This is a genomic window from Staphylococcus sp. 2S1, assembly GCF_046721335.1.
Taxonomy (GTDB): domain Bacteria; phylum Bacillota; class Bacilli; order Staphylococcales; family Staphylococcaceae; genus Staphylococcus; species Staphylococcus equorum_A.
On sequence record NZ_JBEUUJ010000003.1, the window covers coordinates 1,384,116 to 1,614,801 of the forward strand.

Below are 230,686 nucleotides of genomic sequence, written 5' to 3' on the forward strand. Positions count from 1 at the left end.
CATATTAAAATTTAGTGATTTATACCCGTGAAAGCATATAAAAAACCATCGACTAAATCATGTGATTTAGTCGATGGTTTAATGATGTAGATATATATTGATGTCCCAAAAATTCAATCATTGTAGGTGAGGTGAAGATAAAGAATCGTATTTTATTATCTATTATCTATTTTCTCTGGATAAAGGTCATGATTCATTAAACGATGTTCTGCCATTTTTTCATATTTAGAATCAGGACGGCCATAGTTTGTATATGGATCTATTGAAATACCACCACGCGGCGTGAATTTGCCCCAAACTTCAATATAATGTGGGTCCATTAGATCAATCAGATCATTCATTATAATGTTCATACAGTCTTCATGGAAGTCGCCATGGTTTCTAAAACTAAATAAATAAAGCTTTAACGATTTAGATTCTACCATTTTAATATTAGGAATATAAGAAATATAAATCGTTGCGAAATCAGGTTGGCCAGTAATAGGGCATAATGATGTGAATTCTGGACAATTGAATTTCACAAAATAATCACGACCTGGGTGTTTGTTATCAAATGATTCTAAAACATCAGGTCTATAATCAAAATCATATTTATTGTTTTGATTACCTAATAATGTAATATCTTCTAATTCTTCTTTATTGCGTCCTTCAGTCATTGCATATCGCTCCTTTAGCGTTTAGGTTTTTGTTCTTCCTTTTGAATTGTAAGTGGTTGTCGACGTGCTTTTTCAAACATATAGTAACTGGCACCTATAATAATGATATAGCCTAAGATAGCAAATGAATCTGGTGTTTCACCAAATAAGATAAAGCCAAACGCCGCAGTAAATATAATAGATGCATACGTAAATATTGAAATATCTTTAGCTGGCGCGTAACTATAGGCCAGTGTTATACCAATTTGTCCTGCAGCAGCGACTAATCCTGCACCGATTAAATAAACAACTTGCATCATAGTCATGGGTTCAAATGTAAACACTGTAAAAGGTATCAATACTATTATGGAAAAGAATGAAAAATAAAAGACAATTGTATAAGGTGCTTCACGTGTACTTAATGCTCTGACACACGTATAAGCACTTGCCGCAAAAATACCAGAGAATAATCCGCCCAAAGCAGGAATCATAGTGGAGGAGAATTCGGGTTTAACAACAAATAACATACCAAAAATGGCCACAATCATAGCTACAAATTGGTAATTACGTACTTTTTCATTTAAGAAGATAATACTTAGTAGTATCGTCCAAAATGGATTAAGCTTCATTAATGTATCTGCATCACTTAAAAGCATATGATCGATAGCGTAGATATTAAGCAACACACCAATCAAACCTAATGTAGAACGAGAAATCAATAAAGGTTGGCTACTTAATTTACCAAATAAGGGTTGTTTATATTTTAAAATAAAATATAGCGGTATAAACATTGCTACTAAATTTCGAGCAAGAGACTTTTGAAATACAGGCAAGTCACCGGCTAATCGGAAGAACACAGTCATAAAACTAAAGCCAACTGCTGAAACTAAGATAGCAATGATACCTTTAACTTTAGGATTCACATGTATCGCCTCAATTTTTAATTTTTAACGTATTCATATTAGCATATATGCTCTGAAGATGTATATATAGTTGAAAATTGAAGGGAAATATATTAAGATGTAAACACGAACAAATGTTCTGTTTATTAAGGGGATTTTTTTACTTATAAGAATGAAATATATGGTGCTTATACATTGTGTTTTGTACAATGTATAAAATGATTTTGTTTAAAAGACGACACATCAAGCGTTGTAAGATTTTTATGAAAAGCAAATAATCAAACCTTAAAATCACAAAAAAATATTTTTTAATTAGTGAACATCACTTTAAGGTTGAATTGGTGCCATTTCTATTGATTATTCAACATTTTGTCATAAATAAAAGCCTTTTAATAATCTTCTGAGTTATGTATAATGAAACACATAATATAGTATTGATGACCAAGACAAAACACAATATATAGTGTTTTAGTACGTGGTCAATTTATTTATAATAAATCAAAATTTATGTAAAATCACACTTTTTTAGGCACTTAAATATGACAAATTAAGCATTAATACTTAATTATTGAGTTTTTACATAACTACATATAGATATTGAAATTACTATATATTGTGGTTAGTTCGAGAAACTAAATTATTTTGATTTTTCAAAGTGCCTTTAAGCATTTAAATACAATACATGATTTTATCATAATAAGATAAATATATTTTAGAAAGTAGGTGATCCGATGAAGGTTGTATATTTTTCATTTTCTGGCAATGTGCGTAGATTCATAAAGCGAACTGAACTTACCAATGTAATGGAAATTACACAAAATAATTGTTCTGAAAGAATGGAAGAGCCTTTCATATTGGTCACTGGAACAATAGGGTTTGGCGAAGTACCGCCACCTGTTCAGTCATTTTTAGATATTAATCACGACTTATTACAAGCTGTTGCGGCTAGCGGAAACCGAAACTGGGGTCAAAATTTTGCAAAAGCTGGACGATCTATTTCGGAACGATATCATGTTCCATTATTAATGAAATTTGAATTACATGGCACAACGAACGATATAAGCGAATTTAAAGATAAGGTGGGACATTTCAATGAAGATTATGGACGAGAAGAAATACAATCATATTGAATTAAATAACGAAGTTACCAAACGTAAAGAGAATGGCTTTTTTGATTTGGAAAAAGACCAAGAAGCATTAACAGTCTATCTAGAAGAGATACAGGATAAGACGATTTATTTTGATACTGAACTTGAACGTCTTCACTATCTCGTTGATAATGATTTCTATTTTGATGTATTTGCAAAATATTCAGTAGAAGATCTAGAAGAAATTACTGAATATGCTAAAAGCATTCCATTTAGTTTTGCGAGTTACATGTCCGCAAGTAAATTTTACAAAGATTATGCATTGAAAACGAATGACAAAAGTCAATATTTAGAAGACTACAAGCAAGACGTAGCAATCGTTGCATTATATTTAGCAAATGGACACAAAGCCACAGCTAAACAGTTTATTTCTGCAATGGTTGAACAGCGTTATCAACCTGCAACACCAACATTTTTAAACGCTGGACGTGCGCGTCGTGGAGAACTTGTATCTTGTTTCTTACTTGAGGCAGACGATAGTTTAAACTCTATCAACTTTATAGATTCTACAGCCAAACAATTAAGTAAAATTGGTGGCGGTGTTGCGATTAACTTGTCTAAATTACGTGCGCGTGGTGAAGCAATCAAAGGTATCAAGGGTGTAGCAAAAGGTGTATTACCTGTTGCAAAATCACTAGAAGGTGGCTTTAGTTACGCAGACCAATTAGGTCAACGCCCAGGTGCTCGGCGCAGTATATTTAAATATCTTCCACTATGACGTTGAAGAGTTTTTAGATACGAAAAAAGTAAACGCTGATGAAGATTTGCGTTTATCTACAATATCAACAGGTTTAATTGTGCCGTCTAAATTCTTTGATTTAGCAAAAGAAGGTAAAGATTTTCATATGTTTGCACCACATACAATTTATAAAGAGTATGGTGTGACATTAGATGATATTGATCTTGATGCATACTACGATGAACTTGTCGCAAATCCAAATATTGATAAAAAGAAAAAAGATGCACGTGACATGTTAAATACAATTGCTCAGACACAATTACAATCTGGTTATCCTTATTTAATGTTTAAAGATAACGCTAATAAAGTTCATGCAAACTCAAATATCGGCCAAATTAAAATGAGTAACTTATGTACTGAAATTTTCCAATTACAAGAAACTTCAATCATTAATGATTATGGTACAGAAGATGAAATTAACCGTGACATCTCTTGTAACTTAGGTTCATTAAATATTGTTAACGTAATGGAATCAGGTAAATTCAAGAATTCAGTACACACTGGTATGGATGCATTAACTGTTGTAAGTGATGAAGCTGATATTCAAAACGCGCCAGGTGTAAGAAAAGCAAATAGTGAACTACATTCAGTTGGTTTGGGTGTAATGAACTTACATGGTTATTTAGCGAAAAATAAAATTGGCTATGAGTCTGAAGAAGCAAAAGACTTTGCGAACATCTTCTTTATGATGATGAATTATTATTCTATTGAACGTTCAATGGAAATTGCTAAAGAGAGACAAGAAACATACAAAGACTTTGATAAATCAGATTATGCCAATGGTAAATACTTTGAATTCTATACTTCACAAACATTCGAAGCGAAATTTGAAAAAGTACGCAAATTATTTGATGGTTTAGAGATACCATCTCCAGAAGATTGGAAAGCATTGCAAAAAGAAGTTGAAGCAAATGGTTTATTCCATGCATATCGTTTAGCGATTGCGCCAACACAAAGTATTTCTTATGTACAAAATGCGACAAGCTCTGTTATGCCAATCGTCGACCAAATTGAACGTCGTACTTATGGTAATGCTGAAACATTTTATCCTATGCCTTTCTTATCACCAGAAACAATGTGGTACTATAAATCAGCATTTAATACAGATCAAATGAAATTAATCGATTTAATCTCAACGATTCAAACACACGTGGACCAAGGTATTTCTACAATCCTTTATGTTAATTCAGAAATATCTACACGTGAATTGTCTCGACTATATGTTTATGCACATCACAAAGGATTAAAATCGTTATATTATACTAGAAATAAACTGTTAAGCGTTGAAGAATGTACAAGTTGTTCGATATAGGATTTTAAGTAACGGATAAGCAAAGTGGTTTTTACAAGCGACCTAGTCTTTTATATAGATTAGGCTGTAAATCACTGCTTAATTAAATTTTTACTGGATAGGGGAATTTATCTAAATGAAAGCAGTCAATTGGAATACGCAAGAAGACATGACAAATATGTTTTGGCGACAAAATATTTCACAAATGTGGGTAGAAACAGAATTTAAAGTATCAAAAGACATTGCAAGTTGGAAGACTTTATCTGACGCAGAAAAGAACGCCTTCAAAAAAGCTTTAGCAGGTTTAACAGGATTGGATACACATCAAGCAGATGACGGTATGCCACTCATCATGTTACACACAACGGATTTACGTAAAAAAGCAGTCTACTCATTTATGGGTATGATGGAACAAGTCCATGCTAAAAGTTATTCACATATCTTTACAACGTTACTACCTTCCAGTGAAACGAACTATTTATTAGATAAATGGGTTTTAGAAGAACCGCATTTAAAATATAAATCAGATAAAATTGTAAATAATTACCACAAACTTTGGGGCAAAGATGCGTCTGTATATGATCAATATATGGCACGTGTATCAAGTGTATTTTTAGAAACATTCTTATTCTATTCTGGTTTCTATTATCCACTTTACCTTGCGGGACAAGGAAGAATGACAACGTCAGGTGAGATTATACGTAAAATCTTATTAGATGAATCTATCCACGGTGTATTTACAGGTATGGATGCACAAAGTATGCGTAATGAACTGTCAGAAAGTGAAAAACAACAAGCAGATCAAGATATGTATAAGTTATTAGATGACTTGTATAAAAACGAAGTAGCGTACACACATTCACTATACGATGAAGTAGGTATAGCAGAAGATGTACTAAATTATGTTAGATATAATGGTAATAAAGCATTAGCTAACTTAGGCTTTGATTCATACTTTGAAGAAAAAGAATTTAACCCAATTATTGAAAATGCATTAGATACTTCAACGAAAAATCATGACTTTTTCTCAGTTAAAGGCGATGGTTATACATTAGCGTTGAATGTTGAAGCATTAAAAGATGAAGACTTTATATTTGAAGATTAAAAACAATTTGTTGCAGTTATGTAATTTGATTGAGTCTGTTTGAGACTGTATCAATTACATGATGCTACAAGATAATACTAGGAACAATGCTTCCTATTTTAAGTGCTCGCTAGATTTTCCGAAGGGATAATCTAGTGGCTTTTTATTTGTTGAAAGTAATTTTAAGGGTTATTTTTCAATTAATTTACGAATACTTTCACTAAAATGGCCTATTGCTATTGAATTTACCGCCAAAAATGTTAAAATTTTAATATAACTATTGATAATGATTATCAAAACCAATAGTGTTTATGAATTCATTGTACATCGAAAGGATTAGGTTACCTCATTATGAAATTCTTACTTAATGGTATTGTCCTATTTATCATTTTATTATTATTAACTATCCTTTCTCTATTTATTGGCGTTAGTAATGTTTCAATTACAGACATATTCCACTTATCTAAAGAGCAAATAAACATTATTGTATCTAGTAGGATACCGAGAACGGTAAGTATATTAATTTCTGGAAGCACGTTGGCACTTGCAGGATTAATTATGCAACAAATGATGCAAAATAAATTTGTAAGTCCAACAACTGCGGGAACGATGGAGTGGGCTAAGTTAGGTATTTTAATATCGCTAATACTATTTCCAGAAGCGAATATCATTATTAAATTAGTATTTGCAGTCACGCTAAGCATTGGTGGCACCTTCCTGTTTGTGAAATTAGTACAATTTATTCGATTTACTGATGTCATTTTTATCCCACTCTTAGGGATTATGCTCGGTGGTATCGTTTCTAGTTTCGCTACATTTATTGCCTTAAGAACGAATGCGGTGCAAAGTATCGGAAACTGGATGAATGGGAATTTTGCCATTATTACAAGCGGGAGATATGAAATATTATACTTAAGCATTCCTTTATTAGTACTTACATATATATTTGCGAATCAATTTACGATTGCCGGAATGGGGAAAGATTTTAGTAATAATCTAGGTGTTAATTATGAAAAAATAATTAACGTCGGTTTATTTATTACTGCGGCAATTACTGCTTTAGTAGTTGTAACAGTTGGAACACTTCCTTTTTTAGGTTTAATTGTTCCAAATATCGTTTCTATATTCAGAGGAGATCATTTAAAAAACGCATTGCCACATACAGCAATGCTAGGTGCTATTTTTGTAATGTTTTCAGATATAATCGGCAGAATTGTTGTGTATCCATATGAAATCAATATCGGATTAACAATTGGTGTTTTTGGCACTATTATTTTTATAATCTTGCTGATGAAAGGACGACATAACTATGCAAATTAGCGCTAAAACAAAACTATCCATTTTATTTGCAGTAACAGTGGTAGCCGCAGGTCTTTACCTTGTGATAGGTATTGATTTTGATATTTTCCAATATCAATTTTCTAGCCGATTAAGAAAACTGATACTGATGATATTAGTCGGAGCCGCAATCGCGGCTTCAGTAGTGATATTCCAAGCGATTACAAGTAACCGGTTACTAACACCTTCAATTATGGGGCTTGACTCTGTATACATGTTTGTGAAGGTTCTAATCGTGTTTGCATTTGGTGTGCAGTCTGTATTTGTGACTAACTTGTATCTAAGCTTTGCAATTTCATTAATCGTGATGATTGTATTTTCATTACTTTTATTCCAAGGTATCTTCAGAATTGGCGATGTTTCTGTTTATTTCATCCTACTCGTAGGGGTTATACTCGGTACCTTTTTCAGAAGTATTACTGGATTTTTAGAATTAATTATAAATCCAGAAGATTTCTTGGCTGTACAAAGCTCGATGTTTGCAAACTTTGACGCATCTAATACTAAATTAGTCACACTGTGTGGTGTCATATTAGTTATTCTCATATTGATTACGATGCGGGCCATACCATATTTAGATGTACTTTTATTAGGAAAAGATCAGGCGATCAATTTAGGTATATCTTATAAAACGTTAACGAGATTATTACTCATACTCGTTTCAGTGCTTGTATCTATTTCGACAGCACTCGTTGGTCCAATTACATTTTTAGGATTATTAACTGTTAACTTAGCACATGAATTGATGAAGACATATGAACATAAATACATATTACCAGCAACGATTTTAATGAGTTGGTTAAGTCTATTCATAGCACAAGGTGTAGTAGAGAATTTATTCCAAGCAACGACGCAAGTAAGTATAATTATTGATTTAGTAGGTGGAAGTTACTTCATTTACTTATTAATAAAAAGGAGACATGCGAATTGATACGTGTACAAGGGCTTAATAAAAATATTCAAGATAAAGAAATTTTAAAAGATATTAATGTTGATATAAATAAAGGACGTCTAACTTCTATGATTGGACCAAATGGCGCTGGAAAAAGTACATTGTTAGCCGCAATTACACGCCTAATGGACTTTGAAGATGGTTCTATAGAAATCGAAGGTAAAGCAATTAGTGATTATAAAAGTAATGAATTAGCTAAAAAATTATCGATTCTCAAACAATCTAATCATACAGAGCTCAATATTACAGTAGAGCAATTAGTCAATTTTGGACGATTTCCATACTCTAAAGGTCATCTCAAACAAGAAGATAAAGAACAAGTTGAATATGCGTTGGAATTACTACATCTTAAAGAGATTAGAAATCGCTATATAAAAACATTATCTGGTGGGCAACGTCAACGTGCATATGTAGCCATGACAATTGCGCAAAATACAGATTATATCTTATTAGATGAACCATTGAACAATCTTGATATGAAACATTCAGTTCAAATTATGCAAACATTACGACAACTTGCAAAAGATTTAAATAAAACTGTAATCGTTGTGATTCATGATATTAACTTCGCTTCATGTTATTCAGACGATATTATCGCGTTAAAAGACGGTGAAGTTGTCAAAGCAAGTACAAAAGATGAGGTTATTCAAACAGATACATTAAAAGCTTTATATGACATGGATGTAAGAATTGAAGAAATCCGCGGTCAACGCATTTGTGTGTATTTCGATGAGCTCACAGCAACTCAAGATTTAGAGCTCGCATACTCAATGTAATTCCATTCGTAACATTTGAAGGGAGTGATGCAACTGTAACGTGGTTATACTTTTTAAGGGCATAAAAGGAATACATCATTAGGAAAATCAGGAGGCGTAAGAAACATGAAAAAATTATCTTTATTATTAGTTGTAGGTTTAATGTTTTTATTAGTAGCATGTAGTAATGGTGGATCAGAGGATAAAAAATCATCTGATGCAAAATCAGAAAGTGAAGGTTCAAATAAAACTGTAAAAGTTGAAAATAATTATAAGGCTAGTGGGGAAAAACGTGATGGCAGTGATGCTAAAACGGTTAAAGAAACAGTAGAAGTGCCTACAAACCCTGAAAAAGCAGTTGTTTTTGATTATGGTACATTAGATACATTGAAAGAATTAGGACTTGAAGATAAAGTTAAAGCACTCCCTAAAGGTGAAGGTGCTAAGTCACTACCTGATTTCTTAAGCGATTTTAAAGATGAAAAATACTTAAACACAGGAAGCCTAAAAGAAGTTAATTTCGATAAAGTTGCAGAAGCTAAACCAGATGTAATTTATATTTCTGGGCGTACAGCAAATCAAAAAAATCTAGATGAATTCAAAAAAGCGACACCAGATGCAAAAGTTGTATATGTTGGCGCTGACGACAAAGACCAAGTGAATTCAATGAAGAAAAATACTGAAACATTAGGTAAAATTTACCAAAAAGAAGACGAAGCAAAATCACTTACTAAAAAATTAGATGATAAAATTGCTCGGCATCAAAGAAAAAACAAAAGACTTAAAAGATGAAAAAGCATTATTCTTATTAGTTAACGAAGGTGAATTATCAACATACGGTGCTGGAGAACGATTCGGTGCAATGATTTTTGATACAATGGGCTTCACAGCTGCAGATGAAAATATTAAGAGTAGTAAACACGGTCAAAACGTAACGAATGAGTATATAGCAGAAAAAAATCCTAATATCATCTTTGCTATGGACCGTGGACAAGCAATTGCCGGTAAGTCAACAGCTGAACAAGCTTTAGGTAACGACGTTATCAAAAATGTAGATGCTATAAAAGAAGACAAAGTTTATGAGTTAGATCCAAAACTTTGGTACTTCGCAAGTGGTTCTACAACTACATCAATTAAACAAATTGAAGAAGTAGAAAAAGCACTTAAAAAATAATATTTAAAAAGGATAATCGTGGGGGATACAATTCCTTTCAGAAAGTCGACAAAGCCTTATGGCTTTGTCGACTTTTTATGTTTCAAGAAGATAGTTTGGGGTGGCTTGGAACTTTAGTCCCAACATGTTCTTTGTTATGTTAAAGATAGATTGAGCAAGTAAGTAAAAATTCATTTTTAAAACTTCTATAATGAAATGAAATAAAGCAAAGGGGAGTGAAGTACATGATTTTAGATAATGTAAATCCAAGTGATTTATTTCCAACGGAGAAAAAGGGGCCAAGTGTATTAGGAACAATAGAATATTCAGTCCAAGGTTCTTCAGAATTTGAAGGTGCTTTTATTGCAACCAACGAACGTATTATTTTAAATGTTGATATGAATGGGGAGTTTTATTACAGAAGTATTGCTTATAAAGAAGTAGAACAAATTAGTTACGATTGTGAAAAAATAAATTTTACTTTTAATATTGGACCAATGCCCATGAAGCAAATACAAAAAGGTGATGCAAAAGCCTTTGTACAATTTGTAGAAGAACAAATAAAATAGTATGAGAATTTTAAAATAAAGTACATAGTGCCAAGTCGCAAAGCTATTTCATATTCGTTTGCCCAGTGCAAGCAAATACTTGAAAATCGGTACAAGTCTATTTTTAATATAAAAAAGGTACGCATCCATTAGATTAACGGATGCGTACCTTCTTCAATGCTTTATTAAGCATAAGCCATGAAGTTTATATAGAAAAATAAAGATGGTAATGATATTTACAACGATTATTAAAGTGGCCATCGCACTTAGGACAGGCTTCAATCATCATATATTCATTGATTGTCATTTCATGTCTACATACACCACATAAAATTGCTTTTTCATTAAATTCACTAGAATCCCATCTTTTTATTGCATGTGATTCATGTTCATTATGACATTTATAGCATGGATAGTATTTACCGCAACATTTAAATTTAATTGCGATGATGTCTAATGGTGTTGGATAATGCGTGCAACGTGCTTCATTGTCTACAGTAGAACCATATATGTTAATCATAATCAATTCTCCTAATTATCGTTTGGATGTTCGCCAATAATTCTAACTTCTCGATGTAGCTCAACATCAAATTGCTCTTTTACTACTTTTTGAACATAGTGGATTAGATCTTCATAGTCTGTTGCGCTTCCGTTATCAACATTTACCATAAAACCAAGCATGCTTCTTAGACACTTCGACGCCACCAATACGATGACCTTGTAATTCAGCATCTTGAATCAATTTACCGGCAAAGTGGCCCGGAGGACGCTGGAATACACTACCACATGATGGATATTCTAAAGGTTGCTTGGATTCTCTTCTTTCCGTTAAATCATCCATTTTTTCTTGGATAGCTTGTTTGTCACCAGGCATTAAAGTGAATGTCGCTTCAAGAACGACTAAATGTTCTTTTTGAACGATACTATTGCGATAATCTAACTCTAAATCTTTATTCGTTAATGTGATGAGTTCACCTTTATCATTTACACACAGTGCATAGTCTATACAATCTTTGACTTCGCCGCCATATGCACCAAGCATTCATAAAAACAGCGCCACCGATTGATCCTGGAATACCACAAGCAAACTCTAAGCCAGTTAGCGCATAGTCTCTAGCAGTACGAGATACATCGATAATCGCCGCACCACTACCAGAAATAATAGCATCATCTGAAACGTCTATATAATCTAGTGAGAGTAAGCTAATTACAATACCTCTAATACCACCTTCACGAATGATAATATTCGATCCATTGCCTAAATAAGTGACTGGAATATCATTTGTATATGCATAGTGAACGATAGATTGGACGTGTTCATTTTGGGTAGGTGATAAATAGTAGTCAGCCTGACCACCAGTTTCAGTATATGTATAACGTTTTAATGGTTCGTCTATTTTAATAATTTCTTTTGGAACAATTGCTTCTAATTCTTTTAAGATGTCATCTTTATGCAAGTCTAGAACATCCTTTCCTGTTGAATTCATTTTGTTTATTATACCAATGATTACCCGTCTTTGCTAAATAGTATAGCAATTTATTAAAGGTTTTATAGTTTTATTCAAATTTTATGCTTTTGATTAAATTTTATAAGTCATCATAGATCATTTTAATAATGACTTATGGTCTTTTTGTTTTGTTAATTGTTGAAATAACATTTGTTTGTGATTTTCGTAATCACGAATTGTCACGTTATGACTTGCTAAGCACTGTTTTTTATTACTAAAATGCTTAGCAATCACGCTGTTTGAAGCTAGAATCTCATCCATTTCTAAATAATCAGTATAGAGTGGTGTGTCTTTTTGAATAATATGTAGTCGTGTCGTTTGTTTTAACTCAATAAGATTATTAAATTGAGCCATGACTACTTTTTTCTTATATGGATGGTGTAATCGATAAAAGCCTTCATAATTCAAACGTTTTTCGTCTAAAGAAGTCACGTCATGTAAATTATTTACCCCCACTAAAATATCTAATATAGGTTCAGTAGGGTACATGAAATGTCTTGTACCTCCGATGTGATGCGTTGATTTAACAGGTGTATCCAATAAATTGAATAAAACATTTCTGAGATGATTATATCGCTGTGTGAAATGCCCGTTATTATCTTCAGTTATAAATAATTGTATGCTTGAATACATATAGGTTGACCACTCCTTTAAATGTTATTATATAACTGTTAAACTGTAAATTCTGAAACAATATATCATATATCATTTTCAAGTTAAATAAGTTTCTGTATAATATGGAATGATAAGGAGTTCAGAAATGAAAAAAATACAATACATTGTTTTAGTAGTTTGTTTTTCTATTTCACTTTCTGCCTGTAACAATGAAGGAGAAAATGAATTTAAAGATTTTGACAGTTCGTTAAATGACGTGAAAAATAAAGAAACCGAACTAAGAGATGTTATGGATGACATGCAATTAAAAAGTCTAGATAATTTGAGTAAGACAGATATGACAGATAAAAATAAGAAAGCATTTAATGATTTGCAAAATGAATTAAACAGCAAATTGATTCCTAAACTAGAAGAATACGAAACAGCAACAAAAAATTTACCAACGGATTCAAATGAAACAAAAGAACTTAAATCTACTTATTTAGATTCAGTAAAAAAGAAAAAATCAGCAATCAATGAGTTGAAAACATTTGTTGATTTGTGTAATCAATCGATTAAAGCAAATGAAGATATCTTAGAATACACAAAACTATTTGAGAAAAATAGATCACAAGTTGAAGACAATATACAAAAAGCTAGTACTGTTGGTAATAGTACAGATGTTACTAATTTTAAAAATAAGTTAGAACAAAACAATAAAGACTTAAAAAACACTGCAGAAGCAGAGGCTGATTCTACAGATTCAAATGAAATAAAAAAATCTATTAAAGAACAAATTATGCCATTAATTACTAAGCAAATTAGAGACTTGAATAAAGCTGAAATAACAGATGGCTATGTGAATGACGCTCGAAAAAATGCTATTGAGATGTATTATAGCTTGCAAAATTATTATGAAACAAGAGAAGAAACTATTGAAATTAGTGATCAATTAGCGAAAATAGATCACAATAATTTACCTCAAAAAGGTGAAGAACTAGAACAGTACGAAGCTACTTTTAATAAGCAATATCAACAAGCGAATGATAACTATAATTAATAAATTTATAAGTTAAGTTATAAGAATTTGAATAAACTGTTAACAATAAAAAGAGAATTGTGTATAATTGGAAACAATGATATGAGAATATCGTGGAACTTTCACACTTGGTGAGACTTAGGGTGTGTTAAATATTTTTAGAGGTGAATAGAATGGCTATAAAGCTGAGTTCGATTGACCAGTTTAAGCAAATTATTAAAGAAAACAAATATGCATTTGTATTGAAACATAGTGAAACATGTCCGATTTCAGCAAATGCAATGGACCAATTCAACAAATTTTTATATGAAAGAGATATGGATGGTTACTACTTAATCGTACAACAAGAGAGAGATTTATCTAATTATATAGAAGAACAAACAGAAGTGAAACACGAATCGCCACAAGCATTTTATTTTGTTGAGGGACAAGCAATTTGGAATGCAAGTCATGATAAAATTAATGTCGCTTCTTTAGCAAACGCTGAAGAATAAAAACAAATTTAATTACATTTAGAAACGCTTGTTAATCTTTTATCAACACCAAGAGATTAGCAAGCGTTTCTTTTAATGTGAAAAAATTCCTAATGGCATGTATAATAAATAATTGAATGAGAAATATAGATTACGATTTGATAGTGAGCGAATTTATAGAGCTAAACTTTATAGTTTATAGCGTTAATTATGAGTTAGAACGCTGAATTTCAAAGTAAGCGTGTTTTAAATGCTCACATAGGGATATAAGTCTACGTGTATACTATAATAAATAAGTCTACAGAGGGAAGATGATTTTCTTTGAGTTGTGTATAATCATCATACAATAACAATTATTAACAAAAAAATTTGAGGTGACAAATATGAAAGTTTTAGTAGCGATGGATGAATTTAATGGTATTATATCTAGCTATCAGGCCAATCGTTATGTAGAAGAAGCGGTAGCGAGCCAAATAGAAAAAGCAGATATTGTTCAAGTGCCATTATTTAATGGGCGTCATGAACTTATGGATTCTGTCTTTTTATGGCAGTCAGGTACGAAATATAAAGTGCCGAGCACATGATGCAGATATGAATGAGGTAGAAGCGGTTTATGGCATTACTGATAACCATATGACGATTATTGAAGGCAACTTGTTTTTAAAAGGGGACAAGCCAATCATTGAGCGCACAAGTTATGGTTTAGGTGAAATTATGTTAGATGCATTAGATAATGATGCAGAACATATTATTATGTCTTTAGGTGGTATAGGTAGCTTTGACGGTGGTGCGGGCATGTTACAAGCACTTGGGGCTAAGTTTTATGATGATGAAGCACAAGAAGTGGATTTACGTCAAGGTAGTAAGATGTTGAAATATATACGTAAAATTGATATTTCTGACATTCATCCACAATTGAAAAATGTACGTTTTCAATTAATGTCTGATTTTGATAGTAAACTATATGGGAAAAATAGTGAAATTATGCAAACATATGAACTCTATGGAATGACACGTCAAGATGCTTGCTGAAATAGACAATTTACTGTGGTATTTAAGTGAAATTTTCAAAAGTGAGTTAAAACTGACAATGGGTCCTGTTCAAAGAGGTGGCGCAGGCGGTGGTATTGCCGCAGCCTTAAATGTACTTTATGATGCCGAAATTATGACAAGCCATGAACTTGTGGATCAAATTACACATTTAGATAATTTGATACAACAAGCGGATTTAATTATATTCGGTGAAGGTGTAAATGAAGCAGACCAAATTTTAGAAACAACAACAGTGCGTCTTGCAGAGTTAGCAACGAAGCATAATAAACCATCTATTGCCATATGTGCGACAGATGACAAATTTGATTTGTTTGAATCAATGGGTGTCACTGCTACATTTAATACGTTTATAGAAATGCCGGAAAGTTTTACAGATTTCAAGATGGGTATTCAAATTAGACACTATACCGTACAAGCAATTAAATTATTGAAAACACAATTTGAAGTGTAAGTAGATAGGTCGTGAAAATTTTGAACGTAAGGTAAATAAATGACCGCAAGTTCACACTTAATGATTATAAATATATGAGAAATAGAAAAAGCGTAGATTCCTCAAAGTGAGGGTCTACGCTTTTTTATTGAGTTTGGATTTATAAATCCAATTTACAAACTTAATTTACTTTTTATAAGTGTTTACGACTTCTTGTGCGATGCCGACAATGACATCTACAGCTTTTTCCATAACATCAATGGATGCATATTCAAAAGGTCCATGAAAATTAGCACAACCTGTAAAGATATTAGGGGTTGGTAGGCCCATATATGAAAGTTGAGACCCGTCCGTTCCACCACGTATAGGTGCTGTATTAGCAGGGATTTCTAACTTTTCAAATACACGTTTTGGTATATCAATTACATGTGGGTTTGGTTCGATTTTTTCCCCCATATTGTAGTATTGATCATTGATTTCTATTTCTATTGGTGCATCAGTATAATGCGTATTAATGTCATTTTTAATCTCAACAAGACGTTTCTTGCGTAATTCAAAATGATTTCTATCATGATCACGAATAATATAGTGTAATGTCGTTTTTTCAACATCACCGTTCATTTTCATTAAATGATAGAAACCTTCGTAATCTTCTGTTCTTTCAGGCACTTCATTTTGTGGTAATAATGAGTTGAATTGTTGCCCCAAGAGAATAGCGTTAATCATTGCATTTTTAGCAGAACCAGGATGTACATTGACACCGTGACACGTAACGATTGCTTCTGCAGCATTGAAGCTTTCATATTGTAATTCGCCAAATTCACTGCCATCCATAGTGTAGGCAAAATCAGCATTAAAACGCTCAACATCAAAGGCATGAGGGCCTTTACCAATTTCTTCATCTGGCGTAAAAGCAATACGAATAGGTCCATGTTTGACTTCTGGATGTTCCGTTAAATATTTAATTGCTTCCATGATTTCAACGACACCAGCTTTGTCATCAGCACCTAATAGTGACGTGCCATCTGTGACCATTAACGTATGACCTTCTACGTATTTCATAGCAGGAAATACATCTTGGCTCAATATACGACTTGTTTCACCTAATTTGATTGGTTGGCCATCATAATTTTCTATGATTTGTGGATTTACATTTGATGCATTGAAATCAGGCGAAGTATCAACATGTGCCAAAAAGCCAACAGTAGGTAAAGCTTCGTCAACATTACTTTCTAATGTTGCGAATAAATAACCTTGTTCATCAATGTCAGTTTCTAAACCTAAATCCGTTAACTCGTCATTTAACAAATTTAGTAAATCCCATTGCTTCTCAGTGGAAGGCGTGGTATTAGACTCTGGATCAGATTGTGTATCTATTGTTACATATCTTGTTAATCTATCAATTATATCAGTTTTCAAAAAAACACCCCTTAAGCTCTATTGTTCATATTGTAAGATTTTTTATATGTTTTACCATTCATTCTACCATAATGTTGTTTAATCCGTGTATTGAGATGATAGATGATTTCTGCACATAGAATACCAAAAGCAATCGCGCCTGAAATCAAAGTGACTTCAAGAAATGTATTTGTAGCGAGTGTATATTGATTACTAACTAAATAACGTGTCGCTTCATATGCTAAACCACCTGGTACTAATGGGATAATCCCTGGAACAATAAAGATAATAACAGGTCGTTTGTAACGTCTACTCATTACGTGACTCATAATTGCTAAAATAAAGCTTCCTAAAAATGAAGCCATTACTTTACCGAAATCTAAGTCCACAGTAAGTTTGAAGATGATCCAGCCCATTGCGCCAACGAAACCACAAGCTAAAAGGAGGCGACGTGGTGCATTAAAGATAATCGAAAAAAGCATTGTAGCTAAAAAGCTGACAATAAATTGTAAAACATAATATCCGATGAGCATATAAGCACTCCTTTTTTAAAATATTAATAAAACGATGGCAACGCCGGCACCAATTGCAAATGCTGTGAGAGCCGCTTCAACGCCACGAGACATACCGGCGATCAATTCTCCGGCCATTAGATCACGAATAGCATTCGTAATTAATATTCCTGGTACAAGAGGCATGACGCCAGCTATGGTTATAAAGTCTTGGTTTTCTGTCATACCTAATTTGGTGAATGTGGCGGCGACCGTTATAACAACTACAGCACTAAGAAATTCTGAAAAGAATTTAATTTGAATATAGCGTTGTACAAAATCAAAAGTTAAAAACGCACCAGCTCCGAGCAATAATAGCGAAAAAGAAGTCGTTTATTCCGCCGCCAAACATGATGAGGAAGAATCCACATGCGATTGCCGCTGCGAAGAATTTAGTAATAGATGAAAATTGTAAGGATGCATGATGTAAATGTATGAGTTCTGACTTTGCCTCATCTATATCTAATTGATTGTTTGAAATTTTACGCGATAAACTATTGGTTAAGGCGATTTTTTCTAAATCAGTAGTTCTCTCACGAATGCGTACAAGTCGCGTGTTCGTACGATCATTAAGGGAGAAAATAATTGCTGTAGAAGTTACAAAGCTATATGTATCATCTAAGCCATAGTTGGCAGCGATTCGTGTCATTGTATCTTCCACACGATAGGTTTCAGCACCACTTTCTAGCAAAATTCTTCCCGCGATAAGTACGACATCAATCACTTTGTCTTCATCAATGATAGTGATTGTATCTGACATAGTTGGTCACCTCCTAGAATAATATTAGAACAATTGAAAGTTTACAGCGTACAACAGTAACTTTCAATAACAATTCATACTCTGTTATTAATTTTTAAACTCCCATTATATATTGTAACAAACATAATTTTGTAATTGTTGTTTTTAAGTTAAAAAATAAAATTGAAACATGCGCTTCAATCTAGATTTCAATTTTAACATATAGATTCTTTGAGTGTTGACTGTGTCTGGTTTTAGACGTAGTTATTTTTTGAAATGGAGAGGGGAGTTGCACAATTTGAAACGTGACTACAGAAAATGAGCATAAAAAGAAGAGAGCGGGAATATGAAAACAAAGTTAGAACTTTGCTTTTATACTTCCCACTCCCTGTTTAAGCAGTTTTAAATTTGAAGTGCTTTTTATAATTTAACAATTGGATTAAACATGACTTGATTACGGCCTTCATTTTTTGCCATGTGCGAGCATGTCATCCGCAATTTTGAATACTTTACGTTGAGATTTGTAATCTTCTTGAGTTAAGTAACCTACACCAATAGATACAGATAACTTGATAACTTCTTTATTCGGTAAATGGAAAGTAGATTGTTCTACGCCCGCACGAATATTTTCACTGAGTTTTACACATTGATCTAAAGTATAATCGTATAAGACAATTGAAAATTCTTCGCCTCCATTCCGATAAATACTAAATTGTTGAGGCACATAATTTTTTAATAGTTGTGCGACTTGTCTAAGTACGGCATCGCCAGATTTATGTGAAAATTTATCATTTACATCTTTGAAACCATCTATATCAATGAGTAATAACCCTAAGCTTTCATTGTTTTCTTCAGCGATACGCGTCGTTTCATTTAAATGTCTATCAAATTCTTTAACATTACCCAAGCCAGTTAAATAGTCCAGTTTATCTTCATTTTCATAACGATTAACTAATGAGAAAAAATGCCAAATATCAACAAATGTGATAGAAGAAGTAATCGTTAAAATAAAGGATAGTGGTATTAAGAACAACACCTCTGTTAATTCATAATAAGGGCTGATAAGTGATAAGATAAGCAAAATAACTAATGTAATTGCATTAAGGATTTGTAATGAAACAATGTCGCTTTGTTTTAAAAATGGTCCAACTGCGCCGACCACGATGGCTATAACAATGAGAATCGTAGCAATAATAATTGTGAAGTCACCAATTAGTACATTGACTACAGATACTATAATCGCGGCTAGAACGGTATATACCATATTTGTATATCTACCTAAGAATAAAATAGGCACGAATGATAAATAGAGTGCGTATTCATTGAATAGGGGCACTGGATAGGCGGATAGTAAAAGTGCTACTATCGTCATTAAAATAGTGACGTATTCTTTTGAAAACACCATGTTTTTATTTTCTGAATACTGTAGGCGATGGAATAAGTAAATTCCCGCCACAATAACAGAGATATTGTAGATAATAGCTTCAAACATTTAACGTTACACTCCTTTGAATAAACACTTAGTTATTGTAAGTGAAAACTTACATTTTGTCATCACTATATAAATAGAAATTTATAACATTCACTTAATATTCATGTTAAAATATTTGTCTGAGTGATTATATATAAATCACTTAGTTTATAATTAAAAATCAAAACAAATTCGTTTATAGGATGTTAATTATCTCATTACTATTTGTATAAGTAAAAGCGTATGAGGTATTATGGTATTAAGTGCATAAATATTTAGATATGGCCGATGTGCAATTTGTTAGAGTTGCATCAACATCACAGACCATTTTATAGATAATATAAATTTGCAGTTTAAAGTTAAAATTATTTTCAATGTAACGACTTTGAAATTCGAAATAATCAAGAATTATATTAATGAAGGTGAACTGATGTATACATTATTATTAATCATTTTTTCAATGATTGTCAGTTTAATACTAACACCAATAATTATAAAGGTTTCTCATAAACTAGGCATTGTAGATAAGCCGAATTTTAGAAAAGTACATACAAAACCCGTTTCTGTATTAGGCGGAACTGTAATACTTTTTGCGTTTCTATTAGGAATATGGCTAGGACATCCGATAGAAACTGAAGTTAAACCGCTTGTTATTGGATCAGTATTAATCTATTTGGTGGGACTTGTAGATGATATCTATGATTTGAAACCAGTTATAAAATTAATTGGCCAAGTAATTGCAGCACTCGTCGTTGTATACTACGGAGTGACGATTGATTTTATCTCCTTACCAATTGGGCCTACGATACATTTTGGTGTATTTGGGATTCCTATCACTGTGATTTGGATTGTAGCCATCACTAATGCAATTAACTTAATCGATGGATTAGATGGATTAGCATCTGGTGTATCAATGATTGCCTTAATGACAATCGGCTTTATAGCAATATTACAAGCAAATATTTTTATTATGATGATTTGCAGTGTCTTAATAGGTGCGCTTTTAGGATTCTTATTCTTCAATTTCCATCCAGCTAAAATCTTTTTAGGTGATAGTGGTGCATTACTTGTAGGATTTATTGTAGGATTCCTATCATTACTAGGATTTAAGAATATAACTTTTATTTCACTATTCTTCCCAATTGTTATCTTAGCAGTGCCGTTTATCGATACGTTGTTTGCGATGATACGTCGTGTGAAGAAAGGTCAGCATATTATGCGGGCAGATAAATCGCATTTACATCATAAATTATTAGAATTAGGTTATTCACATCGCCAGACCGTAATACTTATATATTCTATAGCATTACTATTTAGTCTTGCTAGTATTATATTATATTTATCTCAACCATGGGGTGTACTCATGATGCTCATTCTTATTTTAGTTACGATTGAGCTTATTGTAGAATTTACTGGTCTCATTGATGATGATTACAGACCTTTAATGAAATTAATTGAAAACAAACAACGAAACAAAGACGACGAACATCAATAATAAAGAGGCTTCCATGATGGAAGTCTCTTTATTTTATACTCTGATACGTATAATTTGGATTTCAAAATTAAGAAGTAGAAATATCGAAAGGTAAGCGTACAACTTCATTTTCTATTAAATCATAATTTCCTGAAGTGTTACGATTTAAAAAATCTATAAATTGAGTGTAATCTGTTTTAACAACATCAATGTGATAACTTACTTTATCAGTATAATTTGTTTCACGTAATAAGTAAGGTGTGCTCGCAAGTTCATATTCAAACTTACCTGTTAAATCATAAGCAATGGTAACCGTTGTAGGTATAGCAGGACGCAAAGCAACTCTACCAATATCATAAATTACATCTCGTACTGCACCACTATATGCACGGATTAATCCGCCACCGCCTAATTTAATGCCACCAAAGTAGCGTGTGACCACTACGGCAAGATCATGTATCTCTAATTTTTTTAAAATATCGAGCATAGGAACTCCCGCTGTACCACTTGGCTCACCGTCATCATTTGCTTTTTGGATATTCATTTGGTCTCCAACTGTATATGCTGAACAATTATGTGTTGCTTCTCGGTGTTCAGATTTCACTGCCTCGATAAAAGCTTTAGCGGCATCTTCAGATTCCACAGGTTTAATATGCGCTATAAAACGTGATTTACTGATTATATTTTCAATTATATGTTCTTTTTTAATTGTGATTATTGCATCATCCATTTATCGTCACCTCATCTTTGTATAGTCAGACAATCATTTATGTATGTTTTTAAAATTCATTAATTACACATATTATACACTGTATTGTATTATAGATTAAATACAAAAATAAATTTTCTTTTTACTTAAAATAGGGTATCATAGTTGTGAGTATAATTGAGGAGGATTAAGATGAAGATTGCTGTCTTGACGGATTCAACGAGCTATCTATCTCAAACGCTAATAGAAAAATATAATATAAGAATTGCGCCGCTAAGCGTAACTTTCGATAATGGTGAAAATTTTGTAGAAAACGCAACAATATCAACGGATGCATTTTATAAAAGAATGGAAACTTCAAATACAATTCCCACGACGAGTCAACCTGCCATTGGAGAGTTTATAAAACATTTTAAAGAACTTCAAGAAGAAGGCTATACTGATGTCATATCTGTTTTTATTTCATCTGGTATTAGTGGCAGTTATCAAACAGCTACGCAAGCAGGGAAAATGGTAGAAGGTATCAATGTACATACATTTGATTCGAAATTAGCCGCAATGGTAGAAGGTGGTTACGTCTTACGTGCAGTTGAAATGATAGAACAAGAATATGAACCTCAAGATATTATTAAAGAGCTTGAAACTATGCGAGAAGTAACGGGTGCAATCTTAATGGTAGATGATTTGAAAAATCTACAGAAAAGTGGTCGTATCACTGGAGCTCAAGCATGGGTAGGTACAATGTTGAAAATGAAACCTGTGTTAACATTTGATGATGGCAAAATTGTACCAGAAGCAAAAGTCCGCACGAAAAAACGAGCACTCAATGAAATTATTAATAAAGTTACTGCTCAAGTGAAAGATTATGAAGAAGTAACTTTATATATTATTGAGGGTGATAAATCAGAAGATGCCGCATGGATGGAAAAAGAATTACAAGAAAAATATCCGCAATATCACCTTCACCGCTCTAAGTTAGGACCTGTTATTGCGGCGCACTTAGGTTCTGGTGGTATGGGACTAGGATTTACAGGGAGAAACATACGTATATCATAAATATTAACTTGTTTAAAGACATGTCATGCCAAGAAAATGGTATACATGTCTTTTTTTATTGGAGGTCATCTAAGATAAAACATTATGGAAAACTAATTACCGAAAAAGATATGTTAACTGATGAGAAAATCAGACACATTTCCACTGGTGTGATAAACAAACAAGGGCGTTGGTATTGTATACAATGTCATACACAAGAAAAACGTCATTTTTACAAATACTTTTCAACATTATTAGATAAAGAAGTTGTGTATTGCAGAAATTGTATCAATTTGAGCAGAATGGATAATATTAATGAAGTTTATATTACTGAAACAAATACGGCGATTTCCCAAGGGGTATATCACTTACCATTTGAATTATCAGAACAACAACGCTTTGCTTCAATTCAAATTTTAGAAGCGGTTAAAAATTTAACATCTATTTTATTATATGCTGTGACAGGCGCTGGTAAGACAGAAATGATTTTTGAAGGTATTAGCTTTGCGAGAAGCGCAGGCTATAATGTTGCCGTTGTATCGCCAAGAGTAGATGTTGTTATAGAAGTGAGTTTACGTATTAAAGCAGCTTTTCGAGATGAGGCAATAGATGTACTTTATCAAGGTCAGAGACAATGTCATAATGGCCACTTTGTGATTGCTACAGTGCATCAATTATATCGCTTTAAGCATCATTTTGACTTGATTATTGTAGATGAAGTGGATGCATTTCCGCTATCAATGGATCCAATACTCTTTGATGTCATCGCACATGCATCAAAAGAACATCATTGCCACATTTATATGACTGCGACGCCACCAACTGCATTACTTAGCAAAATGAAAGATGGTGGTATAGTAACATTGCCTGCCCGTTTTCATAGGCAACCTTTGCCAATTCCTCAGTTTAAATATTACAAAATAAAATTTCACAAAATACAACGATTTCTTATGAATCGATTGAAACAACAAATTGAAACAGGACGGTATACGCTCGTGTTTTTTAATCACATACATCTTATGAAACAAATGTACCATTGTTATAAAACAGAAATAACTTCATTGGCCTATGTACATAGCGAGGATGTACTTCGTTTTGAAAAAGTGAGCGATTTAAGAAAAGGTAAATATAAAGTGATGTTTACCACTACAATTTTAGAAAGAGGCTTTACTATGGCGAACTTAGACGTTATTGTGCTTAATAGTCATATGTTTGAAAGCAGTGCACTTGTGCAAATTGCCGGAAGAGTGGGACGTAAATTAGAAGCTCCGGCAGGATTAGTATTATATTTACACGAGGGGATTACCATGGACATGCTTAAAGCACGCAAGGACATTAAAAAAATGAACGCATTAGCGCACAGCAGGGGATGGTTAGATGGCTAGATGTATTCAATGTCATCACACGTTTTCTGAAGCGTTTAACGCCTTCACATTTTATAAAAAAGCATCTAAATTATGTGAATCATGCAAAGAACATTGGAATGAGCTCAATATTAAACCCCTCAATCGGTGTGTCAGATGTTTAAAGAACTTAGAAGAAAATGAAGCGGATTGCTTAGATTGTCTATTTTTAGCTACAAAATATAATTTAATGAATCAGTTATATTGCCAATACCAATATAAAGGTATGTTGAAGACCCTGATTCATCAATATAAATTTAAGAAAGATGTCGCAATCTGTGAAATATTAGCAACACAGCTTCATTTTCCTAAAATGTCATATGATTATATTGTGCCCATACCATCTCCTTTAGTTAGAGATAAAGAGCGAACATTTAATCCTGTGGCGACCGTGTTAGATAAAATGGGTGTGAATTATGAGCCAATACTACGTACGCGCATACGTCCAAAGCAATCACTTTTAGGAAAACAATTACGGGCACAATCAAAAAATCCATTTGAAATTGCAAAAAATGTAGATTTAGAAAATAAAAACATTTTACTTGTAGATGACATTTATACTACAGGCTTAACAGTTCATAATGCTGCAGAATTACTTTTTGTTAGAAAAATCAGAAAATTCGATGTGTTTACGTTTGCACGGTAGGAGAAACGTGGTATTATAAGAGTAAGCAATATTACCAATATAGAGGTTTTAAAGGAGTCGATTATTATGATCAGATTTGAAATTCACGGGGAGAACCTCACTATTACTGATGCGATTCGCAACTATATTGAGGAGAAAATTGGTAAATTAGAAAGATATTTTAATGATGTGCCAAATGCAATCGCACATGTTAAAGTAAAAACGTATCAAAATTCAGCAGCAAAAATCGAAGTAACTATTCCATTGAAAAACGTTACTTTAAGAGCTGAAGAACGCCACGATGATTTATACGCAGGTATTGATTTGATTAACGGTAAACTTGAAAGACAAGTTAGAAAATACAAAACGCGTGTAAATCGTAAAAATAGAAGTCGTGGAGAACAAGAAGCATTTGCATCATTGCCACAAGAAAGTGAAGCAGAAGAGATTCAAAATGATGACAATGAAAGTGATATCGAAATTATTCGTTCAAAAAATTTCAGTTTGAAACCTATGGATTCAGAAGAAGCAGTATTGCAAATGGATTTATTAGGACATGATTTCTTTATTTTCACAGATCGTGAAACTGATGGTACGAGTATTGTTTATAAAAGAAGAGATGGAAAATATGGTTTGATTGAAACAACTGAATAATTTGTTTTAATTAAGTCCAATATTAAACTAACCGTAGCGTTCATGATTGAGTTAAATCATGGACGCTCATTTTTTGTTGTGTTACTATGAAATAATTTGAAAGTTAGGTAAGATCTTGTGTATATTTTAAGTGAATAAGAAATAAAATAAAAAATGAAAACTACTAATAAATAAAAAATAGCATTAACAAGCGAAAAAACTGTTTAAATGGAAAGTTAATAAGTGTAAATTTAAGCTTATAAATGATATCATAAATTGTTGTAAGCGAAGAGTTAAAAAGCTAAAGGAGCGAACAAAATGGGTTTTTTATCAAAGATTGCAGATGGCAATAAAAAAGAAATAAAACGCCTTGGTAAATTAGCCGACAAAGTCCTTGCGTTAGAAGAGGATACGTCGATATTAACTGATGAAGAAATTATAGAGAAAACAAAAGCATTTCAAAAACAATTACAAGCAGAAGAAGATATTAAAAAACAATATAAAATGCTCGATGATATTTTACCGGAAGCCTTTGCGCTCGTAAGAGAAGGTTCAAAACGTGTGTTCAATATGATTCCATATAAAGTTCAGGTCATGGGTGGTATTGCAATTCATGGTGGCGACATTTCTGAAATGAGAACGGGTGAAGGTAAAACGTTAACTGCAACAATGCCAGTTTATTTAAACGCATTGTTAGGTCGCGGTGTGCATGTTATTACAGTAAACGAATATTTATCTAGTACACAAAGCGAAGAAATGGCAGAACTATATGAATTCCTAGGGTTATCAGTAGGATTAAACGTCAACAGTATGACAACAAATGAGAAGAGAGAAGCATACGCAAGTGATATTACGTATAGTACGAACAATGAGTTAGGCTTCGATTATTTACGTGATAATATGGTGAACTATGCAGAAGAACGTGTTATGAGACCATTGAACTTTGCTATTATTGATGAAGTTGACTCAATTTTAATCGATGAAGCGCGTACGCCACTAATCATTTCAGGTGAAGCTGAGAAATCGACTTCGCTTTATACACAAGCAAATGTCTTTGCTAAAATGTTGAAAAATGAAGACGACTATAACTACGATGAAAAAACAAAAGCTGTTCAATTAACAGAACAAGGTATTGATAAAGCAGAACGCATGTTTAAGATTGATAATCTATATGATGTGAATAATGTGGATATTATTAGCCATATTAATACTGCGTTACGTGCACATGTGACATTGCAACGAGATGTGGATTACATGGTGAATAATGGTGAAGTCTTAATTGTTGATCAATTTACTGGTCGTACAATGCCAGGACGTCGCTTTTCAGAAGGCTTACACCAAGCCATAGAAGCAAAAGAAGGCGTGAAGATTCAAAACGAATCTAAAACAATGGCTTCTATTACATTCCAAAACTATTTCAGAATGTACAACAAACTTTCTGGTATGACAGGTACAGCTAAAACTGAAGAAGAAGAGTTCAGAAACATTTATAATATGACTGTAACTCAAATACCTACTAACAAACCGATACAACGTGTGGATAAACCAGACTTAATATACATTAGTCAAAAAGGTAAATTTGATGCAGTTGTTGATGATGTTATTGAAAAACATAAACTTGGACAACCTGTACTATTGGGTACAGTTGCAGTTGAAACCAGTGAATATATTTCTAATTTATTGAAGAAACATGGCGTACGTCATGACATTTTAAATGCTAAAAATCACGAACGTGAAGCAGATATAGTTGCTAATGCGGGTCAACGTGGAGCGGTTACTATCGCTACTAACATGGCAGGTAGAGGTACAGATATTAAACTTGGCGCAGGTGTTGAAGAAATCGGCGGCCTTGCAGTAATTGGTACAGAGCGACATGAATCCCGTCGTATTGATGATCAATTACGTGGTCGTGCTCGGACGACAAGGTGATAAAGGGGACAGTCGCTTCTATTTATCCCTACAGGATGATTTAATGGTACGTTTTGGTTCAGAACGTTTACAAAGTATGATGAATCGTTTAGGTATGGATGATTCTACACCAATAGAATCTAAAATGGTGTCCCGTGCCGTTGAATCTGCTCAAAAACGTGTAGAAGGTAATAACTTTGATGCACGTAAACGTGTACTTGAATATGACGATGTATTACGTAAACAACGTGAGATTATATATGGTGAACGTAACCGTATTATTGATAATGATGAAAGTGGAGATTTAGTAAATGAAATGCTCCATTCTACAATAGATAGAAGCGTTCATTATTATATAAATGAAGATGAAGAAGATTTAGATTATGAGCCATTCATCAACTATATTGATGATGTATTCTTAAATGAAGGTGACTTAAAACTAGAAGATATCAAAGGTAAGGACCAAGAGGATATCATTGATATTGTTTGGTCAAAAGTTGAAGTCGCGTTAAAAGATCAAAAAGAGAAAATTGGTACACAATTTGATGAATTCGAACGTATGATTTTACTTCGTTCAATCGATTTACATTGGACAGATCATATAGATACAATGGATCAATTACGTCAAGGTATCCATTTGCGTTCTTATGGCCAACAAAATCCATTACGTGATTATCAAAACGAAGGTCACCAACTTTTCGATACAATGATGCAAAACATCGAAGAAGATGTCAGCAAATATATCTTGAAATCTGTAGTAACGGTTGAAGATGACTTAGAACGTGATAAAGCAACAGATTTCGGTAAAGCTGAACACGTATCTGCAGAAGATGGTAAAGAAAAAGCTAAAGCATCACCTTATGTTAAAGATGATCATATCGGTAGAAACGATCCTTGCCCTTGCGGTAGTGGAAAAAAATATAAAAACTGCCACGGTGCGTAATTTGAAAGTGATTTTAAATAAAACCGGAAGTCTTGATAAAGCATATATCAACTTCCGGTTTTTATTTATCAAAAATTAAAGTTAGCGTGTTTTAATAAATAAAAAACAGTGGCAGAGTTGTAATTAAGCCTCAAACTTTTGTAGAATAGATATATTGAATAAAATAACATAATTTAATAGTAGTATTTCAATCGTACGATAACAGGAGAGATGCATTGATGGAACTATCAGAAATTAAACGTAATATAGATTATTATAATGAAAAATTAGAGCAGCTTAGGGGGTCTCTTTGACTTAGAAGAAAAAGAGACAAATATTCAGGAATACGAAGAAATGATGACTGATCCTACTTTTTGGGATGATCAAGATAAAGCACAGGAAATTATCGATAAGAATAATGCTTTAAAAACGATCGTAAATGCATATCGAGGATTAGAATCTGAAATAGAAGAGATGGAAACAACAAGAGAACTATTATTAGACGATGATGATGAAGATATGAAGTCAGATTTAGAACAGAACGTATTAGATTTTAAAGAAAACTTAGATAATTTTGAACTACAATTATTACTTGATGGTCCATACGATGCGAACGATGCCATTATGGAACTACATCCTGGCGCAGGTGGTACGGAATCGCAAGATTGGACAAATATGCTTTTAAGAATGTATCAACGTTATTGTGAACACAAAGGGTTTAAAGTTGAAATTGCAGACTATCTACCTGGTGATGAAGCGGGCGTTAAAAGCGTTACATTAATCGTTAAAGGTCATAATGCCTATGGTTATTTGAAAGCTGAAAAAGGCGTGCATCGACTTGTCCGTATTTCACCGTTTGATTCGTCTGGACGTAGACATACTTCATTCGCTTCTTGTGATGTTATACCACAATTCAATAATACAGAAATTGAAATCGATATAAATCCAGATGATATTAATGTTGATACATTTAGAGCATCTCGCGCAGGTGGTCAACATATTAATAAAACAGAATCAGCAATTAGAATAACCCATCATCCTACAGGCATTGTAGTAAACAACCAAAATGAGCGTTCTCAAATTAAAAACAGAGAAGCCGCAATGAAGACATTGAAAGCCAAGTTATATCAATTGAAAATTGAAGAACAAGAGCAAGAAATGGCAGAAATTCGTGGTGAGCAAAAAGAAATTGGCTGGGGAAGTCAAATAAGATCTTATGTTTTCCATCCTTATGCAATGGTTAAAGATCATAGAACAAATGAAGAATCAGGTAAAGTAGATGCAGTTATGGACGGCGATATAAGTCCATTTATAGAAGCATACTTACGTAGTCAAATGGATCATTCAGAAAGTTAAGCAAATGATAATAAGAGATCTCGTCATTAGTATTTAAACTAGTGACGAGATCTTTTTAAATTTAAAGAAAGAATAAAAAAATATGTAAAATGCAATTTAAAATATTACATGTTAGATTGAGCTGATGTATGTAGATATGCTTTAAAAGGTTGTAATATCAAGGTTTTGAACGCGCTTTAAGTTAATAGCAGTGACCCATATTTAGTCTCAATTGTCTATTGCATTACAGTATAATAACAATCACAAAAGAGGGGAAATTTTATGCTATATTATGATTGATTAAAATTCAAGACAGTAAAGGGTTGAACATGTAATGAAGAAAGGATTAACATTTTCTGTAACATCGGCAACATTGTTTTTTGGTTTTAATGGTATTGCATCAGCAGACCAAATTCACACAGTAAAAGAAGATGCTAAATTATCTGATATAGCGCAAGCATTTGCCACAACAACAAATGAAATTCAGTCATTAAATCAATTGAATGACAAAGTAACTGTACAAGCAGGAGAGCAATTAGTTCTTCCGGACAAAGATATAGTAGAAATAAAGCAAGGAGATACGGTTTTAAATATTGTCGCTAAATATCAGCTTAATTTAGAACAACTTTATCAGTTAAACCCAAATCTAGGAGAAGTTATTTATCCTGGACAATTAGTGGCAGTATCTGAAAAGGGTTCAGCACATTTAAACAACCAACTTCAAAGTATTTTTAACGAACAGCAAGTACAGAATGAAACAAGGGAAGATAATGATGTTCCAGTAACATCAAACAACTTTGCACCGACAACACAGCATACTTGGGATTACGTAGGAAAAGAAGCAGCAAATAATCAAAATGAAAGTACACAAATGTATTCTAATCAATATAAACCAACACAGGTAGCTTCAAATGATAGTAATTATTATGATTGGGGACAATGTACATACTATGCATTTGATCGTCGTCAACAATTAGGGAAATCAGTAGGTAACCTTTGGGGTAACGCAAATAATTGGGCTTCGGCGACGAGTAATAGTGGCTACAAAGTTAACCGTACACCTGAAGTGGGTGCGATTTTCCAAAGTAATGCCGGTAACTATGGCCATGTAGGTGTTGTAGAACGTAAAAATCCAGATGGATCAATTGTAGTATCAGAAATGAATTGGCAAGGTGTAGGACAAAAATCTTATAGAACAATTCACAACACTGATCAATATAATTATATTCATTAGCAAATCATATAACTTCAATATCATCTGAATACATAAAGAAAAGATGCTTGGTAGTGAGCTTATATTAGAGGTGAGCTTTGCTTAATATAATAAATGGTACATCATAGAACCACTCCATCATGTTTTGAAGTGGTTCTATGTTTATAGTTCATTGTGGTTAAATAATGTCATGAATAAAATAATGCGACAAAAATATAATTTTTCTAATAAGATTTTGTAGTATATGCCTAGCCAACTACTGCCAAAATAATAACGGGACTGAGATATGAATTTATGTCCTTGGCGCCTCATAAATTGAATTAGTTAAATTCAATTACATTGATAAGACATTTTGATTGTTGAATGATATTATAAAATTAAGTATAATCATTCATTAAACAAACTAGGAGGCGATGTCATGGGAGTACATCAATATTTTAAACGCTTGTCTGATTTAGAAAAATTAATTAGATTGCCGGGAAAATTTAAATACTTTGAGCATAATGTCGCTGCGCATTCATTTAAGGTGACAAAAATTGCACAATATTTGGCTACAGTAGAGGAATACCATGGTAATGAAGTAGATTGGAAGAGTTTATATGAAAAGTCGTTAAATCACGATTTTGCTGAAATTTTCACGGGTGATATCAAAACACCAGTTAAATATGCAAGTGGTGAATTAAAAAAACTCTTCTCACAAGTCGAGGAAGAAATGGTAGACCATTTTATAAATGAAGAAATTCCAGAAGCTTACCAAGATATATATCGAGAAAGACTTCAAGAAGGTAAAGATGACTCATTAGAAGGTCAGATACTTTCTGTAGCCGACAAGATAGATTTATTATATGAAACATTTGGTGAAATACAAAAGCGTAACCCTGAACAACTATTTTTTGAAATATATGAGATGTCCTTAGAAACAATTATGCAATTTGATCATCTAAGTTCGGTACAAGATTTTATAGATAATATTATTCCTGAAATGTTAACGGAGAAATTCATTCCAAGATCAGAATTACGTGAAACAACAATGGCTATTTTAAATAATAGGAATGGGTGAAGTGAATGATTTGGTATGTGCTCGCATCCTTCTTTCCATGTATTTTCGTGGTGTTTTTCAGCGTACTAACACGAAGTAAATGGGTAGGAACGATTTTAACATTAATTATAATTGGTGCATCCGTTCAAAAAGGCTTTTTTCATAATGAATGGATCATTTTTATAGATGTCGCCTCGTTGCTAGTCGGTTACCTTATTATCGATCAATTAGAATTTCATAAAAAAGAAGATGACTGAGTAATGAGTATTAAGCAACTTAATTGCTATAGTTAAATAAGCGTTTTATAATTGTATAAATTCAACAATATAGTTTATTTTAGGATAAACAAAGACAACTTAGGCAAACATGGTGATAGAACTATGTTTGTTTTTCTTTATATATAAGAAGATAAAAAGCGAACAAATGTTTGCTTTTTCATTTATAAATCTGTTAAAATATGTAACGAGAATATGAATCTGCAAACTTGATGCAGACACACAGCAACAGTGGTATATACATTTTAAACATAGACACATCAGGTATGTTCGTATCGTTAGAAATTATATAGGAGGCATGTGTCACTATGGAACACCATCAATTTAAATTACAATCTGATTTTACACCTCAAGGTGATCAACCAGAGGCGATAAAGAAAATCGTTAAAGGCGTTAATGAGGGCAAACGTCATCAAACTTTACTCGGTGCGACAGGTACAGGTAAGACCTTTACGATGAGTAATGTTATTAAACAAGTAGGGAAACCGACACTCATTATCGCGCATAATAAAACATTAGCAGGGCAATTATATAGTGAGTTTAAAGAATTCTTTCCAGAAAATAGAGTAGAATACTTTGTCAGTTATTATGATTACTATCAACCAGAGGCTTATGTACCATCAACTGATACATTTATTGAAAAAGATGCTTCAATAAATGATGAAATTGACCAATTACGACATTCAGCGACAAGTTCACTTTTTGAAAGAGACGATGTCATTATTATTGCGAGTGTCAGTTGTATATATGGTTTAGGTAACCCAGAAGAATATCGAGATTTAGTAGTCAGTGTTCGAGCCGGTATGGAAATGGATAGAAGTGAACTTTTAAAAAAATTAGTAGACGTGCAATATTCGAGAAATGATATTGATTTTAGACGCGGTACATTTCGTGTAAGAGGAGATGTTGTTGAAATTTTTCCGGCTTCGAGAGAAGAAATGTGTATTCGTGTAGAATTTTTCGGTGATGAAATTGATCGTATCCGTGAAGTGAATTATTTAACGGGTGAAGTTTTAAGAGAGCGTGATCACTTTGTGATTTTCCCAGCTTCCCACTTCGTAACACGTGAAGAGAAAATGAAATCTGCGATACAAAGAATTGAAAATGAATTAGAAGAACGTTTAACAGAATTACGCTCAGAAAATAAATTATTAGAGGCACAACGACTAGAACAACGTACGAATTATGATTTAGAAATGATGCGTGAAATGGGCTTCTGTTCTGGTATTGAGAACTATTCTGTTCATTTAACGTTAAGACCAATGGGATCAACGCCGTATACGTTATTAGACTATTTTGGCGATGATTGGCTTGTGATGGTTGATGAATCACATGTGACATTACCTCAGATTAGGGGTATGTATAATGGAGACCGTGCACGTAAACAAGTACTTGTAGATCATGGTTTCCGTTTGCCTAGTGCTTTGGATAATAGACCTTTAAAATTTGAAGAATTCGAAGAAAAAACCAATCAACTCGTTTATGTATCTGCTACACCTGGTCCATTCGAGTTAGAACATACAGATGAAATGGTACAACAAATCATTCGTCCGACAGGTCTTTTAGATCCTGAGATTGAAGTGCGACCAACGGAAAATCAAATTGACGATTTAATAAGTGAAATTCATGAGCGCATTGAACGTAATGAACGTGTGCTAGTTACGACATTAACTAAAAAAATGAGTGAAGATTTAACGACTTATTTGAAAGAAGCTCGGCATTAAGGTCAATTACCTACATTCAGAAATTAAAACGTTGGAGCGTATAGAAATTATTCGTGATTTACGTATGGGAACTTATGATGTCATTGTTGGAATTAACTTATTAAGAGAGGGTATCGATATACCAGAAGTGTCTCTTGTTGTTATTCTTGATGCGGATAAAGAAGGTTTCTTACGTTCTCATAGATCACTTGTTCAAACAAGTGGACGTGCGACACGTAATAGTCGTGGTGAAGTTATTATGTATGGTGACAAGATTACCGATTCCATGCGTTATGCCATTGATGAGACAGAACGACGTCGTACAATTCAAAAAGCGTATAATGAAAAACATAATATTACGCCTACGACGATTAATAAGAAAATTCATGATGTTATTAGTGCCACAGTCGAGAATGATGAAACGAATGAACAACAACAAACTGAAGTACCTAAGAAAATGACGAAAAAAGAACGCGAAAAAACAATCGCAAATATAGAAAAAGAAATGAAACAAGCAACCAAAGATTTAGATTTCGAAAAAGCAACAGAGCTTAGAGACATGTTGTTTGAATTAAAAGCAGAAGGGTGACAAATATGAAACAACCATCCATTGTAGTAAAAGGGGCTCGCGCCCATAATTTAAAAGATGTAGATATTGAAATACCGAAAGATAAACTCATCGTAATGACGGGACTTTCTGGATCTGGAAAATCTTCACTTGCCTTCGATACAATTTACGCTGAGGGACAGCGTAGATATGTTGAGTCATTAAGTGCTTATGCAAGACAATTTTTAGGTCAAATGGACAAACCGGATGTTGATACAATTGAAGGTTTATCACCTGCGATATCAATTGACCAAAAGACGACAAGTAAGAACCCAAGATCAACTGTAGCGACGGTAACTGAAATATACGACTATATACGGTTACTCTACGCACGTATAGGTAAACCATTCTGTCCTAATCACGGTATTGAAATAGAATCGCAAACTGTACAACAAATGGTAGACCAAGTGATGCAACTTGAAGAGCGTTCTAAAATCCAATTATTGGCTCCTGTGGTTTCTCACAGAAAAGGTGCACAAGAAAAACTCATAGACGACATTAGTAAAAAAGGTTATGTACGTGTTCGTGTTGATGGCGAAATTATGGATGTAAACGAAGTGCCAAATTTAGATAAAAATAAAAACCATACCATCGAAGTGGTAATAGATCGCTTGGTAGTTAAAGCAGGTATTGAAGGACGTCTTGCTGATTCTATAGAAACTGCGATTAGACTTGCTGAAGGTACGTTAATCGTTGATATCATTGATGGAGAAGAATTAAAATTCTCAGAAAACCATGCTTGTCCGATATGTGGTTTTTCAATTGGTGAGTTAGAGCCACGTATGTTCAGTTTTAACAGCCCATTTGGTGCATGTCCAACATGTGATGGTTTAGGATTAAAATTAAAGGTAGATGTAGACTTAGTGGTTCCTGATACTAACAAAACTTTAAATGAAGGTGCGATCATAGCTTGGGAATCTTCAAGTTCAGATTTTTATCCAACATTATTAAATCGTGTTTGTGAAGTATATAAAATTAATATGGATAAACCATTTAAAAAATTGACATATAGACAACAAGATATCATTTTAAACGGTTCTAAAGGTAAAGAAATTGAGTTCACATTCAAGCAACGTAATGGTCAAACACGTAAACGAACAATGGAATTTGAAGGTGTGCTTAATAATATTAATCGTCGTTATCATGATTCACCATCCGAACTTGTTAGAGAGATGATGAGTAAATATATGACAGAGCTACCTTGTGAAACTTGTAATGGTAAACGTTTAAGTCGTGAAGCACTATCTGTATATGTTTCTGGTCAGAATATTGGAGAAGTTGTTGAACATTCAATTAAAGATGCATTGCATATGTACGAACATATCGAATTGTCAGAACAAGATAGAAAAATTGCAGATCAAATATTAAAAGAAATTAACTCGCGTTTAGAATTTTTATATAACGTCGGTTTAGAATATTTAACACTTAATCGTGCATCAGGATCGCTATCAGTGTGGTGAAGCGCAACGAATTCGTCTTGCTACACAAATTGGTTCTAGACTGTCAGGTGTACTTTACGTGTTAGATGAGCCTTCTATCGGTCTTCACCAACGAGATAATGATCGACTCATAAGCACATTAAAAGAAATGCGTGACTTAGGTAATACTTTGATAGTCGTAGAACACGATGAAGATACAATGCGTGCGGCTGATTATTTGGTTGATGTAGGCCCAGGTGCAGGTGAACATGGTGGCGAAATTGTCGCGAGTGGAACACCTAAACAAGTAATGAATCAGAAAAAATCACTCACTGGTCAATATTTAAGTGGGAAAAAGCTGATAGAAGTACCTGAAGAACGCCGTGAAATAACTGACCGAAAAGTAAGCGTTAAAGGCGCAAGAAGTAATAACCTAAAAGATATTGACGTAGATTTTCCATTATCAACAATGACAGTAGTTACAGGTGTCTCAGGTTCAGGTAAGAGTACGTTAGTTAATGAAGTGCTGTATAAATCATTAGCAAAACACATTAATAAATCAAAAGTAAAACCAGGTGATTGTGACGAAATTCAAGGAATAGATCAACTTGAACGTATAATCGATATTGATCAATCACCTATTGGAAGAACACCGAGATCAAATCCAGCAACTTATACAGGCGTATTCGATAATATTAGGGATATCTTCGCTCAAACAAATGAATCTAAAGTAAGAGGTTATACGAAAGGCCGCTTTAGCTTTAATGTAAAAGGTGGTCGTTGTGAAGCTTGTAGAGGTGACGGTATTATAAAAATTGAAATGCATTTCTTACCAGATGTGTATGTGCCGTGTGAAATTTGTGGTGGTTCTAGATACAATAGAGAAACGCTAGAGGTCACGTATAAAGGTAAAAACATTGCAGATATTTTAGCAATGACAGCTGAAGAAGCGACTAATTTCTTTGAAAAAGTACCTAAAATTCATCGCAAATTGAAAACATTAGTTGATGTTGGACTAGGATACGTTACATTGGGTCAACAAGCGACGACACTTTCTGGTGGTGAAGCACAACGTGTTAAACTGGCTTCTGAATTGCATAAACGTTCTACGGGTCGATCCATCTATATACTAGATGAACCTACTACTGGTTTGCATGTTGATGATATTGGGCGATTATTAAAAGTACTCAATAAACTAGTAGAAAATGGTGATACTGTAGTTATTATTGAGCATAACTTAGATGTTATTAAAATGGCAGATTATATTATTGACTTAGGTCCAGAAGGTGGCGACGGAGGCGGTATGCTTGTAGCTACCGGCACGCCAGAACAAATTGCAGAAGTAAAAGAAAGTTACACAGGACAATACTTAAAACCTGTGCTAGAAAGAGATACAGTAAAATAAAAATATATGAAAATTACTAATGTAACGCTATCCAAAAAGGTGGGTTACATAAAGTATGAATGCCTCTCTTTAAAGTAAGTACTTTAATGTGCAAACTTTGAAGGGGGTATTTTTGTATTTAAAAGCAACAACTATACAAAAAATGGTTTATAGTAAATTAAATGAATAAATTGAAAATATAATCAGTCACTAGTGTCTGATATCGTTTATAATTGATATAATGATAGATATTATAGATATGTATTGAATTATCGATCTTCTACACTTTTTGATATGGATTATCATTTCTTTTTGATATGATAATATCATATTGCAAATGTAAGAGAAATATTGATAGAGGTGAACTATGTTAACTACAAAGAGTTTAGTAGACCGCTTTGAACTTGATCTCATTGTTGGAGAAGCAGGTTTAAACAAACAAATTAAAAATACAGATATTTCAAGACCAGGTTTGGAAATGGCAGGTTATTTTTCTCACTATGCATCTGACCGTATTCAATTATTAGGTACTACGGAATTATCTTTTTATAATTTATTACCAGATGAAGAACGTAAAGGACGTATGAGAAAGTTATGTCGTCCAGACACGCCGGCGATTATTGTAACGAGAGATTTAGAACCTCCAGAGGAACTTATCGCTGCAGACAAAAGAACTCGACACACCATTAATTGCGTCGACGATTGCTACTACACAATTAATGAGTCGTTTAACTACGTTTTTAGAACATGAACTAGCTAGAACAACATCGCTACATGGGGTGCTTGTCGATGTTTATGGTGTAGGTGTACTGATTACTGGTGATTCTGGAATTGGTAAAAGTGAAACAGCATTAGAATTAATAAAACGTGGTCATAGATTAGTAGCAGACGATAATGTGGAAATTAGAGAAATCAGTAAAGACGAATTAATTGGGAGAGCACCTAAGTTAATAGAACATTTATTAGAAATTAGGGGCTTAGGTATCATTAATGTAATGACATTATTTGGTGTTGGTTCGATTTTAACTGAAAAAAGATTGCGTTTAAATATTCATTTAGAAAACTGGCATAAAGACAAATTATATGATCGAGTCGGCTTAAATGAAGAAAAATTACGTATCTTAGATACTGAAATTACGAAAAAAACAATTCCTGTACGACCTGGACGTAACGTAGCGGTTATTATTGAAGTTGCGGCAATGAATTACCGTCTGAATATTATGGGCATCAATACAGCAGAAGAGTTTAATGATCGCTTAAATGCTGAAATATTACGAAATGGTAGCAACAGTGAGGAGAAATAGGTAATGATGACATTAAATTATATCAATCCAATTGCGCTTGAGCTTGGACCTATTTCGGTACGTTGGTATGGCATTATTATCGCTGTGGGGATACTCTTGGGTTATTTTATTGCTCAAGAAGGTGTGAAACGTATTGGCTTTGATAAAGATACATTAGTTGATATCATTTTTTGGAGTGCAATATTTGGATTTATTGTGGCGAGACTTTATTTTGTTATTTTCCAGTGGCCATATTATATTCAAAACCCAATTGAAATTCCGATGATATGGCATGGTGGTATTGCAATACATGGTGGTTTAATAGGTGGATTTGTTACAGGGATTATCATCTGTAAACAAAAAAATATTAATCCCTTTCAAATTGGTGATGTCATTGCACCAAGTATGATTTTAGGTCAAGGTATTGGAAGATGGGGCAACTTTATGAATCATGAAGCGCATGGCGGTCCTGTTTCAAGAACATTCTTAGAAAACTTACATATTCCAGATTTTATTATTAATAATATGTATATTAACGGCAAATACTATCAACCAACATTTTTATATGAATCTATTTGGGACATTTTAGGCTTTGTTATACTGATCTTGCTTAGAAAACATTTACGTATAGGCGATACTTTCTGTCTATATTTGATATGGTATTCCATCGGCAGATTTTTCGTAGAAGGTATGCGTACAGATAGCTTGATGTTAACAAGTGATATTCGAGTAGCACAGTTAATGTCTATTATACTGATTATAGTAGGTATTGTGATTATGATTATCAGAAGAGTGAAATATAACGCACCAAGATACAAAGATGTTGGTCCGTTAACTTGGTCAAATCAAAAAGTGAAGTGATAAAATATCATGCGTAATTTAAAAAAAGTTAAAGTTAAAGGCAATAACCCACTTTGGCATATGTATCGTTATATAAAATACTTTAAAATATTTAAACAAACAATAATTATTGAAATTTGCGGTACTTGCCTCATGTGAAAATGAAACGTTGGGTGTATTGTAATTTATTGAAAATGAGTATAGGTGAAAACACAGCATTTGCTTTTAAAGTGGTTCCCGATTTATTATACCCAGAGTATATTTCTATAGGGAAAAACTGTGTGATTGGCTATAATACTACAATTTTAACTCATGAATTTCTCGTTGATGAGTTTCGAACGGGACATGTCCAAATTGGTGATAATACTTTAATTGGTGCGAATGTTACAATATTACCAGGTGTAAGCATAGGTGCAAATGTTAAAGTCGGGGCGGGTACTATTATTTCAAAAGACATACCGGATTCGGCATTAGCATATGGAAATCCCATGCAAATAAGAACTTAATGAATATTTAGGAGGTGATAATGGATGGCGCATAACGGCAAAGTAATACCAATGAAATTAGATAGTCAATTTTATAAAAAATTGGGAGACCAAAAATTTCTGCACCAAGATTATAAAAAGGCAGCAGAATATTATGGCAAAGTGCTTGGAAATGTCACCTCAAGATTTTGATGTAAAAGTAAAATACGCGGAATGTCTTGTGAATTTAGGACTGAGTAGTGAAGCGGAGTATCTGTTTTATGAAAATATTGCACAACAAGAGTTAGTAGAAGAAAGTTATTTTCAGCTTAGTCAATTAAACATTACATTAAACGAAGCAAATAAAGCATTTTTATTTGGTATAAATTATGTCACGATGTCTAAAGATGAAGATTATAAAGAAGAACTTGAAGACATGTTTGAAGTTTCTTATAATTCAGCTGAAAAAATAGAGACAGAAAGCCAGTTATTTGCAGTACAACTTATTTTCCAATACTTATTTTCTCAGGGACGATTACCTGAAGCACGAACATTTATCTTAAATCAAAATGATGAAATTCAAGAACATCGCGTAGTGCGTAATTTACTTGCGATGTGTAATTTATACATGAATGAATATGACATTGCTAAAGAAATGTTTGAGCGATTGCTTAGAGAAGATAATACGGATGTACATGCATTATGTCATTATACTTTATTACTTTATAATACGAATGATAAAGAAAAATACCAACGCTATTTAAAAATTTTAAGTAAAGTCATGCCGATGAATGATGATGAGTCATTTAAACTAGGTATCGTTTTATGTTACTTGAAACAATATGAAGCTTCGCAAAAAATATTACAACCACTTTATAGAAAAGGAAAATTCCTTTCCATCCAAATGTATAACGCGTTAAGTTATAACAGTTACCATTTAAATAATATTGATGAAAGTAAATATTTTTGGTCGAAATTGCAAGAAATGACTAAAGTCGATGTAGGTTATGCACCTTGGGTTATTGCTGAGAGTAAAATGTATTTCGATGAACAAGTATTACCATTGTTACTCCATGACGATAGCCATCACAGGCTATATGGTATTTTCTTATTAAATCAGTTAAAAGGGCGAGAAGTGCTTTTGACACAAGAAATTTGGGCAGTTTTAGAATCTATGGAAGATTACGAAAAGCTATATCTTACGTATATTATTCAAGATTTAAAGTTAAACAAATTAGATTTCATTCACAGAGGCTTATTGATGTTGTATGGTGTGAAATCATTGAAAAATAATGAAGAATTATTTATTGTATGGATTGATCAAGCAGAAGCGATTATATCTGAAAAAGTAGATTTAACAAATGTAAATGAATATATTGCAGCATTTGTGTATATGTATTATCGTAATGCTGATAGTAAAATAACAAAACAACAAGTAATGGAATGGTTTGATATATCTTCTTACCGTTTAAATAAAACGATAGATTATTTAGTGAGCATATAAGTTTAAGAAATGCAAGAAATCATATATACTGCGCATAATGAATTATTAAACAGGAGGCAATTTAAATGGCTGAACAAGTGGATTTTGATGTGGCAATTATAGGTGCCGGACCAGCAGGAATGACTGCTGCAGTTTATGCATCACGTGCTAATTTAAGCACAGTAATGATTGAACGTGGTATGCCAGGTGGACAAATGGCAAACACAGAAGAAGTTGAGAACTTCCCAGGGTTTGAAATGGTAACAGGTCCAGACTTATCAACGAAAATGTTTGAACATGCGAAAAAATTTGGTGCAAAATATCAATATGGCGATATCAAATCTATAGAAGATAAAGGTACGCATAAAGTGATTAACCTTGGTAATAGTGAAATTACTGCTCGTGCCGTAATCATATCAACAGGTGCAGAATACAAAAAAATTGGTGTACCAGGTGAACAAGAACTAGGTGGCCGTGGTGTAAGTTATTGTGCCGTATGTGATGGTGCATTCTTTAAAGGTAAAAAATTATTTGTTATTGGTGGCGGGGACTCAGCTGTAGAAGAAGGAACATTCCTTACGAAATTTGCTGATAGCGTAACAATCGTTCACCGTAGAGATGAATTACGTGCACAAAAAATCTTACAAGATCGTGCATTTAAAAACGATAAAATTGATTTTATTTGGAGTCACACTTTGAAAACAATTAATGATAAAGATGGTAAAGTAGGCTCAGTAACATTAGAATCAACGAAAGATGGCACAGAACAAACACTAGATGGTGATGGCGTATTTGTGTACATTGGTATGAAACCATTAACAATACCTTTCCAAGATTTAGGTATTACTAATGAAGTTGGCTACATTTTAACGAATGAAGACATGAGTACAAGTGTACCTGGTATATATGCAGCAGGCGACGTACGTGAAAAAGGTTTACGTCAAATTGTAACGGCAACTGGCGACGGAAGTATTGCGAGCACAAAGTGCTATTGCATATATCGAACATTTAAACGATGCAATTGAAGCATAAATAAATTGAATCATTGATGAAGTAAAGTCATAATTTATAAAAGATTTTATAAAATATCATAGATAAATTCAGTCATAGCTAGAATGTCATACTTACGATCTATAAGTAAGTTATAACATTCTAGCTTTTTTACATAATGAAACAGCTATAGCTTTATAGTGTCGATAGATAAAACTACTACCTTAGTCGTTTTTCATGTAAAATATAATGTGATAATATTAACTCGTTAGACTTATATTGAGAAAAATGAAATATAATGTATAAATGCCAATATAAATAAACTATTAACAGCATAGAACTAATTTTGCGATTAAAATAATCAATGGATGGTGTAAAGAGATGCGACGAGAAGAAAAAGAAATAGTAAAGAGTGAATTGTTGGTTGTAACTGGTTTGTCAGGCGCCGGAAAATCTATGGTCATCCAGAGTTTAGAAGACATTGGATATTTCTGTGTAGATAATTTACCACCGATTCTGTTACCAAAGTTTGTAGAATTGATGGGGCAAGGGAACCCTTCTTTACAAAAAGTAGCGATTGCTATTGATTTGAGAGGTAAGGAACTCTTTAAGTCTTTAATTAAAGAGATGGATCAAATTAAGAGTAACTCAGACGTTATTGTTGATTTAATGTTCTTGGAAGCTTCGAATGAAAAACTAATCTCTCGTTATAAAGAAACACGTCGTGCACATCCTTTAAATGAAAATGGTCAACGTTCATTAATTGAATCTATTGAAGAAGAACGTGAGTTGTTGACTGAAATTCAGAGTTTAGCGAATTATACGATTGATACATCGCAAATGACACCGAAAGAATTACGCAAACGCGTGGGGGATTATTTTAATCAAAGTAACTACCAAACATTTAATATTAATGTCATTAGCTTCGGTTTTAAACATGGTATACAAATAGATGCGGACCTTGTATTTGATGTAAGGTTTTTACCAAATCCGCACTACGTTGATGAGTTGAGACCATTAACTGGTGAAGATGAAGCGGTATATAAATATGTAATGAAATGGAAAGAAACAAATATTTTTTATGAAAAATTAATGGATTTATTGAAATTTATGGTGCCAGGGTATAAAAAAGAAGGTAAATCTCAACTTGTTATTGCAATAGGGTGTACTGGTGGCCAACATCGTTCTGTCGCACTAGCCAAACGTATCGGAGCAGAACTCAGAGAGAGTTTTGACTATAATGTGTATGTGCAACATAGGGATGCACATGTCGAAAGTGGCGTGAAACAAAAAAATGAAAAGAATTAAACTTGTACTTATAGGTGGAGGTACGGGTTTATCCGTTTTAGCACGTGGTTTAAAGGGTTATCCGATTGATATTACGACGATTGTCACAGTAGCTGATGATGGTGGTAGTACGGGTAAAATACGAAGCGAAATGGATATACCTGCTCCAGGAGATATACGAAACGTTATTTCGGCATTAAGTGAAACTGAATCAACAATAGAGCAATTGTTTCAATATCGTTTTAAAGAAAACCAAGTCGAAGGTCATTCTTTAGGTAACTTACTCATCGCCGCATTAACCAACATCAATAACGATTTCGGCCATGCAGTGAAAGAACTAAGTAAAATTTTAAATATTAGAGGTCATGTTATTCCATCTACTAATGCGAGCGTACGTTTAAATGCAGTAATGGAAGATGGAGAAATTGTATATGGCGAATCTAATATTCCAAAAAAGAATAAAAAGATTAAACGGGTATTTTTGGAACCAGAAGATGTTGAGCCAATGGAAGAAGCAGTGGAAGCAATAGAAGAAGCAGATTTAATCGTGTTAGGCCCTGGCTCACTTTATACGAGTGTGATTTCTAACCTATGCGTGAAGGGTATTTCTAATGCACTGCCGGGTGGAGACGTTCCTAAATTATATGTTTCAAATGTTATGACACAGCCAGGTGAAACAAATAGTTATACTGCAGTCGACCATGTGAACGCAATACATGATCATGTTGGTCAGAACTTTATCAGTTACTCTATTTGTAGCACCCAATCATTTACTGAAGATGTGTTGAGGCGTTATAGGGAAGATGGGGCATCACCAGTGAAATGTAATATGAATCATATGGAAGAACAAAATATTAAAGTATTTACACACCCTAATTTAGTAGAAGTTTCTGAAGAATACTATGTGCGTCATAATACTGAAGTGTTATCTAAAATGATTTACGAAATAGCTATGCGAGAAACTGAAACGATTGAATTTACGCGAGATAAAGAAAATGATGAATAATAACTAAGTGATATCATTTAGTTAAAGAAGGGACTGATTAATCTATGAGCTTTGCATCCGAGATGAAGAATGAACTAACTAGAATAGAAGTAGATGAAGAGAATGCAAAAGCAGAGCTCAGTGCGCTTATTCGTATGAATGGTGCACTCAGTCTTTCCAACCAACAATTTGTTATTAACGTACAAACTGAAAATGCTACTACGGCAAGACGTATATATTCGTTAATTAAAAAAGTTTTTAATGTTGAAGTGGAACTACTTGTGAGAAAGAAAATGAAATTAAAAAAGAACAATATTTATATATGTCGTATTAAAGTACGTGCTAAAGAAATATTGGATGAATTAGGTATTTTAAAAAGCGGTGTCTTTACGCACGAAATTGATGAAGCATTGATTCATGATGATGAAATGAGAAGAAGTTATTTACGTGGTGCTTTTCTTGTTGGTGGCTCAGTAAACAATCCAGAAACATCATCTTATCATTTAGAAATATTTTCATTATATGAAGACCATTCTGAAGGTATAACGCAGTTAATGAATAAATATGATTTGAACGCCAAGCATCTCGAACGAAAAAAAGGTAGTATTGCTTATTTAAAAGAAGCGGAAAAAATTTCTGATTTCTTAAGTTTAATCGGTGGATATCAAGCACTATTGAAATTTGAAGATGTCCGTATTGTACGTGATATGAGAAACTCTGTTAACAGATTGGTGAATTGTGAAACTGCTAATTTGAACAAAACAGTAAGTGCCTCTATGAAACATGTAGAAAGCATTCGTTTAATTGACCAAGAAATTGGTCTAGATAATTTACCTGAAAGATTACGTGAAATTGCAAGACTAAGAATAGAGCATCAAGAAGTGTCACTTAAAGAATTAGGTGAAATGATGACTTCTGGCAATATATCTAAATCTGGTGTGAATCATCGATTAAGAAAGTTGAATGAAATGGCGGATAAGTTGAGAAGCGGCGAACCAATTGAACTGAAATAATATGCTTTACAGTTTTAAATTTCAGTTTGGACCCTTCAATACTGACTTTGAGAAATTTTAGGGCATTATTAAAAATAAATCTAGTCATAACTGAAATAGTTGTGCTAGAATTATTATAAAATAATTGTATAATTTCATTTTGACTATTAACGCCTCTATAAAGAGGTGTTTTTTTATATAATTAATACAATTTATGATGCGTAATAGCAATAGAACAATGATTCAAACCTATTGTTCTTGGAGTCGAAGGAGTGAGTTTATGTCAAAACTGTTTAATAAGCATTCTAAAAATATTATCCTTTGTATAATAGGCACGTTTATTAATGCAATAGGTGTCAATTGTTTTTTACTTGGATCTAACTTAGGAGATGGGGGCACTGTTGGTATATCCCTAGCACTATTATATTCATTTGGATTGTCACCTGCGTGGACTTCATTAATTATCAATACACTTGTTGTATTAATTGGTTGGAAATTTTTGAGTAAAACGACTGCAGTATATACAGTTATAGCAAATACGTCACTCTCACTTTTTTTACATTTAACTGAAAATATAAATCTAGGTGTGGATAATTTTGTGATTAACGCTGTGTTTGGTGGGGCTATCATTGGTATTGGCGGAGGTTTAGTTATTGCGACAGGTAGTACACTCGGAGGAACCTCAGTCATAGCTAAGATAATTAATAAATATTCAGAAATTAAAACATCACAAGGCATCTTTGTATTGGATGCGCTTGTCGTGCTATCTTTTTTAATGGTACTCCCTTTACAAAATGTGTTATTTACAATCATTATGCTATTCGTAACCGAAAGAGCGACATCGTTTATCATAGAAGGGTTTAATCCTAAAAAAGCAGTTACTGTTATATCAAGCAAAAGTGAAACAATTAGTGATAAAATTAATGCTTTTACAGGTAGAGGTTCTACGATATTAACTGGTAAAGGTGGCTATGCTAAGAGTGAGACGCGTATGCTATACGTGGTAGTGCCACAATCTCAAGTAACAAGAGTGAAAAAGCTTGTTAACGAAGAAGATGAAAATGCCTTTTTAGTAATCCATGATGTGAGAGATGTTTTAGGTAGTAGTTTTATAAATGTAAAATAAACCTATAAAGTCTTGTTTTAATAATGAGAAACAATTGTCTTGCATAGATTTTTAGCATATTATAAACTACATAGATTACTAGATATATTGAAAAAGGGTATATAATAAAAGTGGTTAATGGTTTGAGTGTTTTTAAATATAAAAAAACAAAACCCCGACATCATAGATATATAAATAACCTATGGTATCGGGTGATGTTTAGAAAATCTTATGCAAGTCCCCTCGAAGGAGATTTACAATCTCTATAATATCAGTGGTTATAGGATTTAAAGTCCCTAATGGGTCCCTAAAACTACATACTATCTAAAATATCAATAGCTTTGTCATTTTCTTCTTTGAATTTTTCGTCTAATAAATGAGAGTAAATGGAAGTGGTTATTGATATGTTTTTATGTCCTAATCTTTTGGAAATATAATATATTGATACGCCTTTAGCAAGGAGATAAGAGCAGTGTGTATGTCGTATTGCATGTGAAGTTATGCTAGAAATAGATAATTTGTCACATGCTTTTTTTAATGTCTTATTTATCGCATTTACCGAAATAAAGTAACCTGTTTCTTTAAATATATAACCATCATAACTAACTGCTAGCTCATTAATTACGCTTAGTATATGTTTCATATCAGATTTTGCTATTTCAATATGACGAGGAGATGAATCTGTTTTATGTTCATTTATAAATAATTGATTTTTAATTTGATCTATATAATCTATCTTCATATATCTTACGCCACTAACACGACAGCCCGTACAAATCATAATATACAACGCTAATGCTGAACGAGTACGTTTTTGTTTTATATAATCTTTTAATTTTTCATATTCAGTTAAAGATATATATTTTTCTTTTTCACTCTTAGATGTATTACCGACCTTATAACTCACTTTATAGGTAGGATTTTTGTTTATTAAGCCATCATAAACTGCGTCTTCTAGAGCTGAGCGTATAGCTCCGTTAGTTTTACGAATGGTTTCTTTTGCATGATTTTTTGAAAAATTATTGATGAATTTTTGATAAATTTGTCTATTTAATTTAGATAATTTCACATTTCCTATTTTATGATTTTGTATATGCTTTAATGTAAAATGATAATGACGATAAGTTGAAGTAGCAACTACTGATTCTTTATAAGTTTCAATCCAATTTTTAAAATAGTCTTGCAAAGTTAAATCATTATCGTAATCAAGTCCATTTTTTAATTCGCTTAATTTATCTAATCCTTCAGAGTTTGCTTCACGTTTTGTTCTAAATCCTTTTTTACGATAGCGTTTGCCTTCATAAGTAAATTCATATTGCCATTTTTTCCCGTCGTAACAACGTGTTTGCATATTATTCCTCCTAAAAAAGATGAAAATATAGAAGTTAGAAACTTTAAATACTTATTCGAACTCTATTTCATATAATGATTCGTTAATTTGTTCGTACATCTCGTATTTCTCTAAATAATCAAACCAGACTGAATTAGGTTTTTTCTCGTGCTCTTCTACAATAGATTTAACCTTTTCATAAATATTATTTATTAAATCCTTATACATATCATTCGCGACTCTTTCTATTTTTGCTTCTGACCAACGTTTTTTAGGTGGTCTCCTCTTATCTTTCTCTAATTGATGGTTAACAGATCTATCATAAAAGCTATCTAACGCCGTTAATCTTCCTTCCATGTGTTCTTGAAAATCTTTCAAATTCATTTTAAACTCCTCCTAAAAAGTTTTTCTATCTCCTGTTTGGTCTGATTTTGGTAAGGGGAACCCTTTTCTATATTCTTCTTGAACGTAACCTTTAATTACTTTCACCATATTTGATTCTGAGTAATCACCTCTTAAATGAAATTTTCTAAAGAAATAAATCATCTTTATTAGTTCGTCTTCTGGTGATTCTGGTATCATATTTTTGAGATATTCATCTAGTTCTTCATTCATTGTTATGTCTCCTTTTTAAGAACGTATGTTCTATTTCGTTTTAAAAAATATATAGGGCAGGGGTGCTGCCCAAATATATTACTTTATATCAGAATTTTTAATTATCCAATTTGCTTTATATGTTTCCAAATCAGGTTCGAAATTTAATTCAGCTTTATATTCCTCTGCTTCTGGAACATCGTAATATTCGTATCCACTGATACTATTACCTTTGTTTAAAAACTCTGTAAAGCTGTCGTTAGTATCATCCATGCCGAAAAAGTTTTTTTGAGTATTAGAATCTACTGTGATATTAAAATCTGTTGAATCAGCTAGTATTTGATCATCGCCGTTGTTTTTGAAATCATATGTAACTTTCAATATTCTTCCTTTATCAGGCTCTGAATATTCACTATCTGGTTGTACAAATTCAGCTTTTGCAACTTTAATATCAACACCGCCAAGTCTGATGGTATCACCAACATTTAAATTTTTCTTATTATTACTAGTTTCTTCATCATTTGATTTTGAAGATTTACTTGAATTATTGTCTTCACTTTTGCTAACTGTATAGTCGTCATTAGATGGAGATGCGGCAATAGAACCGACTAAACAAATTAATCCTACTACAAATAATATAATTGTGGTGATTAATATGCCCTTTACTTTCCTCTTTCTTATAGCTTTTACAACTGTAATAATTAAAGTGGTTATAAAAGCTATTGAAATTAAAAACCACATAAACAATAAAAATAACATCATAAAACATTCTCCTAAATAATATATTTATGCTATAAAAACATATTAATATTAGTTTACAAAAACTATATTATCTTTTGTAGTATGTATAACAAAATATTTTTAACATTTTACACAATTACATGTTTAATATACAGTTTATTTAAATTGTCGTTTAATTATTTAATTCATATAACTTTCTATTCCGAACAACTTATTTAAAAGCACACGTGTACAAAGACACGTGCATAATTTATATATAATTATTATTTATAGAATAACTCTACCTGCGAATTTAACATCAGAATCTCCGTAAAAATTCATATCTCCATATTTAGGGTTTAAAGAAACTAAACGAATATGATCTTGATATATGAATACTTTTTTAACGTATGCTTCGCCATCTACAACGAATACACCTAATTGCCCACTATTAATACTTGTATTTTCTTCTACAAATATAATTTCTTTGTGTTCAAAAAGTGGTTCCATAGAATCACCATTAATTTGTAAAGCAAAATCATGAGGTGGTACAACGCCAGCGGGGTAGTTCACTGTGAATTCTATATCGTCTACTAAAGTTTCACCGGTACCTGCCGACACATAGCCATTTACATTTACTTTTTCAGTTTTGGAATCTTTATATGATTGTAGGTAAATAATATTCTCACCTTGTTGCCGCACAGAGTAATGATGTTCTGCATAAGCTAAAACGCGTTTTTGCCTCTTTTCTTCTAATTTACTCGAGACTTCGTTGATTTGTGTGAGTGTATTAGGTAAACTTTTTTCATCATATAATTCATTTATAGCTACATTAAAATAGTCTGCTATAACTTTAGCTGACGATAACCTAGGTTCTTCTTTTTCGTTTTCCCATTTAGATATTTTTCCTTTTGTTAGTTTTACAACGTCAGGATATTTATTGTTTAAATCATTTACTAATTCTTCCATAGTTAAATTATTTTGTTTACGTAATCGTTTTAGACCTTTTCCAACGCCCATTTTGAATACCTCCTTAATTAACATAAGTTAATTATACATGTTTCGAAATCGAAACACAAGGAATCCCTTGTAAAAAGTTATTGACAACGAAACATTAGAGATGTAAACTGTAATTAAGTTATCGTAATCGAAACAAAAAGGAGGTAACTTTTAATGGTGATAAAAACAAAAGTTCAGCCATATAACAAAATAAAAAGTTATATAGCGCTTTATGGTTTAACACAAAAGCAAGTGGCTGATGATATAGGAATAAGTAGAAGTTTATTAAACATTAAAATCAACAGAATAGAAGGTAGGGATTTTTCAACATCTGAGGCTAAAACTTTGGCTGATTACTTAGGGATTAAGGTTGATGATTTTTTTGAATTAAAAGTTTCGAAAACGATAACTTTTTTAAAGGAGGAAGCAAAATGCAAAATTTACAAGTATTTAAAAATTCACAATTTGGAAATTTAGAAATTTTAACCATTGAAGGTAAGGAATGGTTCCCAAGCAATTAAAGTCGCAAAAATTTTAGGATACTCCAACCCTCATAAAGCTGTAAGAGATCATACAAAAGAAAAGGGGGTAACGATTCGTTCAGTCCTTTCAAATGGTGGAAATCAAAACAAGAAATTTATTGATGAAGGTAATTTATACAGATTAATCACTAGGTCAAAATTACAACAAGCAGAAGAATTTGAAGAATGGGTGTTTGAAGAAGTTTTACCCTCCATTCGCAAACATGGCATCTACGCTACTGAAAGTGTAATAGAACAAACTATGAAAGACCCAGATTACATTATCAATATTCTTATGGAATACAAACAAGAGAAAGAAAATAACTTAATTTTGAAACAAGAAATTGGTGAACTTAAACCTAAAGCTGATTATGTAGACGAAATATTAAAATCGCCAGGAACTATGACGATAACACAAATTGCAGCTGATTACGGTCTGTCTGCTCAAAAGTTAAATAAATTACTGCATGAAGCACGTATACAACGTCGTGTAGGTAAACAGTGGGTTTTATACACAGAACATATGAATAAAGGTTACACAAAGTCAGAAACAATTAACATTGTTCGTTCAGATGGCACACCAGATACACAACCACAAACAAAATGGACGCAAAAAGGCAGATTGAAAATACATGAGATTTTAACTGAATTTGGTTATGAAGCTCAAGTATTAGAAGTATAGCGAGTGAATTAAAACGACTTTCAGCGCTCACATAGAGCATTTAAGAGCGAGAGTAGGCGATGATATGAGCCACACCATAATACATGAAAGGTCATTGCGAAAACTAAATGTTGTATGTGGGTGCTCGAAAGAGAAATGGAGAGATAGGACATGGGACAAACATTAAATGTTGAAATAACTATACCTAAAGGATATGTACTTGTTGATTCAGTTAGGTTACAAGAATTAGAAGAATCTTCATTAGATCCAGTTTGGGATATGAATGATTTAAAACAAAAATTGAAAATGTCGTCAGTTGACACTATCAAAGATAAATTATTGTATAACCCTAAATTTGAAAAAACTCTGAGAAAAGAAGGCATCGCACATTATCCAAACAGAGAGTTTAATCGTTGGAGATTTAATGCTAGAAAGATGAATAGCTTTATTAACGAAAACTTTGAAGCTATACATGGAAAGGAGAGATAAAATGAACGGTATTATATCAGTTTTAACATCGATATTAGCAATGTCACTTTCATTCATATTTACAAATGATTTCATTCATTTAACAGTAATCTACTTTGCAACATTCTTCATAACATACTGTTGGTTTTGGCCTGAATTTTTCAAGACAATAAAAAAGACTGAAAGCAACGGCAATTGCTAACAGTCGAAATATACTTATGTCATTTATCTATATAAGTATACCACCAAAAATAGGAGGTAGACAAGATGTATTACGAAACAGGTACAAGCAAAAGTAAAAAAATCCAATTATTAGGCTTTGATTTCAAAATTAATTTGTACAAACACGACGATAATATAGAGGTCACATTATTAAATGAAAATAACGATTTTATAGATGGTATTCATATCTATGACGAATATGCAGGTATAGCTACTGCGCAAGAAATATTAGAATACTCTGCTTATATATGGATAGAACAGAACACAGATGAAGCAGACAGAATAATGAATCGAGTGATGCAGTGGTGAAGAAACAAAAATTTAAACGATTAGCCATTGATCTATTACAAAAAATAGAAGGCGAAGGCATGATTATCGAATATATAGATAATACGATTTGGTTTCATCATTCACATGATAACTATAAAGAAGGCATGGCAAGTATATATATGTTTAATAACACACATAAAGATACTGAGATATTAGCACGCTATGAACAAGCAAAGAAAGTTATTGCGGGTGAAAGGTTGGTTTGCGATGAGTAATATATTTGAGTTAACAGATAACTATAAACAAGTCTATGACTTAATTTCTGAACAGGGCGATGAACAAGCTTTAATAGATACTTTAGCAAGTATTAATGATGCGTTAGAAGATAAAGCAGATGGTTACGCATCAGTGATTAAATCGTTACAAGCAGACAATAGTGCAATTGATGAAGAAATCAAACGTTTAAAACAGCGTAAAACATCAAACGAAAACGGTGTTAAACGTTTAAAAGATAATTTAAAAGAGTCCATGGAATTTACTGGTAAAGAAAAATTTAAAACAGCATTCAACAGTTTTAGCATTTCTAAAAATGCACCTAGTAAAGAAGTTTTAGACGAGAAACTCATACCTAAAGATTATTGGATTTCTCAAGCGCCTAAAATAAATTCTAAATTACTCTTAGATGATTTGAAAGCTGGTAAAGAAGTGCCAGGAGCAGAAATTAAACAAACTAGAAGCTTAAGGGTGAGATAAATGAGTGAGGAACTTAATATATATCGAAAAATAGCGGATGTAAAAGCTAATATAGATGGATTCACAAAAGATACAAAAGGCTATAACTTTACTTATGTATCAGGTTCACAAATATTGCATCGCATTAGAAATAAAATGATTGAACATAGGTTGTTATTAATACCTAGTACATCAAATGAAAAGTGGACTACACATACTTATAAGAATAAAAAAGGACATGAAGTTATAGATTTTATAGTAGAAATGGATTTGAACTATAAATGGGTTAATGCAGATAAACCAGAAGAACAATTGGATATTAGTTATCATGCATTTGGTCAACAAAGTGATATATCACAAGCACATGGTACAGCTTTAACTTATTCAGAACGTTATTTCTTAATGAAGTTCTTTAATATACCAACTGATGAAGATGATGCAGACGCTAAAGAAAAACAAGATAAGTATTCAAAAGTAGACCCTAAAAATGTTGAAGAACTCGAGAAAGAAATAGAAAAGTTTAGTGAGTTAATGAAGTCATTAGGTACAGATGTTTCTACTGCGCAAGTTAAAAGTCAGTTAGATATCACAGATATAAATCAATTAACTAATAACCAAATAGCCGCATTGATAACTAAATTAAATAAATGGAGTAAACAAGCAATAGATAAGGAGAATGCCCAATGATTAATAGAGTTGTATTAGTAGGACGTTTAACGAAAGACCCAGAATTCAGAACAACACCATCTGGCGTAAGTGTCGCAACTTTCACCCTAGCTGTTAATAGAACGTTTACAAATGCTCAAGGTGAACGTGAAGCAGATTTTGTAAACTGTGTTGTATTTAAAAAACAAGCAGAGAACGTAAATAAATATTTATCTAAAGGTAAGTTAGTTGGTGTTGATGGACGTATTCAATTACGTAGTTATGAAAACCAAGAAGGGCGTCGGATTTTTGTTACGGAAGTTGTTACAGACAGTGTTCAATTCTTGGAACCTAAAAACAACGGACAGGCAAACAACATCTCTAAAGGACAACAGACAGGCACGAATAACCAACGTTCAAGCTATGATAACCCATTCGCTAATAACAATGGACCTATTGATATTAAAGATGATGATTTACCATTTTAATTGTATACAACTCAAAGGTGATTGAATGGCAATAATTAAAAGTTACATCCAACAAGATGACGGCACAATAACTGCTGTCATCGAGGGTGTAGAACTAACTAATAAAGACTTTCTACTACTTGATAATGGATTAGAAGTTGAATGCGATGTAGATGTGATTGATCCTTACAGGATAACAGGTAAACAACGTCGTAAAGTATTCGCGACGATAAGAGATATATTCGACTATTACGGGCAACCGATGGACTATTTAAGATACATGTTCCAAAAACAGTTGGAGTTCTTACATGGCTATGAACCGATGTCATTAAGTAATTGTAGTCGAAGACAAGCGAGTGAATTAATCGAACTCATATTAGATTTTATATTCCAATATGACATACCGATGAGAAAGCAAACGAGTGACCTCATGAGTAATGATAAATACTTTCTATACAAATCTACCATTAACCGAACTTGTGTTATATGTGGCGCTGTAAATGCTGATTTAGCACATTATCAAACCGTAGGTAATGGACGAAATAGAAACAAAATAAATCATACAAATAATAAAGTATTAGCCTTATGCAGAAAGCATCATACAGAACAACATCAAATAGGCATGGAGACATTTAATCGTAAATACCACTTACAAGATAGTTGGGTGGATGTAGACGAAAAACTGAATAAGATGTTGAGAGGTGAAAATTAAACTATGGGCATTATTAGAACTAATAAATCTACAGGTAACTTCTTTATAGCAAGTAAACATTATGTAGAAGATACTAACTTATCTTGGAAAGCTAAAGGAATAATGAGTTATCTATTTTCTAAACCTGATGATTGGCAAATATATCAAACTCAATTAGAAAAAGTATCAACTGATGGTAAAGCTAGTGTTAGGACAACGATAAATGAACTTTTAGAAAAAGGTTACATGACTAGGAAAAGTAGACGTAAGCACAATGGTGATTTTGATGGTTATGATTACACATTACATGAATATCCTAAAAACAATGATGGGGTTCGAAAAATGGAAGTCGCGAAAATGGACATCGCGAAAATGGAAGACGCGGAAATGGTATTCGCGAAATCGGACACTACTAATAATGACTTTACTAATAATGATTTAACTAATAATAACAATACTAAGAATGACAGTAGTAGTACACAGCCATCGCCGTTTGATTTCTATCAGGAAAATGGATTTGGAATGCTTAAACCATATGTAGCGGAACAAATCGGTTATTGGATAGACGACTTTAAAGATAACGGTAATGAAATAGTTATTGAAGCAATGAAAGAAGCTGTTAACAATAATGTAACTAGGTGGAGTTATGCTAACTCAATATTAAAAGCTTGGTACAACGATGGTGTAAAAACTGTAGAAGATATACAAGCAAGAAATAATAAGAGAAACAGTAAACAAGAGAGCGATTACGACAATAGTCAATACAACGACATATTTTAGGTGGTGTTTAATATGAACGGCTTAGAAAAAGCTATTAAACAATCGGGGTTTAGAAATGAATTGATAGAAAGTGAATTCGGTTTATTCTGCGATAAATGCAATAACAAGTACGACTACTACAAATTTGATAATGGGCAAGTTGTAAAAGATGGTTGTGACTGTGAATTGATTGAACATCATAAGCAACAAAAAGAGGCATTTTTTAAACGAATAGAAAGAAACAAAATTGAAAAGATTTATCGTTATTCTATTATTCCTTATGACTTACAAGAAGCAACATTTGAAAACTATGAACCACAAAACGAAAGTCAGGAAAAGCTATTTAATATATGCAAAAGATACGCTGATAACTTCGAATTAAAAAACAAACAGTCTTTATTATTACAGGGAGACTTTGGATTAGGTAAATCTCATTTAGCTATGGCAAGCACTACACGAAATTAAATCTAAAGGCTATAGCGTCCTTTTTATAGATATACCTCAGTTATTAACTGCATATAAAGATACTTATAACAAAAATAGTGAGATGAACGAGACAGATTTAGACGAAATCATAGAGAAAGTAGACTTGATGGTTTTGGATGATTACGGAACATCTGTTAACACTTTTGGAAATCAGAAGTTATTCAGTGTTATGAATATGCGAAAAGGTAAGCACAATATCATTACAACGAACAACACAGCTAAAGAGTTAACGAAAAATAAAGACTTAGCAAAACAGTTTAGCAGAATGATGATGAACGCAACACCGATAAAAGTAGATGGTGATGATTACAGACTGAAAGGATTGGTTTAAATGTTAAAAACACAATACGTAAAAGACTTTTTAGACGCACCAAACTTAAGTGATATGTACGCACAGAAGTTCATAGATGGGGCAAATGGAGACGAAACAATGTTAGATGAACTTTTATTCGCAGAGAAAGCAAAACGCGCTACAACAGACGCGATTCGTGAGGTGTGCTAAATGGGATTGAGTACAGAATATAGATTAAAACAAGGTGACAGTAATATAACTATCGATGTTATCCCGTTAGATAATAATAGAAACCGTGTATTCGGATTGCATTATCATTTCGGCATAGATGAATACATTATTAGTGATGAAAGATTAGAAGAAATCAAACACACATACAAATTAGAGCGTGCAGATCAAACAAGCATATTTGATTACATGTAGGAGTGAACAGATGGAACATATAGAGATTACGGTAGATGCACCTATGGCGTCACCTAGACCAAGGTTTAGAAACAATGGTAAATACGTCCAAACTTATATGCCATCCAAATATACCAATCACAAGAAGAACATACAGGCGCAAATGCCTAATCTGATGATTGATACACCTATCAAATTAACAATAGAGTTTCACTTTCCGTTGCTTAAATCATGGAGTAAGAAGAAACATGTAGCGATGATAGGGCAATATAAAGTAACTAAACCTGATATAGATAATCTTATAAAAACAGTATTAGACGCGACTAATAAACACGTATGGCAAGACGATAACCAAATAGTAGAGATAGCAAGCTTTAAGAAATATGCAGAGACTCCAAAAGTGGTTATGGATATTGAAGTATTGGAGTGAATCAAATGAGTGAAGAAACATTCAAAATTAAATACACAATCGAATATGAAAGACAATATACATTTCCTGCAATTGTAGATGAAGAAAATGAAGATATAGAACTTAGGATGTCGAACCATATGTTTACAAACTTAGATGAGTATACAAGTTCAGAATTATTTAAGGATATAGATGAAGTTAGGATTACAGACAGAGGATTTTGAGGTGAAATAAATGGAAACACTACTTGTTAAAGGTAAAACATATCACATTATGGGTGAAAACCTTAAATGTATGTATAAGAATGATTTAAGTAAAAACTATGTAAGCAAAAGGTTGCTTTACGGTTGGACATTGCATGAGGCGTGTAAAGCACCTAGACATTATCGATTAAACGATTATAGAGATGTACAAAAACGTGAACAATTAAAGTATTCAAAAATGAAAAATGAGCAGTATAAAAAACTTAAACATAGAGAAGATCATCCTTGGTTGTACGATGGTACACCGCAAGTACATGCACGTAGTAAATATGTAGCTGATTTAATGAAAAACGATATATTCCCGAAGGTGGTTAAATAAATGTCAAAAGAAACATTAAAAGTTGGTGACTGGATTCAATACATTGCGATAAATGGACAATCACAACACGGTAAAGTTGATAGATTAGTAGAGGATATGAATGAAAAAGAAACACGTGTTGATTTAAAACTATTAAATGGGCAAAAAGATTCCATTTGGATAAATGATGATTGGATTAAGGCACATCCTAATGCATCAAGTCTATTGGACGAGAAGTATAACGAAAGAAATGAACAATCTAACGACTTACAACAACGTAAGCGTAATAAAAAGATAGTGCAATGGTCAGATGATATTAAATTGAAATTCACTGAGAGAGTAATTCAAGATTTATCCCCGTTAGCTGCTTATCACATTGGTAACGCTATAGATTTGTTAGCAGTGGCAGAAAGCAAAGAGGATATAGAACAAGCTAGATGGTCAATACAACGTGCATATGAGAATTGGGATTAATTCAGTTATAGATATAAATATATTATAGAGTTTAAAGATTAGCGATATCAGTTATAGGAGGACAAATAAATGGTAAAGATTAAACGTAAAGTAGAAATGACACACGAGGAATACGCAAAGTACTTGATTGATAAATTCGGTATAGCTAGTTATGAACGTGAGTTAATCGATAACAATATTTTTGATGCACCTATGGAGTTTGAACAAACTTTCACACTGAAATCTATGAGAAAAGATGATGATCCAGTAATAGAACGTAGTTTCAAAGGAGTAGTTATAGAAGTCGAGGAAGAAATTACAGAAGATACAGTATTTAAACATATGATTGAAGTTAGAGAAGGGTTAACAGGACACATGACTTGGGAGAACGCAACGATTGATAGTGAAAAAGATAATTCAAGTCAAGAATTTCATGCATATATAGATGGTAAATATGAATTAATCTGGCGCAACGGAAAGTCTGGTGGAGTAAATGATACCAAAATTTAGAGCGTGGGATAAGTTCTACGAATGTATGATTACGCCTGCAGGAATTGAATTAGAAAATGGAGAAGCGTCGCATATTATAGAACAGTTGCCAGGAGAAACAACAAAATCTTCCATTAGCTATTATGAACTCCTACAATCCACAGGACTTAAAGATAAGAACGGTGTGGAGATATTTGAGGGGGATATAGTTGTTTTCAATGATGAATCAGACGACAAATATATAATATGTATGTTCTTAAGTTGTTTTGGCATTAGATTTAGCGATGTAGGGTTTGTTGAATTTTCAAATATGTTCGATGGTTCAGTAAGTACAGAAGATGTATTTACGGTCATCGGCAACAAATACGAACACCCACATTTACTAGAGGAGTGATGGCAAGTGAGTACCTTAAAAGAGATTTGTAAAGAACAAACAGAACTATTAAATGAGTGTCGCCAAAATATCAAAGAGTTAACTGAAGAAAATGAAAAACTAAAAAAAGAAGTAGAACATTTAAAAGGTATTATCCAAGATGAGGAAGATTGGAAATTACTTAAATTAGAAGAAGAATGGTTGTGATGGCGAGTGATGTACGAAGAGGGAACGACAATTCACAGAAGCACTATTGAATTACTTGATAAATTGGATGAATACTTAAAACAACGCGATCAATACAAAGCAGAACGCGACACACTAATCGATGATATAGCAGTGTTGAAAGCTAATATTAGTAGGTTGGAACGAGAGAATGAGAAGTTGAAAGAACGTAATTATCAGTTGGCAAAAATAAATGACAAACTTTATCTAAACAATTACAACTTAGAGCAAGAAAATGAGAAACAACTTGACTTACTTCAAGACTTTAGCAAATTCATTGACTATAAATTAGAGGTTATACCGCTAACGCTACCTATAAACACTATAGAAGTGAACTAGATAAGTTGGGGATTAAGTAGATGGTAGATGAAATTGAAGTAACAGTAACGCAACCACTTACTGAATTACAACTAACAAAAGATAGTAGCATACAATCAATACCACTTAGTAACGATGCTTATGAGAAAGCGTTGAAGGGAGAGCGTGATTAGATGGCGTATGAGTATGAGAATAAAATAAATGAAGCCTTTTTCAAAGCAGGTAGAGATGGTAGAAACGTGGACAATGAGTTATTAGCAGAACTACAAGAAGCCTATCGCAAAGCAAAGGCGTTTGATGAAATTATGAAAGGTGAGTTAGGTGCTTATTACGATAAAGCAAAGTCGTTTGATGAAATAGTAAAGGCTGTTAATGCGCCATATGTTGAGTACCCAGAAGATTGGATGGTCGATGTTTTGAAAGTGGTGCGGAATTTTGAACAAGGAAGTGCACACGATGAAAGATAGAGAGTATAAAGACGCATGGCAGAAGTTGAAGGCGCAAATGTTGGAATCTTACGCGAATTATGAAGGACAGAAACACATAAATAAGAATATGGGATTTCATAAGATTTTAGAGGGTGCACAAATTAGTTTAGCTCCAGTATTAGAAGAAATGGACAAACTAGACGGCACAAACGAATTTAGCAACTTACTAAGCGATATGGAGGACGAGTAGATGGAGACAAGAAAATACGAACAAAAGGTGAATAACCCTAAAACTTCACCAAGAGTAAATGACAACTATACTTTTGTAGATGGATATGAAAACAGTCACACACTACAAATCAAACTACTAAGCGATAATGCAACTAAACCTAAACGAGCAAATCCTAGCGATAGTGGACTAGATTTATACGTATCTGAAACAGTTAACATTCCACCACATACAACTAAATTAGTAAAAACAGATGTTGCTATTAAATTACCATATGGCTATGAAGGGCAAGTAAGGCCACGTTCAGGTAAAATATTAAAAACTAAATTACGTGTGGCATTAGGAACGATAGATTACACATATCATAAAGAGGTTGGAATTATTACAGATAATACAGGAGATAAACCTATCATAGTACAGAAAGGTGAAAGATTAGCACAGCTAGTTATTGCACCAGTGAGTTATATGAATGTAGAAAGAGTGGAGAAATTTGAAAATGAATCAATCAGAGGAGCATATGGATCTACAGGAGAGTGATTAAATGAGCAAAGTTAAAGATATGACAGGTACAACTATTAATAATTTAAAGGTAATAAAGAGAATTGAAAACTATGCGGATGGCAAAGCGCAATGGTTAGTTAAATGTCATTGTGGCAACGAGTTTAAAGCAATTGGTAAGCATTTAAGAAACGGAAGTATAAAATCATGTGGTTGTTTAAAGTCAAAAAAATGGCTGAATATGGAAGAAGAAAAGCAACTCATGGAGATAGTAAAAGTAGATTATTTTCTATTTGGTACGGAATGAAAAAGCGTTGCTATTACAAAAATAGTATTAGTTACAAAAATTACGGTGGACGTGGGATACAAGTTTGTAATGAGTGGAAAGATGACTATTCAAAATTTAAAACTTGGGCTATTAATAATGGATACGATGATAATTTAACATTAGACCGAATTGATACAAACAAAGATTATCACCCAGACAATTGTAAATGGTCGACTGTAACTGAACAAAATAGAAATAAAAGAAACAACAAATTATTTAATTATAAAGGTCAAATTTTAACTCAATCGCAAATATGCGAAATAACAGGTTTATCTAAGCATCAAGTTAGCAAGGAGTTTAGCAATGAAACAGCAAGAGAAGAAAAAGGGTTCGGGTCAAGTGGAACAAGATAAAGACATACTACAAAAAGTTAAAGAGGTGTTGAGGAAATAAAAAAGCCCCAAAGTAGGGGCAGGCAACTATAAAGTGTCATTTATTAATATTTTTATTCCACAATACAAGTTATAAATTACAAAATAAATTGCACCAATAAGAGCTATAAAACCAATTATTAACAGTATTATGCTTACTGCTGTACTAGAAACCATGCCGCTATATCCTAATATAGCTGAACCAATAACTATAAGGACATAAGGTAAGATGTGGAAAAGTAAAGATTTTTTTGCATGATTTGAAACGGGTTTGTCTGCTAAAACCCAAATGACTATGGGAAAAATAATTGGAGCGAAGAAAACACTAAAATACGATAGAGCAGATAATAATCTTTCAGATTGAGTAGAATTTGTAATCATAAATAACACCTCCAATTTTATAGTAACCTAATTAAAATTAAATAAACTTATAATCAAAAAAATATTTATTAAATATTTTTGAATATTAAAAGGAGTGACGCTATGCAATACCTAATACGCACATTAACAGATTCAACCGGTCACCCTTTCATTCATGTAACTAAAGCACGGGAGAACGAAACGTTTACTGTGGTTGAGGCAGAGAGTAAGGAAGAGGCTGAACGTAAGTATAATGAAAGAAAGGACAGTGAGTAAATAGATGACTAAATATATGTTAAAGGAACCTGATAATGTTGGAGATACAGTGAGATTTCCTGGTGAAGTCTTTGATGTAAAGAGATTAAAACATTCGGTTAAGTTAAGAGGAATGAAAGAAACGTTTAAATATATTGTGGTAGGTGAAGATGAGTTGCTTAGTAAGAAGTCACTAAAAGCTCGTTTTACTAAAGGAACATATAAATCAGCAACGCCGAAACGTATATTCAAAACATTAATAATCATAGCGCTTTATGAATTAAGTAAAGAAATCACATACGAAATCATAGTTAAGAAACAGGCTAACGATATGGTAGAACAACCTGGTTACGATGAAATAGATGCATGGAAGAAATATTAAGGAGGATTAATAAATGAAGAAATTATTATTAGCAAGCAACATTATTATTAACAATATTCTTAGGTGGTTGCACTTGGTTAGATGATAAAGTTAAAGATCATGAAAGTGACACAAAAGGATTAGAGAGAACGGTCACTGTTTACAGTAAAACAGGTGATGTAGTGAAACAATATAAGGGAGACAATGTAAGAACTAAATATAATGATGGTGGCGCATTAGTAGTTAACATTGATGGCAAACGTGTTCAAGTAATGAACAGCGATGTTGTGATTGAAGAAAAAGGTGCAGAGAAATACGAAATAAACAAGGAGAATAAATAACATGTGGGTAATCTTAACCTTTGTATTCAGCCTAGTAATCATAGCGTTAATCATTAGCTTGATTGTGTTGAACGATAAAAAGAACGAGAAGATATTTAACCTATCTAAACAAAACATATTACTACAACAAGAGATTAAGAGAGAGCTTAGTAGTAAGCCTTATAAAGAACCTAAAAAATTAAGTGAATCATTAAGAGAAAGATCACAAATGAAAAAGTATAACACTGATAACATACATACTCATGAATAATATGTAGATGAATCAGATGTACACAATAAGTCGAATAGAAAGTAACTGGAGGAATTAGATGTACAGTGAATCAGAAGTAAGACAACTAATCACAGGTTATCACTGGCGTGTTAACCTATTAGAACATAAAGTGTATGAGTATGATAGCACATCAACAGGACAGTATGGTATAGAAGCAACAATGCCTAAAGGACAAGGACAGACAGGCGATAAGGTATTGGTTAGAGTGATACGTAATGACAAGGATAAAAGACATTCACAGAAACTTATAGAAGAGATAGGATTTGTTGATAAACTTGAAGGTTACATCACTAACGATAAGAACTACCATATATTGCAACTACTGAAACAAGGAGAGACTATTAAGACTATAGAGAGGCTGCTAAGTATTAGTAGAAGAAGTATATACAGTCGCATAGATAAGATAGTAGAGACATACATGAAACATCAATAGCCATGCACACTTTGCACATTTTGCACACATTACACACTATTATGTAGAGTAGCAAGGTAAGGTATATAATATCCATACAGGGTAAGTTACATCTATTGTTCCAGTAACAATTATAAATAAGCAATACTATATTATATCGAGACACATCCATTCCGCGGGTGTGTCTCTTTTTGTTGTGTAGACGAACGAGTAAGGGAGTGAACAAGTATGAAGATAGTAGTTGTGTACGGTGCACCAATGAGTGGCAAGACAACATATGTTAATAACGTAATGCAGGATATCGATTTAGTATTCGATTACGATGCATTAACGCAAGCACTAACAAAGAGTCAGTATCAACAACACAATGATAATGCACATAAGTTAGTCATGGACATAAGAAATAAGATGATAGACCATGCTAAACAAACAACAGAGGGTACACTCTACCTCATTACGACTTACTTATCTTACATGTTACAAGACAAGGTAGAGACGCACTTTAATACACAGTACAAACAAATGGATACATCATTAGATGAATGCAAGCGAAGACTAAGCATTAGTGATAGACACAATAAGCAACACGTTATGCAAGTGATACATGAATGGTATGGCAAGTATATATACAACAAAGGATTAATAGATAGTGATGAGCTAACAAAGGAAACCAAGAGGTTATACAAGTCTAAAGACTGGCATAAATTGAGACACATGGCATTAGAAAGAGACAATCATTTGTGTCAAATGTGTTTAAGAAAACATAGATATACAGATGCTGAGTTAGTTCATCATATGATTTATGTTAAAAGTGATTTTCAAAAAGCACTAGATTTAGATAATCTCATGTGTGTTTGCTCAAAGTGTCACAATAGAATTCATGCGAAAGATGAAGAGGAAGTTTTTACAACAGAAAATGTAGAAAGAAAAGTGCGAACCATAAAACTTTGATGCCCCCTGGTTTTTGTTTTGAGAAAAAGAAATAAAGAGACCGCGGACAGTTGAAGCGTTCGCAACGCAAACGGTTTTTTCATGAAAGGGGGTAAAGATTGAAATTAACAAAAAAGCAATTAGTCAGTTATATCGATGGTTATCAAACTTCAGATGATATCTTAATAGATCTCTATTTAGAGACTTATAAATTTTATTGTCGATTAAGAGATGAACTCGAAGAGTCTCAGCTTATGTATGAACATACGAATAAAGCAGGCGCTACGAATTTAGTTAAAAACCCATTAAGTATTGAATTAACGAAAACGGTTCAAACGCTAAATAATTTATTAAAGTCATTAGGATTAACCGCGACGCAAAGAGAAAAAATTGTTGAATCAGAGGAGGACGGTTTTGGTGACTATTAAAGTATTGAATAAACCTTCACCTAAGCTTCTCACCACATGGTATGCGCAACAAGTCGTTAGAGGTAATATTACGGCGAATGAATACGTTAGAAAAGAATGCCAAAGGCATTTAAATTACCTCAAAAATGATAATCATCGGTGGGAATTTGATGAAGAAAAAGGACATAAACCAATAAGATTTATTGAAAAGTTCTGTAAACCTTCGAAAGGCGAATACGGACAGCTCATATTACAACCATGGCAACATTTTATTATTGGTTCCTTATTTGGTTGGGTAGATAAAGAAACACGCTTACGACGCTTTAAAGAAGGCGTCGTTTTTGTTGGGCGTAAAAATGGTAAGACGACTTTGATATCAGGTTTAACCACATACGGTGCTTCAGAAGATGGCGAACCAGGGGCAGATGTTGTTTTGTTAGCTAACGGTATGAAACAAGCACGATTATTATTTGATGAATCGACCAAGATGATAAAAGCATCACCTAAATTAAATAAAAATTTCAGACCAAGAAGAGACGCCATATATTACGATAAAACAAATTCGAAAATCGAACCCCAAGCAAGCAGATAGTGAGAAGTTAGATGGTTTAAATACACATATTGGTGTGTTTGATGAGATACATGAATACAAAGATTATAAATTGATTTCTGTTATAAAAAACTCTCGACAATCAAGAAAGCAACCTTTACTAGTTTATATTACAACGGCGGGTTATCAGTTAGATGGCCCTTTAGTTGATATGGTTGGTGTCGGTGAAGATACTTTAAATGGTGTGGTTGAAGATGAACGTACTTTTTATTTCTTAGCTTCTTTAGATAAAGAAGATGATTTAGATAATCCAGAAAATTGGGCGAAAGCAAATCCTAATTTGGGTGTATCAATTGATTTAGAAACGATGAAAGAGGATTGGGAAAAAGCGAAGCGCGTTCCGACGGAACGTGGAGATTTTATAACGAAACGCTTTAATATATTTGCGAACGATGATGAAATGAGTTTCCTAGACTATGAAACGCTTAAGAAAAATAATAAATTGATTGATTTAGAAGAACTCAAAGGAAAACCTTGTACGATTGGTTATGATTTATCTGAAACACAAGATTTCACTGCGGCTTGCGCTACTTTTGCCTTAGATGATGGTAATATAGCGGTTATTTCTCATTCATGGGTACCAGAAGAACGCGTTAAATACGCCAATGAAAAAATACCCTTTAGAGAATGGCAAGAGGAAGGTTATTTAACAATAACACCTGGACAATACGTTGATTATCAACAAGTTTATGATTGGATTACAGAAATGAATCAATATTATCCTGTTGAAAAAATAACGTATGACCGTGCGAATGCTTTTAAACTCAATCAAGAATTAAAAAATTATGGTTTTGAAACAGAAGAAACAAGACAAGGCGCGATTACTTTAAGTCCAGCTTTAAAAGACCTAAATGAGTTGTTTTTAGATGGCAAAGTTATTTTTAATAATAACCCAATGATGCGCTCGTATATCAATAATGTCCAATTAACTAAAGATCGTAATGATAATTGGTTACCAACGAAACAAAATCGCTATCGTAAAATCGATGGCTTTGCGGCGTTATTAAATACTTACACAGACATTATGAATAAAGTGGTTACAGACGCAGGTAATGGCAATATTGAGTTTATTAGTATGAAAGAACTGCTGAGTTAGGAGGTGAAGGCAATCGCTAAACAAAATTTATTCAGTAAGGTGAAACAAAAATTAATAGATAATTGGGTAGACCAAAGTAGGCAAAAGCTTTATGACTTTTCGCCTTGGCGTAATAAAAATTTTTGGGGTGTTATTAATAACACTTTAGAAACCAATGAAACGATATTTGCGGCTATTACTAAATTATCTAATTCAATGGCGAGTATTCCTATTAAGCTTTATAAAAACTACGAATCAGTAACCAATGATATTTCTTTACTCATTACAGATACGCCGAATGGCTCAATTAGTAGTTTTGATTTCATTAATCAAATTGAAACATGTCGAAATGAAAAAGGGAATGCTTATGTATTAATTGAACGTGATATTTATCATCAACCCAATAAATTATATTTAATTAATCCAGATGTCGTTGAAATACTAATCGAAAATACGTCAAAAGATGTTTATTACAGTATTCACGCGACTACAGATAATAAATTAATCATTCACAATACAGATATGATGCATTTCAAACACATTGTTGGTTCGAATATGGTTCAGGGCATTAGTCCTGTTGATGTATTAAAGAATACAACTGATTTTGATAATGCCATTCGAAATTTCAACCTAAAAGAGATGGAAAAACCTGAATCATTTGTACTTAAATATGGGACTAACGTCTCCGATGAGAAGCGAAAAGCAGTTGTACAAAATTTTAAAGAATTCTATGAAGAAAATGGCGGGGTTTTATTCCAAGAACCCGGTGTTGAAATTGACCCATTAAATAAAAAATATGTATCTGAGGATATTGTGGCCACCGAAAATTTAACAAGGGAACGTATTGCGAATGTATTTCAGATACCATCGGTATTTTTAAATGCGAATAACGCGATGACATTTAAATCAAATGAAGAACTCGACCGTTATTATTTACAACATACGTTACTACCTATCATTAAGCAGTATGAAGAAGAATTTAACCGAAAATTATTGACTAAATATCGACGGACGATGGGGTATTACTTCAAATTTAATGTTAAATCATTCTTACGTGCGGATAGTAAAACACAAGCTGAGGTTTATTTTAAAGCTGTACGTAGTGGTTATTATACGGTTAATGATATTAGGTCATGGGAAGATTTACCTCCTGTTGAAGGTGGCGATGTTCCGTTAATCAGTGGTGACTTATACCCAATTGATACACCACCAGAACAAAGACATACATCGAAAGGGGGTGACAATCATGAACAAGACAAAGACTTACTTTCAGATGAACAAGAAGACCCAGACTAAAGGTGAAATTTATATTTATGGTGATATTGTTTCGAGTAAATGGGACGAAACAGATGTCACTGCTGTCGATTTTAAAAACGAACTCAATCAACTCGGTGATGTATCTGAGATAGATGTTCATATCAATTCAGTCGGTGGTAATGTTTTCGAAGGTCATGCGATATACAACATGTTAAAAATGCATCAAGCCAAAGTAAATATTTATGTCGATGCCTTAGCGGCATCCATCGCAAGTGTTATCGCAATGAGCGGTGACACTATTTTTATGCACAAAAATAGCTTTATGATGATTCATAACTCTTGGATTATGACCTTAGGTAATTCGAAAGACTTACGACAAACGGCAGATTTATTAGATAAAACAGACCAATCAAGTAATAACGCTTATTTAGATAAAGCGACGAACTTATCTGAAGAAGAACTTAAACAATTGCTTGAAGCTGAAACTTGGTTAACGGCAGATGAAGCATTAGAAAAAGGACTAGCAGATGAAATATTAGGCGCAAGTGAAATAGTTGCCAGTATTTCAAAAGATAGTTATCAAATGTTTAAACACGTACCTGAAAATATTGAACAAGATGTTGATAAAATTACAACTGTTTCAGATATTCAGGAAGATAATACGGTTGAAACACCTCAAGAAAAAATGACACAAGTAGAAAAAGAATCAAGAGAAATAATAAAACAAAATGCAGAAAATTTAAAATTACTTTATAAATAGAAAGGAGACATATTTATGTCTACATTATACGAATTGAAACAATCTCTAGGAGAAGTAGGAGAACAATTAAAAAATAAAAATAACGAGTTATCTCAAAAAGTCGGTGATCCAAATGTAGCGTTTGAAAGTGTAAAACAGCTTGAAAAAGATGTAGATATTCTCCAACAAAGATATGATATTTTAGAGAAAAGAAAAAGTGACGTGGAACAAAAACAAGCTGAAAAAGCACAACAAGATATGGAAAAAACTTCAGTATATCAAACGTTAAGTGAAGATGATAAAAAAGTTAAAGCGAAAGCTGAATTTTATAGATATGCTTTAAACCCTAAAGAATATAGTAAACCTACAGAACAAGCACAACGCTTATTACATGCTTTACCGACAGGTAATGATACAGGCGGTGATAAATTCTTACCGACGACATTATCAAAAGAATTGATTTCTGAACCATTCGCACGTAACCAATTGAGAGAAAAAGCACGTCTAACTAACATTAAAGGGTTAGAAATCCCACGTATTTCATATACGTTAGATGACGATGACTTTATTTCAGACGTTGAAACAGCCAAAGAAATGGCATTAAAAGGCGATACAGTAAAATTTGAAACGAATAAGTCTAAAGTTTTAGCTACTGTTTCAGATACCGTTATCCATGGTTCAGATGTAGAACTAGTTAATTGGGTAGAAAATGCATTACGTTCAGGTTTAGCTGATAAAGAACGTAAAGACGCTTTTGCTTTAAATCCTAAAGAAGGATTAAAACATATGTCATTTTATAGTGGAGATGTGAAAGAAGTACAAGGCGATAATTATTATGATGCAATTATTAATGCTTTAGCTGATTTGCATGAAGACTATCGTGATAATGCGACAATTTATATGCGTTATGCTGACTATGTGAAAATTTTAAGAGATCTATCCAACGGTACAACGAATTTCTTTGATACACCAGCTGAAAAAGTCTTTGGTAAGCCTGTCGTATTTACAGATAATGCAGTTAAACCAATTATTGGAGACTTTAATTACTTTGGCATTAATTACGATGATACAACATTTGATACGGATAAAGATGTTAAAAAAGGTGAATACTTATTCGTCTTAACTGCTTGGTATGATCAACAACGTACATTAGATAGTGCGTTCCGTATCGCTAAAGTTGATGGTGGTTCTGAAGACACGAATACACCCTAACAAACCCCAAAAGGTAGAAGTAGAGACGAGAGCGAAATCCGTCTCTATTTCTGCTGAATAGGGGTGGTTTTGATGAATCAAAGTGAATTATTACGTATCAAAAGATGGTTAAACATAGATTATGACATCGAAAATGATACGTTAGAAGATATGATTCTAAGTGCTAAGTCTGAATTAAGTTTAAGTGGTGTGCCTCAGTACAATCATAGCGATGAGGCATATCCTTTATATTGCCAAGCGATTAATTATATTGTTTCGCGTGATTATGAGACTCGTGGCTTTGTTGAGTATGAACGTGAAAGTAAAGGATTTAATGACAGAACCTTACAATCATTTATTCTTAAATTGAAAGTTTGGTGATTTAAATGCAATTTAAAAACTTTAATACGTACTTAACTTTTTATGACATGGTTAAAACAGGCTCTTACCCAGATGATTTAGAAGAAAAAGAGGTTTATAGTTGTAAAGTTGAAAAATATGATAATTCCATTAAAGACAGACAAGTTCTAACGACAAACGGTAAAACCCAAGGTTTTACATTTATAATGAGAGACGCTCAACGACAATTTATCCCAAATTATCAACATACAATCAAAGTGGAAGATTATCGATTTGAAACGCAACTATTTAACATATATGATATTCGACTTGATAAGCCGAAAGCAGGCTATATTACGGTGGTGGTGGCTGAAAATGAGTAAACCTAAAATCAATGGTATATACGATGTAAAGCTTAAAGGCGAAAAAGAGTTAATGAAAAAGATGGAAGCAAAATTTGGTCAAAAAGCGATGCAAGCAAAGAATGATAAAGCTTTAATCGAAGCATCTGACTTTTTAAAACAAGAGTTAAAATATCAATTCGAAGAATTTAGAGATACAGGCGCGACCATACAAGAAATGAAGCGAGGGAATCCTGAAACGGTCGGTGGTCAACGACGGATTATGATCCATTGGGAAGGACCTAAGGAAAGAAAAAATATCATTCATTTTAATGAACATGGCTATACACGTAATGGTAAAAAATATACGCCAAGAGGCTATAGTGTCATTGCCAAAACATTAGATGCATCGCAAACCAAATACCGTGGCATCATACGAAGAGAGTTGAACAAAAAGTGAATATACTCAAATATATTAAGAATATCATTATTAACGACCCTATACTTGCATCAGAAGTAAACAACCGCATTTATTATTACGAAGTAACAGAAGTGGATGATACGAGTGATGCGTTTGTCGTTTTAACCCCGATATTAGATCGTCCAAGCACATATGTTTCTGATAAATATTTATCGGAGACTTATTTTTTTCAAGTCGATGTTGAATCTTATAATCATCAACAAACGATAGATATAACCAAACGTATTCGTTATTTACTATCAAATGAAAATTTAAATCAAGCATCATCACAATTAGATGACTATTTTAAAGCAACACAAAGGTATGTGATGTCACGAAGATATCGTGGCATACCTAAAAATCAATATTACAAAGGTGAACGTGTCGAATAGATGCGTTCTTTTTAATTCAAGGAGGAAAAAATTATGGCAGTAGTAGGATTTGAAAAAGTACATGTAGGTATTTTTGATGAAGATGAAAAAATTAAGAAATTAATGACATGGAAAGATGAACACGGTGGTACGGTTAACCTTAACATTTCAGGATTAGCCCCTGAAAAAGTTGAAATGCGTGCTTCAAATAAGACCGTATGGTCTAAGAAACAAGGAACAGGAGAAGTTCAATCAGAACTTGATTTATTTAATGTACCAGATAAAGATTTAGATGCCGTTTTAGGTCGTGATATGGATGATAATGGTACTTCATGGGTTGGTGAAGATTCTCGTGCACCATACGTGGCATTAATTGGAGAGTCTGCCGATTTATTATCAGGCGACCCTGTTTATTGTGCATTAACTAAAGGGACAATGAGTCTTGAATCTATTGAATGGAAAACAACGGCGAAAGAAGAAGAAGAACCAGAACCACAACAACTGACAGGTGATTGGATTGCGAGAACCATTGACGGTAATTCACGTATTTTTGGTTACCACGTTGGTAAAAAAGGGGCAGATGAATTATTCAAAAGTGTGTTCCCTGGTTATGAAGACGTTGAAGATGACGATTCAGACAATAGTAATGAAGATTCAAACGATAACGAAGCAACAGAAACACCCTAAGGCGCCCCAAAATGTAGAAGTAACAGCTAAAAGTAAGTCGGCTGTTATTTCGGCAGAATAGGGGTTTTTATATTAAATTACTAGGAGGCTTTTAAATGGCAGATATTTTAAAAATTTATAAAGATGATGAAGTAGTCGCAAGTGGTGAACGTGGTGAAGATGGCAAGGCTAACGTTACGATTGAAGGTCTGGACGCAGATACAGAATATGAAGCAGGCACATATCAAGTCGCTTTTAGTAACGATAATGGTGAATCTGACAAAACAGATGTACCAGGATTTAAAACAAATCCAATTAAAGTAACAGGCGTTTCCCTTGATAAAGAAAGTTTAACGCTAAATGTTGGAGATACAGAAACTATTCAACCAACGGTTGCGCCATCGACTGCGACTAATAAAGGTGTAACTTATGCATCATCAAATAGAGATGTAGCTACAGTAAATGAAGATGGTACAATTACAGCAATTGCAGACGGTACAGCTAACATTGAGGTTACTACTGAGGATGGCAATAAAAAAGCAACATGCGCCGTCACAGTTGAAACCGAAGAAGAACCTGCACCAGAAGAACCCGATAATGTAGAAGTAGAAGCAAATGAAAACGATGCAGATGTATCAGCAGAATAAATAAATGAATAAACAAGGCGACTTCGGTCGCCTATTTTTGTATACAAAAATAATTAACTTTAAGGAGACAACAATATGATCAAATTTGAAATTAAAAACCAAGAAACAGGTAAAGTAGAAAGCTATTCAAAAGACGTTATCACAATGGGCGAAGCAGAACGTTTTTATGAATGGATGGAAAATCGCGAAAAAGAAGTAAATAAAGAAAAACCAGATATGAAAAAAGTGAGAAAAATGGAACGTGATTACTTAGTTAGTTTGTTTGAAAAACAAGGGTTAACAGAAGAGGACGTTTTAAACAATATGGGTACAAAAACATATTCTCATGTATTAGGTGAAATATTTCGAGAAATCAGCGGCGAAGATGAAGCAGATTCAGAAGATGAAACAAGCCAAGAGGGAAAGACAGAAGAACACTCTCAATAAGAGAGATTTTATCAAATATTAGGAACTTACAAAGATTCTGTATGATGCATTACGGTTGGACTTTAACAGAAGTTAAGGAACAACCGTATTTTCAATTGTTATCGATTTTAAATGAAGATGATAAAAAAGATAAGCAAAAAACTAAAACTAAAAAAGAACAAGAAGTTATTAAAGGTAAAGACTTAATCAAACTATTCGGTGGATAGGTAAGAAGGGAGGTACATATAAATGGATAATATTCAAGGTTATGCAATAAAGAACACCATGGATAATACGGGCGTTGAACAAGGCATGAAAGGTCTTAAACGCCAAATGGGCGTATTAAGTTCAGAAGTGAAAGCGAATATGTCAAGTTTTGGCAAAGCTGAGAAGTCTGTACAGAAGTACCAAACACGCATTGATGGACTGAATAATAAAATGAAAGTCCAAAAGAAAATGTACGATCAAGCTAAAACTGATTTAAATAACGTTAAAAGCGCTTATGAAAAAGCATCGAACAGTATTAAACAACAAGAACAAAAAGTTAAAGAACTTGCCGAAGCACACAAGAAACAAGATAATGCGATGCGTAAATCTAATCAAGAAATGAAAAAATCTAATAAGGAATTAGATAACGCTAAAACGAAGCAATCTTTATTAAGTGCTGAAAAGGCTAAAGCTAAAACCAAATTAGATGAGTTACGTTCTGCTGAAAAACGTTTGAAAGAATCAGGCAAAGCTTCTACGGAACAAATTAAGCAAGCGTCTAATGCGACGAAACAACAACGAGAAGCCCATCAAAAATTAATAGCGAGTCATAAAGAAGAAACCGCAAATGTTAAGAAGTTAACGCAATCTAACAAAGGCATTACAGAAGAGAATAAAAAGGTTAAAGATTCTTACAAACAGTCTAATGACGCAGTAAAAACTGCAGAAAAAGAATATAATAAACTTTCTAAAACAATCAAAGACTATCCGAAAGACTTAGCCAAAGCTGAAAAAGCAGTTAATAATGAAAAAGCATCGATGAACGGCTTACAAAAAAGTATTAATAAAGCTGAACAAGAGCTAAAGCAAATGAATAAACAACAGATGGTCGCTAATAGCTCATATACAAAACAAGCAGACCATTTAGATAAAATGTCAGAGAAGTATGGCAAAATGTCCCAAAACATGCGTTCAGTGGGACGTAATATGTCTATGTATGTAACAACACCGATTGCTGGCGCTATGGGCTACGCAGGTAAACTTGGCGTTGAATTTGATGATGGCATGCGTAAAGTACAAGCTATCTCAGGCGCTACGGGTAAAGATTTAGACGCGTTGAAAGCGAAAGCCCGTGAGATGGGCGCGACAACTAAATTCAGTGCAAGTGATAGCGCAGAAGCTATGAACTACATGGCTATGGCTGGTTGGAAATCACAAGATATGATGAGTGGTTTACCAGGTATTATGGATTTAGCAGCCGCATCAGGTGAAGAATTAGGCACTGTTTCTGATATTGTTACCGATGGTTTAACCGCGTTTGGACTAGAAGCTAAAGATAGTGGTCATTTTGCAGATGTATTAGCAGCAGACTAGTGCGAATGCGAATACAAATGTTCAAATGATGGGTGACGGATTTAAATATGCGGCTCCCGTAGCAGGTGCATTAGGTTATAGTATCGAAGATACATCTATGGCTATTGGGCTTATGAGTAACGCCGGTATTAAAGGTGAAAAAGCTGGTACAGCGTTACGTACGATGTTTACTAACCTCTCTAAACCGACAAAAGCAATGAAAGATAAAATGGATGAACTTGGTATATCTATTACAGATAGTAATGGCGAGATGTTACCAATGCGTGATGTTTTAGATCAATTACGTGATAAGTTTAGTGGTTTATCTAAAGACCAACAAGCAGCAGACAGCAGCTACGATATTCGGTAAAGAATCAATGAGTGGTGCATTGGCTGTTATCAATGCTTCTCAAAAGGACTATGACAAACTATCTAAATCTATCGATGGTAGTAAAGGTTCTGCTAAAGATATGGCAGATACGATGGAAAAAGGTTTAGGCGGTAGTTTAAGAGAATTACGTTCCGCGACAGAAGAACTTGGTTTATCTATATTCGAAACCATACAACCTGCTCTATCGGGTATGGTTGGCGGTTTGAAATCAACGGTGGATTTTTTAAATGATTTACCTAAAGGCGCAAAAGTAGCAGGTGTCGCTATTGCAGGCGTAGCTGCCGCAATTGGTCCTGTAACTTTAGGTATTGGCCTATTGTTAAGAGCTGTTCAAGCAGCAGACTGGAGGCTATGCACAACTTAACCGACGTATGGCTGAAAATACAGCAGAAGCTGCGATTAATGCTGGGGCAACTAAAGCGAATGCAGGCGCAATTACTGCGTCAGGTAAGAGTGCTAAAGGTTCTGCAGGTTTATTTGGACGTTTGGGCAAATCGACAGGTAAAGCAGTTGGAAAAGTTAGTTTATTAGGCCAAGCGAGTAAAATTTTAGGTAATGCTATTAAAATTTTAGGTGGCCCAATTGGCTGGATTATTACAGGTGTTACGTTATTAGGTGGTGCCTTTACTAAAGCTTATAATAATGTGGATTGGTTTAGAAAAGGCATTGATGGTTTACTTGATGTCGTTAAAACATTTGGTGGCGGTGCTATTGAACAACTTAAAAATCTTGGTGGTTGGTTTTCGAAAACAGGAAGTAAAATCAAAGAAACCTTCTTTGATGAAATGAAACAAGGCTATAAAGACTTAGACGATGACGATTTATTAAAACAAGGCGGCGATGGCTTTAAAAAATTCATGGATAAAGTTGGTAAAGCCTCAGATAAAGCGACCGACACAACTAAAGTTTTAGGTAAAGGTGTTTCTAAAGAAACTGAAAAAGCGTTAGATAAATATGTGAAGTATTCAGAAGAAACGACACGTATTTTATCAGATATTAAATTAAATCACGGTAAAATCACAGATGATATGCGTGAACAACTTGAAACCTCCGTACGTAAAGGCGGAGAAGAAGCCTTAAAACAAACGAAAAAGCATAACCAAAAAATGACTGATGAATTGAAAGATATGCTTGAAAATAGTGAAGCATTTTCGGATCAAGAAAAACAAGATATGATTCAAAAGAATCAAGAAGCATCTGATGAAAAAGTTAGACGACTTGAAGAGCTTAACCAAGAAATCGAAGAATTAGAATTAAAACAGTTTAATGATGGTAAACTTACAGCGCATGAAGAAAAAGATTTAAAAGCTAAATTAGATGAACGTAATAATATTACGACGGAAGCTTTAGTTAAAGGTCAAAAAGAACAACAAGCGATATTATCAAGAATGAATGCGAATACTGGTGCTATTGATACGCAAGAAGCAAGTGACGCTATTAAAGATTCTGTTAAAGCTGAGAAAAAAGCAAAAAAAGAGGCTAAAAAACAACGTGATAAAGATGTCATTCAAGCTGATGATTTACTTGCTTATGGCGAAATTGATCAAAAAGAACATGATAAGCGTATCGGAGAAATTAAAGATGCTTATGATGAAGCTATAGAAACTGCTGAGGGAAAAACGGAAGAGATACGCAAGTCTGTTAAAAAGAACAATAAAGATATAACAGATGATATGGATATGACTACAGGCAAGGTTTATTCTAATTCAGAAAAACAATGGAATAAATTTACTGGTGACATATCAGATGCGTTTTCGGAAATGGGCAAAAACTATAATAAATTCAAAGAAAATATGAGTGATGTAGGTAGTTCTATTTCAAGCTTTTTTACTGAAACGGATTGGAAACAGCTTATTAATGATAGCTTAGGTAATATTGGTGAGTGGATAGCTACACCATTTAAAGCTGCAGGTGAAAGTATTGGTAGTGCCGTTTCTTCTTGGCAAGAAAATATTTCTGAAGCTGGGGAAGATATCAAAGGTGGTTTTGACTCACTCACAGGCTGGTTCTCTGAACAAGGTCAAGAATTTTGGGGTGCACTTCAAGATGGTCGGAACACCGCATTAGAAAATGGTGGTGATTTATGGAAGTCTTTAACTGGCTGGCTTGGTGAAAAATGGGAAGATACGAAAACATGGTTTTCACAAAAAGGTCACAGTATCTGGTCAAATATCAAAATCGGTTGGAATAACGGACTAGAAACAGGTGGCAATCTTTGGTCATCATTGACAGGTTGGCTCGGTGAAAAGTGGGAGGACACTAAAACGTGGTTCTCTCAAAAAGGCGGTCATATTTGGTCAAACATTAAATCAGGTTGGAATAATGCGCTTGAAACTGGAGGCAATCTCTGGTCATCGATTACTAATAAACTCGGTGAAAGTTGGGAAAATACCAAAGGTTGGTTTAGTGAAAAAGGTCAAAATATTCAACAATCATTCAAAAATGGTTGGAATTCTGCTTGGGACACAGCAGGTAATATTTGGGGCAAAGTGACTAAAGGCGTATCTGATACCTGGGAAAATGTGAAGACATCGACCCGTGACAAACTCGAAGAAGCTAAAGAAACAGCGACGACTAAAACACGTGGTATTTGGAAAAATACATCTAAATGGTTTGGTGATACTTACAATACAGCGAAAGATAAAGTGACAGGCGTTTATACTAAAACGCGAGATAAATTTACAGACGTTGCAGGTAAAGTATGGGATAAATCCAAATCAGCATATGATGGCACGAAAAAATGGTTTGGTGAAACTTATGAGAAAGCTAAAACCAAGGTCACAGGGGTTTATAATCAAGCGAAAGGTAAATTTACCGATACCGCTAGTACAGCTTGGGATAAATCTAAATCTACGTGGAAAGGTACGAGTAAATATTTTGGTCAAGCTTATAGTTCTGTTAAAACTAATGTAAGTAACATGTGGGGCAAAGCTAAAACAAGTTTCGGTAATATTGCTCGGTGAAGGCTGGAAAAAAGCCAAATCTGTTTATAAAGGTTTCAAAAAATGGTTAGGGGATACACTACAATGGATTAAAGATGTCGGCGCCGATATGGGTAAAGCTGCAGGAGATTTAGGTAAAAAAGTTGCCAACAAAGCTATTGGCGGTTTAAATGGCATGATTGGTGGCGTTAACAAAATATCTAAAGCGATTACGGGCAAAGATAAACTTATTGATGAAATCCCCCGTTTAGCTACTGGTACTTATGATGGTTCAACGCTCTCTACGGATTCAAATGGTGGTTTAAGACAACCAACGGTTGCGATGGTCAATGATAAAGGGCCAGGTAATGGACCAGGTGGACGCACACAAGAGCTCATTCAACGTAAAGATGGCTCAATTGATGCGCCACAAGGCAAAAATACGATTGTTGGCTTAGGTAAAGGCGACGGCGTTATTAACGCTAGACATACGCACAAACTCCAAGAACAAGGCATAATACCTAAAAGGTTATCAACGGGCACAGGAACTAAAATACCTCGTTTCTCTAAAGGTAGCCCTTGGGACGATATTATTGATGGTGTAGCTAAAGCAGGTAAAAATATGGGTAATAAAATATCTGATGGTTACCATAGCGCCAAAAAAGCAGGTAGTGATGCCAAAGATACTGTTAAAGACTTAGGGAGTAAAGGTTTAGAAAAAGTTAAAGACGGTGCATCGTGGCTTGGCGATAAAATTGGAGATGTTTGGAAATATGTTAAACATCCGGGCAAATTAGTGAATAAAGTTATGGATAGTATCGGCATCAACTTCGGGGGCGGCGATAACGCGACCGTTAAATTAGTTACAGCCGCCTATAAAAAACTGAAATCATCATTAGTAGAGAAAGTGAAAGACTGGTTTACAGAAGCTGAAGGTGGTGACGGTGACGCTAGTTGGTTGCCGTGGGATAATATCTTACAAACATTTGGTAACTATACAGGCGGCTTAATGTTCAATGGCGGTCGACACTATGGTGTTGATTTTGGTATGCCAACGGGTACTAAGATTAAGGCGCTAACTGACGGTAAGATATCGCAAGCAGGCGCAGTTGCAGGTGGCGGTGGTAATCAAATTACACTTGATGAGCCTGGTGGCAAGTGGTATCAGTGGTACATGCATATGAGTAAAATCATTGCTAAAAAGGGACAAAAAGTAAGCGCTGGAGATGTCATTGGTTTATCAGGTAGTACAGGTAACTCAACAACGCCTCACTTACACATTCAGCGTATGAAAGGTTACCCATCTAATGAAACAGCTGTTAACCCTATGGGCTGGTTAAAATCACTTAAAAGTGGCAGTCAAAACAAGTCAGCTAAAAAATGGTCAGGTGATATTAAAAAGGCCGCTAGTGAAATGAATGTTAAGTTAAGAGGTAATGATTTAAATAACATTATTTCTCTTATTCATAATGAGTCAGGCGGAAATGCAGGAGTCACACAAGGAAATATTGGTGACATTAATAATATTAATGGTACACCAAGCACAAGGTCTATTACAGTATGTACCTAGTACATTTAAGAATTATGCTGTTAAAGGTCATGGCAATATAAAAAATGGTTATGATCAATTGCTTGCCTTCTTTAATAATAAAAATTGGCGGACACAATTCAACCCTAACGGTGGTTGGTCTCCAACAGGTCCAAGAAAATATGAAAATGGTGGTATCTCTACAACACATAAACTTGCTGAAATTAGTGAGCGTAATAGAGCAGAAGCTATCATTCCACTTCATAAATCTAAACGTAATCGTGCAGTCGGCTTGATGGAAAAAGCAATGACAGCGATTGGCATGGATAATGGTTCCGCAAATGTCACAGTGAAAAACGATAATTCAACGATGGAAAAACTACTACAACAAGTTGTTCAATTGAATGACACCAACAATCGTATGCAACAAACAATCATTAAGTTGTTAAGTGGCAATAATAATAACATGAGTAAAAATGATGTTATGAATATCTTTAGTCAATTGTTAGGTAGTAAAGCCAATTTAGACAACTTTAGTCAAGGATTATCATAAATAGGAGGTTTATATGATAGACGGTAGATGGATGAAAATCATAACCCAAGAAGGCACTTATGATATCAACGATATCTTATCTAATTTTATTTTCTTAGAAGCTAAAGCTTCATATCCAAATGAAAATAATGAAAGTAACACATTTCAAGGTGTGGACGGCGAGCTACCAACAGTAGCCACGTTCGCACCTTTTAATTTAGAAGTAAGTTGCGGTTTTGATGGTATTGATGAAAATGACCGTAATTTAGCAGAATTAAAATTAAGACAACTATTTTTTAGACGACAACCCTATTACATTATTACGTCAGACAATCCAGGACTGAAATATCGTGTGAATAATCCAGATGTAAACCCTGATTATTTAGATTTCTCAGCCATTAAGTTTGATATGACTTTTAGTTGTCGAGATGGCTATGCCGAAACGGTCAAAGAAACAGATGAGTACAGTTTATCAAATGGCAATTGGCAATTCGGTGTCGATTTATTGGCAGATGATGAAATTAAATATAAACACGATACCACAAGCTTTCGAATTTACAATGGTTCTTCAGATATAATCAATCCGTTGTTACGTCATAAATTCAAGTTATTGATTAATATTGATGCACCTAAAGGCTTTAAAATTATTAACCATACAACAGGTAATACATTTCAATATAAAAAAGGGATTAAACAAAACCAACAACTTATATTAAAAGGCGTCCACCCAATACTTGATAATCAACGTGTAGGCATTGATACAAATCGACAATGGTTAACACTTAAAGAAGGTTTTAATGATATTGAAATTACAGGCGAGAATATTGGTAAAACAACAACCCAATGGATATTCCCGTTTATATTTAAGTAGGTGAATAACTTGGATGCATTAGTTTTAAAAAATAAAAAAGGCACGTTTGCGGAGATAATCACAGATTTTGATTTCGGTTCTTTTAAATATGAATATGAAAAGAACAATGAGCGTTCGATTAGTTTCACTTTATATAAAACGTCTAATAACGCAGATATATTTGATCATTTAGTTAATGAAGCTTTTATAGAATGGCAAGGGCAATTATACGTCATTAAATCAACATCTATAAAATACGATGGCCTTAAACTTACGAATGAAGTTGTAGCTAAACATATTTTTATGGAATTTCAAAAACACTATATTCAAAAAGATATGGATGTCGAAAGTGAAACTAGTGATGAAGATAAAGACGATAGTACACCGACCATGACTTTAGAACAATATCTTGATTTTGGTTTTAAAGACAATAAATTGGGTTTTGAGTATGAAATTAGAGGTCAATTTCAAAAACGTGTACCTGTCGATGATTTAGGCGGTAAAAATGGTGTTGAACATGTATCAGAAGGTGCAGATTTATTTAACTATATTTATTTTGCTGATAATAAAAAATATTATATTTATGATGAAGCAACCTTTTATGAAATGTCCGATATTCCTTTAATCTACTTATACAATTCAAGTGAAGCCACAGTAACAACGACGACCACGGATATATTTAATTATATTCAAGGCTACGGTAAGAAAAAGACTAAAAAAGAAACACAAAATTATAACCCTATTAAACCTAAAGACTTAAATTACTCAGGTAGCTTTATTAAAGAAGGTACTTGGCGTACAGAAAAAGTAGGCGCAAGTTATACGAAAACATTCGAGTGTAAACATGGTAATGAAACGCTTGAATGGACATTAAAGAAAATGTTTAAAGGCGGTATGCTTGATGTTTATTTAGATGGTGAAAAGGTTGATACTTATGAGTGTTATAGTAAAAACGCAAAAAGTGAAAAAATTGTAATTGCGCAAAATCTAGCGACAGGCAAACACACATTTAAAGCCATATTTAGAGGTGCGAAAAAGGGTATTGATTACAAAAAATCTGAGCCATGTATGTATGTCGGTACTGAGAAATCCACTGTATTAAATTTAACAGCTAAACTTAAAGGTAAAGACGCTTATCATACGTATGCCGATTACACATCACCTAATTATGATGGTGGCGACATTGCAGAAGCACCTACCATATTTGATGATAATATCACAAATAAAGATGAATTACGTGAAAGGCTTAAAGAAGAACTTAACGATCAACCAACGGTTGAAGTTTCTACGAACTATCTCGGCAGTGTAGAAGACAAACAATACATTACAAACGATGATATTAAAGAAAATAATAAGATACGTTTTATTCATCAACCATTAGGTTTTAATTTAGATTTAAAAGTCGTGAAAATTACTGTGTCACATCCACTACTTGATGAACCAGTAGAAGTCGATTTTAGTAATTCACCTAAGGATATTTTGAAAATGCAAGCAACAAACAACCAAGGCTATTAGAAAATTTAATAAGCAAGGCATAGGCGGGTCAAATGTTGATTCGTCTTTTTCTATGCCTCAATTAGCTTCAGATTCAATAGGGAGCGTGTTAATCGATGAATGAACCAACCGAAATTAAATACCCATTAGATGAAAATGGCGAACCTTATTATGCCGCAACGCATATAAGCGGAGTTCAAGGGATAGATAAAGATAGCATAGATACTGATTTAACAGAACTCGACCATAAGATAGCAGAACTTAAAAATTTGATTCAAGAGCAAGATAAAGCTTTGAAACTACTTAATAAGACATTATCGGACGTGATAGGAGATACCGGTTGGATTGAGTATCAAGTACCGCCAGACATGAAAAACAAAGCTGTTAGTTCAGGGTTTAAATGTTCCATTCGTGAAGTAAGAGCGGGTAACGAACTTATCGGTAAACATTTTGTGGTGCGTTCAATCAGGCTGAATGTTTCAGAAATAACAGGGGCATCTATGCAGATTGCACAGTTACCAACTGGTTTTATTACAGATAACCAATCCTTTATCGCAAGACAAAATGGTTACCGTCACCCAATTACAATTGAATGTTTAAAGAATGGTAAAGTGATGGCTTTCGTGCATCCAGATGACCAAAACAAAACGAATTGGGTGTATCAAGAATTCACATGGTTAGAATAGAAAGGGTGAAAAAATGAAATTAAAGAAAATGAAATTAAAAATTAATTTTCCGATTGATCTAGGTCAAAAGTTTAGACAAATGGTCGTTGAAAATTTTAAAGATGTTCAGTATTTTTATGGACAAGTGATAGATATTATTAAAGACCATCAAACCAATGATAAACACGCGCACAATGCGAAACAAATAGACTATAAGCTTTCAACTGTTCATGATGAATTACAAAACCAAGATGGACGCATTGAAGGCTTGATTATTGGTCATAATGGCGATGGTATCGAAGAACTTAAGGACAGTAGAACGACTTTAGATGGTACTAACCAACCTATATTATCCAAACGTTTAAAATATGATTTTGAAATCATAAAAAACAAGATGGAAGAAAACTTTAATTACCTTAATAAAAAGATTGAACGGATCGTAAATGTTAATGATTATGGGGCAGACCCTACAGGAGAACAAGATTCAACACAAGCCTTTAAAGAGGCTGTAAGTGGCGGGAACGTTCACGTTCATATGACTGCTCGGGACTTACAAAGTAACTGGCATCAGATTATCAAATAACACTGTACTATCAGGTGAAGGCAAAGATATTACGACAATTAAATTTGCAGATGAAACACCAGCCGAAAATATCGTAATTACCAATGAAGATATGACAGGGAACGCAAAAAACATTGGGATTAAAGATTTTACAGTTAATGGTAACAAGTGGAGACAAGATAAAAAGTTCAAAGCTGCAGGTGGCTCATGTTCTTCTAATGTTAGATTTTCAGGTGTTAAACATGGATTTGCAAGTAATATAAAATCAGTAGATGCATTACTACATGGTATTGATATTACGTATGCTAGTGACGATTATTTCTATGAAGGTGATGGCGTAAGAGTTAACGAAGAGTTAGAAAGTAGGTACATTCATATTGATAACTGTGAAGCAAGTGGTTTTGGTGATGATGGCATTACAACACACCATTCAAGATACTTAGTTATCACAAACAATTATTGTCATCATGCTACAGGTGGCGGAAATAATAACGGTATTGAAATTGACGATGGTTCACAACATGTCATGTTAGACAACAATACAACAGAAATGAATTACGGGGGTATTGAAGTCAAAGCGCACGCTACAGCTTCAGCACCTAACAACGTAATAATTAGTAATCACATGTCTATTCACGATTCACGCGCTTATAACTTGCGTCACATTGGACATCACAGAGCAGGAGACCCTAAATCTAAAACAGCACATAGTTTACTATTAAGCAATTGTACAGCTATAGAACCTTATGATAATAAAGTTTATCCAAAAACAACACCAAGAGCGTTAGTTATTTCAGCATATAGAAATGTACAAGTTAATAACTTTTCAGCAATCGGTGATGGGAGATATGTTTCAAACCAACCTGTTATAGCTGTCCAATTTTTGAGTGAAAACGTCATGTTAAATGGTATTAATGTCACTGGATTTAAGAATGCTTCGTGTGATGTTAAAGTCTTTGGCGGCGCAAATAGAGGTAAGAAAATAACCTTAAGCAATATTAACATTTGGAATTCTTCTGCAAATAGAGGTATTGCAGGCGGTGGCGGCATATATGATTTACGTATTATTAACGCTAACCCGCAAGGTCAAGGTACAGGAAACGGTTTAGAACTATATAACAATACAGCTGAAATTGTTGGCGTTAATGCTGATAATTATAAGAATGCCGCATATATTACAGAAAAAGCGTATAAAGTTGTACCAACAGCAGTCAAAGGTGGCTTTAGTGGTGGGTCTACTGGTGCGGGCGCAATTGCACAACGTTCAGCAGTTATTGCTTCTACAGGTAATTCATATGCTTATAGTGATAGAAGTTGGCTTGTCGGTGTAGGTATGAATTCTAAAGCCTATGGTTCGCGTAGTGCAGTCATTAATTCGCTAGAGTCCGAAACTTCCCAAAGCAATCACACACAAACTATTTTTAACTCGCGTAACGTTAAGACAAATAAAAATTATTCATGGGTAATGGGCTATGGCACAGATAAACCATCAACTGAAAACGTAAGCATTGAAATGCGGAGTATTAGTGGCAATATCAATACTAAAGGTAAGATCACTTCCGGGCAAGATTTCGGTGACTATGCCGAGTATTTTGAATCTCAATCAGGTCAAGAAATCCTCAATGGTTACATGGTTACACTTGATGGAAGATATATCCGAAAAGCTAACGCTAATGATATACCTTTAGGCGTTATATCTGGTACTGCCGGCGTTATACTAGGCGATCAAATGTTTCATCATAAAGAGAAGTTTTTAAAAGATGAATTCGGTGTAACACAAACCGAATGGGTTACTAAAGAATGGATAGATGATGATGGTGAAACTTATACAGAAGAAGTAGAGGTACCAATTCCCAACCCTGATTATAAAGAGTCGGATAACGAGTATTATTCCCGTTCTGAACGTCCTGAATGGAATGTAGTAGGGCTTATGGGGCAAGTTTATACGCGAATTGACTCAACAGTATCTGCTAACGACTATATAAAAGCTAACAAAGGTATTGGTACCAAAGATAACAACAATGGTTTCTATAGAGTTTTAGAAGTAACAACACCTTATGACAGTGAAAAAGGTTACGGCGTAGCTGTCGTATTAGTAAAATAAGGAGTGATATTGTGACGAACGGTATAGATAAAAAAGCATTATTTAAATTAAAATCTGAACCTTATTTAAAACCAATCTCTGATTTAGGGGTTGGTTTTTATAATTTAGATGAAAATACAGCAATATTAAGATTTCAGTTAAGTAACACAAAAGGTCCTTTATTAATCCATAAGAATAATCTTACAGCTTATGCTTACTTTGAATCTAGTAATGGTAGTGTTTCAGATGTTATTGAATTAGAAGTTGAAAATTCGAACAAAGGATTAGTGACCATTACTTTAGATAAAGACTTTCTACACGCAAGTACATCTACTAAAGTGAAAGGTCAAGTTTATATTGGCGTGAATAATGTTGATAATAAACCAGAATACAATGAAGTTGCCGTGTTTAGAGAGTTTAATTTTGAAGTTAAAGATGCGCTTATCAATAAAATTTCTGCGTTTACTAAAATAGAATATATTCGCATGTTTGACCAACTTAAGACAAGGATTAAACAACGGGTTTTAGATATTGAAGAAGCTATAGCCAATGGTGCAGATTATGTAGCTGAAATGAAATCTGTAGTACAAAAAGGTATCGAAACACTTAACCAAATTGTTAGTGACGGAAAGCAAGATATACAGTCCTATATTAAAGAAGCAAAAGCAACTATAGATTCAACACAAACAAATGCCGTAGATACGATTAAAAAACTATCTAAAGATACAAAAGCTAGTGTAGAAACAAAAGTTAATAAAGCAGTTGAAATCATAGAAACCACATCAAGTGAAGCAACAGAACATATAGATAATAAAATGTCGGAGTTTAACCAAGCAGTTGAAGATAATGATCTTATTACCACTGAGGACTTAGACCAAAATATAAGTAAATTAACCTGGCAAAAACACAAAATAACTAGTAATGATGGGACAATAAAAATAGTGGATTTAGGATCTGATATAGAGAATCTTAATGAAATGATTGAAACAGGTTTTTTCTATACAACTAATACACCCCATTTACCAAGTGGTGTGAGTTCTGCTGGATTTTTAACTGTATATGCAAGAAAGGGCGATGCGCCCATTAAACATGTATATCAACCCTATTATCAAAACAAAATCGTAGTTAGACATTACTACAATGAATGGTCTGAGTGGCAAAAAGTATCTCAAACTCATTCTGATACAGGTTGGATTCCCTTTAATTTGATTAATGGTGCAACAACAAATACAGCATTTAAAGGCGTGGATGATAATGGTTTTGATTGTGCATATCGAATTGAAACAAGAGGTAGTGTTACAGAGAAAACAATAAGGTTTAATGGGAAGAATTTAACACAAAGTCAAGTGATTGCTCAATTACCTAGCAATCTATTCAAAAATGCACATTCATTTTCTATAAGAGTTCCTACATCAACAAGTTATTCAGGTGGTTATATAACAGCTAGACCTAGTGGTGAAGTGAAGTTTTATATAAACGGAGACTCATCAACATGGAATGAAACTGCATATATCTATGGGGAGTATTCTTGGAAAGAATAGGAGGAATATAAATGAATTTTAAACAAGTATACCTTTACGACGGTACACCATTTCTTGCATTTGAAAATGAAGATGGAGAATACGACTATCCCGAAGAAGCATGGACTGAAACACCACCTCCAGAAGGTATATATAGCCCATTTTATTTTAATGGCAATAAATGGGTTGGGTCTACACGGGAAGAATGGATAGAAAACAACCCTAAACCAGAACTTCGAATTCCTTCAACTAATGAATATTTGTTAGCTCAAACACAAATGCAAGTTGCCGAAAGTTCAAGTCAACTTAGACAATCGCAAAATAAATTGGCAGATACTATGTTGGAAATAGTAGAAAAAGATAAACGAATCAATGATTTAGAAGAACAACAAGCGAAACTCTTATTAGAAATCGCAGAAATGAAAGGGAGTAATTAATATGTTTCCAGGTTTTGAAGCAATAAAACATTTTTATGATATTAATTGTTACACTAACGAACAAATTAAACGTTATGTTGAATTAGAATGTATCACAAAAGCACAATACAAAAAAATAACGAATGAAGAATATCCAGAGTCGCAAGAGGAATAGCTTGTGGCTTTTTATTATGGAAAGTAGGAGGTTCAATGTTGAATGAAAGCGAACTAACTTATTGGATTGTCTTTACAGTTATACCCATGATAGTAACAGTTGTCGGGTTATTTCTTAAAGTAAGTAAAGACAAGAAAGATAATGAAAATAGAATTACACGTATAGAATCAGAGGTAGAAGATCATAATACTTCATTAAGAGATATCAAAGAAGAACAAAAACAACAACGTGAAGATACCAAGGTTATCTTAGAAGTTAGTTCAAAGATTGATAGTTTGAATAGTCGCTTTGATAAATTCGAAGACCGATTTTATACACATCAAAATAATCAATTAACTAAAAAGTAAGGTCGTCATAGAGTAGTGGCGACCTTTTTATATTAATTAGGAGGAATTTTAAATGGAACAAATTATCGCATTTGCCGCAGTCATTGCAGTTATTACAGGAGCATTAACGGAAGTTATCAAACGTACAAAAAAAGTGCCTAAGAACTTTATACCATTAGTATCAATGGTCATTGGTTTAGTTATTGGAGGCGTTACGATATTCATTCCAGAAATTGTAAGTGAGTTATCAGTAGCGGGTCGTTTACTAGCAGGGTTAATAAGTGGACTCATGGCGACAGGTATTTGGGAAACATTCAAGAATAAGAATGGTAAAAATCCAAACAAACTCGGTGGAGGAGCCGAAGCAAAACAACCTAAAAAAATAAAACTAATTAAGTCGGCTTAACGGTCGGCTTTTTATTATGGAGGTATTTGTAAATGAAAAAACAAGAAGCCGTTAACTGGGCAGTAAAAAATATCGGTAAAAGTTTAACAGCCGGACAAACAAACGGGGCTCAATGTGCAACATTTATCATAGAATTCTTAAAAGAACATTTTGATGTACACCCAACGGGTAATGCAGTGGATTTTATTGATTATAAATATCCTGAAGGATTCCAGATTATTAAAAATACGAAAAAATTTATACCTCAAAAAGGCGATGTTTTTGTATTGGATGATGGAAGCTATGGACATACAGGGATGATTACTAATGCAAATCAATACTTATTTGATAGTATTGACCAAAATTGGTATAACGCTTCAAACAACGGAAGTCCTGCAACATTTATTCAAGATCATGTGTATGATGATTTTGTAGGTGTCATTCGTCCACCATATAAAGATGCAGAAAAAGGGGTTACTACAGAATCAACAAAAATTGAAACAATCAATCATTCTATTAATTATACAATGAATGAGCGTGTAGGTTCTATTGATGGTGTTGTTATTCACAATACAGCTGATAGTATTTCTGCAAAAGAGCAGTACAATCGTTTAAGTAATGCATCTGTGGCTCGTTATGAGGGAGGCGTTGCCCATTATTATGGAGATAGAAAGACAATGTGGCGAGCTATAGATACATTCCGTATTGCGTGGCATGTGGCGGATAGTTATGGTAATGGTCATTATTTAGGTTATGAAGCTTGTGATTCAATGGGTGCTAGTAACAAAGACTTTGCGAAAAATGAGCAAGCTATATTTAAACAAGCAACCATTGATATGTTGTATTATGGTCTAAAACCTAATAGAAAAACTGTGAAGCTGCACAATCAATTTGTAGCAACAGCATGTCCACACAGAAGTATGGCATTGCATGTGGATTTTGACCCTATTATTAGTGGTGCACCTTCGACAGCCAAACAACATGAGATGCAAGATTATTTCATTAAAGAAATCACTAAATATTATAAAAATCCAACTTTAGATGCTTGGTGTGCCAGATAATGTTACAGATGGTGTAACAATACCGACTGATGAACAAAAGAAAAACCCAGTCAAAGATAAAGGTAAAAAAGTCGGTAATAAATGGCGTAGAAATCAACATAATATTTTGTGGAAACCTGAAAAAGGAACGTTTACAGCAACAACTAATATCTATACTAGATATAATGGACCGTGGACAGGTTGGGAAATTGCCGGTATGTTATATGCTCGGTCAATCAGTAAATTATGACGAAATTTATGACTTTGACGGTTATATTTGGATTGCGTGGACTATAGACAGTGGTGCTCGTGTTTATATGCCGATTGGAGATTCAAATGGAAATGGTAGTAGAATAGGAGATGCGTGGGGAGACTTTAGCTAAAAGAAGTATAACAGAATTAAATAAGTCGTATAGTTTGAAAGTGTTAAATAGCTTTAGTAATATAATTTAAGGAACAAAGTAAACTCTGTTCTAATGATTAACTTATTAGACACCTCTTTACGAGGTGTCTTTTTTTGATATATTGTCGAATAACTATTGAAGAACGACATAGTTTCAATAGGAAATATTATTTTTACATGACTGCCACCCTACGAGGTGGTAATTTTTATGTTTTTTCTACAATATCAATGGTGCATTTATACCATGCACCAACTCTTAAACTCTAAAACATGGTTAGTAGACAGTCGTTAATTCGGTTGTCTTTTTTGTTTATGAAAATTTTAAGCGGGTATTTAATTAATAGAATCTCCAAAGTAAAATCATATTTTCTAAGTTTCAACTCTGCTAATAGTTGATGCCATCCAGCCTTCCTACTGGGTGGCTGTTTTTATTTATCTATTGAAACTTTAAATGATAATTGTTATTGATACTCATCAGTATTTAAGGCGTATTTGTTTATTCTTTTTTTAACTAGTGAATAATTCACTAAACAGTAAATTTGGATGCTCCACTATATATAAGTGGAGATTTTTTATAATAAATTTCACTAATTAAATTTAGAGTTTTGTCACAGAAGTAGTAGAATTCAAGAAATGTTGTTTGGTTATAATTGTTTATTAACAATAAAAGTTACAAATAAGTACTCTGTTTGTTCATTATATTTTTATTGATAGTAACTTATAGTAGGTATAATAATATCATCTACAATTTCTTTAACATTATATTTAAATATGGAATTATTTGATTTTGACGTAGTACTTCTGAGTAATTGAAAATAAGATAACTTAACTATATCGGGGGGAATATTATAAATTTCACCCGTGTGTATTGCTAATTTAAATATATAATCCATCATTTTAATATTGGATTCCCTAACCTTAGGTAGTAAATCATTTTTATAATTAAAAGTATCATCATTAAAAAGTAAGTTAAGGTAACTAAAAGGAGTTTTTTGGGTTTCATCAATAAACTTATAACCAATAAAAATCAAATTTTCGCGCATATTACCCTCATCAAAATCTAATTTATTTAAATCGCTTTTTGTATTTTCTATATGATAAATAATGGTATCTATAATTAAGTCATGATTAGTATCCCAGTATCGGTACATTACTGATCTACTTGTTTGTACATACTTAGCTACTTTTGTGAAATTAATACTTCTATATCCTTCAGCTTTAATTAGTTCATAAGTGATATTATAAATTTCTTCCTTTAATTGTTTACTGTTTCTTCTCCTTTGATTTTTCATAAAAACCTCCCTCTCAGAATCTAATATATAATATATTACTTGGAAAAGTAAAGTACATAGTGTATCTTAATAGTTAAGGTGTTTTTATTAATTAGTAATTGGAGATGAATATATGAAAGTAATTGTAATCGGTGGCTCCCATGGAGGAATAGCTACAATAGATGCACTAATAGACAAATATAAATATTTAGATGTACTGTGGTTTGATAAAGGTAATTTTACTATTAATAATTCTTTAGATAGTCAAAAAAGTAAAACAAAAATCGAAGAATTAAAGTCAAAAGGAGTAACAGTTTTTCAAGAAACTGAAGTAATCAGTTTAAACACTGAAAGTAAAACCATAACTATAAAAGATTTAAAAAACAATAAAGTTTTCTACGAAAATTATGACAAACTCATTTTGAGTCCTGGTTCACACCCTAAAACAGTTGACTTACCAGGAGCTGATGCCAAAAATGTTGTTACCATGGCAAATCGTAAAGACTTATTAAAGGTTAGACAGGCTAGTGATAATGATAAAATTAATGATGTAGTAATAGTTGGAGCCGGATATAATGGTGTAGGTGCAGTAAATATGTTTATAAATAAAAATGTGTCACTAATAGATCATAATGAGTTTTCTTTAAGCGACTATTTAGATAATGAACTAGCAGAAAAAATAGAGGATAAAATGAAAGAAAGAAACGTAAATCTTGAAATGAATAATTCTATAATAGAAATTATTAAGAACGATGAAAATGAAGTTATTGCCATTAAAACTAAAGATAAAATTTTGTCTGCCGATTTTGTAATATTAACTATTGGTATAGAACCTAACACCAAATGGTTGAAAAATACATTGGATTTAACTGAAAATGGCTATATAAAAGTGAATGATTATATGGAAACAAATGTAAAAGATGTATTTGCTGTAGGTGATGCAACATTAACAAAATTTAATCCTTTAAATAAAAATATAAAAATTGGGTTAGCTACTAAAGCAAGGAGACAAGCTTATTGTGCGGTGATGAATCTAGAAAATAAAAATATTCCATTTTTTGGAGTACAAGGTTCTTCAGGATTAAGATTATTTGGATATAAATTTGCATCGACTGGTTTAAATGAAAAACAAGCTAAAAAAGAGAATTTAAATTATAACTCTGTATATATAGAAGAAACAAAATTAGATAACAATTTTGTGGTAAAAAATACACTTTCTAAAGATAATCCGTTAATATATTTTAAGATTCTTTATAATGTAGATACCTACCAAATATTAGGCGCTCAAATCATGTCTTCAAATGATGAAACAGCTAATATTAATGCTATGTCTATCGCTATTCAAAACCAATATACTATTACACAACTTGCTTTTGCTGATTTTTTCTTTCAACCGGAATTCAGCAAACCTCTTAACTTTATGAATCGTGCTGGCATTTCTGCGATGAAAAAAGAAGGAATCCTTTAAATATAGAAATTTACCAACTCTAATTTTGATAAAAAATAATTACTGGTTTTAAAAATCAGTACTGAAAATTAAATTGATTATTTAATCGTAAAGACTTAAAGTTAACCACTTTGAACAATTTAAGGCTATTTATGATGAACTAACAACAATATTCATTAGTATGCCCGACAATGAGAAAACTATCTCATTATCTCTTATGACATTTCAAATGTATATAACCACATTTCTTTTATGCCTATCGTTACTATTGTTCATTGGTCCTAAGGCACATTTTTATTATTTGTATAAAAAGAATTGAAGTAGATAGTCATGAATGAACACAAATAGACGATTAAAAAAACTAATCAAAAATGATATTACTGGTTACCATATATAAAGAAACTGGTGTTAGTCAAACTGTCATTTCTAGTTTAAGAAATGGGAATAGTGATATAGACAATTTAACATTAAAGCCAACGGAAAAACTATATAGATACTCAAACGCGACCTAAATGAATAGGTGGGCGTTTTACGTGTCAAATACACATAATTTTAGTTAGAAATTTTCTTTGAAATTAGGGCAGTCGTTAATTCGGCTGTCTTTTTTAATGTTTAATTATAATTTAAACGAGGAAGAATATGTGTACATGCATTTTTCATATTTACATTACCTTTTATATATAAATTCACCTAAGCATGTCACTGGGTGGTTATTTTTGATGAAATAACTAGTTTCTGTAGATGAAATGTATTATAATGTAACTAAAGGAGATGAGGAATATGAATGTTATAAATAAGTTTTATAAGAACATTAATAAAGATATTAACAAATTTTCTAGTTCTTTTGCTAATATTATTTCTCCTCACGATAAGAAAAGAAATATTAATAAACTAAATGTTTATTATCATAAAAAGGATAATACTTCTGAAGACTGGAAAAAGATTAAAGGAGATTATACTAAAATAGGAAATGATATTAGAAAGGCTATAAAAAATTATGCCAGATAACGAACAAACACAACACGATTTAGATATAATCGATGCTTTAAAGCGTTCAGATGTAGCTGAAGATAAAAAAGAAGATATGATTGCGACTTTGGAAATGTACAATGGGCCAATTCCCCATCCAAAAATTTTAGAGGGTTATGATAAATTAGATCCAGGTGCGGCAAAAAGAATTATAGATAATGGAATAGGAGAATCAAATCATAGACGAAATATGGAGGAAAGAACTGTAAAACATGTTGCTAGAAGCTTTTATTTTAGATTCGTTCTTGCCTTTATTTTAGCAATATTGTTTGGTTTTGGGAGTTTCTTTTTAATACTTAAAGATCATGCGATTTTAGGGACAGTATTTGTTGGTTTTACATTCATATCAATGCTAGCAATTTTTACTGGGGAATCTCAAAATAAAAATGAAAACTCTGATGAATAAAACTAATTTTTACACTCACTCAACTAGTGGGTGTTTTTTTAATTAAAAAAACCATTCCTAAGAATGGTTTTAATCGTTCGCGACAAGAAAGAAAATCCCGCCTATTATCATTATTAATATTAATGTTCCTATAAAAGGTGCCCAAGCTAACACAAGAGACCAGATTATAAGTATTAACGAGGTTAGTATTTGTATGGTACCAAAAAGTGATGAACCCGTTAAATAAGCAATATAAATAGTTAGTGCGAAGATAGCAACAGTTAATAACATTAATCCTATAATCTTTAAAGTCCCAGTCGTATAACCATCAACTAACAGGTTTTTTACATGAACTTTATTACCATACTGATCTACAAAGTTCCCCGCTTGAATAATCAAATTAATAAACGAAATGATACCAAGAGCAAACGTTATAAAATTCCATTTTACCCTATCCAAATCTTCTAATATATCCATTTAAAACACACCCCTTTGCATTCTAATAGTAATTATACACATAAAAATAGTTGTTTATAATATGAATGCCCAACTGTATAGTTTTATTTCTTAAGTGTTTCAAAATATTATTCCAGAATACATTATAGACGGATATTTAATTATTGAAAGATATTGTGGAGATAAAATAAGTCCATTTAGGTTAATAAGTGAGTTCTTTAGCAATGTATTAATAAATCAATTATGTTATTATAGTTCTAAAATAAGTTCGGGAGGTTTGCTTTGTGAGATATTTAGATTTTAAGCAAGTTGATGTATTTCCGAATGAAGCTTTTAAAGGTAATCCGGTTGCAGTAATTTTTAATGCTGATGGTTTAAGTGTTGAGGAAATGAAAAATATAGCTAGTTGGACTAATTTATCTGAAACGACATTTGTCTTTAAACCAGAAGATAACAATGCAGATTATAAGCTGAGAATTTTCACCCCGAATAATGAGTTGCCTTTTGTCGGTCATCCTACAATAGGCTCGTCTTTTGCTATATTGCAAAATGGATTAATTCCTAAGAATAAAGGTTACTTAATACAAGAATGTGGCGTGGGTTTAGTAAAAATAGATTTCACTGAAGATAAAACATATTTTAGCTTACCTAAACCTGAAGTTAGTGAATTACAAGCAAGACAATTTGATGGGATAGTTGATAGCTTAGGGATAAAAAATGAAGATGTAATTCATTCTAAAGTAATTAATATTGGCGCAGAGTGGTTAACGTTACAATTAAAAAATTCTAGTGTTGTTAAAAACCTTGAACCTAATTTTAAATTGATGGAACACTATATTTACGATGGAACTACTGGTGTAACGGTGTTTGGAGAAAATGCTATTGATAAAGATACCAAATTCGAAGTACGTTCATTTGCACCGAAAGAAGGAGTGAATGAAGATCCAGTTTGTGGTAGTGGTAATGGTTGTGTTGCTGTTATGAATGATTTATATGGTTTTTTGAATGATCTAGAGTTTTCTAATTCGCAGGGTGAATGTATAAACCGAAATGGTAGAGTATATATTAAACAAGAAGATGAATTGAAATTAGGTGGAATTTCTAAAATAATGATTGATGGAAAAATAACAATCGAGAACAAATAAAACCAGTTTCTTATTGTATTGATAATATCATAAAAAACTATACGAATACATAAAAGCCCACCTAAATGAATAGGTGGGTTTTTCGCTATTTAGGTTTTCTGTTTAACACTTCCGAGCCCGCAACTCCTATAATCATAATGAGTAATGGAAGAATAGAATAGAGGATATCATTATTAAGAAATCCAATATCATTACCGCTTGTTTTGACATAAATAAACAAGCCAAACTTGATTAAAAGTAATAATAATCCGATTACCACTAGAATATCAAAACATTTTTTTGTTTTAGGGTATTTCAATGCTTTATTACTGGCATATTTATATTTCATGTAAAATCACTCCTTTTGATTTTATAATATACAATTTAATAATATATTATAAACAAAAATCTTTGAATAGCTAACCAGAAATGTGATATCCAAAATATTATTTTATTATTAATATTGAAATTAAATTAATGTTTTGCTAGATTTAATATAGCCTCTATACAGAGCATACGTGTCCTTCTATTTACCATTTGTATGTTCACTTGTAATAGTGGGCTATTTTAAATTATTCAGGTCGCTACTCAATAATTTAAAAAGATGAATAATGTCATTAGACCACCCATACATGTTATTGGGTGGTTATTTTTACATTTGCATCAATAAATAAGTGGTAAAATATATTTGTCCCTATTCATAGGGGCTCCTTTAGTCTTGAAGGCAACTTACTAGCCAGAAGGTAAGTTGGCTTTTTTATTTATTTAAAAATTCATTAAGTATAGGGTTGTCATCTTCTTTTTCAACAACTGTCGATACATCCTCAGTTATTTCATCTTTCGCATCTATTGTTTCATCTTCAATTAAACTTTCCACTCTATTAGCTACTTCTTTTTTATTCCAACCTATTTTTTCAATTTCTTTTTTGTAATTCATGTACACTCTCCTTGATTGGATGAATTTATGTAAGGATTAAGTGTAGTTTATTTTAAGAAAAAAAGAAATATAATTAAACTGAATTAAGCAAAATTCAACGAAAAAATATATAAGTTAAGACAGCTCTGCCAATTTACTACGAACTCAATTAATCATCTAATTGAAAAATTTAATGTTTATAAATTAGTAATTCACGGTTTTTAAGCGCTTTCTTAGATGAAAAAGGCTATAAATGATAATATAAAGGTAGTTAAGAAATTATAATATTGGAGGATGATTTACGATGAATAAAACAGCTGTTATTACGGGTTCTGCAGGTGGTTTAGGTAAAGGGATAGCAGAAAGACTGGCAAATGATGGTTTTAATTTAATAATACAAGATCTTAATGAAGAACTCCTTTTAGAAACAGAAAAAGAATTTAAGAATAACGGTTTTAATGTTGCCGCATTCAAAAGTGATGTTTCGGTGAAAAAAGAACAAACAGAATTAGTACAGTTTGCGGTTACGGAGTTTGGTCAGATAGATGTTTTTGTTAATAACGCCGGAGTAGATGCCGTTTCTCCATTTTTAGAAATAGATGAAGAACAGCTTAATAAACTATTCAATGTAAATGTTTATGGTACAGTGTTCGGTACGCAGGCCGCAGCAGAGCAATTTAAAAAACAAAATACAGGTGGTAAAATTATAAATGCATGTAGTATTGCTGGGCATGAGTCTTATGAAATGTTAGGAACATATTCAGCTACTAAACATGCGGTGCGTTCTTTTACACAGACTGCGGCTAAAGAATTAGCTCAAGATGGTATTACAGTTAATGCATATTGTCCTGGCGTTGCTAAAACTAAGATGTGGGATCGTATCGATGAAGAAATGGTTAAATATAACGATGATATGGAGCCTGGAGATGCGTTCGAAGAATTTTCTTCTGCAATAAAATTAGGAAGATATCAAGAACCAAGAGACGTTGCTAATTTAGTATCTTTCTTAGCCTCAGAAGGTTCTGGTTATATTACAGGTCAGTCTATTCTTACTGATGGTGGTTTAGTATATAGATAACACGAACTATGTTTGATGCCTCTTTACGAGGTATCTTTTTTGTGATATAAATATTTTAAGCAATATACTATTGCTAACCAACGCAAGTACACCTTACTAAAAGAAGCAGACACATTGTCCCGTGCCTGCTCTTTTTATTTATCTCTTGTAAAATATAGAATATTCTGATAATATAAAGACTGTGAACTTCTTACCTTTCAAAAAAGGTCTCTATATTATATCTCGGGCAGGCACTTACGTGTCTGTCTTTTAATTTATGTGTTAAAATATATTTGTAGGTTGCCCCCTTGGTAACCTATTATCTAAAAAGTTTATTCCATTTCCACCCTGCGGGGTGGTTATTTTGATTGGAAATAAAGTAGACAATCAAATAATTTGATTAATATGTAGATAGTGATAAAGTGAATTTTGTGGTTAAATTTTCAAAATTTAATTCACGCCCTTTTATTTATATAGTATAATTATTGCCGCCCTAAAGGGCGGTTATTCTTTATTTTTAATGGAGACGTTTACATTATATATTATATTGATTTAATGTTAATTTTATATTAATCTAATATTAGACATATTTTTACAGTTTTCTATCTATTTTGGGGTAAGCATATACAGTTGCTTACTCCTTTTTTAACGTTGTAATAAACACGATATTCTGATAATATGAAATTACTTTACTTTGTGTGGGAAACCAAATCCGAAAAGGCACCTCTTTACAAGGGTGTCTTTTTTTGATATATTGTCGAATAACTATTGAAGAAGGATATAGTTTCAATAGGGATATTATTTTTACATAACTACCACCCTTATAGGTGGTAGTTTTTATTTACTTATACAACTTTGTGAGGTATTATTTATTAACACGCCTTAGGGCGTAAAGGAATTATGATGGGTCTTTTTCTTGCTCGCTCTTTGGCGTGTAGGAGAACGCAACTCCTTATAATCCTATGGCACCTCTTTACAGGGGTGTCTTTTTTATGATATAAATTATTCTAGCAATGTATTATTGCTAACCATTCAAATATACCTTACTAAAAGAAGTAGATACGTTGTCCCGTGTCTGCTTTTTTTATTTATCCATTGTATTTATTGGAATATTCTGATAATATGTACTTATCCTTTCATTGTATATATAAATTTCTATTAAGTATGAAATTATTTTAGTAATTACTTCAGCTCAAGGCGAGGCGCTTTATGCGTCTGTCTTTTTTATGTTACAATATGTTTATGGGTTGCTCCCTTGTAACCTATACATCTAAAAAGTTTATTCCATTTCCACCCTGCGGGGTGGTTTTTTATCATATTAAGTTATGTTGTAAAGGGTTCCAAATTTTACTGTTAAATTATATTTAATTGTCTTGCGCGTGTTTTATTTGTGTGCTAAATTAATGATAATAACCATTCGGTTATAAAATAAATATATAATATATAGTACAGCCACCTTTATAGGTGGCCATTTTTTATTTATATGATATACTTTTATTAGTTTCTGATTATAGAAACTTCCTTTAGTATTTGGACAGTCGTTAATTCGGCTGTCTTTTTTGTTATAATATAGATGTAGTGATTTTTCGTGATTATATGTAGACAGGCGTTTAACTTTCTGTTTTTTTAAAATCCATATATCTTTTTAGTTAAACATTGTGTATCATAATAATTAATTGTGCTAAAAAGGGGGAATAGAATAATGGAATATAAAGAAACTGATCAAAGTGAAATTATTTCTGAAGATGTTTTTTACGCAAATTCAATGGGGTTTAATTTAAATGAAGATGAACTTATACTAACATTCGAAAGAAGAATGCCAGGAGTCAAACCTGCTAGTCAGACTATAGTTGTGAACCCTAAAGCAATGAAAGCGTTAAGAGATGGAATGGATGGTCTAATGAATTTTTATCAAGAAACTTACGTTAATGAAAAAGTGAATGAAAATGACCGAGACTAAAGTAACACATATAACTAACAACAAATGGAATAAACATGGTAAAATGTTTGTAGCAGACAAATTCCGATATGATAAAAGAAAAAAGTCGCTTCTGGCGATTATTATGGCGGTGATTTTATGAGTATGGATTATATTACAAGACCAGAATTTGAACAACACCAAAAACATATGGATACAAGGTTTGATGCTATAGAAGCTAAAATAAATTTAAATAACCAAATTTTATCTAAAGATATAAAAGAAGCAGTTTCAAGTTTAAAAGAAGAAATTAACGATAAAAAAATAACAACTAATCGTTTTTGGATAGGAATATCTATACCGCAATTATAAGCATAATTGGTATATTAATTTCTATTTTAACTTAACACCCACTCAACTAGTGGGTGTTTTTGTTTTGTGGTAAAATATATTCACATGTACAAGAGCATTTGAGTTAATGAGCAACATGTTTTATTTTTCCATATATTTTAGTTAACCACCCACACATGTCACTGGGTGGTTTTACATAATCTTAATAAAAGGATCACATTGAATTTACAATTTTGCTGTATGCTTAAGTAAAATTATGTTAGTAGGTGTAAGTATTATAAAACATAGAATAAAAAAATATGTAGAGAATGGAAAGCTTGAAAAAATACTTCATAAAATAAATAGTAAAGTTAAAGAGAAAAAGGGTAAAGATTATTCTAAACATATAGATAAACTAATAATTAAATTAAAAAAATGGTAATTTGAATATAGCTTTCTTTTTTGATAAATTACTAAATAGCTCTAAGAAATGAGCGAAAATAAAATTTGTAAACTCCCCACCTTTATGGCGGGGAATTTTTTATATCTACATTTATTATGAAGAAACTGGATTAAGTAAAGTTAATTTGTTATATATTGTGGAGATAAAATAAATTAAGAAATATGAAGAAAACACTTGGATTACTTAATAAATGTGTAGTATAATTATATATGTAAGGTTGAGATACACCTTATACACTTCAAGTGAAAGGGGTTAGTCCTTTGCTTGAGATAATAAAAATGCTCCTAGAACATCCAATATTGGCAGTATTGGCGTTACCAGGAACATTAAAACAACTTAGAAAGTGGCATCTCGGGTACTTAGACCGAAAGCCAAACACCAAGGATTAACTTATCATTGGAGCCTACGGGCTCCTCCTTACACTTGAAGTATATAATATTTATCGGAGGTTTTCAAATATGACATTTCAAATGTATATAACTGCATTTCTTCTATGCCTACCGTTACTATTGTTCATTGGACGTAAAACACATTTTTATTATTTAGATAAAAAGAACGGAAGTAGATAGCCATGAGTGAATATAAACAGACAATCAAAAAACTAATCGAGAGTGATTTAACTGGCTACCAGATATATAAAGAAACTGGTATTAGTCAAACGGTCATATCTACGTTAAGAAACGGAAATCGTGATATAGACAATTTAACTTTAAAGACGACAGAAAAGCTATACGAATATGCAAAAGCCCACCTAAATGAATAGGTGGGTATTTTTAAGAGCAAAAAAGGGCGAATTAATTATAAACTTGTACAAACCAACGGAATAAAAAAGGCATTATATATAGCATGAACCGTGATATATCAGTGTTTTTGTAAACGAATAAAAAACATATAGAACGTAATGTTTTAAAGATAAAACTAATATAAAGAAAGACTACAATTCTAAATATAGAATTGTAGTCTTATAGTCACAGGAGGTCGGCCAAACAAGTTTTAAATGATATCTCTTTATTCAATTTCTATTCGTTTGGTAGGTTTTACGTATTGCTCATCTTTTTTCAAATTTAAGTGTAAGACGCCGTTATCATATTTTGCATTAATATTATTTTCGTCTACATTTGGCAATGTGTAAGTTCGATTTATATATGATGCATTTCTTTCTTGTCTAATAATATTTCCTTCTTGATCTGTTTCATTGTTTTCGTTAGATTGTTTAGCTTCTATATATAAAGTTTCCCCTTGATAATCCAAGTTGATATTTTCTTTTTGAATACCAGGTAACTCGATATCAAGAATATATTCTGAATCTGTTTCTTTAATGTCAGTGTTTGGAAAATTAGGGAAAATTGGTCTCGTAAAGTTTTCAAAAAATTTTGAAGGTGATAAATCAAAAAAGCTATTATTTGGTAATAGGTTACTCATAATAAAATTCCTCCTCTGATTTTTCAATTCTTAATTTTAGTATGGAAATTAAATTAAAGATTTAAATATCACAATTAAACTAAGAATATCGCCTCCTATAAATATTTTTATCATATGGTAATCAGAATGCTATATGATAAGTTTTAGTTAACTTTCCTTTTATTGTCGTTTAATGAATTTTTGAAAGTTTCATAATTTTCAAGATTCATATACTTATATAAATCAAAGTATTTCTTGTCTAATAGATTAGGTAATTTACCATATTTTAATTGTTGAACTACTTGATGTAAAATCATAATCATCACACTCCCACAAAGATTAAAAGTCTGAATCTTTGATTACCATATGATAATTTACACTTATTGTATATCATTTTATATTGTATTTGTCAATAATAAAATAACATTTTAGAGAGGATGATTATTATGACAAATAAAGCATTTAATTTGGAAACTTTTAACCATTACTTTAAGAATTTTCAAGAAAAATTGGCAACTGAAATATTTAATGTTTCCATTGATAGTCATGTTAAAGAAGAATATGACAAGTACATTTTGAAAGCTAAAATACCTAATTCATCCCAAAATCTTTTGAACTTAAAATTCTTTAATAATATATTAACGTTTAGAGGAGAAAAATACGATCATTTAGAAAAAAGAAAGTCCCTTTATTTGAACAATTTACTTTTAACAATGTCGATGTGCAGAATATTTATGCTTGAATACAACAACGGTATTTTAGAAGTCAGATTACCTAAATTAATACCTGATGAAGATGTTGTTCAAAGTATAGATGTGCATTAAATAAAGCCTCCCTTAACAGAGGGAGGCTTTAAACATAAAGTAAACATATTATCTATTTACTCTTACTCTAGTGTTTTAGATCGGTATGAAATAAGTGATTTTTACTTATCCAACTGTTTTATGTTATAATACTTTAAATTTAAAGGAGGTATTATCTATGTGTTCGAGTATTGTCTGTTGTAGATTATAATTCTTTTCATTCGTAATAAGTAAGAGTGAAAGGAGATAAAGATATGGGTGTTGTTTCAATTTTTGTTATTAACCAAGTTCATTATATTTCAGACTAAACTACTGATCATAATGAACTTTGAAATCTGTTCGTTATGACAAATAAGGAGCAGAATATAATGAATAACAAAAACCCTAAAAACTCACAAAATTTTATAACATCTCAAAAATATATAAATGAGATATTAAAAGAAACAAATATAGGCATTGATGATAATATAATTGAAATTGGAACTGGAAAAGGGCACTTTACAAAATACATGTCCAATATAGCTAGATTTGTAACTGGTATAGAAATTGACAAGACTTTATATTGTATTTTAAAAAATGATATTGGTTCGTCAACTAATATTGAATTAGTGAATAAAGATATACTGATATATCATTTTCCTAAAAACAAACAGTATAAGGTGTTTGGCAGTATTCCATATAATATAAGTACTGAAATAGTCAAAAAAATCTTATATGAAAGTAATGCTGAGTATAACTATCTTATTGTAGAATTCGGGTTTGCTAAACGAATTATGGATAAAAAAAGAGCATTAGCCTTATTACTTTTACCTAAAATTGATATTGAAATTTTAAAAGTAATTCCCAACTCTTATTTTCATCCGAAACCTAAAGTAGATTCAGCGTTAATCTTACTAAAGCAAGATAAATCTTTAATCTCAAAAAACGATGAAAATATTTATCATTTTTTTGTGTATAAATGGGTAAATAAAGAATATAAACAGCTATTTACAAAGAATCAGTTTAATAAAGCGTTAAAACATGCAAAAGTACAAGATATAAATGAGATTTCAAAAGAACAATTTATATCAATTTTTTATAGTTATAAATTGTTCAATTAAATTCATAGAATATTTCAAAATCTCTCATGCTCTGTCCGCATATTTCATTGGGTGAGTATTATTTTAAAGTAGTATTAAATGAAAAAATGTGTTAAAATACACCTGCGGTTGGTGAATAACCGTTCTATTTACACATGTTAAGGCCTTCATTGAGGCGCCTCTTTACGAGGTGCCTTTTTTTATTTATGATTGTGCGCATGTCGTAGTGTGGCCTTCTATGAAATTATATCAATTTTGATTTAATATCATTTCCAACGTCACTCTTTATAGGTGGCGTTTTTTTATGTTAAAATACACCTACGCCATAACCTATTATCCTTGAAAGGCAGTTACAAACTGACAATAGGTATTTATTTAAAATTATTCTGGTCGCTACTCAATAATTTTAAAAATGTATAAGGTTATTTAACCACCTATACTAGTTACTAGGTGGTTAATTTTTCTTAATATTGAAATTGAAGGAATTTTTTGATAAATTAAATATAGGCTCTATAAGGAGCCACGTATCCTAATAATTCGACACTTTTATGCTCACTTATATTAGTGGGCATTTTTATGTTTATTAAATAATTATATGGGTATTTAATATCTATAACTCTTTTGCTAGATTAGTTATTGTATTCCATAAGTTAAAGACAGTCGTTAATTCGGCTGTCTTTTTTGTGGTATAATTCAAATGTAGATTTTTATGTCGTTAAGGGTTCCGAGACCTAACGTCAATAAAGCAATTGGAATAAAGCATAATTTCATGTTATCTTAAATGTAAAACTTATTTTACATATCAGGAGGGAATATGAAGAATCGAATAAAAGAATTCAGAAAAAAATTTTCTATTAGTCAAGACTATTTGGCAAAGAAATGTGATGTTAGCAGGCAAACAATAAATGCTATTGAAAATGATAGGTATGATCCTGAGTTAAAATTAGCATTTAAAATATCTAAAGTTTTTAAGAAGAAAGTTGAGGATATATTTGAATACAAAGCTTTATAAGAGTAATTATATTATTACTATGAAGGATATTGTAAAAGAAGATAATGAGATGCTTTATAAAAAGACAAAACCTTTAGAAATGCCATTAAGTGAAAATGAATTTATACTTTTGAATAATATGATGCTTTTTTTAAAAAATAGTCAAAATGAGCAAAAAAGTAAAAAGTATAATTTAAGACCTGGGGTTGGTCTATCAGCTAATCAATTAGGATTAGATAAAAAGATGTGCGCTATATATTTAGTAGATGAACATGGTGTAGAACATGAATATTTTTTTATAAACCCAAAAATTATACGAGAGTCTGTTCATAAAATTTACCTTCCACAAGGAGAAGGTTGTTTATCTGTAGATAGACCTATTTATGGAATAGTACCTAGAAATGAGCGTATAACTGTTAAATATCAAAATTCATATGGGGAAGAAAAAATATTGAAGCTTAAAGGACATGCTTCAATTGTAGCTCAAGCATGAAATAGATCATCTTAATGGAATAATGTTTTTTGAACGTATTGATAAAATAAATCCGTTAGCACCTCCTAATAATGCAACATCTATTTATTAAAGGAGTAACTATGGAATTTAGAAACGAATGAAACAAGGTTAAGAAATGGGAATCGTGATATAGACAATTTAACTTTAAAGACAACAGAAAAGCTATACGAATATGCAAAAGCCCACCTAAATGAATAGGTGGGTTGTTTTGTCATTTGGGTCCCTTAAAAGTCCCTAAAATTTAGTTTTATATAGTTAGTAACGTTAATGTCATATAGAAAGAATGCCGTCATTACAACATTCTTAATTTTAAAAAGTGTGTAATTATATCTTATAAGTCCCCTCGAAGGGAATCGAACCCCCATTTTAAGAACCGGAATCTTACGTGTTATCCATTACACTACGAGGGGTTAAAAAACACGGTAATACAAGTGTACAAATCTTAGAAGTAACGGTCAATAAGAATAATGTAAGTTTCGTGAAATTTCGAGCTTAATTTTTGACCATATTTGACTTTTGAGTTAAAATAAATTTATCAATTAGAAATGAGGAGGCAATATTAATGAATTTAATACCTACAGTAATTGAAACAACAAACCGTGGGGAACGTGCATATGACATTTACTCACGTTTATTAAAAGACCGTATTATTATGTTAGGTTCACAAATCGATGATAATGTAGCAAACTCTATAGTTTCACAATTATTATTCCTACAAGCACAAGATGCTGAAAAAGATATCTATCTTTATATCAATTCACCGGGCGGAAGTGTGACGGCTGGATTTGCAATTTATGATACAATCCAACACATTAAACCAGATGTACAAACAATCTGTATTGGTATGGCTGCCTCAATGGGTTCATTCCTACTTGCAGCAGGAGCAAAAGGTAAACGTTTTGCTTTACCAAATGCTGAAGTAATGATTCACCAACCACTTGGTGGTGCGCAAGGTCAAGCAACAGAAATTGAAATTGCTCGCGAATCATATTCTTAAAACACGTTCAAAATTAAACCAAATTTTAGCAGATCGTACTGGTCAGTCAATTGAAAAAATTGAAAAAGATACAGATCGTGATAATTTCTTATCAGCTGAAGAAGCTAAAGAATACGGTTTAGTTGACCAAGTTATGGTTCCTGAAGCATAATATTAAAATAGTATAAAAGCTTAAGTAAAAAAGACAAGCCGCATTATGTGGCTTGTCTTTTTTTATTCATTATTTTACTAAATCTTCTAAAGCTATTTTTAAATCTGGATATTTAAATTTAAAATCTATAGCCTGTAATTTATTTGGAATTACTTTTTGTGTGTCTAATACAACTGTAGACATTTGACCTAAAGCTAATCTTAAGGCTAATGCAGGCACCCAAGTGAAATGGGGGCGGTGTGTGACACGTGCCAGTGTATAGCCGAATAAATTTTGATGTTCAACAATAGGCGCTGTAAAGTTGAAAACGCCTTGCGCATTTCCGTGGTTAATTGTATAGAGAATTGCTCTTGTTAAATCATCTAAATGAATCCAAGAATACCATTGTCTACCTGAACCGAGTTTACCACCAAGGTAAAATTCATATGGTAGTTTCATTAAAGGTAAGGCGCCTCCATCTTCTGCAAGAATCATGCCAAATCTACCAATTACAACACGTGTGCCTAATGATTCAAACTGACGTGCACGACGTTCCCATTGGTAAACTACTTCCGATAAGAAATCAAATGGGAGTGATTGATATAATTCTGTATAAGTTCGATCGTAATCTGGTTTGTAATAACCAACTGCACTCGCATTGAAGAATACTGAAGGTTTTTGTTTGCGATTTTTAAACAAGTCGAATAATGCTTGCGTAGACTGTATGCGACTCAACATAATTGCTTGTTTATGTTCTTTTGTCCACCGTTTCATTAAACTTGCACCCGCAAGGTTAATAACAATGTCAATATCAGGAATTTGAGATTCCCAATTTGCTTTAGACCAATTAACGTATGTTATTTTGGGATGTGAAGTTGATTTGTCTTGTCTAGTAAGTATCGTTATATGCGCATCACTTTGCTTGATAGCTTCAACGAGTTGGCTACCAACCATACCTGTGCCGCCTGTTATTAAATAGTTTTTCATTATATCACCTCATAAAATAGTAATGCTTTAGACTGTAATGATTAAAAACGACTCAAGCTAATTGCTTTTCTGACATAATTCTTTCGAAAATTGTTCAAGAATATGTCATTTAGTCATCTTAAGAAGTATTTAAAATAATATAGGATGCCGTTATAATAAGGGTACCTTCGATATTAATTAATCATCTCTTAATTATTTCGAGTATACCCCATAATATACTAACGAAGGTAAAATTTTGACTCCCTTTAGTAGTGGCCTATGCGATTATCGTATAGGCCTATATTTATATGCTAACGTAATTAAAGATTTATAACTATCTTTTTATTTAGATAGCGCTTATATAAATGTATCTTCAATAAGATTTTTACAGCTTTACTATTAGATGAAAAGAAAAATTAGACTGAAAATAACTAATAGAAGGAAAATTATAAAACTAAAGAAAAAATAACGCTTTTTTGAAGTGGGCTTTGGTTCATAGTTATCATTTTCAACCATCATTTGGCGAAGGCCTTTTTTGTTATGGTGATCCTGCTGCTCTAAATCATTTAATAAATCATGTTTATTCATATTTAGCTCACATCCTGTTATGATAATAGTGAAACATGTAAAGTATCATTTGAAATTAAATAAAAGTATTGTAAATATAGTTTGGTTTAGATTAATATTAAATTGAAACATAAAATATTAAGACATATTTGTATTTTACAATAGATATGACATCAAGATAACATCCATATTAAAAAATAGTTAATCGGTTTGATTAGTATAAAAAATAGTGTAAAATATACATTTGTTAATGAAAGTACATTTAGAATAAATATAAAAGTTATGATATAAATTGAAGTGAGGGGAGCTTATGCCAAAGCATAATCAAAATAACAAGAAAATGAGCACTTTTGCAAAAATTGTGAGCGCGATTATTGTCTTGTTATTAGTAGGTGGATTAGTTTTTGCCATTTTTGCCTTTGTAGATCATTCGAAACAAGCCGATGAACGTTTAGCTGATCAAAAGCAAGAAGAAAAAGATAAGAAAAAAGAAAAGACTAAAGAAGAAAAAGATAAGAAAAAAGAGAAATCGACAGAAGAATCACAAGAAACTCAACAACAAACTCAGCAAGTTCCAACTACGCAACAAACACAAGAGACGCAACAAACTCAACAGCAAACTCAGCAACCTGCAACAGCTGAACGTACAACAGAAGAAGAAAAAGACTCTCCTGAAAAAACAAAAGAAGCAACAACTGAAGAACGCTCTACTGAAGAGCAAACTACAGAGGAACGTACTACTGAAGAACGTACTACCGAAGAGCGTACGACAGAGGAAAAAACACCTGAGCCATCAACAGAAGAAAGAACTTCAGAACCTTCAACTGAAGAGCAAACGCCTGAACCTTCAACAGAAGAAAGAAGTAGTCAAGCTGACACACAAGAAAAATCATCACAAAGCAGTGATTCAAATTCATCAGAAGAAGATTAATATTGTTAATAACTGTTTAGTAGATATAGGTGCATAATTTATTAAAAAGAAGCACTCGTGCAAACGAGTGCTTCTTTTTATATTATCGACAAAGACTACGACTTTGTTGGCATTTTTTATGCATGTGTCCCACATGAGTACAGCTTTAGACTTTAGTTAGTGCATCTCCTGTAGGAGTCGTAGCAAATTACTGTCATTTTTTTAAAATTAATCAATCATTTATCATTAGTAATTAGTCGAACTCATATAAAGGCCAATACAGACTTTATTTTTAAACTATATTTTAATTAACTTGAAGTGCGGGGTATTTATAATTTTAAATAAAGTAAAATCTAATATGAATCAGATTGAATTAAAATAAGAAGTTTAATAAGAAAGTAAGAATTGATGACAAGAGTATTAAAGTGATGCAACCACTCAAACAACCGAATGGGCCACAACCACAACCGACATTTTTCGTATAGTTATATGACTGGTGTTGTTGTGTACCAGCGTATGGTTTTTGACTATGCTTATTAAAATGATCTGGGTTCTTATATCGTTGGTCATCCGGATCGATAACCTCTGGTTGATCTTTTTGTGACATAGTTTTTCCTCCAAAATAGTATTATAAAGCTATTTTAATGATAATAGGACAACCATTCAATCATTCACGCTTGTAAAAGCTCAAGAATGTGAATAATATGTGTTTATATTATTATATGTACTATTAAAAAATAATAAGTATGAATGATTAATTGATGTTTTTAACGGGTATTAAATTATTGTAGGCAGTTACAAAAGTAACTAAAATTTTAATGGTCAATAGTCAATAATTAAAAGATAGGTATTTCCCTTGCAATTTGAAAAATATAGTAGTAGTATTGCTGTTATAAGAGGTTATATTTTTTTGTCCCACCAGGGACGCAAAAAGTCAATCTATGGTTAGAACTTGACCCTTTAAATGGAAATGGAGGTGGATAGTAGTGAAGGACTTGATAAAAATTCAACAAAAGTTAATTCCAGAAATTGTTGAAAAGATGTATCGTCGTTTTTCAATACTCACTACTATCTCCAAGCATCAACCCGTAGGTAGACGAAGTTTAAGTGAATACATGGATTTGACTGAACGTGTATTGCGTTCTGAAACAGATATATTGAAGAAACAAGAACTTATCAAAGTTAAACCGACAGGTATGGAAATAACTGAAGAAGGTGAAACAACGATTCGTCAATTGAATAGCTATTTCAATATTTATTCAGATGATCATCATCTTGCGCAAGTTATTAAAGAGCAGTACAACATCAAAGAAGTTTACGTCATACCTGGCGATTCAGATGCTGATAAAACAGTTAAGGTTGAGTTGTCACGTCAGGCGGGACAACTTGTAGAAGATATTCTTTACGAACATGCAATAGTTTCTGTGACTGGTGGTTCAACAATGGCATATGTTAGCGAAGCCATGCACAAGCAACCGTATAATGTATTATTCGTACCGCGCGTGGAGGGCTTGGTGAAAATGTTGTATATCAAGCGAATACGATTGCCGCAAGTATGGCGAAGCAAACGAACGGTGATTATACCACATTGTATGTCCCAGATAATGTAAGTGAGACAACATATAACACGCTTATGTTAGAACCATCAGTCATCCATTCACTTGAGAAAATTAAAGAATCCAATATTACAATCCACGGCATTGGTGATGCGCTGAAGATGGCGCGAAGACGTCAATCACCTAGTGAAGTTATAGAGAAACTTCAACATCACAATGCCTCGGGAGAAGCATTTGGATATTATTTCGATGATCAGGGTGACATTGTCCATAAAGTGAAAACGATTGGACTACAGTTAGAAGATCTTGAGTCGAAGAAGTTTATCTTTGCCGTAGCTGGGGGTAGATCAAAAGGAGAAGCTATTAAAGCTTACCTTTCAATTGCACCCAATAACACTGTATTAATCACAGACGAAGTCATGGCAAGAGTAATCGCAAAACAATAGTAATAAAAGGTGAAAAACACTTTTTAAATATCATTTTAAAGGAGGCCATTATAATGGCAGTTAAAGTAGCAATTAATGGTTTTGGTAGAATTGGACGTTTAGCATTTAGAAGAATTCAAGACGTAGAAGGTATTGACGTAGTAGCAGTTAACGATTTAACAGATGACGAAATGTTAGCTCATTTATTAAAATATGACACTACACAAGGTCGCTTCACAGGAGAAGTTGAAGTAGAAAAAGACGGATTCCGTGTAAATGGTCAAGAAGTTAAATCATTCTCAGAACCTGAACCAAGTAAATTACCTTGGAAAGACTTAGACATCGATGTTGTTTTAGAATGTACTGGTTTCTTCGCTGATAAAGAAAAAGCAGAAGCTCACATTGACGCTGGCGCTAAAAAAGTATTAATCTCTGCACCAGCAACAGGCGACTTAAAAACAATCGTTTATAACACTAACCACAGTGAATTAGATGGTTCAGAAACAGTTGTTTCAGGTGCTTCATGTACTACTAACTCATTAGCTCCAGTAGCTAAAGTTTTAAATGATGACTTCGGCTTAGTTGAAGGTTTCATGACTACTATTCACGCATATACTGGTGACCAAAGTACTCAAGATGCTCCACACAGAAAAGGCGACAAACGTCGTGCACGTGCGACTGCTGAAAACATCATCCCTAACTCAACAGGTGCTCGCTAAAGCAATTGGTTTAGTAATCCCTGAAATCGATGGTAAATTAGACGGTGGCGCTCAACGTGTTCCAGTTGCTACTGGTTCATTAACTGAACTTACAGTTGTATTAGAAAAAGACGTAAGCGTTGAAGACGTTAACGCAAGCAATGAAAAATGCTTCAGACGAATCATTTGGTTACACTGAAGACGAAATCGTTTCTTCTGACGTAATCGGTATGACTTACGGTTCATTATTCGATGCAACACAAACACGTGTTATGACAGTTGGAGATCACCAATTAGTTAAAATAGCTGCTTGGTACGATAACGAAATGTCTTACACTTCACAATTAGTTCGTACTTTAGAATATTTAGCTGACCAATCTAAATAATTCGGATTAAAAAATTAATTTAACAAGCTTAGATGTTGTTAAATTTAAACAATAAGCTTAGGAGTAAGCGGGGAGCACATCGCTTCTCCGCTTATTTTACTTTATTGTTCCATTCAGAGGAGGAAGCTTATATGGCTAAAAAAATTGTAACTGACATAGAATTAAAAGGTAAAACTGTACTTGTACGTGCAGATTTTAACGTACCAATGAAAGACGGCGAAATCACTGATGATAACCGTATCGTTCAAGCTTTACCAACAATCAAGCATATTATTGAACAAGGTGGAAAAGTAGTGTTATTCTCTCACCTAGGTAAAGTTAAAGAAGAAAGTGATAAAGCAGAATTAACTTTAAAACCAGTTGCTGAAGCATTAACAGAAAAATTAGGTAAAGATGTTGCGTTTGTACCTGAAACACGTGGCGAAAAGCTGGAACAATCTGTTAAAGCACTTAACGAAGGCGATGTACTTTTAGTTGAAAATACTCGTTTTGAAGACGTTGATGGTAAAAAAGAATCTAAAAATGATTCTGACTTAGGCAAATACTGGGCATCACTTGGCGATGTATTCGTAAATGATGCTTTCGGTACAGCTCACCGTGAGCACGCGTCTAACGTTGGTATCGCATCTAATTTAGAAACAGTTGCAGGATTCTTAATGGAAAAAGAAATTAAATATATCGGTGGCGTAGTTGAAAACCCTGATAAACCTGTAGTTGCAATTTTAGGTGGCGCTAAAGTTTCTGACAAAATTGGTGTCATCACGAACTTATTGAAAATTGCTGACAAAGTACTTATCGGTGGCGGAATGTCGTACACATTCTTTAAAGCGCAAGGTAAAGAAATTGGTTTATCGTTATTAGAAGAAGATAAAGTCGACTTTGCTAAAGAATTATTAGACCGTGCGAGCGATCAAATTGTTTTACCAGTAGATTGCAAAATTGCTAAAGAATTCTCAAATGACGCTGAAATCACAGAAGTATCTGTTGATGATATCCCAGCTGATCAAGAAGCAATGGATATTGGACCGAAAACAGTAGAATTATTCAAAGAACAATTACAAGGTGCGCATACAGTTATATGGAACGGACCAATGGGTGTATTTGAATTAAGTAACTTTGCTAAAGGTACGATTGGTATTTGTGAAGCAATCGCTGAACTAAAAGATGCTAACACAATTATCGGTGGTGGTGATTCAGCCGCAGCAGCAATTTCATTAGGATATGCAGATGACTTCAGTCACATTTCAACTGGTGGCGGCGCTTCATTAGAATATCTTGAAGGTAAAGAGCTACCAGGCGTTATCGCAATTGCTAACAAATAATTGCACGACTAAACATACAAGACATGATTATAGCTTTTAAATATTAATCATAAATTACTAATAGGAGTGTTATATAATGAGAAAACCAATTATCGCAGGTAACTGGAAAATGAATAAAACAGTTCAAGAAGCTAAAGATTTCGTTAATGCATTACCAACATTACCAGACACTAAAGAAGTAGAATCTGTAATTTGTGCGCCAGCAATTCAATTAGACGCATTAGTTACTTTAGTAAATGATGGTAAAGCACAAGGATTACAAATCGGTGCTCAAAATGCTTACTTCGAAGATAATGGCGCATTTACTGGTGAAACTTCTCCAGTTGCATTAGCAGACCTTGGTGTTAAATATGTTGTTATTGGACATTCAGAACGTCGTGAAATCTTCAAAGAAACTGACGAAGACATTAACAAAAAAGCACATGCTGTATTTAACCACGGTATGACACCAATCATTTGTGTTGGCGAAACTGATGAAGAACGCGAAAGTGGAAAAGCAAACGAAGTTGTTGGCAACCAAGTGAAAAAAGCAGTAGAAGGTTTATCTGAAGAGCAATTACAACAAGTAGTTATTGCTTATGAACCAATTTGGGCTATCGGTACTGGTAAATCATCAACTTCTGAAGATGCTAACGAAATGTGTGCATTTGTAAGAGAAACAGTTGCTGAGTTATCTAGTCAAACAGTAGCAGATGCAACTCGTATTCAATATGGTGGTAGTGTTAAACCTAACAACATTAAAGAATATATGGCTCAATCAGACATCGATGGCGCATTAGTAGGCGGCGCATCACTTAAAGTGGATGATTTTGTACAATTGTTAGAAGGTGCAAAATAATATGGCGAAACAACCAACTGCATTAATTATTTTAGACGGTTTTGCAAACAGAGAAACAGAACATGGTAATGCTGTAAAACTAGCTAATAAGCCTAATTTCGATCGTTACTACAGTAAATATCCAACAACGCAAATCGAAGCAAGTGGTTTAGATGTTGGTCTTCCTGAAGGTCAAATGGGTAATTCAGAAGTTGGTCATATGAATATTGGTGCTTGGACGTGTAGTTTATCAAAGTTTAACGCGTATCAATAAATCTATCGAAGACGGTGATTTCTTTGATAATGAAGTATTAAACAACGCAATTCAACACGTTAAAGACAATAATTCAGCGCTACATCTCTTTGGCTTATTGTCTGATGGTGGTGTTCATAGTCATTATAAACACTTGTTCGCATTATTAGAATTAGCTAAAAAACAAGGTGTTGAGAAAGTCTACGTTCACGCATTCTTAGACGGACGTGACGTAGATCAAAAATCATCACTAAAATATATCGAAGAAACGCAAGCTAAATTCGATGAACTTGGCATTGGCCAATTTGCATCTATTTCAGGCCGTTATTACGCAATGGATCGTGATAAACGTTGGGATAGAGAAGAAAAAGCTTATAATGCAATCCGTAATTTTAAAGGTGAAACTTTTGAATCAGCTAAAGCTGGTGTTGAAGCTAACTACGAGAAAGATTTAACAGACGAGTTTGTTGAACCATTTATCGTAAAAGATCAAAATGACGGTGTGAATGATGGCGACGCAGTTATTTTTTATAACTTCCGTCCCGACAGAGCAGGGCAACTTTCTGAAATCTTTACAGACAAAGCTTTCGAAGGTTTCGATGTTGAACAAATTGATGATTTATTTTATGCAACGTTTACAAAATATAACGACAATGTGAAAGCAGAAATCGTTTTTGAAAAAGTTGATTTAACAAATACTATCGGTGAAGTTGTTCAAGACAATGGTTTGAAACAATTGCGTATTGCGGAAACAGAAAAATTCCCGCATGTCACTTATTTCATGAGTGGTGGTCGTAATGCTGAATTTGAAGGTGAACGTCGTCGTTTAATTGACTCACCAAAAGTCGCAACTTACGATCTTAAACCAGAAATGAGTGCATACGAAGTTAAAGATGCATTGATTGAAGAATTAAATAAAGGCGACTTAGATTTAATCTTATTAAACTTTGCTAACCCTGACATGGTTGGACACAGTGGTATGCTTGAGCCAACAATTAAAGCAATAGAAGCTGTAGACGAATGTCTAGGCGAAGTGGTTGATAAGATTACAGAAATGCGTGGTCACGCTATCGTTACTGCAGACCATGGTAACTCAGACATGGTATTAACAGATGACGATAAACCAATGACTACGCATACGACAAATCCAGTTCCAGTTATCGTTACTAAAGAAGGCGTAACATTACGTGAAACAGGTCGTCTAGGTGACTTAGCACCAACATTATTAGATTTACTCAATGTAAACCAGCCAGAAGATATGACTGGTGAATCATTAATCAATCATTAATTTAATGAATTAAAATTTAGAGTGAAAATTGATGCTATAAATTTAGATAGAAGGGTTTCTTATTCTGATAATTTATAGCATCTATAAACAACACAAGAGAATTAAATTACTTTGTATTTATAGTATTTAAAGCTATAATGAAGATGAAATTTAATATTTCTAAACTACTTATTTATAAAGGAGATTATAAACATGCCAATTATTACAGATGTTTACGCACGCGAAGTCTTAGACTCACGCGGTAACCCAACAGTTGAAGTAGAAGTATTAACTGAGAGTGGCGCTTTTGGTCGCGCATTAGTTCCATCAGGTGCCTCTACTGGTGAACACGAAGCAGTAGAATTACGTGATGGTGATAAAGACCGTTACTTAGGTAAAGGTGTTATTAAAGCAGTTGAAAATGTAAACGAAATTATTGCACCAGAATTAGTTGAAGGTGAATTTTCAGTATTAGAACAAGTATCTATCGACAAAATGATGATCCAATTAGATGGTACTGAAAACAAAGGTAAATTAGGTGCTAACGCTATTCTTGGTGTATCACTAGCAGTAGCTCGTGCAACAGCTGATTTATTAGGCCAACCACTTTACAAATATTTAGGTGGATTCAACGGTACACAATTACCAGTTCCAATGATGAACATTGTTAATGGTGGTTCTCACTCTGATGCACCAATCGCATTCCAAGAGTTCATGGTATTACCAGTTGGAGCAGAAACATTTAAAGAATCATTACGTTGGGGTGCAGAAATTTTCCACAACTTAAAATCAATCCTTAAAAACCGTGGTTTAGAAACATCAGTTGGTGACGAAGGTGGATTCGCTCCTAAATTCGAAGGCACTGAAGACGCTGTAGAGACTATTTTAGAAGCGATTAAAGCAGTTGGTTTAGAACCAGGTAAAGATGTATTCTTAGGCTTTGACTGTGCATCTTCTGAGTTCTTTGAAGATGGCGTTTATAACTACGCTAAATTCGAAGGCGAAAATGGTAAAAAACGTAATGCTGAAGAACAAGTTGATTTCTTAGAAGAATTAGTTAACAAATATCCAATCATCTCTATTGAAGACGGTATGGACGAAAACGACTGGGACGGTTGGAAAGTATTAACTGAACGTATCGGTGACCGTGTACAATTAGTAGGTGACGATTTATTCGTTACAAACACTGTTAAATTAGAAGAAGGTATCGAAAAAGGTATCGGTAACTCAATCTTAATTAAAGTTAACCAAATCGGTACTTTAACTGAAACATTTGAAGCTATTGAAATGGCTCAAAAAGCTGGTTACACAGCAGTTATTTCTCACCGTTCAGGTGAAACAGAAGATACTTCAATTTCTGATATCGCTGTTGCAACAAATGCTGGTCAAATCAAAACAGGTTCATTATCAAGAACAGACCGTATTGCTAAATACAACCAATTATTACGTATTGAAGATGAATTATACGAAACTGCTAAGTTTGACGGACTTAAATCTTTCTATAACTTATCTAAATAATACCGCTTAAAAATTAAAGAGTTCACGCGCTAACACGCAAGTCATTTATGGCTTGCGTGTTTTTTAAAGTCCTACTATCTCAATGAAATTGAGATTAGTAGGACTTATGCAATAGCTTTAGCTATTGTAATCCTCAAGAGATCACTTTAGTGGTTAGGTCTTCTTATGCAATAGCTTTGCTATTGTAATCCCAAGAGGTCACTTGAGTGGTGCGCAGTTAATGAATACATCCGCTTAACTGGAGGTATGAAGGTATATGTAATCCTGACGCACAGAATTTGTAGTACTACCTTACTGTACGGTTATATAAATTATGTCACATAATTTATATAGTAAGACTTGCTTAAATTGTTCATCTTTCACTATGAAACTGATATAATTAAAGATGTAAATCATAGAAGGAGCCTTAATTTATATGGATGTAAAACCTAAATCAAAAGAAACAAAAACGGCTCATCTGATTGCTTATAGTTCATTAATCATCGCTATTCTTTATGCAGTACATTTATTTGTTGTTTTAGATGATAGTGTAATTAAACAATTACTTTTAAACAGTGAACAAAAGCCATCGGAAAATGCTGTTGGAACAATTAAAAATAGTTTTCAATTTACAGGCGTAATGTACATATTTGCTAACTTAGCAGGTATCATCGCCATCTGGAATAGACATACCTACTTGTGGTGGTTTATGTTTGCTGTATTCATCTCACAAATCTTGTATAATGTAGTTAATATCGGTCCAGTATATGGATCAATATTAGATGTTAAAGCTGGAATTAATTTAATTCCATTAACAGTTGTATTGATTATGTCATTTGTATTAGCGATTTATATGTTAGCTGTATCTATTAAACGTAAGAGTACGTTCAACAGATAGTAGTTTGCTAAAGAGGACGAACGTGTGGTATAATGCGATTCGTATATAATGAATGGAGGACAATTTTCATGCATACAGTAGTAATGATCATTTTAGTTTTAGTATGTATTGCATTAGTAACTGTTGTATTACTCCAAGAAGGTAAAAGTAATGGACTATCAGTGTGCGATAAGTGGTGGCGCCGAACAGTTATTTGGTAAACAAAAGCAACGCGGTGTCGATTTATTCTTGCATAGATTAACAATTATATTGTCTGTCATTTTCTTCTTGTTAATGTTAGGCATAAGTTATTTTGGTTTATAAGGTCCGACAATGTTAAAGTCGGGCTTTTTTATTTATAATAGATATGTTGTATGCTAAAAAGAAATTTATAAAAATTAATTAACTCGAAATCAAAGCATAAGCGAAAGGGTTGAATCACGATGCAAATCAAACTTCCAGAGCCGTTCTTTTTTGAAGAAGGCAACCGAGCTGTGTTATTATTACATGGTTTCACTGGGAATTCATCAGATGTAAGACAATTAGGTCGATTCTTACAGAAAAAAGGGTACACATCTTATGCGCCTCATTATGAAGGACATGCCGCACTCCCTGAAGAAATATTAAAATCCAGTCCTTTTGTATGGTTTAAAGAAGCATTAGACGGTTATGACTTTTTAGTCGAAAAAGGATACGATGAAATTGTAGTCGCTGGTTTGTCCCTTGGTGGTCGCTATGCATTAAAATTAAGCTTAAACAGAGATGTAAAGGGTATTATAACTATGTGTTCACCTATGTACATTAAGACGGAAGGGTCTATGTTTGATGGTGTACTAGAATATGCCCGCAATTTTAAAAAGTATCAAGGTAAAGACGAAACCACAATTAATAAAGAAATGGACGTTTTTCAACCTACTGAAACTTTAAAAGAGCTTCAAGGACAAATCCAAGATGTAAGAGATCATGTGGACGAAGTAATGGATCCATTATTGGTCGTTCAAGCAGAACAAGACCAAATGATCAATACAGATTCTGCAAACATTATATACAATGAGAGCGAGTCTGATGAAAAAGATATTAAATGGTATGCGAATTCCGGACATGTCATTACAATTGATAAAGAAAAAGAATTAGTATTTGAAGATGTATACCAATTTTTAGAATCATTAGATTGGTCTGAATAAAAATTATAGAATTATTTAAAAAGAGAAAGGAGGGGCATAATGAATTTAAAACCATCCATTGAAGAAATTATTAAACAACCAGATTATGAACCCATGTCTGTATCTGATTTTCAAGATGCATTAGGTTTAAATAGTGCCGACTCATTTAGAGACTTAATTAAGGTGCTTGTTGAATTAGAACAAACAGGTTTAATTCAACGTACAAAAACAGATAGATATCAACGCAAGGAATCTAACAAATCCCAACAATCAAAATTGGTGAAGGGTAAACTAAGCCAGAATAAAAAAGGCTTTGCATTCTTACGTCCAGAAGAAGGTGAAATGGATGATATCTTTATTCCACCTACAAAAATTAATAGAGCCATGGACGGTGATACAGTACTAGTAGAAGTACAAAATTCAAAGGGTGAACACAAAGGTAAGCTAGAGGGCGAAGTGAAATCGATAGAAACGCATTCAGTCACACAAGTGGTTGGTACATTTAGCGAAGCACGCCATTTTGGTTTTGTGTTACCAGATGATAAACGTATTATGCAAGACATCTTTATCGCTAAAGGACATAACTTAGGTGCTATAGACGGTCATAAAGTACTCGTACAGATCACTAAGTACGCAGATGGTACAAACAATCCCGAAGGACAAGTTTCGGCTATATTAGGCCATAAAAACGACCCAGGGGTAGATATATTATCAATCATTTATCAACATGGCATTGAAATTGAATTTCCAGACAATGTTTTAGCAGAAGCTGAAGCAGTACCGGATGAAATTGAACCATCACAAACTGAAGGTCGTCACGATTTACGTGATGAACTTACAATTACGATTGATGGCGCAGATGCTAAAGATTTAGATGATGCAATTGGAATTAAAAAGTTAAGTAACGGCCATACACAATTAACAGTCAGTATCGCTGACGTTAGTTATTATGTCACTGAAGGATCAGCCTTAGATGAAGAAGCATATAGTCGTGCTACAAGTGTCTATTTAGTTGACCGTGTGATTCCTATGATTCCACACCGCTTAAGTAACGGTATTTGTTCTTTAAACCCAGATGTTGATCGCTTAACATTGAGCTGTCGCATGGAATTTAATGAACGTGGAGAAGTCGTTAAGCATGAGATTTTTGATAGTGTGATACATTCAAATTATCGTATGACATATGATGAAGTGAATGAAATTATTACAGATCAAAATGCAGACACACGTGAAAAATTCAGTGAAGTCACACCAATGCTAGACTTAGCACAAGATCTATCACAGCGTTTAGTTAACATGAGAAGACGTCGTGGTGAAATCGACTTCGATATTAGTGAAGCAAAAGTAATCGTTAATGAAGAAGGTATCCCAACAGATGTAGAATTGAGAAAACGTGGCGAAGGGGAACGCTTAATCGAGTCATTTATGCTTGCAGCAAATGAAACGATAGCAGAACACTTCGATCACTTAGAAGTACCATTCATATATCGTGTTCACGAACAACCAAAATCAGAACGTTTACGTAAATTCTTTGATTTTATTACGAATTTTGGACTAATGATTCAAGGTACAGGAGAAGAAATCCATCCTTCAACATTACAAAAGATTCAACAAGAAGTTGAAGGCCAACCAGAACAAATGGTTATCTCAACAATGATGTTACGTTCAATGCAACAAGCACGCTATGATGATGTGAATTTAGGACACTTTGGCTTATCAGCTGAATACTATACACATTTCACGTCACCAATACGTAGATATCCTGATTTAATCGTACATAGATTAATACGTAAATATATTGTAGAACAATCTATGAACAATAAAGAGAAGTCAAAATGGGAAGCACTGTTACCAGAAATTGCTGATCATACATCTCAAAGAGAACGTAGAGCGATTGAAGCAGAGCGTGATACAGATGAACTTAAAAAATCAGAATATATGGTACAACATGTTGGCGAAGAATTCGAAGGTATTATAAGTTCAGTTGCTAATTTTGGTATGTTCGTTGAATTACCAAATACGATTGAAGGCATGGTACACGTTTCGAATATGACAGACGATTTTTACCATTTCGATGAACGTCAAATGGCAATGATTGGTGAACGTCAGGCTAAAGTATTCCGTATAGGCGACCCAGTTCAAATTAAAGTCATCAACGTAGACGTAGATGAGCGCATGATCGATTTCCAAATCGTTGGTATGCCATTACCTAAAAATGAACGTAGTCAAAGACCTTCACGTGGTAAGACAATCCAAGCGAATCCTCGTGGTAAATCATCAGATAAATCTAAAGATGATAGCAAGGATAAAACGAAACACAAACAACGTCGAGGTAAAAATCAACGTAACAACGATAAATCAAATAGTGGTAATACAAAACACAAACCATTTTATAAAGATAAAAATGTGAAAAATAAAGCACGTAAGAAGAAAAAATAACTCAACAAAGAGGTGAAACTCAATGCCAAAGAAAAAATCACCAGGAACACTAGCTGAAAATCGTAAAGCCAGACATGATTACGTCATTGAAGATACGATTGAAGCGGGCATTGTGTTACAAGGGACTGAGATTAAGTCAATTCGTCGTGGCAGTGCCAATCTTAAGGATAGTTATGCGCAAGTTAATCGCGGTGAAATGTATCTTAATAATATGCACATTGCCCCGTATGAAGAAGGCAATCGCTTTAACCATGATCCTCGCCGTTCACGTAAACTTTTATTGCACAAACGTCAAATTGAAAAATTAGGTGAGCGTACGAGAGAAGTGGGTTATTCGATTGTGCCATTGAAACTCTATTTAAAACATGGACACTGTAAAGTATTGTCGGGTGTTGCACGTGGTAAGAAAAATTACGATAAGCGACAAGCATTGAAAGATAAAGCAGTAAAACGTGACATGGATAGAGCGATGAAAGACCGTTATTAAGCGGATATATTGCCAAAGACCCTGATCTTTGGTAATATAATATGTGCTTTCTAAAAAGCTGAGCGATAAGCGTGAAGTGGACAGGAAGTGCATTTTATACTATTTAGGGGGCGTTTTTGGATTCGACAGGGGTACCATGAGCAGGTTAAGCGTGTCGGAGGGTTGTCTCCGTCACTAACACACACAGTTATAATAACTGGCAAAGAAAACAATAATTTCGCAGTAGCTGCGTAATAGCACTCTGCATCGCCTAACGGCATCTCCTATGTGCCGTTAACCGCGATTCAACCTTTAGTAGGATACGCTAGGCACTGCCGTTTGAAGTCTGCCTAGAAGAGATTAATCAAACTAGCATAATGATGGCCGTCTATCACTTACCATTATGCGAAACTCAATGATAGACTACACACGTAGAAAGATCTGTATCAGGACCTCTGGACGCGGGTTCGAATCCCGCCGTCTCCATATCAAAAGGCTTAGCCATTGTGGCTAAGCCTTTTTTGTATTTAAGTTGATACATATTTCAAATCTCACTGCCGCACGTAATTGATATCGTTTATTTTAATTCTAATTGTACCTGTTTTTTTAATCATAATTCGAGTTCCATCATGATTCCTTCGTTTGTTTTTATAAATCCATTTTTTGTATAAAATTTTGTCTGCTGGTTCTCCACCTGTAATTAGAAAAATTTTATATATTCCACTAAGTTTGAGTGAATTAGAGACAGAATTCATTAAATTTTTACCTATACCATTGTTTTGGAATTCAGGGACGACATGAAATTCGTCTATGCAAAATTGGCTCATGTCACTAAAATAATAGTCTATTCTACCTATGCACATGGCTATTATTTTATGATTTTCTTCAATGACATAACCTCTAGAATTAAAGCCGCTCATTGTAGCTTCAATTCTAAGTAACGCTTCTTTTTCAGACCAATCATTATACCATGGGGGCCCCTTATAAGCTGAAACCAAGTTTTTAGCACAATTATTATAATCTTCACTTTGAATTTTTCTGAATTCCATACGTATCCACCTTTTCATTGTATTTTAATTATAAATATATAATATTAACGAATAATTTATATGGTCTTATTAGAATTTTTTAATAATACCAGTTAGTTCATACAAATTTTGAATACTATCAGTTACATTATGAATATCATTTTCTCCATTTAATCTGTATATACTATGCATTCCCGCTAACTTAGATGCTTCATAATCGTTTTTAAAACTATCACCGATGAAAATACACTCACATAAATCTACTTCTAATTCTTTAGTCGCTTTTTCAAAAATAAGAGGATCAGGTTTTTTGATGTTTTCCTTTTCAGAAATTAAAATGACATCCATGTAGTGTTCGATTTTTAATGCTTTAATATTATTGTATTGGAAAGGATATTTTCCGTTTGTGATGATACCTATTTTGTAATTCTTTGAGACGAGTATATCTAACAATTCTTTTAGATTTGGATACGGTAAACAATGTTTTCTGAAATTGTTGATATAGTCATCTAGTAAAATGTCAGCGGTTATATGATTAATATTAAAGATATCTATTAATTGTGTATAAACTTTATCCTTCCAAACATAACCATTTTGATCTAACTCAATAAATTTACTTTTGAAAGTATTTTTATCAATATGGTTTAGGTAATTAATGAATTTGTCATATTGATAATCCATAAACTTATTTAACGAAGAAGGTCTATCTAAAATTGTTCCATCTAAATCAAATAAAATTCCTTTTATCATAAATTTAATACGCCCTAACCTCTATTATTTGAATATTCAATCAATTGAAACAATGATATCATATAATTCAAAGTATTTATTAGATTAAGGGGGAATTAAATATGAGTCTTTACATAGAAAACATGAATCAGCAAACTTTCAAAGTATTTTATGAGGAAAGTATAATTGAATATGCTCGCAGAACATGTTAAAAGTGGTGATTGGGAGAAGGATGGGTCAATTGAAAGAGCGCGTAGAGAATTTGAAAATTTACTGCCTGAGGGGTTAAATACAAGCAATCAATATTTACTGTCTGTGATAAATAATAGTGTGGATATAGGATACCTATGGCTCCATATATTTGCTGTTAAAGAAAAAAAGAAATGTTTTATTTATGATATTAAAATTAAAGATACATATAGAGGGCAAGGTTTAGGTACAAAAACGATGGAATGTATAGAAGAATACTGCAAAAATAAAAGAGTAGAAAGCATTGCTTTGCATGTATTCGGACACAATAAACGAGCTGTATCTTTATATAATAAAATGGGTTTCGAAACTACAAATTATCGTATGGAGAAAAAATTGAAGTGATTATATAATATGAAAGGATTTTTTAATGATTCAATCTATAAACCACGTAACTTATTCAGTAGCAGATATTAGTAAGTCTATTGTTTTCTATAAAGACATTTTAAAAGCTGAAATTTTAGTAGAGAGTAGCAAAACAGCGTATTTCACATTAGGTGGTCTGTGGTTAGCTTTGAATGAAGAAAAAGATATACCTAGAAATGAAATTCAATACTCATATACACATATGGCGTTTACAATTGATGAAAGTGAATTTGAAGAATGGTATCAATGGTTAAAGGATAACAATGTTAATATATTAGAAGGACGTAATAGAGATGTAAGAGATAAACAATCAATATATTTTACTGATCCAGACGGCCACAAGTTAGAATTACATACAGGTACGTTACAAGATAGGTTAGATTATTATAAAGAAGAAAAGCCGCATATGAAATTTTATATATAATTATAATTAAAATAAGAGTTTAAAAAAGATGGTTTGCATGAATAAAACCATACATTTATTCATTTTACTATGTAACATAGAGCAAGACTGAGAGATTTATCAAATTGATAAACTTTAGAAAAATATATTGATTAGGAGGATTGAGTTATGAATTTAATAACACTCATTGCCACAGTTATAGCAATTATTAGTAGTATAGTAACGATTATTAATATAATGTGGTTATTTGTATGGAAAAGAAAAACTAGAGAAGAAGATAAACGAATTAAAAATTTTGAAACTAATTATAAAATATATATCGACAAAAGTAAGAAAGAAATGGAAATTGAAAATCAAAAATATATAGAAGAGCTAAATGATAAAAAAGAGTTGTTAGAATTAGTGGATAAATTTACAAGGCTTAGTTATTCAACATTAATGAAATCTATTGCTATGCTTTATGAAATTAAGCTTGATTTAGAGAGTTTGAAAAATAAGAATAGTAAAATAGAAAATATTAAATTAGCTAAGTTTATAAATAAGCATTTTGAAATAAAAGAAGGACTTCATATATTAAAAAAAGACACTTCTGTTCTATATTCTTATTTTGGAGAAACAGATACTACTATTTTAATTGGTGGATCATATAATGAGCTATACTTTTTAAATGATTTTATAGAAATTCAAATTTTAAAACATGTAAAAAATCATAGAAATAATAATGACAAAATCATTCAATATGTTAATAAAGCCTTGAAATCTTCTGATGATTTAAGAAAAACTTTAGATGGATTAGAAGCAGTATTATTAAATAAATTAAATGAATTTTACCCTCGCTATGCAAGTAGAAGGCCCTACATTTATAAAAGGTACAGAGTTATTTAATTGGTATTATCCAGAACATCCCTTTGAAGTAGAAGGTATACATATAGAAGAAGGATTCACAGAAAAAGATTTAATAGATATTGCTAAAAATATGAAAAATAAGAATTAAGTAATATTCAAATTTATAAATGTATAACTATATTATCTAACTAACATCAAACGAAAAACTATACGTAAATTGATTTCTCGATGCAGACACAGAGTGAATGTCAGAGTGGAATATTTGATAATTATGAGCAATTCTTAAGAGCGATGTGATATAGGGTGAATGATTCGTTCAGTCATAAAATAGGGGCGTGAAACACGAGGTCATAAGCTAATGTAACGAAACGTTACGGCAGGTGATTGGACGTCTAATTATATAGAGAACTAAAGTATCAGTTGTCTACAAATCTAGACGATTTCAATTTTGAAATTTGCAATGTTGAAAAAATTATATTGTAAAAAGAATAAATGTGATATAAAATTAAATATAAAAGGTGGTTTTTAATAATGGGTTGGTGCAGATGTCCGCGATGTAATTCAGGAGCTGTTGTTATAAATTCTAGGGGAACAAGTTGTATGGGATGTTTACTTCTATTCATGTATTTTATTACTGGCATTTCAATACTAGGTTGGTTTTTTTCTGGTAGTATTACAAAAGCACCTTTGAGTGTAATACCTGCTTTTTTAATTCTTATCGGTATCATAACATTAGTTACATACTTAAAAAAAGAATTTGGCCAAGAACCAAAAGATAAGTTGTATTGTAAATCGTGTGAATTACATTTTAAAAATTAATAGAAAATAAAAGACTTACGCATACGGGAATGAAAATGTTCAGAGTGCACAAATTTATGTTGTTTTTGCAATTTTAACATTTTACACTAACTTAGTAAGACAATGTAAACGTTGATATGACAATACTTATAACGATTTTTAAATGTATACATAAACGGTATAATGAACTCCCGCCGTCTCCATATCAAAAGGCTTAGCCATTGTGGCTAAGCCTTTTTTGTCTATGAGTATTAAGTATAAGTTGAATCAATTCATTTCACTATTCATAATTGTAGATACTTGATCGTTGTACTCTTTTTGTGGTAATCTTTCAAAATCTTTTTGTCTAGTTAATTCTTCTATTTGAATTTGAGCATCTTTGGACATGCCTTCAGTAGTGAAATCGCCACCTAGTAATCTGTTTAAATCAATTTCTCTTCTTTGTTGTTCTTGCGATTGCACAGATTGTTTTGTATTTTGCTGTTCCCGCGTATTAATTTGTTCTTGGAGTTGATTAGCATTTTTATCTGGTTTCGCTACTCCTTCATTAGAGTCATCATCTGATTTTTCTTTGTTTGATTCTTTTTCCTTATCATCTTTCTTACTTTCTTCTTCATTACCACATTCAGCTAGTACTAAGAAACTTGCTAATAATAAAAACAAGATTTTTTTCATACTACATCTCTACTATATAATGCTTATTTTCCATATTCCTGTTCGTAATGATTAATTGCTTCTAGTATTTGGTCAGCATCTTCGCCTTCATAACTGCCTTTTAGTATTTCATTTCTTGTTTGCATTTCTCCAGAGGATAAGCCGTTACTTGTATTATTTCTCCATTCTTGATTTGGCATATTTAAATATGGATTCTCCGATGATTCATTAGAATTCGTTTCTGTATTTGCAGTCGATTGTTCATCAGCCACAGGTGTTTGTTGTGCTTGTTCTTGTGACTGAACAGGTGCTTGTTGTGTTTGTTGTTGTGATTGTGTAGATTGTTGCTCTTGTGTATTTACTTGTTCTTGCGATTGAGCTTCTTCAGTACTTTCATCTTGTGTCGCTACTTCTTCAGATGATTTGTCGTCAGATTTTTGTTTTTCATCTGACTTATCTTTTTCTTCATCAGATTCTTTATCATCTTTTTTACTTTCTTTATCTTCAGATTTGGTTTCTTTTGTGTCATCTAACTTACTTTCTTCGTCATTCCCACACGCGACCAATACTAAAAAGCTTGTTAGTATTAAAAACAATATCTTCTTCATTTATACATTCCCTTTAGAAAATAATTATATAACTTAATTGTACTACACTTAAAATTTAATAGTGAAAATAAATTGTTAAGATTAAGTTAAGTATTTTTATAAGTGTAGTGGGGTAGTTTTAATTTCTGTTGCAATTAGGCACCCTTAATTACTGTGAAAATCATTAATTGTCATACGATTATATAACAATTAAATTGTATAATTAATAATAAAGTTTGATTATCAAGTAAAAAATTACATTTTGATGTATAATGAAGATAATGTTGAAAAGGAGATTTATAAAATGAATATAAATATAGTGACTGATTTATTGAAAGAAGAAAATGTTGTGAGTATAGATTTATTATTGGTAACAGGTAAATTAGAACGAGCTAAGGAAATTGATGTTGATAAATCATCCGAAAATTTATTGTTTGTGACAAAACCAAAAAACAAAGTAATTAATTTAAATCATGTTGTTAAAATAGAAACTGTACTTAAATTTGAAGGTAATGTCACTTTTTAGTAGTTATCTAACACAAGTATGAAAATGATTTAATGAATACCCGCGGACGATATATTAAAAGGCTTAGCCAATGTGGCTTAGCCTTTTTTAGTTTGTGTTGATTTAATATTGTAGAATATATGTTTTTAAATGTACGGTGACGTCAGTAAAATAAGCTAGATGCTACATAAGTGAGGTGTTTTTAAATTTAATAAAATAAAGTGTGACAATAATGTAAGTTGTATTAATACGCGCCTTTGTTAAAATTATCTTTGGCTTCATGAAGGTCAACTTTAAAAATAATGATTTAATTTAGGAGGATAATATGAACGATAGCGTAAAATACAATAGAATTTCAGAATTAGATTATATGAGAGGCTTTGCCTTACTAGGAATAATTCTTACTAATATAATTTCAATATTTGCTTTGCGAGTACCCAGTAACTATGATCAGGCTAGTTACTTAAAGTTCATTGATTTTTTTGTTGAAAGTAAATTCTTTACAATATTTTCATTTTTATTTGGTGTCGGATTTTATATATTTATTCGCAATGCTCAAGCAAAACAATTAAATAGTAATATCGTATTTATAAGAAGATTAGTAATCTTAGCGTGTTTTGGTTTATTACATCAATTGCTTCAACCAGGTGAAGCATTATTATTATATTCAATCATTGGTTTAATCTTAATACCTTGTTTTTATTTCAAAAAATATATCAATTTAATCATTGGCTTAATATTGCTAGTTATTTGTATATATATAGGTAGTAAAACAATATTACCGATACCATATTTCATATTAGGACTTGCAACAGGTCAATTTAATATCTTTGAGAACATTAAGACTAAAGCGTTAATTGTAATAGCAAGTATTTCTGGAGTGATATCTGCATTAAGTTGGATTTTGCTAAACAAGTCATATGTATTTCCTACATATAAATTTTTAGAAGATACTTCGAACAATGAATTGATTAATAAATATATTCAAAATAAAGAAATGTATGAACATTTAATAATTATTACTAGTCCATTTATAGCATTATTTTATGTCTCACTATTATTATTAATTATAAAAGTACGAATCTTTGGTAAAATCTTAAGCCCATTACAATTATATGGAAGAATGGCGCTTACAAATTATGTAGGACAAACTTTATTAATTTGGTTGGTTATATTATGTGTGGATAGTGATCAAGTAGATTATATGGATACTTTATGGATTTGTATTGTGATCTATATTTTACAATTGTTATTCACAAGTATTTGGCTGAAATACTTTAAATATGGACCATTGGAATATATATGGAGAATGGGAACTTATTGGAAATGGTTTAGCGTGATAAAAAAATAGACTGGAGTTGAAAATCACACTAATGAGAGAGATGAATAAAATGAAAAACAAAAGAAAGAAAGCTTTACTTTTTGTATTGATCATTACGTTAATTATGGCATTAGCTATGTCAACAATGCATTATATTTTTGGGTATAATTATGAGAATTCTGAAATGGTTAAAGTATTGATTTACTTTGAAATTATTATGAGTGTGCTTTCCATATTTATGTATCAAAAGCTTTTCTCAACACAAAAATTATTTAACATGCGGCTTTCTTTTTGGTTTTTACCTTTTATTATTTTGATCATCATTACATTGGTTGCATTTTTTATAACTGGAGATTTTACCGGCAAAATACCGATTGTTTCTTTAATATTAGTAACAACACTTTTAGTTGGTGTTAGTGAAGAAGTAGTATTTAGAGGTATAGTGTTGCAAACATTTTTACAAAAAGGTGGAATAGTAACAGCTATTTTAGTTAGTGCGATATTGTTTTCCTTATTTCACGCAGTTAATATTTTTGGCGGAGCATCAATAAGTGAAGTGATAAACCAAATGATTGGGGTATTTTTAGGTGGAATAGTGTATGCTTGTCTCTCAATAAATTTAAAGAGCTTTATACCACTTATTATATATCACTGTTTATGGGATTTTCTAATATTAAGTAATGAAATAGTTAGTGCTAACATTGAAGTGCTCATTTTCGTTATAGGAACATTAGAATTTATTATTTTAATTCCAATATTTATATATACAGTCATTAAATTTAATAAAAGAAGTTGAATAAAATTAATAGGGAATGAACATTATGCAAAAAGGCTGAGACAAAATACATGTCTCAGCCTCAATTATTTTACAGTCAGCTTAGCCGGGGCTTGGTTCATACGACGAAATCTTGTTAAAAAATAGATTTCTGTCCCACTCCCTAGTAAGTTGAACTGTGATTCTTTAATCAAATTCTATTTCGTATAATGATTCGTTTATTTGTTCGTACAGCTCATATTTTTCTAAATAATCAATCCATACATCATTCGGTTTCTTCTCTCTTTCTTCAACTAAAGATTTAATTTTTTCATAAATACCTTTCATCAAATCTTTATACATCGCATTTGTCGCTCTTTCTATTTTTGCCTCTGACCAACGTTTTTTCGGCGGACGTCTTTTATCCTTTTCTAGTTGAAAGTTGATAGCTCTGTCGTAAAAGCTATCTAACGCTGGTAATTTATCTTCTATATGTGCTTGAAATTCGTTTAAATTCATAAATATTCTCCTCTTTTAAGAAACAACGTTCTACATAATTCTAACAATAATAGGGTAAATTAAATACCTGATGAATGATTCATTTATTTTATAATGAACTGAATTGTTATTGAATAACTCAGTATCTGGGACTAATTGATTATTAGAATATTATTTGTCAGTTGATAGTGCTATCAACATTAAGTATACCAGTGAAAACAATTCTTTAGTTAATTTTCTAATAACATAAATCTTTCTATTTATTATTTTCAGTGATTAATTCTTTTGTTAATTTAACGTATAACTGTGTTTTATTAAGTTGAGGCGAAATATAGTTTCTGAGAGATTGGTTGAATAAAAAAATTTAGTTAACGAAATTAATATGTGTTTTAAGTGTTCAAAATTTATTCAGTTAGTGAGAATTAATAGGTTTAATGACGCTATTTATATATAATTTCTTAACTTCATATCAAAAGGGCTTAACCACAATGGCGAAGCCCTTTTTTTATATTGGTATAAATAAAAATATATTATTCTTCTAAATTATCAATAGCATATTGTGCTTCTTCCTCAGTGAATTTTTCACCATAAGAAGATGTAAGTTGATCAAAGATTGCATCATTAGACATACTTTGTTGGTCAGCGTAATCTTTGGCTTTCTGTAAAGCGTTTTCCTTATAGTTAGCCTCTAAATTATCAATAGCATATTGAGCATCTTCTTCTGGGAATTGTTCGCCCGCTTCTGAAGTTAGTTGATCATATATACCGGCTTTAGACATGTTCATACTATCAGAGTATGTTTTAGCTTTGTTTAAAGCTGATTTTTGTTGACGTGTTGCATTGCTATCTTTATTGTTATTAGATTCTTCTGTGCTATTAGTTCCATTATCTATAGAGCCAGAAAAACTAGCTGTACAAGCAGTGACACCAAGTACTACTAAAATAAGCAAAACTAAGCAACCACCACATCCCCAGAACCATTTCTTTTTCTTGCCTTTTTTCTGATTTTCTTTGTACTCTTCAAATTGTTGTTGTTGTCTTGCCAACAACTCATCGTTAGTTAGTTCATTATTATTTTTTTGCATTATATATTGCTCCTTCTATAATTTTGTTTTTTATAAATTGTTGGAAATTCAATTACTCAGTTTGATATTTTGAAATAGATTTAATCGTATAGCTCGAGATATTGGTCTGTAAATTCTTCAGTAGATATTCCTCCATTATTCTTTTGTTGTTGTAACTGTGCCCCTTTACTTTGAATAGCGTCATATTCTTCTCGAGAATAACCTTGATTTTCCATTTCTTCATAATTTGCTTCTTCTTGTTCTTTTTGTTGTTGTGGAGTTAAGCACCCACCAACAGTACAATATGTACCATCATTTTTGTATTCTCCAAACATAGCATCACCAGCTGGTACATTTGGTTGATTTCTATTATTATTTGTTTCTTGTGACAGAACAGGGGAATTATTGTTTTGCTGTTCTTGTGTATTAAGTTTTTCTTGTGATTGCACAGGTTGCTGCGTATTTTGCTGTTCTTGCTTTTTTACTTGCTCTTGTGATTGTGTAGGTTGCTCAGTACTTGTATCTTGTGTTGCTACTTCATTAGATTTATCACCTGATTTCTTTACTTCATTTGGCTGCTTATCTTTCTTACTTTCTTTATCTGATGATTTTGTTTCTTTTTTATCATCTAGTTTACTTTCCTGTTCATTATCACATGCGCCTAATATTAGAAAGCTTGATAACAATAAAAATAAGACTTTTTTCATTTATTGACCCCCAAAAAATAATTAATTAACTTGATTGTACTATATATAAAAGAGTTTGTGATAATTAAAATATTTTTTAAGTGATAATATTTGTTGAATTTCATTTTTGTATTTCACTACTTATGTATCAGTGGTAATGTTAAATTTAAATAGTTGAGCGTTTTACATATGATTTAATCAATAAACCACATGACTCATACTGTAATGAATATGAGTAACGCGTAGGAATGAAAGCAATTAAATTATTGTATGGTGAATGAAACTCATTTAAATAGATAGGTGGTAAATATATGGAGAAAATAATGGTTATCGGGTCTTCGGGTTCTGGAAAATCAACGTTATCAAGACAACTAGGTCGTGCTTTAGATATACCTGTTTATCATTTAGACGTATTATTTTGGAAACCTAATTGGGTTATGACAAGTTCTAATGAACAAAAAGTAATTCAAAAAACATTATTGCAAAAAAAGAAATGGATTATTGACGGAAGTTATACTGGTATCTTAGATGAAAGATTAAATGCCGCAAATACTGTGATACTTTTAGATTTGCCAAGAAAAATTTGTTTTTATAGAGTTTTTAAGAGATTGTTTAAAAATATTGGTAAGACTAGAATTGATATGGGCAAAGATTGCAAAGAAAGAATCAATCTCACTTTTTTAAAATATATTTGGAATTTTCCTAAGCACAGAAAACCATATTTATTACAAAAAATTAAGGAAAATAAAAACGATAAAAACGTATTTGTTTTAACCAGTATTAAAGAAATTGAACAATTTAGAATGAATGTGGAACAGAACGGCATTTAAATCTAAAATTGCTATGGATTGTTTTTAAATTATTACAGAAATTGCAGTGGTTTAGTCTGATACCTAACGAGTTGATGAAGTATTAGCCGCAGACTACAGGCAGTTTTTGTAATTGCTAAAAGCATACACAAAAAACGCTGACAAAGTCGGACACTCTGAGACGCCTAAATTAAGGGGTCTTTTTTTGACTATCGAGATAACTTCATAATGAAATTAATTTGAATATTACAGATTAACCAAAAAAATTAAAATGGAATTAATATTAGTGTAATCGGCAATTAAAAACCATATGATATATTATTCTAAGATTGAATTATTTTACACTTTAGCTTACAAGTTAATGACAATATTGCTTGTATAGTTTATTCAGTAAAATAACACTTAGAAGGGACGATTTATAATTAAACGTTACATACAAATTTTTACATTTTTTATTATAGGTGTTTTAAGCATATTAGGACTTACACATTTGAACACTGCTTCTGTCGCGACGACTGCAACTCAAGAGGAAGCTATAAGTCATATGAACACGTTAGAAGGTAAGGGATGGGATTATGATGATGAATATGGTCGGCAATGTTTTGATTTAGTGAATGAGCAATGGGATTATTTGTATGGTCATGGATTAGAAGGTGACTATGCAAAAGAAATTCCAACTAAAAATAACTTTGAGGGTGAAGCCACGGTATATAAAAATCATGAGGGCTTCCAAGCACAAGCTGGAGATATCGTTGTATTCAATGATGAATTTGGCAGTGGTGCAGGTCACACAGCAATCGTTACGGAAGGTAATTATAATGGCGCTAGTGATAAATTTGAATCATTAGATCAAAATTGGGACGGCGGTGGCGCTGAAAAAACAGAAGTAGCTCACAGAGTAGTACATGATTATGAAACTGAAATGTGGTTTATAAGACCTCATTATGCTCAATAAATTACTTCATGACTTATATGTTTGTTTACTATTGGAATGGTAAATCAAAATTGTGGAAAAGAGGGTCTTGATAAATAAATAGCCGCACATTGTGTTGCAACCATAACTGATTAGGTGGATAATAGAGTTAACGTATGAGAATCATAAAATATTAATTAGGGTGACCACACATGAGTGAAGTATATGTATTCATAATAGAATGTAGCGATGGCAATGTTTACCGTGAGTATGTAGAGAATATATGGAAAATTGATAAGGCATTAGCACTTAAAAGATTTGAAAAAGGCATTCATAAGCATAATTACTTTTATCTAAAAGATTGTGATAGTTATGTAAATGTAGACAAGATTACTTCTATAAGGATTGACGATGCATATAGCACTTAATCAATTACTCATGCTTATTTAATTAATAAAAAGTTAACAGATTATAATTTAAGGCGGGCGCGACTGTTGCGTTAGCCTTATTTTTATATCTAAAAAGTGTAAAAAGGTGGTTTACGATACTAAATATAAATAATAGAATGGTTTAGTATGGTATTTTGGGGATTTAGTGAGGTATTCTAAATGTTGGTATATGTTAAGGCTCTTGGGATGAGCATCTTGATTGGGATTTTAATCTTCTTATTAATGCTTATAGGCACAGGGAAAGATCAACTGCTTGGTAGTGTGATTATGTCACTATTAGGTTTTTTTGGAAGTTTCATTTCTTTCTTGTATGAAAAAAGACATAATAGGGAGACTAAATAGATTGATAAGAACATAAATAGAGCGTAATCCAGTGAATCAAACAAATTTTACTTGGTTTCATGTATCTACGTTTGAACTTGATACTCTATTTATGTTCTTGGGATCTAAGTGTGATAAGGGAGAAGTTAACTGTTGTAACAGTGGCTTCTTTTTTGTTTACAAACAAGAACAAGTGTTCTATTATATCTTTGAGGTGATAAATATGGAGCCAAATTTAAATTGGAAAAAAGATTTTCAAGAATTCCAAGAAATACTAAATTCTGGCATTAATCCTGAATGGTTATATAGCGCTAAAGCGAACATGATACTGAACCCCGCATATACTGGAGAAGGTAGGCAATTCTTTTTTACAAAAGATATTATGAAAGCGAGTAAAATAATTCCATTCTTTTAATGTGGTTAATGCTATTAATATCTAAAAATGATTTAAAATACATTGCTTTAAGCAATATTAATATAGATATAAAGTTAAACGCTAGGTAGCCATAAATACCTAGTGTTTTTTCATTTTCTGATTTTCAGTTTTTTGGATACATGATACGCTTATAAAAACTATTAAGTTATAGAAAAAGTGGAGGATTATAGATGAAATCGATAAAAGTGTATCACTATGATGCTTTTAGTAAAAAGCCCAATAAAGGTAATCCTGCTGGTGTTGTTATAAATGGAGACACCTTAACAGAAACGGAGATGCAAGACGTTGCTTTTAAAGTAGGCTTTAATGAAACAGCTTTTCCAATAGCATCTGATAAAGCAGACTTTAGAATACGCTATTTTTCACCAAAACAAGAGATGGAGCTTTGTGGACACGCAACAATGGCAACAATTTATGCGTTAAAGACAAACGGATGGTTAGAAAATAAAACAGAACTAACTATTGAAACAAATGTAGGGGTCTTATCGATACGTATTACAACGAATGAGCAAAATGAAATACTTATAACAATGAAACAAGCATTACCACAATTTGAAAAATTTGAAGGATCCCGATATGATTTAGCAAAGGCAATAGGCATTGAAGAAGTGGATTTTGATGATGAGCTACCCATAATGTACGGTAGCACTGGGGCATGGACACTTTTAATACCTATAAAGTCACTTGATATTTTTAATAAAATGGAACCAAATAATAAGGTATTTTCTTCAATTTTAAATGAAATACCAAACGCATCTATACATCCATTTTGCCTTGAAAGTTATCATGAAGAAGCGGATATGCATGGCCGCCATTTTTCTTCAACTTTTTCACGAACAATAGAAGATCCGGTGACTGGCACTGCTTCAGGTGTCATGGGGGCGTATTTTGCCAAGTATATAAAAAAAGAGGATCATACTTCTATGAAACTTATTGTAGAGCAAGGACAAGAAATGAAGAAGGATGGCCAAATGATAGTGAATGTTGCAGAAAATAACGAAATCGAAATAACTGGCAATGCAGTTTATGTAGGAGAAATTGATATATCATTTTAGGGATTAAGCGTTTTTTTAAAAGTATGCGCAGAAATTTATACTTTATAAAAATAGTGAATGGATACTTTTGTATTTGCTATATGGATATAGTAAAGTTAATTTAAATGAGATATGTAGAGAGGTTTGATAGCTATGGATTTAAATAATGTCATAAACGCCTATAAAGTAATACTCTCGAAAGCTTCCGCAACAAGTAATGGTGATAAACGAAGAAACAGCGTAGATAAAATAATTGCACTGTTTATTAAAAACCCTGAAACGAAAAGTGAAGGGCTAAATTTTCTAGAAAGTTTAGATACAGAATCATTCTATAATTTACTTAGTGCGTGGGATATAGGTCGAAGTGTCCTCACAGCACCAGATTGTTTGAATGATGATATTAGGATTAATGGAGGCAAGACAAATTTAATGAAAGAAAATGTTAAAACGTTAAAAAATAATTTGCCTATCCAATATGAAGCGACCATCTATTTTAAAGATAAAGACTGTATTTTTGTAAAACAATGCCTCATAGCATTTCAGAAAGATTTTATATAATAATATAAACACCACTTAAAGGGCGAGGAATGACTCTTTTAAGTGGTGTTCTACTATAAGTAGTAAACTTTAGAAATATTTGTGTTTATAGCACATGTAGAGGTACAAAATAATTGTAGAAAAAATGACTACTAAAATGATGACAAATTGAAATATACCTATATCAATATTTCCGCCAGTAGCGTTATATACGTCTTTAATACCCATGAAAGATAGAAGCGTGGATAACTCGAAATTTAGTATAGTAATGAATCTTCTATTGAAATTTATAGCGTCTTTGGATATTGTTTTATTCTCAAAACTGGATCTAAAATTTTCGAATTTTACGTAATACTTAAATAAGAGATACATGAAAACCCATAAAGCTAAAATTATTATTGGAAGAATGAATATTTCTTTTTTGTATCCCCACGCATCTGGGTTACTATATAAATCAAAGTGCACAGGTACTCTCTCTGGCAAACTATTGTAATTAATAGAAGTATATAAAAAAAGTAAAATAATGAAAATTAAACCAGTGAAATTCAAGGTTTTATTGATCATGATGTGTCCTTTCAAAATTGGAATATTCGCTATTAACGTCGCATTATAAAGAAATTGCTCATAAAAAAGAACCAAATGCTTTTATAACAAATGGTGTGTTTATGTTCTAAAATAAATGCTTGGAATGTTTATTGTTAATTTATATTTTATAATAAAATTATAGAAAGTGCAAAAAACACGGCTGATAAAATAAATAAGATAGCACCAAAAAATACTAGTTTTCTAGATTGCTTTTGAATACCTAGCTCATGATTATTGTCTAAGTTTTTTTCGTCGATGACTTTGCGCTCATTATTAAATTCATAAAATGAAAATAAACTAATGATCAATAGAATTAAACTAATTATGAAAGTAATAGTGATTAATATGCCCATTTATGAGTTAGCTCCATCTACGTTACTTGATAAAATTTCTAAATAGCGATATATATTATTTGAAGTAGTATCTTTCGGTAAACTGTGAGTGAATACATGACCATTTTTAGTTTCAACAGTGTAAGTGACGTGGTCAAGATTGATATTATAATTAATAATTTGCATAAATTTCTCCTCGGAAATTGAATTTATATTTATTATACAATGAAGGCGTTCGTAATTTTTTGTGACTTTTTAATTGTTTTGAACGATGTATAACTAATTATATCTAATTGTACTACATATAAAGTTATTTTGTTGTAAAAAAGGTAATAAAAGCTAATTTAATTTTATATTTACAAAAACCTGATAGTTTAATTAAAATGTAGAAATACAAACTTTTATAGAAGATGTTGACAAAGCGTTATATCCATAGTATATTTGTACTCAAGTAATTTTTAATTCGGAAATTTTAAAAGTAGTCTTATTCATTGAATTTTACTCCTTTGGATTTTTTAATAACAAGTTACAAATATATGTGCTAAAGCACACGGAGGTTTTCATATGAATAAAGGTACAGTAAAATGGTTCAATGCAGATAAAGGTTTCGGTTTCATCGAAGTAGAAAATAACGACGACGTATTCGTACATTTCTCAGCTATCAATTCTGAAGGTTACAAATCATTAGAAGAAGGCGAAACAGTTGAATTCGACATCGTTGATGGCGACCGTGGTAAACAAGTCGCTAACGTTAACAAAGCATAATTTAAAATATTAAATTATCTTTAACACTCACCCTACGGGGTGGGTGTTTTTTTGCGTTTAAAATTAAAAGTTAAAAGAATTAATAACAATAAATTATAATAAATATTTAGAAAAGTATAAGAGGATTATTTTGTAAGCGCTTAATTTAACTAGTATACTTAATATATAGTAAAAGGAGCGGATATTATGCAAAATTATAAAGGATTTGATAAAGATTTTAATATTACAGATAAAGTAGCTATTATTACTGGGGGTAACAGTGGTATAGGTAAAGCAATTTCCGATTTTTACATACAAAAAGGGGCTAAAGTTGCAGTATTAGATATAAAAGATAGTGTAAATGAATTGAAAGGTGATCACATTCTAGGTATTCAATGTGATATAACAAATGAACAAGATATAGATAATGCGATTGATTTAACAAAGCAGACTTTTGGCCGTATTGATATATTGGTAAATTCTGCAGGTGTTGCGCTTTTAGATAAAGCGGAAACAATGTCTAGCGAGATTTGGCAAAAACAAATTGATTTAAATTTAACTGCCTCATTCAAAATGGCTCAAAAAGTTGGAAATGTATTTATTGAACAAGGTGAAGGTGGAAAAATTATTAATATGGCAAGCCAAAATGCTTTAATAGCATTAGATAAACATACTGCTTATGGAGTAACAAAAGCTGGAATTGTTAATTTAACTAAGAGCTTGGCATTTGAGTGGGCAAAATTTAATATTAACGTTAACGCTATTGCGCCAACAATTGTTGCAACAGAATTGTCTGATAAAGCATGGGTAGGCAAGGCAAGAGAAGACGCTTTAGCTGGTATCCCTTTAGGAAGATTTGGTGAACCTGAGGAAGTAGCGAGCAATCGCTTTATTTTTAGCAAGTGACGCGACCAATTTTATGACCGGAGAAACCATTGTATTAGATGGTGGTAATACGATTAAATAAGTGATGTTAATAAATATTTAGATGAAGATATTTTATAATTAATGAATAATAATAAGTAAATCCTATAAATTAATATTTATAGGATTTACTTATTTTGTGTATATAACTGGGATAGTAGCGATTTTATAAAGTGCTGACGCCTAGGGGAATAATATGAGCGAAAGACTACAGGCTCGAGCCATATCCCAGGCAAGCATGCACTTTAAAATCGTATTAATATGATTTACTAGCAATAATTATTACATGAAATTTATGTAAATAAAAAACACATCAGTAATTTGGGATGTGTTTAGTCATTAAGTATTTGTAAGATTTCATCGTATTTTTGTTCGCTCAACATACCTAATGGACTTTCTTCGAATTTAAATATTAAAAAATCATCGTTTGAATTAAAGGAATTTTTAATACTTTCGTATATTTCATTTCTATCTAGATCACTTTTTAAAAGCCATAATCCTCTATAAATATACAAAGCATTACCTAAGGCATTTAATTTAGCAGGTAATTTTTCATAACCATACGAAATAGAATTCAAATTATACGACAATATATATTTTGACATTAATATCAGCCTCCTGTATAAGCATATCATTAACTGTGAATTAAAAGTTGGACAAAGGTTGATATTAGACGAATTTAGAGCGATTATTTAAGAAAAATATACAAAGCATTTAATTTAGCATTTTATTTACTCAAGCTTAATTCATTTTAGAGGTAATTTAAATTGGGGAAAATAGCTCTCGTTTGCATATAAATATTTAAAAGTGAATACTGTATGTAGGGATTTAAAAAATGACTTTGTTAGAGAGTTCATAATCTGTAAAAGTAAGGGAAGATGCATATGCAAATTTTCAGAATAAGCTCAGACCATAAGAAAAGTGCACGTTTTTTAGATAATAGAAGGCTATCAAAGCAAGTATTAGAATTATATCAAATTATTAGAGTATGTTTAGCAAAGTTAAACCTTGTTGATGTAAACAGCAATTATATTAATCATCCCATCGTTGCTCATGTTTATAACAATGGAGAACCATACATTATAGATACTTTTAAGCTTTTAGAAAGTATGAACGAAGAGCATATTCGCCGTGGAGGAAAACGTTCTGTTGATTTTAATAATGATATAGAGCGTTTGAGTGAAATTGTTTATAAAGAAGAATATCAAAAATATTTTTCACATGAAATGCTACCTCCATTTTATGTTTTTGGTGATCGTAAAGTATACGGAGAAGATGCATTTGAGTTATATCAAATATTATTATTCAATAAATGGAAAGAAGATAAAATACCGGCAAGATGTGGTATTAAAAAAGGGACAGATAAACATGGCACAACGTTATAAAATTGAACAGTTATGGCGTCGATATAAATATGAAGTGTTGTGGCACGATCAAAATAGTTACAATAATATTAGAGAAATAATGAAAGAAAATCCGACATATGGAGATATAGCATCTTTGATTTCATATGCTTTAACACTAAAGCCAACTGAAGGTTCTATCATCAATGCTTATGATCATATGTGGGGGTATTTTAAAAAAATACGTAGTTCATCAGAAAATGAATTCCAGAAAGCTTTGAAATATCAATTTCAACAACATAATATAGATGAAACTTATCTTTTAGAATTTCTCAAAAGTATGGCTGATTTTTACAACGTTGATTATATAAAGCAATCTTCAATTATAAAAAATTTGAAATAGGAGAAATAATAATGGAAATGATAAAAATATTAACGAGAACATTATTACCTTTTGTGGGCGGCAATATTATAGGTAAAATTACTGCAAAAGAAGCGCCAAAAGATTATGGTAAATTTGAAAAACCACCGTATTCTCCACCACGATATGCGTTTCCTATTGTTTGGCCAATATTATATTTATGTATGGGCGTAGCTTATAATTTGGTTAAAGGTAACGGAACAAATACCAAAGCGACAACTGTTACGCATTATACTCAGCTTAGTTTGAATTTTCTGTGGTCATTACTGTATTTTAAAAAGAAAGTAAGGGGCATCGCCTTGATTGAGAGTTTTATTTTATTAATAGCAGTAACGACTAACGTTGTTGTATTTTTTAAAAACAAACCTATTTCAGGTATCTTGCTTTTCCCTTATGTTATTTGGTCTAGTTATGCCGCCTATTTAAATACTGGCAATTGGTTGCTAAATAAAGATAACCCAGAGTATTCAAATGGTCTCTGTAAATAAGATTTTAATTCAAAGTGTCAACAAAGTTTCTGACTTTGTTGGCATTTTTTATTCATATACTTTTATATATCATGAAAGATGAGATACCATGGTTGAAATTTAAATATATTTATCTTTATTAATATAAAATATATTAGAAAATTAGGGGTATAGATATAATATATTAATGCTCATACGGAAGTGAATAACCAAATAGTCATTTTGATTTAGAGAGCCGTTAGAATAAAATTGTTGAGGCGAAATAATTTAAATGAAAAGGTGGATTTTATGAATTATATAAAATATTTAAATTCTCAAGACAATACCCGAATTTATACTAAGATTAATGATGTTGAAAACGCACAAGCAAATATTATTGTAGTACATGGCTTAGGAGAACATTTAGATCGCTATGATGAATTAACAATGCATTTAAATTCAAATAGATTCAATGTCATCCGATATGATCAACGTGGGCATGGACGCTCGGAAGGTCCTCAAACGTATTATAATAATATGAATGAAATAGTGGAGGATCTATCAACAGTTATTAATTACGTGAAATCAAATTTTGAGGGCAAATTATATTTGGTTGGCCATAGTATGGGAGGATATACAGTGACATTATTTGGCACACAATATCCAAATGCAGTAGATGGGATAATCACTTCGGGAGCGTTAACACGTTATAATATTAAATTATTTGGTGAGCCAGATAGAAGTATGTCTCCACATGAATATATAGAAAATGCATTAGGTGATGGATTATGTTCTGACCAAACAGTTGTTGAAAAGTATAAATTAGATGATTTAATTGCTGAAAAAATATCCATGGGGCTCGTTTATACAATACTTGATGGTGTTGAGTATTTAAAAAATAACGCAAAGCAGTTCAAGGATAATATATTAATCTTACATGGTAAAGAAGACGGTTTAGTTAGCTATAAGGACTCAATTCAATTATATGATGAAATAGGCTCTGAGCATAAATCTATTCATATTTATGACGGGTTACAACACGAAATATTTAACGAATCTTCTTATAACAAAAGTATATTTAATGAAATTGTAGATTGGCTAAATTATGAACTAAAATAGTTTTAGAATTTTAAGTATACATCGATATTAGTGTTTCATGCTTTATTAACTATTATGAAATGTTTGTTTTGAACTATTGAACATTTTACAATAGATGGTAGAAGTCATGATTATGGAGGAAATTTATTTATGATGATAAAAACATTACACATGCAATATGAAGAGGGTTTTGAAGCTTTCGATGAACGTGTAAACGAATTCCTACAAGAAGTTAATGATAAGCAACACTGGGAGCTTGTGAGCGTTACACCATCTGTTACGAATAGTATAGAAGGCGTAGATTATTTTATTACGATTGTATTTAAAAAATAAAGTGGAAAACGATTATCGTTTTCCACTTTATTATAACTAAGTCAACTATATGAATTTCAGTCCCTTAATGCGTACTTAGTTTAATATCGTAGTATTATTATGCATTAAATGTTTGTTTAGAAACATTAAAATAATCTGCGAGAATAGCAACATCGTTCTCTGAAACACTACGGTATCCATTTTCCCAATCCCAAATCTGGCAAATTCTAAAATCTTTGTCATAGTTATTATTTAAATTGATAACTAATTTGGAGATACTTAAATTATATTTTTCGCGTAATTCATTTAGTACTTTCACAATTAATCACTCCCAAACGAGTTGTAATAAAATCCGTATATAATTGTAGTATACACACTACTTATTTTCAAATTAGTGAACTTATAAAGGCGTTATCATATACTGGTATTATGCAAATTAGCTTGCTAAATAAGAGAAGCATTAAAATGTATTAATAATATAAAATTCGAAAAAGAGAGATAAGGTGGATTCATATGAAAATTATTGCTATGAGTATTTTTGTTGATAATCAAGATAAAGCAAAACAATTTTACACAGAAAAATTAGGGTTTGAACTGAAACACGATATTGAAATGGGTGGAGAATTTAAATGGTTGACCGTAAAAGAAAATAACTCTAATAATCCAGTTGAAATAGTGTTAGAACCTAATGTGAGTGAGATTGCTAAAAATTATCAAGAAGGTTTATATAGTGCTAGTATACCCGTAACTATGTTTGGGGTTGAAAATATGGAAGCATCACATGAGCGTTTAGTTAATTTAGGTGTCGAATTTCATACTGAGCCTAAGGAAGTTGATGGCACTAAACTTGCGATTATAAATGATACTTGTGGTAATTTAATTCAGCTTATAGAACAATAATATACGTAGGAACAGACTGTAACCAACTACTGAACTATTATCGTTAATATGAATTTAGTTTATTTTCTAAGAATTATAGGAGGTGTTTTATGGAATTAGTAGTTAAACGGACAAAAGATCTATCAAATATTGAACTATTACATATTTTAGAAGAAAGAATAAAAGTATTCGTAGTAGAGCAAAAATGTGCATACCAAGAAATAGATAAAGACGATGAAGAAGCGTTACATATCATGTTGAAGGACGAAAACCACATTGCCGCATACACACGTATTGTAGATCGCCAGTCGCATATTAGCTTCGGAAGGGTGCTAGTGGCACAAAACTATAGAATGCGAGGCTACGGACGTAATATTGTGCAGAAAACAATAGATATTATAAATGAAAAATATAATGGATCATTAATCAGCATTTCCGGACAAGCCTATTTAAAATCATTTTATGAATCATTTGGTTTTAAAGGTGTTTCTGATATTTATTTAGAAGACAATATTCCTCATATTACATTCGAAATGATAGCAAGATAATAAGTAGGTTTAATAAACGAAGTGCATTGGAACCGTTTTAAATTAAGACAAACCTGATTAGATAGATTTTAAAAAAAGTAGCTTCCAAAATGGAAACTACTTTTTTAATTTAACTAGGATTTTACCCAGATGTAATTTAGTTCTATTTGAACTCATCGTCTTTACAATAAAATCATTTAGAAAACCGTTCTTTTCAAACAAATGTGATAGCCCCTTAATGTTTATGAGAACGTCTATAGTCGATACACACTAAATTAAATGTATATTGTTAAGCTCCTGATTTATTGTTTTTTCATTTTATCAATATCTTGAGAAACTAACATTAATAATTCTTCAGTTTCAGAGTCCGTTAAATCATCAGAACCTTTAATTCTAATAACAGAACCTTTATCTGTTTTGACATGGTAAATAGGCTCGTCATCTTTATAAACTTTACGTAGTACTTCCATTTCATCACCCTTTTTTATCTGAAACAATTCTATGTAATTAGTAACACATAATGGTTAAAAATAAAGAATTGAGTTGTTATCATAACTTGCAATTATTTTTATAAAATAAATTGCTAGTTATTAATGCTTTAACTATAGGATAACTTTTTGTTGGATTCATTTCCAACAGTATGATTAATTTTATTTAAATTTATTAATATTTACATATATCGCTATATTCTTTATTGATAAATCAATTATAAGTTTAAATAAATAATTTGAGAACGATTTACAAAATTTAGTTATTTAGGTTTTTATTATATAAAAGCGGGTAAATATAACTAAGCACAAGAAGTCCTCCAAACTTTAGTGTGGAATATATTTTCGATTCGAGATTTCGAGGTCGGGACATATCACATGTCTTAGCCTCAGTTTTTTATATTGGCAGTGGCTGACTGAATTGAAAATGCGCTTATATCAAGCTTTTAAAGAACTACTACTTCATTTATGAAGACAAGTAGTTCTTATGCAAGCGCCGAAGCGCTTGTATTCCATTTTACAGTAGTTGTGCCGGGGTGGGACGACGAAATTTTATTAGAAAAATTAGATTTCTGTCCCACTCCCATTTCTTTTATAATGGCGATAAGTTATATTAATAGTATCATTTAAATTAAAAGGATGTAAAAGATGAAGTTACTCAATATACTATCATTGGTTTGTAGCATATTTATAGCATTGATAATTGTTTATGGTGTGATTATGATGGTTGGTGATGCCATGGGTATTACAACTTTTAATGGTCAATTACTGATTGTAGGGCTATCATTAGTCTTACTTAGTGGATTAGTAGGAAAGCAAAAACCTAGATTATCTATGCTTATATTATTTGTAGGTTTTATTATAGTTGTTATGAATTAATATATATAAAGATACAGTCCAATAAGTTGAATTAAATTCAATTTATTGGACTGTATTTTATTTGAATAAATACGAGTGGTGTATAGCTTACCCATTATTCAATATTATTTTTTAATTTCTCATCCATATCTTTAGCAACGGCAGTTAATAAGTGAGTTATTTCCGTTTTATTCGATGTGTCATCAGTTTTGACTTTAATTAATAGACCTAAATTTGTCTTTATATGATAAATAGGTGCCTTATTTTCATATACTTTTCTTAAAATTTGCATCTTATCACCTCATCAAATAGAAATACGAAAGTGCAAGAAAGGGGAAACCAAAAACTTTCTAGTGTAAAATGTTACCTAATGGTTATATTAAAGCATTTTCGATTAAATAGGAAATAATTGGATTTTAAAAAGACTGAGCAATGAGTATATGAACTCAGCCTAGCTTTATCTATTTCTAAAATGATTTGATAGAATTGCAGTGTTAAACAATGATTAAAATTGATCGTTTGTTCTATCTTCTTCAACAATATATTCATCTGTTCCGTAATCAGTAGATGTACTTAATATAGATTTTACTAATAGTGCAAATGAAACAACACCTAATAAGACTAATGCAATTTTTTTCATAACATCAAGCTCCTCTTTGTTAGATAGTTTACCATACAACAATCCGAACAAACGAATATATATGATTAATTTGAGAATATTATTAATAATTATACCAAAAAAATGAATTGCTCAATATATAAATGAGGGGATTTGAGATACAAATTTTCAATTTTAGCTGTTTATTTTATAATCTTTGGAAGAACTTTAATGTAAACAAGTTCACCGATGAGTTCGGTTAATGTTTGAGTAATAATGACCGTTGTAGTGATGGTTACCCAATGATCTGGTAAGGAAAGAGCGAGGGGTAACACCACCAATGCGTTTCTTGTACTAGAACTGAAAGCTAATGTTCTTATATTTGGAATATCTAAACGAAATAACTTTCCACAAAAAAAGCCTATTATAGGTGCAATAATCATAAAACAGATATAAATGGGTACAACACTTAATACAATATTTAAATCATTTGTGATTTTGTTTATTTGTGAACCTACGACTGAAAAAAGCACAAGTGACATGAAGAGTTCCGGTAACCATGCAGTAAGATTTAAGACGCGATTTATAGAGCTAGATTTTTTACTGAGCAGTTGTAATAATAATGCCAGTATTAATGGGATAATGATGAATGTGAAAAAAGCATTAATAAATGGTCCTATATCAATGATTGATAATATTTCATTATGTAAAAAAATAGTGAAATAAAGGGGCAGTAGAATAATTTGTAATACAAATAATATAGGTGTAGAAATAAGCATATACTGCGCATTTCCTTTGCCTAATGCAGTGAAGACGATAACGTAATCAATACACGGTGTTAACAGTACAAGATAAAGTCCAATTAATATTGGAGCAGAACTAACATCAAATAGTTGTATCAAGGCATAAACAAAGATAGGTATGATTATAAAGTTAGATAAAATTAAGGCAATTATATATTTCATGTTAAAAAGGTTTTGGCGAATATTGAAAAAAGGAATTTGTGAAAACATGCTAAACATTAAAATGCCAATAAAAATTGAGATCACAGACTCTAGAAAAACAGAAAATATTTGTGATGTTAAACCAACTAACATACCCAGTATAAGTGCTACAAAATATATATAAATTTGATAATGTTCAATTTTACTTTTAAAGTGTTGCATAATGACCTCGCTTTTAGAAAATAAATACACATTAATTATAACTTAATGTGCTTGCGCTATGAAATTTAATATACGCATTTGACGATATAATAAGTTTTTGATTGTATTGGCAACTTTTATTTTGATATAATAACCAAGGCATGTCTTAGGGCATGATAGAATTTAACGGAGATGGGTTTTCTACGTGTCCTTTGACATGTGAAGATTCATAACTCCCGTTATAGTCAAAAGCCCCTTTAATTAGGGGTTTTTTAAATGGTCAGCAAAGCCTTATGGGTTTTGTTGTTTTTTTAATTTTTAATCTCCAAACAGAGGATGAGACAAAATACATGTCTCATCCTCAATTATTAAATTGGTAGTGGCTGACTGAATTGAAAAAGCGCTTCAGCTCTTGTATTTCATTTTAAAGTCAGCTTTGCCGGGCCAGGTTCATACGACGAAATCTTGCTAAAAAAAGATTTCTGTCCTATTCCCAAAATACTATTATGTTTTTAAAGTAAAAAGTTTAAATTTTAACATAAAAAAGCTCATAATCGCTAAGCTAAATCAATAGCGATTATGAGTACAGTTAATTTACATATTAAGATTTTTGTTTATCTTGTATGCTAACTTTATTTTCGACCTTTTCGTCAGTTGAGTTGTCTACACTTAATAATAACGCTCGTACTATAAGTGCCCCAGTAACTAGTAAAAGTAAATTTTTGAATAATTTCATAATTATCACTCACCCGTCTTTATTAAAACGACTTAAATATCACAACACATTTTTAATGCGTAATTGTCTTATTTATATAATACCCTTTCTACAATATTGTAAATAAAATTTCACACACATTGTAGAAAGGGCTTGGCCTAAAAATTAAATGTCGATGATTTTAAGTTGTGATTGTGTTTCATTAATTTCTATTTTTAGATTTTTACTATTATTTTCTACAGTAGTGCTAATCACTTCACCATTTTGTATAGAAAAATGGACTTGGCTTAAGATACCCATTGCATAGTCATTGATTGGACTAACTAGTGAAATAGAATTGGCATCTTCCTGTATTACAAATTGTTTCTGACTTTGATTAATAACCTCCCATTGAGGTAAGTATGTTAACTTCAAAATCAACCCTCCTAATTTTTATTTTTCAAAAGTTATTATTTAATTTACATTATAAACTATATTGCTGAAAATGGTATTAAACACAACTGAAAGTAAATGTGACTCATTTAGTTAAAATGTTAATTACAGGGAATAAGAATATTGAAGAAATTGTTTAATAGAGGTGATGTTATGAATATTTTGATAGGAATAATATTAAGTCTTGTATTCGCATTTTTAGGAACAATGCCATTTTTATTTATAAATACGAGGTTGCACGAAAATGTTAACCATTCAAGTGAAGAGGTTCGTCATGAGAAAAGGAGAGCGTATAAACGCTTTATATACTTTTTTATTTTAGGAATTGCTATGTTAACAATTTATCATTTTCTTACTGATTAATTACGATTACATCCGATTTATTTCAAAAATTTAGTTTTGTAATTGTACATGTAATTTAGGTTTACAATTTTATGAGAAATTAAAAAAGTCCTGACCACGACATAAAATAATCTTTAAAGGATTATTCGCGTTGTGATTAGGACTTAATTTGATTAACTGAATATAATTGAGCATAAAATACGAGCGACACCTAAAAGGATCAACATAAATGTTGCTCCAAGTAATGATTCTTTAGCTTGCTGAGACTTTTTGTTTTTGTAAGTGATGAGTAACACGATACCACAAACTAGAAAAACTAATGATAACCAGAATATAATCATGAAATGTAGACTCAAAGCACTAGACCTCCTTTAATATAAAAGTTAAATTGCCAATGATTTAAGACATAATATAATTGCTTTTTGTAATTTTAAATGTAGTAAATATAATTTTTTATTATAACATTATCAGTTTATCACTAAATACTTAACAGCAATAGTGTAAATATTGATATACAATATATTGAGTCACAATTAAATGGATGAACAACGTTTGATTAATTAAAAGTTTCAAAAGTTAAAATTAGGAAAGATAATACTATACAATTTAAATAATGATTTTCTGAAAGGGGTGGTTAGACATTGGAAAACATGAATGTGAACTTACAAGAAACTAAAGAAGCAGTTAATAGTTTAAAGACCAAGAATTTCTCTGATAATAAACGACAATATGATGAAACTGAAGCCAAAATTATAAAACAAAAAGACTATATACGAAATAAGCTAATGCACTGATAACAAACAAGAAGATGAACGTATCAAAGAAATAGCGAGTAAACTTAGTTCGCATATACAAGTAGCCTTTGATGAATTTGACAATGTGGATAAAGTTATTGATTATTTAATGCCGACTTTTCAACGGGGCAAAGTTGATAAAGTATATGGTCGTGCATTATTACTTATGGAAGAAAATACAATGATTGAGCAAGTGAAAGCACACTTTGATGATTCTAAAATAAAAGCTAAATTGATGGACTATATTTTGACTGAATTAATAGAGTTAAGTAATGAAATTATGCCAAATGAATATAGTGAAATTTTGACAATTGAGCGGTCGTATTTTGAACTATTATATAACCATAATTAATATTATTTAATTAATTAAGTAGTTTGATGTATAATGAAATTAAATTAAATAAGCGAGGAGATTTAACTATGAATGAAGTAAATAAAGTGATTTACATTGTATTAGCAGTGTTTCTAGGTAGCTTTGGTATTCATAAATTCTACGCTAGAAAAACAGGCGTAGGGATTTTATACTTAATATTTTGTTGGACAGGTATTCCTCAAATATTAGCAATTATTGGTGCTATCCTTACGTTATTGAAACCAACTGATCAGAACGGTAATGTTTTAGTATAGGTATTATAAATATAATAAATCTGAGACGTGTATTTATGTCCTAGACTTTTTAAATGGCTGTTAGAATTCTACGGAAATCTAACAGCCATTTTTTCGTTCGAAAATATATGAGTTTACTGGACGTAAAACAGTGTTAACTGTAAGTTACGGCATATCATAAAAAGTCGCTATTTATCGTTTAAATTAAAAAAACGCCTACAAAATACACAGTTTTGTAGGCAGTTTATAATGTTTACTTTAAATTAAAAAAACTTTATAAAGTTTACATTTTCGAATTAAATATAGCTATAACAACAATTCTTTTTAATTTTTTAAATAATAAAAAGAATCGTGGTAGACAAATATCTTATATTTGATATGATTAGACAAAAGTAAGATATGGTAAATCATGTAACGATTAAAAATATATAAAATCGAGGTAATGCTTATGACATTTTATGATTTTGTAATTAGTTTTATAGAAGACGATACACCACTTGGACAACTCGCTCACAAAATTAAAAGGGATAATAACTTCCCTAAAGATGCAACTGGCTATAATGAATTAAACTCGTATTTTTATAGTAATTATATAGATCATGAAATGTTAGCTTCTGCTAAACGGGCGCTGAGTTTATATCTTAATAATATAAGCATAGCCTAAATATATTTAGCAATCTATGTTTCGTAATACCAGTTTTGTTTGTTTAAGGCATCTTTAATATCTTTTGTTTTAAAATTAATTTCATTATTTCTAATAGAGAATGGTTCAAGTATACTTTGAGCCATCCATGAATTAATAAGCTCTCTAGGTAATCCATCTAATTCCATATCAGTCTTACTGACGACAAAGCATTCCCAATCAAGTGAAACTTTCGAAGGATTAATATAATTACACTCTTTGAGCTGATTCATAAATAACACTCCTTAATATTGTAAATCCGACATTAAGTTTTACCCATGTATGAGATGGGTGAAACGATAATTGTGAAATAAATGAAATTTAATCATATTTTGTAGCCATATAATTTTAAAGTTAATAAACAAGTAATTCAAATAAATAATGCTTGATGACGTGTAACGCAATGGGTTATGCGTTTTCTTTTTATATACCCGCTTTTTAGTGTGTGTTAATCAAAAAATATAAATATTACTAAATAAAAAAACTGGAAGCACTCAAAAGAGTGTTTTCAGTCATAGCGTTGAAAAAATTTACGATTTTATGGGCAGCTTTTTGTGCATGCTTTCCGCGGGCACAGCCTCAGCCTGTAGTCTTCGACTAGTGCTTTCCCGCAGGAGTCAGCCCAAATCACTGCCATTTTTAAACAAAAACAAAACGATAGATTATTCATTGATTGAACTTATATAAAGGCCAATATAGATACTAATGAAGGTAAATGAATTAATTACAAAGATTATATCAACGAAAAAATATAAAAATAAACCAAATGCTTTGATAGCAATTGGTTTATCTACATTTTAGGGTGATAAGAGGATGTACCATTTAAGTGATTGAATTCGTAGAATTCTGTTTCTGGAATTGTTTTAATAATTTGATTAACTGCATGTGCGATATCATTGTTAGGGATTAAAGTTTCAGTTTCCATTGGTAGTGTTAGCTGAGTCATATTGTAATTTTTATACATAAGACACTTCGTTTTAAAGTTATGTTAGGTTAACTTTATTATACGAAAGCGTCTTATTATTTTGTATAAATTTATATAATTGTACCGATTTTGTAAAGAGCTGACGCCTAGGGGAATAGTATGAGTCTGTAAAACAAATAATATCTCAACTCTATTGCTATATTGGCAGTAGATGACTGAAGTGAAAACGCGCATAATCTTAAGCTTGTTTCACTTCTAGTCATCTTTGCCGGGGTGGGACGACGAAATCTTATTAGAAAAATTAGATTTCTGTCCCACTCCCATACCCCAGGCAAGCATGCGCTTTCAAAATCGGAAGATTTTAACATAGAAAAGCAGCAATCCACTAGAAACTAATAGATTGTTGCTTTTAATTTGAGAATGGGATATTTATGTCCCAAGCTCTTTTAATTTCAAACGTTGTTATACGCGTCCAAAAATAATTCTACCAAGGTATAATACCTAGAATACAAGCGACTAGAATCATAAACAAACTAGATCCTATTGCCCATTTGATAACAATACGTTGGTTTTGTCCATATTCAATATCTAGCATACCAACCAGTAAGTAACCGGCAACATACAATGGACTTAATACGTGAAGCGGTTGTCCTAATACTGAAGCTCTGGCCATATCTACTTTAGATATACCAAATTGTTGTGCTGATTCAGCAAGGATTGGTAATACGCCATAATAGAATGGATCATTAGCCATAAAGTAAGTGAATGGCCCGCTAAGTAGGGCAGTAATTAAAGCAAAGTGATTTCCTAAAGCATCAGGAATAATTTGCACTAATGTATTTGCCATTTCATCAACCATGTGTGTCCCATCCATAACACCTGTAAAGATACCAGATGCAAAAACAAGGCTGATTACTGATAGTACATCACCGAGCATGTTTTTTAATTACTGAATTTTGAATACTTAGGTTTGGATAATTGAGTACGATTGCAACACCGAACCAAAGCATGAACATAACCGGAATCGGCATCAGTCCAATAACAAGGCAAACAATTAATGAAATTGTTAAAATTGCGTTTGGTATAAGCATTTTAGGTCTTTTTAATAATGACTCTTCTTTCGTATCTGTAGGTCTTACATCATCTAAATCAATATTTGTATTAGAAGTAATGTATTTTTTTGCACGTTTACCTAATATGTATGCTACGGCAAAAGCAAAAACGATACCTGCAATCATTGCGGGAATAATAGGTATGAAAACTTCCTCAGTGGTAACCTGTAAAGATGAAATTGCTCGTGCTGTCGGGCCACCCCAAGGTAACATGTTCATAACGCCAATTGATAGTAGTGCTAAGGTTGAAAGTGTATATAAGCTCATGCCAATTTTTTTATATAATGGCATCATTGCAGTTACAGTTATAATAAATGTAGTAGTGCCATCGCCATCTAACGCGACCATTGAAGCTAAGACAACAGTACCCATTGCAATTTTAACTGGATCCCCTTTAACTACTTTAATAATTCGATTAATGACAGGTTCGAATAACCCGAGCATCGATCATAACTCCAAAATATAAAATGGCAAACGTGAGCATAATACCTGTTGGTGCAACTGTTTCAATGCCTTTGAGCATATATTCGCCAAGACCAGAGTAGAAACCGCCAATCAAAGCAAAAACAGTTGGTACAACAATTAATGCTGTTAATGCTGACATTTTACGTGACATGATTAATATCAAGAAAACGATAATCATAATGAAACCTAATAAAGCTAAATTCATATCTTTGAATCCCCCTATCTGTCCAATTATAGCGCTTTCATTTGATTTGTAAAATGAAAAATAGAAACTTATATAAACTTTTTTAGAAAAGTTAATTTTAAAATAAAAGTGCATCTATTGATCAATTTAAATTAATCAATAGATGCACTTGATAGAAAAAAGATGAAGTTATGTATAAGAAGGAAGCTAACCTATAAAGCCCATTACATATGTTTTCCACATTGGATAACTCATTAGAATGAATGCGAAGATGGATACGAACATAGCAAAGATATTAGCTACACGATCGCCACGTATACAAGCGTATAAGTTAAATAAGAAAACACCTAAGATAAATAAAGCGCCTGCTAATATTGCCATATCACCTTCGATCACTTTGTTAACAGCTAGTAAAGGTGTAGCTAAAGTAATTAATGATAAGAACAAAGATAGTAATGTAGTAGCATATTTCAATTTGCTCAGTCCTTTCTATAATTGGAAAGATAGTCTATTAATGTGCATATGTTGATTGTAAGTATAACTTATTAAAATAATATTTCTAAATGATTTTGATTGCAAGCCATTATAGGAAAACTTTTGAAAAATTGCCTTAATTCGATGGTTTTGTTACATAGAGCGAGCTATTGTGAATATGAAATAAATATAACATTATTTCATATACAGGTATCAACAATTTAATTGAATAATTCTAAATCATTGTCTTTAAAGTAATATATTAACCAATGTTCATCGACGTAATAGTTCTCATATTTTCTAGCATGTTCTTCTAAAAAGAGTGTATCAAAATTGAGGTTGCTGAAAAATACTTTTCCACTAATGTTATTTGAAATGAGTGAAGTTAATAAGATTTCTATTTCTTTGTCATGGCATATTTGGAAAATATGACGCATTAATAATTTAGAAATGTGATCTCTTGAATCATCGTCATGACCTTGGACACACATGTTTTCCATTATTGCTTTATGAGATAAGCTATATTTTTGTCTGTGAATTAAAGTAGTCGCACCAACTAATTCATCTTGTTCAAAGGCACCAAGCACTGCATAATCAGATGTTTGTGAAGAAAGTAATTTTTCTATATTTAATTCAATTAAGCATTTTTCATTTTGCAATTTCCATGCAAATACTTCAAGTTCTTTGTGGATGCCCTTTAATAAAAAAGCACGATAAATAGATGAATCTTCACTTGTTAAGTAACGTATATCTGTCATTGAATGCCTCCTAAACTGTACAAAGTGTATATAATAAAATAATTAATATTCTGACATTTTGTTTATAATACTATAGTAAAAGAAATGATTGGGCAACTTTTCCATTTACTTATGTCAAAAATATAATTAACTTAAAATTCCTATGATTAATAAATTCATCACTATAAATTTTCTCTGTAAATTAAATTTGAATTTTAATGAATTGAAATTGATTTGACCTATTATGATATAATATAGTGGTATATACTAAAGTGGAGGCAAGACTTTTGGAGGCATTAATTATAATTATTGTTTCTTTGACAGCACTTATCCTGGTTTCTTTTGCAATTTTAGTTGTTTATTTTTTCACTCAATTTAGTGATGATGACAATTAAATACCCAGACAGAGAATACTAAAGACATCAAGAAATAAGAGGGCAGAAACATCAAAGCACAAAATAACCCCCAGACTCGAGATAGAGTCTAGGGGTTAAATTTTATATATTAAATACTAGTCAACAACTTCTACGTTTAAATCAACGTCAATGTTGCCACGTGTAGCTTTTGAATATGGACAAAATTCGTGCGCGTCTTGTAAATATTTTTCAGCGTCTTCTTGAGATAATACGCTTTTAACTTTAGCATCAATTGAAACGCTTAGCTTAGGACTTTCAGCATCTGGATCATCTTCTAAACGCACAGTTAGAGTTACTTCTGGTTCAGCATCTCTCACTTTGTTTTGTTTTAAGATTAAATCGAATGCACCGTTAAAGCATGAAGCATAACCTGCTGCGAATAATTGCTCAGGATTTGTACCTTTTTCAGCGTCAGCTTGTGCTTGGTGGAATAACCGCTACATCAATTGCTTTATCATCTGTTTGAACGTGTCCGTTACGGCCACCTGTATTTGTTGCTTTAGTTTCATAATTTACTGCCATTTTATTACCTCCTTAATGACTTACTATTACTGTATACCCGTAGAATAATTTTTAAATCATATAAAATTCACTCTTTGATTAATACTGTCATTTTATAAGTTAATGTATATTGATTGTTTTATTTTTGAAAATTGTTATACAATTATTTTAATCACAATAAATAAAGGAAGTATTAAAAATGACTGAAGTTGATATAGCTGTTACGATAGCGCCAGAAAAAGAACTTTCACAATCTACTATAGAAGACTTAATCAAATTTCAAGATTCAATAGAAATCATTGAATTTAGAATAGATCAGTGGGCGGATTTTGATGTGAACCAAGTGTCTAAAGTAGTAGACAATATCTATAATTTAAATTTAGGGAAAAAGATACTCGTCACTTATCGTACTTCTTCACAAGGTGGAGAGGGCACGTTACCATATGAAGCATATTTGAACGCCTTAGCTGAAATAATAAATTTAACACATGTTGATTTAGTTGATATTGAATTTGAACCTGGGAAATCAGCACAACCTTTGATAGATTTAATTGCACAATCTAAAAGCAAACAAATCCAAGTAGTATTGTCTTATCATGACTTTAAAAAAACACCGAGCACTGGAAGCTTTAAAGCATCTTTACTTTAAAATGCACCAACTTGGACCAGATTACTTAAAAGTTGCAGTAATGCCTCTTGGTAAACAAGATGTGCTGAATTTATTAAGTGCGATGTCAGAAACGTCTGATTCAGTTCCTCAACAAGTGATTGGCATTGCAATGTCAAAATTAGGTCTAATATCTAGAACTGCACAGGGGTTATTTGGAGGCACTGTAACGTATGGCTGTCTTGATAGTCCTAAAGCGCCAGGTCAAATTCATGTTGAAGCGCTAAAACAACAATTAAAGTTATATGAGTAATTTGAAAATAATCGTGACCTATCTTATAATTGAAAATAATTATCAATAGTGAAAGGGCGATATTATATGGAACTGCAAGATGCAATAGCACAACGTCGTAGTATTAAAGTGTTCAAAAGAGATATGAAGATAAATGATACAGCTTTATATCAAGCTATTCGACAAGCTACTGATGCACCTAATCACGGTTTGAGAGAGCCATGGAGAGTTGTTCATATTGCTAAAGATAGATTAGGAGATATGAGTAAACAACTTACAGAAATTGCTTTTCCTAATCTGAAGAAAAAACAAGAAGATCATTATAATGTAGCTACAAATCTTGGTGGCATGCTAGCGCTAGTCTTAAAAGAAGATCCAAGACAAAAACAAAATTTAGAAAATTATATGGCATTTGGAGCTTTTACTCAAAATTTAATGCTTCTTTTACATGAAGTTGGTATTGGTACCTGTTGGAAAACGCCAGCATATATATTTCAACCTGAAATGCGTGCGTTATTTGGAGTGAAAGATGATGAGAGCTTAGTTGGCTTTTTGTATCTAACTGATTTAGAAGATGAAGTACCGCATAGAGAACGTCACGTTAATAATATAATTGATAAATTTTAACTATCATATAAAAATTGCAGTAAAGTAAGTAGTCATTTAAACGACTGTTGAGATAAATAAAGGCCGCATTGAAATTAGAATTCAATGCGGCCTTTATTTATCTTTGAAATGTATGTCTCAGATTATCATCTGCAACACTGTATGATTTATTTGAATGTTTCTGCTAAAAATGATTCAACTTGTTCTGGAGATTTTGCATTTGCTGAATGTAAATGAGCTAATTTTTCTCCATTTTTGAAAACTAACAAGCTTGGAATACCCATTACATCATTGTCAGACGCTACGTCTTCTAATTCATCACGGTTTACTGTGAACCATTGGTAATCATTATATTTTTCAGTAATTGGGTCGATCCACATATCCATAGCTTTACAGTCTGGACACCGACCTGCTTCAAATTTAACGATCACAGGATTATCACTTTGTATTGTTTCTTTAAAATTGTCTGTAGTATTTATTGATTGCATAGTATAACTCCTTTGTTTTAGATATTATTAGCCCTATTATAACTGACAATTAACCATTATTAAAAAAATCAGCCTGAAATTAAGAGCGTTTTACGTAAAAATTTGATATATTAGTGTTAACTAGACATAGGAGGTACAGCATAATGATAAAATTTTACCAGTATCCTAATTGTACAACTTGTAAGAAGGCCGCTAAGTTCTTACAGGAGTATGGTGTTAGTTTTGAACCTATTGATATCGTTCAACATACACCTACTAAAAACGAGTTTAAAGATATTATTGAAGCGACAGAAATTGATGTTAACAAACTCTTTAACACACATGGCGCAAAATATCGTGAGCTTGGATTGAAAGATAAGTTGAAAGATTTAACGTATGATGAAAAGTTAGATTTATTGGCTTCAAATGGTATGTTAGTTAAAAGACCACTAGCTATTTCAGGAAATAAAGTTACAGTTGGATTTAAAGAAGACCAATATAAGGAAACTTGGTTATAAAATAAATTTTAATTTCATAATTAAATAAGTGGTTATAATAGTGATTATGTAAACGCTTCATCTATTGCTATGAAAAAGATTTGATTGAATTATGTTATCGAGAAATAGTTGCTTGAAAGCTTTTCATATGGCATCATTAATATGTAAAATCATTTAGGAGGGGATTCTTGTGGCAGTACCGAGTGAATTTAAATATTCTAAAGAACATGAATGGGTTAAAATTGAAGGCAATACAGTAACAATTGGTATAACTGAATATGCTCAAGGTGAATTAGGAGATATCGTATTCGTTGAATTACCAGAAGTCGACGATGACATTAACGAAGGTGAAACTTTTGGTAGTGTTGAATCGGTAAAAACAGTTTCAGAACTTTACGCACCTGTTACTGGGAAAGTTGTCGAGTCTAACGAAGAATTAGAAGACAGCCCAGAATTCGTAAATGAATCACCATACGATAAAGCATGGATGGTAAAAGTTGAATTAAGCGATCAAAGTCAATTAGATGAATTATTATCTGCTGAGCAATACTCAGAAATGATTGGTGAATAAAAAATAAAGTGCGAACTCCATGATATTGATTATCTTGGGGTTTTTTTAATAAGAATATTTATTTTATATGCTTTTTGTCAAAAATAAACATGTATAAAGTGAGCTATAGTAGAGCCTAGCTTAGTAGAACTAAAGAACAGATATTATATAAGAAAAAGATCATCTGATTAGATGTCTTTAAATGACAAAAATCATTTTCAATAATAAGATAAGATTAGGAATATGTAAATTATGTTTATAGTCGCTAAGTATTGTGAAGAACTAAGTAGATTGAACAACTATCAACATTTAGAGGGTGGATGTCATGACGATACTAAACCAAGTGATCATTGTCGAAGGCAAGTCAGACAAGAAACGGGTAAAGCAAGTTATTGATCAGCCAATTGATATCATATGTACGAACGGTACTATGGGCATTGATAAAATCGATGAAATGGTTGAAACTTTATATGATAAACAAGTGTATATTCTTGTGGATTCAGATAAAGAAGGTGAAAAGATACGGAAATGGTTCAAACGATATCTCAGTGAAAGTAAACATATACGCATAGATAGACAATATTGTGAGGTTGCTAGATGCCCTAAACCATATTTATCCAGAGTACTGCGAAAACATGGTTTTTCTGTAAAAGATGCAGAAAAAGTAGCTAAAGCAAAATTAGATTATATAGCTGAAAGGGTAAGTTTATTAACATGAATGTAACAAGTGAACACCGTGCGGATGTGCACGAACATGAAGAAAAAGAAAAATATTTAATATTTGGTTATACACCAACGTGTGGAACTTGTAAAGTTTCAGAACGCATGTTAGATATAGCAAATGAAATTTTGAAGCTACCAATTACGAAAATAGATTTGAATTTTCATCCTGATTTTAGCCAAGCGCAAGAAATACAATCTGTACCTGTGCTCATGCTCGATGTCTAAAGGTAAAGAACAGAAAAGAATTTACGCATTTCAATCTGTTCCTTATTTGTTAGAAAATTTAAAATAGTTATTGACGAAACATGAGTGCGATGATAGGATTAAAAATAATTAAATAAATGATACTCTTATCAAGAGTGGTGGAGGGATGTGCCCTTTGAAGCCCGGCAACCGTCTGAATCAGAAATGGTGCCAATTCACATGAAGTTATAATTAACTTTGGGAGATGAGAGAAGCGATTAATGCTTTCTCTTTTCTTCACTGAATAAAAGGGGAAGCATTTTTTAATTGATAGTGTAATACAAGGAGGCAAGTGTGATGATTGAATTAAATCAAATAGTCAAAAGGTACAAAACAAAAAAACACGACGTACTAGCTGTAGATCATGTTGATTTAAGCATTCAATCAGGCTCAATCTTTGGAGTGGTTGGTTTTTCAGGAGCGGGGAAAAGTACTTTAGTAAGACTCTTGAACAATCTCGAGCAACCTACTTCAGGTGACGTAATTATTGATGGAGATAAGATTGGTGATTTATCTAAATCAGATTTAAGAAAAAAACGTCAAAAAGTGAGCATGATTTTTCAACATTTTAATTTACTGTGGTCACGAAATGTATTAAATAATATTACATTCCCGCTAGAAATTGCCGGTGTTTCGCGTCGTGAAGCGAAGCAACGTGCTTTAGAATTAGTGGAATTGGTAGGACTAAAAGGAAGAGAAAATGCATATCCATCGGAATTGTCAGGTGGTCAAAAGCAACGTGTCGGTATTGCGCGTGCATTAGCTAATGAACCTACTGTATTGCTTTGTGATGAAGCAACAAGTGCGTTAGATCCTCAAACGACCGATGAAATTCTAGAATTATTATTAAAGATTAAAGAAGAACGAAATTTAACAATCGTAATCATTACACACGAAATGCATGTCATTCGACGTATCCGCGATGAAGTCGCTGTTATGGAAAGTGGCCGTGTAATTGAACAAGGCGAGGTTACAACTGTCTTTGAAAACCCACAACATGCAGTAACAAAACGCTTTGTGAAAGATGATTTAGACGATGATTTTGATGAATCTATCACAGATTTAATATCATTAAAGGAAAATGATTATGTAGTTCGCTTGAATTTTACAGGAAGCAATACTACGGAGCCGTTAGTATCATACATAACTAAGACGCATAATATTGATGTAAATATATTGGAAGCTAATATTAAACATACGAAAGATGGTTCAATCGGCTTTTTAGTAGTACATTTACCAACAGTAAATTCAGAAAAATTCGAAAAGTTCAAAAACGATTTAGAAGCGCAACACGTTTCAGTGGAGGTGTTAAAGCATGGGTAATTCGTTTGGTGACATACTCCGTGAGATGGTTACTATGCCAAATATCAGTTGGGACGAAGTTTGGTTAGCAACATATGAAACAATTTATATGACTGTAATAGCAACAGCATTTGCTTTTGTTTTAGGACTGATTTTAGGTGTTTTACTCTTCTTATCAGCTAAAAGTAAATCACCAGTTGCAAGAGTCTTTTATAGTGTAGTTTCATTTATCGTAAACTTATTCAGAGCGATACCATTCATTATTCTCATACTCTTGTTGATTCCATTCACAAGTTTAATATTAGGAACAATCAGTGGACCAACTGGGGCTTTACCAGCATTGATCATTAGTGCCGCACCGTTCTATGCAAGATTAGTAGAGATTGCATTTAAAGAAATCGACAAAGGCGTAATCGAAGCGGCTTGGTCAATGGGTGCAAATACATGGACAGTAGTAAAAAAAGTCCTTTTACCAGAAGCAATGCCAGCTTTAATATCTGGTATTACAGTTACTGCAATTGCTTTGGTTGGATCAACAGCAGTTGCGGGTGTAATTGGTGCAGGTGGTTTAGGTAACTTAGCGTATTTAACTGGCTTCACACGAAATCAAAATGACGTCATATTTGTATCAACAGTTTTAATACTAATTATTGTATTTATCATTCAATTTATTGGTGACTGGTCTACAAATAAAATAGATAAACGATAAATTTTTAAAAGGGGACTTTATTATATGAAAAAAATATTAAGTTTAGTTTCTGTAGCAGCTTTAGCACTTTTATTAGCAGCATGTGGCGGTGGCGGAGATGAAAAAGATAAGACAATTACAGTCGGAGCTTCGCCAAGCACCGCACGCAGAAATATTAGAAAAAGCCGAACCATTGTTAGAAGATAAAGGTTATAAATTAAAAATCAAAACGATTAATGATTATACAACACCGAATAAATTATTAGATAAAGGTGAAATTGATGCGAACTTCTTCCAACATACACCATATTTAAAAACAGAGAAGGAAGACAAAGGCTATAAAGTGGAATCAGCAGGAAACGTTCACTTGGAGCCTATGGCAGTATACTCTAAAAAACATAAAAGTTTAAAAGATTTACCAAAAGGCGCAACAGTATACGTTTCGAATAATCCAGCTGAAGAAGGACGTTTCTTAAAATTCTTCGTAGATGAAGGACTTATTAAATTAAAAGATGGCGTTAAAACAGAAGACGCTACGTTTGATGATATTGTAGAAAATAAAAAAGATATCAAATTTAATAATAAACAATCTGCAGAGTATCTACCTAAAATTTATCAAAACGAAGATGCTCGATGCTGTAATTATTAATTCAAACTTTGCAATTGATCAAGATTTAAGCCCTAAAGATGATTCGATTGTTCTAGAGAAAGCAAAAGACAATCCTTATGCGAATTTAATTGGCGTAAGAGAAGGTCATAAAGATGACGAGAAAATCAAAGCGTTAGTTGATGTACTCCAATCTAAAGAAATTAAAGACTATATCAACAAAGAATACGATGGTGCGGTCGTACCAACAAAATAACATCAAATTTCATGAAGAATCCTTTAACGACAACGGTTTGAGGATTCTTTTTTATGGTTGTAAGAATTGAAAAGGGTAGTGTGTACAAATTATCGAATATAAAGCATGAAAAATACGCCCAAATTTGGACGCATTAACCAAGTTTTACTTGTTCAAGTTTGTTCATCATTTTCTTAGATAATTGTTCTATAACACTTTTTAAAGATATGGCTATGACTTAATATTTGTGAAGATACTTCTTTTATAATCCTTACATATTTAACAGTCGTTCTTAAAAGTATGTAAAAGCGTCTAAGTTGTATAGGATTGCCTTTGTGATTCGTTAACACAAAATTGCTATTTCGGTAATAATTGTCATTCCACTTTGACTCTTTCTTGTTTTTTAATTAATTCGATAGTAAAAATTAAAGATGAGAATATGAGTGTAGGGGACATTATTATTATGAAATAGGGCACACATCATTTAAAGTAACTTATGTATATTGCAAAGATAACTAGAAATGTAGCAAATATTCCATGTAAGATTAAAAGTAAATAATACTGTTTATCAGTCATGGGGGTAAAGTTGTTCCGCTTAACTCTTCTATTATTTTCCCAACGAAATATAAAAGCCCAAAAATAAGCGTATACAGGTATGAAAATAATCCCTAATACAATAGCAACTAGTAAACCCATAATAAATCTCCTTTTTTCTTAAGGATATCATAAATTATATATTCGATTGTCAAAATATATAATTGCAAGGGTATGTACTTTTGACGTTCGTACAATATAAAGCATAAATAAAAAACTATAAAATATTGTTGTGGTTAACTTGAAAACAGTAATGACAGATTTAAAAATAATATAGCGACCACAAGAGAATGTGGAAACTAACTATAGCTGTGTAAAGAATTTATAAAGCGAATTGTAATAAAAAATTGAAACATGCGATGCATACTTATCTCATATATTTGAAATAGTGATCTCAGGTAAGTAAAATAAAAGAATGGAAATAGATTGATTGAGAAAAAATCAGTTTCATTTTCAATGGGAGAACTAACAAATTAATGGTAAGCTTTCTATAATAATGGAAGGTTTATGTATTGATTATATATAGAATCACTAAAATATCACTTTCGCTGTTGATATTTTATTTAATAGCTCGGAGGTTATGGGATGCTTTTATATCATTAAATGATTTAAAAGTAATGGGACATATACTTCCGGGTTATTTTTTCGTCTTTTATCTTGATTCTTACAAGACGCTTGACCAGATGGGACTAATATAGTGCTTGCAGAATACTTCAATACGAAAGACAGTAACCGTGTCTTAGCTGAACGCTTCTGAGATATAAAATAATAAGATTGTACTTAAAGAACTACAAAAAACCACCGACAAAGGGCACTGAACCCTTAGAATGGGAACTTAATAAAAACACTTTGTTCTAGGCTGCTAATTCCTTATATTTTATGGGAGCTAAGTAGCCTAGTTTTTGTTGAATTCGATTATTATTATAGTTTTTAATGTAATTTTCGACAATATCTATTACAATTTGGTTAGAGCTATTGAGCTCATTGTTTATGTAGAAAGCTTCACACTTTAGCGAGGAATGGAAACTTTCTATAGGGGCGTTATCAGTCGGTGTTCCCTTTCGGGACATACTTCTGATAATGCCTTTTTCTTTGCATAATTGATAGTAAGCGTACGAGGTGTAAACACTGCCTTGGTCACTATGTAGTATGCAATTCTCAGGTATATCTATTTGATTCAATGTATCATTTACTAAGCTTTGATCTTGTTTGTTATCTATTTTATACGCCACAATTTCTCCGTTATAAACATCCATAATTGAAGATAAATACAACATAGAGTTACCGAAAGGTAAATAAGTAATATCAGTTGTTAATACTTCCATTGGTTGGTTAGCTTTAAACTGTCTTTGTAATAAATTCTCTGTTTTATAATAAGGTTTGCCAATTTTTTTAGATTTTTTAGGCCTAACTCGGCAGTTCAGATTATACTCTCGCATGATTCGCTGAACTCTTTTATGATTAATTGATGCTGAATACAATTGATTAATCAACGCTGTAATTTTGCGATAACCGTAGGTGAAATTATTTTCTTCACATAATTCAATAATCTTTTGAGTCACTTTATCTTTTTCATTGTTCTTGTGTTTCCATCTATAGTATGTCGATTTAGGTATTTCTAAAACATCAAGTATCATTTTGATTGAATACTTATGCTTTAATTGATTAACTAATTCTACAATTACTTTTGGTACCACTTCCTTTCTAATTCCTTGTACTTTTTTAAAATATCTAATTCAATATCTTTTTTCTTATTATCTAACTTTAATTGTTCTATTTCTGATAATTCTTTCACTCCTTTGCCATAAGTATATTGCTTGCCTCTTTGTTGATAAAATCTATAAGTTTCACCATTTCGATACCATCGCCACCAAGTTTTTACCTGTGTGCTGTTTTTGATATTTAATACTTCCATAATTTCTTTTACAGTATATCCAGCCTTCTTTCATTTCAATAGTCTTATATTTTGTTTCTATTGAATAAGACATTATTTTCATAGAAAAAACACCTCCGTATGATTCATTTTAAATGAATTCAACGAAAGTGTTTTTATTTCCTTCCCACTATTTGGGGTCAGTTCAAAAGTTGCTTAACTTCGTCGGTGGTTTGTCTACGTTTGAAATACTGTTTTAATTAAAGTACATATTTAGACTAAATCATGCTCATCTTTAATGTCGCCAACTATATTTTCTAAAATATTTTCCATGGTAATCATACCAATAGGATTACGATTTTCATCTTCGACAAGTGCGATGTGGATTTGATGTGATTTCATCAGCTCTAGTACATGATGATATTTAGTATTAAGACTTACTTTTAGAATATCATTTGTAATATCTTCAAGGGTCGTTAAATCATCATTTAAAAAGTCCTTAGCATGTAGATAACCAACAATTTGAGTTGGCTTATCTCTAAATACAGGGAATCTTGTGTAATTCGCATTATTTATATAAGCTTTTGTTTCATCTACATCACTTTTAATATCAATAACTGAAACTTTATCGAGAGCAATATAACCATCTTTAATCGTCATTTCATCAAAAGCAAATGCACGATTGATATGCGTTAATTCATTTTCAGAGATTTCTCCGCCTTCATGACTTTCTTTAATCAATAATTTTAATTCTTCTTCGGAATGGTAGAGTTCACTTTCTTTAGCAGGTTGCATACCAAACATCTTTAAAATTAATCGCGCCGAACCATTAAGTATATATATAAATGGATAAAATAATTTGTAAAACATGATCATTGGCTTAGCTATGATTAATGTAATTTGTTCGGCTTTTTGAATCGCAACTGTCTTAGGTGCCATTTCGCCGACTACAACGTGTAAATAGGTTGCAATTACGAAAGCGCCAATTAAAGTGAAGACATGTATCATCGAATCTGATAAACCTAAACTACTGAAAAGCGGGTGTAACATAAACTCAAAAGTCGATTCGCCGACCATACCGATGCCTAGAGCGGTAATTGTTATACCTAATTGACAGGCAGCCAAGTATTCATCTAAGTGTGTTACTACCTTTTGTGCTGAAAGTGCATTTTTATTATTACCTGTTGCAAGCGAGTGGATTCTCGATGTTCGAACTTTGACTATTGCGAACTCAGAAGCGACAAAGAATGCAGTAAGTATTAATAAAATAATAAACGTGATTAAACTAATAAGGGTTCCCAAATATTAATTAATTCCTCCAATATTTTCTGATTCAATCTAAAAAAGATTGAAAGCTTATTATATAAAAAATGAGTGTAGTTATCCACTGTCAAGATTTACATATTTTAAAAAAACTAAATTTATTTTTTGTGCCGCCGGAAAATTTGTGGAAAACGGACTTTAAAAATGCCATCGAGCATTATCGATGGCATTTAAAATTTATATATTTGATTTTAATCTTTTGTAGTGCGCCCTAATTTATAACTAATAATAAAACCACAAACCAACGTTATGATTGAAATAATCCATATTAAAATAGAATGTGGGAGGCCAGGAAATACCGCGTATAGTGAACCTACTACGAAACCAATAATTAATGCGTAGGTTAAGTAAGTATGGTAAGTCAGTAAGTGTTGGATAATTTTACTGGAAAATAAGAAACCGGCAATAACACCTAAACCAACTGAAATTAATACAGGAATGGCATTAAAGTTTAGCGAAATAAATTCTGAGAGTGCATACATTACTGTACCGTAAACTCCAAACACCAATAACATAAATGAACCTGATATACCTGGAAGCAACATAGCACTAGAGGCACACGCACCAAGCAATAAAATACTTAATGAAAAGACCAGTTGAAAGCTCTAGTGTTTCGCCCGCATGCTTGTCGCCGTTATTTAATAAAGTAATGACAACAATTATAATGATGCCCAACACAAGAAGTGAATAGTGTTTAATATTAAAAGTTTGTTTAAAGCGAGAAGTATTTAATAAATATGGGATGATGCCCGCAATTAAACCAACAAAAAAGAACATCGTGGGTACTGTGTGTTCACTCAGTAAGTAATTGATAACTTTGCTTAATAAGCCTATAGCTAGGACCATTCCTAAACCAATTGGTATTAAAAATTTTAAACTTTCCCAAAAGCGTTTAGAAAAAAGACCGCTGATAGAACGAATAAAGTCGTCATAAATACCAAGTAAGAGGGCAATAGTGCCTCCGCTCACTCCTGGAACTAAATCAGTTGTTCCCATAGCAAACCCTTTACTAATATTTGACCATTTTATTTTTGACATGATAGTCTCCTTTGGATTGAAAATATATAAATGATAATAGCATAAAAGTGAGCATGAGAATATTAAAATCAATGTAAAAAAATATTGTTTATCACATATAAATGAACACTGACTCTTTTTTAAAAAGATTATAGGCATTGAGAACAACGATGATATTATTATCAGTTACGAAAACCTAAGAATCCCTATCGAAAATGATTGTGTTTTAATAACGATTTTAATTTAGCTCCTGAAAAGGTTTATATTCAAATATAACTACGTTATAATTAGAAGATGTAACAAAGGCTCAGTCTTTTGACTGTAGATTAAAATTATTATAAACTAGATAAGAAAAACATATCATATAATACGGAGGGAATATGTATGCCATCAACATTAGAAATTAAGGACCTACATGTGTCTATTGAAGATAAAGAAATTCTTAAAGGTGTTAACTTAACAATTAACACAGACGAAATACACGTTGTAATGGGACCAAATGGTACTGGTAAATCAACATTATCATCAGCAATCATGGGACACCCTAGCTACGAAGTAACGAAAGGTGAAGTTTTATTAGACGGCGTTAACATATTAGAACTAGAAGTTGACGAACGTGCAAAAGCAGGCCTTTTCTTAGCAATGCAATATCCATCAGAAATCACTGGTGTAACAACTGCAGATTTTCTACGTTCAGCAATTAATGTTAAACGTGGAGAAGGTAATGAAATTAATTTGATGCAATTCATCAAAAAATTAGATAAAGAAATGGATCGTTTAGATATCGATCAAGATATGGCACAACGTTATTTAAATGAAGGATTCTCTGGCGGCGAGAAAAAACGTAATGAAATTCTTCAATTAATGATGTTAGAACCAAAATTCGCAATTTTAGATGAAATTGACTCTGGTTTAGATATCGATGCTCTAAAAGTAGTATCTAAAGGTATCAACTTAATGCGTGGCGAAGAATTCGGTGCATTAATTATCACTCATTATCAACGTCTATTAAACTACATTACTCCAGACCATGTACATGTTATGTATGCGGGCAAAGTAGTTACTTCAGGTGGACCGGAATTAGCAAAACGTTTAGAAGAAGAAGGCTATGAATGGGTTAAAGAAGAGTTCAACGCTCAATAATAAGTCTCAAATCATATGAAAACATTAATTTAGATGAAGATTTAAGGTTTTGATTTATACCAATGAATTAAATCATACAATCATCAAATGGGAGGAAAAAATAGTATGACGACTGAAACTTTGAACATTTCTGAAGCTCAACTTGTTGAATATTCACAAGCCCATAATGAACCTTCTTGGTTAACTGAATTACGTAGAGAAGCGTTGAAATTAACTGAAACTTTAGAAATGCCAAAACCAGATAAAACAAAAATTAACAAATGGGATTTTGATTCATTTAAACAACATGAAACAGTAGGTAATGTTTATGAATCAATAGAAGACCTACCCGCAGAAGTAAAAGAAATTATTGATGTAGAAAACACTGAGAACTTAGTAATACAACATAATAATACACTTGCTTTTACAAAGGTTTCTGATTCTGCAAAAAACGATGGCGTAATCATTGAAGGATTATCAGACGCGTTGAAGAATCATCCTGATTTAGTGAAAAAATATTTTATGAATGACACAGTAACTGTTGATGAACATAGATTAACAGCATTACACACAGCGCTTGTTAATGGTGGTATGTTTGTATATGTACCTAAAAACGTAGTGGTTGAACATCCAATTCAATACGTTGTTTTACATGACGATGCTAATGCAAGTTTCTATAATCACGTTATCATTACTACTGAAGAAAGTGCAGAAGTAACGTATGTTGAAAACTACTTGTCAAATGCAAGCGGTGAAGGTAACCAACTTAACATCGTTTCAGAAGTAAGTGCTGGTGCAAACTCGAAAATCACTTATGGTTCAGTAGATTATTTAGACAAAGGCTTTACTGGTCACATTATTCGTCGTGGTATGACAGAAACAGACGCAACAATTAACTGGGCATTAGGACTAATGAATGAAGGTAGTCAAATTATCGATAATACTACTAATTTAATTGGTGATCGCTCAGAAAGTGAATTAAAATCTGTTGTCGTTGGTACGGGTAGTCAAAAAATCAATTTAACGTCTAAAATCGTACAATACGGTAAAGAAACAAATGGATATATTTTAAAACATGGCGTTATGTTAGAAAGTGCTTCAACAATATTTAATGGTATTGGTTACATTAAACATGGCGGTACTAAATCAAACGCGCAACAAGAATCACGTGTACTTATGCTTTCTGAAAATGCACGTGGGGATGCGAACCCAATTCTATTAATAGATGAAGATGACGTAGAAGCAGGACATGCAAGATCAGTAGGCCGTGTAGATCCAGAACAACTTTACTACTTGATGAGTCGTGGTATTTCACGTCGAGAAGCTGAACGTTTAGTTATTCACGGTTTCTTAGATCCAGTAGTTCGTGAACTACCGATTGAAGATGTAAAACGCAAATTACGTGAAGTAATTGAACTTAAAATTAATAAATAATTAACGAAATTAATTACGTTAAGGACAGTAGTAATTCAAGTGTTAGGAAAGCGAATGATTCTTATTAAGTACGTTTTAAATTTGAATTAAACGAGTCTTCCTAACTTTACTAAGGTCTGATTATAGATTTTTAATTAAGAAAGGTCTGTGGATAAATTGACCGAATCATTAAATGTTAGTGAAATTGTAAAAGATTTTCCAATTCTTGAGCAACAAGTACATGGTAATAGACTAGCTTATCTAGACTCTACAGCAACAAGTCAAACGCCTATCCAAGTGATTGATGCGATTGATGATTACTACAAACGATATAACTCTAATGTACATCGTGGTGTTCATACACTCGGTTCATTAGCAACAGATGGCTATGAAAATGCACGTGAAACGGTAAGACGTTTTATAAATGCGAAATATTTTGAAGAAATTATCTTCACACGTGGCACGACAGCAACGATTAATATTGTTGCACATAGCTATGGCGATGCGAATGTTTCTGAAGGTGATGAAATTGTTGTTACTGAAATGGAACATCATGCCAACATTGTACCTTGGCAACAATTAGCGAAGCGTAAAAAAGCAGAATTGAAATTTATTCCCTTAACTGAAGATGGAGAATTAGCGATTGAGGACGTTAAAGCGACTATTAATGAAAAAACTAAAATAGTTGCGATTGCTCATGTTTCTAACGTATTGGGCACTATAAATGATATCAAAGCTATTACCGAAATTGCGCATGAACATGGTGCAATTATCAGTGTGGATGGTGCGCAAGCTGCCCCTCATATGGATATAGATATGCAAGACTTAGGTGCTGATTTTTATAGTTTTAGTGGTCACAAAATGCTTGGTCCAACGGGTATTGGTGTGTTATATGGTAAACGTACATTGCTAAATAACATGGAGCCAGTTGAATTTGGTGGAGATATGATAGACTTTGTTGATAAATATGAAGCATCATGGGCAGATTTGCCAACAAAATTCGAAGCAGGTACACCACTTATTGCACAAGCGATTGGCTTTGCAGAGGCTATAAAATATTTACAAAATTTAGGATTCGAAGCAATTCATCAACATGAAGCGACATTAACACAGTATGCTTATGACAAAATGTCAGAGATAGAAGGTATCGAGATATATGGTCCGGCAAAAGATCGTCGTGCTGGTATCATTACTTTCAATATGACTGATGTTCATGCGCATGACGTTGCAACTGCAGTTGATACTGAAGGTGTAGCTGTTCGCGCGGGGCATCACTGTGCTCAACCACTAATGAAATGGTTAAAACAATCTTCTACAGCCCGTGCAAGTTTTTATATTTATAACACGACAGAAGATATTGACCAATTAGTTGAAGCCTTGAAACAAACGAAGGAGTTTTTCTCATATGAATTTTAATAATTTAAATCAGTTGTATCGTTCAGTAATTATGGATCATTACAAAAGCCCTAGAAATAAAGGTACTTTAGATAATGGCTCTATGACAGTAGACATGAACAATCCAACGTGTGGGGATCGTATTCATCTTACGTTTGATATAGAAGATGGTTTTATCAAAGATGCTAAATTTGATGGAGAAGGCTGTTCTATTTCAATGTCTAGCGCCTCAATGATGACCGAAGCGGTTAAAGGCAATTCTTTAGCTGATGCCATGAAAATGAGTCAAGAATTCTCGAAAATGATGCTTGGCGAAGAGTATGAAATCAGTGAAGACATGGGGGATATTGAAGCGCCGCAAGGTGTTTCACAATTTCCTGCAAGAATTAAATGTGCCACGTTAGCTTGGAAAGCCTTAGAAAAGGGTACAGTTGAAAAGGAAGGCAATGCAGAAGACTAATTCGAGTCGAAGCATTGACATTGTGTAAAATCCCATTCAAACTAGTATGAACAACATGAAATTTCATGAATGTATATAGATGAAATCATTATTCTTATAGCAGACAGTTAAAGAGAATAATACAATAAATGAACTTGCACGTAAGTCGTTTTTAATATATAAAAGGAGTGATTTAAATGGCTAAAAAAGCACCTGATGTTGGGAATTATCAATATGGTTTCCACGACGAAGATGTTTCCATTTTTAGATCAGAACGCGGTTTGACAGAAAATATTGTCCGCGAAATTTCGAATATGAAAAGTGAACCTGAATGGATGCTTAATTATAGATTAAAATCATTGAAACAATTCTACAAAATGCCTATGCCACAGTGGGGTGGGGATTTATCAGAATTAAACTTTGATGATATCACTTATTATGTTAAACCATCAGAAAATACAGAACGCTCATGGGATGAAGTGCCTGAAGAAATTAAACGTACGTTTGATAAATTAGGTATTCCTGAAGCTGAGCAAAAATATCTTGCCGGTGTTTCAGCACAATATGAATCAGAAGTTGTTTACCATAACATGGAGAAAGAACTTGAAGACCAAGGTATCATCTTTAAAGATACAGACAGTGCTTTAAGAGAAAACGAAGATTTATTCAGACAGTATTTCTCAACAGTAGTACCTGCTGCAGATAATAAATTCTCAGCGTTAAACTCAGCTGTTTGGTCAGGTGGATCATTTATTTATGTTCCAAAAAACATTAAACTAGATACACCTTTACAAGCTTATTTCCGTATTAACTCTGAAAACATGGGTCAATTTGAGCGTACTTTAATCATTGCTGATGAAGGCGCATCTGTGAACTATGTAGAAGGTTGTACGGCACCAGTATACTCAACAAGCTCGTTACACTCAGCTGTTGTTGAAATCATTGTACACAAAGACGCACATGTGCGTTATACAACGATTCAAAACTGGGCGAACAACGTATATAACTTAGTTACAAAACGTACTTTAGTATATGAGAATGGTAATATGGAATGGGTTGATGGTAACTTAGGTTCTAAGTTAACTATGAAATATCCAAACTGTGTACTTTTAGGCGAAGGTGCTAAAGGTAGTACGTTATCTATCGCATTTGTCGGTAAAGGACAAGTACAAGATGTCAGGGCGAAAATGATTCATAAAGCGCCAAACACATCTTCTACAATTGTTTCTAAATCTATTTCTAAAGATGGCGGTAAAGTTGTTTATCGTGGTATCGTGCACTTTGGCCGTAAAGCAAAAGGCGCACGTTCAAACATTGAATGTGATACGTTAATTTTAGATAACGAATCTACTTCAGATACTATCCCATATAATGAAGTATTTAATGACAATATTTCGTTAGAACATGAAGCAAAAGTATCTAAAGTTTCAGAAGAACAATTATTCTATTTAATGAGTCGTGGTATTTCAGAAGAAGAAGCGACTGAAATGATTGTAATGGGCTTCATTGAACCATTTACAAAAGAACTTCCAATGGAATATGCTGTTGAAATGAACCGTTTAATCAAATTCGAAATGGAAGGATCAATTGGCTAATCATAGCTACTGATTCAACAATTTCTTATAAAATAAAAGCACGAGAGATACAAATTCAATACCATTTATTCTTTAAATGTTATCGAAGCATGCGTATCATCTCGTGCTTTTTTATGCATGATTTTAGAAAATTAAAACTTTCCATATTGGAAAAATGAAAATAAGTAGTGCTACCAATGTTAATAAACACAGTATGCTATTTACAACGCGATCACCATTAATAGCTGAAATAATATTAATCATAATTAATATTATGATGATAAAAAAGCCGCTATAAAAATATAAGTTGCCATTAAATACTTTGTTAAAAGATAATATAGGTATGAAATAGGCGACTAATGTAGCAAAGGCAGAAACTAATGTCATATAGTACTTAATAAAAAAACACCCCTTTAATGAAGAAACAACTTTATGGGCTATCAAAATTTCAATAAATACAAGGGAAGTTTATAGCATAGGTATACATCGATCATACTATTCGTGAAATATTTTCTTGGAAAATAGAATAAAGTTAAGGTATATTTCAAATATTTCACCGTTCATAGAGTGATGGTTTGATGAATTTTAAGAAGGATAAGAAAACAAGTGCCCAGCCATATGAATTGGTCGGGCACTTGTTTTTATGTATAGATAGTGCCGTATTGGAGTGTACTGATATTTTCTCTTCTCAGGTCTGCACCTGTTCTGTACAAAACGATAATTGATAAGAGCAGTAACATTACTGTACAAATAATAATCCATTTTCCGAGTTTGCTAATATCAAATAGGATACTGAAAATTATTATTAAGAATAATATACAGAAAAAGGCAAAAGCCGTATACATCATTAAATTTCCCATAAATAAAACATTCCTTGTAGAGTTAGCTTAAAAAACTCACTAATAAAAGTGAGTTTGTGAAGAGTTTCCCAAATTTAGCGTACCTAAGTGTCACGCTTAGTTTAATTCTAGCATAGCTATAAAATTCATAATATATAAATGAAAAGAAATAGTACTAAAGGATGATATTTGCTAATTAACTTATTTAAAATTTAATTTAGTTAATGCTTCACAATTAGATGATTCAAAATACTAATCCTTTTGTAACGTTTATAAATTATGAAAGAAGGGAATTAAAGTACAACTTATAAATTTTTTTATTATAAATTTTACTAAAGGAGTAATGCATATATGATTATAGCGATAATCATACTTTTGTTTGCTTCATTTTTCTTTTCAGGCAGCGAAACCGCATTAACAGCTGCGAATAAGATGAAGATGCAAACGGAAGCACAACAGGGCGATAAAAAGTCCGGAAAGATATCGAAATTATTAACCAAACCAAGTCAATTTATTACCACCATTCTTATTGGTAATAATATAGCAAATATTGTTTTACCTACATTAATAACGATTTTAGCTGTAGATTTAGGCATAAGTGTTAGTATTGCAACAGCAGTGACAACAGTAACAATTATTGTAATATCTGAAGTCATCCCCAAATCGATTGCCGCAACGTACCCTGATAGGATCTCACGTTTAGTTTATACACCGATTTCATTCTTTATTATGATATTTAAACCAATAACGTTAGTTTTAAATGGTATGACTGACGCAATAAATAAGTTTCTTTCCAAAGGCAACGAAGACCAAGCAACGATTTTCAAAAGAGGAAATCAGACAGATGGTTTCGATTGCCGGTAGTGAAGGTGCCTTTAATGAAATGGAACGTAACCGTATACAAGGAGTTATGGATTTTGAAAAATTAAAAATTAAAGATATTGATACAACACCTCGAATAAATGTCACAGCATTTTCATCAGATGTATCCTATAAAGAGGCATATGATACAGTTGTTTCAAACCCATATACCCGTTATCCTGTGTATGATGAAGATATAGATAATGTTATAGGTGTTTTCCATTCGAAATATTTATTAGCATGGAGCCGTGAGACTGATAACAATATGTCACAATATACTTCTGAAGCTTTATTTGTAAATGAGCATAATAGGGCTGAGTGGGTGTTAAGAAAAATGACTGTATCGCGTAAACATTTGGCGATTGTATTAGATGAATACGGTGGCACAGATGGAATTGTATCCTATGAAGATCTTATTGAAGAAATGTTAGGTATGGAAATCGAAGATGAAATGGATGAAGAAGAAAATGAAAAAATCGAAGAACAAATGAAAGCATACAACAAGAAATAACATTTTACAATACTTTCATACTCATTTTGCAGTTAAACATAAGTGTTGAAAAGGGGCGTGCTAAATGAAATTATCATCTAGAATTACTGAGATTTTAGGTATTAGATTTCCTATTTTGCAAGCAGGCATGGCAGGTAACACAACGCCTGAATTAGTAGCAACTGTGAGTAATAGTGGAGGATTGGGAAGTATCGGTGCAGGTTATTTCACACCTGAAAGACTTGAAAAAGAAATTACCTATGTACAACAACTGACTGATTTACCGTATGCAGTTAATTTGTTTGTACCTAGTCAGAAATTATATATTCCAGATAAGGTAGAGCATATGAATGCTTGGTTAAAACCGTATCGGCGTGCGTTTAACCTTGAAGAGCCAGTATTGAATATGGATGAAACACATCAATTTAATCACGCGATTGATATTGTTATTGAAAAAGGCGTGCCGGTGGTTACTTTTACTTTCGGTATACCTGATCAAACAACGATTGCAAAATTAAAAGAAAGAGATATAACCATTATGGGTACTGCAACTTCTGTAGATGAAGCGATTGCTAATGAAAGTGCAGGGGTAGATGCTATTATTGCACAAGGTAGTGAAGCAGGGGGTCATCGAGGTTCGTTTACTGTGACTGGAAGTAATCAGACGCCATTAATTGGAACGATGTCACTTGTCCCTCAGATTGCTGATGCAATTGATATACCAATTATTGCATCTGGCGGTATTATGGATGGTCGTGGACTTGTTGCAAGTATCGTTTTAGGTGCAGAAGCAGTTCAAATGGGAACTGCATTTTTAACTACTGAAGAAAGTGGCGCATCATCACTATATAAAAATATGATACAACAAAGTAAAGAAACAGATACTGTTGTGACTAATGTATTCACTGGAAAGTTCGCTCGAGGTATTGATAATGATTTTATCCATAAAATGGATGAATATGACGATGATATACCAGATTATCCAATTCAAAACCAGTTAACGAGTGCGATTCGTAAAGAAGCAACTCAAAAAGGCGACGCACAGTGGACACACTTATGGAGCGGTCAAAGTCCACGACTTGCTCAAAATGTTTCCGCTACGTTGTTAATTCAACGTATAATTAATGAATCAAAAGCACTATTGAATAGTTAAATTGTTATATCAATAATATAGATGCCTCACGCTATACGATTGCTCGTATCCTTACATTATGAGCAATCGTTTTTCTATAATATAGGAATGAGTAAAATAGGCTAAGTGAACTCTGTATTATATAGCAATCTCTTACTTTTTAAAGTTATAGTAAATTAAATTTAATCAAGTGAATCCAATAAAACATATATGGTATCATTACATTGGTGATACTATGATAAATATTGGATTAACAGGTTGGGGCGATCATGATTCATTATATGAAGACTTGCAACGAAAGACAGATAAACTAGTGACCTATGCAAGTCATTTCCCGACAGTAGAATTAGATGCTACTTATTATGCAATTCAACCTGAAAGAAATATACGAAAATGGATAAGAGAAACACCTGAACGTTTTGAATTTGTCGTAAAGATACATCAAGCATTAACTTTACATGCTGATTATCATGATTATGCAGAAACCAGACAAACATTATTTGATCAATTTAAAGCGATGTTACAACCATTAAAAGACGAAAATAAACTTGCTATGGTATTAGTGCAATTTCCACCATGGTTTGATTGTACAGTTCAAAATATTACATATATACGTTATATTCGTGAGCAACTCAAAGCATTTCCTATGTGTGTAGAATTTCGTAATCGATCATGGTTTAATGACGCGTATAAAGAAGAAACATTAGCTTTTTTAACGCAAGCAACAAATAATTCATTCTGTATGTGATGAACCGCAAGCAGGTCAAGGTTCGATTCCGTTAGTTAATCGCATTACGCATGAAACTGCATTTGTTAGGTATCATGGGAGAAATGTTCACGGCTGGACTAAAAAAGACATGACCGATGAAGCGTGGAGAGATGTAAGGTATCTATATGATTATAATGAACAAGAATTAAAAGATTTAGTAAATAAAGTGAAAGTATTAGAACACAAAGCTAAAAACATTTATGTTGTTTTTAATAATAATTCTGGTGGCCATGTCTGCTCAAAATGCAAAAACTTATCAAAAAATATTAGGCATAGATTATCAAGGGTTAGCGCCGCAACAATTAAAATTATTCTAGGAGAGATTACATGTTTACAATTATATTATTGATTTTAATTGGAGGGTTATCAGCAGTTTTAGGCTCTATTGTGGGTATCGGTGGCGGTATCATTATCGTGCCAACATTAATATATCTTGGGGTAGAGAATAACCTATTAGAAGGTATTACGCCTCAAATCGCTATAGGAACATCTTCCGTTATTTTAATAGTTACGGGTTTAACTTCAACGTTAGGTTATTTAAAAACAAAGCAAGTAGATGTGAAGAACGGATCAATATTTTTATTTGGCTTATTGCCTGGTTCTTTAATTGGAGCACTACTAAGTCGCTATTTAACGTTAGAATCCTTTAATTTATATTTCGGTATATTCTTAATCATTGTAGCCATCTTACTTATTATAAGAAATAAGATTAAGCCATTTAAAATATTTGATAAACCCAAATATGAGCGCAGTTATGTCGATGGTAATGGTAAAAAATATCATTATAGTGTACCGCCGCTAGTAGCATTTATTGCGACGCTATTTATTGGTACTTTAACTGGATTATTCGGCATTGGTGGCGGTGCATTAATGACACCATTAATGCTTATTGTATTTAGGTTCCCGCCCCATGTGGCAGTCGGTACAAGTATGATGATGATATTTTTCACAAGTATAATGAGTTCAGCAGGACACATTGTACAAGGCCATGTAGCATGGTCGTATGCTATTGTTCTAATTATTGCAAGTTATTTTGGCGCTAAACTAGGCGTGAAAGTGAATCAATCCATAAAATCAGATACAGTAGTCTTTTTATTACGTACATTTATGTTAATTATGGGTATATACTTAATAATAAAATCATTCCTATAAAGTAAGAGGAGGGGAAATATAGATGAAACTAACGATTTATCATACAAATGATATACATAGTCATTTACATGAATATGCACGAATTTCAAAATATTTAGCCGAAGATAGACCGAAACTAAATCATCCCTCACTCTATTTAGATATTGGCGACCATGTTGATTTATCTGCGCCAGTTACTGAGGCGACGATGGGTATAAAAAATGTTGAATTGTTAAATAAGGCACAATGTGATATTGCCACGATTGGCAATAATGAAGGCATGACAATTTCACATGAAGCTTTAAATACACTTTATGATGATGCGAACTTCGAAGTGACTTGTGCAAATGTTTTTGATGAACAAGGACAATTACCGAATCATCTATCACCATCTTTAATTAAAGTGATAGATGGTGTACGCATTTTATTTATTGCGACTACTGCACCATTCACGCCTTTTTATAGAGCACTTGATTGGGTAGTAACTAATCCTTTAGAAGCCATTAAAGATGAAATTAGTGCAAATGAAGGCGAGTATGATTTATTAATTATTATGAGTCATGTTGGTGTTTTCTTCGATGAAAAGTTATGCCAAGAAATTCCTGAAATTGACCTTATTTTAGGTAGTCATACCCATCATTATTTTGAAAATGGTGAAATGAATAATGGTGTATTAATGGCAACTGCAGGCAAATACGGTAATTTTTTAGGTGAAGTTACCCTTGAAATTGAAAACAAACAAGTCGTTAAAAAAGAAGCTACGATATATCCAGTAGAAACTTTGCCTGAAGTTGAGACAAATTTTGAAGCGGAAGGTAAGGCGCTTTTAAGTGATCCTATTATCGATCGACAAATAGAGCTACCACGCAGAACAAATGTTATTACACAAACATCGTATATGCTTGCTGAAAGTATATTTGAATTTACGAATGCTGACTGTACGATTATCAATGCCGGATTAATCGTTAAAGGTGTCATTGCTGATCAAGTCACTGAATATGATATTCATCAGATGCTACCTCATCCAATTAATGCAGTACGAGTTAAATTAAGTGGTCAAGAATTGAAAAACGTTATAATAAAAAGCCAAAAACAAGAGTATATTCATGAGCATGCACAAGGATTAGGCTTTAGAGGTAATATATTTGGTGGATATATATTATATAATTTAGGTTTTATTGAGTCTGAATCACGTTACTTTATTAACGGCGAAGAAATTGATGATGAAGCGACTTACATTCTAGGAACGGTTGATATGTATACATTCGGCCGTTATTTCCCAATGTTAAAAGATGAGGCTATAGATTACTTAATGCCTGAATTTTTAAGAGATATCTTCAAGGAAAAATTACTAGAATTTTAAAAACTAACAATATACGTTTAAATTTATTGAAAATTTCGTTATAATGATTACAGATTTCAAACTCAGGAGGATTGTGCGGATATGGCTACTAAAAACGAAGAAATTTTACGTAAACCAGATTGGCTGAAAATAAAGCTAAACACTAATGAGAACTACACTGGACTGAAGAAAATGATGCGCGAAAAGAATTTGCATACAGTTTGTGAAGAGGCAAAGTGTCCCAATATACATGAATGTTGGGGAGAACGTCGTACTGCTACATTTATGATTTTAGGTGCAGTATGTACACGTGCTTGTCGTTTCTGTGCAGTTAAGACAGGATTACCTAACGAGTTAGATTTAGATGAGCCAGAACGCGTGGCTGAATCTGTTGAATTAATGAACTTAAAACATGTTGTTATAACAGCAGTAGCACGCGATGATTTAAGAGACGCTCGGTTCAAATGTTTATGCTGAGACGGTACGTAAGGTACGTGAACGTAATCCGTTTACTTCAATAGAAATCTTGCCATCAGATATGGGTGGAGATTTTGAAGCATTAGAAACATTAATGGCTTCAAAACCAGATATTTTAAATCACAATATCGAGACAGTCCGCCGATTAACGCCGACAGTTCGTGCAAGAGCAACGTATGATCGTACGTTAGAGTTCTTAAGACGCTCAAAAGAGTTGCAACCCGATATTCCGACTAAATCAAGTTTAATGGTAGGTTTAGGTGAAACACATGAAGAAATCTATGAAACAATGGATGACTTACGAGCAAATGATGTAGATATCTTAACAATAGGTCAATATTTGCAACCTTCACGTAAACATTTAAAAGTTGAAAAATACTATACACCATTAGAATTTGGTAAATTAAGAAAAATTGCGATGGATAAAGGTTTCAAACATTGCCAAGCTGGACCGCTTGTAAGAAGTTCATATCATGCAGATGAGCAAGTGAATGCAAGCAGCAAAAGAAAGACATCGTATTGGTGAAGAAAAATTGGGTACTGATACAAAGATTTAATAGCGAAAAAGACTTAGTTCATTTGTTAAGTGTGCTTATTTTAGCTTCACTTTATGGACTAAGTCTTTATTAGAAATATAAAGTATATATACATCACATGAGACTGACTATAGCAGTTTGGTGTTCATTGAATGCATGGATAGTATACTTAGATTAGGTGAATGAAATGATAAAAGTGAATGAACACTACTTTGAAATCATAGAAGAGTATAGAGAATGTTTTGACGAGGAAACATTCGCAAATCGTTATTCTGACATATTAGATAAGTATGATTATATCGTAGGTGACTTTGGTTACGAACAATTAAGATTAAAAGGTTTTTATACTGATAAAAACAAAAAGGCAGAGTTGAGCAAACGTTTTTCGACAATACAGGATTATTTATTAGAATACTGTAATTTTGGTTGCCCATATTTTATCTTGAGACGTATTCCGGAACAGGAACTTAAAGCACATGTAGATGAAACTGAAGAGGCTGATCCTGATTTTGAAGAAAATAAATTGCAAGATGTAAAGATTAAGCCAAGTATTCAAGATACAGAAAAATAAATATTGATTAATAAAACGGGAGCAGTAACCTAAAACTCCCAATTTAAAAAGGAGGCTGGGACATATTACATGTCTTAGCCTCCTTTTTTTATATTGGCAGTGGCTGACTGAATTGAAAATGCGCTTATATCAAGCTTTTTTCAATTCTAGTCAGCTGTGCCGGGGTGGGACGACGAAATTTTATTAGAAAAATTAGATTTCTGTCCCACTCCCCTTTCGCTATATTAAAATATGTTGATTGTTCATGTTCAGGAATACGGATTGGAACTGTAGTTCTTGCTCGCATTGTTTCATCAGGCCTTTCGTATGAAAAAGTGATATAAAAAGAACGATGAACTTTTCCAACAGTTAATAACTATTGAATGACTTCATTTAAATATTCGGTGATTTCATTTCCTTCATCTTCATTAACACCAAGTATGTACGAGATGTAACCTTCTTCTTCTAAATCATCTGTGCCGATAATCCCAAATTTATTTGTTTGCATATTTAATACGATAGTTTTACCAAAATGGCGATTGGTTTGGACTAACATCAAATCGTAACGACTATGTTCGCCTACAAAACCGACAAATTGGACTTGAGCTGATTCGTCGTCGTCATATAGATACATATCAATCATTTTATTACACTCCTCGTAGCGTGTGACTTATAATATAATGCAGTAGTTAATATATTTTCTATGGTTAAAAAGTCTTAATTCACAGTATAACGATAAATGAATTCGACTGCAAAGGTATGGTATGATTAGAGTGATAGGGGTGACGATGATGTATTTTGTTAATAAAGAAAAATTGAATACAAAGTTAAATTATTTACAACAATTAATTACAGATTATCCTCAAAATAAAGATAATCACTATGCGTTTGAACGTATTGCACAAATGTTTATAGAGTCAGCTGTAGATATTGGAAATATGGTAATTGATGGCTTTATATTAAGAGACCCAGGTAACTATAAAGATGTTATCGATATTTTAGAATTAGAAAAAGTGATTTCTAAAGACACACAAGTTCACATCAATGAAACGGTCGATGTAAGAAAGCAGTTTGTCCACTATTATGATGAACTTGATACGGCCAGTCTTATACCACTTTTTGATGAGGCAGTGCCTTATTATCAACAATTTATTGAAGAAGTCATACATTTTTTAAAAAGTGAAGATGTGCCAGTTACAGCTTTTGGTAAAAAAGGAGAGTAAGTATTAATGAAAAATTACAAAGCTTATCTTATTGATTTAGATGGCACGATGTATAAAGGTAATGAAACGATTGATGGTGCAACGCAATTTATAGAATATCTAAACCAACAACAAATTCCACACTTATATGTAACGAACAATTCTACGAAAGAACCAGAAGAAGTAGCTTCTAAATTACATACAATGGGTATAGATGCAAAGGCTGATGAAGTAGTTACTTCAGCACTTGCAACTGCTGAATACATTTCAGAAGCATCACCAGGTGCTACTGTTTATATGTTAGGTGGTAGCGGCCTTGAAAAAGCACTCACTAGTCATGGATTAATATTGAAAGACGATGAGTTTGTTGATTACGTAGTAATTGGATTAGATGAAGCAGTGACTTATGAAAAATTAACCACTGCAACATTAGGCGTACGCAATGGTGCAAAATTTATATCAACGAATCAAGATGTATCGATACCTAAAGAACGAGGCTTTTTACCAGGTAACGGAGCTATTACAAGTGTTGTAACAGTATCTACAGGTGTTCAACCGACATTTATCGGTAAACCTGAACCTATTATTATGAAAAAAGCATTAGAAATTTTAGATTTAGAGCGCTCAGAAGTAGCTATGGTTGGAGATTTATATGATACGGATATTCTTTCAGGAATTAATGTGGGCATTGATACGATACATGTACAAACTGGCGTCACAACTAAGGAACAAATCGTACTAAAAGAAATACCGCCGACTTATACGTTTAAAGATTTGAATGAAGTGATCAAAGAACTCAAAATGTAGGGGTGATTGTATGAATAAAATAGTCGTTAGTAGAAAAATACCTAAGTCATTTATAGAACAATTAGAAACACTTGCGGATGTAGAAGTTTGGAACGAATCTTATACACCAATGCCAAGAGATAAATTTTTGGACTCTTTAAAGGATGCAACTGCTTGTCTTATAACTTTAAGTGAAAAAATTGACGAAGAAGTTATAGAAGCAGCGCCTCATTTGAAAGTGATTGCAAATATGGCAGTTGGTTTTGATAATATAGATGTGCAACTTGTACAAAGTAAAGGGATAGTTGTTACGAATACGCCTGGCGTGTTAACTGAGACAACAGCAGAACTGGGCTTCACTTTGATGTTGACCGTGGCAAGACGCATTGTTGAAGCGGAACAATACGTACAAAAGGGTGAATGGCAAAGTTGGGGACCATATCTTTTGGCAGGTAAAGATTTATATAATGCTAAGGTGGGTATCTACGGCATGGGTGATATCGGTAAAGCCTTTGCGAGACGCTTGAAAGGATTCAATGCAAATATTATGTATCACAATAGATCACGACATAAAGACGCTGAAGAAGCGTTAGGCGCTTTGTACGTGCCGTTTGATACATTGCTTGAGCATAGTGATTTTATTATTTGTACAGCACCACTTACTGAAGATACAAGAAATAAATTTGATACTGATGCATTTAAAAAGATGAAAAATGATGCAATATTCATTAACATTGGACGAGGTGCAGTTGTTGATGAGGAAGCACTTGTCAATGCTTTACAAGATGGAGAAATTGCCGCATGTGGCTTGGATGTCTTACGTCAAGAACCGATTGAAATGACGCATCCATTGTTATCAATGAAAAATGCAGTCATCTTACCGCATATTGGTAGTGCATCTGTAGTAACGAGAAATCGTATGATTCAACTTTGCGTCGATAATATACGCTTAGTGTTAAGTCATAAAAATGCTAAAACACCGATTTCATAAAATTAAATTACATGTTTTTCAGAACTGCTAACAAAGTCATTGACTTTGTTAGCAGTTTTTTTGCTCAAATTTGAATTGATTATAAAAATGAGGTAATAAATACTCATTTTTAATAAACGATGAACATTCGTAAGTTTAAATACATAAAATAACAGAACATTAATTTTTAATGAGGCTCATTTTGTTATATCAATATTTAATAAAAATTAATTCCTCTCTTTTTATGCGTCATTCAATATAACATTTTTGTTATATATAAATTTGTTTATTCAATTGTCAAGCGGTGGTAAAAAATGTATAATATATTAGTAAAATGTTAACGCAATGTAAATTGCTTAGGTTAATAAAATTTTATTTATTACATAATTTGATTATAGTATAGTCTGAATTGAAACAGAAGAGGTGAACAATGAGTAAAAAAATAGAACAAGATTCATTATTTCATAAGTTAAAACCCTGGCTCATAACGTCGCTTTATTTTGCTATTTTTATAGCGTTGTATCTCATATATGGTACTGGCGATACTCATAACAACTTTATTTATAATGAATTTTAATAGAGGAGAGAAGCATGAAAGATATTATACATTCACTAATTGAAAATGCCCAAAATCACCCTGATCATAAAGCAATTCAACATAATAATGAAAGTTTGACGTATCGTGAATTAAACCAATATTCAAATATACTCGCTGACATTATTAAAGATTCGAAGCGACCGCTCATTTTATATGGCCACATGTCTCCATTTATGATTGTCGGCATGATAGCAAGTATTAAAGCAGGTTGTGGTTATGTACCGCTCGATACATCTATCCCTAAAGATCGTATTCAGTCCATTATTGAAAAAATAGAAGGTCAATTTATATTCAATACAACTGACAATGATATAAATATAAAGAAAATTGATGTGATAGATCACAGTATGATAATAAGTACATTAAACATGAAACAATTTGATTCTAAAATGGTAGGTGAGGATATTGCTTATACGATATTTACATCTGGCTCAACAGGTGAGCCTAAAGGAGTTCAAATAAGCTACGAAAGTTTAAATGAATTCACTGAATGGATGGTTGACCTTAATGCATTAGGTTATAAGCAACAATGGTTGAATCAAGCACCATTTTCATTTGATTTATCAGTAATGGCAGTGTATCCATGTATCGCTACCGCGTGCACATTAAATTTAGTAGATAAAACGATGATTAATAAACCTAAACTATTAAATGAGATGCTCGGAGCACTCAAACATAAATATATGGGTTTCAACGCCATCCTTTATGGAGATGTGTTTAATGCTACCTAATTTATCTGAGACAACATACACGAGTTTAAAAGAATTTTTCTTTTGTGGTGAAATTTTGACGCATAGAACTGCCGAAATGTTATTACAGCGTTTTCCATCTGCTTATATATACAACACATATGGTCCTACAGAAGCAACTGTAGCTGTTACAAGCATATTGATTACTGAAGCGGTAATTAAGCAATATAATCCTTTACCGGTAGGAGTGCCAAGACCAGGTACATTTTTGTCACTTACAGATAAAGGCGAGCTTGTTATTTCTGGAAAGTGTGTAAGCGAAGGATACGTCAAAGATGAGGCGCGTTCTAATGAAGTTTTTAAAATAAATAATAATAAAAAACAATACTACACTGGTGACAAGGCAGAATTAAGAGATGACCAGTGGTTTATTAATGGTCGCATAGATTTTCAAATTAAATTAAATGGTTACAGAATGGAATTAGAAGAAATAGAATTTCAATTACGCCAAATAGCATGTATCAAGGAAGCTATAGTAGTGCCAATATACAAAGGTAATAAAGTCATACATTTAAATGCGGTAATCGTAGTAAATGAAGCGGACCGTGTTGAAAATGAACAAGAAGCAATTCATGGCATCAAATATGAATTAAAACAGCATATACCAGAATATATGATACCAAGGAAAGTTATATTCCAAGATAAATTGCCTCTAACAGTAAATGGTAAATTAGATCGTAAAAAGATTGCTGAGGATGTAATGTAATGATTCCATATGGCACATTTATGTTTTTTCTCATAGCAATTATAGTATTAATACCGGTCATTATTCTTGGTCTTATGGGTAAAAGAAGTCGTATATATAATGGTGTGAGTACTGCGATAATGATTGTACTTATTTTCTCATCTGAAAAGCACAATTTATTTGGACTGGATTATTTAAGTGTTCAGGTTATAAATTTTGTGCTTTATACGATTTGGCAAGTCGTAATTATTATGTATTATTGGAAATCTAGAGCTAAAAATAATACATTTAACAAATTTTTTATGGTAATCACATTATCTATATTACCGTTAATTATTGTGAAAGTGATGCAAAGTTCTTGGTTTGGAACTGCACAGCTGAAACTTCACGAAAATAAAGTAATAGAGTTCATAGGATTTTTAGGTATTTCATATGTAACTTTTAAAAGTGTTCAATTATTGATGGAAATACGTGACGGCTCAATTAAAGAAATAAAAAGTTGGAAAGTCATACAATTTATTTCATTCTTTCCAACCATTTCATCAGGGCCTATTGATCGATATAAACGATTTGTAAAAGATGATAATAAGGTACCTAATAGTGAGCGTTATCGTGAACTATTAGTTAAAGCAATTCATTTTATAATGCTAGGATTTTTGTATAAATATATTATTGCTTACTTAATCCAAATGTATGCAATCAATCCACTTATGTTAGATTTTACGAGATTTTCTGCAAAATGGTTGTATATGTATGCCTACAGTTTATATTTGTTTTTTGATTTTGCAGTGCTATTCGTTGTTTGCAATTGCATTTAGTTATTTGTATGGCATACAAACGCCTCAAAACTTTAAGCAACCTTTTAAAGCTAAAAATATTAAGGATTTTTGGAATAGATGGCATATGTCTTTATCGTTTTGGTTTAGAGATTGTATATATATGAGGGCCTTATTCTTTATGTCAAAGAAAAAATTATTGAAAAGCCAATTTACGATGTCGAATATTGCGTTCTCACTTAACTTTTTAATCATGGGTGTGTGGCATGGTATTGAATTTCATTATATTTTATATGGTTTGTATCATGCGGCACTCTTTATTGGCTACGGTTATTATGAAAAGTGGCGGAAAAACCACCCACCTCGATGGCAAAATCAATTTACCACAATGTTAAGTATCGTTATCACATTTCATTTTGTGACATTTGGTTTTCTGATATTTTCAGGAAAACTGTTTTAAAAAATAGGAGGAATTTTCATGGAATTTAGAGAGCAAGTTTTAGATTTATTAGAAGAAGTAGCTGAAAATAGTATTGTTAAAGAGAATCCAGATGTTGAGTTATTTGAAGAAGGCATAATAGACTCATTTCAAACAGTCGGGCTTTTACTAGAAATACAAAACAAATTAGATATTGAGGTTTCAATCATGGATTTTGATAGAGACGAATGGGAAACACCAAATAAAATTGTAACGGTTTTAGAAGAATTAAGATGAAATTAAAGCCATTTATACCAATTATCGTAAGTCTTATATTGTTTGGGATTTTCTTAGCTATACCAGTGAATTGGTTTACAGGATTGGTCAATTCAAAAACGTTAGAAGCACAACGTATATCATTATCAGATCAAGTGTTAAAAGGAACGTTAATTCAAGATAAAATGTATGAATCTGATGCATATTATTCAATTTACGGTTCGAGTGAACTTGAAAAAGATGATCCTTTTAACCCAGACTATATTAATAAACAATGATAAAAATATTTCTGGCAAACCATTTTTAATTGGAACGGGTGGTTCAACAGATTTAGTTAACGCAGTAGAACTTGGTTCGCAATATGATAATCTTAAAGGTAAAAAAATGGCCTTTATTGTATCACCACAATGGTTTACTAATAATGGTTTAACCTCTGAAAATTTTAAAGCACGTATTTCTAAAGCGCAGTTAAATCAACTGTTTAAACAAAATAATTTAAGCCCTGAACTTAAACAACGATTTGCTAAAAGGTTGTTACAGTTTAAAGATGCTGAAAATAAGTCGTACTTGGAAAAAATAGCTCAACAACCCCAAAATGTTAATGATGCTTATATTTCATCTTTCAAAGATAATCAATTTAAAAAAATTGAATTAATAAAAGCTATGTTTCCGTTAACTTCCTCTCCATTATCGCAAGTTAAACCTGTAACTCAAGAAGGCCAGTCATGGAAAGATATTCAACAGCAAGCAGAAAAATATGGAGAAGCACGAACAAAATCAAATGAGTTTGGTATTAGAGATGAATATTGGGATTTAATAAAAAGCCATAAACGTAAAATAAATAGAGATTATGAGTTCAATATTAACTCGCCTGAGTTTAATGATTTAGCATTGTTAGTAGATACACTCAACGAAGTCGGTGCTGATGTTGAATATATAATCTTACCATCTAATGGTAAGTGGTATGATTATATTGGTATTGATAAACACAGAAGACAAGGTATCTATAAAAAAATCAATCAAACAATTGTAGAACATGGCGGGGAAGTTTATGATATGTCAGATAAAGATTATGAACCATATGTTGTAAGTGATGCAGTACATATTGGTCGGAAAGGTCGGGTGTATATAAGCGAAAGAATTAATCAACACTTACAAGAATAATTTAGCGCTTTATTAACAAGTCTCCGACCAAATTGATAAATCAGTAGATTAGATGTCTAAACTGAGCATGTATTTATATTAAGTTTTTAAAAAATACTTCTCCATTTATAAAGACAAATAGTTATTATGAGATAGGGAATGCGAATCAGAAATTGATTTCGTATTCCCTATACTATTTTTAGGATGCATTTATTAGAGAGTCACGGTGAAAAAAGTCCGTAATATTGTATAATCAGTCAGAAAATTGATATTATGACAAAGCATACATCTATATTAAAGCACTTGTAATTTTAGCAAAACAAAAAAGCTAAACGATGTTATTCGTTTAGCTTGTCTATGCTTTGAAACTATTCGCATTGCAAAAGTGAAATAGTTAATTAAAGTGCTCGAAAGAAACTTGATCTTTAGATGTTATCTATATATGAATATATCAATTAGAATACTTGTTCTACTTCGATTACTCCTGGTACTTCTTCATGCAAAGCACGTTCAATACCTGCTTTTAAAGTGATTGTTGAACTAGGGCATGTACCACAAGCGCCATGTAATTGTAGTTTAACAATACCATCTTCTACATCAACGAGTGAACAGTCACCGCCATCACGTAGTAAGAAGGGACGCAGTTTTTCAATTACTTCTGCTACTTGATCAAACATTGTTACGTTTTCAGTTGGCATGGAAATGCCTCCTTTCAAGTGAGTTATTTCATATTCTACTTATCTTTTTATTATAATAGAAATGTAAGGAAAAATCTATCAATCGATACAAAAGGGGAATGTTAAAATGAATAAAGCTAGTGTAATCGTTTATGGTGCAGATATTGTTTGTGCAAGTTGTGTTAATGCACCAACAAGACGCAATACTTATGATTGGTTACAACCATTGTTAAAAAGGAAGTATCCAGATATTCAGTTTGAATTCACATATATTGATATTGAAAAAGATACTGAGAACTTAACAGATCATGATCAACAGTACATTGAATGCATTCAAGAAGATGAATTATTCTATCCATTAGTTACTATAAATGAAGCATATGTATCAGATGGTTATGTTCAATTAAAAGATATCACGAAATTTATGGATTCGCATTAATCATTTACTGTTTAGTCTTTCATTTAATATTACGTTTTTAAAAAATATAAAGCGCTTGAGACATTTAATTATAATGTCTTAAGCGCTTTATTGTCCAAATTTATTTTTCTTAATAGTGAAATTGAGAAGAGAGGGCTATTTAACCGTTATGGTATTTATATAACCATAGTACGCCTGATTTTAAAATAGAAGCTAAGCGCCCGGTAACAGTTCGGTCCATTATATAAGCAAAACCTTTTTTATCCCCAAGTGAGCCAAGGAAACCTTGAACTTTAATTTCAGGCATTTTTTCTGGAAGTGCTTTGCCTTGCCATTGTAATTTCATAACATCTGCAATTTGATCACCTTGTGCTTCGACGAGCTGTGCACTTGGTGCATGTGGTAATTCTGCACAGTCACCTACCACATAGACGTTTTTATAGGTAGGCACTTGGTGATATTGATTTAAAATAACACGGCCACCTTTACTAATGTCTATTGGAAGGTTTCTTACTACTTCAACAGGTTGAATACCCGCTGTCCACACGATTAAATCTAATTCTTCAGGTACATCATTATTATAGATACGACCTGGTTCCACTCGGTTAATATCAGAGTTTGGTACTACAGTTACATCATTTTTCTTAAACCAATTTTCAATATATTGACTTAACTTTTCAGGAAAACGACGTAGAATACGTTCGCCTCTGTCATAGAGGTAGATTTTTAAATCTTCACGACTTTCACGTAATTCACTTGCTAATTCGATACCACTTAATCCAAGCACCAACGATACCTACTTTGGCACCATTTGGTAATTCACTTAAATGGTGGAATGTCTCACGAGATTTAGATAGCGTTTGAATACTATGTGTGTATTCTTCAGCACCTGGAACATTGTGATACTTATCTTCACAGCCTAAACCAATTACTAATTCATCATAATCTACTTTCGTATTGCCAACGGAAATAATTTGATCTTCTAAATCAATATCATTAATTTCGCCAAAAACATTGTTGATGCGATCAGAATCAGGAAAATTCATACGAACATCCTTATCAGATTTAGTACCAGCAGCCAACTCATAAAACTCTGGCTTTAAACAGTGGTAAGGCATACGGTCAATTAATGTGACCGAATAATTTTCAGGAAGTGCAGATGGTAAAATATGTGACATAATACGCATATTTCCATAACCGCCACCTAATAATACTAAGTTTTTCATTTGTGATACCCCTCTAGTAAAAATTGTATTGAGCAATAAGATAAAATGAGATGTATTTTATATTAAACTCGTCAATGTAAGTTATTAAATATAATGTGGTTAAATCATATTTCGTCTTTCATCGATATACCAATTTTCTATAATCTGCTTACTTAGATATATTATAAGCCTTTTTGAATACTTCTACAAATAAAGTAGATACTTTATTATTTGTAATTACATTTAATTTGAAACAGAATTTATTATTTCATCAACTTAAGTAATAACGGCTTGTTTTGACGTGATCTATTTGATAAATAAATATGTTTAACAGAGTTATTATATATCTATAATCAACTGCTTATTCTGTTCGATAAGTCAGTTTAAAAGTGTAGATATTATAAGCTAGTATGTAGTCAAATATGTCCAGTATTTGTTATAATTGTTTAACTGATAATTTATGAGAGGGTGTATTATGAATCCAATAATTGAGTTCTGCATTTCGAATTTAGCGAAAGGCGGGGACTACGTATATAATCAACTTGAAAATGACCCTGAAGTAGACGTATTAGAATATGGATGTCTACAAAATTGTGGACTATGTTCAAGTGGGTTGTACGCACTAGTGAATGGTGATATCGTTGAAGGTGAATCGCCAGATGACTTATTACAAAAAATTTACGCACATATAGAAGAAACATGGATTTTTTAGGAGGTAATTATAATGGCAGTAGTTGAAATAACTGAAGCAAGCAAGCATATGAAGTAAAAGACATGTTACAACAAAATGATATGGCAGATGGTTATTTAAAAATTAAAATAAATGGTGGCGGTTGTACAGGCCTTACTTATGGCATGTCAGCTGAAGCAGAGCCAGGTGACAACGATGAAGTATTGGAAGTCCACGGTTTGAAAATACTTGTAGAAAAATATGACAAACCTGTATTAGATGGTACTAGAATTGATTTCAAACAGTCACTTATGGGTGGCGGTTTCCAAATTGATAATCCAAACGCAGTTGCATCTTGCGGTTGTGGTAGTTCATTTAGAACAGCCAAAGTTGCTCGGTTCTCCAGAAGATTGTTAATTTGATTTTTAAAATTTAAAGGCTATAGTTCGCATAATATCCAAGGTGAACTATAGCCTTTTATAAGTTTATGTGAAATAATAAACAATATGGGCATTAGCGCTTGAAAATAAGCTATAAAAACTATAAAATTAGTATTGGGTAAAAAATGTCTTTTTTGTGAATTACTAATTAAAATATAGGGTATAGCAAAAGACTATGGCAACAAAAAAATTATGAAAGCTTAGGTGAATGAAATGGCTCAAGATCGTAAAAAAGTATTAGTTTTAGGTGCGGGTTATGCAGGTTTACAAACTATTACAAAATTACAAAAGCAAATTTCAGCAGATGAAGCTGAAGTTACATTAATTAATAAAAATGATTACCATTATGAAGCTACTTGGTTACATGAAGCTTCAGCAGGTACGATTAGCTATGAAGATTTACTATATCCAGTTGAAAGTGTAGTAAACAAAGACAAAGTTAACTTTGTTAAAGCAGAAGTTACAAAAATCGACCGCAATGCTAAAAAAGTAGAAACTGACGCTGGTATCTTTGATTACGATATCTTAGTTGTATCATTAGGTTTCGAAACTGAAACATTTGGTATCAAAGGCATGAAAGACCATGCTTTCCAAATTGAAAACGTTTTAACTGCTCGTAAATTATCTCGTCATATCGAAGACAAATTTGCTAACTATGCATCTTCTAAACAAAAAGATGACAAGGATTTAGCTATTATTGTTGGTGGCGCAGGATTTACTGGTGTGGAATTCTTAGGTGAATTAACTGACCGCATCCCTGAATTATGTAATAAATATGGTGTAGAACAAGGCAAAGTAAAAATAACTTGTGTCGAAGCTGCTCCAAAAATGTTACCAATGTTCTCTGATGAATTAGTTAACCATGCTGTAAGTTACTTAGAAGATAGAGGCGTAGAATTCAAAATTGGTACTCCAATCGTTGCGACTAACGAAAAAGGTTTCGTAGTAAAAGTTAACGATGAAGAGCAACAATTGGAAGCTAATACAGTTGTATGGGCTGCTGGTGTTCGTGGTAGCAAATTAATGGAAGAATCATTTGAAGGTGTTAAACGTGGACGCATCGTTACTAAACAAGATTTAACTATAGAAGGTTATGACGATGTCTTTGCAATTGGTGATGTTTCTGCATTTATCCCAGCTGGTGAAGAACGTCCATTACCAACAACTGCACAAATTGCTATGCAACAAGGTGAACAAACTGCTAAAAATATTAAAAATATTTTAGAAGGTCAACCAACTCAAGAATTTGAATATGTTGATCGTGGTACTGTATGTTCATTAGGTTCTAATGATGGTGTAGGCGTTGTTTACGGTAAAGATATCCAAGGTAAAAAAGCTGCATTCATGAAAAAAGTTATCGATACACGTGCAGTATACAAACTTGGCGGTGTCGGCTTAGCATTTAAAAAAGGTAAATTTTAATATATCAATTAAATAATACAGGCGCATGCACTATGTGATTCTGTACTTAAAAAGACCTGTCTAGTAAATAGATAGGTCTTTTTATTAAATGAAAAAGCATTAAGCCATATAAACTGTAGTATCATTTTTAATAAAATAATTGTTAGACAATGACACATTAAAAATTTAATTTAAAAAGAGGGATGCGCAATGGAAGTAACAATGCAAAGCAATACTAATATTAACAATAAAACTTTAGTAGTTGGTGTGCCGGAACACTTGAATCAAATTAGCGAGTTAACTGTAGAAGATGAAAATATAATTGAAAAATTAGAAGAACTAAAACGTAATCAAATTATTAATACAAATGTTGGGACAATTTCTAGTACACTGTTTTCATTAAATGGTAAAAAATTAAAACTCATCACAGTTGGTTTAGGCAATTTAAAAACAACGAACTATAGTGATTTTTTAAAAGTATTTGGTAACTTATTCCAATATTTAAAAAAAGACAGAATTACTCAGGCTTCGCTCTTATTTGATACGTTTGGCTCTCAGGTAATCACGATAGATACGGTTGCAGAAATTTTAGGGCAGCAAAGTGAACAAGCAACGTATCAATTTGATGGTTATAAAACGAATAAAATGCCGCCTTATCAACTTGACTTAGATATACATACAGAAAGTTCAACAGTGCACACATTTGTTAAGCAAGGATTAATTATTGGTTCATCGATTAATTTAGCGCGCGATTATAGTAATATACCGCCTAATATATTAACACCAGGTTATTATGCTGAATGCATTCAAAACCACTTTAAAGATACAGACGTTGCTGTCGATATTAAAGATAGCGATACGGTACAACGTGAAGGATTTGGATTGATACATGCAGTTGGTAAGGGTTCAAAGCATGGCCCTAGAGTTATTACACTTACATATAATGGAGGCAATGCGGATGCTGAGCCTATCGCACTTGTAGGTAAAGGTATCACTTACGATTCTGGTGGCTATTCTATTAAACCTAAAATAGGTATGCAAACAATGAAGTATGATATGTGTGGTTCTGCGAATGTGATTGCAATGATTGAAGCGGCACGTCAATTAGAACTTAAAGTAAATATTGTAGGGGTTATTGCGACCGCTGAAAATATGGTGAATGAAATAGCTATGAAACCTGACGATGTTTATACAGCGTTAAGCGGTGAATCTGTTGAAGTATTAAATACGGATGCTGAAGGACGCTTAGTATTAGGAGATGCGGTATTTTATGCAAAGCAATTTCAACCGCAAGTCATTCTTGATTTTGCAACTTTAACTGGCGCAACTGTAGCCGCACTTGGTGAAGATAAAGCCGCAGTGTTTAAACATAATGCAGAACAACAACTTGAGGCTATATTGGCTAAAGCACAATTAGTAGACGAATATGTTTTTGAATTACCAATGACTGCTACAGAACAAAGTTTAATCCGTAAAAGTGAAGTCGCAGATTTAGTTAATCATACGAATGGTCATGGAAAAGCTTTGTTTGTCGCTACATTTATTAATCATTTTGCAGGTGAAACACCTCATTTACATTTTGACATTGCAGCCCCGCAACAACTCATAGCAACACACATAAAGGACCAAAAGGACCGACAGGCTATTTAATACCAACCATTGTTCAATGGTTGCGTACATTAAAGTAATTTAAATATTTTTGTTATTATTAAAATGGAAAACTCATAAATCATTTTATAGGGTTTTCCATTTTTTTATTTATAATATGAAAAGAACATTCAACAATCATTTGACGACAGGTGATGAATGATTAATTTGTTGAAAAATATGAGAACGCTTTGGGTAAATGTCATTGACAATTGAAGTAGATATTGATATTATAAATCTCGTAATGCTTTAGTTCGATAACGTGGTAAAGGAGTTATGCTTTGTGATGAATGCAGTAGTTATAGCAGTCGTACTGATGATTGTCCTATGTTTATGTAGATTAAATGTAGTGATAAGTTTATTTATTGGTGCGCTCGTAGGTGGCTTAATTTCAGGAATGAATATCACTGAAATTGTGTCCGTCTTTGGTAAAAATATAGTAGATGGTGCTGAAGTAGCACTTAGTTATGCTTTGTTAGGTGGTTTTGCGAAGCACTTATTTCTTATAGTGGCATTACCGATTATTTAGTGAATAAAATTATAGATGCTATCCATGCTGAAAATAGTAAAATGTCACGAATAAAAGTGAAAATTATTATTATTGTTGCATTATTAGCGATAAGTATAATGAGTCAGAACTTAATTCCTGTACATATTGCATTTATTCCAATTGTTATACCACCACTCATTAGTTTGTTTAATGAACTTAATATCGATAGAAGACAAATAGCGATTATTATAGGCTTTGGTTTATGTTTTCCTTATGTACTTATGCCATTTGGTTTTGGTCAAATTTTCCATCAAATTATTCAAAGTGGTTTTTCAAAAGCAGGCCACCCAATTGAAATGGGTATGATATGGAAATCAATGCTCATCCCGTCGCTAGGGTATATTGTCGGCTTGATTGCAGGTATATACTATTATAGAAAACCAAGAAAATATATTCAGCGTGATGAAGTAAAAGATACAACTCAAACTGAAATTAAACCTTATATACTTATAGTTACAGTAGTTTCAATCATTGCAACATTCCTTGTACAATTGTTTACAGATTCAATGATCTTTGGTGCATTAGCAGGTGTCCTAGTATTCTTTATTTCTAGAGCATATAAATGGACTGAATTAGACAAAAAATTTGTAGATGGTATACAAATTATGTCCTTTATCGGTGTCGTTATTTTATCTGCAAATGGTTTTGCGGGTGTAATGAATGAAACAGGAGATATTGCTAAATTAGTGAACGGTATTAGTGGTGTGATAGGAGATAACAAACTTATAAGTATTATCGTAATGTATTTGATTGGATTAGTTGTCACGTTAGGCATTGGCTCCTCATTTGCTACGATACCTATTATAGCTACATTATTTGTTCCTTTAGGTGAATCATTAGGATTAAGCACGATGGCGCTTATAGCTTTAATTGGTACAGCAAGTGCATTAGGTGATTCTGGTTCGCCAGCAAGTGATTCAACATTAGGCCCAACTGCAGGTTTAGATGTTGATGGTCAGCATGATCATATTAGAGATACGTGTATTCCTAACTTTATGTTTTACAATATACCATTAATTATTTTCGGTACAATTGTCTGCTATGGTACTATAAAGCTATTAAGTGAAAATGGAGTGACAAGCAATGACTAATATGTTAGAAGCGTTAAACATGAAAATAGAAAAAGAAGCACAGGGTTTATTAATTATGTCAATGCCAGTAACTGATCAAGTTAAACAACCATTTGGCTATTTACATGGTGGCGCAAGTTTAGCATTAGGAGAGACAGCTTGTTCTATGGGTGCGAGCATATTTAATCGATACGGATCAATATGTACCACTAGGATTAGAAATGAATGCAAATCATATTGGTTCTACCACAGAGGGCACAATTTACGCAACGGCATCTATCATACATGAAGGTAAGACAACACAGGTATGGAATATAGATATTAAAGACGATACAGATAGATTAATTTGTGTTATGCGCGGAACAATTGCTATAAAGCCTTTGAAACGTTAATAAAAATAAAAAGAGCGATATAAAGTTAAATAACTTTATATCGCTCTTTTTGTTTTACTTTTACTTTCAATTTCATCATAAGCTTCTGCAATTCGAAGTGCGACTTCTCGTCCACCCATAATATTACGCGCAAATGGACCAAGCATTAAATCAGCTAAACCGCCTGTGACAAACAGGTTAGGTAACCATTCTAAGGTTGATGAGATAAATGGCAAGCCACACGATGTTATAGGTGCTTGGAAGTGATCTGTGAGTTGCTTAATAATAGGCTGTTGCATGATTGATTCTTTAAATCCTGTAGCTAATAAAATGCGGTCATAGTGTAAGCAATCATTTTCAGTGCAAATGTGATGCTGTTGAATATTTGTAAGTTCATTGACATGTATACTCAATCTGTTTTGTTTGATGTACTTTTTAAGCCTTAATTCGAGTTCTTTAGGCATAGACCCTCTATGTCGCTCGCGTTTAATAATATCAAATCTTTGTTCAGAAGATTGAATCGCATTAAAAGACGTCATATTTTTAGGACCGAGCCATCCTGGGTCTGCATCAAAATCATGTACATCTATGGGTTTATTCGTCCACAAGTGAATTTTAGTATTATTTTCTTTTAATAGTCTTAAACATAAATGTGCAACTGATATACCACTACCAACGACATGTGAGGTTTCTGGATCATAAGATCCATCGTCATCGAACACATGGGATATATCGGGGTGTTGTGCAAATAGTTCAGGCGTGTATGTATCATGATTACAGCCAAAAGCAATAATTAAATTATCTGTATGTATCCATTCACTATTGCTTAATTGTATTAACCATTGCTTGTCGTCCTTTTCAATTTTATTGACATAACTTTGTATATGACTTTGGTTTAATTCAAAATAATGAATAAGATCATGTGTATGATCCATAAACATGTCACGATTTGGTCGTTTGTATGGCCCATAGGCTGGGTTTGTATAGTGCATTTTCTTAGCATATTGTTTCAAATGAAATGGATTAGGATGGACATGATGTACGCATGGAGAACGTAAATAGGGCATGTCTATACGTTTAGTATAATTATTGAATTGTTCACAGAGATTATGATGAGGGTCTATGATTTTTAAATGGTCACTTTTTAACCCCTTCGATCTTAATTTGATAGCTATTGTAGTCGCATGTAAACCACCGCCGATAATTGTCCAAGTTGTCATAAGCATTCAAACTCCTTTTAAAACGAAATGATTACGATTTAATATATCATTAAATTTAACTTATGACAAATAGAAATAAACATACTGGTCAAAATATCTTAGTCTCCGTCTATAAAGAATAAAAAACACTCAGCTATTTAATGATAGCTGAGTGTTTCATAATGTAGGAAAAGCAATTTATATTAGATTTTTGTATCTTTTAACTCATCTTTTAAATCGTTACGTTTTGTTCGTTTTGAAGCGGGTGTATCTAAATTATATGCAGCTTTAATAATAAGGTGACTTGATAGTGGACCGGTGATTAAGATAAATAATATACCGATAAGTAATTGCATACTTGCGTAACCCTCACGTCCAATAAAGAACAAGAATACGCCACTAATTAATAACATCGCTCCTAATGTTGTCGCTTTACCACAGACGATGTGCTCTTGAATAGACATCGTCTAAACGTAAAAGGCCAATCGCCGCAAGTGCACTAATAAGTGAACCAAGGATAATTAAAATAAGTGCGATACTAATGACGATTGTCGTTATCATATTCAATCACCTTACCTTTATCCATATATTTCGCGAATACTGCTGTACCTAAGAAAGCTAAAATACCAATCATTAGAATAACGACCATCATATATTTAGTACCTAAGAACACACTAAATAATGCGACGATGGCCATAAGTTGAATACCAATTGCATCAAGTGCAACAACACGGTCAGCTAGAGAAGGGCCTATGATTACACGTACAAGCATACCTAGCATAGACAACGCTACGATGACTAATGCGATAATTAAAATTATATTATAGTTCATCATTTTTCGCCTACCTCTCTAACGACTTTTTCAAGGGAAGATTTAATACCTTCCACTTCTTCCTCTTTAGTACTAAAATCAATGCAATGTATATAAATTTCAGTACGATCATCACTTATGCCTAACACGACTGTACCAGGTGTTAAGGTAATTAAGTTAGATAATAACGCAATTTCCCAGTCTGTTTTCAAATCTGTATTATAAGTGAAAAATGCTGGTTCATTGTCTATCTTTGGCTTAACAATAATGCGTATCACATCGACGTTGGCTTTTATTAATTCTATGATGAAAACGAAGAAGAGTTTAACTATTTTATAAACTGTAATAATGTAAAATCTTCCAGGTAAAATACCACGCATTAGGTATACTAATAATAGGGCAAATAAGTAGCCTAGTATAAAGTTATTAAAAGTATAACTCCCTGTTACAAACAACCAAAAAACAGATAAAAGTAAATTTACTAATATTTGGACTGCCATATTATTTCCCCCCAATACGCCATCAATATAAACACTAGGATTATAGAATGCCTCTGCAAGCATCTTTTATAATTGGATGTAGAAAGTCAGCAGATAATCCGAAAACTACTGAAATTGCAACTGAGATCATAGCAATCGCCAGTATCCCTTTATATTGTAATTTAGGATTTACTTTATATCCTTTTGATTCGCCAAAGAATCCTTGTAAGAATATGCGAATGACTGAATAAAGTACAACAAGACTTGAAAGTAGTATGACAATACCACTCAAATAGAAACCTTTTTCGAAGGTAGCCTGTACAATATAAAATTTACCATAAAAACCACTGAGTGGCGGTATGCCGCCTAAGCTAAGTGCCGCAATAAAGAATGACCAACCTAAAACTGGATAGTCTTTAATGAGACCACTATATTTGCGTAAATCATGGGTTTTAGTAATTTTGTACATAACACCAATTAAGAAAAATAGTGCTCGCTTTAATTAACATATCATGTAACGTGTAATAAATTGCGCCCATCATGCCAGTTTGGTTCATCATAGCTACACCGACTAAAATAACGCCGACAGCAATCATTATATTGTAGATAATAATTTTCTTAGTATCAAAATAACTGACTGCACCTACACAACCAAAGATAATGGTTAGTAGTGCTAAGAAAAGAATAATATAGAACGGAAAGCTTGATGTATCATGAATAAAAAGACTTGATGTTCTAGCAATTGCATAGACACCAACTTTTGTTAGTAATGCACCGAAAAAGGCAATGATTGCAATTGGTGGGGCGTAATAAGCACCTGGTAACCAAATATACATTGGAAAAACGCCGGCTTTCGTTGCAAATACAAAGATAAACATGATGAATATGATATTTACAATCCCAGTATCTGCAGCAGGTAGTTGTCCTAATTTTTCACCAATATCGGCTAAATTTAACGTACCAACTACAGAGTAGAGCATTGCTACCGCAATAACAAAGAATGCGGATGATGTAACATTTATAAGTACATATTTTATCGTTTCACTTAATTGTACTTTTGTACCACCGATAACTAATAGAATATAAGATGCCAGTAAGAATACTTCGAAGAATACGAATAAGTTGAAAATATCACCCGTGATAAATGAACCTATGACACCTGTTAGCATGAACATTACTGCGAAGTAGTAATAATACGTTTCACGTTCTATGCCCACTGATTGATAAGAATATAAAATAATCAGCATTGTTACGATTAAACTTGAAATCACGAGAAGGATACTAAATATATCGAGCACTAATACGATACTATATGGTGCTTCCCATGAACCAAGTTCTAAAGTTATAATCCCATGCTTTAATACGTTGTTTAAGTTAATAAATGCAAAAATTAATGTGACAGCTGTCCCACTTAGTGCAACGTATCGTTTAATAATAGGGCGCTTACCAATGAATACAAGTGCAATAATAGTCAACATTGGTATGACGAGTAGTGAAATAATGAGATTACTCTCGATCATCATCTAGCACTCCTTTCATACTTTCTACGTTGTCAGTTCCTAATTCTTTATAACTTCTAAAGGCTAGTACTAAGAAGAACGCTGTTACAGAAAATGAAATTACAATTGCTGTTAAAATTAACGCTTGTGGAATTGGATCAACATAGGAAGATATACCTTTTTCATAAATCGGTACTTCTCCTTTTTTTAATCCACCCATTGTAATTAAAAATAAATTGGCTGTATGTGTTTGCAAAGTAGTCCCAATAATGATGCGTATCAAACTCTTAGAAAGAATGAGATAGACGCTCATTGCTGTGAGAATACCACAAACAAAAATCATCACTATTTCCATTACTCATTCTCTCCAATCGATAAAATTATAGTCATTACTGTACCGATAACCGCAAACATTACGCCTAAGTCAAAGAACGTTGCCGTATGCATTTCCATCGGTTGTAAAATTCCTAAAGGTATTTCAAACGGTGTGTGCGTGAAGAAGTTTTTAGTATAAAACCAACTCGCCATAGGTGTTGCTATACAAAATAGCAAACCAACACCTATTAATAATTTGAAATCCCAAGGAAAGATTTTCCTCATAGTTTTAATATCAAAAGCTACAGCTATGATGACTAGGGCACTAGATAGTAATAGGCCACCTACGAAGCCACCACCTGGCGTGTAATGTCCTGCTAAAAATAATGAAAGTCCAAACATTACGATGAGGAAGAAGATAAGAACTGCTGAATATTGAAAGATGATATTATTCTTCTGTCTTTTCAACGTTTTTACCTCCTTCATCATTTGATTTATTATTTGTACGGAGTTTAATCATTGTATAAACTCCCAAACCTGCAATACCGAGGACAGAGGCTTCGAATAAAGTATCGGTACCACGGAAATCGACAAGTATGACGTTTACCATATTAGTGCCATGTGCTAAATCATATACATGTTCTTTATAGAATTCAGCGATAGAACCAAAGTGTCTATTACCATAAGTAATTAGTCCAAGCACAGTAACAACCACACCTGCACCAACTGAAACTAAAACATTTACAAGTTTGAATGAACGCGTCTCTTTATGTCTGTTTAAGTTTGGTAAGTGATAGAAACACAATAAGAATAACGCTGTAGAAATTGATTCAACTACAAATTGTGTAAGGGCTAAATCTGGTGCGCCAAAGAATATGAAGAAGATAGCGACAGAATAACCTACAGCACTTGCCATAATGATACTGAACAGTCTTGAACGTGCAAATATAATCATAGAAGCTGATGTAATTATAAGTACTACAATGATTAATTCAAATGGACGTACTTCACTCACGTCTTTAAAGTTAATACTAAATGGTGTTACTAATAATGTAGCTAAAGTAATTAAAATTAAAGAAATAAATATAATTACTAAGTTGTTACGCGTAAAACCAGTCACATAAGCATTTGTGAACTTACTTGAGTAACCTGGCGAATCGTTACCGAACTTATCATACCAGTAATTGATTGTAAGTTTTGTAGGATGTGCGCGTAATAAGCGAATCCAATAGCCAAACGATAAAATCAGTAATATACCAACAATATATATACCAATGGTAGAGAAAAATGCTGGTGTAAAACCATGGAACATATGGAATTCTGCATGCGTTCCAGTGCTTTGACTGATTGAATTAACAGCAGGCTCAATAATTGATCCCGTTAATATAGAAGGGAAGAACCCAAATACAATAACTAATATTGCTAAAATAGCCGGTGAAACCAACATTAGTATAGAAGCTTCATGTGCTTTTTTCGGTAAAGCATCTGATTTATGGCTACCTAAGAAGATTTGGCCTATAAATCTTATAGAATATACAAATGTAAATATACTACCAATAATTGCTACGATTGGAATTAATAAGCCAAGCGTATTTAAACTAAATAGGTTAACGTTTGTGACCTCAATCATACTTTCCAAGAACTTCTCTTTAGAAAGGAAACCGTTAAACGGTGGCACACCCGCCATACTGAGTGAGGTGATTATGGTAATTGTAAAAGAAATAGGCATTATTGTTAGCAATCCACCTAATTTTTTTACATCACGAGTACCTGTACTATGGTCAATGGCACCAAGCAATCATAAATAACGCACCTTTAAATGTAGCGTGATTAATGAGATGGAACACAGCAGCTGGTGAACGCAAGCAACATAAAGTTGACTTTCAGCACCTTCAAAATGATAACTTACTGCACCTATACCTAACATAGACATAATCATACCAAGTTGTGAAACGGTAGAAAACGCTAATATACCTTTTAAATCCTGTTGTTTTGTAGCATTTAATGACGCCCAAAACAGAGTGATTAAACCGACAGCAGTTACTGTCCAAATCCAACCCTGTGAGAGTGCAAAGATGGGTGTCATACGTGCTACTAAGTAAAGACCCGCTTTAACCATCGTAGCTGAGTGTAAGTAGGCACTGACCGGCGTTGGCGCTTCCATTGCATCTGGTAACCAAACGTAAAATGGAACTTGAGCAGATTTTGTCATCGCTCCAATTAATACAAATATCATTGATAAAATGAAATACGGACTTGTTTGGATTTCAGATGCATTCCCAATAAGTTCTTGAATACTTGTAGAGCCACCCGCGAGTGATAGTAAAATAAGACCACCCAAAAGTGATAAGCCACCAAATACAGTGACAAGCATTGATTTTTGAGCACCGTAAATAGATGCTTGTTTGTCACGCCAAAATGAAATGAGTAGAAAACTAGAAAATGAAGTTAACTCCCAAAATAGATATAACATAATAATATTATCAGATAAAACAACACCTAACATTGCACCCATAAAGAGCAACAGATAACAATAAAAATTTCCTAACTGCTCTTGTCGACTTAAATAACTTATAGAATATAGTACAATTAAACTACCAATGCCAGTGATTAACAAACTGAATAGTAATCCTAGACCATCCGCGTATAAATCGAAATTCATACCAAAATGAGGCATCCAGTTTGCTCTCTGCATTACGGTATTTCCTGACATGGTTGTTGAAATATATGAGAGGAAATATATAAATAAGACGACGGGGATAGGTAACACAAACCATCCTAAATGTATTCGTTTATGAAACCGATATACAAATGGAATAATGAGTGCAAATATTAACGGTAGAAGAACCGCTATATGTAACAAACTCATTATTTTATCCTCCTTTAAAAATAGTATAAGGTTATTATACATGAATTAGACTATTCTGAAAAACATGGCTAACCCATGAAACACATGAATTAAATGTTTATTTAAATAAGAAGAAACGCAGTATTTTTATTCAAAATTTTGTTTATATTGAATTGCGTAATCCTTCTTAAGTTGCTGTAAATTGTCGAGTGATTTCTTTGCATGTAATGTATCTTGATCTTTTAATTTAATCTCCAATTTAGTGATTGCTTGTTGTAATGATTGCTCATAAGGCAATTCATCATCAGTAAATGGTTTAAGATGCGATTTAGTTGTATAGCGTTTTTCAAAATGACTTAACGCTTTACGCTCATGAAAAAATACATTTTCAGTTTCTCTTGGGCTATGTAAATCACCTTGTTTTGGGTGTTTGATTACTTGTTCCACTTGAACTAAGACTTGATTTTCATCTTCTTCCTTTATTATGACACCGTAGCTTCCAGTTTTATGTGCAAAACGATATAACATAGTTCAATACATCCCTTCATTTGTGTTAGAATACATATATCATCTTAACATGAAATGGAGAATAAAAATGACGAACTATCCTCAGTTAAATTCAGAAATAAACGGTAACGAAATTAAAATGGTATTACACACGAATAAAGGCGATATGACATTTAAATTGTTACCTGACGTGGCACCAAAAACAGTAGAAAACTTTGTAACACATGCTAAAAATGGTTATTACAATGGTGTGACTTTCCACCGTGTAATTAACGACTTCATGGTACAAGGCGGCGATCCAACAAGCAACTGGTATGGGTGGCGAAAGTATTTATGGTGGTGCATTCGAAGATGAGTTCTCACTTGAAGCATTTAATTTATATGGTGCTTTATCAATGGCAAACTCTGGTCCAAATACAAATGGATCTCAATTCTTCATTGTACAAATGACAGAAGTACCTGAATCAATGCTTAGTCAATTAGCTGATGGTGGTTGGCCAGAACCGATTGTCAAAGCATATGGTGAAAATGGTGGTACACCTTGGTTAGATCAAAAACATACAGTTTTCGGTCAATTAATTGATGGTAAAGCAACATTAGAAGATATTGCAAATACAAAAGTAGGTCCTCAAGATAAACCAGTACATGATATTAAAATTGATTCAATTGATATCGAAGAAAAACAAAATTAAGCGAATATAAAATGGTAGTATTGCAATTATAAGTAGCACGTAAAATATAATATATGTAAGACAGGTTCAATCGAACACCCAATTTAGTGAATTTATGTTGAGTGTGCAGTTGAGCCTGTTTTTTTTATTGAGACTAGCTTAAAAATTAACAATGTAATTAAATGTAGTGAAAATAGCTAGACCCATACTTATGTATAAAAATTGTTCTAGTCTAGTAATTTCAAGTGCGAAATGAGAGTTGAAACTTGCTATGTATATAAGATTAACATTTTTATTTTGTTAAATTATTGTATGAAATCTATAAAATGTGAAATTTTTCTATTAAATGTTAGTACCAAGTTATAATTTATGCTATTATAATAGTGTTAAGTAAAACGAAATAAGGGGTTATCACGTTGAATAATCACTATACAGTAGGTCAACATATCAAAGTTCGTGTGACTGGTATTCAACCGTATGGCGCTTTTGTAGAAACCCCGGACAATGCTGAGGGATTAATCCACATATCCGAAATTATGGATGATTACGTCCATAATTTGAAAAAGTTTTTATCAGAAGGACAAATTGTAAGAGCGAAAGTGATTTCAATTGATGATGAAGGTAAACTGAATCTTTCTTTAAAAGATAATGACTATTTTAAAAATTATGAACGTAAGAAGGAAAAGCAATCAGTGTTAGATGAAATTAAAGAAACCGAAAAATATGGGTTTCAAACAATTAAAGAACGCTTGCCGGTTTGGATTAAACAGTCCAAAAACGCGATTAAAGATGAAAAAACATCTTTAACAAGATACTGACATTTCGATAAGAAATGTCAGTATTTTTTTATTGTGAAGAGGAGATAATCAAAAATTACATGCGTGAGCATATTCATTTATCTTTATAGTTAAGATAGTTAGAATAAACAAGCACTTAAATAGTGTGGAAAAAGTGATAAGGTATTTTACTTAGGAGGATTAATTGTAATGAATAAAAAATTTCAACCGTTATTCGAAAAGCTTACATTACCTAATAAAGTTGTATTAGATAATAGATTCGTTTTAGCACCGCTAACACATGTATCTTCAAATGATGATGGCTCGATTTCAAATGAGGAAGTAGTATATATGGAACAACGTTCAAAAGATGTGGGATTAGCTATTTCTGCTGCTAGTAATGTAACAGATTTAGGAAAAGCATTTCCTGGACAACCTTCTGTAGCACATGATTCAAACTTAGAAGGGTTGAAACGTTTAGCTGAGGCAATGAAGAAAAATGGGTCAAAAGCTATTGTTCAAATTCATCATGGTGGTGCCCAAGCATTACCTAATTTAACGCCTAATGGAGATGTTGTTGCACCTAGTCCCATTTCATTAAAAAGTTTTGGAGAACAGGAAGAACACCATGCACGCGAAATTACTGTTGAAGAAATAGAAGAAGCAATTAAAGCGTTTGGTGAAGCGACACGAAGAGTGATTGAAGCTGGCTTCGATGGCGTAGAAATTCACGGCGCTAACCACTATTTAATCCATCAATTTGTCTCACCTTATTACAACCGTCGTAATGATGAATGGGGCGAAGATCCTTATAAATTCGCGAATGCAGTTGTTGATGAAGTGACAGAAACAGTTAAACGTCACGGGAATAAAGATTTTATCGTTGGATATAGATTTTCCCCTGAAGAAGCAGAGTCACCAGGAATAAGCATGGAAATTACAGAAACGTTAGTAAACCATTTAAGTGAAAAACCATTAGACTATTTACACGTTTCATTGATGGATATTCATTCGAAAACACGTGAAGGACAATATAAAGGTCAAGAACGTATCAAATTATTACTACAATGGATTAATGGTCGTATGCCACTTGTTGGTATTGGTTCAATCTTTACAGCGGAACAAGCAATTGAAGCGATTGAATCAACAAATGTAGAACTTGTAGCTTTAGGCAGAGAAATCTTATTAGATCACAATTTTGTTAGTAAAATTAAAAATGGCGAAGAAGATCAAATTATTTCTCACTTTGATCCAAATAGAAAAGATAAGCATCATCTGCCACCAAAATTATGGGAACAGTTTAATAAAGGATTCTATCCACTTCCAAGAACAGATAATAAATAGCGTATAGTTTAACAAGTAGTGTATTATCACAATTATTTTAAAATATTGTGATAGTTATACTACTTTTTTTATTTACAAATAAAAACAAAAGAATAGCAGTTATTAGATGAAATAAAACGAAAAAAATCTAAAAAAGTTATAGATTAATAATAATTATTATGGAATTGTTAGATTAGTAGATATTGTGCTAGGTATTATTCACTCGTAATTATATATAATTACGAGTAAATAACAGTGTATAATTATTAATTCATCCTTTGCTATAATGCATGAATTGATGATTGAATATACAATTTTATGTAAAAATAATAAAGGATATTTTATTTTTTAAATCAGACAAAATTATCTTGTATAAACGTAGTGAATTATGTCATTATATATGTAAGGGCTTACATAGGAATTGAGTTGTTTATAGATATGTTAAAGCTTGATTTATGTTGATGTATCGGCTTATAAGTAGCATCAAGGGAGCAGTTTTAGAAAATGGTTTCAGTTGAACTCTAAATACGTTATGCTATGAACAAGTATCGTTTTAGAGTTTAAAAAGACTCTTAAAATATTTCAAAGGGGAGATATCATGTCAAGATCAAAAGAAATCATAGAAGTAACAAATCATTACGGAGCACAAAACTATGTGCCACTTCCAATCGTCATATCGGAAGCAGAAGGTGTTTGGGTTAAAGATCCAGAAGGTAACAAATATATGGATATGCTATCTGCGTATTCAGCTGTAAACCAAGGTCACAGACATCCAAAGATTATTCAAGCATTGAAAGACCAGTGCAGATAAAGTTACTTTAGTGTCTCGTGCATTCCATAGTGATAATCTAGGCGAATGGTATGAAAAAATTTGTAAACTTTCAGGTAAAGAAAAAGCATTGCCAATGAACACAGGAGCTGAAGCGGTTGAAACTGCATTAAAAGCTGCACGTCGTTGGGCTTACGATGTTAAAAATATAGAACCAGATAAAGCAGAAGTAATTGCATTCAATGGTAACTTCCATGGTCGTACTATGGCACCAGTATCATTATCATCAGAACCTGAATATCAACGTGGATATGGTCCATTATTAGAAGGATTTAATAAAGTTGATTTTGGAGATATTGAAGCTGTTAAAGGCGCTATCAATGAAAATACTGCTGCAATTTTAATTGAACCAATCCAAGGGGAAGCTGGAATCAATGTTCCACCAGAAGGTTACTTAAAAGCAATCAGAGAATTATGTGATGAACACAATGTCTTGTTTATTGCCGATGAAATTCAAGCCGGTTTAGGTCGCTCAGGTAAATTATTTGCAACAGACTGGGATGACGTTAAACCAGACGTATACATTTTAGGTAAAGCATTAGGCGGCGGCGTATTACCAATTTCAGTTGTATTAGCAGATGAAGAAGTATTAGGCGTGTTTACACCTGGATCTCACGGTTCTACATTTGGTGGTAATCCATTAGCTTGTGCAGTTTCAAATGCCGCATTAGATGTTATTATCGATGAAGATTTACCTGGTCGCTCATTAGAATTAGGGAATTATTTCAAATCTGAACTACAAAAAATAGATCATCCTGCAATTAAAGAGGTTCGTGGTCGTGGTTTATTTATCGGAATTGAATTAAATGAAGATGCGAGACCTTATTGTGAATCATTAAAAGAAAAAGGTTTATTATGTAAAGAAACACATGACACTGTGATCCGTTTTGCACCACCACTTATTATTTCAAAAGAAGAATTAGACTTTGCATTAGACAAAGTGAGAAGCGTTTTCGAGTAAATTTATAGTAAAAAAATATAAGTTTTGAAAACTCTTTAAAAAGCAAAATGTTATGTTACAATTATCATGAAAGCGAAATCATTAGTTACGAAAAAGAGGCGAAATGAATCATGACTGAGAATAATAATTTAGTTACTTCTACGCAACAAATTATTAAAGAAGCATTGCATAAACTGGGATTTGACGATGGTATGTATGATTTAGTAAAGGAACCTTTAAGATTCCTTGAAGTTCGAATTCCTGTCCGTATGGATGATGGTACTGTTAAAACATTTACTGGTTATCGTGCACAGCATAATGATGCTGTTGGACCAACAAAAGGTGGAGTTCGTTTCCATCCAGATGTTGATGAAGAAGAAGTTAAGGCCCTATCAATGTGGATGACATTGAAATGTGGCATAGTGGATTTACCGTACGGCGGAGGTAAAGGTGGAATCATTTGTGATCCAAGACAAATGAGCATTCATGAAGTAGAACGTCTATCTCGTGGGTATGTGCGCTCAATTTCTCAATTCGTTGGACCAACTAAAGATATTCCAAGCACCAGACGTATTTACAAACTCTCAAATTATGGCATGGATGATGGATGAATATAGTTCATTAGACAAATTCAATTCACCAGGTTTCATTACTGGTAAACCAATTGTTTTAGGCGGTTCACAAGGCCGTGATCGTTCAACAGCTTTAGGTGTAGTAATTGCTATTGAACAAGTCGCACAAAGAAGAGGACTAGATTTAAAAGGTGCACGTATGGTAATTCAAGGTTTCGGTAACGCAGGTAGTTTCTTAGCGAAATTCTTGTACGACATGGGTGCGAAAATTGTTGGTATCTCAGACGCTTATGGTGCATTACATGATCCAGAAGGTTTAGATATTGACTATCTATTAGACAGAAGAGATAGTTTTGGAACAGTAACTAATTTATTTGAAGAAACAATTTCAAATAAAGAATTGTTCGAACTTGATTGTGATGTGCTGATTCCGGCAGCAATTACAAATCAAATTACTGAAGATAATGCGACAGATATTAAAGCTGATATCGTGGTTGAGGCTGCTAATGGTCCAACTACACCAGCAGACAACACGTATCTTAACTGAACGTGGCATTCTACTTGTTCCTGATGTATTAGCAAGTGCTGGTGGCGTAACTGTTTCATACTTCGAATGGGTACAAAATAATCAAGGTTATTATTGGACAGAAGAAGAAGTAAACACTAAATTACGTGAAAAACTTATAACTGCTTTTGATACAATTTATGAATTATCACAAAATAGAAAAATTGATATGCGTTTAGCTGCGTTTATCGTTGGTATTAAACGTACTGCAGAGGCAACACGTTACCGTGGTTGGGCATAAAACGTAGAATAGAGTATAAATGGTTTGAATAGTTATTGATTTAGATACAATAAAAAGTACCCACTATTAATTTTTAATAGTGGGTACTTTCTATTTATTACAAGTTATTTTTTAAGAGAAACTTCCTTTTGAAATGTCGACAGAGTCTTATGAGTTTGTCGACATTTTTTGGTTAGTATATATGATTTAATAATCTATTTCTTGATATTCGATTGCCCATTTTCTAAGGCTGTGAGTACTAGTAGAAACTTTACTCATCTTTCGGTTAATGAATAATCACTTATTGTACTTTATATTCTCTTCAAAGTAGACATTTAAAAAGTGAAAACCTTGAAGTTTTTTGTATGTTACACATGGAATATATATTAAGCTTATAGTTGTTATTAATATTGATTTAATTTATAGCGCTATGGTATTTATTTTCTGAATTATCAGACTTGTCTAACTTTTTTAGTTATGCTATTGTAAAAAAGAATATTAATCGCTAAATAATAAACTCCACCTTATAAACCATATAAAGAAAAGGATGACGAGCCGATGTAAGATTATCTTTAATTTAAAACAAAAATTAAATAATAAATTAATTCAAGGAGTAATATCTGATGAATAAATCATCGTTTCGTTTTTTATGGATTGGTCAATCTCTCGCAAATAGCGGAGACGTTTTTTATATGGTGGGTTTAATAGCAATAATATACGAATTAACAGGCTCTGTAACTTATATGGCTTTTGTACCTTTTTTTATAACGGCATCAAGGTTTGTAAGTGGCATCGTCGCTCCTTTAATTATTGAACGAGTCAGGTTGAAGGTACTTTTAGCTTATTCCCAATTGGGTAAAACAATAGCTACAATTATACTTATAGGTTATATAGAAGTTTTTTCTTCTTTTAACACATCTTTTTTAATTTTTTTCTTTGTAATTACCATTTCCTTTTTAGACGGATGGGCAAATCCAGCGAGAAATGCTTTTATTCCAATATTAGTCGAACAAAATGCTCTGGTGAAAGCTAATAGTTTTCTTGCTATTCTTGATCAAACAATTCGTTTAGGAGGATGGGCAGTTGGAGGAATGCTTGTTGCTATTATAGGGGGAGTAAACGTTCTTTGGTTTACATTTTTCTTGTTTGTAACATCAACTTTTATGATGTTTTTAATTCCTAGTATTGATAAAAATATAGTGAGCGATGAACAATCAATAAAACTATCAAATTGGGAAGTATTAAAAAAAGGATGGGTAACTATTTGGCAAACACCCACTTTACGTACTATTAGTATTGTAGAATTTTTTGAATCTATTGCAAATGTGGTATGGGTAGTCGCAATTATGTACGTGTATGTAGATCAAGCTCTGCAAACTGGAGAACAATGGTGGGGGTATATAAACGCGACTTTCTTCTCTGGATTAATGATAGGTGGATTTTTAAGTTTGAAATGGTCACATTTAGTAGATCGACTTTCCAGTAAAGTTATTTTAGTTGGAGCTTTCTTAGCTAGTTTAACAACTCTAATGTTTGGTTTAACGTCGACTCCGTGGATGGCATTAGTATTATCCTTATTATTTGGTTTGGTAAATCAAATTAAGGATGTTGCTCAAGAGACCTTGATACAGAAGAGTGTGGTTCATAGACTTTTACCTAATATTTACTCAGCAAAAGACGCTTTAATAACTGCAATTTTCGGGGTTTCCTCTCTGATTTTAGGTAATTTGACCGACTTATTTGGTGTGAGATTCACATTTATCTTAGTCGCAACACTACTATTTATATCTTCGATTATTCTGATTATAAATAGAAAGGATATTTGAGTAATCTATAATAAATGAAAAGGAAAATACATTTATTATTTGTTTTACACCTAAATAAAATATCAAAACATAAACACACTTATATGATTTTAAAAGGAGGGATTCTATGTTTAAAACAAAGATTAATGACAATTTAAGCCTTAAAATTTTAGAAGAAAGAGATACTCAAGCACTTTTTAATATAGTTGATAATTCAAGAGACTATCTAAATGAATGGCTTCCCTTTGTAAAATTCACGAAAACGAGTGAAGATACTAAGCAATTTATAAAATCTGGGTTAAATCAGTTTATAGAAAATGATGGGTTTCACTGTGGCATTTGGTACAACGAACAATTGATTGGTGTCATCGGATTACATTATATAAATTGGTTGAATGAAAAAACATCTATAGGCTATTATATTGATCAAAATTACGAAAATTTAGGAATAATGACAAAATGCACAAAATTTTTAATTGATTACTGTTTCAATGAAATAAATTTGAACAGAATTGAAATACAAACAGCGACTAAAAATATTAAAAGTCAAAAAATTCCTCGGAAATTAGGGTTTAAACAAGAAGGCATTTTAAGAGAAGATGAAAAATTGAATGGAAAATTCGTTGATAGTTATGTATTTAGCTTGCTTAAATCTGAATATAACAATTAAAAACTAAATTTTTCAGAAGATTATAGTTACCGAAGCTCACAAATAAAAAACTTAGATTTTAAACTAATGTTTTAAAAAACAGACAAATCAATTGCTAGAAAAGCTTTTGATTTGTTTTTTTATAGATATTATATCCTCGAAACACTCTATATCTATGAAAATTATTACTTAATTCTTTTTGAAAATTCAGGGTATCTCTATTTGTTGATACAGTACATATATTAATTTATTTTCTTTTGAGAAAGGGCAGTTTATTGTACAGGTTCCTTACTCGTTAATAAAGCACTAGCCGAATACCACAGGTTGAGGATGTCCTACACAGGAAAAGCGTACACAAAAAAATGCCAACAAAGTCACAGGCTTCGTCGGCACACACTAAAAAGTTAATTTAAAAACTAACTTTTTAAGTAAATGATTTTAATAAATTCAATAGTTAAACCATATATCCAGTAATGGGATGGTTATTATATAATGATATTTTCTTCAACACTGATATTTTTACCAGCAAATTATTCTTTGTCATAAAAATTTGCTGGTAATGTTTTCACAAAAGTAAATAAAACTATCGTCTGCAACGTTACCATTATTAACAAACCCAATCTTATATAAGGGTGGTCTATCATGAAAATTGAAAAGCCGATAACTATATAAAGGCTCAACAAAAGTTTGAACTTATCCTTCAAAGTATAGCCTTTGTTTTCTTTAAAACTTTCAACATAATTCACATAAACTTTTGTTTGTACTAACCATTTTTCAAATTTATCAGAGCTTTTAGAAAAACAAAGTACTGCAACTAATAAAAATGGTGTAGTTGGTAATAATGGTAATAAAACGCCGACAAAACCAATGACTGTAAATAACACACCAATAATAATTAAAAAATATTTCAAAAAAACACTCCTATTGATAGCTATTATCAATAATAAACTAATTCATCACTATAGTAAATAACATAACATTTTACAGGATGGTTTTTATTATGGTTGTTAATATAGGCATTTGTTATTGTTAATAAAAAGTTTTATTTTACTTGTGCTTCATTTTCATTAATTACTTGCTTATATAAATCAGGATAATTTGTAAAGACGCCATGTACGCCATAATCATTTAGTCGTTGCATATCTGCTTTTTCATTAACAGTAAACGGATGCACTAAAAGACCTGCTTTTTTGAGGTTATGCACATTTTGTTTTGTTAAATCTGTATGTTCGGGACCTACACCAACTGCATACTGTTTGATCGCATTAAAGTCTTGTTGTGTCATACTAGGTAATTCACCCTTATCTAATAAACGTACAAGAGGGATATTAGGGTTTAGGTTTTGTAGCTTTAATAAGCTTTCTTGTGAAAAGGATTGAAGCATAACATGTCCATTTTCAAGGGATTCACTATTAAGTAAATTGTGTTTATTTAATGTGTCTAGAAGTTTTTCCTCCATGCCAGGGTAAACATCGGGCGATTTAGTTTCAATATAATAATTGGCATCTGAACCATAGCGTTGGAAAATCTCATCTAATGTCGGCACTTGGACACCTTCATAATTTGAATTTGCATATTGAGGATTTGTCGCATTAAATTTACTGCCTGCATCTAATTTTTTCAGTTCTTCAAGTGTATATTGATCGACTCTACCTGTACCATTTGTAGTTCTATCAACAGTTTCATCGTGCATTGCGACGAGGTGACCATCTTTAGTCATTTGTAAATCAATTTCTATATATGATGCGCCTATAGCATTATGGCTCTTATCATAAGCTCGCTAGTGTATGCTCTGGTGCATAACCACTTGCGCCTCTGTGAGCGATTGTTGTGAATTTTTCACCTGTTAAATTATGTAATTCGTTCTGCTTATTATTTATACCGTTTGATTGAGGGCTTTGTTGTGAATGAGAAGCATTCTGATTTTCCATCTGGCTGCCTTTACCACTGGCTTGAATGTCTGGAGATGCACCAAGACTCAATAATGATGTTACCGCAATACTTGAAATGATAAATTTACTGACGTGTTTCATAATGTTGTCACTCCTTAATCTGAACTGTAATCTCATAGTACAAAATAAAATCAGAAATAAGAATAGGATTTACAACATATTTATTCAAACTAAATAATGTTTAACATATAATTACAATTTATAATAAAAAATTACAAATAGAAGCATGTTACTGTACCTTGTAGAGCTTATACAAGTTGTTTCTCAGAAGCGTTTCTCCTTATTAGAATGTTATTAACTAGTAATACTGTCATTGCGTCATAGAGCACTACACCGGTGTTTATAACGACTTAAAAATATGTAATAAAAAAGAACTGGAAAACCGCTTATTTAAGCACGATTTCCAGTTCTTTTTGTTAATGTTGTTGCTTTATTATATTGATTTGTTGTTTTACTGCTTCTTGTCCCGTTGAACCATAACTGATTCTACGACTTACACAGTTTTCAGGTTTTAAGTAATCATAAATATCCGCTTCGATACTGGCATGTGCGTTTTGATATTCTTCTAACGGAACGTCTAATAAATAAACGTTATGTTGTATAGACCAAAGCACAATTTTACCAACGATTTCATGTGCATTTCTAAAAGGCACACCTTTGTTGACTAAGTAATCTGCAAGTTCTGTTGCATTTGAGAAATCATTGTAGACAGTTTCTTGTAAGTGATCCACATTCACCGTCATTGTATCGATCATGCCTTCGAAGATACGTAGGGAACCTTTAAGTGTATGCACAGCATCAAAGAGTCCTTCTTTATCTTCTTGCATATCTTTATTGTATGCTAACGGTAAACCTTTAAGTGTCATAAGCATGCTCATAAGATTACCTGTCGTACGTCCAACTTTACCTCTAATTAATTCTGCCATATCAGGATTTTTCTTCTGCGGCATGATGGAAGAACCAGTTGAAAATGCGTCAGATAAAGTTATGAAATTTGCTTCTGCTGATGACCAAAAAATGATTTCTTCAGCAAAACGAGAAAGGTGAACCATAGTTAATGAAATGTTGTGTAACGTTTCAACAATGTAATCTCTATCACTTACAGCATCCATACTATTTTCATAAAGTGCGCTAAAGTTTAATAAAGCTTGCGTTTCATGACGATCAATAGGATAAGTCGTGCCACTTAATGCAACTGCACCAAGAGGGGAGATATCGATACGCTTCAAGCTATCTTGGAAACGTGATTTATCTCTTTCTAACATCCAATAATACGTCAATATATGATGTGCAAACGATATTGGTTGTGCTCTTTGCAAATGCGTATAACCTGGCATGATGGTATCGACATGTGCTTCGGCAACTTTTACAATTGTTTGTTGGAAAGCAGTGATGGATTCAATTAAGTAGTTAACTTCTTCTTTTGTATATAAATGCATATCAGTAGCAACTTGATCATTTCTACTACGGCCAGTGTGTAATCTACCGCCTGCATCACCGATACGTTTAATTAATTCATGCTCGATATTTAAGTGAATATCTTCTAAAGAGACATCTAAGTTTAAATTACCTTGTTCATAATCAGCTAAAATAGCGTTTAAACCATCTATAATTTGTTCGCAGTCTGAATCAGAAATAATACCTTGTTTGGCTAACATCGTTGCGTGGGCAATACTACCTTGGACATCGTATTCAATTAATGCTTTGTCAAAGTGGATAGAAGCATTGAATTCATCGACCCATGCTTCTGGTTGTTCACTAAATCTACCACCCCAAGCTTTACTGCTCATCGTTATATCCACCATGTAACATAGAATTTACTTTAGTAGGTAGGCCAAAGATATCGATGAAGCCAACTGCTGATTCTTGATTAAACGCGTCTTCTTTTGTATAAGTAGCTAATTTTTCATTATATAGTGTATGTGGTGATTTTCTGCCATTAACGATTGCATTACCTTTGTATAATTTAATACGTACATCACCTGTAACATATTGTTGCGTACTATCGACGAATACTTTTAAGCTATCTGTTAATGGAGAGAACCATAAACCATTATAAATTTGTTCTGAGAATTGTTTTTCGATTACAGGTTTGAAATGTGCTACATCTTTTGTAAGGGTAATTGTTTCAAGTGCTTTGTGCGCTTTTACAATTACTTCTGCTGCAGGTGTTTCATAGACTTCTCTTGATTTAATACCTACAAGTCTATTTTCTACATGGTCAATTCTACCAATACCATGTTTACCACCTAATTTATTTAAATATAAAATGAGTTCACTTAATTTATATGATTGACCGTCTAAAGCAGTAGGGATACCTTGCTCAAATGAAAGTACAATTTCATCTGAATCATCAGGTGTGTTTTCTAATGCGTTAGTTAAGTCATATGCATCTTCTGGTGGTGTAGCGTATGGATCCTCGAGGATACCACATTCGTTACTTCTACCCCATAGGTTTTGGTCAATTGAATAAGGAGAATCATGTTGAATTGGTACCGGAATATTATGTTTAATTGCATAATCTATTTCTTCTTCACGACTCCAAGCCCATTCTCTAACTGGAGCAAATACTTTTAGTTCTGGATCTAAAGCTTTAATTGCTACTTCAAAACGAACTTGGTCATTCCCTTTACCAGTACAACCATGTGCAATACCAACTGCATTTGTTTTGCTAGCAATTTCTACTAATTTTTTTGAAATTAGTGGTCTTGATAATGCAGATACTAATGGATAAGTACCTTCATACATTAAATTACCTTTAATTGCATATGATACGAAATCTTGACTGAATTCTTCAGTAGCATCAATAATGTGACATTCACTTGCACCCATATCTAATGCTTTTTGATGAACGATGTCTAAATCCTTACCTTCACCTACGTCTAAACAACAAGCTACAACGTCGTAACCTTTATCTAATAACCATTTTACTGCAACACTTGTATCTAAACCGCCTGAATATGCTAATACTATTTTCTCTTTCATAATTTCCACCTCTAATTGATATTTTTAAAATTTGTTTTTTTATTTGATATTGAATAGTATAGCAGATGTCCAATGAAAATAAAACCACTTTTATACATAAATATGCAAAAACATTCAGAAGATCTTATTCATAAAAGGAAGCATTTATGTTATGAATATTGGAAAAACATTAATTAAAGGGTTTTATCTATATGTATATAATAATGAATAAAAAAATTGGAGCGCTAAAGATAATTAGCAAAATTGTCATAATTTATGACTGATTATAGGCTAGTTGTTTGAATAGTCAAAATAAACTTAGTAATATTATATTGAAACTAAAAACACTGGAGGCAATATCAAATGACTCATATTCAATTAGATTATGGTAAAACTTTAGAATTTTTTGGAGAACACGAACTACAACAACAAAAAGATATCGTTAAATCAATTCATAAAACAATTCATGAAGGAACAGGCGCGGTAGTGATTTCTTAGGTTGGATAGACCTTCCTGTTGATTATGATAAAGAAGAGTTTTCACGTATTTTAGAAGCTTCTAAACGTGTTAAAGAGAATACAGATGTATTTGTAGTAATTGGCATCGGCGGTTCATATTTAGGTGCACGTGCGGCTATTGAAATGTTAACTTCTTCATTTAGAAATAGTGATGAGTATCCAGAAATCGTCTTTGTAGGTAATCATTTATCTTCAACATATACACAAGAGTTAATTGATTATTTAGATGGAAAAGATTTCTCAGTCAATGTAATTTCAAAATCTGGTACAACAACTGAACCAGCAGTTGCATTTAGATTGTTTAAACAATTACTTGAAAATAAATATGGCAAAGATGAAGCGAAAAAACGTATTTTTGCAACTACAGATAAAGAAAAAGGTGCATTAAAAGAATTAGCTACAAACGAAGGCTATGAAACATTTGTTGTGCCTGATGATATTGGTGGCCGTTATTCAGTATTAACTGCAGTGGGCTTATTACCAATTGCGGTTGCCGGAATTGATATTAAAGCAATGATGGAAGGTGCGGCTAAAGCACGTAAAGAATTGTCATCAGAAAACATAGAAGACAATATTGCTTATCAATATGCAACAATCCGTAACGTTTTATATGCAAAAGGTTATGACACTGAAATGTTAATCAACTACGACCCTTCAATGCAATATTTCAATGAATGGTGGAAACAATTATTTGGCGAATCTGAAGGTAAAGACTTCAAAGGTATTTACCCTTCAAGTGCAAACTATACAACGGATTTACATTCTCTTGGCCAATATGTTCAAGAAGGACGTCGTTTCTTATTTGAAACAGTAGTAAAAGTAAATAATCCAAAACAAAACATTACTATAGAAGAAGATAATGATAATTTAGATGGATTAAATTACTTAGCAGGTAAAACAATAGATGAAGTGAATACAAAAGCTTTTGAAGGTACACTATTAGCGCATACAGATGGTGGCGTTCCAAATATTGTTGTTGATATTCCTCGTTTAGATGAAGAAACATTTGGTTATATCGTATACTTCTTCGAATTGGCTTGTACAATGAGTGGTTACCAATTAGGCGTGAATCCATTCAATCAACCAGGCGTTGAAGCATACAAACAAAATATGTTTGCTTTATTAGGTAAACCTGGATTTGAAGATAAAAAAGCAGAATTAGAAAAACGTTTATAATACAATAAATTATTGCATTAAAACGATGCTTTAATGAAAGACCCATTCCAAAGATAAATTTGGAATGGGTCTTTTCTATATTTATAACGCTAAAATGTATAATAATTAGCTATAATTTTTCAAGCATATCATGGTCATCAATACTATAAGTCTCTGACATGATGCTTTTTTCGTTCTTGAGACTGATTTATATTAAATCTAGTACTTTATAGTTTTAAAAACAGGATGTTACACTTATAATTATAATCAATAGAAATGATGGAGATGGGTTAGATGACAGAAGAACAAGTACAATATTGGTTTGATTTATTCGGAAACTTAGGATATATTGTAGGTTTTTTACTGCCATTTATTGAAGCCTTTATTCCTATTTTGCCAATCATTGTATTTGTCATTGTTAACGTGAATGCTTACGGTTTTATCATCGGAACTTTATTGGCTTGGATAGGCACAGTAGCCGGTAGTTATATTGTGTTCCTATTTTTAGAAGGCTTACGCATACACGTTATATGAAGAAAATACAACAACGTACATCTGTTCAGAGATTGATACATTTCATTGATAGAAAAGGTGTCCTTCCAATTTTTATTTTAATGTGTTTTCCATTTACACCAAGTGCACTAGTCAATATTGTCGCAAGTTTATCGCATATTAAAGCACATGCCTATTTGACCGTTCTTATAGCTTCAAAATTCGTTATGATTGGGCTTGTAGGTTGGTTGGGGAATGATATTACAACCTTATTCACAAGTCCTATAAGATTGATAACTATCATCATCGTCATTTTAATAGTATGGTTTGTAGGACGAAAAATAGAGAAACATTTTATGCATTCTTCAGAGGAGTGACAAGCGTGCGATTTATATTAAAACATTTGATTTCCATAATATTTGCGATTATTATTGTACTATTGATACAAGCGTTTGTAATTACAGGTGCTGTCATAAAGGATGATAAGATGGCACCAAACCTTAAACAAGATGATCGAATTATTGTAAATAAGATTAAAACTACATTTAACTTATTAGATAATAATGATATTATAATGTATCGTGAAGGCGATGAAATTCAATTTAGTAGAATTATCGGCAAACCTGGGCAATCTATTGCGTATAAGAACGGGACGTTATATAGAGATGACAGGACAGTTGATGAGCCTTATGCGAGCAGTAGTATAAATGATTTATCACTTAGAAATATTAAGCAATCTGAAGGAGATATCATTCCCCCGAATGCTTATTTTGTACTCAATGATAATCGTGAAAATAAACAAGATTCTAGAACGACTGGATTTATACAGAAAGAAGATATTATTGGAAATGTGAGTTTGAGATATTTTCCATTTGAAAAATTCACAGTGAACTTTAATTAAATAGACGAGGTGTAAAAATTGAAAAAAGAGATATTGGAATGGATTGTGTCGATTGTCGTTGCAGTAGCGTTAGTATTACTAATTGTAAATTTTGTGGCAAAACCATATACTGTTAAAGGTGATTCCATGGATCCTACGCTAAAAGACGGCGAACGTGTCATGGTCAATTTGTTTGGTTATAAATTTGGCGATATAAAAAATGGTAACGTCATTGTCTTTCATGCAAATAAAGAAAGCGACTATGTTAAACGCGTTATCGGTACTTCAGGCGATAACGTTGAATATAAAAAAGATAAATTGTTTGTAAATGGTAAAGAAGTAGAAGAACCATATTTAGATTCAAACAAAAAAAATAAACAATATGAATATATTACAGGTAGCTTTGAAACAAAAGATTTAAACCAAGTAGATGGAAAAAATAAAATTCCTGAAGACAAGCTACTTGTGCTCGGTGATAATCGTGAAGTAAGTAAAGATAGCCGTTCATTTGGTTTAATAGATGAAGATCAAGTCGTTGGTAAAGTATCATTTAGTTTCTGGCCACTTAATGAAATGAAATTTGGTTTTGATCCTGATACAGATCAAAATAAATAATAACCGAATTTAAGGCATAGATACCTAATATAATAAAAAAGTGCTAATCTGTTAATTTAATGGATTAGCACTTTTTTTATATAAAAATCTATGACATTAAATAAGTTTCATTCATCGGTGTAGTGGTAATTTAAATCAGAGATGATTAGGGAATTTGAAAATACATATGAAGGTTCATTTTGTTTTTATAAACAACTGGTTCACATACTTAACAGAGTTGGAGAAATCAGGTGAAAGATTCACAATGTACAAGCTTTTCTATGTTAAAATGTGAATCAAAGGAGTGGAAGTTTGCCATGGAATTAAATGCTTATATTGGAAGAGCGGGAACAGGGAAGTCACATGAAATCATTGAAGAAATTAAAAGTAAAATGAAACAAGATCCACTAGGTGATCCCATTGTATTAATTGCTCCTACGCAAAATACTTTTCAACTCGAACAAGCATTTGTAAACGATCCTGAACTAAGTGGTAGTCTTAGAACAGAAGTGCTACACTTTGAACGTTTGAGTTACCGCGTGTTTCAAGAAGTCGGTGGCTTGATGGAACAACAGTTATCAAAAGCAGGTACAGAGATGATGATTTATGATATCATCCAACAACATCAAACAGAGTTGAAACTTTATCGCTCTCAAGTTAAATACTATGGTTTTAGTGAAAAACTTTATGAACAAATACAAGATTTTAAAAAATATGCAGTTTCTCCAGAACAATTAGAGGAATATATAGCTGCAAATCACTTACAAACACGCACGAAACATAAATTGCAGGACATTGCGCTCATTTATAAACATTTAGAAGATAGAATAAATGGTGAATATGTATCAACTGAGGATTCTCTTCAACGCTTTATAACGATGATGGATCAATCTGAGTGGTTGAAGCGAGCTGAAATATATATCGATGGTTTTCATAACTTTTCGACGTTAGAATATCAAATTATTCGAAGCTTAGTAAGTTATGCGAAAAAGGTTACCGTGGTGTTAACTACAGATGGAGACAAAGATACGTTTAGTTTATTTAGAAAACCATCTGAATCTTTAACGCATATTGAAGACATCGCTAATGACTTAAATATTAAGGTGAATACTAAACATTTTAACGAAACAAAGCGTTTTAACAATAATGATTTAACACATTTAGAGCATAACTTTAATGCATTGCAATTCGAGCCAATCCAGGTACAAGGTAATATTGAAATTCTAGAGGCCTCTGTAATGCGTGAAGAAATTAATGAAGTAGCGCGTCGTATATTGAGAGAAAACCGCGAACAAGGTCGACGTTTTCAAGATATCGCAATTTTATATAGAGATGAATCTTATGCATATTTAATGGAATCGATTTTGCCGCAATACGATATTCCATACAATATAGACATTAAAGAATCTATGACGCATCACCCTATTATGGAAATGATACGCTCACTCATTGAAGTTATACAAACGAATTGGAATTTTGATCCACTCATGCGTCTATTTAAGACAAATATACTATCTAAAAAGTTTAAAGATAGTCATTATCTTATTGATATTTTAGAAAACTTTGTACTTGAACGGGGTATCTATGGCAAACGTTGGATTGATGAAAAATACTTCCATGTTGAACAATTTAGGAAAATGGGCTTAAAACGCCAACCATTAACTGATGAAGAACGTGAAACGTTTGAACGTGTAATTCAAATGAAAACAGATGTTATTGATAAAGTGATGATGTTTGAAGAAAAAATGAATACTGCTACAACTGCAATTGAATTTGCGACAGCTTTTTATGAAGCGATAGAAGCATTTGATTTACCAAGTCAATTGATGACAGAGCGAGACACATTAGATGTTGAGGGTGAACATAAAAAAGCAGAAGAAATTGACCAGATATGGAATGGTTTTATTCAAACATTGGACGATTTAGTTACTGTTTTTGGCGAACAGACTATGACTCAGACACGTTTTTTAGAATTGTTTGATATTGGATTAGAGCAATTAGAATTTGTGATGATACCACAAACGATTGATCAAGTGAGCATAGGGACAATGGATTTAGCTAAAGTTGATAACAAAGTGCATGTATACCTTGTCGGTGTAAATGATGGGGTCATGCCACAAACCGTTTCATCATCGAGTTTGATTACAGACGATGAAAAGAAATACTTCCAAGAACAGTCAACGATAGAATTGAGTCCAACGGCAGATATATTACAAATGGATGAAGCATTTGTGTGCTACATTGCTATGACAAGAAGCCGTGCGGCTGTAACATTTTCTTATTCTTTGATGAGCACAAGTGGAGATGAAAAAGAACCGAGCCCATTTTTAAATCAAATTCAACAGTTATACACAAATTTAGACATTGAAAATATTCATCATCAACACCAAGCTAACCCATTGTCATTAATGGAACATCCACATCAAACTAAAATTGCATTATTTGAATCATTAAAAGCATGGTTAGATGATGAAATTGTCGCTGACACATGGTTAGACACATATCAAGTGATGAGAGACGATGATAACTTAAACGATGGTTTGAGTTATTTATTGTCGGCATTAACGTATGATAATGAAACAGTACAATTAAGTGAATCATTGTCTACAGATTTATATGGTAAGACGATTAATGCAAGTGTATCCAGATTTGAAGGGTATCAGGCCTGTCCATTTAAACATTTCGCATCACATGGCTTACGACTTAACGAACGTACAAAATACAAACTTGAAAATTTTGAATTAGGCGATATTTTCCATCAAGTGTTGAAATTCATTTCAGAAAAAGTGAATGGTGATTTTAAAAACTTAAACACGAAGCAAATTCATAAATTAACAGTAGAGGCTTTATCTGAAATACTACCTGAAGTTCAATTTAACTTGTTGAATTCAACGGCTTACTACCGTTATTTATCACAACGTATCGGTGCTATAGTTGAGACAACATTGACTGCGCTCAAATATCAAGGCAGTCATACAAAATTCACGCCACAACGTTTTGAAGCAGGGTTTAGAAGAAAGCCACGTGATAATAGTGAATTGTTAGCTGAGCCATTGAAGACAACACAAGGTGTTCCAATCAACATTCGTGGACAAATTGACCGTATTGATACATATCAGCATGGTAACCAAAGTTTTGTGAATATTATTGATTATAAGTCTTCAAAATATGGTGGAACACTGGATTTAACTAAAGTTTATTATGGTATGCAAATGCAGATGATGACGTATATGGATATCGTGTTACAAAATAAATCACGTCTAGGTTTAACAGAGATGACTAAACCAGGAGGGCTTTTATATTTTCATGTACATGAACCGCGTATTAAATTGGCGTGGAACCAATTAAACGAAGATAAACGAGATACAGAGTTTATAAATTCATTTAAATTAAGTGGGTTATTAAATAGTGATGACTCTGTATTAGACGCTTTTGATACAAGATTAGAACCAAGTTATAATTCTGATATTGTACCACTTGGATTGAAAAAAGACGGAGGAATTAAAAGTAACAGTAAAGTTGCTGATGAAGAAACAATTTATAAATTAATAAAGCATAATAAAAAGAACTTTATTGAAACTGCATCCAGTATTATGGATGGCCATACAGAAGTTGCACCGATGAAATATAATCAAACGTTGCCTTGTGAATTTTGTAATTATAAATCTGTATGTCATGTAGATGGTGCGATTGATAGCAAACGTTATCGTACTGTAGATGAGTCGATTAATCCGTTAGAAGCAGTGCAAAATGTCGAGTTAGAAAGCGAGGAAGATGAATTATGAGTCAAATCCCAGCAAAGCCAGCTGATACAAGATGGACTGATAACCAATGGAAAAGTATTTATGCCAAAGGACAAGATGTACTTGTAGTCGCGGCTGCAGGATCAGGAAAAACAGCTGTTTTAGTTGAGCGTATTATTCAGCGAATTATCAAAGATGAAATAGATGTTGATCGCTTACTTGTAGTGACTTTTACAAACGCAAGTGCACGTGAAATGAAACATCGTGTAGATCAACGTATTCAAGAAGCATCCATAGCATCACCTGATAATGCACATTTGAAAAATCAGCGTATCAAAATTCATCAAGCACAAATTTCTACACTCCATAGTTTTTGTTTGAAATTAATACAACATCATTACGATGTTTTGGATATTGATCCTAACTTTAGAACAAGCAGTGAAGCGGAAAATATTTTACTGCTTGAACAGACGATTGATGAAGTATTGGAAAGTCATTATGATGTGTTAGATCCAAGTTTCGTAGATTTAACAGAACAGTTATCATCTGATCGAAATGATGATCAACTACGAAATACGATTAAACAAATGTTTTATTTTAGCGTGGCGAATCCAAATCCCATAACTTGGTTGCAAAATTTAGCTACCCCTTATTATGATGCGGAGCAACAAGATGATTTACTACAATTACTGAATGATTTAGCAATGATTTTTATGAATTCAGCATTAGAAGCGTTGAATAAAAGTTATGATTTATTCATGATGCTAGAAGAAGTAGATAAACAAGTAGCTGTATTAGAGAAGGAACGACAATTTTTAAATCAAGCGATGGAAGGCGGTCAATTGAATACGCAAGTCATTGCTGAACACCAATTTGAAGCGCGTTTTCCAGCTAAGAACAAGAAGATTAAAGAAGCGAATGAGATGATGCTTGATGCATATGATGATGGTAAAAAACACTATGATCAATATAAAGCATTGGTCTCAAAAGTTCAGGAAGATTATTTTTCACGTGAAGCTGAAGAATTGAAACATGATATGCAACGCTTAGCACCGAGAGTATCATATCTAACACAAGTGACAGCAGATGTAATAAAGCAATTTAATTCGAAAAAAGAAGTAGAAATCTCTTGGATTTTTCTGATTATGAACATTTTGCGTTGCGTGTATTAATGAATAATGACGGTACGCCTTCAGAAATTGCGGACATGTACCGCCAACAATTTGAAGAAATTCTTGTTGACGAATATCAAGATACGAACAGAGTTCAAGAGAAAATATTATCGTGTATTAAACGAGGTAATGAATCAGATGGCAACTTATTCATGGTCGGTGACGTGAAACAGTCTATCTATAAATTTAGACAGGCAGATCCAAGTTTATTTATAGGAAAATATAATCGTTTTTCATTAGATGGCTTAGAAAATGGTATGAGAATTGATTTATCACAAAACTTCCGTTCAAGAGAAGAAGTACTGACAACGACTAATTATTTATTCAAACATATGATGGATCAAGCAGTAGGGGAAATTGTATATGACGATGCGGCACAATTGTATTATGGCGCCCCTTACGATGATAAGCCTCATGATGTTCAGATGAATATGTTGGTAGAAGATGCTGAGTCTGATTTAAACGGTGCGGAACAAGAAGCTGAGTATATCGTTCAGCAAGTTGAAAAAATAATGGCTAAACATGAAATATATGATATGAAATTAGAGCAATATCGTAAACCAAGCTATAAAGACATCGTGATACTTGAACGTTCATATGGCCAGGCGCGTAAGATTCAACAGGCGTTTAAAGACCACAATATACCGTTCCATGTGAATAGTAAGGAAGGGTATTTTGAACAAGTAGAAATACGGTTGATATTATCATTTTTAAGAACAGTTGATAATCCATTACAAGATATCTATTTAGTAGGATTAATGCGTTCTGTGATTTATCAATTCACTGAAGATGAATTATCAAATATTCGCGTATTTAGTCCTAATGATGATTATTTTTATCAATCAATTAAAAATTATATGGCAAATGATGTTGCAAATAAAAAATTGGTAAAAAAATTAAATGCGTTTCTAAAAGATATAGAGATGTATCAACATTATAGCCAAAGTCATCCAGTTTATCAGCTGATTGATAAGTTTTATAATGATCATTATGTGATTCAATATTTTAGTGGAATTGTTGGAGGCAAAGGGCGTCGCGCCAATTTATATGGGTTATTTAATAAAGCAGTAGAATTTGAGAATTCCAGTTTCCGTGGTTTATATCAATTTATACGTTTTATAGATGAATTAATAGAACGTGGTAAAGATTTTGGAGAAGAAAACGTTATTGGTCCAAATGATGATGTGGTTAGAATGATGACGATTCATAGTAGTAAAGGGTTAGAATTTCCATTTGTAATATATTCTGGGTTATCTCGTAAGTTCAGAAGAGATGATTTACATAGACCAGTGATCTTAAATCAAACTTATGGTTTAGGAATGACTTATTACGATGTGGAAAGTAACTTATCATACCCTTCGCTATCATCCGTTACGTATAAAGCCATTGCAGAAAAAGAAATGGTCTCTGAAGAAATGAGACTCATATACGTTGCGCTCACACGTGCAAAAGAACAATTATTTTTAATTGGACGTGTTAAGGATGAGAAGGAATTAACTCAGTTTGAACAAGTTTCTGTGTCGGATACCCATTTGCCTGTCAGTTATCGACTAACTGCGCAAAGACCGATTGATATGATTTACCCAATATTGTCAAAACATCAGTCGTCTGCTTTACCGATTGAATTGCGTTTTGAACGCTCAATTGGTGACATCGATGCAACGATGAAACCCTATGTTCAATTGAATACAGATTTTTATCAAGATATTGCATCAGAAGCGGTAGTAGAAGAAAGTGAACGTCGCACGATAGAAGATATTGAGACAATGAATACGAATGATGAAGCAATTAAATCACAAATTCATCAACAGCTGAGCTATACGTATCCGTATCAAGATGCTATCGATAAACCTTCGAAGCAGTCCGTATCTGAATTAAAACGTCAATTAGACACGGAACAAGCAGATACAAATTATGATAGAGTGAGACAATATCGTATAGGAACATCGTCTTATGAAAGACCTGGCTTTTTAAGTCATAGCTCTAAAAGGAAAGCAAATGAAGTTGGTACACTGATGCATACAGTGATGCAACATCTACCATTTAAACGCGACGGCCTATCACAAAGTGAATTACATGCACATATTGATCACATGATTGAAAAACATATCATACCGGAAGATGCGAAAGACGATATTCGCTATGAGGATATCTACACTTTTATTGATAGTAAACTCTATGCAACCATTGCATCCAGTGATGAAATATATCGTGAATTACCATTCGTTGTGAATCAATCCAATGTGGATCATTTAAAAACAGTTGACGAAGATGCTTCAATCATTCAAGGTATGATAGACCTTATATTTTTAAAAGATAATCAATATTATTTTGTAGATTATAAGACAGACGCATTTAATAGACGTCGAAATATGTCAGATGAAGAAATTGGTGCTCAATTAAGACAGCGTTATAAGATACAGATGGAATATTACCGCACCACACTAGAAACAATATTAAAAACCGAAGTTAAAGGATATTTATATTTCTTTAAATTTGGTCAACTTACAATTGATACTTAAATTTCCAAAAGAGGTGCTATATTGTGTCACCGCAACGCAGATTATTTGAATTAGATGCATTACGTGGTTTTAGTTTGTTTGGCATCATATTAATGAATATTTTAGTTTTTAGTTTTCCTTATGAGGAAACATATCTACCTGGAGTATTGCACGGCGCCGATGAATGGCTATTCCGCGTTGTTACACTTTTCGTTATCAGTTCATTTTATCCAATATTTACAATGTTATTTGGATATGGATTAGCCATTATGTATGAAAATAGTAAACGTAGAGGGATGTCTTATTATCCTTTTATATATCGAAGATTAGTAGTTTTAATTATTTTTGGTGTACTACATGGCTATTTTTTATTTAATGGAGATATTTTATTTGGTTATGGTTTTACCGGTATGATTGCAGTGTTATTTATCAAATTGAAACCTAAGACTTTAATTAAATCAGCTGTTGGTTTATTTATAATGAAAATTGTCATATTGGTGATTCCAATTTCTTTAGCGTACTGGAATAAAGGACGACATGAAGCGAGTAATTATTCAGGTAAGTCACTCGCACAATTGGTTGATATCAAACAAAACGGTCATTACTTTGAATTCTTACAAGTTAATGGATTGGAAAGTAAATATAGTGTTATAGATATTGTTACAAGAGCCGCATATCTTGATCTTTTACCTTACATACTTATAGGTATTGCCGCACAAAAATTAAGTTTAATAACTAAGATTCAAAACAACCCACGCAGTGCCATGACTTGGGGCAGTACTTTATTTATTATCGGTTATTTTATTAAACTTCCATTTGCTTTAGA

Annotated in this window: 220 protein-coding genes, 1 tRNA gene, 1 other RNA gene, 55 pseudogenes and 1 riboswitch (1 of these 278 running past the window's edge); of the genes and pseudogenes, 207 read left to right on the forward strand and 70 right to left on the reverse strand. The window is 32.4% G+C overall.

Annotated elements, in window-relative coordinates; genetic code table 11:
* Positions 1-155 precede the first annotated feature (155 nt).
* Together queF and ABLV90_RS07235 are read right to left on the reverse strand one after the other, a co-directional pair.
* A complete protein-coding gene (gene queF, locus ABLV90_RS07230) occupies positions 156-656 on the reverse strand; it encodes a preQ(1) synthase (protein WP_002508304.1) in 501 nt (166 codons plus the stop codon).
* 14 nt (positions 657-670) lie between these two features.
* A complete protein-coding gene (locus ABLV90_RS07235) occupies positions 671-1,558 on the reverse strand; it encodes a DMT family transporter (protein ID WP_460872414.1) in 888 nt (295 codons plus the stop codon).
* A gap of 710 nt (positions 1,559-2,268) precedes the next feature.
* Here ABLV90_RS07235 and nrdI point away from each other — a divergent pair.
* The 8 genes and pseudogenes from nrdI (at position 2,269) to ABLV90_RS07275 (ending at position 10,566) form a co-directional block, all read left to right on the forward strand.
* A complete protein-coding gene (nrdI, locus tag ABLV90_RS07240; RefSeq protein WP_069817878.1) occupies positions 2,269-2,667 on the forward strand; it encodes a class Ib ribonucleoside-diphosphate reductase assembly flavoprotein NrdI in 399 nt (132 codons plus the stop codon).
* Positions 2,630-4,736, forward strand: a pseudogene (gene nrdE, locus ABLV90_RS07245) (class 1b ribonucleoside-diphosphate reductase subunit alpha). The gene nrdI and the pseudogene nrdE overlap by 38 nt, the downstream one beginning before the upstream one ends.
* A 115-nt stretch (positions 4,737-4,851) precedes the next feature.
* On the forward strand, positions 4,852-5,820 hold the full coding sequence (nrdF, locus tag ABLV90_RS07250; protein WP_069817880.1) for a class 1b ribonucleoside-diphosphate reductase subunit beta: 969 nt from the start codon (positions 4,852-4,854) through the stop codon (positions 5,818-5,820).
* Positions 5,821-6,150: 330 nt separating this feature from the next.
* On the forward strand, positions 6,151-7,119 hold the full coding sequence (locus ABLV90_RS07255; RefSeq protein ID WP_427705267.1) for an ABC transporter permease: 969 nt from the start codon (positions 6,151-6,153) through the stop codon (positions 7,117-7,119).
* Entirely contained in the window at positions 7,109-8,068 is a 960-nt protein-coding gene (locus ABLV90_RS07260; RefSeq protein ID WP_427705265.1) for an iron chelate uptake ABC transporter family permease subunit, read from the forward strand. Before ABLV90_RS07255 ends, ABLV90_RS07260 begins: the two co-directional genes overlap by 11 nt.
* On the forward strand, positions 8,065-8,865 hold the full coding sequence (locus ABLV90_RS07265; RefSeq protein WP_427705262.1) for an iron ABC transporter ATP-binding protein: 801 nt from the start codon (positions 8,065-8,067) through the stop codon (positions 8,863-8,865). Before ABLV90_RS07260 ends, ABLV90_RS07265 begins: the two co-directional genes overlap by 4 nt.
* A 105-nt stretch (positions 8,866-8,970) precedes the next feature.
* Positions 8,971-10,018 (forward strand): annotated as a pseudogene (locus ABLV90_RS07270) (ferrated catecholamine ABC transporter substrate-binding lipoprotein SstD).
* A gap of 224 nt (positions 10,019-10,242) precedes the next feature.
* A complete protein-coding gene (locus ABLV90_RS07275) occupies positions 10,243-10,566 on the forward strand; it encodes a PH domain-containing protein (RefSeq protein ID WP_427705257.1) in 324 nt (107 codons plus the stop codon).
* Between the two features lie 184 nt (positions 10,567-10,750).
* Here ABLV90_RS07275 and ABLV90_RS07280 read toward each other — a convergent pair whose 3' ends face one another.
* From ABLV90_RS07280 to ABLV90_RS07290, 3 genes and pseudogenes are all read right to left on the reverse strand, one after another.
* Positions 10,751-11,065: a CHY zinc finger protein gene (locus tag ABLV90_RS07280; RefSeq protein WP_069817886.1), complete on the reverse strand. Its 315-nt coding sequence runs from the start codon at positions 11,063-11,065 to the stop codon at positions 10,751-10,753.
* A gap of 11 nt (positions 11,066-11,076) precedes the next feature.
* Positions 11,077-12,002 (reverse strand): annotated as a pseudogene (gene murB, locus ABLV90_RS07285) (UDP-N-acetylmuramate dehydrogenase).
* 147 nt (positions 12,003-12,149) lie between these two features.
* Positions 12,150-12,686, reverse strand: a complete 537-nt coding sequence (locus tag ABLV90_RS07290; RefSeq protein WP_427707573.1) for a GrpB family protein — start codon at positions 12,684-12,686, stop codon at positions 12,150-12,152.
* A gap of 127 nt (positions 12,687-12,813) precedes the next feature.
* Here ABLV90_RS07290 and ABLV90_RS07295 point away from each other — a divergent pair, with 127 nt between their 5' ends.
* The 3 genes and pseudogenes from ABLV90_RS07295 (at position 12,814) to ABLV90_RS07305 (ending at position 15,663) form a co-directional block, all read left to right on the forward strand.
* Positions 12,814-13,707, forward strand: coding sequence for an EMYY motif lipoprotein (locus tag ABLV90_RS07295; RefSeq protein WP_460872415.1), 894 nt, complete (start codon positions 12,814-12,816; stop codon positions 13,705-13,707).
* A 152-nt stretch (positions 13,708-13,859) separates the two neighbouring features.
* Positions 13,860-14,180, forward strand: coding sequence for a bacillithiol system redox-active protein YtxJ (gene ytxJ / locus ABLV90_RS07300; protein WP_069817890.1), 321 nt, complete (start codon positions 13,860-13,862; stop codon positions 14,178-14,180).
* A 362-nt stretch (positions 14,181-14,542) separates the two neighbouring features.
* A pseudogene (locus tag ABLV90_RS07305) lies at positions 14,543-15,663 on the forward strand (glycerate kinase).
* Between the two features lie 165 nt (positions 15,664-15,828).
* On the opposite strand, the gene pepT reads toward ABLV90_RS07305, so the two are convergent.
* The 4 genes and pseudogenes from pepT to gdpS form a co-directional block, all read right to left on the reverse strand.
* The gene (gene pepT, locus ABLV90_RS07310) at positions 15,829-17,061 is read right to left on the reverse strand and encodes a peptidase T (protein ID WP_427707577.1); all 1,233 of its coding nucleotides are present in this window, start codon (positions 17,059-17,061) and stop codon (positions 15,829-15,831) included.
* A gap of 11 nt (positions 17,062-17,072) precedes the next feature.
* Positions 17,073-17,573 (reverse strand): threonine/serine exporter family protein, encoded by a 501-nt coding sequence (locus tag ABLV90_RS07315; RefSeq protein ID WP_002508286.1) that lies wholly within the window; start codon positions 17,571-17,573, stop codon positions 17,073-17,075.
* A 15-nt stretch (positions 17,574-17,588) separates the two neighbouring features.
* Positions 17,589-18,351, reverse strand: a pseudogene (locus ABLV90_RS07320) (threonine/serine exporter family protein).
* A gap of 399 nt (positions 18,352-18,750) precedes the next feature.
* A pseudogene (gene gdpS / locus ABLV90_RS07325) lies at positions 18,751-19,822 on the reverse strand (GGDEF domain-containing protein GdpS).
* Between the two features lie 409 nt (positions 19,823-20,231).
* On the opposite strand from gdpS, the gene ABLV90_RS07330 reads away from it, so the two are divergent.
* On the forward strand, positions 20,232-21,296 hold the full coding sequence (locus tag ABLV90_RS07330; protein ID WP_460872416.1) for a glycosyltransferase family 4 protein: 1,065 nt from the start codon (positions 20,232-20,234) through the stop codon (positions 21,294-21,296).
* A 67-nt stretch (positions 21,297-21,363) separates the two neighbouring features.
* On the opposite strand, the gene ABLV90_RS07335 is transcribed toward ABLV90_RS07330, so the two are convergent.
* The gene (locus ABLV90_RS07335; protein ID WP_460872417.1) at positions 21,364-22,005 is read right to left on the reverse strand and encodes a YigZ family protein; all 642 of its coding nucleotides are present in this window, start codon (positions 22,003-22,005) and stop codon (positions 21,364-21,366) included.
* Positions 22,006-22,176: 171 nt separating this feature from the next.
* Between ABLV90_RS07335 and fakB1 the strand changes: the two genes are divergently transcribed.
* The 20 genes and pseudogenes from fakB1 to ABLV90_RS07435 all read left to right on the forward strand — a co-directional run bounded on the left by fakB1 (position 22,177) and on the right by ABLV90_RS07435 (position 46,934).
* Positions 22,177-23,040, forward strand: coding sequence for a fatty acid kinase binding subunit FakB1 (fakB1, locus tag ABLV90_RS07340; protein WP_427705252.1), 864 nt, complete (start codon positions 22,177-22,179; stop codon positions 23,038-23,040).
* A gap of 41 nt (positions 23,041-23,081) precedes the next feature.
* Positions 23,082-24,404 (forward strand): DEAD/DEAH box helicase family protein, encoded by a 1,323-nt coding sequence (locus tag ABLV90_RS07345; protein WP_460872866.1) that lies wholly within the window; start codon positions 23,082-23,084, stop codon positions 24,402-24,404.
* The gene (locus ABLV90_RS07350) at positions 24,397-25,068 is read left to right on the forward strand and encodes a ComF family protein (RefSeq protein ID WP_427707580.1); all 672 of its coding nucleotides are present in this window, start codon (positions 24,397-24,399) and stop codon (positions 25,066-25,068) included. Before ABLV90_RS07345 ends, ABLV90_RS07350 begins: the two co-directional genes overlap by 8 nt.
* A 66-nt stretch (positions 25,069-25,134) precedes the next feature.
* The gene (hpf, locus tag ABLV90_RS07355) at positions 25,135-25,701 is read left to right on the forward strand and encodes a ribosome hibernation-promoting factor, HPF/YfiA family (RefSeq protein WP_069817900.1); all 567 of its coding nucleotides are present in this window, start codon (positions 25,135-25,137) and stop codon (positions 25,699-25,701) included.
* 297 nt (positions 25,702-25,998) lie between these two features.
* Positions 25,999-28,531: pseudogene (secA, locus tag ABLV90_RS07360) on the forward strand (preprotein translocase subunit SecA).
* A 218-nt stretch (positions 28,532-28,749) separates the two neighbouring features.
* Positions 28,750-29,866 (forward strand): peptide chain release factor 2 gene (prfB, locus tag ABLV90_RS07365; protein ID WP_460872418.1). Its coding sequence is split into 2 segments (ribosomal slippage): positions 28,750-28,821 and positions 28,823-29,866, totalling 1,116 coding nucleotides; the frame shifts between segments, so codons are not numbered across the junction.
* Positions 29,867-30,179: 313 nt separating this feature from the next.
* Positions 30,180-31,079, forward strand: coding sequence for a CHAP domain-containing protein (locus ABLV90_RS07370; RefSeq protein ID WP_460872419.1), 900 nt, complete (start codon positions 30,180-30,182; stop codon positions 31,077-31,079).
* A gap of 397 nt (positions 31,080-31,476) precedes the next feature.
* Positions 31,477-32,118, forward strand: coding sequence for a YfbR-like 5'-deoxynucleotidase (locus tag ABLV90_RS07375; protein ID WP_069817903.1), 642 nt, complete (start codon positions 31,477-31,479; stop codon positions 32,116-32,118).
* Positions 32,119-32,123: 5 nt separating this feature from the next.
* Entirely contained in the window at positions 32,124-32,354 is a 231-nt protein-coding gene (locus ABLV90_RS07380; RefSeq protein ID WP_460872420.1) for a CsbA family protein, read from the forward strand.
* A 326-nt stretch (positions 32,355-32,680) separates the two neighbouring features.
* Positions 32,681-34,664 (forward strand): annotated as a pseudogene (uvrB, locus tag ABLV90_RS07385) (excinuclease ABC subunit UvrB).
* Between the two features lie 5 nt (positions 34,665-34,669).
* Positions 34,670-37,505: pseudogene (uvrA, locus tag ABLV90_RS07390) on the forward strand (excinuclease ABC subunit UvrA).
* Between the two features lie 346 nt (positions 37,506-37,851).
* Positions 37,852-38,788, forward strand: a pseudogene (gene hprK, locus ABLV90_RS07395) (HPr(Ser) kinase/phosphatase).
* A gap of 3 nt (positions 38,789-38,791) precedes the next feature.
* The gene (gene lgt / locus ABLV90_RS07400) at positions 38,792-39,628 is read left to right on the forward strand and encodes a prolipoprotein diacylglyceryl transferase (RefSeq protein WP_069833338.1); all 837 of its coding nucleotides are present in this window, start codon (positions 38,792-38,794) and stop codon (positions 39,626-39,628) included.
* A gap of 9 nt (positions 39,629-39,637) precedes the next feature.
* A pseudogene (locus ABLV90_RS07405) lies at positions 39,638-40,113 on the forward strand (acyltransferase).
* 24 nt (positions 40,114-40,137) lie between these two features.
* Positions 40,138-41,575: pseudogene (locus tag ABLV90_RS07410) on the forward strand (tetratricopeptide repeat protein).
* Positions 41,576-41,640: 65 nt separating this feature from the next.
* A pseudogene (trxB, locus tag ABLV90_RS07415) lies at positions 41,641-42,586 on the forward strand (thioredoxin-disulfide reductase).
* Between the two features lie 339 nt (positions 42,587-42,925).
* Entirely contained in the window at positions 42,926-43,852 is a 927-nt protein-coding gene (gene rapZ, locus ABLV90_RS07420; RefSeq protein ID WP_460872421.1) for an RNase adapter RapZ, read from the forward strand.
* Complete coding sequence (locus ABLV90_RS07425; protein WP_460872422.1) at positions 43,839-44,837, forward strand: gluconeogenesis factor YvcK family protein; 999 nt, start codon at positions 43,839-43,841, stop codon at positions 44,835-44,837. Before rapZ ends, ABLV90_RS07425 begins: the two co-directional genes overlap by 14 nt.
* A 44-nt stretch (positions 44,838-44,881) precedes the next feature.
* Positions 44,882-45,829, forward strand: coding sequence for a DNA-binding protein WhiA (whiA, locus tag ABLV90_RS07430; RefSeq protein ID WP_460872423.1), 948 nt, complete (start codon positions 44,882-44,884; stop codon positions 45,827-45,829).
* Between the two features lie 259 nt (positions 45,830-46,088).
* Positions 46,089-46,934, forward strand: a complete 846-nt coding sequence (locus ABLV90_RS07435) for a YitT family protein (RefSeq protein ID WP_069817913.1) — start codon at positions 46,089-46,091, stop codon at positions 46,932-46,934.
* A 292-nt stretch (positions 46,935-47,226) separates the two neighbouring features.
* Here the strand turns inward: ABLV90_RS07435 and ABLV90_RS07440 are convergent, their stop codons facing one another.
* The 5 genes from ABLV90_RS07440 to ABLV90_RS07460 form a co-directional block, all read right to left on the reverse strand.
* A complete protein-coding gene (locus ABLV90_RS07440; RefSeq protein WP_460872424.1) occupies positions 47,227-48,264 on the reverse strand; it encodes a tyrosine-type recombinase/integrase in 1,038 nt (345 codons plus the stop codon).
* Between the two features lie 51 nt (positions 48,265-48,315).
* Positions 48,316-48,627, reverse strand: coding sequence for a hypothetical protein (locus tag ABLV90_RS07445; protein WP_460872425.1), 312 nt, complete (start codon positions 48,625-48,627; stop codon positions 48,316-48,318).
* 12 nt (positions 48,628-48,639) lie between these two features.
* The gene (locus ABLV90_RS07450; protein WP_107557862.1) at positions 48,640-48,858 is read right to left on the reverse strand and encodes a hypothetical protein; all 219 of its coding nucleotides are present in this window, start codon (positions 48,856-48,858) and stop codon (positions 48,640-48,642) included.
* Between the two features lie 78 nt (positions 48,859-48,936).
* Positions 48,937-49,599, reverse strand: coding sequence for a DUF4352 domain-containing protein (locus tag ABLV90_RS07455; protein ID WP_107557861.1), 663 nt, complete (start codon positions 49,597-49,599; stop codon positions 48,937-48,939).
* Positions 49,600-49,845: 246 nt separating this feature from the next.
* Entirely contained in the window at positions 49,846-50,577 is a 732-nt protein-coding gene (locus ABLV90_RS07460; RefSeq protein WP_460872426.1) for a S24 family peptidase, read from the reverse strand.
* A 153-nt stretch (positions 50,578-50,730) separates the two neighbouring features.
* Here ABLV90_RS07460 and ABLV90_RS07465 point away from each other — a divergent pair, with 153 nt between their 5' ends.
* The 29 genes and pseudogenes from ABLV90_RS07465 to ABLV90_RS07605 all read left to right on the forward strand — a co-directional run bounded on the left by ABLV90_RS07465 (position 50,731) and on the right by ABLV90_RS07605 (position 61,836).
* Positions 50,731-51,033 (forward strand): helix-turn-helix transcriptional regulator, encoded by a 303-nt coding sequence (locus tag ABLV90_RS07465; protein WP_432756022.1) that lies wholly within the window; start codon positions 50,731-50,733, stop codon positions 51,031-51,033.
* A pseudogene (locus ABLV90_RS07470) lies at positions 50,988-51,759 on the forward strand (phage antirepressor). The gene ABLV90_RS07465 and the pseudogene ABLV90_RS07470 overlap by 46 nt, the downstream one beginning before the upstream one ends.
* A 150-nt stretch (positions 51,760-51,909) precedes the next feature.
* Positions 51,910-52,227 carry a DUF771 domain-containing protein gene (locus tag ABLV90_RS07475; protein WP_107551294.1) on the forward strand — a complete coding sequence of 106 codons (318 nt, stop codon included), beginning with the start codon at positions 51,910-51,912 and terminating at the stop codon, positions 52,225-52,227.
* Between the two features lies 1 nt (position 52,228).
* The gene (locus ABLV90_RS07480; protein ID WP_142401606.1) at positions 52,229-52,408 is read left to right on the forward strand and encodes a hypothetical protein; all 180 of its coding nucleotides are present in this window, start codon (positions 52,229-52,231) and stop codon (positions 52,406-52,408) included.
* A 65-nt stretch (positions 52,409-52,473) separates the two neighbouring features.
* Positions 52,474-52,737: a DUF1108 family protein gene (locus ABLV90_RS07485; protein WP_107557857.1), complete on the forward strand. Its 264-nt coding sequence runs from the start codon at positions 52,474-52,476 to the stop codon at positions 52,735-52,737.
* Entirely contained in the window at positions 52,734-52,973 is a 240-nt protein-coding gene (locus tag ABLV90_RS07490) for a hypothetical protein (RefSeq protein ID WP_107557856.1), read from the forward strand. The genes ABLV90_RS07485 and ABLV90_RS07490 overlap by 4 nt, the downstream gene beginning before the upstream one ends.
* Positions 52,966-53,451 (forward strand): siphovirus Gp157 family protein, encoded by a 486-nt coding sequence (locus ABLV90_RS07495; protein ID WP_107557855.1) that lies wholly within the window; start codon positions 52,966-52,968, stop codon positions 53,449-53,451. Before ABLV90_RS07490 ends, ABLV90_RS07495 begins: the two co-directional genes overlap by 8 nt.
* A complete protein-coding gene (locus ABLV90_RS07500; RefSeq protein WP_107557854.1) occupies positions 53,452-54,117 on the forward strand; it encodes an ERF family protein in 666 nt (221 codons plus the stop codon).
* Positions 54,114-54,563 carry a single-stranded DNA-binding protein gene (ssb, locus tag ABLV90_RS07505; protein ID WP_460872427.1) on the forward strand — a complete coding sequence of 150 codons (450 nt, stop codon included), beginning with the start codon at positions 54,114-54,116 and terminating at the stop codon, positions 54,561-54,563. The genes ABLV90_RS07500 and ssb overlap by 4 nt, the downstream gene beginning before the upstream one ends.
* A gap of 25 nt (positions 54,564-54,588) precedes the next feature.
* Complete coding sequence (locus tag ABLV90_RS07510; RefSeq protein ID WP_107557852.1) at positions 54,589-55,254, forward strand: putative HNHc nuclease; 666 nt, start codon at positions 54,589-54,591, stop codon at positions 55,252-55,254.
* Between the two features lie 3 nt (positions 55,255-55,257).
* Entirely contained in the window at positions 55,258-56,013 is a 756-nt protein-coding gene (locus tag ABLV90_RS07515; protein ID WP_107557851.1) for a DnaD domain protein, read from the forward strand.
* 12 nt (positions 56,014-56,025) lie between these two features.
* A complete protein-coding gene (locus ABLV90_RS07520) occupies positions 56,026-56,457 on the forward strand; it encodes a hypothetical protein (protein WP_460872428.1) in 432 nt (143 codons plus the stop codon).
* A 31-nt stretch (positions 56,458-56,488) separates the two neighbouring features.
* Entirely contained in the window at positions 56,489-56,809 is a 321-nt protein-coding gene (locus ABLV90_RS07525) for a hypothetical protein (protein WP_460872867.1), read from the forward strand.
* Positions 56,810-56,980, forward strand: a complete 171-nt coding sequence (locus ABLV90_RS07530) for a hypothetical protein (RefSeq protein ID WP_158262623.1) — start codon at positions 56,810-56,812, stop codon at positions 56,978-56,980.
* Positions 56,981-57,193: a hypothetical protein gene (locus ABLV90_RS07535; protein WP_107557849.1), complete on the forward strand. Its 213-nt coding sequence runs from the start codon at positions 56,981-56,983 to the stop codon at positions 57,191-57,193.
* 10 nt (positions 57,194-57,203) lie between these two features.
* Entirely contained in the window at positions 57,204-57,602 is a 399-nt protein-coding gene (locus ABLV90_RS07540; protein ID WP_460872429.1) for a RusA family crossover junction endodeoxyribonuclease, read from the forward strand.
* Positions 57,603-57,607: 5 nt separating this feature from the next.
* On the forward strand, positions 57,608-57,805 hold the full coding sequence (locus ABLV90_RS07545) for a hypothetical protein (RefSeq protein ID WP_107557847.1): 198 nt from the start codon (positions 57,608-57,610) through the stop codon (positions 57,803-57,805).
* A gap of 10 nt (positions 57,806-57,815) precedes the next feature.
* Positions 57,816-58,163 (forward strand): SA1788 family PVL leukocidin-associated protein, encoded by a 348-nt coding sequence (locus ABLV90_RS07550; RefSeq protein WP_107557846.1) that lies wholly within the window; start codon positions 57,816-57,818, stop codon positions 58,161-58,163.
* On the forward strand, positions 58,164-58,616 hold the full coding sequence (locus ABLV90_RS07555; protein WP_107557845.1) for a hypothetical protein: 453 nt from the start codon (positions 58,164-58,166) through the stop codon (positions 58,614-58,616).
* 69 nt (positions 58,617-58,685) lie between these two features.
* Positions 58,686-59,105: a hypothetical protein gene (locus ABLV90_RS07560; RefSeq protein WP_460872430.1), complete on the forward strand. Its 420-nt coding sequence runs from the start codon at positions 58,686-58,688 to the stop codon at positions 59,103-59,105.
* 25 nt (positions 59,106-59,130) lie between these two features.
* Positions 59,131-59,478, forward strand: coding sequence for a YopX family protein (locus tag ABLV90_RS07565; RefSeq protein ID WP_460872431.1), 348 nt, complete (start codon positions 59,131-59,133; stop codon positions 59,476-59,478).
* A 6-nt stretch (positions 59,479-59,484) separates the two neighbouring features.
* Positions 59,485-59,664 (forward strand): hypothetical protein, encoded by a 180-nt coding sequence (locus ABLV90_RS07570; RefSeq protein WP_107557842.1) that lies wholly within the window; start codon positions 59,485-59,487, stop codon positions 59,662-59,664.
* A 6-nt stretch (positions 59,665-59,670) separates the two neighbouring features.
* A complete protein-coding gene (locus ABLV90_RS07575; RefSeq protein ID WP_460872432.1) occupies positions 59,671-60,021 on the forward strand; it encodes a hypothetical protein in 351 nt (116 codons plus the stop codon).
* A 20-nt stretch (positions 60,022-60,041) separates the two neighbouring features.
* On the forward strand, positions 60,042-60,173 hold the full coding sequence (locus ABLV90_RS07580) for a hypothetical protein (protein ID WP_259339135.1): 132 nt from the start codon (positions 60,042-60,044) through the stop codon (positions 60,171-60,173).
* Positions 60,174-60,467: a hypothetical protein gene (locus ABLV90_RS07585; RefSeq protein ID WP_107557840.1), complete on the forward strand. Its 294-nt coding sequence runs from the start codon at positions 60,174-60,176 to the stop codon at positions 60,465-60,467.
* Positions 60,457-60,678 (forward strand): hypothetical protein, encoded by a 222-nt coding sequence (locus ABLV90_RS07590; RefSeq protein WP_107557839.1) that lies wholly within the window; start codon positions 60,457-60,459, stop codon positions 60,676-60,678. The genes ABLV90_RS07585 and ABLV90_RS07590 overlap by 11 nt, the downstream gene beginning before the upstream one ends.
* Positions 60,679-61,194: a dUTP diphosphatase gene (dut, locus tag ABLV90_RS07595; protein WP_107557838.1), complete on the forward strand. Its 516-nt coding sequence runs from the start codon at positions 60,679-60,681 to the stop codon at positions 61,192-61,194.
* Positions 61,195-61,198: 4 nt separating this feature from the next.
* Entirely contained in the window at positions 61,199-61,462 is a 264-nt protein-coding gene (locus ABLV90_RS07600; RefSeq protein WP_107557837.1) for a hypothetical protein, read from the forward strand.
* Complete coding sequence (locus tag ABLV90_RS07605) at positions 61,459-61,836, forward strand: hypothetical protein (protein ID WP_107557836.1); 378 nt, start codon at positions 61,459-61,461, stop codon at positions 61,834-61,836. The genes ABLV90_RS07600 and ABLV90_RS07605 overlap by 4 nt, the downstream gene beginning before the upstream one ends.
* 66 nt (positions 61,837-61,902) lie before the next feature.
* On the opposite strand, the gene ABLV90_RS07610 is transcribed toward ABLV90_RS07605, so the two are convergent.
* Positions 61,903-62,235: a DUF4870 domain-containing protein gene (locus ABLV90_RS07610; protein WP_107557835.1), complete on the reverse strand. Its 333-nt coding sequence runs from the start codon at positions 62,233-62,235 to the stop codon at positions 61,903-61,905.
* A 102-nt stretch (positions 62,236-62,337) separates the two neighbouring features.
* Between ABLV90_RS07610 and ABLV90_RS07615 the strand changes: the two genes are divergently transcribed.
* From ABLV90_RS07615 to ABLV90_RS07785, 35 genes and pseudogenes are all read left to right on the forward strand, one after another.
* The gene (locus ABLV90_RS07615; RefSeq protein WP_107557834.1) at positions 62,338-62,490 is read left to right on the forward strand and encodes a DUF1381 domain-containing protein; all 153 of its coding nucleotides are present in this window, start codon (positions 62,338-62,340) and stop codon (positions 62,488-62,490) included.
* A gap of 4 nt (positions 62,491-62,494) precedes the next feature.
* A complete protein-coding gene (gene rinB / locus ABLV90_RS07620; RefSeq protein ID WP_107557833.1) occupies positions 62,495-62,851 on the forward strand; it encodes a transcriptional activator RinB in 357 nt (118 codons plus the stop codon).
* Between the two features lie 53 nt (positions 62,852-62,904).
* Positions 62,905-63,171 carry a DUF5052 domain-containing protein gene (locus ABLV90_RS07625; RefSeq protein WP_460872868.1) on the forward strand — a complete coding sequence of 89 codons (267 nt, stop codon included), beginning with the start codon at positions 62,905-62,907 and terminating at the stop codon, positions 63,169-63,171.
* A 1-nt stretch (position 63,172) separates the two neighbouring features.
* Positions 63,173-63,421: a hypothetical protein gene (locus ABLV90_RS07630; RefSeq protein WP_107557831.1), complete on the forward strand. Its 249-nt coding sequence runs from the start codon at positions 63,173-63,175 to the stop codon at positions 63,419-63,421.
* Between the two features lie 58 nt (positions 63,422-63,479).
* Complete coding sequence (locus ABLV90_RS07635; protein WP_460872433.1) at positions 63,480-63,875, forward strand: hypothetical protein; 396 nt, start codon at positions 63,480-63,482, stop codon at positions 63,873-63,875.
* Between the two features lie 603 nt (positions 63,876-64,478).
* Complete coding sequence (locus ABLV90_RS07640; RefSeq protein ID WP_241961572.1) at positions 64,479-64,805, forward strand: HNH endonuclease; 327 nt, start codon at positions 64,479-64,481, stop codon at positions 64,803-64,805.
* Positions 64,806-64,903: 98 nt separating this feature from the next.
* A complete protein-coding gene (locus ABLV90_RS07645; RefSeq protein ID WP_460872434.1) occupies positions 64,904-65,212 on the forward strand; it encodes a P27 family phage terminase small subunit in 309 nt (102 codons plus the stop codon).
* Positions 65,202-66,897 (forward strand): annotated as a pseudogene (locus ABLV90_RS07650) (terminase large subunit). Before ABLV90_RS07645 ends, ABLV90_RS07650 begins: the two are co-directional and overlap by 11 nt.
* Before the next feature lie 3 nt (positions 66,898-66,900).
* Entirely contained in the window at positions 66,901-68,172 is a 1,272-nt protein-coding gene (locus ABLV90_RS07655; protein ID WP_460872435.1) for a phage portal protein, read from the forward strand.
* Positions 68,123-68,893 (forward strand): head maturation protease, ClpP-related, encoded by a 771-nt coding sequence (locus ABLV90_RS07660; protein WP_460872436.1) that lies wholly within the window; start codon positions 68,123-68,125, stop codon positions 68,891-68,893. Before ABLV90_RS07655 ends, ABLV90_RS07660 begins: the two co-directional genes overlap by 50 nt.
* Positions 68,894-68,908: 15 nt before the next feature.
* On the forward strand, positions 68,909-70,084 hold the full coding sequence (locus ABLV90_RS07665; protein ID WP_460872437.1) for a phage major capsid protein: 1,176 nt from the start codon (positions 68,909-68,911) through the stop codon (positions 70,082-70,084).
* Between the two features lie 72 nt (positions 70,085-70,156).
* On the forward strand, positions 70,157-70,444 hold the full coding sequence (locus ABLV90_RS07670; protein WP_107558820.1) for a head-tail connector protein: 288 nt from the start codon (positions 70,157-70,159) through the stop codon (positions 70,442-70,444).
* A 5-nt stretch (positions 70,445-70,449) separates the two neighbouring features.
* Positions 70,450-70,785 carry a hypothetical protein gene (locus ABLV90_RS07675; RefSeq protein WP_107558821.1) on the forward strand — a complete coding sequence of 112 codons (336 nt, stop codon included), beginning with the start codon at positions 70,450-70,452 and terminating at the stop codon, positions 70,783-70,785.
* Positions 70,778-71,203, forward strand: a complete 426-nt coding sequence (locus ABLV90_RS07680; protein WP_107558822.1) for a hypothetical protein — start codon at positions 70,778-70,780, stop codon at positions 71,201-71,203. The genes ABLV90_RS07675 and ABLV90_RS07680 overlap by 8 nt, the downstream gene beginning before the upstream one ends.
* Positions 71,200-71,595 carry a hypothetical protein gene (locus ABLV90_RS07685; protein WP_107558823.1) on the forward strand — a complete coding sequence of 132 codons (396 nt, stop codon included), beginning with the start codon at positions 71,200-71,202 and terminating at the stop codon, positions 71,593-71,595. Before ABLV90_RS07680 ends, ABLV90_RS07685 begins: the two co-directional genes overlap by 4 nt.
* Positions 71,596-71,628: 33 nt before the next feature.
* The gene (locus ABLV90_RS07690; RefSeq protein ID WP_107558824.1) at positions 71,629-72,261 is read left to right on the forward strand and encodes a major tail protein; all 633 of its coding nucleotides are present in this window, start codon (positions 71,629-71,631) and stop codon (positions 72,259-72,261) included.
* Positions 72,262-72,356: 95 nt separating this feature from the next.
* Positions 72,357-72,887: an Ig domain-containing protein gene (locus ABLV90_RS07695; protein WP_460872438.1), complete on the forward strand. Its 531-nt coding sequence runs from the start codon at positions 72,357-72,359 to the stop codon at positions 72,885-72,887.
* Positions 72,888-72,962: 75 nt separating this feature from the next.
* Positions 72,963-73,313 carry a phage tail assembly chaperone G gene (gene gpG, locus ABLV90_RS07700; protein ID WP_107558826.1) on the forward strand — a complete coding sequence of 117 codons (351 nt, stop codon included), beginning with the start codon at positions 72,963-72,965 and terminating at the stop codon, positions 73,311-73,313.
* Positions 73,314-73,354: 41 nt separating this feature from the next.
* A complete protein-coding gene (locus tag ABLV90_RS07705) occupies positions 73,355-73,519 on the forward strand; it encodes a hypothetical protein (RefSeq protein WP_259339134.1) in 165 nt (54 codons plus the stop codon).
* Positions 73,520-74,465: 946 nt separating this feature from the next.
* Positions 74,466-75,607 (forward strand): annotated as a pseudogene (locus ABLV90_RS07710) (phage tail tape measure protein); the annotation flags it as partial.
* 7 nt (positions 75,608-75,614) lie between these two features.
* Positions 75,615-78,206 (forward strand): hypothetical protein, encoded by a 2,592-nt coding sequence (locus ABLV90_RS07715; RefSeq protein WP_460872439.1) that lies wholly within the window; start codon positions 75,615-75,617, stop codon positions 78,204-78,206.
* Positions 78,196-79,734 carry a peptidoglycan DD-metalloendopeptidase family protein gene (locus ABLV90_RS07720; protein ID WP_460872440.1) on the forward strand — a complete coding sequence of 513 codons (1,539 nt, stop codon included), beginning with the start codon at positions 78,196-78,198 and terminating at the stop codon, positions 79,732-79,734. The genes ABLV90_RS07715 and ABLV90_RS07720 overlap by 11 nt, the downstream gene beginning before the upstream one ends.
* The gene (locus tag ABLV90_RS07725) at positions 79,694-80,245 is read left to right on the forward strand and encodes a hypothetical protein (protein WP_460872441.1); all 552 of its coding nucleotides are present in this window, start codon (positions 79,694-79,696) and stop codon (positions 80,243-80,245) included. The genes ABLV90_RS07720 and ABLV90_RS07725 overlap by 41 nt, the downstream gene beginning before the upstream one ends.
* Positions 80,246-80,258: 13 nt before the next feature.
* A complete protein-coding gene (locus tag ABLV90_RS07730; RefSeq protein ID WP_107558694.1) occupies positions 80,259-81,095 on the forward strand; it encodes a phage tail domain-containing protein in 837 nt (278 codons plus the stop codon).
* A 9-nt stretch (positions 81,096-81,104) separates the two neighbouring features.
* A pseudogene (locus ABLV90_RS07735) lies at positions 81,105-82,692 on the forward strand (prophage endopeptidase tail family protein).
* A complete protein-coding gene (locus tag ABLV90_RS07740; protein ID WP_107558692.1) occupies positions 82,685-83,254 on the forward strand; it encodes a hypothetical protein in 570 nt (189 codons plus the stop codon). Before ABLV90_RS07735 ends, ABLV90_RS07740 begins: the two are co-directional and overlap by 8 nt.
* Positions 83,255-83,267: 13 nt before the next feature.
* Positions 83,268-85,899, forward strand: a pseudogene (locus ABLV90_RS07745) (peptidase G2 autoproteolytic cleavage domain-containing protein).
* A gap of 11 nt (positions 85,900-85,910) precedes the next feature.
* Positions 85,911-87,419 (forward strand): BppU family phage baseplate upper protein, encoded by a 1,509-nt coding sequence (locus tag ABLV90_RS07750; protein ID WP_182477202.1) that lies wholly within the window; start codon positions 85,911-85,913, stop codon positions 87,417-87,419.
* Between the two features lie 11 nt (positions 87,420-87,430).
* Positions 87,431-87,835: a hypothetical protein gene (locus ABLV90_RS07755; RefSeq protein ID WP_119603682.1), complete on the forward strand. Its 405-nt coding sequence runs from the start codon at positions 87,431-87,433 to the stop codon at positions 87,833-87,835.
* 1 nt (position 87,836) lies between these two features.
* Entirely contained in the window at positions 87,837-87,989 is a 153-nt protein-coding gene (locus tag ABLV90_RS07760) for an XkdX family protein (protein WP_107558688.1), read from the forward strand.
* Between the two features lie 38 nt (positions 87,990-88,027).
* Positions 88,028-88,336, forward strand: a complete 309-nt coding sequence (locus ABLV90_RS07765; protein ID WP_142401614.1) for a DUF7365 family protein — start codon at positions 88,028-88,030, stop codon at positions 88,334-88,336.
* A 52-nt stretch (positions 88,337-88,388) separates the two neighbouring features.
* The gene (locus tag ABLV90_RS07770) at positions 88,389-88,721 is read left to right on the forward strand and encodes a holin (RefSeq protein ID WP_107558687.1); all 333 of its coding nucleotides are present in this window, start codon (positions 88,389-88,391) and stop codon (positions 88,719-88,721) included.
* A gap of 32 nt (positions 88,722-88,753) precedes the next feature.
* Positions 88,754-89,761 (forward strand): N-acetylmuramoyl-L-alanine amidase, encoded by a 1,008-nt coding sequence (locus tag ABLV90_RS07775; protein ID WP_460872442.1) that lies wholly within the window; start codon positions 88,754-88,756, stop codon positions 89,759-89,761.
* Entirely contained in the window at positions 89,742-89,990 is a 249-nt protein-coding gene (locus ABLV90_RS07780; protein ID WP_460872443.1) for a hypothetical protein, read from the forward strand. The genes ABLV90_RS07775 and ABLV90_RS07780 overlap by 20 nt, the downstream gene beginning before the upstream one ends.
* Positions 89,965-90,123 carry an SH3 domain-containing protein gene (locus ABLV90_RS07785; protein WP_460872444.1) on the forward strand — a complete coding sequence of 53 codons (159 nt, stop codon included), beginning with the start codon at positions 89,965-89,967 and terminating at the stop codon, positions 90,121-90,123. The genes ABLV90_RS07780 and ABLV90_RS07785 overlap by 26 nt, the downstream gene beginning before the upstream one ends.
* Before the next feature lie 724 nt (positions 90,124-90,847).
* On the opposite strand, the gene ABLV90_RS07790 is transcribed toward ABLV90_RS07785, so the two are convergent.
* Positions 90,848-91,435: a TetR/AcrR family transcriptional regulator gene (locus ABLV90_RS07790; RefSeq protein WP_119603681.1), complete on the reverse strand. Its 588-nt coding sequence runs from the start codon at positions 91,433-91,435 to the stop codon at positions 90,848-90,850.
* A 112-nt stretch (positions 91,436-91,547) separates the two neighbouring features.
* Here ABLV90_RS07790 and ABLV90_RS07795 point away from each other — a divergent pair, with 112 nt between their 5' ends.
* From ABLV90_RS07795 to ABLV90_RS07810, 4 genes and pseudogenes are all read left to right on the forward strand, one after another.
* The gene (locus tag ABLV90_RS07795; RefSeq protein ID WP_460872445.1) at positions 91,548-92,882 is read left to right on the forward strand and encodes an FAD-dependent oxidoreductase; all 1,335 of its coding nucleotides are present in this window, start codon (positions 91,548-91,550) and stop codon (positions 92,880-92,882) included.
* Positions 92,883-93,195: 313 nt separating this feature from the next.
* Positions 93,196-93,373, forward strand: a pseudogene (locus ABLV90_RS07800) (hypothetical protein).
* A gap of 268 nt (positions 93,374-93,641) precedes the next feature.
* Complete coding sequence (locus tag ABLV90_RS07805; protein WP_107558768.1) at positions 93,642-93,869, forward strand: hypothetical protein; 228 nt, start codon at positions 93,642-93,644, stop codon at positions 93,867-93,869.
* The gene (locus tag ABLV90_RS07810) at positions 93,859-94,296 is read left to right on the forward strand and encodes a DUF2335 domain-containing protein (protein ID WP_107558767.1); all 438 of its coding nucleotides are present in this window, start codon (positions 93,859-93,861) and stop codon (positions 94,294-94,296) included. Before ABLV90_RS07805 ends, ABLV90_RS07810 begins: the two co-directional genes overlap by 11 nt.
* Before the next feature lie 69 nt (positions 94,297-94,365).
* Here the strand turns inward: ABLV90_RS07810 and ABLV90_RS07815 are convergent, their stop codons facing one another.
* Positions 94,366-94,752, reverse strand: coding sequence for a hypothetical protein (locus ABLV90_RS07815; protein WP_460872446.1), 387 nt, complete (start codon positions 94,750-94,752; stop codon positions 94,366-94,368).
* A 263-nt stretch (positions 94,753-95,015) separates the two neighbouring features.
* Between ABLV90_RS07815 and ABLV90_RS07820 the strand changes: the two genes are divergently transcribed.
* Positions 95,016-95,876: a PhzF family phenazine biosynthesis protein gene (locus tag ABLV90_RS07820; protein WP_460872448.1), complete on the forward strand. Its 861-nt coding sequence runs from the start codon at positions 95,016-95,018 to the stop codon at positions 95,874-95,876.
* 85 nt (positions 95,877-95,961) lie between these two features.
* On the opposite strand, the gene ABLV90_RS07825 is transcribed toward ABLV90_RS07820, so the two are convergent.
* Both ABLV90_RS07825 and ABLV90_RS07830 read right to left on the reverse strand, forming a co-directional pair.
* On the reverse strand, positions 95,962-96,204 hold the full coding sequence (locus ABLV90_RS07825) for a hypothetical protein (protein ID WP_107558765.1): 243 nt from the start codon (positions 96,202-96,204) through the stop codon (positions 95,962-95,964).
* Positions 96,205-96,612: 408 nt separating this feature from the next.
* Positions 96,613-96,792 (reverse strand): hypothetical protein, encoded by a 180-nt coding sequence (locus ABLV90_RS07830; protein WP_107558764.1) that lies wholly within the window; start codon positions 96,790-96,792, stop codon positions 96,613-96,615.
* Between the two features lie 283 nt (positions 96,793-97,075).
* On the opposite strand from ABLV90_RS07830, the gene ABLV90_RS07835 reads away from it, so the two are divergent.
* The 7 genes and pseudogenes from ABLV90_RS07835 to ABLV90_RS07865 all read left to right on the forward strand — a co-directional run bounded on the left by ABLV90_RS07835 (position 97,076) and on the right by ABLV90_RS07865 (position 101,302).
* Positions 97,076-97,849: an acetoin reductase gene (locus ABLV90_RS07835; RefSeq protein WP_107558763.1), complete on the forward strand. Its 774-nt coding sequence runs from the start codon at positions 97,076-97,078 to the stop codon at positions 97,847-97,849.
* A gap of 1,173 nt (positions 97,850-99,022) precedes the next feature.
* Positions 99,023-99,196: pseudogene (locus tag ABLV90_RS07840) on the forward strand (hypothetical protein); the annotation flags it as partial.
* Positions 99,197-99,530: 334 nt separating this feature from the next.
* Positions 99,531-99,788, forward strand: coding sequence for a hypothetical protein (locus ABLV90_RS07845; protein WP_107558762.1), 258 nt, complete (start codon positions 99,531-99,533; stop codon positions 99,786-99,788).
* A 123-nt stretch (positions 99,789-99,911) separates the two neighbouring features.
* Entirely contained in the window at positions 99,912-100,118 is a 207-nt protein-coding gene (locus ABLV90_RS07850; protein WP_460872449.1) for a hypothetical protein, read from the forward strand.
* A gap of 681 nt (positions 100,119-100,799) precedes the next feature.
* Positions 100,800-100,928, forward strand: coding sequence for a hypothetical protein (locus tag ABLV90_RS07855; RefSeq protein ID WP_241961602.1), 129 nt, complete (start codon positions 100,800-100,802; stop codon positions 100,926-100,928).
* A 69-nt stretch (positions 100,929-100,997) separates the two neighbouring features.
* Positions 100,998-101,108, forward strand: coding sequence for a hypothetical protein (locus ABLV90_RS07860; RefSeq protein ID WP_107558761.1), 111 nt, complete (start codon positions 100,998-101,000; stop codon positions 101,106-101,108).
* 2 nt (positions 101,109-101,110) lie between these two features.
* Entirely contained in the window at positions 101,111-101,302 is a 192-nt protein-coding gene (locus tag ABLV90_RS07865) for a hypothetical protein (protein WP_107558760.1), read from the forward strand.
* Positions 101,303-101,547: 245 nt separating this feature from the next.
* Here the strand turns inward: ABLV90_RS07865 and ABLV90_RS07870 are convergent, their stop codons facing one another.
* On the reverse strand, positions 101,548-101,961 hold the full coding sequence (locus tag ABLV90_RS07870; RefSeq protein WP_119603679.1) for an Hsp20/alpha crystallin family protein: 414 nt from the start codon (positions 101,959-101,961) through the stop codon (positions 101,548-101,550).
* Positions 101,962-102,104: 143 nt separating this feature from the next.
* Positions 102,105-102,257, reverse strand: a complete 153-nt coding sequence (locus ABLV90_RS07875) for a hypothetical protein (protein WP_158262629.1) — start codon at positions 102,255-102,257, stop codon at positions 102,105-102,107.
* Positions 102,258-102,386: 129 nt separating this feature from the next.
* On the opposite strand from ABLV90_RS07875, the gene ABLV90_RS07880 reads away from it, so the two are divergent.
* From ABLV90_RS07880 to ABLV90_RS07905, 6 genes are all read left to right on the forward strand, one after another.
* Positions 102,387-102,764 carry an Hsp20/alpha crystallin family protein gene (locus ABLV90_RS07880; protein WP_460872450.1) on the forward strand — a complete coding sequence of 126 codons (378 nt, stop codon included), beginning with the start codon at positions 102,387-102,389 and terminating at the stop codon, positions 102,762-102,764.
* A gap of 233 nt (positions 102,765-102,997) precedes the next feature.
* Positions 102,998-103,051, forward strand: a complete 54-nt coding sequence (locus tag ABLV90_RS07885) for an erythromycin resistance leader peptide (protein WP_107558414.1) — start codon at positions 102,998-103,000, stop codon at positions 103,049-103,051.
* 60 nt (positions 103,052-103,111) lie between these two features.
* Positions 103,112-103,843 (forward strand): 23S ribosomal RNA methyltransferase Erm, encoded by a 732-nt coding sequence (gene erm / locus ABLV90_RS07890; protein ID WP_460872451.1) that lies wholly within the window; start codon positions 103,112-103,114, stop codon positions 103,841-103,843.
* Positions 103,844-104,636: 793 nt separating this feature from the next.
* On the forward strand, positions 104,637-104,834 hold the full coding sequence (locus tag ABLV90_RS07895) for a helix-turn-helix transcriptional regulator (RefSeq protein WP_107558410.1): 198 nt from the start codon (positions 104,637-104,639) through the stop codon (positions 104,832-104,834).
* 19 nt (positions 104,835-104,853) lie between these two features.
* Positions 104,854-105,306 (forward strand): peptide deformylase, encoded by a 453-nt coding sequence (locus ABLV90_RS07900; protein ID WP_460872452.1) that lies wholly within the window; start codon positions 104,854-104,856, stop codon positions 105,304-105,306.
* A gap of 19 nt (positions 105,307-105,325) precedes the next feature.
* Complete coding sequence (locus ABLV90_RS07905) at positions 105,326-105,397, forward strand: hypothetical protein (RefSeq protein ID WP_460872869.1); 72 nt, start codon at positions 105,326-105,328, stop codon at positions 105,395-105,397.
* Positions 105,398-105,665: 268 nt separating this feature from the next.
* Here ABLV90_RS07905 and ABLV90_RS07910 read toward each other — a convergent pair.
* A tRNA-Arg gene (locus tag ABLV90_RS07910) sits at positions 105,666-105,737 on the reverse strand.
* A gap of 152 nt (positions 105,738-105,889) precedes the next feature.
* Between ABLV90_RS07910 and clpP the strand changes: the two are divergent.
* A pseudogene (gene clpP / locus ABLV90_RS07915) lies at positions 105,890-106,475 on the forward strand (ATP-dependent Clp endopeptidase proteolytic subunit ClpP).
* A 69-nt stretch (positions 106,476-106,544) separates the two neighbouring features.
* Here clpP and ABLV90_RS07920 read toward each other — a convergent pair.
* Positions 106,545-107,441 carry a TIGR01777 family oxidoreductase gene (locus ABLV90_RS07920; RefSeq protein WP_427707597.1) on the reverse strand — a complete coding sequence of 299 codons (897 nt, stop codon included), beginning with the start codon at positions 107,439-107,441 and terminating at the stop codon, positions 106,545-106,547.
* 856 nt (positions 107,442-108,297) lie between these two features.
* On the opposite strand from ABLV90_RS07920, the gene ABLV90_RS07925 reads away from it, so the two are divergent.
* Positions 108,298-108,918, forward strand: a complete 621-nt coding sequence (locus tag ABLV90_RS07925; RefSeq protein ID WP_427707599.1) for a DUF4887 domain-containing protein — start codon at positions 108,298-108,300, stop codon at positions 108,916-108,918.
* Positions 108,919-109,270: 352 nt separating this feature from the next.
* On the opposite strand, the gene ABLV90_RS07930 is transcribed toward ABLV90_RS07925, so the two are convergent.
* Positions 109,271-109,504 carry a hypothetical protein gene (locus tag ABLV90_RS07930; RefSeq protein ID WP_069833345.1) on the reverse strand — a complete coding sequence of 78 codons (234 nt, stop codon included), beginning with the start codon at positions 109,502-109,504 and terminating at the stop codon, positions 109,271-109,273.
* 379 nt (positions 109,505-109,883) lie between these two features.
* On the opposite strand from ABLV90_RS07930, the pseudogene ABLV90_RS07935 reads away from it, so the two are divergent.
* The 12 genes and pseudogenes from ABLV90_RS07935 (at position 109,884) to ssrA (ending at position 122,552) form a co-directional block, all read left to right on the forward strand.
* A pseudogene (locus tag ABLV90_RS07935) lies at positions 109,884-110,899 on the forward strand (sugar-binding transcriptional regulator).
* A gap of 53 nt (positions 110,900-110,952) precedes the next feature.
* Positions 110,953-111,962 (forward strand): annotated as a pseudogene (gene gap, locus ABLV90_RS07940) (type I glyceraldehyde-3-phosphate dehydrogenase).
* Between the two features lie 131 nt (positions 111,963-112,093).
* Positions 112,094-113,284: a phosphoglycerate kinase gene (locus tag ABLV90_RS07945; RefSeq protein WP_427707603.1), complete on the forward strand. Its 1,191-nt coding sequence runs from the start codon at positions 112,094-112,096 to the stop codon at positions 113,282-113,284.
* Positions 113,285-113,360: 76 nt separating this feature from the next.
* Positions 113,361-114,122, forward strand: coding sequence for a triose-phosphate isomerase (gene tpiA, locus ABLV90_RS07950; protein ID WP_460872453.1), 762 nt, complete (start codon positions 113,361-113,363; stop codon positions 114,120-114,122).
* Position 114,123: 1 nt separating this feature from the next.
* A pseudogene (gene gpmI / locus ABLV90_RS07955) lies at positions 114,124-115,642 on the forward strand (2,3-bisphosphoglycerate-independent phosphoglycerate mutase).
* A gap of 192 nt (positions 115,643-115,834) precedes the next feature.
* Positions 115,835-117,139 carry a surface-displayed alpha-enolase gene (gene eno, locus ABLV90_RS07960; protein ID WP_460872454.1) on the forward strand — a complete coding sequence of 435 codons (1,305 nt, stop codon included), beginning with the start codon at positions 115,835-115,837 and terminating at the stop codon, positions 117,137-117,139.
* A gap of 415 nt (positions 117,140-117,554) precedes the next feature.
* Positions 117,555-118,016: a hypothetical protein gene (locus ABLV90_RS07965; RefSeq protein WP_427705222.1), complete on the forward strand. Its 462-nt coding sequence runs from the start codon at positions 117,555-117,557 to the stop codon at positions 118,014-118,016.
* 68 nt (positions 118,017-118,084) lie between these two features.
* Positions 118,085-118,319, forward strand: a pseudogene (gene secG / locus ABLV90_RS07970) (preprotein translocase subunit SecG).
* A 119-nt stretch (positions 118,320-118,438) separates the two neighbouring features.
* Complete coding sequence (locus tag ABLV90_RS07975; protein WP_460872455.1) at positions 118,439-119,179, forward strand: alpha/beta hydrolase; 741 nt, start codon at positions 118,439-118,441, stop codon at positions 119,177-119,179.
* A gap of 39 nt (positions 119,180-119,218) precedes the next feature.
* Positions 119,219-121,597, forward strand: a complete 2,379-nt coding sequence (gene rnr / locus ABLV90_RS07980) for a ribonuclease R (protein ID WP_069833349.1) — start codon at positions 119,219-119,221, stop codon at positions 121,595-121,597.
* A 22-nt stretch (positions 121,598-121,619) separates the two neighbouring features.
* Positions 121,620-122,084 (forward strand): SsrA-binding protein SmpB, encoded by a 465-nt coding sequence (gene smpB, locus ABLV90_RS07985; protein WP_460872456.1) that lies wholly within the window; start codon positions 121,620-121,622, stop codon positions 122,082-122,084.
* A gap of 106 nt (positions 122,085-122,190) precedes the next feature.
* Positions 122,191-122,552, forward strand: a transfer-messenger RNA (tmRNA) gene (ssrA, locus tag ABLV90_RS07990).
* A 62-nt stretch (positions 122,553-122,614) separates the two neighbouring features.
* Here the strand turns inward: ssrA and ABLV90_RS07995 are convergent.
* Positions 122,615-123,112: a GNAT family N-acetyltransferase gene (locus tag ABLV90_RS07995; protein WP_460872457.1), complete on the reverse strand. Its 498-nt coding sequence runs from the start codon at positions 123,110-123,112 to the stop codon at positions 122,615-122,617.
* Positions 123,113-123,181: 69 nt separating this feature from the next.
* Positions 123,182-123,841 carry an HAD family hydrolase gene (locus ABLV90_RS08000; RefSeq protein WP_460872458.1) on the reverse strand — a complete coding sequence of 220 codons (660 nt, stop codon included), beginning with the start codon at positions 123,839-123,841 and terminating at the stop codon, positions 123,182-123,184.
* A gap of 171 nt (positions 123,842-124,012) precedes the next feature.
* On the opposite strand from ABLV90_RS08000, the gene ABLV90_RS08005 reads away from it, so the two are divergent.
* From ABLV90_RS08005 to ABLV90_RS08025, 5 genes are all read left to right on the forward strand, one after another.
* Positions 124,013-124,414, forward strand: coding sequence for a GNAT family N-acetyltransferase (locus ABLV90_RS08005; RefSeq protein WP_460872459.1), 402 nt, complete (start codon positions 124,013-124,015; stop codon positions 124,412-124,414).
* Between the two features lie 25 nt (positions 124,415-124,439).
* The gene (gene fosB, locus ABLV90_RS08010) at positions 124,440-124,859 is read left to right on the forward strand and encodes a FosB/FosD family fosfomycin resistance bacillithiol transferase (protein ID WP_427705212.1); all 420 of its coding nucleotides are present in this window, start codon (positions 124,440-124,442) and stop codon (positions 124,857-124,859) included.
* Between the two features lie 147 nt (positions 124,860-125,006).
* On the forward strand, positions 125,007-125,723 hold the full coding sequence (locus ABLV90_RS08015) for a hypothetical protein (RefSeq protein WP_460872460.1): 717 nt from the start codon (positions 125,007-125,009) through the stop codon (positions 125,721-125,723).
* Entirely contained in the window at positions 125,677-125,832 is a 156-nt protein-coding gene (locus ABLV90_RS08020) for a hypothetical protein (protein WP_460872461.1), read from the forward strand. Before ABLV90_RS08015 ends, ABLV90_RS08020 begins: the two co-directional genes overlap by 47 nt.
* A gap of 452 nt (positions 125,833-126,284) precedes the next feature.
* Complete coding sequence (locus ABLV90_RS08025) at positions 126,285-126,503, forward strand: hypothetical protein (protein WP_427705207.1); 219 nt, start codon at positions 126,285-126,287, stop codon at positions 126,501-126,503.
* Between the two features lie 246 nt (positions 126,504-126,749).
* Here the strand turns inward: ABLV90_RS08025 and ABLV90_RS08030 are convergent, their stop codons facing one another.
* Both ABLV90_RS08030 and ABLV90_RS08035 read right to left on the reverse strand, forming a co-directional pair.
* The gene (locus ABLV90_RS08030) at positions 126,750-127,157 is read right to left on the reverse strand and encodes a hypothetical protein (protein WP_460872462.1); all 408 of its coding nucleotides are present in this window, start codon (positions 127,155-127,157) and stop codon (positions 126,750-126,752) included.
* A gap of 23 nt (positions 127,158-127,180) precedes the next feature.
* Positions 127,181-127,744, reverse strand: coding sequence for a hypothetical protein (locus ABLV90_RS08035; RefSeq protein ID WP_460872463.1), 564 nt, complete (start codon positions 127,742-127,744; stop codon positions 127,181-127,183).
* 283 nt (positions 127,745-128,027) lie between these two features.
* On the opposite strand from ABLV90_RS08035, the gene ABLV90_RS08040 reads away from it, so the two are divergent.
* The 3 genes from ABLV90_RS08040 (at position 128,028) to ABLV90_RS08050 (ending at position 130,345) form a co-directional block, all read left to right on the forward strand.
* Entirely contained in the window at positions 128,028-128,249 is a 222-nt protein-coding gene (locus tag ABLV90_RS08040) for a hypothetical protein (RefSeq protein ID WP_021339885.1), read from the forward strand.
* Positions 128,250-128,553: 304 nt separating this feature from the next.
* Complete coding sequence (locus tag ABLV90_RS08045) at positions 128,554-129,579, forward strand: DUF418 domain-containing protein (RefSeq protein ID WP_460872464.1); 1,026 nt, start codon at positions 128,554-128,556, stop codon at positions 129,577-129,579.
* A 22-nt stretch (positions 129,580-129,601) separates the two neighbouring features.
* Positions 129,602-130,345: a CPBP family intramembrane glutamic endopeptidase gene (locus tag ABLV90_RS08050; RefSeq protein ID WP_427707610.1), complete on the forward strand. Its 744-nt coding sequence runs from the start codon at positions 129,602-129,604 to the stop codon at positions 130,343-130,345.
* Positions 130,346-130,510: 165 nt separating this feature from the next.
* Here the strand turns inward: ABLV90_RS08050 and ABLV90_RS08055 are convergent, their stop codons facing one another.
* From ABLV90_RS08055 to ABLV90_RS08065, 3 genes are all read right to left on the reverse strand, one after another.
* A complete protein-coding gene (locus ABLV90_RS08055) occupies positions 130,511-130,822 on the reverse strand; it encodes a hypothetical protein (protein WP_460872465.1) in 312 nt (103 codons plus the stop codon).
* 509 nt (positions 130,823-131,331) lie between these two features.
* A complete protein-coding gene (locus ABLV90_RS08060; RefSeq protein WP_427705194.1) occupies positions 131,332-131,886 on the reverse strand; it encodes an Ltp family lipoprotein in 555 nt (184 codons plus the stop codon).
* A gap of 80 nt (positions 131,887-131,966) precedes the next feature.
* Positions 131,967-132,572 carry a hypothetical protein gene (locus ABLV90_RS08065; RefSeq protein ID WP_460872466.1) on the reverse strand — a complete coding sequence of 202 codons (606 nt, stop codon included), beginning with the start codon at positions 132,570-132,572 and terminating at the stop codon, positions 131,967-131,969.
* Positions 132,573-132,862: 290 nt separating this feature from the next.
* Here ABLV90_RS08065 and ABLV90_RS08070 point away from each other — a divergent pair, with 290 nt between their 5' ends.
* The 6 genes from ABLV90_RS08070 to ABLV90_RS08095 all read left to right on the forward strand — a co-directional run bounded on the left by ABLV90_RS08070 (position 132,863) and on the right by ABLV90_RS08095 (position 137,071).
* Complete coding sequence (locus ABLV90_RS08070) at positions 132,863-133,381, forward strand: DNA topology modulation protein (protein WP_427705189.1); 519 nt, start codon at positions 132,863-132,865, stop codon at positions 133,379-133,381.
* Between the two features lie 469 nt (positions 133,382-133,850).
* Positions 133,851-134,315: a CHAP domain-containing protein gene (locus ABLV90_RS08075; RefSeq protein WP_460872467.1), complete on the forward strand. Its 465-nt coding sequence runs from the start codon at positions 133,851-133,853 to the stop codon at positions 134,313-134,315.
* A 170-nt stretch (positions 134,316-134,485) separates the two neighbouring features.
* Complete coding sequence (locus ABLV90_RS08080) at positions 134,486-134,701, forward strand: hypothetical protein (protein WP_069833360.1); 216 nt, start codon at positions 134,486-134,488, stop codon at positions 134,699-134,701.
* 565 nt (positions 134,702-135,266) lie between these two features.
* Complete coding sequence (locus ABLV90_RS08085; protein ID WP_427707611.1) at positions 135,267-135,458, forward strand: hypothetical protein; 192 nt, start codon at positions 135,267-135,269, stop codon at positions 135,456-135,458.
* Positions 135,459-135,649: 191 nt separating this feature from the next.
* Positions 135,650-136,534 carry a PhzF family phenazine biosynthesis protein gene (locus ABLV90_RS08090; protein ID WP_427707614.1) on the forward strand — a complete coding sequence of 295 codons (885 nt, stop codon included), beginning with the start codon at positions 135,650-135,652 and terminating at the stop codon, positions 136,532-136,534.
* 132 nt (positions 136,535-136,666) lie between these two features.
* Positions 136,667-137,071: a hypothetical protein gene (locus ABLV90_RS08095; RefSeq protein ID WP_460872468.1), complete on the forward strand. Its 405-nt coding sequence runs from the start codon at positions 136,667-136,669 to the stop codon at positions 137,069-137,071.
* A gap of 69 nt (positions 137,072-137,140) precedes the next feature.
* On the opposite strand, the gene ABLV90_RS08100 is transcribed toward ABLV90_RS08095, so the two are convergent.
* Both ABLV90_RS08100 and ABLV90_RS08105 read right to left on the reverse strand, forming a co-directional pair.
* Complete coding sequence (locus ABLV90_RS08100; RefSeq protein WP_427705182.1) at positions 137,141-137,614, reverse strand: DUF1648 domain-containing protein; 474 nt, start codon at positions 137,612-137,614, stop codon at positions 137,141-137,143.
* 146 nt (positions 137,615-137,760) lie between these two features.
* Complete coding sequence (locus ABLV90_RS08105) at positions 137,761-137,988, reverse strand: hypothetical protein (RefSeq protein WP_460872469.1); 228 nt, start codon at positions 137,986-137,988, stop codon at positions 137,761-137,763.
* A 543-nt stretch (positions 137,989-138,531) separates the two neighbouring features.
* On the opposite strand from ABLV90_RS08105, the gene ABLV90_RS08110 reads away from it, so the two are divergent.
* Complete coding sequence (locus tag ABLV90_RS08110; RefSeq protein ID WP_460872470.1) at positions 138,532-138,732, forward strand: cold-shock protein; 201 nt, start codon at positions 138,532-138,534, stop codon at positions 138,730-138,732.
* A 186-nt stretch (positions 138,733-138,918) separates the two neighbouring features.
* A pseudogene (locus ABLV90_RS08115) lies at positions 138,919-139,678 on the forward strand (GolD/DthD family dehydrogenase).
* Between the two features lie 289 nt (positions 139,679-139,967).
* Here ABLV90_RS08115 and ABLV90_RS08120 read toward each other — a convergent pair.
* Positions 139,968-140,240 (reverse strand): hypothetical protein, encoded by a 273-nt coding sequence (locus ABLV90_RS08120; RefSeq protein WP_057512797.1) that lies wholly within the window; start codon positions 140,238-140,240, stop codon positions 139,968-139,970.
* 279 nt (positions 140,241-140,519) lie between these two features.
* On the opposite strand from ABLV90_RS08120, the gene ABLV90_RS08125 reads away from it, so the two are divergent.
* The 5 genes from ABLV90_RS08125 to ABLV90_RS08145 all read left to right on the forward strand — a co-directional run bounded on the left by ABLV90_RS08125 (position 140,520) and on the right by ABLV90_RS08145 (position 143,276).
* Positions 140,520-141,020, forward strand: a complete 501-nt coding sequence (locus tag ABLV90_RS08125) for a pyrimidine dimer DNA glycosylase/endonuclease V (protein WP_427705180.1) — start codon at positions 140,520-140,522, stop codon at positions 141,018-141,020.
* Complete coding sequence (locus ABLV90_RS08130) at positions 141,004-141,381, forward strand: DUF1722 domain-containing protein (RefSeq protein WP_427705177.1); 378 nt, start codon at positions 141,004-141,006, stop codon at positions 141,379-141,381. Before ABLV90_RS08125 ends, ABLV90_RS08130 begins: the two co-directional genes overlap by 17 nt.
* 11 nt (positions 141,382-141,392) lie before the next feature.
* Positions 141,393-141,887: a TspO/MBR family protein gene (locus ABLV90_RS08135; protein WP_460872471.1), complete on the forward strand. Its 495-nt coding sequence runs from the start codon at positions 141,393-141,395 to the stop codon at positions 141,885-141,887.
* Between the two features lie 267 nt (positions 141,888-142,154).
* On the forward strand, positions 142,155-142,964 hold the full coding sequence (locus ABLV90_RS08140) for an alpha/beta hydrolase (RefSeq protein WP_427705172.1): 810 nt from the start codon (positions 142,155-142,157) through the stop codon (positions 142,962-142,964).
* Between the two features lie 129 nt (positions 142,965-143,093).
* Positions 143,094-143,276, forward strand: a complete 183-nt coding sequence (locus ABLV90_RS08145) for a hypothetical protein (RefSeq protein WP_427705169.1) — start codon at positions 143,094-143,096, stop codon at positions 143,274-143,276.
* A gap of 97 nt (positions 143,277-143,373) precedes the next feature.
* Here the strand turns inward: ABLV90_RS08145 and ABLV90_RS08150 are convergent, their stop codons facing one another.
* Complete coding sequence (locus tag ABLV90_RS08150; protein WP_069833371.1) at positions 143,374-143,574, reverse strand: helix-turn-helix domain-containing protein; 201 nt, start codon at positions 143,572-143,574, stop codon at positions 143,374-143,376.
* Between the two features lie 194 nt (positions 143,575-143,768).
* Here ABLV90_RS08150 and ABLV90_RS08155 point away from each other — a divergent pair, with 194 nt between their 5' ends.
* Both ABLV90_RS08155 and ABLV90_RS08160 read left to right on the forward strand, forming a co-directional pair.
* The gene (locus ABLV90_RS08155; RefSeq protein WP_427705167.1) at positions 143,769-144,155 is read left to right on the forward strand and encodes a VOC family protein; all 387 of its coding nucleotides are present in this window, start codon (positions 143,769-143,771) and stop codon (positions 144,153-144,155) included.
* Between the two features lie 89 nt (positions 144,156-144,244).
* Positions 144,245-144,682 carry a GNAT family N-acetyltransferase gene (locus ABLV90_RS08160; protein ID WP_285322806.1) on the forward strand — a complete coding sequence of 146 codons (438 nt, stop codon included), beginning with the start codon at positions 144,245-144,247 and terminating at the stop codon, positions 144,680-144,682.
* 281 nt (positions 144,683-144,963) lie between these two features.
* On the opposite strand, the gene vraX (ABLV90_RS08165) is transcribed toward ABLV90_RS08160, so the two are convergent.
* Complete coding sequence (vraX, locus tag ABLV90_RS08165) at positions 144,964-145,131, reverse strand: C1q-binding complement inhibitor VraX (protein WP_002508212.1); 168 nt, start codon at positions 145,129-145,131, stop codon at positions 144,964-144,966.
* Between the two features lie 486 nt (positions 145,132-145,617).
* On the opposite strand from vraX (ABLV90_RS08165), the gene ABLV90_RS08170 reads away from it, so the two are divergent.
* Positions 145,618-145,779, forward strand: a complete 162-nt coding sequence (locus ABLV90_RS08170) for a hypothetical protein (protein ID WP_460872472.1) — start codon at positions 145,618-145,620, stop codon at positions 145,777-145,779.
* An 18-nt stretch (positions 145,780-145,797) separates the two neighbouring features.
* Positions 145,798-146,028: a hypothetical protein gene (locus ABLV90_RS08175; protein ID WP_021339902.1), complete on the forward strand. Its 231-nt coding sequence runs from the start codon at positions 145,798-145,800 to the stop codon at positions 146,026-146,028.
* Positions 146,029-146,122: 94 nt separating this feature from the next.
* On the opposite strand, the gene vraX (ABLV90_RS08180) is transcribed toward ABLV90_RS08175, so the two are convergent.
* From vraX (ABLV90_RS08180) to tsaT, 6 genes are all read right to left on the reverse strand, one after another.
* A complete protein-coding gene (gene vraX / locus ABLV90_RS08180) occupies positions 146,123-146,299 on the reverse strand; it encodes a C1q-binding complement inhibitor VraX (protein WP_176721528.1) in 177 nt (58 codons plus the stop codon).
* A gap of 213 nt (positions 146,300-146,512) precedes the next feature.
* Complete coding sequence (locus ABLV90_RS08185) at positions 146,513-146,647, reverse strand: hypothetical protein (protein ID WP_256092403.1); 135 nt, start codon at positions 146,645-146,647, stop codon at positions 146,513-146,515.
* A 161-nt stretch (positions 146,648-146,808) separates the two neighbouring features.
* Positions 146,809-147,771, reverse strand: coding sequence for an arsenic resistance protein (locus tag ABLV90_RS08190; RefSeq protein WP_460872473.1), 963 nt, complete (start codon positions 147,769-147,771; stop codon positions 146,809-146,811).
* Positions 147,772-148,351: 580 nt separating this feature from the next.
* Positions 148,352-148,486 (reverse strand): hypothetical protein, encoded by a 135-nt coding sequence (locus tag ABLV90_RS08195; RefSeq protein WP_256092404.1) that lies wholly within the window; start codon positions 148,484-148,486, stop codon positions 148,352-148,354.
* Positions 148,487-148,630: 144 nt separating this feature from the next.
* Positions 148,631-148,879: a hypothetical protein gene (locus ABLV90_RS08200; protein ID WP_057512786.1), complete on the reverse strand. Its 249-nt coding sequence runs from the start codon at positions 148,877-148,879 to the stop codon at positions 148,631-148,633.
* Between the two features lie 533 nt (positions 148,880-149,412).
* Entirely contained in the window at positions 149,413-149,595 is a 183-nt protein-coding gene (gene tsaT / locus ABLV90_RS08205) for a type II toxin-antitoxin system toxin TsaT (protein WP_460872474.1), read from the reverse strand.
* Between the two features lie 285 nt (positions 149,596-149,880).
* Here tsaT and ABLV90_RS08210 point away from each other — a divergent pair, with 285 nt between their 5' ends.
* From ABLV90_RS08210 to ABLV90_RS08225, 4 genes are all read left to right on the forward strand, one after another.
* Positions 149,881-150,033 (forward strand): hypothetical protein, encoded by a 153-nt coding sequence (locus ABLV90_RS08210; RefSeq protein ID WP_460872475.1) that lies wholly within the window; start codon positions 149,881-149,883, stop codon positions 150,031-150,033.
* A gap of 85 nt (positions 150,034-150,118) precedes the next feature.
* Positions 150,119-150,385 (forward strand): hypothetical protein, encoded by a 267-nt coding sequence (locus ABLV90_RS08215; RefSeq protein WP_460872476.1) that lies wholly within the window; start codon positions 150,119-150,121, stop codon positions 150,383-150,385.
* 68 nt (positions 150,386-150,453) lie between these two features.
* Positions 150,454-150,660, forward strand: coding sequence for a TM2 domain-containing protein (locus ABLV90_RS08220; protein ID WP_460872477.1), 207 nt, complete (start codon positions 150,454-150,456; stop codon positions 150,658-150,660).
* Between the two features lie 427 nt (positions 150,661-151,087).
* Positions 151,088-151,303: a sterile alpha motif-like domain-containing protein gene (locus ABLV90_RS08225; RefSeq protein WP_069817955.1), complete on the forward strand. Its 216-nt coding sequence runs from the start codon at positions 151,088-151,090 to the stop codon at positions 151,301-151,303.
* A gap of 14 nt (positions 151,304-151,317) precedes the next feature.
* Here ABLV90_RS08225 and ABLV90_RS08230 read toward each other — a convergent pair whose 3' ends face one another.
* The 6 genes and pseudogenes from ABLV90_RS08230 to ABLV90_RS08255 all read right to left on the reverse strand — a co-directional run bounded on the left by ABLV90_RS08230 (position 151,318) and on the right by ABLV90_RS08255 (position 156,156).
* Positions 151,318-151,554 (reverse strand): hypothetical protein, encoded by a 237-nt coding sequence (locus ABLV90_RS08230; protein ID WP_002508200.1) that lies wholly within the window; start codon positions 151,552-151,554, stop codon positions 151,318-151,320.
* Between the two features lie 560 nt (positions 151,555-152,114).
* Positions 152,115-152,285, reverse strand: a pseudogene (locus ABLV90_RS08235) (IS5/IS1182 family transposase); the annotation flags it as partial.
* 445 nt (positions 152,286-152,730) lie between these two features.
* Positions 152,731-154,028, reverse strand: a pseudogene (locus ABLV90_RS08240) (CitMHS family transporter).
* Between the two features lie 186 nt (positions 154,029-154,214).
* Positions 154,215-154,481, reverse strand: coding sequence for a hypothetical protein (locus ABLV90_RS08245; protein ID WP_069817957.1), 267 nt, complete (start codon positions 154,479-154,481; stop codon positions 154,215-154,217).
* Positions 154,482-154,702: 221 nt separating this feature from the next.
* Entirely contained in the window at positions 154,703-155,239 is a 537-nt protein-coding gene (locus tag ABLV90_RS08250; RefSeq protein WP_460872478.1) for a GNAT family N-acetyltransferase, read from the reverse strand.
* A 490-nt stretch (positions 155,240-155,729) separates the two neighbouring features.
* Positions 155,730-156,156: pseudogene (locus ABLV90_RS08255) on the reverse strand (organic hydroperoxide resistance protein).
* A gap of 178 nt (positions 156,157-156,334) precedes the next feature.
* Here ABLV90_RS08255 and aroD point away from each other — a divergent pair.
* Both aroD and ABLV90_RS08265 read left to right on the forward strand, forming a co-directional pair.
* Positions 156,335-157,055 (forward strand): annotated as a pseudogene (aroD, locus tag ABLV90_RS08260) (type I 3-dehydroquinate dehydratase).
* 66 nt (positions 157,056-157,121) lie between these two features.
* Complete coding sequence (locus tag ABLV90_RS08265; RefSeq protein ID WP_427705160.1) at positions 157,122-157,661, forward strand: nitroreductase family protein; 540 nt, start codon at positions 157,122-157,124, stop codon at positions 157,659-157,661.
* Between the two features lie 146 nt (positions 157,662-157,807).
* Here ABLV90_RS08265 and ABLV90_RS08270 read toward each other — a convergent pair whose 3' ends face one another.
* Positions 157,808-158,128, reverse strand: coding sequence for a thioredoxin family protein (locus ABLV90_RS08270; RefSeq protein WP_460872479.1), 321 nt, complete (start codon positions 158,126-158,128; stop codon positions 157,808-157,810).
* A gap of 143 nt (positions 158,129-158,271) precedes the next feature.
* Between ABLV90_RS08270 and ABLV90_RS08275 the strand changes: the two genes are divergently transcribed.
* From ABLV90_RS08275 to ABLV90_RS08305, 7 genes and pseudogenes are all read left to right on the forward strand, one after another.
* A complete protein-coding gene (locus tag ABLV90_RS08275) occupies positions 158,272-158,625 on the forward strand; it encodes an arsenate reductase family protein (RefSeq protein ID WP_069817961.1) in 354 nt (117 codons plus the stop codon).
* A 169-nt stretch (positions 158,626-158,794) separates the two neighbouring features.
* A complete protein-coding gene (gene gcvH / locus ABLV90_RS08280; RefSeq protein ID WP_069833005.1) occupies positions 158,795-159,175 on the forward strand; it encodes a glycine cleavage system protein GcvH in 381 nt (126 codons plus the stop codon).
* A 304-nt stretch (positions 159,176-159,479) separates the two neighbouring features.
* A complete protein-coding gene (locus ABLV90_RS08285; protein WP_056935399.1) occupies positions 159,480-159,872 on the forward strand; it encodes a toprim domain-containing protein in 393 nt (130 codons plus the stop codon).
* Positions 159,869-160,169 (forward strand): annotated as a pseudogene (locus tag ABLV90_RS08290) (thioredoxin family protein). Before ABLV90_RS08285 ends, ABLV90_RS08290 begins: the two are co-directional and overlap by 4 nt.
* 55 nt (positions 160,170-160,224) lie before the next feature.
* Positions 160,225-160,332: riboswitch (SAM riboswitch) on the forward strand.
* Positions 160,333-160,417: 85 nt separating this feature from the next.
* On the forward strand, positions 160,418-161,443 hold the full coding sequence (locus ABLV90_RS08295; protein WP_460872480.1) for a methionine ABC transporter ATP-binding protein: 1,026 nt from the start codon (positions 160,418-160,420) through the stop codon (positions 161,441-161,443).
* The gene (locus tag ABLV90_RS08300) at positions 161,436-162,131 is read left to right on the forward strand and encodes a methionine ABC transporter permease (RefSeq protein ID WP_002508186.1); all 696 of its coding nucleotides are present in this window, start codon (positions 161,436-161,438) and stop codon (positions 162,129-162,131) included. The genes ABLV90_RS08295 and ABLV90_RS08300 overlap by 8 nt, the downstream gene beginning before the upstream one ends.
* A gap of 24 nt (positions 162,132-162,155) precedes the next feature.
* Positions 162,156-162,973 (forward strand): annotated as a pseudogene (locus ABLV90_RS08305) (MetQ/NlpA family ABC transporter substrate-binding protein).
* A gap of 1,427 nt (positions 162,974-164,400) precedes the next feature.
* Here ABLV90_RS08305 and ABLV90_RS08310 read toward each other — a convergent pair.
* The 3 genes and pseudogenes from ABLV90_RS08310 to ABLV90_RS08320 all read right to left on the reverse strand — a co-directional run bounded on the left by ABLV90_RS08310 (position 164,401) and on the right by ABLV90_RS08320 (position 167,780).
* Positions 164,401-165,543 (reverse strand): annotated as a pseudogene (locus ABLV90_RS08310) (IS3 family transposase).
* Positions 165,544-165,692: 149 nt separating this feature from the next.
* A complete protein-coding gene (locus tag ABLV90_RS08315; protein ID WP_427705152.1) occupies positions 165,693-166,721 on the reverse strand; it encodes a hemolysin family protein in 1,029 nt (342 codons plus the stop codon).
* Positions 166,722-166,933: 212 nt separating this feature from the next.
* Positions 166,934-167,780: pseudogene (locus ABLV90_RS08320) on the reverse strand (DUF368 domain-containing protein).
* A gap of 363 nt (positions 167,781-168,143) precedes the next feature.
* Here ABLV90_RS08320 and sufC point away from each other — a divergent pair.
* The 12 genes and pseudogenes from sufC to ABLV90_RS08380 all read left to right on the forward strand — a co-directional run bounded on the left by sufC (position 168,144) and on the right by ABLV90_RS08380 (position 181,850).
* A complete protein-coding gene (gene sufC, locus ABLV90_RS08325; protein ID WP_069817969.1) occupies positions 168,144-168,902 on the forward strand; it encodes a Fe-S cluster assembly ATPase SufC in 759 nt (252 codons plus the stop codon).
* 105 nt (positions 168,903-169,007) lie between these two features.
* Positions 169,008-170,315 (forward strand): Fe-S cluster assembly protein SufD, encoded by a 1,308-nt coding sequence (sufD, locus tag ABLV90_RS08330; RefSeq protein WP_460872481.1) that lies wholly within the window; start codon positions 169,008-169,010, stop codon positions 170,313-170,315.
* Between the two features lie 156 nt (positions 170,316-170,471).
* Positions 170,472-171,710 (forward strand): cysteine desulfurase, encoded by a 1,239-nt coding sequence (locus ABLV90_RS08335; protein WP_460872870.1) that lies wholly within the window; start codon positions 170,472-170,474, stop codon positions 171,708-171,710.
* A complete protein-coding gene (gene sufU / locus ABLV90_RS08340; protein ID WP_460872482.1) occupies positions 171,700-172,149 on the forward strand; it encodes a Fe-S cluster assembly sulfur transfer protein SufU in 450 nt (149 codons plus the stop codon). Before ABLV90_RS08335 ends, sufU begins: the two co-directional genes overlap by 11 nt.
* 176 nt (positions 172,150-172,325) lie before the next feature.
* On the forward strand, positions 172,326-173,723 hold the full coding sequence (gene sufB / locus ABLV90_RS08345; protein WP_460872483.1) for a Fe-S cluster assembly protein SufB: 1,398 nt from the start codon (positions 172,326-172,328) through the stop codon (positions 173,721-173,723).
* A gap of 1,169 nt (positions 173,724-174,892) precedes the next feature.
* A pseudogene (locus ABLV90_RS08350) lies at positions 174,893-175,913 on the forward strand (hemolysin family protein).
* 64 nt (positions 175,914-175,977) lie between these two features.
* Positions 175,978-177,045 (forward strand): NAD(P)H-dependent flavin oxidoreductase, encoded by a 1,068-nt coding sequence (locus ABLV90_RS08355; RefSeq protein WP_460872484.1) that lies wholly within the window; start codon positions 175,978-175,980, stop codon positions 177,043-177,045.
* A gap of 214 nt (positions 177,046-177,259) precedes the next feature.
* Positions 177,260-178,110: pseudogene (locus ABLV90_RS08360) on the forward strand (DUF72 domain-containing protein).
* Between the two features lie 10 nt (positions 178,111-178,120).
* Entirely contained in the window at positions 178,121-178,945 is an 825-nt protein-coding gene (locus tag ABLV90_RS08365) for a sulfite exporter TauE/SafE family protein (RefSeq protein WP_069833019.1), read from the forward strand.
* A 22-nt stretch (positions 178,946-178,967) separates the two neighbouring features.
* Complete coding sequence (locus tag ABLV90_RS08370; protein WP_460872485.1) at positions 178,968-180,287, forward strand: bifunctional metallophosphatase/5'-nucleotidase; 1,320 nt, start codon at positions 178,968-178,970, stop codon at positions 180,285-180,287.
* Between the two features lie 81 nt (positions 180,288-180,368).
* Positions 180,369-181,300 (forward strand): annotated as a pseudogene (gene lipA / locus ABLV90_RS08375) (lipoyl synthase).
* Positions 181,301-181,466: 166 nt separating this feature from the next.
* Complete coding sequence (locus tag ABLV90_RS08380) at positions 181,467-181,850, forward strand: YutD family protein (RefSeq protein ID WP_069833022.1); 384 nt, start codon at positions 181,467-181,469, stop codon at positions 181,848-181,850.
* A gap of 355 nt (positions 181,851-182,205) precedes the next feature.
* On the opposite strand, the gene ABLV90_RS08385 is transcribed toward ABLV90_RS08380, so the two are convergent.
* Positions 182,206-182,472, reverse strand: a complete 267-nt coding sequence (locus tag ABLV90_RS08385; protein WP_002508165.1) for a DUF3055 domain-containing protein — start codon at positions 182,470-182,472, stop codon at positions 182,206-182,208.
* A gap of 148 nt (positions 182,473-182,620) precedes the next feature.
* Between ABLV90_RS08385 and ABLV90_RS08390 the strand changes: the two genes are divergently transcribed.
* The 8 genes and pseudogenes from ABLV90_RS08390 (at position 182,621) to dltD (ending at position 189,453) form a co-directional block, all read left to right on the forward strand.
* Positions 182,621-183,052, forward strand: a complete 432-nt coding sequence (locus ABLV90_RS08390; protein ID WP_069833023.1) for a DUF86 domain-containing protein — start codon at positions 182,621-182,623, stop codon at positions 183,050-183,052.
* Positions 183,053-183,058: 6 nt separating this feature from the next.
* The gene (locus ABLV90_RS08395) at positions 183,059-183,838 is read left to right on the forward strand and encodes a TIGR01457 family HAD-type hydrolase (RefSeq protein ID WP_069833024.1); all 780 of its coding nucleotides are present in this window, start codon (positions 183,059-183,061) and stop codon (positions 183,836-183,838) included.
* A gap of 10 nt (positions 183,839-183,848) precedes the next feature.
* Positions 183,849-184,808 carry a 2-hydroxyacid dehydrogenase gene (locus tag ABLV90_RS08400; protein WP_069833025.1) on the forward strand — a complete coding sequence of 320 codons (960 nt, stop codon included), beginning with the start codon at positions 183,849-183,851 and terminating at the stop codon, positions 184,806-184,808.
* Between the two features lie 409 nt (positions 184,809-185,217).
* A complete protein-coding gene (locus ABLV90_RS08405) occupies positions 185,218-185,364 on the forward strand; it encodes a teichoic acid D-Ala incorporation-associated protein DltX (RefSeq protein ID WP_460872486.1) in 147 nt (48 codons plus the stop codon).
* A gap of 14 nt (positions 185,365-185,378) precedes the next feature.
* Positions 185,379-186,840, forward strand: a pseudogene (gene dltA / locus ABLV90_RS08410) (D-alanine--poly(phosphoribitol) ligase subunit DltA).
* Positions 186,840-188,055, forward strand: a pseudogene (dltB, locus tag ABLV90_RS08415) (D-alanyl-lipoteichoic acid biosynthesis protein DltB). Before dltA ends, dltB begins: the two co-directional pseudogenes overlap by 1 nt.
* Before the next feature lie 18 nt (positions 188,056-188,073).
* Entirely contained in the window at positions 188,074-188,310 is a 237-nt protein-coding gene (gene dltC / locus ABLV90_RS08420; RefSeq protein WP_427707621.1) for a D-alanine--poly(phosphoribitol) ligase subunit 2, read from the forward strand.
* Positions 188,307-189,453: pseudogene (gene dltD / locus ABLV90_RS08425) on the forward strand (D-alanyl-lipoteichoic acid biosynthesis protein DltD). Before dltC ends, dltD begins: the two are co-directional and overlap by 4 nt.
* A gap of 434 nt (positions 189,454-189,887) precedes the next feature.
* Here dltD and ABLV90_RS08430 read toward each other — a convergent pair.
* A complete protein-coding gene (locus ABLV90_RS08430; RefSeq protein WP_002483816.1) occupies positions 189,888-190,130 on the reverse strand; it encodes a NifU family protein in 243 nt (80 codons plus the stop codon).
* A gap of 106 nt (positions 190,131-190,236) precedes the next feature.
* Between ABLV90_RS08430 and ABLV90_RS08435 the strand changes: the two genes are divergently transcribed.
* The gene (locus ABLV90_RS08435) at positions 190,237-190,548 is read left to right on the forward strand and encodes a YuzD family protein (protein WP_460872487.1); all 312 of its coding nucleotides are present in this window, start codon (positions 190,237-190,239) and stop codon (positions 190,546-190,548) included.
* A gap of 139 nt (positions 190,549-190,687) precedes the next feature.
* Here ABLV90_RS08435 and ABLV90_RS08440 read toward each other — a convergent pair.
* Positions 190,688-191,753 (reverse strand): annotated as a pseudogene (locus ABLV90_RS08440) (NAD(P)/FAD-dependent oxidoreductase).
* Between the two features lie 454 nt (positions 191,754-192,207).
* On the opposite strand from ABLV90_RS08440, the gene ABLV90_RS08445 reads away from it, so the two are divergent.
* The 6 genes and pseudogenes from ABLV90_RS08445 to ABLV90_RS08470 all read left to right on the forward strand — a co-directional run bounded on the left by ABLV90_RS08445 (position 192,208) and on the right by ABLV90_RS08470 (position 197,902).
* The gene (locus ABLV90_RS08445) at positions 192,208-192,444 is read left to right on the forward strand and encodes a YuzB family protein (RefSeq protein ID WP_002512218.1); all 237 of its coding nucleotides are present in this window, start codon (positions 192,208-192,210) and stop codon (positions 192,442-192,444) included.
* A 12-nt stretch (positions 192,445-192,456) separates the two neighbouring features.
* A pseudogene (locus ABLV90_RS08450) lies at positions 192,457-192,819 on the forward strand (HesB/IscA family protein).
* Between the two features lie 236 nt (positions 192,820-193,055).
* Positions 193,056-194,264, forward strand: a complete 1,209-nt coding sequence (locus ABLV90_RS08455) for an NAD(P)/FAD-dependent oxidoreductase (RefSeq protein WP_460872871.1) — start codon at positions 193,056-193,058, stop codon at positions 194,262-194,264.
* A 189-nt stretch (positions 194,265-194,453) separates the two neighbouring features.
* Positions 194,454-195,931: pseudogene (locus tag ABLV90_RS08460) on the forward strand (M17 family metallopeptidase).
* A gap of 242 nt (positions 195,932-196,173) precedes the next feature.
* Positions 196,174-197,531, forward strand: a pseudogene (locus ABLV90_RS08465) (Na+/H+ antiporter family protein).
* Positions 197,524-197,902 (forward strand): annotated as a pseudogene (locus tag ABLV90_RS08470) (hotdog fold thioesterase). Before ABLV90_RS08465 ends, ABLV90_RS08470 begins: the two co-directional pseudogenes overlap by 8 nt.
* A gap of 35 nt (positions 197,903-197,937) precedes the next feature.
* Here the strand turns inward: ABLV90_RS08470 and ABLV90_RS08475 are convergent.
* From ABLV90_RS08475 to kapB, 10 genes and pseudogenes are all read right to left on the reverse strand, one after another.
* Positions 197,938-199,101 carry an NAD(P)-binding domain-containing protein gene (locus ABLV90_RS08475; protein WP_460872488.1) on the reverse strand — a complete coding sequence of 388 codons (1,164 nt, stop codon included), beginning with the start codon at positions 199,099-199,101 and terminating at the stop codon, positions 197,938-197,940.
* A gap of 182 nt (positions 199,102-199,283) precedes the next feature.
* Positions 199,284-199,641 (reverse strand): annotated as a pseudogene (locus tag ABLV90_RS08480) (Na+/H+ antiporter subunit G1).
* Positions 199,619-199,912, reverse strand: a complete 294-nt coding sequence (locus ABLV90_RS08485; RefSeq protein WP_427707066.1) for a Na(+)/H(+) antiporter subunit F1 — start codon at positions 199,910-199,912, stop codon at positions 199,619-199,621. The pseudogene ABLV90_RS08480 and the gene ABLV90_RS08485 overlap by 23 nt, the downstream one beginning before the upstream one ends.
* Positions 199,912-200,391, reverse strand: coding sequence for a Na+/H+ antiporter subunit E (locus ABLV90_RS08490; protein ID WP_069817996.1), 480 nt, complete (start codon positions 200,389-200,391; stop codon positions 199,912-199,914). The genes ABLV90_RS08485 and ABLV90_RS08490 overlap by 1 nt, the downstream gene beginning before the upstream one ends.
* A gap of 6 nt (positions 200,392-200,397) precedes the next feature.
* A pseudogene (locus tag ABLV90_RS08495) lies at positions 200,398-201,890 on the reverse strand (Na+/H+ antiporter subunit D); the annotation flags it as partial.
* Complete coding sequence (mnhC1, locus tag ABLV90_RS08500; protein ID WP_057512733.1) at positions 201,877-202,224, reverse strand: Na+/H+ antiporter Mnh1 subunit C; 348 nt, start codon at positions 202,222-202,224, stop codon at positions 201,877-201,879. The gene mnhC1 and the pseudogene ABLV90_RS08495, both read right to left, overlap by 14 nt.
* Positions 202,224-202,652 (reverse strand): Na(+)/H(+) antiporter subunit B, encoded by a 429-nt coding sequence (locus tag ABLV90_RS08505; RefSeq protein ID WP_141714378.1) that lies wholly within the window; start codon positions 202,650-202,652, stop codon positions 202,224-202,226. The genes mnhC1 and ABLV90_RS08505 overlap by 1 nt, the downstream gene beginning before the upstream one ends.
* A complete protein-coding gene (gene mbhE / locus ABLV90_RS08510; RefSeq protein ID WP_460872872.1) occupies positions 202,633-203,814 on the reverse strand; it encodes a hydrogen gas-evolving membrane-bound hydrogenase subunit E in 1,182 nt (393 codons plus the stop codon). Before mbhE ends, ABLV90_RS08505 begins: the two co-directional genes overlap by 20 nt.
* Before the next feature lie 21 nt (positions 203,815-203,835).
* Positions 203,836-205,095: pseudogene (locus ABLV90_RS08515) on the reverse strand (proton-conducting transporter membrane subunit); the annotation flags it as partial.
* Positions 205,096-205,179: 84 nt separating this feature from the next.
* Positions 205,180-205,560 carry a sporulation phosphorelay system protein KapB gene (gene kapB, locus ABLV90_RS08520; RefSeq protein ID WP_069833035.1) on the reverse strand — a complete coding sequence of 127 codons (381 nt, stop codon included), beginning with the start codon at positions 205,558-205,560 and terminating at the stop codon, positions 205,180-205,182.
* A 67-nt stretch (positions 205,561-205,627) separates the two neighbouring features.
* On the opposite strand from kapB, the pseudogene ABLV90_RS08525 reads away from it, so the two are divergent.
* From ABLV90_RS08525 to ABLV90_RS08555, 7 genes and pseudogenes are all read left to right on the forward strand, one after another.
* Positions 205,628-206,231 (forward strand): annotated as a pseudogene (locus tag ABLV90_RS08525) (peptidylprolyl isomerase).
* A gap of 395 nt (positions 206,232-206,626) precedes the next feature.
* A complete protein-coding gene (ygs, locus tag ABLV90_RS08530) occupies positions 206,627-207,028 on the forward strand; it encodes a S1 domain-containing post-transcriptional regulator Ygs (RefSeq protein WP_002508137.1) in 402 nt (133 codons plus the stop codon).
* A 168-nt stretch (positions 207,029-207,196) separates the two neighbouring features.
* Positions 207,197-208,330, forward strand: coding sequence for an NADH-dependent flavin oxidoreductase (locus ABLV90_RS08535; RefSeq protein ID WP_069833037.1), 1,134 nt, complete (start codon positions 207,197-207,199; stop codon positions 208,328-208,330).
* Between the two features lie 577 nt (positions 208,331-208,907).
* A pseudogene (locus tag ABLV90_RS08540) lies at positions 208,908-210,099 on the forward strand (ornithine--oxo-acid transaminase).
* Between the two features lie 110 nt (positions 210,100-210,209).
* Positions 210,210-211,456 (forward strand): annotated as a pseudogene (locus ABLV90_RS08545) (Glu/Leu/Phe/Val family dehydrogenase).
* Positions 211,457-212,058: 602 nt separating this feature from the next.
* Positions 212,059-213,261: an MFS transporter gene (locus tag ABLV90_RS08550; protein ID WP_460872489.1), complete on the forward strand. Its 1,203-nt coding sequence runs from the start codon at positions 212,059-212,061 to the stop codon at positions 213,259-213,261.
* Positions 213,262-213,367: 106 nt separating this feature from the next.
* Complete coding sequence (locus tag ABLV90_RS08555; RefSeq protein ID WP_427705125.1) at positions 213,368-213,910, forward strand: GNAT family N-acetyltransferase; 543 nt, start codon at positions 213,368-213,370, stop codon at positions 213,908-213,910.
* A gap of 509 nt (positions 213,911-214,419) precedes the next feature.
* Here the strand turns inward: ABLV90_RS08555 and ABLV90_RS08560 are convergent.
* The 4 genes and pseudogenes from ABLV90_RS08560 to ABLV90_RS08575 form a co-directional block, all read right to left on the reverse strand.
* Positions 214,420-214,800: a YbaN family protein gene (locus ABLV90_RS08560; RefSeq protein WP_460872490.1), complete on the reverse strand. Its 381-nt coding sequence runs from the start codon at positions 214,798-214,800 to the stop codon at positions 214,420-214,422.
* 131 nt (positions 214,801-214,931) lie between these two features.
* Positions 214,932-215,922, reverse strand: a pseudogene (locus ABLV90_RS08565) (glycerophosphodiester phosphodiesterase).
* A 335-nt stretch (positions 215,923-216,257) separates the two neighbouring features.
* Positions 216,258-217,631 carry an argininosuccinate lyase gene (gene argH / locus ABLV90_RS08570; RefSeq protein WP_460872491.1) on the reverse strand — a complete coding sequence of 458 codons (1,374 nt, stop codon included), beginning with the start codon at positions 217,629-217,631 and terminating at the stop codon, positions 216,258-216,260.
* On the reverse strand, positions 217,621-218,826 hold the full coding sequence (locus tag ABLV90_RS08575) for an argininosuccinate synthase (RefSeq protein WP_460872492.1): 1,206 nt from the start codon (positions 218,824-218,826) through the stop codon (positions 217,621-217,623). The genes argH and ABLV90_RS08575 overlap by 11 nt, the downstream gene beginning before the upstream one ends.
* A gap of 342 nt (positions 218,827-219,168) precedes the next feature.
* Here ABLV90_RS08575 and ABLV90_RS08580 point away from each other — a divergent pair.
* The 7 genes and pseudogenes from ABLV90_RS08580 to ABLV90_RS08610 all read left to right on the forward strand — a co-directional run.
* Positions 219,169-220,499 (forward strand): annotated as a pseudogene (locus ABLV90_RS08580) (glucose-6-phosphate isomerase).
* Between the two features lie 273 nt (positions 220,500-220,772).
* A pseudogene (locus tag ABLV90_RS08585) lies at positions 220,773-221,347 on the forward strand (TVP38/TMEM64 family protein).
* A gap of 5 nt (positions 221,348-221,352) precedes the next feature.
* Positions 221,353-221,871 (forward strand): signal peptidase I, encoded by a 519-nt coding sequence (gene lepB, locus ABLV90_RS08590; RefSeq protein ID WP_427705118.1) that lies wholly within the window; start codon positions 221,353-221,355, stop codon positions 221,869-221,871.
* An 18-nt stretch (positions 221,872-221,889) separates the two neighbouring features.
* Complete coding sequence (lepB, locus tag ABLV90_RS08595; protein ID WP_069818014.1) at positions 221,890-222,465, forward strand: signal peptidase I; 576 nt, start codon at positions 221,890-221,892, stop codon at positions 222,463-222,465.
* Positions 222,466-222,761: 296 nt separating this feature from the next.
* Positions 222,762-226,229: a helicase-exonuclease AddAB subunit AddB gene (gene addB / locus ABLV90_RS08600; RefSeq protein WP_427705115.1), complete on the forward strand. Its 3,468-nt coding sequence runs from the start codon at positions 222,762-222,764 to the stop codon at positions 226,227-226,229.
* Positions 226,223-229,881, forward strand: a pseudogene (gene addA, locus ABLV90_RS08605) (helicase-exonuclease AddAB subunit AddA). Before addB ends, addA begins: the two are co-directional and overlap by 7 nt.
* Positions 229,882-229,904: 23 nt before the next feature.
* Positions 229,905-230,686 carry the 5' portion of a DUF418 domain-containing protein gene (locus ABLV90_RS08610; protein ID WP_069833049.1) on the forward strand. It continues 358 nt past the right edge of the window, so only the first 782 of its 1,140 coding nucleotides appear in the window; the start codon lies at positions 229,905-229,907; its stop codon lies off the right edge, out of view.

Coding starts and splice junctions, on each gene's coding strand:
- queF (WP_002508304.1), bottom strand. CDS start 656: ATGACTGAAGGACGCAATAAAGAAGAATTAGAAGATATTACATTATTA.
- nrdI (WP_069817878.1), top strand. CDS start 2,269: ATGAAGGTTGTATATTTTTCATTTTCTGGCAATGTGCGTAGATTCATA.
- nrdF (WP_069817880.1), top strand. CDS start 4,852: ATGAAAGCAGTCAATTGGAATACGCAAGAAGACATGACAAATATGTTT.
- ABLV90_RS07255 (WP_427705267.1), top strand. CDS start 6,151: ATGAAATTCTTACTTAATGGTATTGTCCTATTTATCATTTTATTATTA.
- ABLV90_RS07260 (WP_427705265.1), top strand. CDS start 7,109: ATGCAAATTAGCGCTAAAACAAAACTATCCATTTTATTTGCAGTAACA.
- ABLV90_RS07275 (WP_427705257.1), top strand. CDS start 10,243: ATGATTTTAGATAATGTAAATCCAAGTGATTTATTTCCAACGGAGAAA.
- ABLV90_RS07280 (WP_069817886.1), bottom strand. CDS start 11,065: ATGATTAACATATATGGTTCTACTGTAGACAATGAAGCACGTTGCACG.
- ABLV90_RS07290 (WP_427707573.1), bottom strand. CDS start 12,686: ATGTATTCAAGCATACAATTATTTATAACTGAAGATAATAACGGGCAT.
- ABLV90_RS07295 (WP_460872415.1), top strand. CDS start 12,814: ATGAAAAAAATACAATACATTGTTTTAGTAGTTTGTTTTTCTATTTCA.
- ytxJ (WP_069817890.1), top strand. CDS start 13,860: ATGGCTATAAAGCTGAGTTCGATTGACCAGTTTAAGCAAATTATTAAA.
- ABLV90_RS07315 (WP_002508286.1), bottom strand. CDS start 17,573: ATGCTCATCGGATATTATGTTTTACAATTTATTGTCAGCTTTTTAGCT.
- ABLV90_RS07330 (WP_460872416.1), top strand. CDS start 20,232: ATGTATACATTATTATTAATCATTTTTTCAATGATTGTCAGTTTAATA.
- ABLV90_RS07335 (WP_460872417.1), bottom strand. CDS start 22,005: ATGGATGATGCAATAATCACAATTAAAAAAGAACATATAATTGAAAAT.
- fakB1 (WP_427705252.1), top strand. CDS start 22,177: ATGAAGATTGCTGTCTTGACGGATTCAACGAGCTATCTATCTCAAACG.
- ABLV90_RS07350 (WP_427707580.1), top strand. CDS start 24,397: ATGGCTAGATGTATTCAATGTCATCACACGTTTTCTGAAGCGTTTAAC.
- hpf (WP_069817900.1), top strand. CDS start 25,135: ATGATCAGATTTGAAATTCACGGGGAGAACCTCACTATTACTGATGCG.
- ABLV90_RS07370 (WP_460872419.1), top strand. CDS start 30,180: ATGAAGAAAGGATTAACATTTTCTGTAACATCGGCAACATTGTTTTTT.
- ABLV90_RS07375 (WP_069817903.1), top strand. CDS start 31,477: ATGGGAGTACATCAATATTTTAAACGCTTGTCTGATTTAGAAAAATTA.
- ABLV90_RS07380 (WP_460872420.1), top strand. CDS start 32,124: ATGATTTGGTATGTGCTCGCATCCTTCTTTCCATGTATTTTCGTGGTG.
- lgt (WP_069833338.1), top strand. CDS start 38,792: ATGATGACATTAAATTATATCAATCCAATTGCGCTTGAGCTTGGACCT.
- rapZ (WP_460872421.1), top strand. CDS start 42,926: ATGCGACGAGAAGAAAAAGAAATAGTAAAGAGTGAATTGTTGGTTGTA.
- ABLV90_RS07425 (WP_460872422.1), top strand. CDS start 43,839: ATGAAAAGAATTAAACTTGTACTTATAGGTGGAGGTACGGGTTTATCC.
- whiA (WP_460872423.1), top strand. CDS start 44,882: ATGAGCTTTGCATCCGAGATGAAGAATGAACTAACTAGAATAGAAGTA.
- ABLV90_RS07435 (WP_069817913.1), top strand. CDS start 46,089: ATGTCAAAACTGTTTAATAAGCATTCTAAAAATATTATCCTTTGTATA.
- ABLV90_RS07440 (WP_460872424.1), bottom strand. CDS start 48,264: ATGCAAACACGTTGTTACGACGGGAAAAAATGGCAATATGAATTTACT.
- ABLV90_RS07445 (WP_460872425.1), bottom strand. CDS start 48,627: ATGAATTTGAAAGATTTTCAAGAACACATGGAAGGAAGATTAACGGCG.
- ABLV90_RS07450 (WP_107557862.1), bottom strand. CDS start 48,858: ATGAATGAAGAACTAGATGAATATCTCAAAAATATGATACCAGAATCA.
- ABLV90_RS07455 (WP_107557861.1), bottom strand. CDS start 49,599: ATGATGTTATTTTTATTGTTTATGTGGTTTTTAATTTCAATAGCTTTT.
- ABLV90_RS07460 (WP_460872426.1), bottom strand. CDS start 50,577: ATGGGCGTTGGAAAAGGTCTAAAACGATTACGTAAACAAAATAATTTA.
- ABLV90_RS07465 (WP_432756022.1), top strand. CDS start 50,731: ATGGTGATAAAAACAAAAGTTCAGCCATATAACAAAATAAAAAGTTAT.
- ABLV90_RS07475 (WP_107551294.1), top strand. CDS start 51,910: ATGGGACAAACATTAAATGTTGAAATAACTATACCTAAAGGATATGTA.
- ABLV90_RS07480 (WP_142401606.1), top strand. CDS start 52,229: ATGAACGGTATTATATCAGTTTTAACATCGATATTAGCAATGTCACTT.
- ABLV90_RS07485 (WP_107557857.1), top strand. CDS start 52,474: ATGTATTACGAAACAGGTACAAGCAAAAGTAAAAAAATCCAATTATTA.
- ABLV90_RS07495 (WP_107557855.1), top strand. CDS start 52,966: ATGAGTAATATATTTGAGTTAACAGATAACTATAAACAAGTCTATGAC.
- ABLV90_RS07500 (WP_107557854.1), top strand. CDS start 53,452: ATGAGTGAGGAACTTAATATATATCGAAAAATAGCGGATGTAAAAGCT.
- ssb (WP_460872427.1), top strand. CDS start 54,114: ATGATTAATAGAGTTGTATTAGTAGGACGTTTAACGAAAGACCCAGAA.
- ABLV90_RS07510 (WP_107557852.1), top strand. CDS start 54,589: ATGGCAATAATTAAAAGTTACATCCAACAAGATGACGGCACAATAACT.
- ABLV90_RS07515 (WP_107557851.1), top strand. CDS start 55,258: ATGGGCATTATTAGAACTAATAAATCTACAGGTAACTTCTTTATAGCA.
- ABLV90_RS07520 (WP_460872428.1), top strand. CDS start 56,026: ATGAACGGCTTAGAAAAAGCTATTAAACAATCGGGGTTTAGAAATGAA.
- ABLV90_RS07530 (WP_158262623.1), top strand. CDS start 56,810: ATGTTAAAAACACAATACGTAAAAGACTTTTTAGACGCACCAAACTTA.
- ABLV90_RS07535 (WP_107557849.1), top strand. CDS start 56,981: ATGGGATTGAGTACAGAATATAGATTAAAACAAGGTGACAGTAATATA.
- ABLV90_RS07540 (WP_460872429.1), top strand. CDS start 57,204: ATGGAACATATAGAGATTACGGTAGATGCACCTATGGCGTCACCTAGA.
- ABLV90_RS07545 (WP_107557847.1), top strand. CDS start 57,608: ATGAGTGAAGAAACATTCAAAATTAAATACACAATCGAATATGAAAGA.
- ABLV90_RS07550 (WP_107557846.1), top strand. CDS start 57,816: ATGGAAACACTACTTGTTAAAGGTAAAACATATCACATTATGGGTGAA.
- ABLV90_RS07555 (WP_107557845.1), top strand. CDS start 58,164: ATGTCAAAAGAAACATTAAAAGTTGGTGACTGGATTCAATACATTGCG.
- ABLV90_RS07560 (WP_460872430.1), top strand. CDS start 58,686: ATGGTAAAGATTAAACGTAAAGTAGAAATGACACACGAGGAATACGCA.
- ABLV90_RS07565 (WP_460872431.1), top strand. CDS start 59,131: ATGATTACGCCTGCAGGAATTGAATTAGAAAATGGAGAAGCGTCGCAT.
- ABLV90_RS07580 (WP_259339135.1), top strand. CDS start 60,042: ATGGTAGATGAAATTGAAGTAACAGTAACGCAACCACTTACTGAATTA.
- ABLV90_RS07585 (WP_107557840.1), top strand. CDS start 60,174: ATGGCGTATGAGTATGAGAATAAAATAAATGAAGCCTTTTTCAAAGCA.
- ABLV90_RS07590 (WP_107557839.1), top strand. CDS start 60,457: ATGAAAGATAGAGAGTATAAAGACGCATGGCAGAAGTTGAAGGCGCAA.
- dut (WP_107557838.1), top strand. CDS start 60,679: ATGGAGACAAGAAAATACGAACAAAAGGTGAATAACCCTAAAACTTCA.
- ABLV90_RS07600 (WP_107557837.1), top strand. CDS start 61,199: ATGAGCAAAGTTAAAGATATGACAGGTACAACTATTAATAATTTAAAG.
- ABLV90_RS07605 (WP_107557836.1), top strand. CDS start 61,459: ATGAAAAAGCGTTGCTATTACAAAAATAGTATTAGTTACAAAAATTAC.
- ABLV90_RS07610 (WP_107557835.1), bottom strand. CDS start 62,235: ATGATTACAAATTCTACTCAATCTGAAAGATTATTATCTGCTCTATCG.
- ABLV90_RS07615 (WP_107557834.1), top strand. CDS start 62,338: ATGCAATACCTAATACGCACATTAACAGATTCAACCGGTCACCCTTTC.
- rinB (WP_107557833.1), top strand. CDS start 62,495: ATGACTAAATATATGTTAAAGGAACCTGATAATGTTGGAGATACAGTG.
- ABLV90_RS07630 (WP_107557831.1), top strand. CDS start 63,173: ATGTGGGTAATCTTAACCTTTGTATTCAGCCTAGTAATCATAGCGTTA.
- ABLV90_RS07635 (WP_460872433.1), top strand. CDS start 63,480: ATGTACAGTGAATCAGAAGTAAGACAACTAATCACAGGTTATCACTGG.
- ABLV90_RS07660 (WP_460872436.1), top strand. CDS start 68,123: ATGAACAAGACAAAGACTTACTTTCAGATGAACAAGAAGACCCAGACT.
- ABLV90_RS07665 (WP_460872437.1), top strand. CDS start 68,909: ATGTCTACATTATACGAATTGAAACAATCTCTAGGAGAAGTAGGAGAA.
- ABLV90_RS07670 (WP_107558820.1), top strand. CDS start 70,157: ATGAATCAAAGTGAATTATTACGTATCAAAAGATGGTTAAACATAGAT.
- ABLV90_RS07675 (WP_107558821.1), top strand. CDS start 70,450: ATGCAATTTAAAAACTTTAATACGTACTTAACTTTTTATGACATGGTT.
- ABLV90_RS07680 (WP_107558822.1), top strand. CDS start 70,778: ATGAGTAAACCTAAAATCAATGGTATATACGATGTAAAGCTTAAAGGC.
- ABLV90_RS07690 (WP_107558824.1), top strand. CDS start 71,629: ATGGCAGTAGTAGGATTTGAAAAAGTACATGTAGGTATTTTTGATGAA.
- ABLV90_RS07695 (WP_460872438.1), top strand. CDS start 72,357: ATGGCAGATATTTTAAAAATTTATAAAGATGATGAAGTAGTCGCAAGT.
- gpG (WP_107558826.1), top strand. CDS start 72,963: ATGATCAAATTTGAAATTAAAAACCAAGAAACAGGTAAAGTAGAAAGC.
- ABLV90_RS07705 (WP_259339134.1), top strand. CDS start 73,355: ATGATGCATTACGGTTGGACTTTAACAGAAGTTAAGGAACAACCGTAT.
- ABLV90_RS07715 (WP_460872439.1), top strand. CDS start 75,615: ATGGCTGAAAATACAGCAGAAGCTGCGATTAATGCTGGGGCAACTAAA.
- ABLV90_RS07725 (WP_460872441.1), top strand. CDS start 79,694: ATGGTACACCAAGCACAAGGTCTATTACAGTATGTACCTAGTACATTT.
- ABLV90_RS07730 (WP_107558694.1), top strand. CDS start 80,259: ATGATAGACGGTAGATGGATGAAAATCATAACCCAAGAAGGCACTTAT.
- ABLV90_RS07740 (WP_107558692.1), top strand. CDS start 82,685: ATGAATGAACCAACCGAAATTAAATACCCATTAGATGAAAATGGCGAA.
- ABLV90_RS07755 (WP_119603682.1), top strand. CDS start 87,431: ATGAATTTTAAACAAGTATACCTTTACGACGGTACACCATTTCTTGCA.
- ABLV90_RS07760 (WP_107558688.1), top strand. CDS start 87,837: ATGTTTCCAGGTTTTGAAGCAATAAAACATTTTTATGATATTAATTGT.
- ABLV90_RS07770 (WP_107558687.1), top strand. CDS start 88,389: ATGGAACAAATTATCGCATTTGCCGCAGTCATTGCAGTTATTACAGGA.
- ABLV90_RS07775 (WP_460872442.1), top strand. CDS start 88,754: ATGAAAAAACAAGAAGCCGTTAACTGGGCAGTAAAAAATATCGGTAAA.
- ABLV90_RS07780 (WP_460872443.1), top strand. CDS start 89,742: ATGCTTGGTGTGCCAGATAATGTTACAGATGGTGTAACAATACCGACT.
- ABLV90_RS07785 (WP_460872444.1), top strand. CDS start 89,965: ATGCTCGGTCAATCAGTAAATTATGACGAAATTTATGACTTTGACGGT.
- ABLV90_RS07790 (WP_119603681.1), bottom strand. CDS start 91,435: ATGAAAAATCAAAGGAGAAGAAACAGTAAACAATTAAAGGAAGAAATT.
- ABLV90_RS07795 (WP_460872445.1), top strand. CDS start 91,548: ATGAAAGTAATTGTAATCGGTGGCTCCCATGGAGGAATAGCTACAATA.
- ABLV90_RS07805 (WP_107558768.1), top strand. CDS start 93,642: ATGAATGTTATAAATAAGTTTTATAAGAACATTAATAAAGATATTAAC.
- ABLV90_RS07810 (WP_107558767.1), top strand. CDS start 93,859: ATGCCAGATAACGAACAAACACAACACGATTTAGATATAATCGATGCT.
- ABLV90_RS07815 (WP_460872446.1), bottom strand. CDS start 94,752: ATGGATATATTAGAAGATTTGGATAGGGTAAAATGGAATTTTATAACG.
- ABLV90_RS07825 (WP_107558765.1), bottom strand. CDS start 96,204: ATGAAATATAAATATGCCAGTAATAAAGCATTGAAATACCCTAAAACA.
- ABLV90_RS07830 (WP_107558764.1), bottom strand. CDS start 96,792: ATGAATTACAAAAAAGAAATTGAAAAAATAGGTTGGAATAAAAAAGAA.
- ABLV90_RS07835 (WP_107558763.1), top strand. CDS start 97,076: ATGAATAAAACAGCTGTTATTACGGGTTCTGCAGGTGGTTTAGGTAAA.
- ABLV90_RS07845 (WP_107558762.1), top strand. CDS start 99,531: ATGGAATATAAAGAAACTGATCAAAGTGAAATTATTTCTGAAGATGTT.
- ABLV90_RS07850 (WP_460872449.1), top strand. CDS start 99,912: ATGGATTATATTACAAGACCAGAATTTGAACAACACCAAAAACATATG.
- ABLV90_RS07860 (WP_107558761.1), top strand. CDS start 100,998: ATGACATTTCAAATGTATATAACTGCATTTCTTCTATGCCTACCGTTA.
- ABLV90_RS07865 (WP_107558760.1), top strand. CDS start 101,111: ATGAGTGAATATAAACAGACAATCAAAAAACTAATCGAGAGTGATTTA.
- ABLV90_RS07870 (WP_119603679.1), bottom strand. CDS start 101,961: ATGAGTAACCTATTACCAAATAATAGCTTTTTTGATTTATCACCTTCA.
- ABLV90_RS07875 (WP_158262629.1), bottom strand. CDS start 102,257: ATGATTTTACATCAAGTAGTTCAACAATTAAAATATGGTAAATTACCT.
- ABLV90_RS07880 (WP_460872450.1), top strand. CDS start 102,387: ATGACAAATAAAGCATTTAATTTGGAAACTTTTAACCATTACTTTAAG.
- erm (WP_460872451.1), top strand. CDS start 103,112: ATGAATAACAAAAACCCTAAAAACTCACAAAATTTTATAACATCTCAA.
- ABLV90_RS07895 (WP_107558410.1), top strand. CDS start 104,637: ATGAAGAATCGAATAAAAGAATTCAGAAAAAAATTTTCTATTAGTCAA.
- ABLV90_RS07900 (WP_460872452.1), top strand. CDS start 104,854: ATGAAGGATATTGTAAAAGAAGATAATGAGATGCTTTATAAAAAGACA.
- ABLV90_RS07920 (WP_427707597.1), bottom strand. CDS start 107,441: ATGAAAAACTATTTAATAACAGGCGGCACAGGTATGGTTGGTAGCCAA.
- ABLV90_RS07925 (WP_427707599.1), top strand. CDS start 108,298: ATGCCAAAGCATAATCAAAATAACAAGAAAATGAGCACTTTTGCAAAA.
- ABLV90_RS07930 (WP_069833345.1), bottom strand. CDS start 109,504: ATGTCACAAAAAGATCAACCAGAGGTTATCGATCCGGATGACCAACGA.
- ABLV90_RS07945 (WP_427707603.1), top strand. CDS start 112,094: ATGGCTAAAAAAATTGTAACTGACATAGAATTAAAAGGTAAAACTGTA.
- tpiA (WP_460872453.1), top strand. CDS start 113,361: ATGAGAAAACCAATTATCGCAGGTAACTGGAAAATGAATAAAACAGTT.
- eno (WP_460872454.1), top strand. CDS start 115,835: ATGCCAATTATTACAGATGTTTACGCACGCGAAGTCTTAGACTCACGC.
- ABLV90_RS07965 (WP_427705222.1), top strand. CDS start 117,555: ATGGATGTAAAACCTAAATCAAAAGAAACAAAAACGGCTCATCTGATT.
- ABLV90_RS07975 (WP_460872455.1), top strand. CDS start 118,439: ATGCAAATCAAACTTCCAGAGCCGTTCTTTTTTGAAGAAGGCAACCGA.
- rnr (WP_069833349.1), top strand. CDS start 119,219: ATGAATTTAAAACCATCCATTGAAGAAATTATTAAACAACCAGATTAT.
- smpB (WP_460872456.1), top strand. CDS start 121,620: ATGCCAAAGAAAAAATCACCAGGAACACTAGCTGAAAATCGTAAAGCC.
- ABLV90_RS07995 (WP_460872457.1), bottom strand. CDS start 123,112: ATGGAATTCAGAAAAATTCAAAGTGAAGATTATAATAATTGTGCTAAA.
- ABLV90_RS08000 (WP_460872458.1), bottom strand. CDS start 123,841: ATGATAAAAGGAATTTTATTTGATTTAGATGGAACAATTTTAGATAGA.
- ABLV90_RS08005 (WP_460872459.1), top strand. CDS start 124,013: ATGCTCGCAGAACATGTTAAAAGTGGTGATTGGGAGAAGGATGGGTCA.
- fosB (WP_427705212.1), top strand. CDS start 124,440: ATGATTCAATCTATAAACCACGTAACTTATTCAGTAGCAGATATTAGT.
- ABLV90_RS08015 (WP_460872460.1), top strand. CDS start 125,007: ATGAATTTAATAACACTCATTGCCACAGTTATAGCAATTATTAGTAGT.
- ABLV90_RS08020 (WP_460872461.1), top strand. CDS start 125,677: ATGCAAGTAGAAGGCCCTACATTTATAAAAGGTACAGAGTTATTTAAT.
- ABLV90_RS08025 (WP_427705207.1), top strand. CDS start 126,285: ATGGGATGTTTACTTCTATTCATGTATTTTATTACTGGCATTTCAATA.
- ABLV90_RS08030 (WP_460872462.1), bottom strand. CDS start 127,157: ATGAAAAAAATCTTGTTTTTATTATTAGCAAGTTTCTTAGTACTAGCT.
- ABLV90_RS08035 (WP_460872463.1), bottom strand. CDS start 127,744: ATGAAGAAGATATTGTTTTTAATACTAACAAGCTTTTTAGTATTGGTC.
- ABLV90_RS08040 (WP_021339885.1), top strand. CDS start 128,028: ATGAATATAAATATAGTGACTGATTTATTGAAAGAAGAAAATGTTGTG.
- ABLV90_RS08045 (WP_460872464.1), top strand. CDS start 128,554: ATGAACGATAGCGTAAAATACAATAGAATTTCAGAATTAGATTATATG.
- ABLV90_RS08050 (WP_427707610.1), top strand. CDS start 129,602: ATGAGAGAGATGAATAAAATGAAAAACAAAAGAAAGAAAGCTTTACTT.
- ABLV90_RS08055 (WP_460872465.1), bottom strand. CDS start 130,822: ATGAATTTAAACGAATTTCAAGCACATATAGAAGATAAATTACCAGCG.
- ABLV90_RS08060 (WP_427705194.1), bottom strand. CDS start 131,886: ATGCAAAAAAATAATAATGAACTAACTAACGATGAGTTGTTGGCAAGA.
- ABLV90_RS08065 (WP_460872466.1), bottom strand. CDS start 132,572: ATGAAAAAAGTCTTATTTTTATTGTTATCAAGCTTTCTAATATTAGGC.
- ABLV90_RS08070 (WP_427705189.1), top strand. CDS start 132,863: ATGGAGAAAATAATGGTTATCGGGTCTTCGGGTTCTGGAAAATCAACG.
- ABLV90_RS08080 (WP_069833360.1), top strand. CDS start 134,486: ATGAGTGAAGTATATGTATTCATAATAGAATGTAGCGATGGCAATGTT.
- ABLV90_RS08085 (WP_427707611.1), top strand. CDS start 135,267: ATGGAGCCAAATTTAAATTGGAAAAAAGATTTTCAAGAATTCCAAGAA.
- ABLV90_RS08090 (WP_427707614.1), top strand. CDS start 135,650: ATGAAATCGATAAAAGTGTATCACTATGATGCTTTTAGTAAAAAGCCC.
- ABLV90_RS08095 (WP_460872468.1), top strand. CDS start 136,667: ATGGATTTAAATAATGTCATAAACGCCTATAAAGTAATACTCTCGAAA.
- ABLV90_RS08100 (WP_427705182.1), bottom strand. CDS start 137,614: ATGATCAATAAAACCTTGAATTTCACTGGTTTAATTTTCATTATTTTA.
- ABLV90_RS08105 (WP_460872469.1), bottom strand. CDS start 137,988: ATGGGCATATTAATCACTATTACTTTCATAATTAGTTTAATTCTATTG.
- ABLV90_RS08110 (WP_460872470.1), top strand. CDS start 138,532: ATGAATAAAGGTACAGTAAAATGGTTCAATGCAGATAAAGGTTTCGGT.
- ABLV90_RS08120 (WP_057512797.1), bottom strand. CDS start 140,240: ATGTCAAAATATATATTGTCGTATAATTTGAATTCTATTTCGTATGGT.
- ABLV90_RS08125 (WP_427705180.1), top strand. CDS start 140,520: ATGCAAATTTTCAGAATAAGCTCAGACCATAAGAAAAGTGCACGTTTT.
- ABLV90_RS08130 (WP_427705177.1), top strand. CDS start 141,004: ATGGCACAACGTTATAAAATTGAACAGTTATGGCGTCGATATAAATAT.
- ABLV90_RS08135 (WP_460872471.1), top strand. CDS start 141,393: ATGGAAATGATAAAAATATTAACGAGAACATTATTACCTTTTGTGGGC.
- ABLV90_RS08140 (WP_427705172.1), top strand. CDS start 142,155: ATGAATTATATAAAATATTTAAATTCTCAAGACAATACCCGAATTTAT.
- ABLV90_RS08145 (WP_427705169.1), top strand. CDS start 143,094: ATGATGATAAAAACATTACACATGCAATATGAAGAGGGTTTTGAAGCT.
- ABLV90_RS08155 (WP_427705167.1), top strand. CDS start 143,769: ATGAAAATTATTGCTATGAGTATTTTTGTTGATAATCAAGATAAAGCA.
- ABLV90_RS08160 (WP_285322806.1), top strand. CDS start 144,245: ATGGAATTAGTAGTTAAACGGACAAAAGATCTATCAAATATTGAACTA.
- vraX (WP_002508212.1), bottom strand. CDS start 145,131: ATGGAAGTACTACGTAAAGTTTATAAAGATGACGAGCCTATTTACCAT.
- ABLV90_RS08170 (WP_460872472.1), top strand. CDS start 145,618: ATGAAGACAAGTAGTTCTTATGCAAGCGCCGAAGCGCTTGTATTCCAT.
- ABLV90_RS08175 (WP_021339902.1), top strand. CDS start 145,798: ATGAAGTTACTCAATATACTATCATTGGTTTGTAGCATATTTATAGCA.
- vraX (WP_176721528.1), bottom strand. CDS start 146,299: ATGCAAATTTTAAGAAAAGTATATGAAAATAAGGCACCTATTTATCAT.
- ABLV90_RS08185 (WP_256092403.1), bottom strand. CDS start 146,647: ATGAAAAAAATTGCATTAGTCTTATTAGGTGTTGTTTCATTTGCACTA.
- ABLV90_RS08190 (WP_460872473.1), bottom strand. CDS start 147,771: ATGCAACACTTTAAAAGTAAAATTGAACATTATCAAATTTATATATAT.
- ABLV90_RS08195 (WP_256092404.1), bottom strand. CDS start 148,486: ATGAAATTATTCAAAAATTTACTTTTACTAGTTACTGGGGCACTTATA.
- ABLV90_RS08220 (WP_460872477.1), top strand. CDS start 150,454: ATGAATGAAGTAAATAAAGTGATTTACATTGTATTAGCAGTGTTTCTA.
- ABLV90_RS08225 (WP_069817955.1), top strand. CDS start 151,088: ATGACATTTTATGATTTTGTAATTAGTTTTATAGAAGACGATACACCA.
- ABLV90_RS08230 (WP_002508200.1), bottom strand. CDS start 151,554: ATGAATCAGCTCAAAGAGTGTAATTATATTAATCCTTCGAAAGTTTCA.
- ABLV90_RS08250 (WP_460872478.1), bottom strand. CDS start 155,239: ATGACAGATATACGTTACTTAACAAGTGAAGATTCATCTATTTATCGT.
- ABLV90_RS08265 (WP_427705160.1), top strand. CDS start 157,122: ATGGAACTGCAAGATGCAATAGCACAACGTCGTAGTATTAAAGTGTTC.
- ABLV90_RS08270 (WP_460872479.1), bottom strand. CDS start 158,128: ATGCAATCAATAAATACTACAGACAATTTTAAAGAAACAATACAAAGT.
- ABLV90_RS08275 (WP_069817961.1), top strand. CDS start 158,272: ATGATAAAATTTTACCAGTATCCTAATTGTACAACTTGTAAGAAGGCC.
- ABLV90_RS08285 (WP_056935399.1), top strand. CDS start 159,480: ATGACGATACTAAACCAAGTGATCATTGTCGAAGGCAAGTCAGACAAG.
- ABLV90_RS08295 (WP_460872480.1), top strand. CDS start 160,418: ATGATTGAATTAAATCAAATAGTCAAAAGGTACAAAACAAAAAAACAC.
- ABLV90_RS08300 (WP_002508186.1), top strand. CDS start 161,436: ATGGGTAATTCGTTTGGTGACATACTCCGTGAGATGGTTACTATGCCA.
- sufC (WP_069817969.1), top strand. CDS start 168,144: ATGCCATCAACATTAGAAATTAAGGACCTACATGTGTCTATTGAAGAT.
- sufD (WP_460872481.1), top strand. CDS start 169,008: ATGACGACTGAAACTTTGAACATTTCTGAAGCTCAACTTGTTGAATAT.
- sufU (WP_460872482.1), top strand. CDS start 171,700: ATGAATTTTAATAATTTAAATCAGTTGTATCGTTCAGTAATTATGGAT.
- sufB (WP_460872483.1), top strand. CDS start 172,326: ATGGCTAAAAAAGCACCTGATGTTGGGAATTATCAATATGGTTTCCAC.
- ABLV90_RS08355 (WP_460872484.1), top strand. CDS start 175,978: ATGAAATTATCATCTAGAATTACTGAGATTTTAGGTATTAGATTTCCT.
- ABLV90_RS08365 (WP_069833019.1), top strand. CDS start 178,121: ATGTTTACAATTATATTATTGATTTTAATTGGAGGGTTATCAGCAGTT.
- ABLV90_RS08370 (WP_460872485.1), top strand. CDS start 178,968: ATGAAACTAACGATTTATCATACAAATGATATACATAGTCATTTACAT.
- ABLV90_RS08380 (WP_069833022.1), top strand. CDS start 181,467: ATGATAAAAGTGAATGAACACTACTTTGAAATCATAGAAGAGTATAGA.
- ABLV90_RS08385 (WP_002508165.1), bottom strand. CDS start 182,472: ATGATTGATATGTATCTATATGACGACGACGAATCAGCTCAAGTCCAA.
- ABLV90_RS08390 (WP_069833023.1), top strand. CDS start 182,621: ATGTATTTTGTTAATAAAGAAAAATTGAATACAAAGTTAAATTATTTA.
- ABLV90_RS08395 (WP_069833024.1), top strand. CDS start 183,059: ATGAAAAATTACAAAGCTTATCTTATTGATTTAGATGGCACGATGTAT.
- ABLV90_RS08400 (WP_069833025.1), top strand. CDS start 183,849: ATGAATAAAATAGTCGTTAGTAGAAAAATACCTAAGTCATTTATAGAA.
- ABLV90_RS08405 (WP_460872486.1), top strand. CDS start 185,218: ATGAGTAAAAAAATAGAACAAGATTCATTATTTCATAAGTTAAAACCC.
- dltC (WP_427707621.1), top strand. CDS start 188,074: ATGGAATTTAGAGAGCAAGTTTTAGATTTATTAGAAGAAGTAGCTGAA.
- ABLV90_RS08430 (WP_002483816.1), bottom strand. CDS start 190,130: ATGCCAACTGAAAACGTAACAATGTTTGATCAAGTAGCAGAAGTAATT.
- ABLV90_RS08435 (WP_460872487.1), top strand. CDS start 190,237: ATGAATAAAGCTAGTGTAATCGTTTATGGTGCAGATATTGTTTGTGCA.
- ABLV90_RS08445 (WP_002512218.1), top strand. CDS start 192,208: ATGAATCCAATAATTGAGTTCTGCATTTCGAATTTAGCGAAAGGCGGG.
- ABLV90_RS08455 (WP_460872871.1), top strand. CDS start 193,056: ATGGCTCAAGATCGTAAAAAAGTATTAGTTTTAGGTGCGGGTTATGCA.
- ABLV90_RS08475 (WP_460872488.1), bottom strand. CDS start 199,101: ATGACAACTTGGACAATTATCGGCGGTGGTTTACATGCGACTACAATA.
- ABLV90_RS08485 (WP_427707066.1), bottom strand. CDS start 199,912: ATGAACTATAATATAATTTTAATTATCGCATTAGTCATCGTAGCGTTG.
- ABLV90_RS08490 (WP_069817996.1), bottom strand. CDS start 200,391: ATGGCAGTCCAAATATTAGTAAATTTACTTTTATCTGTTTTTTGGTTG.
- mnhC1 (WP_057512733.1), bottom strand. CDS start 202,224: ATGGAAATAGTGATGATTTTTGTTTGTGGTATTCTCACAGCAATGAGC.
- mbhE (WP_460872872.1), bottom strand. CDS start 203,814: ATGATTGAGGTCACAAACGTTAACCTATTTAGTTTAAATACGCTTGGC.
- kapB (WP_069833035.1), bottom strand. CDS start 205,560: ATGTTATATCGTTTTGCACATAAAACTGGAAGCTACGGTGTCATAATA.
- ABLV90_RS08535 (WP_069833037.1), top strand. CDS start 207,197: ATGAATAAAAAATTTCAACCGTTATTCGAAAAGCTTACATTACCTAAT.
- ABLV90_RS08550 (WP_460872489.1), top strand. CDS start 212,059: ATGAATAAATCATCGTTTCGTTTTTTATGGATTGGTCAATCTCTCGCA.
- ABLV90_RS08555 (WP_427705125.1), top strand. CDS start 213,368: ATGTTTAAAACAAAGATTAATGACAATTTAAGCCTTAAAATTTTAGAA.
- argH (WP_460872491.1), bottom strand. CDS start 217,631: ATGAGCAGTAAAGCTTGGGGTGGTAGATTTAGTGAACAACCAGAAGCA.
- ABLV90_RS08575 (WP_460872492.1), bottom strand. CDS start 218,826: ATGAAAGAGAAAATAGTATTAGCATATTCAGGCGGTTTAGATACAAGT.
- addB (WP_427705115.1), top strand. CDS start 222,762: ATGGAATTAAATGCTTATATTGGAAGAGCGGGAACAGGGAAGTCACAT.